Raw genomic sequence first — 230,686 nt, forward strand, 5'->3', positions numbered from 1 at the left:
TTTAAATTTTCAACGTCATTTAGTGCGTCAAAATTTCTAATAGTGGTGGTTCCATGTTTTTTGAAAAGTTTTGCGTGAAGGTCGATTAGCTCACGGCTGCCAGTATCAAGTGTGACGGTATTTACGCCCCTGCTTAGGGTTTGAAGATTTGCTTTTGGTCCTACGATACTTCTAAATTTATCCATCATCGCAAAAGCGTCTTCATTTAGGTAAAAATAAAGGCTTTGAAATCTCGCTCCGCCACCAAATTCAAAATGCTCTATGCCAGCCTCTTTGGCCGCTTCAAGCGCAGGCAAAAAGTCGTTCATAAGCACTCTGGCGCCATAAACTGACTGAAAGCCATCTCTAAAGGTCGTATCCATAACATCGATAAATTTCTTCGCCATCACCCACCTCATTAATTTTATAAATTTATTTAAAGAGTTCATAGAAAATGGCTAAATTGATTAGAAACTCAAATTAGCCATTTTGCTTGTTTTTTGGTATTTTACAACCAAAAACTTTTATATCATTTAAAAAGTGAGAGTAAGAAGTTTAATAATCCGCCGTGGCTCGCATCAAGCATTGGCTTTAATTCCATTAGAAAGACGCAGAAAAATACAAGTACAGCAAGCTGAATAAAAATATAAGGCACAACGCCTTTATAAATAGCAGTCGTTTTTATCTCAGCTGGTGCGACTGACCTTAGGAAAAATAAGCTAAAACCAAATGGTGGTGTTAGGAACGAAGTTTGCAAATTCATCGCAACTAAGATTGCTAGATAAATTGGATTTATACCAAGCTTTGCAGCTATTGGTACCAAAATAGGAAGCACAATATATGAAATTTCAACAAAGTCGATAAAAAAGCCAAGCACAAAGATGACAACCATGCTAAAAATGATAAAGCCCCACTTCTCGCCTGGTAAATTTGTCATAAATTTTTCAACAATCTCATCTCCACCAGTGTAACTAAATACCATAGAAAAAGCTGTCGCACCAACAAGTATGGCAAAGACAAGTGCTGTAGTTTTTACACTTTCTACCAATGCCTCTTTTATCATAGAAAATGAAAATGTCCTATAAAAAATAGCTAAAATAATGGCTCCAACGCAGCCAAAAGCTGAACTTTCAGTTGGTGTAGCGATACCTGCAAATATAGAGCCCAACACGCAAATAACCAGCAAAAGCGGCGGAAAGATAGCGATTAGTGCTCTCATGATCTGCTTAAATTTACTAACACCGCTCTCATCTTTTACTACCGGTGCAGTATCTGGTTTCAAATAAGCAACAATCAAAATATAAATGATATAAACTGCTACTAGCGTGAGTCCTGGGATGATGGCTTGATGAAAAAGCTCACCAACTGGCACTGAAAATATATCACCCAAAATAATCAGCACGATAGAAGGTGGAATAATCTGTCCAAGCGTACCAGCGGCACATATAGTACCACAACCTAGCGCTTGGTCGTATTTATACTTTAACATAACAGGTAAGCTTATAACGCCCATTGCAACGACACTTGCACCTACAACACCGGTTGAAGCTGCAAGAAGTGCTCCAACCAAGATAGTGCTAATAGCAATGCCTCCACGAATTTCTCCAAAAAGCATGCCCATGCTCTCAAGTAACCTCTCAGCTAGTTTTGACTTTTGAAGCACAACGCCCATAAAGACAAAAAGTGGAACTGCTATAAAAATTCTACTCTCCATTATAGAGAAAATTCTATAAGGCATGAAGTTAAACATATCTTTGAAAACTTCGATACTTCCAAGTAGTCCGTCTCCGTCTCCAATACTCTCAACAATACTACCAATCATGCCAAATATCATCGAAACCGCACCAAAGGTAAAGGCTACTGGAAAACCAATGCCTAGCATCAAAAGTGCGGCTATAAACATTATCAAACCAGCCATTATTCCCCCTTTTTAGCTTTTTTGTAAAGATTAAAATTTCTTATAAAAAAGCCGATCGCAAAAAATACAAGTAGATAAAAAGAAAAAGGAATAAGTGCTTTTATGATCCATCTGTGAGTAAGACCGCCTGGATCCGCACTAGCTTCAGCTGAAGTATAAGCATCACTCACAAATTCAAACGATAAATTTGAAACTAAAAGTGCAAATGGAATTACAAAAATAACAGTTCCTATCATATTTACAAGAGCTTTATTTTTTGGTGAAAATTTAGCATAAAAGATATCAACTCTAACATGTGCATCTTCTTTTAATGCATAGCTCATGCCAAGCAAAAATATTACAGCAAAAAAATGCCACTCAAGCTCCTGAAATGCAACGTTTCCATAAGAGAAAAAGTATCTTGCCACAACGTTAAAAAAGACGTCTATTATCATCAAAGCCATAATAAACATGCAAATATAGCCGACTATATCGCCGACCTTATCAAAAAATTTCTCAACTTTTTGCATAAACAACCCTTAAAAAAACAATTTATTTATCATGATGATAAAGACGCAAACTGGCGCCACATATCTTAATAAAAAATACCACGCACTAAATACAAAGTCGCTCATATATGGACTAAATAGCACATAAAGTGCTTCTCTTTTCATAAAATATCCAACAAATATCGCTCCACCTATACCACTAATTGGAAGCAGAACATTTGAAGCGGTAAAGTCAAGAAAATCAAAGAAATTTTTACCAAAGAGCATAAATTTGTCGCCAACATTTTCTATATTTGATAAAAGACATAAAAATCCTAAAACAAAAACACCGGCTCCAACTATGCTAAGAGCTTTTATCCTGCTAATGCCATACTCTCTGATCAAGAAAAATACAAACGGCTCTACGATAGAGATAGCTGAAGTAATGCCAGCAAAGATAAGTGCTGCAAAAAATGCCACAGCTAAAATTTGACCTATCACACCAAGCTTAGCAAAGAGCGTTGGAAGCGAGATAAAGACAAGTCCTGGTCCTTGAGACGGCTCGGCACCAAATTCAAATATAAATGTAAAGATAACAAGACCCATCATGATGGCTAAGACGATGTTTATAAAAACGATACTTAGCGTAGAAGTAGCTAAATTTGTATCATCACTTAAGCTAGCTGAATATGTAATGATCGCTGCCATACCAAGAGATAGTGTCCAAAAAGCAAGCCCAAGAGCAAGCAAGAGCGAGTTAAATGAAATTTTGCTAAAGTCAGGAACAAGTAAAAACTCAGCCGATTTTGTAAAGCCATTCATCGTCATAGAAAAAATAAGCATGATTAAAACCATGATAAATAGGCTTGGCATCATCCAAACATTTAGCTTTTCAATGCCACTTTTCACTCCTTTTGAAAGGATAAAAAAGCAAGCTACAAATGCTATAACAAAATAAAGTGTCTGCTCGCCAAGACCATGTGTAAGAAGCTCGTTAAATATTACTTTTGAACTTTCTATATCGTTTGGAAGACCGGTAAAAGATAGTGTGAAATACTTAAAGACCCAACCGATGATCACGATGTAGTAAGATGAGATTATAGCTGCGGTTACCATAGCTAAAATTCCAACCAGCTGCCATAAATTTTTATTTTTATTCGCCAACTTTCTAAAGGCATTTACACTATCGCTCTCACTAAGTTTGCCAATACTTAGCTCTGCCATAAAGATAGGTATGCCAACTAAAAACGTTATCAAAAGATATAAAATAACAAATGCTGATCCGCCATTTTCACCGACCATATATGGAAATTTCCATGCATTTCCAAGTCCAACAGCTGATCCTGCAACTGCTAAAACATAACCTATTTTAGAAAACTGTTCTTTTGCCATTATGCAATCTCCCTTACTAGCACCACAAAAACTAGAACTGGTGCTACAAACCTTATTAAAAAATACCAAATTTTAAAAACAACCTTACCCATATAAGGCAAGAATAGCTCTTTTAAAAGCTCAAATTTCATAAAGTACCCAACAAAAAGGGCAAATATAATGCCACCAAGTGGTAGCATAATGTTTGAGCTAATATAATCAAGCAAATCAAAAAAGCTCTTACCAAAAAATGTAAGTGCTTCTTTAAAATCGCCAATACCGCTTAACGCACATAAAATCCCTAAAACATAAACTACAGCACCGACAATAATAATTGATCTATTTCTACTAAATCCCAAACTTTTATTTAAGAAAAATATAAATGGCTCGACTAGCGAAATAACCGATGTTATACCAGCAAAAAATAAAGATGTAAAAAATGCAAAAGCCAAGAAATTTCCAAGCAAACCAAGTTTTGCAAAAAGCGTTGGAAGCGAGATAAATGCTAACCCTGCACCCTTTGATGGCTCTGAGCCAAATTCATAGGTGAATGTAAAAACTATAAGCCCTATAATTACGCTAATGATTATATTTGCAAAGACTACATAAAGTGATGAAGTGAATAAATTTGTATCATTGCCTAGGCTTGATGAGTAAGTTAAAATGCAACCAATACCAATACACATCGTAAAAAAAGCTAACCCAAGAGCATTTAAGATAGCGCCTTGATCTATCTTTGAAAAATCAGGCACAAGTAAAAATTTAGCCGCCTCATCAAATCCATTCATGCCAAAAGAGTAGCCAAGCATAAGCAAAAGTAAAATAAAAAGTGCTGGAATAAGAAATACATTTATACGCTCTATTCCACTTTTTATACCTTTTGTAAGTATAAAAAAGTAGGCAAAAAAAGCGATGCTAAAATATAAAATTTGCTCCTCTATGCCCTTTGAAGTAAAATTTACAAAAAGCGCTTCTGAGCTTGCCATATCTTTTGGAAGCTCACCAAGACTTAAGATAACGTATTTTAAAACCCAGCCGATAATGAGCGTATAAAAAGAGGCAATGAATAACCCTGTCACCATCACAATACCAGCAAATTTCCAAGAATTTGACCCTTTTGTAGCTAGGCTTTTAAACGCTCCAACCGTATCAAGGCGTGAAATTTTACCCATTGCCATCTCAGCAAAAAATATACTAAGTCCAACAACAAAAGCAAAAAATAGATATATAAGAATAAATGCTGAACCGCCGTTACTACCGACCATATATGGAAATTTCCATGCATTACCAAGGCCAATAGCCGCTCCAATGATAGAAAGAACAAAACCAACTTTACTAAATCTATCCATCATTTACCTGCTATTTGATAGATCATGATGGCACAAATTGCAACTGGAACGATGTATCTTAGAGTGAAGTACCAAATTTCAAAAAATGCTTTTCCCATAAATTCGCCAAAGAGTAGATATAAGCTCTCTTTTTTAAGTTTATAGCCAACAAAAAAACTAAAAATTATGGCACCTATTGGCATCATTATATTTGAAGTAAGAAAATCAAGTGCATCAAAGACTGGCTTGCCAAAAATACTAAAGATATTAGCCGTCTGCGCATAATATGAGAAAATACAAAAAAGGCCTAAAATATAGACAAAAATTCCAATATAAACAAGAGCCATTTTGCGTGAAATTTCAAATTTTCTAACCAAATAATAAGCAAATGGTTCTATCATCGAAACAGCACTTGTAACACCAGCAAATAAAAGCGAAACAAAAAATGCGATAGCCATGACATTGCCAACTATCCCAAGTTTTGCAAAGAGCGTAACAAGTGAGATAAAAATAAGCCCTGGACCACTTGCCGTGCTATCAGCTCCATAAGCAAATATAAATGTAAAGACCACAAGTCCCATCATAATGCCTATTAATATGTTTATAAAGATGATAGAAAGCGTTGATTTTATAAGATTTGTCTGCTCTGGTAAATTTGCAGCGTATGTCGGTATGACGCCAACACCCATAGATAGCGAGAAGAACGCGAGTCCAAGAGCTTGCAAAACAACATCTGGCGTGATCGCGCTAAAATTTGGTACAAATAAAAATTTAGCCGCCTTAACAAAGCCATCACCCATGCTAATTGCATAAAAAAGTATACAAACAAGCAGTATAAAAAGACTCGGCATCATCCAGATATTTAGCTTTTCAATGCCACTTTTCACACCTTTTGAAACAGCAAAAAATACCATTAAAAAAACCAAGCTAAAACAAACAATAGCACTACTTAAATCATTTGATAAAAGCGTATTAAACTGCGCTGCTGCTTCTTTAGTATCAGCCAAAAGTGGCGAAAAGCCAAGATAAATATACTTTAATATCCAGCCAATGACAACCATATAAAACGAAGCAATAAGTATCGCTCCTATCATAAAAAAGCCTGAAAGGGACCATATTTTTTTATGTTTTGGAGCAAGTTTATAAATGGAGCTTACAACGTCACTCTCACCAAGCTTACCAATGCTAAGCTCCGCTAAAAACGCTACAAAAGCGATAGCAAACGTGAGAAGCAAATATAAAACTATAAATGCTGAACCGCCATTGTTTCCCACCATTGTTGGAAATTTCCATGCATTACCAAGTCCAACAGCCGATCCTGCCATCGCAAGAACAAAGCCTATTTTTGAAAATTTTTCATTTATCATTGATTACCTGAGATTAAGAATAAATTAATTTTTTCAAAGATAACATAAAAAAACTTTTATTTTTCTAAGCTAAGAATTTTTTATGGGCAATTTAAATTTTTAGTGTTTTTATTTGAAACAAAGTTTTGTTTTTGTAATATTACGGCTCATAAAGTTTAAGTAGGGGACAGATCCGAAAGAGCTTTAAAATTTTAAAGGAGCAACGATGAAAAAGATCGTGTTTTTAATTCTTGGTCTTGCTGCATTCGCATTTGGCGCTGACGGCGAGATGATTAGATCATATTCAGTTATCGCTGGTGGTATTGGCCTTGGCCTTGCAGCCCTTGGTGGCGCTATTGGTATGGGCAATACAGCTGCTGCGACTATCAGTGGAACAGCTAGAAACCCAGGTGTTGGTAGCAAACTTATGACTACAATGTTTATCGCTCTTGCGATGATTGAAGCACAAGTTATCTACGCACTTGTTATTACACTTATCGTTCTTTACGCAAACCCAATGCTTGGCTAAGCGTAAAGCTTAAATTTAGCCCCTCTTTGGGGCTTTTACTCTTTTTGCGATCATGGTGGAATTGGTAGACACGCTATCTTGAGGGGGTAGTGCCGCTAGGTGTGCGAGTTCGAGTCTCGCTGATCGCACCATCTAATCTTACACTTCAAAATCCAAAATCTTACAAAATTTAAAAAGGGGAATTTATGCTAGATAAAAAACGTGCTTTAAAACAGCTACAAAATGAAGCAGATGATACCGCTATCTATACGTTACTTGAAGCTAGTGAAAAAAATGAAGAAAATAAAAAAATACTTCGTAAATTAATCACTGAAGAAAAACGACACTATGCTTTTTGCCAAAAGATAACAGGTGAGAGTAGAACTGCAAATTTATTCAAAGTTATCTTCTATACGATACTCGTTAAAATTTTTGGAACCTCTTTTACTTTAAAATTTATGGAGTCACGCGAAGAAGACGCAGAGCAATTTTATCTTGGTATCGTTGATGAGTATCCTGAGGCTAGAGATATTTATGACGAAGAAGTAAATCATGAAAACAATTTAATCTCTATGCTAAAAGATACAAAACTAGTCAATGCCGGTGGTATTGTTCTTGGTATGAATGACGCATTAGTTGAGCTAACTGGTACGCTAAGTGGCATCGCTCTAGCTTTTTCAAATACAAAATCAGTTGGTGCGACAGGTCTTATCATGGGCATTGCAGCTGCTCTTTCCATGGCTGGCTCAGCATATCTTGAGTCAAAAGAAAATCCAAGTGACGAGATCAAGCCGCTTACCTATTCGCTCTATACAGGCGGTTCGTACATCATAACAACGGCGTTTTTGATACTTCCATTTTTTATTTTTTCAAGCAGTCTTTACGCTGTTTTGTCGATGTTTTTCTTTGCGCTAGTTGCCATCATCACTTACAACTTTTACATAAGCGTGGCAAAAGAGCTTAAATTTTTGCCAAGAGTGGTTGAAATGTGTGTGATAACTTTTGGTGTTGCGATCATTTCATTTGGCATTGGCTTTTTAGTTAAGCACTATTTTGGTCTAGATATTTAATCCAAAATTTCATACCAAGTGTAGCTATCGTTTCCAAAATTCCCACTAAATAGTGGCTTTAAATTTAGATCAAGGCTCAAGCTTTTACCATCCTTAAAATTTGAGCTTTGATAGATAAGTAGCCATTTTACGTTTGATAGCTTGCCATCTTTTGCAAGTTTTAAAAACTCACCAGCACCTTCAAACATACTAAGTCCTTTTAAGCTAAGCTTTTTTTGAATACCAACTTTGCGCCCTGGCACGCTAAAAAGCGGTATCGTCTTATCAAATTTATCACTTCTTGAGTAGATTATGACATCTGGATTTTTGCCGCCGCTTACTAGCCTGCTATCAAGCCTTGGGCGATCAACTCGCACTGTATTGCCGCCGATTATTAGTGTATCTATGATGCTTCTTAGTTTATGGACGTGCGTGCGGCTAAGCTCATTTGTGATGATGCCACCACTTGCTACGCCATTTTTACTAATTGCGATTTTTAAAAAGCTAAAGCCACCATTTTGATATGCCAAAAATGGCTCAAGAAGCTTATCACAGCGCTCTTTTAAAATGCCAAATTTAACTTTCACACCAGCGATTTGAAGTAAATTTCCACCGCCACTTGCTATTTTATTTTCATCATGGCTGCCAATTATGACCTCACTAAAGCCAAGCTCTTTTAGTAAATTTGCACAAGGTGGCGTTTTGCCATGATGCGAGCAAGGCTCAAGAGTGACGTAAGCTTTTGCATTTTTTAGTAAATTTGAGTGATTTTTTAGTATAAATTCATAGGTAAATTTTGGCTCCAAAAGGTCGAATTCGCCCTCTTTTATATTAGAGCTAAATTTATCGTTATACGCTTTTATAAAATCATCTTTAAATTTTTCACTTTTTTTGCAAAGCGCAAAGAGTATCGCCGTTGGCTCAGCATGCAAATATCCAGCCTTTTCATGAGCCTTGCAAGATAAAATTTGACCATTTTTATCAAGAATAAGGCATCCAACAGCTGGATTTGGGTAGGTCAGGATCTGAAATTTCCAAGCCTCACTTAAAGCAAGATCCATGTAAAATTCTTCATTCATCCGAGCCTCTTAAACAAAAACACACTAGCAAGTGCCGGTGTGTTTTTTATAAATTTACGATAAGCCGTCGATCTTACCGTTGGCATCTATCCTCATATTTACTGCAGCTGGCACTTTTGGAAGTCCTGGCATCAGCATGATCTTACCGCAAACCGCGACGATAAAACCAGCCCCGGTTCTAATATCAAGGTCTTTTACGCTGAATGTAAAGCCCTTTGCTCTACCCAAAAGCTTCGCATCGTCGCTAAATGAATACTGAGTTTTTGCGATACAAACTGGCAAATGGCTCAAATTTAGCTCTTTTATCATCTCAATCTTTTTAAGAGCAGCTTCTTCAAAGACAACCTCACAAGCTCCATAAATTTCCTTAGCGACCTTTTCTATTTTAGTTTTCGTATCGTCACTCATCTCGTATGTAAAATTTATCTTGCTTGGCTTGTCGCACGCTTTTAAAACTAGCTCGGCAAGCTCAATCGCGCCTTTGCCACCTTTTAAGAAATTCTCACAAACTGCCACTTCTACGCCAAGCTCACGGCAGTACTCTTTTACGAAATTTATCTCTTCATCGGTGTCAAAGCCGAATTTATTAAGCGCCACAACTACGTTTTGTTCGAATTTACCTTTTAAATTTTCAATATGCCCGCCAAGGTTTTCGATACCTTTTTTAAGAGCGTTCATATCTGGTTTTGTAATCTCATCTTTATTTGCTTCGCCATTATATTTTAGCGATCTGATCGTACTTACAAGTACCACAGCGCTTGGCCTAATATCAGCAACCCTGCATTTTATATCTAAAAATTTCTCCGCACCAAGCTCAGAGCCAAAGCCAGCTTCAGTGATGACGTAGTCAGCTAAATTTAGAGCTGTTTTTGTTGCGATGACTGAGTTGCAGCCGTGCGCGATGTTTGCAAATGGACCACCATGCACGAGCGTAGGTGTGTGCTCAAGCGTTTGAAATAAATTTGGCTTGATCGCGTCTTTTAAAAGTATACAAACAGCGTCTTGACAGCCTAGATCACGCACGTAGATAGGCTTTTTATCGCTATCGTAGGCAACCATGATATTTGCCACGCGCTCTTTTAGATCTGATAAGCTCGTAGCTAAACAAAGTACAGCCATGATCTCGCTTGCTGCAGTGATGTTAAAGCCATCTTCTCTTGGCACGCCATCCGTTCTACCGCCCTGACCCACAGTGATAAATCTAAGCGCGCGGTCGTTCATATCCATACAGCGCTTCCATAAAGTTTTCTCTATTTTTAGTGGGTTTTCTTGATAGAGGCTATTGTCTATCATCGCCGAGATAAGGTTATTTGCTGATGTTATCGCGTGAAAATCTCCAGTGAAGTGTAAATTTAGATCCTCCATCGGTGCAAGCTGTGAGTAGCCGCCACCTGCTGCTCCACCCTTTATGCCAAAAACTGGCCCCAAAGATGGCTCACGAAGTGCTAGGCAAACCTTTTTATTAAGCGAATTTAGTGCGTCGGCTAGACCGATAGACATAGTCGTTTTGCCCTCACCGTATGGGGTTGGATTAGTCGCAGTAACCAAGATAAGCTTTGAGTTTGATGGCTCAAGCCTTGGAGAAATTTTAGCCTTATATTTGCCATAAAGTTCAAGCTCGTCTTCGCCTAAACCTAGTCTTGCGGCAACTTTACTAATGTGTTCTAGTTTTGTTTGATGAGTTATCTCGATGTCGCTTAGCATTTACCACTCCAAATATGTTTTTGCTTTTTTTATCTCACTGATGTTGATCTCAAAAATTCCCTCTTCGTTTTCTACTGCGATGCTCTCTTCGTCCGCTTTTACAAGCCTTCCAGCAAATTTTTCAGCCTCTGTTTGAACTTTTACAAGCTCGCCAACGCTCGCTTTAAAATGAGATGGCTTACTAAGCTTTCTCTCAAGGCCAGGTGAGCTAACTTCGAGGTTATAATCCCCGCTAACTGGCGGTGTCACGTCAAAAATAGGCGAGAGCAATCGACTCACTTTTTCACAGTCGTCAAGGCTCACTCCGCCATTTTTCGTGATATAAACTCTAAAAATAGCCTTACCATTTTCATTTGCGATCTCGCTGTCGTAAAGCTCTACACCGCATTCGCGTACTAGTTTGTCTAAATTATCCATTTTTGTTTAAATCCTTTGAAATTTTATCAAACAACTTATCCATATGGTTTTGATACTCTAATCTATCGTCAAATTTAAAGTGAAAATTTGGGCATCTATACCAGCCCTCAGCCGCCATGCAGTGGTTTTGCAAATGCCTACAAACTCGCTTTAAATGTCCCAAAATATACTCTTGTTCACGCTCATCAAAAGCCATCTTATCAAGATAAACAAAGGCGTCGTATCTGCCCTTTTTACACTCGACATCAGTGACACAAAGCCCCTTTAAAATACTATCTTCAAGAGTAGCTAAAGCCTCTGGGATGAGCTCTTTTAGCACACTCTCTGTTCTCATACGCTTTATCTCGTTAGCGTTCATAGAGTAGCTTTCTCCTTGACTTCTTTGAAGCTTTCGATATAGTCATTTTCTCTAATATCGTTGAAATTTTCGATACCAACGCCACATTCATAACCTTTAGCAACCTCTTTGACGTCATCTTTGAAGCGTTTTAATGAGCTTACTAAGCCCTCATAAACGACCACGCCTTCTCTAATAAGGCGAATTTTTGCTCCTCTGTTTATCGTTCCCTCAGTGACAATACATCCAGCGATAGCACCAACTTTTGGCACATGGATCACTTGGCGAACCTGAGCTTGACCAAGCTGCTCTTCTCTGATGATTGGTGACATTAGTCCACCTAAAATCGCCTTCACGTCGTCGATTAGATTATAAATAACGTTGTAAGTTTTAATCTCAACGCCGCTCTCTTTTGCCTTTTCTTTTATCTCGCCAGTTGGTCTTATGTTAAAACCAAGGATTATACAGTCTTCGCTCGCACTAGCAAGTGCCACGTCGCTTTGTGTGATGCCGCCAACACCAGAGTGGATGACATTTACTCTGATCTCATCATTTGCTAGTTTTTCTAGGCTTGCTTTTAGCGCTTCAAGTGAACCACCAACATCAGCTTTGATAATGACTGGAAGCGTCTTTAACTCACCCTCAGCGATCTTAGCACTAAGCTCGTCAATACTAACTTTCGTGCTCTTACTAAGCTCTTTTTGGCGGATATATTCAGCCTTTTTCTGCGCGTATTCACGAGCCTCTTTATCAGTTTTTACGCCTATTAGCGTCTCGCCTGCCTCTGCTATCTCGCTAAGACCTACTATCACACCGCATTCGCCTGGTTTTATATCTTGCAAAGGCTTACCTTGGTCATTAAGCAAGCTTCTTATCTTTCCATATGCAACACCAGCTACGACAGTATCTCCAACATGAAGCGTACCATTTTCAACGATGATAGTAGCTACTGGACCACGACCTTTTTGAAGTGAGCTCTCGATAACAGTTGCTTTTGCGTTTGCCTTTGGATTTGCTTTTAGTTCTAAAAGCTCAGCTTGTAAAAGCACGATCTCTAAAAGATCATCTATACCCATGCCTGTTTTTGCAGAGATTGGCACAAATTCATACTTTCCGCCCCACTCTGTTGGCATGATATCAAGCTCAGCAAGACCAGTCTTTACCAGGTCAGGATTTGCTGACTCTTTATCCATTTTGTTTATAGCGATGATTATCGGTACGCCTGCGGCTTTTGCGTGGCTGACCGCCTCTTTTGTTTGTGGTTTTACGCCATCATCTGCTGCAACTACGATGATAACTATGTCAGTCACGCCAGCGCCTCTTGCACGCATAGCAGTAAACGCTTCGTGACCTGGAGTGTCGATAAATGTGATATTTTTGCCGTTTTTATTTACCATATAAGCACCAACATGCTGAGTGATACCACCAGCCTCTCCTGCTGCTACACGTGATTTTCTTATGTAATCAAGCAATGAAGTTTTACCATGATCAACGTGGCCCATGATGGTTATGACTGGTGCTCTTGGCTGGAGATTTTCATCGTCTTTTATCTCTTCCTCATAGGCTGCTACGTAGTCAAATTCTTTTTGATCATCGATGATATTAACCTCTACATTAAACTCATCAGCTAAAATTTCTATTGCATCTTCATCCAAAAAGTCATTCTTTGTTGTCATCATACCAAGCATGAAAAGCTTACCAATAATCTCACTTGGCTGCTTATTTAGCTTTTCAGCAAATTCATAAACACGAATTTCTTTTGGAATATTTATAGATGTCACAGCTTCATTGTTTTGTTTATTTTCAGGCTTTTTGTGTTTTTTTCTAGCTCTTCTTTGAATGCCGCCTTCGCCAAATGAATTTATCGTATTGTTGACCGTAGTTCTCATAACATTTGGCTGTTTTGTCTTTTGAGCTGGTGCTGGTGTTGGGGTTTTAAAACTAAAATCAGGAAGAACAACTACATCTTCATCTTCTAACACGATATCACCAAAGTCACTTCCGCCAAGTAGGTCCATCTTCTGAGTACTATCTTTTTTACTTGCAACAACTACTTTTTTATCTTTTTTCTTTTTCTTAGCTAAATTTTCATCATTTGCTGAAAACATACTTTTAAAATCGCTTATATTAGCTATGCTTGGTTCAGGCTTTTTCTCTTCTTTTGTAGCAATTGGCGCTTCATAATCTTTTTTCTTTTTTACTATCACAAGGCCACGTCTTTTTTGAGTCACATCGGCCAAGCTCTCTTTTGGTCTTGGAGCTTCGACTTGTTTTTGCTCTACTTTGATTTCTTCTTTTTTAGGCTCAATTTTTTGTTTTTCTTCTAAAATTTGTGCCTCTTTCTTAGGCTCAGCTTTTACCGACTTTGACTCAGTTTTAGTAGTAGCTTTTTTAGGTTCACTCTTTTGCTTTTCTTCTTTTTTTACTGACTCTTTTTCTACTTCTTTTTTAGACTCTTTTTTTGGTTTAGGTTCACTCTTTTTCTTTTTAAATTTATCTGGTATCACGCCAGTTTGAACATATTCATATATAGCTTCGGCCTCTTCAAGGCTAACTGCATTTGAGTGAGTTTTGACTTTTAATCCTAACTCTTGAGCTTTTTCTACTATCTCTTTACTTGGATAGCCAAGCTCGTTTGCGATCTCTGAAATCCTAACATTGCTCATTTAAGAGTATCTCCTTTAACTTCGGTGCATCACAAATAAAAGCACCTTTAGTTTGTTTATCAATTATTTTTTTTAAAATTTTTATATCTTTTTGTATACATTTGTCGCACAGATAAAAGCTACGACCATTTCCTTTGCCATGCTCTAAATTTTTACCTACCAAGCGGTATCTTTTTAGCAAGTTCTGAGAAATTTTAATTTTACAAGCGACACATGTCCTTACAGGATTATTTTTGTTCATTATATCTTTTTAAACTTGTTTTTAGCTTTGCGTAATTTCGTATCCATCGTTATCAAATGAAAAAACCTCAACCCTAAAATCACTAAATTTACTCTTTAAAATATCTTGTAAATTTTTAGCATCATCTTTGTAAGCGATGTTTAAAAAGCTTGAGCCTGAGCCTGAAAGCGTGCTCATTAAAGCACCATTTTCATAAGCTACTTTTCTAACTTCAAAAAGCTCTTCTAAAGCGTGCATTCTACGCTCTTCATGCATCAAATCTTTGCTTGCTATTTTTAAAAGATCATACTTTTTTTCATAAAAACAAGATGTTAAAAAAGCAGCATGAGATAAGTTATTTACGCATTCTTTCATCGAATAGTTCTTTGGTAAAATTTGTCTTGACGAGGATGTACTCATTGGTTTATTTGGAATGACAACTACTGCTTTTATCTCATCGCTTAAACTTATTTTATTTGCGTAAACATTGCCATTTTTTACGATCGCGCTGATAAATCCACCGTGAACTGCTGGCGAGATATTATCAGGATGGGTTTCATAGATGATAGCTTTATTTAAAACTGTTTCTTTACTTGCCTTAAAGCCAGCCATTTCGTACGCTGAAGCAATGGCTCCAACGATAACAGCGGAGCTACTGCCAAGTCCCCTTGAAAATGGGATATTATTTTCAAAAACGACTCTAAAATTTTCATTTTTACCAGTTAGCTCAAAAAAAATTTCATTAAAAATGCTTAAGAATATATTATTTCTCTTTAAATTTATACTTCCACTGCCTTCGCCGTTTATCGATACTGAGCTAAATTTTGCTGGCTCGATTTTCACGCTATTAAAAAGCTTCAGACTAAGCCCCAAAGCATCGAAACCAGGACCCAAATTTGCACTTGTTGCAGGGACTAAGATATTCAAAATTTCTCCTAAACTGCTTGGATGATATAATCTGGTAGTGTATCTGAATTTAGTTTTAATTCATCTAAATTTAAAGGCAAACTAAATCCTACTGGCCCTACTTTTTCAAGTGAAATTTCGCCATCTTTTAAAACAAAGCTTAAATTTTTATTTGCTCTGATCGCTTGGCTGCCATTTAAGCTAAAGCCGCTAACCGCATAAAATTCGCAACCCTTTGCTAAAGAGAAAGTCTTTAAGATGACATAGGCCACCTTTAGCCCCATAAAGCTTCCTGGCGTATTTGCATAGATAATTTTTGTGATATTAAATTTAGAGGATAAATTTTCTAAGATTTTTATCAAAGCTTCACTGATATGTTCATCAGTCGTAATTTCATCAAATTTTACGCCATCTTTATATACTCCAACTAAAAGCGGAGTAGATAAAGAGACAACTAAAATTTCAATATTTTCTATGCAAATACCTTTTGATACTCTTTTAGAAGTTCACCATTTAGAGTTGCGATCTCGTAGTTTTTCTCATCGGACATCAAAGCAAGAGTTAATTTGTGATTTAGATCGTGGCTTCCAGCAAATGCTGTATAATCGCCCAACAAAGGTGCTCCAAGCAAGCTTAAATCGCCAATCGCATCTAAAATTTTATGCCTTACAAACTCATTTTCAAATCTCAAACCCTCTGGATTTAGGATATGCGTATCATCGATTGCCACGGCATTATCAAGCGATGCACCAAGGGCTAGATTTTGAGCTTGCAAACGTTGTAAATCTTTCAAAAATCCAAAAGTTCTAGCACGAGCTATATTTTTTATAAACGAGCTTTTACTAAAATCAAAAACATATCTTTGTTCACCAATAACTGGATGATCAAATTTTATCGTATAGTCAAATTTTGGACTTCTTGAAGGTGAAGTTCGTACAAATTTAGAACCCTCAATGACTTCAACTTCACGGCGGACAAGAATTACTTTTTTGCCAGCATCAAGATATCTTATGCCAGCCTCATCAAGTAGCATACAAAAGCTTATCGCACTGCCATCCATCACTGGAATTTCATTTGCATCAACAGAGATTCTAATATTATCAATACCATAACCATTTATGGCTGACATCAGGTGTTCGATCGTACTAATAAAGCCCTTTTCGTTACCAACAACGGTTGCCATCTGCGTATTTATAACATTTTTAGGTTCAGCTTTAAAACTAATACCAAGATCTTCGCGGTGCAAAATAATACCAGAATTTGCATCAAGAGGTTCTAGTATAAGTCTTATCGGCTCACCTTTATGAAGCCCTATACCAACGGTCTCAACGCGTCTTGCGATAGTAGTTTGTTTCAAGAATTTTCCTTATATTTTTAATCCGCTTATGATAGCACTAAAAAATCAATTTTGCAAATTTTTTAGTTCTTGTCTATCATCGCTTTTGCAGCATCTAAGACACTTGTGATATTGTCTTTTATCCACTTTTTATCCATCCATTGTTGAGGTCTTACCTCTTCGCCTTGGACTAAAATTCCAAAGTGAAGGTGATCACCAAGTGCAAGACCACTAGTTCCAGTAGTGCCTATCTGATCGCCAGCTGCCACCATATCGCCCTCTTTTACTCTAGTGCTTGAGCAGTGTCCATAAAGCGAATAAAGCCCAAATCCATGATCGATCACAATATTTAATCCATAAATTCCATTTTCAGATGCAAGTACGACACGGCCGGCATTACTAGCTATTATAGGAGCCGCTGCCACACTTGCAAAGTCTATTCCCATATGCCATGATTCGCTTACTTGCTCGTTATTATATGTATAGTATCGGTGATCGGCGAAGTCAGCCACTTTTTTACCATTTCTTAGTGGATAAAATGGTGTCACACTAAAGCCAGTTAACATCTCATCACCAGGATTTGTAGTAAGTGCTGTTATTTTTTCTTCGTTTGAATTTCTAAGCGTTTCATTGACAAATCTCATTTTCTCAAGCCTTGAAAGCGCGCTTGGATCTTTTGCATATTGATCAGTTAGATCGACTATTTTGCCATCTAAAAATCTATCGTTTAATGCAATAGTTGAAGTTTTATACTTTACATTTTCGTAAAAATATCTGACATGTGACTTGCTTTCATTGCCTGCAAAGTCTCTTGCAATGACCTCAGCACTAAAATTTTCAACCTGAACTGGCCAAGCAACGAGTGCTGCATAAAAGCCCTCTTTATAAAATGGCACTGCCTTAAATTTCTTACCAAAATTTGTCTGGACATAGACCTCTTTTAGCTGATTATCAGTTGCTCTAAAGACCACAACCGCGCTACCACCTTTTGAGATAGAATAAGACTGCGAAAGCACATAAAGATCAGGTTTTGAAGTATCAAGCACCACTTCAACCTTTTTGCTAGCTTTGTTGCCAGTAAAAAAGCTCCATTTGCTAGTATCTACAGCTTCGATATTCATCTCATAGGTATCTTTTTGAGCAAAAAAGCCAGTCTTTGGAAAGGTTAAATTTACATCAAGCTCGGTACTTGGATTTTGTATGATTTGATTTAATAAATTTAGATCATTTTTCCCATCATTCATACTAATTCGTACAAATTTTATACCGCTATCGTCTTTAAATTTGATATTCATTGGGGTTCTAAGATTCCAATAAACCTTATCAGCAACACCGATTATCGGTTCATTTCGCTCAAAATCTTTTGACATCAAAGCGTAGCCAAAACCACCGGCTAAAATTAAAATTAGCAAAAGCACAACAATACCAAATCCGCCAACTCCACGTCTATACATATATTTTTACCTTAAATTTAATTTGCAAAATTTTACACGTAAATCAATAAATTTTTAGTTAATTACAAAATTTCTCTTACGGCTCTAGCGTCGCTCATCCAAGCAAAAAGTTCATCCCAGCGTTCATCTTTTATGAGATCTTTACACAAATTTAGCTCTTTTTCAAACATATTTATGGCTTCAACAACATTATTTTTATTTTGCTTAAAAATATCACTCCACATAAAAGGCGAACTCTTTGCAACACGTATCATGCCCTTAAATGTAGGTCCACCAAGTGCTACGATGTGCCTTTTATCCTCTTCTTTTAAAATCCCACTAGCAAGCGAAAATGCAATCGCATGAGGTAAATGTGAAATAAGACCCACGTGATGATCATGCTCTTTCGCACTCATAAAAATGATCTTCATGCCAAGACAAGAAAATAACTCCACGCTTCTTTTTACGTGTTTTTCTGCGCTCTCAGCAAAGTCACAAACGATAACAGTTGCTCCTGTGTAAAGTGATTTAAAGGCAGCCTCTGGACCAGAATACTCGGTACCTGCCATTGGATGAGCTGGAATGAAATTTTTACGAATTTTTTCTGGCACAGCCTCGATGATCTTTTGTTTGGTTGAGCCAAAATCAACAATAGTTGTATCTTCGCTAATATCGGTTAAATTTTGCACAATGCTTACGATAGCTTCTACTGGCACAGCTAAAAAGATGATGTCACACTTCTTTTTCATCTCATCGATGCTTAGAATTTCATGCACCAAGCCAAGTTCGAGCGCTTTTTTGCTGTGATTTTCATCTTTATCATATCCGCTAACACAAGAGATTAATTTTTCATCTTTTAGTGCAAGACCAAGCGAGCCACCCATAAGACCAAGTCCGATGATACCTATTTTCATAAAAAACCTTCAAAATTATAAAATTTAAATTTATTAAAAATAAAATATGATATTATACGCACTTATACTAAAACTCTAGGTTAAATTTAATGAAAAAGAAATTATTTTTATTAGCATTAGCTTTCAGTGGCCTAAGCGCACAAACAATCCAGTCAATAAATTTTAAAGGCCTAATTCACCTTTCGCCTGAAGTGGCAAGCCAAATAATGGGCTTAAAAGTCGGTCAGGATTTGACTCCAAAGCTTAGCGATAAGGCGATCACAAATTTATACAAACAAAACTATTTCGACGATATCTATATAGAAGATACAGGCAATGGTAATCTTTTAGTAGCTGTAAAAGAGAAGCCAAGTGTTGCTAGGGTCGATCTAAAAGGCGTCGTAACAAATGACAAAACTGCCATAGAGTCACTAATCAACATCAAACCAGGCAATATGTACGATGAGCTTACAATAGAAAAAACTAAAGAGAGAATTCGTCAATATTATGAGTCGAAGGGATATTTTGATACCGTTGTAGACGTAGAAAAACAACCAGTTGCAGATAACGACAGCTCACTTTTTATAACACTCAATATAAACCGCGGCGAAAATATGATAATCAAAAATGTAAATTTAGTTGGTGCAAAAGAGTTTGATTATGACGACATTGAGCCAGTAGTTGCAAATAAAAGTAGAGAATTTATGGGCTGGCTTTGGGGCAGAAATGATGGTAAAGTTAAACTTTTCGAGCTTGAAAATGATCCAGCAAGAATACAAGACAAATATTTCCAAAAAGGCTATTTAGACGCGACTATTTCGTCACCTTATTTAAATTCATCGTTTGATAATTACACGGCTGATCTTACTTATTATGTTCATGAGGGTGAGCCTTATAAGGTTTCAAATGTAAGTATTACAGCACCTGAAGAGCTAGAGCTTGATACTAAAAAGATCATAGATGACTTTAGGCTTGAGGCTGGTGATACGATGAACTCAGCAAGACTTCGCCAAGATATGAAAAAGCTCGATGATATGGTTGCTGATAAAGGTTATGCGTTTGTAAAAGTCTATCCAAAGACTGATAAATTTGATGAAAATAAAACTGTCGATATTGATTATGAAGTAGATCCTGGTGAAAAAGTATATATAAGAAATGTTCAAATTTCAGGAAATGATAGAACTGTTGACCGCGTTGTAAGACGTGAACTTTATCTAACTGAAGGAAATTTATATAGTAGAACCGACCTTCAAGACTCAAAAGATGCACTAAAAAGAACAAGCTACTTTGATGACGTTGAGATAGAAGAAGATCCAGTTGATAAAAATACAGTTGATCTAAAAGTAAAAGTAAAAGAAGCCTCAACTGGCTCAATAAGCGGTGGTATCGGATACGGTAGCAGTGACGGACTACTACTAAACGCGGCACTTTCTGACACAAATATCTTTGGCTCTGGCCTTCAAGGACAAGTAAGTGTTGATAAAAGTGACAGAGAGCTTTCAGGTCAGATAAGTCTTACAAACCCAAGAATTTTTGACTCAGAGTATAGCCTTGGTGGAACACTTTACGCAAATGACTATGACTGGAGAACATATAAAGAGAGAAGTTATGGCTTTAGCACAACACTAGGTAGAAAACTAACTAGAAATTTAAGCGCATCGCTTACTTACAACATTGAGCAAAGCAAAATTACCTTAAAAGATGATGAACTAAGAGATATCAACACAAAAACAAAAAAAGAAATTTATAGAGAAGGTAAAGCTATAAAAAGCGCTATAACTCCGGCTTTAACATATAATAGCACCGACGATTATTACTTGCCAAGACGTGGCATTATAGCTAGCACATCATTTGAGATAGCTGGACTTGGTGGCGATATAGACTTTGTTAAAAACCGCACAAATTTTAACTACTATCTAGGCCTTAGAGAATACATCGACTACGATCTTATCTTAAGATATAAAGCAAGCTTTGGTAAAATTTGGGAAAGAGGTTATACTCCAATCAACGAAAGACTTTACCTTGGCGGCATAAGAAGCTTACGTGGTTACGAGAGCAGAACCGTATCTCCAAAGGTAAAATATAATGGCGATTACTACGAATACGGCGGCGAAACTTCATTTAATAACTCAGCTGAAATAAGCTTCCCTATAATAGATCGTGTCAAAATGCGTGGCGTTTTATTTTATGACTACGGCATGATCGGTGAGAATAGCCTAAATGAGATAAAAAGATCATCAGTTGGTACAGGTATAGAGTGGATAACACCTATCGGACCACTTCAACTAATCTTCGCAAAAGCTCTTAAACCTAAAGAGGGTGATGATACAAATACATTCGAATTTACTATCGGAAGACGCTTCTAATAAGATACTTTGAAGGGGCTAACTTACCCCTTCAAACCTCTACAAATAAACAAACTTTAAGTCATATAAGAAAAAGCAAGGCTAACATTAGATATAATCCCACAATTTTTAATATAAGTGGGTAAAAAGATGAATTTCTCAGACATTTTTTCAAAGATAAGAAAAGCTCAACCTCGTCCAGAAGAAGCACCTACGCACTGGGTAAAATGCGATAATTGTCACTCACTGATGTACTACAAAGAAGTTGAAGCTTGTTTTAATGTATGCCCAAAATGCGGCTATCATATGAGATTAAAAGCTACCGATCGTATAAATTTGATCTGTGACGAAGATAGCTTTGTAGAATTTGACGCGAATTTAAAACCAGTAGATCCATTAAATTTTGTTGATAAAAAATCATACAAAAAAAGAATCACAGAAAATAAAGAAAAAACAGGACGCACAAGCTCAGTGATATGTGGCGAAGGTAAATGCGACGGGCAAGAGATCCAGCTAGTTGTTTTTGACTTTGGCTTCATGGGTGGTTCGCTAGCTTCAGTTGAGGGTGAAAAGATCGTAAGAGCGATAAAACGAGCAATAGAAAAACGCCAAGCTTTAGTCATAGTGAGTGCTTCAGGTGGAGCTAGAATGCAAGAGAGTACATTCTCTTTGATGCAAATGTCAAAGACATCAGCCGCTTTAAAACTACTTGATGAAGCAAAGCTGCCTTATATCTCAATACTTACTGATCCGACAATGGGTGGCGTTAGTGCCTCTTTTGCTTGGCTTGGAGATCTAATAATCGCTGAACCTGGCGCATTAATAGGCTTTGCTGGCCAAAGGGTCATCAAACAAACCATAGGTGCTGATCTCCCAGAGGGCTTTCAAAGGGCTGAGTTTTTGTTAGAACATGGCTTAATCGATGCTATTGTGCCAAGAAGCGAACATAAAAAATATATAAGCGATATGGTTAAATTTCTCACAAATAACAAGACAATACATCAAAAAGATAAACAAGACGAGAGTGAAAACAACTTTGAACTAAAGCTAAAAACCAAAGGCTAAATTTGGAAATTTCAGTTTTTAGCATTCAAAAATCATCACGTGATAACTTTGAAAACGAGATACAAGAATATATAAAAATGAGTGCAAAATTTGCCAAGATAAACGATAAAGTCTTTTTCAATGAAAAAATAGCAAAAGCTCAAAGCACTGGAAAAAGCGAAGCATTAAGAGCCTATGATGAAATTTATGAGCCAAATTTAAAAGGCTTTTGCGTAATGCTTGATGAAAATGGCTTGCAACTTGATAGCCAAGAATTTGCACAAATTTTAAACTCAAATTCACAAATTAACTTTTTCATAGGTGGAGCTTATGGCCTTAGCCAAAATTTAAAGAATAAAGCGCAAAAAATCATAAGTTTGAGTAAGATGACGATGGCGCATAAGGTTGCCAAGCTTGTACTTTTTGAGCAAATTTTTAGAGCACTTTGCATAAATGCAAACCACCCATATCACAAATAAAGGAATATAAATGACACAAACTGAGCTAAATTTTTTTAAAAAATTACTTGAAGAAAGAAAATTACAGATCAAAAAAAATATCTATGATTCATCTGTTGAAGTAAATGGCTTAAGAGATAGTGGTGTAAGCGATGAGTTTGATATAGCTTCAGTTAATACAGACCAGCTAATAGAGCATTCCATCTCGACGCAACAAAGAGCGGAGCTATCAGAGATAGATGAAGCACTAGAGAAGATAGCAAATAAAACTTATGGAATTTGTGATATGTGTGAGGAGGAGATCAGCATACCGCGACTAAAGGTAAAACCACATGCAAAATACTGCATAACTTGCCGTGAAATAATCGAAAAAACAGCAAAAAACTAAGGAGAAAACATGAAAACCAGAAAATTTCTCGTCTATTGCATAATCTACATAGTAGTTGTTGCAGGGCTTACTTATTCTCTTAATAGTTCTGATTACACATTTGAGCTTTTAGGCCAAACTATAACTTTGCCAATTGCTATTTGGGTCGCTCTTCCAGTAGCTGTTTTAGCACTTCTTGCCCTACTTCATATCGCTTATCATGGATATGCTTTTTATAGATATAAAAAATGGATCAAAAAAGATAGCCAGCTTTATAAAGACTTAGCCAAAGAGACGCTTCTTGGCTTTGAGAGCAACAAAGACTTCAAAACCGACACTTACAAGATCGCCTCACAGCTTACTCGTTCTATCTCACCAGTAGGCGAGCTTAAAGATGTCGGTGTAGATGATGCCGAGATAAACAATATCTTACAAACTATAAAAAGTATAAAAAATAAAGAGATTGTCGATCTAAAGAAATTTAGACTAGCAAAAGATAGCAAGTTGAATATCCTAAATGAGCTAAATAAAATCGAGCAACTACCTACTTACTATCTTGACATACTTAAAAATCAAGATCAAAATGAGAGCCTTAAAAAAGCTGCATTTGATAAACTCATAAAAGTAGCTTCTTTTAGCGAGATCAAAAGATTAAATTTTGAACTAGCGAGTGAAGATACAATGCTTATTATTACCCGCTTTGTAAATGACGAGATCGATCTAAGCAGTGATGAAATTTTTGATCTTTTAAACAACGCAAAAGTGACAAAGGCACAATACGACAAAGCAGCCATAATGCTTAAAAATAAGCTAAAACCAGACGCATTTATCAGCATCTTTGAGAAGTTAAAAAGCATCCATGCTGATGCTGATGAGGCTTACGTATATGCGCTATTTGAGCTTCAGATGCTTGATAAAGTAAGAGAGGCTATCGAAGGTAGCGACCCAGATGAGTTTAAAGAGATAAAAGTCTTGCTGTTTTTACGAGATAACGGCAAAATGGTGCCTAGCTCGCTATTTTTTAAATGATAGACTTTAGCAAAAAGCCACTTTTCTTAGCACCTCTTGCTGGCTTTTCTGACTTGCCACTAAGAAGCGTAGTTAAGAAATTTGGCTGTGATGTCACTGTTAGCGAAATGATCAGCGCAAATGCTCTAGTATATGAGAGTAGTGATAAAACTCTTGAAATGATTAAAAAATCCCCAAACGAAGAGCCTTATGTCGTTCAAATAGCTGGCAATGACACAGAAAATATAAAAAAAGCTGTGCAAATTATCAATAAATTTGATGGGATTTATGGGCTGGATCTAAACTGCGGCTGCCCCGTACCAAAGGTCGTTAGACAAGGAGCGGGTTCTGCTTTACTAAACGATCTTAACAAACTTCAAAATATAATCTCAGCCATAAAAAGCGTCTCAAACAAAGAGAGCCTGAGTGTTAAATTTAGACTTGGCTTTAACGATAAAAATGAAGAAAAAATCGCGAAAGCTTGCGAAGAAGCCGGCGCAGACTACATCGCAGTACATGGACGCACAAGAGCTGGCGGATATAGTGCAAAGGTTGATTACGAAGCGATCGCTAGAGTAAAGGCGAGTGTAAAAATTCCAGTCGTTGCAAATGGCGATATAAATGCACAAAATGCAGATGAAATTTTAAACCTTACAAAGTGCGATGCCCTAATGATCGGCAGAGCAAGTATTGGTAATCCTTGGATATTTCACGAGATAAAGACCAAAACTAGCGTAGATAAGGCGCTAAAACAAAAGATAATCCTAGCTCACTTTGATGCGATGATCGAGCACTACGGAGAGTATGGACTTTGCATATTTAGAAAGCATTTGCATCAGTACAGCAAGGGCATCGACGGTGCAACAACCTTTAGAAACGATATAAATTTCATCAAAGACGCGACAGTGATGAGAGAGCGCATAAGGGAGTTTTTTGCCTAGATGCAAGGCTATATCCTGCGCGTGCAAAAGGTCAGAGACGAGGACCTTTTAGTCTTTGTGCTAACGCCAAATTTGCTCGTAAAGTCGTATAGATTTTTTGGCGCTCGCCACTCAAACATCATGACTGGCTACAAGATCGACTTTGAGCTAGAGCAAGAGGTAAAATTTCTACCAAAGCTTAGAAGCATACTTCATCTTGGCTTTAAATGGCTGCTAGAGCGCGATAAGCTCATCATTTGGCAGCAGTTTATGCGCCTACTTTATGATCATCTAAAAGAGGTCGAGCAGCTTGATGAAATTTACTTTAATGAGCTTGATCGCTGCGCCAAACAGATGCAGCTACAAAATCCAAAACGCCTTATCATCGAAAGCTACGTTAAAATTTTAGAGTATGAAGGTAGGCTTCACAGCGAGCTTGAGTGCTTCATCTGCGACGAGGAGATAGAGAGCGAGCTTTGCTTAACTCGTGGTTTTTTACCCTCTCACAAGCACTGCCTTGATAGGAGCGAATTTGACGCTAGCAAGATCAAAAATTTGTTTGATACAAAAAGTACGATCGAGCTAAATGACGATGAGATAAACCGCCTTTATAAAATTTTACTTGACGGGCTTTAAACTCTATTATGACTATTTTTTAAGCTTAAATTTTCTAAGTTATAAAATTCTAACCAGTAGTTTTTGTACTAAATGCATTTGTATTTATTGTATATTACACTTTTGATTTATGCACAAGTACAAAAATTTTATCAATTCATACATTTTTTATTTATTTTGATAAAAGCCAATTAAGATAGAAATATTTATAACTTGCTTCTTGGGATTAGTCCCAAGAAGCAAGTAAAATTTTACTCTTCACTACTACTATTGAGAGCAAAAAAAGTATCAGTATGGATATTTTCAAATGCTGCTTTTAGCGAAGTAAAAAGTTTTGGATTTTCTTTTTCTAAAGTTGCTAGAAGCTGTTTGGTTTCATATCTAGCATGCGGCATCTTTACGTCAAATCTCATTGCAGGACATGCTTCATCACCGATAACTCTTAATTCATTTTTGATAGCATTTTCGCGAAGCTGTCTCTCGCGAACGAAGATAAACGGTCTAATAACTGTGATGCCATTTTTTGCAGTATATTTTGGAGCAAGCGTCCTTAGTGCACCATTATAGGTAAAATTCATAAAAAAGCTCTCCGCTGCATCATCTAAATGATGAGCAATCGCGAGCTTATTAAAACCATGCTTTAAGGCGTAAGTATAAAGATAACCTCTTCTCATACGAGAAAAGAAACTACAAAAGCTAGAATTTTTACGGATTTTCTCTTTTGAAATTTCAAAGATTGAGCTATCTATCACCTCATGCTCTATTCCGTGCTCATTGCAATGCTTCGTAAGATAAGCGTAGTCCTCACCCATGCCATAACTTAGAGTTACTGCTTTAAACTCAAATTTCTCAGGTGTGACGTTTTGAATATGCTTTAGTACGTGAGCTAGTGCAAGGCTATCTTTACCGCCACTAAGGCCAAGCAATATCTTATCTCCGCCCTCTATCATCTTGTATCTGGCATTTGTCTGACCAACTTGCCTAAGAAGCCTTTTGCTAAGCTCTATCATAAATTTTCTACCATTTCAAGTATAAATTTTGCACTAACATTTGCTGAATCTTGCAAAAATTTATCAAAGTCAAACTCTGCTGCATCACCAGCCCCATCGCTGATAGCTCTTAGTATAAAAAATGGCACACCAAGTGTTTCGCAAACTAGTGCAACGCTAGCACCTTCCATCTCGGTAGCGCTCGCATTAAATATCTTTTTTATCCAATTTTTCTTTTCATTATCGCAGATAAACTGATCTCCGGTCGCAATAACACCAGCGCTTAAGCCCATATCTTTTTTATCAGCTATCTTTTTTGCCAGTTCATTTAGCCCTACATCACTTTTGACAAAGATACTTGTGCCTGGCACATAGCCATAAGGATGGCCAAAAGCCGTGATATCAAGATCATGTTGCACCAAGCTAGTAGCATAAAGCATATCACCTATTTTTAAACTCTCATCAAGTGAGCCAGCTACGCCAGTAAAGAGCAATTTTGAGGCCTTAAATTTTTCTACCATTAAAGTTGCCGTTATGGCTGCATTTACTTTACCTATCTTTGAATAGGCAATGACTAGCTCTTTTCCCTTATAGTTTGCTAAGTAAAATTTATTATTTGCATATTGAACAGTTTTATATTCACCAACCATTTCAAGGATCGGTGTTATCTCCTCTTGCATAGCTCCAAGTATCGCTATCATCTCTCCTCCAAAATTTTCACAACTTCTTCAAGACTTGCCATATCAGTAATACTATAAGTTGGCTTTTCAGTATTTTTTTTATTGATGCCCTTTAACGTCGCAGCACCAAGCTCGATAAAACAATCAACATTATTTTCATAGTTTTTAATGCTCTGTTTATAGCAAACTGGTTTTATTAGCTGCTCTTTTAGTAGGACTAGTGCTTCGCTTTTATCAGTATAAATTTTAGCATTTACATTTGAGACAACTGGAGAAAAATTGGTAGCCAAAGTACTCTCAAGCTCGCTTGCTAGTCTAACACTAGCTGGCTCAAGTATCGGACAATGGCTTGCTACTGACATATTTAAAAGCATTACTCTTTTTGCGCCAGCTTCTTTAAATTTTGCTTCATAGCTAGCAAGATCAGCTCTTACACCAGCGACAACGATTTGTCCATCGCAGTTGTAGTTTGCAGCATAAATTTGTAAACCTTCTTCTCTTGCTTTTTTACAAATTTCTTCAACCACTTCATCACTAAGTCCAAGAACTACCATCATACCAGCATCTTTACCAACACAAGCTTCTTGCATAAATTTACCACGTAAATTCACAAGCCTAATCGCATCAATAAAATTAAATGCTCCGCTAACTGCAAGAGCGGTAAATTCTCCAAGTGAGTGCCCGAGACTAAATTCTGGTTTTTCTTTAATAAAATTTGAAAAAGACAAATAAGTCATTAGCGAGTTTAAAACAATAGCTGGCTGAGTAAATTCTGTTTTATCTAACTTATCGTTTTGTGTAAATAAAAGCTCTTTGTAATCAATGCCAGTGTCATTACAAGCATCATTTAAAAGTAACTTAGAAGTAGAAAAATTTTCGTAAAAGTCTTTTCCCATACCAATACTTTGCGAGCCTTGGCCCGCAAAAACAAAAGCAAATTTTTTCATTTTAGCTTCTTAGTGATGGTGATGTCCGTGTCCACCGCAACCGCAACCACCATCCTCGTGTCCGTGTCCATGCCCGTGTCCATGACCACCGCAGCACTCATGTTCATGCTCATGATCGTGACCACCGCAACCGCAAGTATGAGCCCCAGCTACCATGCCTGTTGCTTTTTCATCTTCTGTCGCATCTCTAACTTCTAAAACTTCAACATTAAATAGCAAATCTTTACCAGCATATGGGTGATTAAAATCAACCGTTACTTCGTCATCTTTGATCTCTTTAACAATGACACGAACACTTGAGCCATCCTCATTTTGACCAAAAAGTTCCATTCCTTCATGTAAATCTATACCAGCAAACTGCTCTTTTGGTAACGACTGAATGGCTTCGTTATTATATTCACCACAACCCTCTGCTGCCTTTACGCTTATAGTTGCTCTTTCACCTGATTTTAGTTTACTTACTTCTTCTTCAAGCTTTTCTATAATATGGCCATGCCCTGTTATAAATGAAATTTGGCCACCTTCTTGCATGTTTGACTCTAGAATTTCACCAGTGTTAGCATCTTTTAGTTCGTAAAACATAGTTATAACTTGATCTTTACTCACAATAATCTCCTTAGATTTGGTTTCTTGATTAATGTGGGATTATATCTAAAAAAGATTAAAATTTAGTTTCTATTAGGAGAGGCTTTGGCTTCTTTACTATCTGGATAGCCGACTTTTAAAGCTTTATAAAATCTATTTGCGCTTTGCGTATCACCTATCTTATCAAAGCTTATAGCTGTGTGATATAGAAGTTTTGGTGTATAGTCAGCCTTATCTTCGTTCTGTATGCTTTTTTTGTAGTATTGTATAGCTGTACTGTATGATTTTTGACTGTAAGCAACTTCACCTAAATAATAATTTGTTGCACCAGTTTTATAGCCTTTTTTATTTAAATATTCAAAATATCCAGCTGCTTCTGTGCTATTACCAGAATTTAGAAGTTTAATGCCATCAGCCAAAATATCTTTATCGCTTTTTCCACTAAAATTTGAAGTTGGCTTACTTTGTTCTTTTGGATTTGCATTTTGCTTTGGTTGAGCAGCATTTTTATCCATTATTGCACCTAATTTATTTAAGGCAGCAGTGATATTCTTGTAGTTTTTGTCTTGTATATCTCTAGTTTCATCAACATAAGCCTTCAGTGATGTCAAACTTACACCAGAATCACTTATGCCACCATTTACCTTCGTCTCTATATCATTTATTCTTTGCTCAAGCTTATTCATTCTAGCACTCATGCTCTCAATCAAGCTTTGCAAACCTTGAAGTTGTTCTAAAACACTATTCATATTCTCTTCAATATTTTGAACACTTCGCTTATTATTTAGGGTAACTTTTTCATTGTCAGTTAGACCATATGGATTCGCACTATCCATATTGCCTGCATCAAAAGCTGAAATCTCTTGGCCGGAGGTAATAGAGATAGTGGCTCCAATCAGAGCCACTACAATTATTTTTTTATTCATTATTACCTATAAATTATGGAAGTACTTTGAAATCTGCACGTCTATTTTGAGCATCGCAAGCTTTTGTTTTGTCTGTACAAACTGGATTGCTTTCTCCAAAACTAACTACAGCGATTCTATCAGCACTAACGCCATTTCTTACAAGAGCATCTTTAGCACTTTTAGCACGTTTTAAACCAAGAGCATAGTTATACTCATCTGTACCCCACTCATCGCAGTTGCCTTCTACTTTTATAGAAAGAGCTTGAGCGTCAGCTTGATTGAATACTGATGCATTTGAGCTAACAACACCTTGTTGATCAGCTTTTATATTAAATTTATCAAAGTCAAAGTATACACTTTTAACTTGACTCTCGATGTTAGCAATAAGAGCTGCTAATCTATCAGCATCGCTCATGCTACCTGAATTGTCTGCAGATTGATTTGAATTTGAATTCATATCAACTTCAGGGTTTTTTGAGCTACAACCGCTCAACAATAAAGTTGCAACTGCAACACTTGCTAGAACTACTTTTTTCATTCCTTATCCTTTTTTAGAAATTTGGTCGAATTATATCACAAAAATCTTAAATTTTATCAGAATATTACCAATCTATAGATTGAATTTTTCCTACTTTTAAAGGAAACTGAAAACTTCTGTTTTCATTTAGCCTAACAACACCTAGTGAACTTTGACCGCCAAGCTCTTTTATAAAAACAACACTTTGCCCATCGCTTGAGAATCTTGGATAGTTATTTTTGCCATTTGCTGTAAGCTGTCGTATAAAATCCGTTTGAGTTGAAATTAGATATATATTAAAACTACCGCTTGCTTCCCTGCTTGAATAAACAACATAATTTTCAAATGTGCTTACAGAGTTATTATTCTTACCATGAAATACCATTTGTTCAACGCTTCCGCCAGAAATCGCAGGAGTTGCAAAAACATTAGGATAACCAAGCCTATCTGATACAAAAACTATCTTACTATCATTATCTACAAAATTTCCATTTACATCTATGCCTGGATAATTAGTAATCTGCGTCAAATTTTTGCTATTTGTATTATAGATAAATATATCTGGTTGATCTTTTGGTGCCATAGTTAATAAAATTTTACTTCCATCTTTACTAACATCTGAGGCTATAAGCATGCCAATGCTATCAATTATCTTTGTTTTTGTACCAGAATTTAGATCATACCTAAATAAAGTTGGCTTATTGTTTACATAAGATGTATAGTAAAATTTAATTTGATCAGCTCCAGCCCATTTTGGGAAAATGTTTAGACCGCCACTTACTATAGTCTTTTGATATGTAAGTGTATAATCTGCAACTATAATAGAGCTTTGGCGAGCTGAAGTATATTTTGAAAGAATAATAAATTTTTCCATCCAGCCAACTGGTGGTAAATTTAGTTCATTAGTAAGCTCAACTATACTTTTATGCGCTAAAAACGGATACTTTGCGCCGTCTGGCATAGTATAAACCTTCTCATATCTTGTAGTTGCTGTCTTAGCATTTATCAGTTTTACTCTTAAAGTAAGAGGTGAGCCCATAGAGCCTTCAAGAGCATATCTAAAGATAAGTTCGACGCCTTTATCACTCATTGTATTAGTAGTCGCATCCCCTTCATAGGTAGAAGGCACATGATCTTCGATTACTTCAAAATCGGAACTAACCTTTAGATCTCCTAGCATGATTTTAAAGAATTTATCTTTAAAACCCATATCACTAACAGCAGTTGTTGCATCTTGCAAAGCTATCTTTGGCAAGGCAATACCTTGATTTACAACAGATATGGTCGCATCAGCAGCATAAAGCCCTAGAGCAACACATAAAAAAAGAAAAATTTTCTTCATCTCTACTCCATAATTTTATAAATTTTAGTTTATTTTATCTTCTAAATTTAAATTAAAAGTAGTGCTTTTGTCTGGATTGAATGGAAATTTCTCCGTTGTAAGTTTTTCTAAGCACTCTCTTACTTTTGCGTTAAATTCTTCATTATATGATAGCTCTAAAATTTCATAGCTAAAATTTCCGCTCTGATCTATCATAACTTTAACTTTAGCCAAATTTGCAGAATCGGCCTTATAGCTTTGCCATCTTCTTTGAATTTGTTTTGTTATCGCACCCATTAGTGGATCGTAAGTACCGGTAGATTGTGATTTTGGAGCAGTTGGATTTTGATCTATCTTTAAACTCTTTATTATATCACTAGCTTCTTTTGCGGCTTTTGAACTAGAAGCTTCGCTTTTTTTACGGCTTTGAACTTTATTTTCGGTCTTTTTTATACCATCGTCTTTTTTAAGTTTCGTAGGATCTATATCACTAAAGAGATCTTTTATATTTGGCTCTTTTGGTTTTGGCTTTTCAACTGGCTTTGGTGCAGGCTTAGGCTCAGGTTTTGGCTCTGGCTTAATATCTTCTTTGGGTTCTTCACTTGGTTTTAAAATTTCTGGTTTTGGTTCTGGTTTTTTAGGTTCAGGTTTTGGTTCCTCTTTTGGAGGAGTTGGTAAGCTTGGAGTTGGCAATGGTTCATCTGGTACAACAGGCTTATTTGTAGTCTCTTGCTTATCTTCCTCTGACTCCTTTTTAGGTTCAGGCTTTGTCTCTTTAACTACTTCATCTGCTTGTTTTGGAGCTTTAATGGTTTGATCAATCTCCCTATCAACCATAACCACATCCATAATAGCATCTTTATCATCGGTATATTTCTTAGGAGGTTCTACAAAAAATGTAAGCTTTATAAATAAAATAAGTATAATTGTAACGTAAATACAAAACGCTACAAGAAACGAACTAAGCGTTGGAAATTTAACTTTATTTGACATCTTAGCCGTTTGTCTCTAAAGCCACTTTGTTAAAACCAGCACCTTTTAAAGTCTTTAATACAAACATAACATCATCGTATTTTAAATTTTTATCAGCTTTTATATAGATAGGCGAGGTTTTATCGTATTTTGTACTCATTAATGCGATATTATCAGGAAACTCAGCAAGGCTCATAGTACTCTGATCAACTCTAACTTGTCCTTGCGAATTTATAGATACTATAAGGTCTTTTTGCTTAGATGTTGAAGTTTTCGCCTTTGAACCATCCGGAAGAGTAATATCCTCTTGATATGTTATGGTTGGCATAGTAACCATTAAAATGGCTAGTAAAACAAGCATAATATCAACAAGAGGAGTTATATTTAGCTCTGGTGTCTCATCGGTAAATTTAACGGCCATTTATAGTATCTCATCATCTTTTTTAAGTGCTATCATTACATCAGCCTGACGCTCGATAACGCTCATTAATTCATAAGCTTTTCTTTTTATGAGTAAGTTAAATGTATATGCTGGGATGGCAACAAAAATTCCGCAACCAGTTGCAACAAGTGCCTCTGAAATAGCTGGAGCGATAATACCAAGTGATGAACCTCCACCATTTCCAAGCTGTGAAAATGTCTCTAAAATAGAAACAACGGTTCCAAAAAGACCAATAAAAGGCGAAGTAGATGCTATTACACTTAGCCACGTTAGCCCACTTGTAGCATTTTTCTCGGCTATACTTATACATACATTTAGTTTTTCTCTTGAAATTCTTCCATTTGCACATTTTCTCAAAGACGAATCATTTGGAATATTTTTAGCACCCATAAGCAATGCTTCAAGTGCATTTTGCTCACGTTTTTGCCAAGCTCCAATACCAGCCATTCTTGAAAAAAGAATTGTGAAACTAACTATAAAATATATTGACAGCCAAGTTAAAACAATAATTGTAATAAAACTACTTCTTTGAATGTAATTTAAAAATAAATCTATACCGCCCACTTATCTAGTTCTCACTACATTTTCCATTTTAGATATAGTTGCTGCGAAAGCATTTGTATCACTACTCATGCTCTCTATCAAATTTCTAGCAGCTTCCAATGAATTTGCAAGCTCGCTTTCACTATCACCAGAGACGTAAACCGCACCGTCAGCAAGTATTACTACCTTACCTTCGTCAATCTTTGCATAGCCCCAGTTAATCGCAACAACATCATGTTTTTTATTTTTATGTTCTATATCTATAATACCTGCTTTTAAAAGAGATATTAATGAGGCATGGTTTGGCAAAACACCAAACTCGCCCTCGCTACCTGGAAGCACTACACTACTCACGTCATCATTAAATATCTGACCTTGAGGAGTTACGATCTCTAAATGTAATTTATCCATTACGCTTCCTTTTTAAATTTAAGCCTTAAGTTTCTCAGCTTTAGCTAAAGCCTCATCCATATTTCCAACCATATAAAATGCTGCTTCTGGTAAATGATCATATTTACCCTCTAAAATTCCCTTAAAGCCAGCTATATTTTCGTCAAGACTTACATATTTACCAGGGCTACCTGTAAATACTTCAGCAACGAAGAACGGCTGAGATAAAAATCTCTCGATCTTTCTTGCTCTATCAACTGTTAGCTTATCTTCTTCACTAAGCTCGTCCATACCAAGGATAGCGATAATATCTTGAAGATCTTTATATTTTTGAAGCACAGCTTGAACGCCGCGAGCTACCTTATAGTGATCTGCTCCTAAAATTTGAGGATCGAGCATTCTTGAAGTAGAATCAAGCGGATCAACAGCCGGATAGATACCTTTTTCTGCAATCGATCTGTTAAGAACTGTCGTAGCATCAAGGTGAGCAAAAACAGTTGCAGGAGCTGGGTCTGTAAGGTCGTCAGCTGGAACGTAAACAGCCTGAACAGAGGTGATCGAACCTTTTTTAGTTGATGTGATTCTCTCTTGGAATTTACCCATCTCACTTGCAAGAGTTGGCTGGTAACCAACAGCTGACGGAATACGTCCAAGTAGAGCTGACATCTCTGCACCTGATTGAGAAAAACGGAAGATGTTATCAATAAACATCAAAACGTCAAGTCCCATCTCATCACGGAAGTACTCAGCCATTGTAAGACCAGTTAGCGCGATACGGTTTCTTGCTCCTGGTGGCTCGTTCATTTGGCCATAGCACAAGGCAACTTTATCCAAAACGTTACTTTCTTTCATTTCGTGATAAAGGTCGTTTCCTTCACGAGTTCTCTCACCAACACCTGCAAATACAGAATAGCCGCTATGTTTAAACGCAACATTGTGGATAAGCTCCATAATAATAACTGTTTTACCAACACCAGCACCACCAAATAGACCAACTTTACCACCCTTTGCATAAGGAGCTAGAAGATCAACTACCTTGATACCAGTTTCGAAAATTTCACTCTTTGTACTTTGCTCTTCAAATGGAGGAGGATCGCGGTGGATAGACCAATGCTTATCAAAATTTATACCCTCGCCCTCGTCGATCAAATCACCGACGACGTTAAAAATTCTTCCCAAAACTTTTTCGCCGACCGGGACGCTAATAGGTGCACCAAGCGCTTTAGCCTCTAAACCACGAGTCAGACCCTCACTCATATCCATAGCGATCGTTCTAACTCTATTATCACCTAGGTGAGCAGCAACTTCTAATATTAGTTTATGTTTCTTGCCCTCAACCTCAAAGAAAACTTCGATAGCTTCATTGATCTTCGGCAAGTAGTCATTAAAGTCAACATCGACCACAGGGCCCATAACTTGACTAATAACACCCTTCATTCATACTCCTTTTATTTCATTGATTCAACACCACTGATGATCTCGATAAGCTCAGTGGTAATAGACTCTTGTCTTGCTTTATTGTAAGCAAGATTTAACTGTTTAACGCGTTGTTTAGCATTGTTTGTTGCATTATCCATAGCTTGCATTCTAGCACTGTGCTCAGCCGCCAAAGAGTCAACTAAAGCATAATACATACTATACTCAAAATATTTATTAAGCAATTCATCCATGATCTTAGTATAATTGTCTTCTGGCTCAAATTCCATCAAAGAATTTGTCTCAACCGCAACTATCTTAGACGGCTCAATAGGCACAATATCATTTACTCTAATCTCTTGAGAAATCATATTTTTATAGCCATTGTGTATTAGTACGACCTTATCTGTTATGCTGTTTGTAAAGTCATCAATGGCGTCTTTTATGATCTTTTGAGCTTTTTCATATGTAGGAGAAGAGCTAGCTCCGACGTAAGTCTCAAGTAGTTCAACGCCTTGGAAATTGAAAAATTCTATACCTTTTTTACCAACAGCTCTTAGTCTAACTTTGATCTTTTTGGCTTTTAGCTCATCGATCATGCGCCTAACTGTCTTTATAGTCTGGACATTAAAGCCACCGCAAAGCCCTTTATCAGCGGTAACAAATATAATATCAACCTTTTCTACACTCTTTGTTGTATTAAAAAATTTACTCTCAGTCATAACTGAAGCATATTGATTGATCTTATAAGCTATCTCTGATAAAACCTCATTGATCTTAAGAGCGTAAACTCTAGAGTAGCGAGCAGCCTCTTCGGCTTTGCGAAGCTTCGCTGTTGAGACAAGCTTCATCGCACGCGTCGTCTTTTGAGTGTTCTGTACGCTCTTGATCTTTCGTTTTATATCTTTTAAATTTGACATATCTCAGCCCTAGTTAGCGGCAAAAGTCGCTTTAAAATCTTTCAACGCTTTATGTAAAATTTCTTCTACTTCTTTATCAAGAACCTTTTTAGTTCTGATTTGCTCAAAAATTTCAGGGTATTTTGCCTCAATATATGGATATAGCTCAGCCTCAAATTTTGTTACATTTGCAGTTGCAACATCATCTAAATAACCCTTAGCGCCAGCAAATATGATAACTACTTGATTCTCAACTGGAAGTGGAGAATATGGAGGTTGTTTTAGCACTTCAACCATCTTTTGACCACGCTCTAGTTGTTTTCTCGAACTCTCGTCAAGGTCGCTTGCAAATTGAGCAAACGCTTGTAGTTCGCGGTATTGAGCAAGGTCTAGTCTTAGTGTACCAGAAACTTGTTTGATAGCTTTGATCTGAGCCGCACCACCAACACGAGATACAGAAAGACCAACGTTGATCGCTGGACGGATACCTGAGTTAAATAGGTCACTCTCAAGGAAAATTTGACCATCTGTAATAGAAATAACGTTTGTTGGAATATAAGCTGAAACGTCTCCTGCTTGAGTCTCAATAATAGGTAGAGCTGTTAAAGATCCCGCACCTAGTGCGTCATTTAGCTTACTTGCTCTTTCTAGAAGTCTTGAGTGAAGATAGAAAACGTCGCCCGGATAAGCTTCACGGCCTGGTGGTCTTCTTAAGATCAAAGACATCTCACGGTAAGCAACCGCGTGTTTTGACAAGTCATCATAGATTATTAGCGCGTGGCGAGAGTTATCTCTAAAATATTCACCCATTGTTACACCAGCGTATGGGGCAAGGTATTGAAGTGCGGCTGCGTCACTAGCACCAGCATTTACAACTATTGTATAGTCCATAGCGCCATACTCTTCAAGTTTTTTAACGACTTGAGCAACGGTTGATTGTTTTTGACCGATAGCTACATAGATACAAATAACATCTTGACCTTTTTGGTTGATAATAGTATCGATAGCAACTGTTGTTTTTCCAGTTTGACGGTCGCCGATGATTAGTTCTCTTTGTCCTCTACCGATTGGCACAAGTGCGTCAATCGCTTTGATACCTGTTTGAAGTGGCTCATGAACGCTCTTTCTAGCCATAATACCTTTTGCTTTTTCTTCAACAAAGCGAGATTCGGTAGCTTCAATTGGGCCTTTTGCGTCGATTGGCTCACCTAGTGAATTTACAACACGGCCGATCAATACGTCGCCAACTGGCACACGTAGAAGTTTTTTTAGTCTTTTTACAGAGCTTCCTTCTGTGATACCGCTAGTTTTTCCAAGGATAACTATACCAACACTGCTCTCTTCAAGGTTAAGAGCCATACCCTTTTCGCCACTTTCAAACTCAACCATTTCGCCAGCCATAACGTTTTTCAAACCATAAACGTTAGCAACGCCATCAGCGACTGAGATGACTTTACCGGTCTCTTCTACATCAACACTTAAATCAAAATTTTCGATACGCTCTTTGATTATCGTGCTAATTTCGTCAGCTTTAATTTTTGCACTCACGCTTTCACTCCTTTTTAAATTGCTTTTAATATATATTCACTCATTTGACTTTTTAGTCTATCGATAGAGAAATTTACCTCGACACCTAAATCATCTAACTCAACTTTTACGCCGTTGTAATCGCTCTTTGAGCCATTAAGCTTGATCTTAGAGTTAAATTTCTTAGAGAAATTCTCTTCCAAAGCTTTCAGCTGCTCAGCGCTTAGATCAAAATTTCCAATAACCTCGCCACGATATGTATTTTCAAGCAAAGATTGCTCTATCTTCATCTCGTTTAAGATCGCTGGGATAAGTTCCAGTCTTTTATTTGCGCCAAGAAGCTTAATAAAATTTGCAAATTTAGCATCTTGATTTTTAACCAAAGATAGTACAAATTTAACCTTTTGTGAAGCCTTTAATGTCGGCAAACTTATAATGCTTTTAAATTTATCGCTAGCAAAAGCAGCAGCTAGCTCTGATAAATTTTCAACAAATGCATTAAGTTCATTGGACTTTACGTCGCTTAAGATCGCCTTTACGTATTTTTTAGCTACTACTTCATTCATTAGCTAACCTTTTTAAGTATGATATTTGCAAGCTCTTTTTGATCGACTTTTAGGCTATCACTCGAGAAAATGTCGCTCAAAATTTCATTTACAACGCCTTTTGTCATCTTGCGCTCTTCAAATTCTTTTTGCTCTTTGTAGCTCTTTTGAAGATTTGTTATATCATTTTGAGCATCACTTTTAACCTTAGCAGCTAAATTTAAAGCCTCTTTTTTAGCAGTTTCGATTAAAGAGTTTGCATTTTGCTTAGCCTCTTCTACACGTTTTAGAGCGTCATCTTTTTTAGCTTTTGACTCACGAAGCTTCTCTTGGATACTCTCAAGCTTATTTGCGATCCTATCGATCCTGCTTTGATAAAGAGCTTTTAGTGGCTTAGCAGCAAAATAGACCAAAATAGCAAAGAAAAGTAAGAAGTTTAGCGTTCTCTCGACTATGTCGTAGTTTGTTCCACCATGCTCGCTAGAGTATGCTAGAAATGGAAGTGCTAGAAAAAATAAAATTTTTATCTTCATAAAATTCCTTTAAATTTTAGAGAGCTTGGCATTTAAAGCCGCTCTAAGTTCAGGTAGTTTAGCTGATAGATCTGCCTTTAGGTTATCTTTTTGAGAGCTTAGAGCATTTAAAAATTCATTGTAATCAGCCTCTAAACTAGTTTTTACGGCATTTACTTCTTTTAAAGACTCTTCTTTTGCCAAATTTAAGGCTTCTTGCCTTATTTTATTGGCCTCAGTCCTTGCGTTTAATATAATCTCTTCAATCTCTTTTTCATGAACGCTTAGATCACTTGCATTTTTGCTAGTACTCTCTTCATCATTTTTTATAGAAGCATTTCTGTCATCTATAAATTTGAGCATTGGCTTATACAGCAAGGAATTCAAAATAGCGATCAATACCAAGAAAACGACAGCCGTTAAAAGCATCAATGGCACATCTATTTCTAACATCCACTCTCCTTATTTTATCATTAAGTTTTATTTAATATTCAAATTAAAGTCTGATTTTACAATAAATTACTAAAAATAAAAATAAATTTGTAATTCTATTTTAGCCTAGAAATAAATTCTTCCACCTGTGAAATATTATTAAATTCTAAAACTAGATTACCAGATTTTACTTTTGTCTTTATCTTTAAATTTTTAAAAATTTCTTGTAAATTTGATAATTTTTTGCTCATTTCCTCAGAAATTTTTGGCTTTTTGTCTTTTATCTCTTCCTTATTTTTTATCTTTTTTACTAAAATTTCTGTGTCTCTAACGCTTAGCTTTTGACCAATTATCGTATCAACAACCATCTTTTCTTCTTCAGTGCTAAGCCCAACTATAACTTTAGCATGGCCTTGTGTGAGCTTATCTTCTTGTAAAAGTTTTTGTGTATAGTCACTAAGAAGTAAAAGCCTCATCGTATTTGTTATCTGAGTTCTACTCTTATGGATGATGTTTGCTAGGCCATCTTGTGTGATCTTATACTCATTTATGAGCTCTTTATACGACTTTGCAAGTTCGATCGGATTTAAATTTTCACGTTGGATATTTTCGATAAGAGCAAGCTCTCTTAAATTTTGAGACTTAATGTCAGCGATGATCGCCTTTATCTTGCTTGCTCCAAGCAACTTTGTGGCGCGGTATCTGCGCTCACCAGCTATTAGCATGTAGCCATCATCTTTTTTGATGACGATTATTGGCTGTATTAGTCCATGCCTTTTGATGCTGGCACTTAGCTCTTTTAAAGCTTCCTCGTCAAAATGCGTTCTTGGCTGGTATGGGTTTGGTAAAATTTCATCTATATTTATCTCTTCGACTATCTCAGAGTCATTTAAATTTGCAATCTCTTTGCTGTAGGCCTGCTCTACATCTTCAAGTATCGCGCTAAGTCCTCGCCCTAATCCACCTTTTTTAGCCATTTTTTTCCTTAATTTTTAGTTTAAAATACAATATGCCAAATTTTGATACGCGATCGAGCCTGGTGATTTTATATCATAAAGTATCACTGGCTTGCCAAAACTTGGGCTTTCAGCAAGTTTTACATTTCTTGGAACGACCACAAATTCCTCTTTGCTGTCCTTACTCTTAAAGAGCTTATTTTCAAAATGCTGCTTTAAATTTGCAATGGTCTCTTTTGAGAGATTATTTTGCGAACTAAACATAGTCGGCAAAAAGCCCTTTATATTTAGCTTTGGATTTATTGTCTTCTTAATAATCTTAACCGTATTTAAAATTTGAGCCAAGCCTTCAAGTGCATAAAATTCACATTGAATCGGGATGATAACACTATCACTTGCACTAAGAGCATTTATCGTAATGCTACCAAGTGCTGGAGGACTATCAATTATAATAAAATCATAGTCGTTTACAACTTCTGAAATTTTATTTTTAAGGATCAGTTTATAGTCCTTATTTTGATCGTTAAATTCTTGTTCAATACCGACAAGTCCTATATTTGACGGAGCTAAAAAAAGTGTTGGGATCTCAGTTTTTAATACGATTTGCGAGAGCTTTTTTCTATCTGTTAAGACGTGATAGATGTTAAACTCATAGTCACTTCTGCTAAAACCAAGTCCGGTTGTCGCATTTGCCTGTGGATCGATGTCTATTAATAATACTTTTTTTTCAGCAACCGCCAGTGATGCGGCTAAATTTACGGCTGTTGTGGTCTTGCCAACGCCGCCTTTTTGATTAGCTATTGTTATTATCTCGCTCATCTTAAAGAATATACCTTTTCCCCATTTAGTAAGATCGCTCCATCATCGCAAATTTCAGCATCCTGAAGCGAAACAGCTCTATTTGCAATATGCGTAATAAAACCTTTTGACTTGCAAAAGTCTATCCTAAATTTGCTAAAAATTGGCTTCCATAAAATCTTTTTATCAAGCATGCTAATAAAGCCCCAAACTAGCTCATCTACGCTAGTTTTTATATCCAAAATGCCCGCATTTTCAGGCGCGCTAGCTAAATTTATCCCCATGCCACAAATGTAAATTTCATCTACTTTATTTGTTAAAGTGCCACCTATCTTGCGCTCGTCCACATAAAAGTCATTTGGCCATTTTAACCAGCACTTTGAGCCAAGTTCGCTCAAGACTTCACGCATCAGCATAGAAAAATATATCGAGATCGAGGGCGGAGGTATGTCGCTTGGTAGCTCATCTTCGCTTATACAAAATGACATAAACAAATTTCCGCCAAGCCCTTCCCAGCTGTTACCGCGACTGCCGACCCCTTTTGTTTGATTATACGCCACGACCATATACGGAGCTTTTATCTCGCCGTTTTTTAGGGCTTCTATCAAAAATTCCTGCGTCGAAGGCAGACTTTGAAAAAACTCTACTTTCAAATCACACCTTAAATTTATAGAAGTGATTTACCGGATTTTGTCCACCGCCGATGATGACCGCATTTTTGATAGCGTTAAAGATATAATCATGCGCATTTTTTACGCTCTCTTTTAGGCTTTGGCCATTTGCTAAATTTGAAGCTATAGCGCTTGATAGCGAGCAGCCTGAGCCGTGTGTCGCAGTCGTTTTTATACGCTCATCGCTAAAAATTTCATATTCACTGCCATCATAAAATATATCAAGCGACTTGCCTTCTATCTCGCCACATTTTAGATAGACGCTTTTTGTGCCAAATTTCAAAAGCTCCTTGCAAGCCTCTTTTAGCTCACTCTCGCTCTTTAGCTCATGCTTTAAAATTTCACGCGCTTCAAAGATATTTGGCGTGATCACGCTCGCAAGCGGAAAAAGCTCCTCCACAATCGCGTCTTTTGCAGCACCCTCTAGCCAGATGTCGCCATTTTTACAGCTCATTACAGGATCGAGCACGACTGGCGGTAAATTTTTGATCTCTCTTAGCGTTCTTGCGACGCTTTTAATGATCTCAACGCTTGGGACAACGCCTATTTTTATCACATCAACTCTTATATCATCAAATATCGCTCTTATCTGATCCTCGATGAGCTTTGGTTCAACTAGCTGCATGCCAAATATACCTTTTGTATTTTGAGCAGTGACCGCCGTGATCGCTCCCATCGCATATACACCGTGTGCTATAAAGACCTTTATATCAGCTAAAACTCCAGCTCCGCCGCTTGGATCAACACCTGCTATACTTAGCGCATTTTTCATATTTTCTCCTATTAAATTTGATTATTACTCTATCTTGTCGCCAACACTAAGACGCTTACCATTTATATATGCTTTTGCGTTTGTTGGCTTTTTACTTGGCTCTTGAAGCTCGTAAATTTTGACCGCCCCACCCTTGCAAGCAACCACAACGTGATCTTTTTCTACACTCAAAATTTCTCCGCTTTTGCCACTTTTTTTGCTTAGCTCAAGCGATAAAATTTTTAGTCCGCTAGCTAGATAAATCCCCGGCCAAGGTGTGAGCGCACGAAATTTATTATAAATTTGTCCCGCCTCTTCATCAAAGCTAAAAAGTCCGTCGCTCTTGCTTATCTTTTTGCAGTGCGAGGCCTGCGCATCGTCTTGCTTTTGTGGTTTTAAATTTTCAAAATTTTTAAGCACTTTTACGATTAGCTCGCCGCCTAGCTCGCCTAGCTCACTAAAAAGCTCACTTGACATCTTAGTCTCGCAAGGCGTGTAGATGAAGTCTAGCATATCGCCAGTATCAAGCCCAGCATCCATTAGCATAGCTGTGACGCCAGTTTGCTTCTCGCCTGCTAGGATCGCGCTTTGTATAGGGCTCGCACCTCTATATTTTGGCAAGATAGAAGCGTGCAAATTTATACAGGTGGCGACGTCTAGGACACTTTGAGGTAAAATTTTGCCATAAGCCGCTACTACAATAAATTTGGGCTTAAATGCCTTTAGTTCGTTAACTACCGCCTCATTTTTTAGCGTATTTGGTGTAAGGACTGGTACGCCTGCTAGCTCATTCTGTGCGTAAATTTTCACCTCGCTTGGGGTTAAAATTTGCTTTCTGCCAACTGGTTTATCAGGCTGAGTAAAGACCGCTTTTATATTAAAGCCGGCTTCTTTTAGGTGCCTAAGTATCCTAACCGCATAATCAGGCGTCCCCATAAAAACTACATTCATCACTTTCCTTTAAATTTCAACGACTTTTATTTTGATCTACGTTTTTACTGTTAGTCAGCCAAGAGGCGCATGGATCTTCTTGCCAGTCAATCTTTTGAAATATCAAACTTCCTAGCTCATTAATGCTAACTTTGCCACTACGATCAAGATCCAGCCTTTTAAATTCCTCACTAGTGCATAAATCTGGTGCTATTTTTAGTTCTGGTGGCACCTTGCAAGCCGTCCATTCACCTAAATTTAGCATGCCGTCACGATCTATGTCATTGTAATCCAAAAACATATATGCCGGATCCGCTGGATCACAGCTATATGCGCTAAAGTAAAATAGTATAATGCAAAAAATTTTCTTCATTTTATACTCTCAAATTTCTATGCTCAAAGCGCCAAAAAGTTACAACTCAAAGCTCATTTTTAAGTAGCTCAAGAAGTGCGAATTTAAGCTCGTCGATGTTTTCGTTTGTCGCTGATGAGATCGGCAAAATAAAATATGGTTTTAAATGATCAAAGCCGAGTAAATCTTGTTTGTAGATAAATTTACCGTTTTGCTCTGGCTTTAGCTTTAAAAATTTCATAAATTCTTTTATATTTTCATCTAAATTTTCCGCCGCATCGACTCTGGTGATAGCGATAGCATAGTCCCTGCTAGCAAGTACGCTTGAAAATTTAGCGACTTCTTCTTTTAGCACACTAAACTGCTCGCTCATGCTTCTGTAATTCGCACTATCTACCATGAAAAGCAAAATTTTATTTCTCTCGATGTGCTTTAAAAACTGCACGCCAAGGCCGCGTCCGTCGCTAGCTCCCTCAATAATACCAGGGATATCAGCCATAACAAAGCCGCTAAACTCATCAACCTCAACAAGTCCAAGCTTTGGCGTAAGCGTGGTAAATTCGTAGTTTGCGATCTGTGGTTTGGCGTTTGATACTGTTGAAATAAGCGTTGATTTACCAACATTTGGAAAGCCCACTAAACCAACATCAGCAATGAGCTTTAGCTCGAGCCTGACCTCTATGCTCTCTTCTGGCATACCTTTTTGTGCGTATTCTGGAGCTTGGTTGATAGAGCTTTTAAAGTGAAAATTTCCGAGTCCACCTTTACCGCCTTTTAAAAATAGTGTCTTTTGCCCCTCGCTAACTATGTCACAGAGTAGTTCATTTGTCTGTGCATCATAAACAGCTGTGCCAGGAGGGACTATTAGTTCTAAATTTTCGCCCTTTTTGCCAGTCATTCGCTTGCCCATGCCAGCTTCACCATTGCCAGCCTTCATGGCTCTTTTACCCTTATAGTTTGCTAAAGTATGGGTATTGTTGTCACAAACAAAATAAACATCTCCGCCATCTCCGCCATCTCCGCCATCAGGACCACCCAAAATGACATGTTTTTCGCGGCGAAAACTCACAGCTCCAGCTCCACCATGCCCCGAACTTAGAGTCAATCTTGCACTATCTATAAACATTTTTTACCTTAGTTTTTAAAGAGATTATATCTAAAATTACTAAAACTATACCAATGCTACGGCAAGATCACTTTTAAAATCGGATTTTATCTTAAAAATTTGAGCATTGCTTTCATAGAGATTTTTCCAAGACGTAAAACCATAGTCAGTTGGTTTTACCTTATTGCCTTTGTTTTGTAAAAAGTTCACTACTTTAGCATTGCAAACATAGCTGTTGCTACCGCTACTTTCCTTAACTGCTTGAACAATGTCGGAAAGATCGCAAATTTTATCTATTTGGCGGTGTAATAAAATAAAATTTGAATATGCATCCTTTGCCGATTGTTTGGTTTTTTGCTCCCCAAAACCCAAAACTATTTTCCCCAATTTTTTAAGCTTTATAGTAAGCGGCATAAAGTCGCAGTCGCTTGAAATGATACCTATGGCATCTATTTGGGTAGACACCATAATATCCTCGAGTGCATCTAAACAAAGTGATAAGTCGGCACAATTAGACTTGCAATTAAAAACATGAACAAATTCTATGTCGCTGGCCTGCAAAACCTCATCCCATCCACAATGTTTAGTAAAATCTTTATACGCTTTTTTTATAATGATCTCGTAGTGCTCGTTTTGACAATAACTTATTACATCACGCAAGAAAACGTGGCTTACATTTTGACAGTCAAAATATAAAGCTATTTTCATATTCACTCCTTAAGCTTGCTCCTCCCGAAGGAGGAGAACATCTATTTTTTAGGCGGATTGTTTCCGCGACCTTTACCACTTGGATTACCTGTAGTGCTCGGACCATTTGGCGGTCTTACTCCTGATTTTGCCATTGTTAACCCTTTTTTATTTAATTTAGCCGTTCAAAATCGGCTATAAAATTAGCAGACTGCATAAATATATTTTGCTAGCCGCAACCTACTTTTGCAAATACCAAAGCTACTCGTCGTCGGCATCATCACCCAAATAATCATGTTGTTTGGATTATGCGCATCCGCCCAGTCATCCATATTAGCGTCATTATTTGGATTGTTTATATCCGACCACAAATTAAGCTCTTCTTGACTCATACCTGACGTATCCATTCTTATCACCTCCTTTCTTGTGGTATAATTTTGGAATTTTACAAAAAGGCCGGGCGACATATGGCGACAAAAAATTATGAGCATGAATGCAAAGAACTTGTAGAAAATATACAAAACGGTGTAAGCCAAACAAGATGTACGCTGAGAGATTTTTTAAAATCTTTTGTAGATTTTGATGAAATTTTACACAGTGAAAAAGATGTGGAAAGAAGAGCAAAAAGATATGAAAAGCTCATGCAAAGAGTTAAAAACAAAAAGTCAAGCACTCAAGAAACGTTTGATAAGCTAAAAGTGATTTATAAATTTTTACTCGACAAAGACGAATACAAAAAGCTTAACGACTATAAGCCGCTCGCCGACGATAAATTTGAAAGAGAAATTTTAGGAGATGAAATTTACGAAAATATAGCGACGAATTCTGAAAAAAATTTTAGCAATATCAATAAAAATTACGACACCCAACCATGCGACTAAATGAGCGTCGGCAGTTGACTGCGAATTTTAGCGACCAAGCAACGAATAGGAGCATTCGCTAATTTTTTTATCATCTTTCAAGCACTCCTTTAGACGCTTAACGCAGTAATCTTTTTGATAATAACCGCCATACTCACCGACGCAAGAGGATATAAACGCATACTCCTGCTCTATCGTATAACGCTCCAAAAACATCTCGTACCCGCCGTAAGCTAATCCTCCAGCTATAATCATACCAAACCAAAATCCGCCATTAGATTTAGCGGGCGACTGATCTTTTTCTATGACTTTGTCGATTAAACTTTTAAATTTATCGCTACCCTGTATATATTTTACGACTTTTTCAGCATCACTAGAACTTATTTTATTGTCCATTATGTCAATTTTTAAAGATTTAATACTGTCGTCAATAAGAGTATTTATATCTGTTAGCAGATTTTTATCTACCATATTTTCTACAAGATATTTTAAAATTTCGCTTTTATCTATTTTCATCATAAAAGACTGCATTTAACTTACTAAAATATGATTATCAGTATAAATTATATCGAAATTTATAATCTTTGAAGTTATTTAATGAATATAAAAAAGAGGGGACGAGTGCCCCTGGTATTATGCAGCTGGATAAACAGATACTTTTTTTCTGTTTTTATCGAGTCTTTCAAATTTTACAAAGCCGTCGACTAATGCAAAAATTGTGTGGTCTTTGCCAAGACCTACGTTATTTCCAGCGTGAGTTGCTGTTCCTCTTTGGCGGATGATTATATTTCCAGCACGAACGAACTCACCACCAAATTTCTTAACACCTAATCGGCGTCCGATACTATCACGGTTATTTTGGGTTGAACCCTGACCTTTTTTGTGTGCCATATCTTATCTCCTTAAGCTGCGATACTTACGACTTTTACACGTGTAAATTGTCTTCTAAAGCCGCGTTTTAGTTTTGAGTCTTTACGTCTGCGTTTTTTGTAGATAACTACTTTTTTGTCTTTGCCTTCATTAACGACCTCAAGAACAACTTTTGCACCCTTAACAAATGGCGCACCTACCTTTACTTCGCCGTCATTTACAGCTAAAACTTCTGTAATCTCAACGGTTGATTTAGCTTCAGCACTAAAGTGATCTAGCTTAAGGTACTCACCCTCGCTGACGCGATACTGCTTGCCGCCGTGCTTAAATATAGCGTATTTTGACATACTCTACCTTTCTAAATTTGGTAAGACCAAAAAGCGCTTTTGGATTTCAAAAGACTTGGGGAGCTTTGTTGGTTGTAAGAAACGGATGATACCCAAAAATTTATAAATTTAAGTTGAATGGGGCGGAAATTTATCCGCCTTTTTGTTTAGCTTAGTAGTCAAGCTCCGGTTTTGGGGTCTTTTCGGTAGATGCAGGGAAGGACGGATATTCGACTTTAGGCATTTTGCCTGTTAGTGAATTTAAAAACGTCACGATATCGGCGGCTTCTTTGTCATTTATCTCGATACCTAGCTGTACGCTACCCATCATTTTGACGGCATCTTTTAGCGACCAAACTGCACCGTTGTGAAAATACGGAGCCGTTAGCTCGATGTTGCGTAACGTAGGAGCTTTTACTAGACCGTTTGCATCGCCTTTAAAGTCGCCCAAATTTGCAAATTCATATTTGCCCGCAACCTCAAACGGTTGTAAAGTACCGCCTAAATTTATGCCGTTATGGCATGTAGCGCAACCCTTGTCGATGAAGGTTTTTAGTCCTTTTTTCTCAGCGCCGTTTAGCGCAGTCTCGTCGCCTTCTAAAAATTTATCGAATCTAGACGGAGTTACGAGCGTTCTTTCAAAGATACCTATGGCCGTCGTTACCAGCTCAAAGCTCACGTCGCTATTAAACGCGGCCTTAAACTCGCTCACATACGCTGGGATCGATTTTAGCCTTTGCTCGACAAGCTCCGGAGTAGAAGCCATCTCCGGCATCGCAGTCATCGGGCCGGCAGCCTGAGCGGCTAGGTGAGCGGCGCGTCCATCCCAAAACTGCACCGAGTTAAATACGGAGTTGTAAACCGTCGGAGCATTTACGTGATGAGGGTTTGGGGTCCATTTGTGACCTGTAGATGCAGGTACGCCGTCCGCTCCGCCTAAGCCCAAGTTGTGACAGGTGTTGCAGCTGATAATGCCGGATTTTGATAATCTCGGATCAAAATAGAGCCTCTTACCAAGCTCGTAAGCAGCCATAGTGGTTGGATATTTCTCAGCATCCGGAGAAGCTTCGTTTATCGCTTTGGTTAGCGCCTTTAGATCGCTAGGGATAGCGACTAGACCCGCATCTAGCGCGTCTTGGATCAAATTTTGAGCGTTTAGCGCCGTCGCTAACGCAACCAAACCCAACAAAACTGACTTAATTTTCATTAAATGCTCCTTTAAAAATAGAATTAGATCATAATTATAATGTTTTATAGTTAAATATAAATAAATTTTATTATTTATTATAAATTATTTTTAAGTAGTTTTAGTTATTCAAGATAAGATATATCTTATTTATTTTTATTGAATAGTATTAATTATTAATCTACTTTGTATAAGATTTACTATAGCTTGACTACATAAGAAATACTTCAATTTAACCTCGCTTTAGATATAATCGCCAAAATTTAACCAAACTCAGGATAATAATGGCAGGCGAAGATCAGGAAAAAACCGAAGAAGCGACCCCCAAAAAGATAGAGGATGCCAAAAAGGATGGTAACGTCCCCAAAAGTCAGGATCTAGCCGGGTTCGTGACCCTTGTCATCGCTATTGGTGTACTGCTTGCGATGCTAAATTTTATGAAAGAACAGATCATCTCACTTTATATCTACTACTCAAAATTTATCGGTCAGCCACTTACCTTGCCAACTGTAAAAATGATCGTCGTAAATACCTTTGCAAGGTCGCTTCTTATGATACTTCCAGTTTGTATCTGTGTGGCGATCGCTGGTGTCATCGCAAATGTAATGCAGTTTGGATTTATCTTTACCACAAAGCCTATAATGCCAAACTTTGGCAAGATCAACCCACTAAAAGGGCTAAAAAATTTATTCTCGATGAAAAAAGTGATAGATAGCATTAAAATCGTGCTAAAAGTTAGCATCGTCTTTGGAGTTGGATTTTATTTTTTCTTGCAGTTTATAAAGGAGCTACCGCACACGCTCTTTTTTTCTATGTTTGATCAGCTTGCTTGGCTAAAAGAAAAGCTCATTATCCTAGTTAGCGTTATGCTTTTTATACTTTTTGTGATCGGCCTTATCGACCTTCTCATCGTGCGTTTTCAGTATTTTAAGGACCTTCGTATGAGCAAACAAGAGATAAAAGATGAATATAAACAAATGGAAGGAGATCCGCAGGTAAAAGGCAGAATTCGTCAAGCACAAATGCGTGCAGCCAAGCGTCGAATGATGCAAAATATCCCACAAGCTGACGTAGTCATCACAAACCCTACTCACTACGCCGTGGCGATAAGATATGATAAAAGTCGTGACGAAGCACCTATAATACTTGCAAAAGGTGTTGATTTTTTAGCACTGCAAATCAAAAAAATAGCCGTTGAAAATGGTGTGCAAATTTATGAAAATCCACCACTCGCAAGAGAGCTTTATAAAATTTGTGAAGTTGATGATACGATACCAGCACATCTTTTTAGGGCCGTGGCCGAAGTGCTAAGCTTCGTTTATATGAGCAATAAACAAAAATTTAAAGATAAACTTTGATAAATTCTACTCTTGCCACTAGAAATTACTAGCAGCAAGAGAATTTATATATTATAGATATCCAAAAGCAGTTGCAAAAATATAGCCAAATATACAAGAGGATATAACACCAATAAGACCCGGAATGATAAAGCTGTGATTGATAACAAATTTACCAATATGTGTCGTACCGCTTCTATCAAACTGGATAGCCGCAAGGTCGCTTGGATATGTTGGCAGGATATAGTATCCATAGCAAGCTGGTGCAAAGGCTAGAATGATAGCAGGATTAACATCGATATTTAATGCTAATGGCACAAATGCAACCAAGGCTGCAGCTTGAGAATTTACAAATTTTGAGATAATCAAGAGCATAACCGCATAAGTCCAAGGGTGCTCTTTTACGATGCTTCCTAGCGCCTCTTTCATCATCGGAGTGTGCACTGCAAACATAGTCTCAGCCATCCAAGAGATACCAAATACTGCAACAAGAGCAATCATACCTGATCTAAATATCTCGTTTTTACCGATCTTGCTAGCATCTGTTGGTGTAAAGATTAAGATGATAGCACCAGTTAAAAGCATGAAAATTTGGATGACATGAACCATACTTAGGCTCTTTGAAGATGCTTGTTTGTTGCTTATATTAATGTAAGCACCTTGGAATTCTTCTTTAGCACCTTTTTCATTTATGTATGTTACTGCACCATCAGCTGTGCGAGTAAGAGTTTGATTTGCGTCTTTACCGATGATTTTAACTGATTGGGCTTTTTGATTGGCATTTAGCTTATCGTTTGCTACTTTTAGCTCAGCCGCCTCTGTTTGGATGCTAGCATCTTTTATTTTTAAGGTTTTTAAGACTTTTTGCTCAGTTGGCAGATTGGCTATTACTTGAACGACTGTTGCGTCTTTGTAAGTAGTCCAGCTTGGACGAAGATCTTTAAAATATCCAAGAAGGGCGACTACAAGGATAGAGCCTAAAAATATCCACATCGCAGCCCATTGATAGCCAGGAAGCTTTTTGCCTAAAAGCGTCGCACTATCGCCATAAACATATTTTTTAAACTCAGGATCTTGAAGCTTTGCTTGAAATACTTCGTCTTTATCAAGATCTTTGCCTCTAAACCAGCTAAAAATTCCTACCGCCAAAACACCGCAAAATGTTGATGGAATCGTAATCTTTAAAAGATCCAAATATCCATCAAAGCCAGCTAAGTGAGTTTTAGCATTAATAAGAAAGCTTGTAAGAGTTACAACAGCAACTGAAACTGGGCTAGCTATGATGCCCATTTGTGAAGCTATTGAGCTTGCTGCCATTGGTCGCTCTGGGCGGATACCATTTTTGATAGCAATGTCATAAACGATAGGAAGCACAGTATAAACAACGTGTCCAGTACCGCATAAAATAGTAAGTGTACATGTTACAAAAGGAGCCAAGATACTTACATATTTTGGATTTTTTCTAAGTATGGTTTCTGCTATTTGAAGCATAACATCAAGGCCGCCACTAGCTTGAAGCGTAGCACTTGCCACAACTACAGCAAGGATAGTTAGCATAACATCAATAGCTGGCTTACCAGGCTCGATGTTAAATCCAAAAACAAGAACTATAAGACCGATACCGCCTAGCATACCAAGCGCGATACCGCCTTTTTTAGCTCCGTAGAACAAACAGATAAGGACGATGAGAAGCTGGATAACAAACTGCATGCCTTCACTTAAATTCATGAGAAAATCCATGAAACCTCCTAAGTTAATATAAATTTAATCAAGATTATATCTCTTATGGATTTAGATTAAACTTATATTTTAAGGATGATTTGATACAAATATAACATTTTGATTAATAAGGCTTATTTAGGATAAATTTTTACAAGATTGTCTTTTACAAAATTTTTATTTGATCTTGAAGATTTTATTTGTCTTAGAATATATAAAATGAAAATAGCATTGTTATATTTTAAATTTATTAATAATAAAAATTTATTTAAATTTTATAAATAACCTAGAAAAATAGTATAAAAGCCTTGTAAATACGAAATTTAATAGAACCAAGAGAAAAATGATTGATGTTTAAGGAAAGGTTAATGGTGGTTAGAGGCAGAATCGAACTGCCGACACGCAGATTTTCAGTCTGCTGCTCTACCGACTGAGCTATCCAACCACTCATTAAAGAAAGTCAGATTATACATGTTTAATATTTAAAACAAGTTTAAAATACACACTTTTTTAAATAAAATAAGTTATGTTTTTCTATTTTGACTTTAAATATAAAAGAAATTCTACAAAGTAGATAATAAATTACGAGCTTAAATAAGCTTGTAATTTATTTTAGTGTATATGAAATAGGAAATCGCAGATAACGATCTTGTTTAGGCTTTGGAAACTCAGAACTTGCTCTTTGAATATTTTCTAAAGCACCATTATCAAGCGACTCAAAACCAGAGCTTTTACTAACTTTAAGTTCATCTATACTGCCGTCTTGTTTAAGTAAAAACCTAACTTCTACAACACCTTGATGCTTCATGCGCCTTGCATTATTTGGGTAACTTTTATGCCTCTTAACTGCGATTATAACCTTCGTAAAATCTTCATCACCTTGCGAATTTGATAAATTTAGCTCAGGTGTTACATTTTGAACTGGAGCTGCAGCGATAGACTTGTTATTGGCTGGCAAATTTGTATTTACACTAGCTGGCGGTACAATAGGCTGCACTGGCTGAGCAATTACCGGTTCAGGCTTGGGCTCTATTTTTTTCTCTTTTTTAGGCTCTACCTTTTTTATTTCACGCTTTGGTTTCTCCACCTTTTTAGGTTCAGGTTTTGGTTCCGGCTTTGGCTCAGGTTTTGGTGGCTCTGGTGGTGGCGGTGGAGCTGGTGGAGTTGGCTCTGGTATAAGCATTTGCTCCGCTATTTGAGGTGCTGAGACTTGTGGCACTGGAGTAAATGAATTAAGAGCTATTTTTATCGGTTTTTGCTCACCTATTTTTATCTCATCAAAATTATGTGAAAGCAAAAAATATACTGCTGCTCCATGCACTACAAGCGAAACAGCTAAGCCGCTGTAATTTGAAATTTTATTCAGAGATTGTTTGGATTGCAAAATTTTCGTGGCCCTTCTCTTTTAATGTATCAATTACTTTGACAAAGCTATCAAATTTCGAATTTTTATCGCTTTTTAGTTCGATCAATGTCTTTATATCAACCGCATTTAGCTTATCTTTGAGTTCGTTCTCAGAAATTTCTACATCATCTATAAAAAATTTATTATCCTTATCAATTACTACGCTTACCTTTTTATCGTCTTCTTTACTTTGCTCGGCACTGTTTGCACTTGGAAGATCAATAGCTATCTTGCCTTGAGCAATAAAAGTCGAAATACTAAGCACGATGGCGAGTAAAACAAGCATAATATCAATAAATGGGACAATATTTAACCCATCTTTTTTATTTAGACGCATTTTCAGCCTTGTATCTATTTAGCATTACATCTACTTTTCTGACAAAACCATTGTAAATCATCAAAGTTGGTATCGCCACAAGTAGTCCAAAAGCAGTTGCCTTTAGCGCAAGAGAGAGTCCGACCATTATGCTTTTAGTATCGATTCCGCCTGCCATACCCATATCATAAAATGTGATCATAATTCCAGCAACTGTACCAAGAAGTCCTACATATGGTGCATTTGAGTAGATAATGTAAAGTGTGGTTAAATTTTTGGTTAGTGCTTCTTCAAGCGCTTCAATACTTTTATAGCCTTTTATATCAACGCGTGAATAAAAAATAATACGCTCAATCGTATACCAAAGTACAAAAAAACTCATAATGCCTAAAATCGCAATAATTACATGATCAATGTGATGTTTAATTAGCTCCATAATACCTTCTTAGCAAAAATTTTTGCGTGATTATAGCTATATTGATAACCAATGTCAAATGTTTAGTAAAAATGTAATCAAATAAAAACTAAAATTTTTAATTTTGTATGTATATATTTAATTATGTTTAGAATTTCAAAAATTTAATTTTTTTCTTAGTAGCTCTATTTCAGCAATAACTATTTTTGGCGTAAGCTCTTTCATACAGGCATGTGTTTTTATAGGACACACTCGCTTCATGCATGGCATACACTCTAAATTTAAATGCACTATCTTCGCACTTTCATCTTGCCATGGGCTAGTCTCTTTAAATTTAGTCGGTCCAAAAAGAGCCACAAGTGGCACTTTATAGGCAGCTGCGATATGCATAGGACCACTATCATTTGTCAAAAAGATGCCATTTTTTATAGAGCCTATAACCTCACAAAGCTCTTTTATGCTTGTTTTTCCAGCCAAATTTTCACATTTCATACCATTTTGTAAGAGCATTTGCTCGATTTCATTGCAGATCTCAAGCTCAGCTTTTGAGCCAGTGATCTTTACATCAAATTCATCTTTAAAATGCAGTGCAACCTCTGCAAAATAGTGCGGATACCACCTTTTAGCGCTTCCGTAGCTAGCACCTGGATTTAGCACGAGGAGCTTTTGTTCGCTTTTTTTAGCTTCATAATAAATTTTTAGTTCGTTTGAAATTTCTTTTAAATTTAGGCTTTGCTTTATGAAATTTAGATATTTTTGCACCTGATGCAAGCTCTCGCTACTCTTTTTAAAGCAAAATTTTTGCGTTGCTTTTAGAAAAAATAGCAAAAATTTACTAGCAAATGAGCTTCTAAAACTAATAGCGATATCAAATTTTCCAAGCTTTATAGCCGTTTTTATAAGGCTTAAATATCTTGAGTTTTGCTTTTTACTATCGTCAATGACTACTTTTTCGCACTTTGGATGTGATTTGTAAAGCTCACAGGCCACATAAGAGCCAAAAAATACAATATTTTTAGCATTTTTACTTAAATTTTCTATCGCCCCGCTCGCCATCACAGCATCTCCAAGCCAAGTTGGAAGCTCTATAAACACTCTCACTTTTACTCCAAATTTAGCACTTCGTTTATGATTTCAAGAGTTTTGCTTGCATTTTCTTCTATACTAAATTTTTGCGAAAGTAAAAATGACTTCTCTTGCAGCTCTCTCATCATGTCATTATCATTAAGCACCTGCTCCACTAGCTCCAGTATACTTTCATCATTTGGTTCACGCATGATAAAACGATTTTCTAAAATTTCAGCTGCCCCATTTTGAGCCGTTGTAAAGACAATATTTTTAAAGCTAAGTGCCTCTAAAACGACATTTGAAAATGGCTCATAGTGTGTTGGAAATATAAAAATATCACTTGCTTCATAAAATTTTGCAGTCATTTTTTGCTCACCTGTAAAAAATGCATTTATCTTTAGCTTTTTTGCTAGCTTCTTATATGAATTTAAATTTTTATCTTTGCCTACTATTAGCGCATTTACTGGCGTTTTTAGCTTTGAGACAAGAAGCAAAAAGTCCTTTACCCCTTTTCTTTTAAAGCCATTTCCGACAAAAAGCACAATTGGTAAATTGTAATCGAGTCCAAATTCTTCGCATACGCTAAGTTTTGCTTCACCTTTTTCTACTTTTTGTGGCAAATTTATACCGTTGTAAATGGTAACGATCTTTGACTCATCGACACCGTAAGCTGAGATGATTTGCTCTTTTATATAGTTTGAATTTGCGATTATCTTTTTAGAATTTTTAAAGCAACGTTTTTCTAAATATGGATAGACAAAATTTAGAGGATTAACCCACCAAAATGGCTTTGTAGCACGATAAATTTTATGTACACCGTCCCCTGCTCTATAAATATCTGTGCAGCTCACTCGCTCTAAGCTAAAATATACCTCATCGTTTTGTTTCTGGCGTTTTACCTGTGCGTTAAATTTCAAAGCCTTTTTCCATGACGAGATCCTAGCCTCCCCTAGATATGAGCGTATAGAAGTGTCCATACCTACGTCTTTTAGGGCTTTAGTAAGCCTTCTTAAATAGCGTTCGGCACCACCGACTGCGTTTGGATTGATACGTAAAAAAACTATTTTTTTCATGACCTCAAAGCTTTTTGTTTTGTGATTTTTTATTTGTAATGTCCGCCATAATATCAAAAATTTTTATAAATCAGCCTATTTTTTGCCTAAATTTCATAAAATTACACAAAGGATAAAAATGAAAACACTTACAATTATTGATACTTTTGGTTTCTTTTTTAGGCTCTACTACGCCATGAGCGGACTTAAAAACCGTGAGGGCAAGCCAAGCGGAATGATAAGTGGCTTTGCAAATTTTATAGCAAGCCTCAAAGATGAATACCAAAGCGACTATCTCATCTTCGCACTTGATAGTAAGGGCAAGACCTTACGTCACGAAATTTTAGGTGATTACAAAGCAAATAGGAGCGAGCCACCAGCTCAGCTAAAAGAACAACTTCCAGTTTGCATAGATATGATAGAAAAAATGGGGCTTTACAGCCTTAGCCGAGAGGGCTACGAGGCCGATGATATCATCGCAAGTGCGGTTAAATTTTGCAAAGATAAAGATATATTTGTGCGTATCGTTACGCATGATAAAGACCTTTACCAGCTCATAGAGGACGGCAAAGTGAGCATCTACAGCCCACAAAGCAAGATTGATCATGATAGTGCAAGCTGCTTTGAAAAGTATGGCGTCTATCCAGCTCAGGTGAGGGACTTTTTAGCCATCGCTGGAGACAGCTCAGACAACATCCCAGGCGTCAAAGGCATCGGCGCAGTGGGAGCTAAGAAGCTTTTGGCTGAGTATGGCAGCTTAGAGGGAATTTATGAAAATTTATCCCTTCTTAGAAACGAGCGCACTAAAAATATGCTTGCCGCCGCAAAAGACGAAGCATTTTTGAGCAAAAAGCTAGCCACTTTATTTGATGACGCAGTTAGTTCATTTGATCTTGAGCACTCTAAATTTCCAGAGCAAAATCCTTTGATAAATATCTCAGAAATTTTAAAAGAGTACGATCTAAATAGGCTTCTTAAGAGCTTGCAAAAAGAGGAAAATGCTGAATTTAAGCTTGGCTTTAGAGCAAATTTACTCCTTGATGAGGCTAGCGTAGAAAAGCTCTTATCAGACGTCACGCCAGAGACCATCGTCGCCTTTGACACCGAGACCACAGGCGTTGATAGCAGGAGCGCAAAGATCGTTGGTTTTAGCTTTTGCTTTAACGACGAGGACGCCTACTACGTGCCAGTGGCCCATAACTACCTAGGCGCGCCAAAGCAAATAGACCTAAAATTTGCCACTTGGGCGGTAGCGCAAATTTATAAAGGCTGCGTGATCGGACAAAATTTAAAATATGACTTTGAGATCGTGAAAAACAACCTTGGGCTCAACCCTCCAGCAAATTTCAAAGACACGATGATACTTGCTTGGCTTAGCGATCCAAACTCAAGTGTCGGCATGGACGCGCTGGCAAAGAGACTTTATGACTACGACACGATCAAATTTGAAGATGTGGTCAAAAAGGGACAAACTTTTGGCGATTTGCCCCTAGAAAATGCCGCTAAATACGCAAGTGAGGACGCTTGGATAACGCTTAAATTTTATAAAACTTTTCAAAACACGCTTGATAAAAATTTACTAGCCCTTGCCGATACGCACGAGTTTCCTTTTATCCTCACGCTCTTTGACATGGAGCAAAACGGTATCAAGATAAACGAAGCCAAAATGCAAAAGCTCATCCTTGAAAACGACACCAAACTAAAGGCGCTAACAAGTGAAATTTACGAGCTAAGCGGCGAAAATTTCAACATAAACTCCGTAAAACAGCTTGGCGTCATACTTTTTGAGCACCTAAAGCTCCCGACCAAAAAGAAGACAAAAACAGGATATAGCACCGATGAGAGCGTGCTAGCTGAGCTTACGGACGCTCATCCAGTGATAGAAAAAATTTTAGCTTACCGCGAGCTATATAAACTGCAAAGCACCTACTGCGAACCACTTTTAGCACTTGCGAAAAAGGATGAGGGCTCGCGAATTTACACAAGCTTTTTACAAACTGGCACGAGCACTGGCAGGCTTTCAAGTAAAAATCCAAATTTACAAAATATCCCAGCTCGTGGCAACCTCGCAAAGGATGTCAGAGAGTGCTTTGAGGCGCGCGAGGGATATAGCTTTGTAGGGCTTGACTACAGCCAGATCGAGCTTAGACTGCTAGCTCACTTTAGCCGTGATCCTGCACTTCTTGAGGCGTTTAAAAATGATGAGGATATCCACGCAAGGACGGCTATTAGCATATTTGGTAGCAGCGACGGACAAAATAGAGCCGTGGCAAAGAGTATAAATTTTGGCCTAATTTACGGCATGGGCTCAAGCAAACTAGCAAATCAAGTAAATATCACAAGAGCCGAGGCAAAAGAGTACATAGAGCGCTATTTTAAGGCGTTTGCGACGATCAAAGAATTTTTAGAGAGCATAAAAATTTCAGCCAAAAACGATGGCTTTGTGCAGACACTACTTGGCAGAAAGCGCTACTTTGACTTTAAAAGTGCCACACCTATGCAAATAGCGATGTTTGAACGCGAGGCGGTAAATACGGTCTTTCAAGGCTCAGCAGCAGATCTTGTCAAGATGGCGATGGTAAAAGTTAGAGCAAATTTAGATGAAAAAGCGAATATGTTGCTTCAGATCCACGACGAGCTGATCTTTGAAGTAAAAGACGAATTTGCGCAGGAATTTGGCAAGGCGACACAAAAGACGATGGAGGAAATTTACACGTTAAATGTGCCACTTAAAACATCGCTAAATATCGCCAAAAACTGGGGTGAGCTAAAATAACTCCATGCTTGGCTTACCCTTTTCTTTTTCTAAGAACTCAAGTAATAAAGTCATTTGTAGTTTTTGGCTTTCATTTCCATTTTTTGATATCTTATTAAACACCCCTAGGATTTTATTTTTAAGCTCATTGGCTTCCGGATGCCTATCAGGACGTAAAAATTTTACTGCACTATATACAAAATCTCTATTCGCATAGCAATATTTTTCTAAGTCTTCACTTTTTATTTTAGATGACAATACTTCTAGTATCGGGTTCTTACTCATGAAAATATTTTCTATTATATTTTCAGCAGAAGATATTTTAAATTTTTCTTTTTCATACATAAGCTCATTGTATAAATCTTTAATTTGGTCATCAAAACCATTCATTATATTGATAGTTTCTGTATCAAAATATTCATATTGTTTATTGTCAAATATAGATTTCAAATATTTTAACAATACTTCGATAGCAAATTTACGATATTTTTCTTTATGCTTTTCGTCAAATTCTTCCAACTTTTCTATATATAATAAAAAAGAATCAACCTCTACTATCTCTAATATTCTTTCCCTATTTTTTCTAAATAACCAAAAAGTTTATTTGTAAAGTCAGAATTTTTATATTGCAAATCATATATACCATTAAAATATTCATTTATAATGCTATTTTTTACTTCTTCAAATTGCTCCCTCTCTATTAGCCTCCCAACTATTTTCTTAAATTCATCAGCATCTATAATCGATCTTTTTACATAAGAAAATATATTTAAACTTAATTGATGATAGTCTACATCTTTAGAAAATATTAGTGCATCTACATTACTCAGATAACCTTTGTTTTTAAACAAGCCATATATGTCTTCCAATTCACCATAAAAATTTCTTATACCAAAGAATTGCTCAAGCTTACTTAGAGAATTCATAGAGTTTATAACAGATATTCCTAATATAAACATCAAAATACAATCCCTTGTTTTTTTATGATTTTCTTCTACATTCTCTAAATATTTATGATAATCATTTAAAGCATTTATAGCTCGTCTAATTACCCTAATATTACTTATCTCATGTTTTTTAAAATATTGTCGTGCCACTTCTTGATAATCTCCAACTAACTCACCTGAAATAATGCTAAAAGATTCCTGCGGAGTCGGATTATAATAAAATTCGTAGTCCATAATTTTATCTTTGTATTCCGATAAAATTTTTTCTGGTTCTGTTTTATCCTCTTTTATTTGGCTATCATTTTTAAGCTCTTTATCTTTTAAATTTTCCTCATCTTCTTTTTGTATTTCTTTAGCATAATCCGTCATCTTTGAGCGATTTAAAATCATAACTATATGACAATTTTGCTGCTCTTTATATTCGGAAATCAGCCCTAGAATATCTTTTAAATTTAATTTATCAGAGATTCTTTCAAAGTCATCAAAGCAGATTATTGCATCTTTGTACTTATCCGTATACAAGGAGTCCAGCATAATTAAACCAAATTCTGCAATTTTATTATCTGCGAATCTTTTTGTAAAGAAACTAAAAATACCTGTAGGAATAAATTTTTCTGATATCTTTGATACAACTTTATTCTTTCTATAAAATTTTAAACTTATCTCTTGCTTTATTTTTTGAATACTTTCCTTGCCAAACAAGGAGACATAAACAGATTTTTTATTAAATTTTGAATCAGAAAAATTTTTCCAAAAAGTTGTTTTCCCTACGCCCCATTCACCGTCTAAAACAATGCATGTGCCAACTTTACGTTTTAGTATTTCTTCTAGTCTTTTTTCAATATCTACTTTTGAGTTATTCATAGCAAACCTTTACAGATTTTATTTTTTAAAAATTCCAATAGAAATTTAACATAACCGGCTAAAAAGTCATCTTATAAAAAGATATGCATTTTTGTTTTGAAGTAGTGAAATTTGCGAATATTATTCTTTGAAATTTTCTATCAAATCTTTAAAAATTTCATAAAGTTTATTTACTTCGTGGGCGCTAACTCGCTCGTTTTTGGCGTGTATGCGGTCGTTTATGACGCCAAATTCTATCGCATCTAAGCCAAATTCAGCAAAGTGCCTTGCATCGCTCGTGCCGCCCTTTGTATTTAGAACTGGCATGACTCCGGTGATCTTTGTGACAGAAGCTATTAAATTTTTTACGATTTTGCTATCTTTGTTTGTTAAAAATCTCTTTGAGCTTTGCTTTATACTAAGCTCGTAATCAAGCCCTTTTAAAACCTCTCTAAGATAGCTCTCGACGTCATTTACGTCGGTTAAATTTGAGTTTCTCACATTAAACATTATGCTAAGCTCGCTTGGTGTGACGTTGCAAACTTGCATGCCACCTCTGATATCAGTTACCACGATCTTGCTTGGGCTAAAAAACTCGCTTCCGCCGTCCATATCATGATCAGCTATCTTACTTAAAAGTGGAGCTATCAAATTTACCGGATTTACACACTTTTCAGGATACGCCACGTGCCCTTGAATGCCCTTTATCACGATCTTGCCATTTATTGAGCCACGTCTGCCAACTTTTATGCTATCACCAAATTCTTTATCACAAGTTGGCTCAGCCACGACGCAAAATTTTGGCAAATCATTTATTTCGCGTAAATATTCAAGTGCTAAAGGCGTACCATATGTGCCATCGCCCTCTTCGTCGCTTGTTAATATGAGGCTTAGCTTCCCATCAAATTTCGCATCTTTAGCAGCACAAACAAAAGCAGCCACGCCACTTTTCATATCCTGTGCGCCTCTTGCGTAGATGTAGCCATCTTTTTCATATGGTGTAAATGGCTCACTATCCCAGCCCTCACCTGGAGGCACGACATCAACGTGTCCAGCAAAAGCTAGATGCTCGCCGTCTCCATAAATTTTAGAAAGTATGAGATTTTTGGTGCCATTTTTTTCTATAAATTTAGCCTCAAAATCAGGCAAAAATCTAGTGATAAATTCTAAGCTTCCAGCATCATTAGGTGTGATAGAACGAAAGCTTAAAAGCTCTTTTAAAAAGCTAACTACCACTAAGTGCCTTATGAGCCGGCACGCTCTGGTGCACCAAAATAAAAGCCCTGGAACTCATCTACACCGATCTCTTTACAGATTTCAAATATCTCTTTTGAATGCACATATTCAGCAATAGTTTTTATACCAAGGTCTTTTGCAAATGCTACGATCGCACTTGCGATAGAGTGTGAATCTTTATTTATGTCTATATCTTTTATAATAGAGCCATCGATCTTCACGTAGTCAGGCTTGATCTTTATGATGTAAGAAAAATTTGAATATCCTGAGCCAAAATCATCAATAGCGATCTTTGCACCCATGCTTTTTACACGCTCGATAAAATTTGAAACTCTCTCTAAATTTTTAAGCTCTTCATCTTCAACGATCTCAAATACTACTCTACCAGCAACATTGTGCTTATTTAATAAATTTAAAACAAGCGAGCTAACATCACCATCGATCATATCTCTACTACTTAAATTTATAGAAAGTACTAAATTCTTATCCTCTACAAGTTGTTTAAAACACTTTACAATGAGTTGTTTCTCAAGATCAGCATAACGCTTAATGCGCTTTGAGATATCTAAAAAGACATTTGGTGATATAACATCACCTCTATCCAAAAGCCTTATCAAACATTCATATTTTACAGGTACCTTTTGGTCATTAACTATCGGCTGAAAATAAGGAACAATATTGTTATTTATAGTAGCGTATTGTATCAGTTTAGAGCGTTCTATTTGAGTTGCGTATTCCTCTTTTTGATTTAGCCCTTTAAAATAGCAAACATAGTCTTTATCTTGCTCTTTTGCCGTTTTTAACGCTATTGTTGCTTTTCTTAGTGTTTGGTCACTATCAAGAGCAAAGCCTATTGTACTATGTATCTCGATACCTTCTATCTCCCTACCATCTTCATCGACTATACTTAGCATACGACCTTTAAAAATTTCTATCAAATCTTCAACCATATCTTCATATCTATCGATAAAGCTATCGCTATCTTCTACCAGAGCAAACCTGTCTGCTTCTATACAGTAAGCTTTCATATTCTCATCTTTAGCAAATTCACTGATCAAATCAGCCATCTTTACCAAAATCTGGTCACATGCAAATTTACCGTAAAAGTCATTCATCTTGCCAAAATCATCAATATCTATAAGCACTACTTTAGGATTTTCATAGCTATTAATATCACGTACCAATGCTGTTTTATTTAAAAGTCCAGTCATCGGATCGATATAAAGCTTTTCTCCAAGCTCTTCTATCTGCTTTTTAGTATCTGTTTTTAATGCGTTATAGTTATTTTTTTCTTTTATATACTTGACTGCGTACCATATACAAGTAGACAAAGCAACTATTGCACCAACGAAGCTTAAGATAAATGTTAAAGCCATATTATTTAAAAGCCACTCAAAAAAGTACTCATCATGCGTGCCAGTAATACGCTGATCGACCTTTCCTTTAAAGCCTAATATATATTCTCCTACCGGCACAAACATACAAACTTGAGCAGCATTTTCTGGCAAAATTTTTGCCCAAAAATAATCTTTTTGGAAATTATGAGCAAAGATGTTTCCACAGCTTTTGTCGTTAAATTCTTGATTTATTATTCTTTTATCTGAAGACGCTACGACCTTGTATCCATTTTTATTATCATCCTTTAATAAAAGGACATCACCCATAGCACTATCGTTAATGTAAGATTGGAAATTTGCGACATCATATTTGCTGACATTTTTGAAATAATCAACATATTGATATGTCAAATAATCAACTTTCTTTCGAAGATTAAAACCATTTTCAGCAGAAGCATTATTAAATTTAAAATAAAAAACTGCCAGGTTTTCGACTAAAAAAATACTTCCCAAAACAAACACTAAACCTATAATCGTTTTAGTGATGTTTAGATTTTTACCCGTTTGCTCGTCCTTGTTACTCAAAAGTTACTTCCCTTATTTTGTGTACTTGCCTTGATTATATCAACCTTAAAATAAATTTTAACTTTTAGGAAGAAGTTAAAGCCTGACTATTTTAGCTCCATATCCGCCTTGATTTGCCGGTGCGTCAAAAAATTCTTTCACACTTGGATGCTCTTTTAAGAAATTTTTAACTGCAAAGGCAAGCTTGCCAGTACCGATGCCGTGAAATACGCTAACCTCATCAAACCCCATAACAAGACTATCTGAGATAAATTTATCAAGCTTTGCTATCGCCTCGTCAGCTCTCATGCCGTGCAGATCAAGCGAGAGCGAAGCCGTTTTTGGCTTATCTACGCTTAAACTTACACCGCCTTTTTTAGGTAGCACCACTTCGTTGCCATTTTTTCTTAAAAGCTCTAGTGGCACGCGTAAATTTATACCATTTGACTCGATCATCGCATCGTTTTTAGAGATGCTTAAAACCGTGCCTTTGATATTTTCATACTTCACTCTATCGCCTACTTTTAGGCTCTCACGCTCAGTTTTTTTAGGCTTAACGATGGCGGCTTTTTTCTCATTTGCTACGTTTAGCGCCCTTTGCTTGTCTTTAATGTCCTTGAAATTTATAACAGCTTTTGCCGCATTTATCGCTTCATAATACTCTTTTTCAAGGCGCGAAATAGTCGCATTTAGCTTGATCTCATTTTTCTCTTTTAGCTCTTTTTGCTCCTCAAGCAAGCGCTCCAGCCGCTCCTCTTTTGCCGTGACCTCTTTTATACCCTCGTCAAGCTTAGTTTGTAAATTTAGCGTCTTTGTGATGATCTCGTTTAAATTCTCTTTATCTTCGCCGTAAATTTTCTTTGCCTGCGCCACTAAATTTTGAGATATACCATATCTTGCCGCTGTTTCAAAGGCGTAAGACTTGCCGATCGTGCCTTTTAGAAACTCAAATTTAGGCCTTTGAGCCGCCTCGTCGTAAAGTGCCGCCACTAGCTCAACCTCTGGGTTTTTAGCTAGCAACATCGCAAGGCGCTTGTGGTGGGTCGTGATGATCATTTTGATATCTTGCGTGATGAGGCGCTCTATCATGACGCCATATAAGCTCGCAGCCTCCTCAAAATCGGTGCCAAGCTCGATCTCGTCGATACCGATGATGATCGATCTTTTAGTAAAAAGCTTTGCAAAATGCACCATCCTGCCAGCAAAGGTCGAGATATCGTTTTTCACACTTTGCGGATCTTCTATGATCGCGTCAAATTCTTTAAAAGAGCCGATCGTTGAGCGGTTTGCATCGATACGCATAGGTAGTAAATATTTTGCAAGCAGTGTGGCTGATATGATTGATTTTAAAAGCATCGACTTACCGCCAGCATTTACGCCGGTTATTAAAAGCACCTTTTTGCTAAAATCCACACTCACACTCTTTGGGTTTTTAAGCGCTGGGTGGGTAAATTTCTCAAGTTTGATAATGTGTGAGCTATTTGGCAAAACAAACTCATAGTCACGTGATCTAGCCAAATTTACACGTGCCTGATACGCATCAAACTGATCAAATGCGTTATTTATAAATTTCAAAAAAAGCAGACTCTTGCTCATCTGCAGGCTAAATTTCTTGCAGTGCTCAAAAATGATCTCCTCTTTTCTATCAAGTAGCTCGCTTTGCTCCTTTTTTAGGCGCTCGGTGCTTGCAGGTGCGACGTAGAAGTAGCCGCCTGAGCTTCTAGCGATCACGGTGCCTTTTAGGGCGTGATTAAAGCCGCCACGCACTAAAAGTGCCTCTTGCGAGTTGATATAGTGTGTCTGAGTATCGACTAGATAGGGCGTGATATGCTTTGAGTAGATGAGCTTTTTAAGCTCAGCGTCGATCTGGCGTTTTTTCTCGCTAAATGCTTGCTTTATCGCCTGAAATCTCTCATCCACGCTGTCGCTAAACTCGCCGTTTTCATCAAAGCTGTTTGCCATCTGGCTCATCGCTTCAGGGATTTCAACTTTAGCGATCCACTCGCCAAGCCTGCCTTCAAATTTTTGCTTTTTTAGATATGAAAAATACTTAATGATCTTTGCAAACTCGTAAATTTCGCTGATATGAAGTACTGCTTGCTTGCTAAGTCTCATAAGCGCGTCATCAAGCTCTTTTATCTCATCAGGCGCCTTGAAATCATACTTTGAAAGCTCGCTAATGTTTTCAAAGTGGATTTTGCTGTCGCCTTGTAAAAATAGCGGTTTTTGCCTTGCCAAAAAGGAGTTAAATTTCTCTAAATACTCGCCCAAATCGAGCTTTAAAAATATCTCTTCAGTCATTGCTCGCAACTTTTTATAGGCACGATAACGCCTGAGAGCTCGCTAAATTCTCTTTTAGCTAAAAATGACGCCGTGCCAAATTCGTAGTTAAATTTCTCAGCGCTTACGTTGTACTCGCCACATTTTAGTGTTTTGCCCTGTTTAAAATCGCTAACTAGCTTTGAGATGACATCCTCGTTTTTTGATAAATTCTCTTCGTAAAAATAGACGCAAATAAGGATTGCTACAAGCACCGCGCTAACGAGCGCTTTTATGCCTTTGCTGATCTTTTCATCTTTTATCGCCCAGATCGCTCCAAAAAGTACGATCAAGCCAGCGATTAGGATCAAATTTCTTACCATTTTACGCCCTTATATTTTGCGATGAGCTCTTTGTAAAGCTCAGCATGAGGCTCGATCTTGTCTAAAATTTCTACCTTAACCTCGCTAATATCTTGCTTTTCAACTAGCAAGCAAACAGCCATATACGGGGCATTTGGTAGCATATCTTTTATCTGAGCGCTACTTAGCTTTTGCGACCTTGCAAGCGCAATCAAGATATCTTTTTTGCCTAAATTTATAAGGCTAGAAATTTCATCTTCGCTTAACTCTTTTTCATTTATCTCTTTTAAAATTTCATTTTCATCTTGAGGCTTGAAAGTGCTTAGATCCATTAATATCCACCCCTTAGCTGTACGCTGATATCGCCCGCTCCAAAGCCAACTACGATGCCGTCACTTAGGCGGTTTTTCACGCCAAATTCATCTGTAAATTCTATGCCCTCTTCAACCCTCTCGACCTTATCGGTAAAGATCGGGTTATATTCGCTAAATTCGCTCTTCATATCAACTTCGATCGGATTTTCTCCAGCTGCATAAACTGGCAAGATGACAAGCTCATCAACACCCTTAAAGCACTCTTTAAAGCCAGGTAAATTTGTGCTAAGTCTTGTGTAGCGGTGTGGCTGAAATATCGCTGTGACGCTGTTTATGCCTAAAATTTTGGCGTATTCAAAGACTGATTTTAGCGTCGCTTTTATCTCGGTTGGATGGTGCGCGTAGTCGTCGATTAGGACGAAATTTTTGTTTGCGCTAAGGATATCAAAACGCTTTTTGATGCCTTTAAAATTTAGTAAATTTTCTCTGATGTCTTTTAGCGGCGTCTCGTGCATCGCAGCAAGGATGGCTAAAGATGCGTCTATGGCGATGTGCTCGCCCATGCCAAAGGCTTCAAATTTGCCTAAATTTTTAAGATTAAAGCTGGTGTATGGCTGATAGTCTCTTACAACCATTGTAAGCTCCGTGATGTCGGTGCTTGGGTAAAGCCTGATCGCATCAAGCTTAAGCGTGCTTAAAAACTCATCCTCAGCATTTATCACCCTAACTTTCGCACGCTCCAAAAAACCCTTGTAGGCTGCGTAAAATTTAGCTAGATCGTAGTCATAGTGCTCCATATGTTCTGGTTCCGCGTTTGTGACGATAGCTAGATATGGGTTTGAGTTTAGAAAGCTAGAATCGCTCTCGTCCGCTTCAAATACGACGTTATCGCTTTTAGCGTAGCGCATATTTGAGCCAAACTGCTTTGAGATGGCGCCGATAATGACTGAACCCTCGATAAGGCTTGCTAGCATCGCTGAAGTCGTGCTTTTGCCGTGCGCGCCAGCAACTGCAAAAACGCACTTATCTTCAAGCACATAAGGCAAAATTTCTTTTCTTGAAAAGCACTTTATGCCCTTGTTTCTGGCCTCCACTAGCTCGATATTATCCTCTTTTATTGCAGCTGAATAGACCACAAAGTCTTGGTCTTTTATCGCCTCTTTGCAGTGTGGCGTGATGACTTCGATGCCTTCATTTTGAAGCTCTAGCGTCGTCTTGCTCTCCTTGATGTCACTACCGCTTATCTTGTGGCCTTTTTCGTGTAAAAATCTAGCGATGGCTGAGATACCGATGCCGCCGATGCCTATGAAATGGACTTTTTTGATCTCGTTGTTTAGCTCTTGCAAATTTTATCCTTAAGTTTTTCGTGATTTTAACAAAAACTACTAAATTTAAGACTGAAAATGGCTTTTATTTGCTTAAGCTAAAGCTTTCATCTATCAGATCAAAAACGGTTTTTCGTGAGATTTTGGAGTTTAAATTTACACTGATCCAGTGCTTTTTATTCATATGATATGCCTTAAAAATTTGCATCTCATCGACTAGCACCATCGCTAGATCTGGACTGCATTTTAGATTTAAAACTTCTATCATCTCATCACTTTCAAGCCCAAGTTTGCTAGCGCTTATCTCCATAAGTAGTGCAAACCACTTCTCATTTTTCTTGTGACGAAAGGCACTAAATTTTGGATATTTTGGGAAAATTTGCTCACCTAAAACGTCAAATTTCTCTTTTATATATCCCTCAACGTCACTTCGTTTCAAATTTCACTCCAAAATTCCTTTAAAGAGCGATCATTATCATAGTTGTGATGACACATTACTCAACTCACAATCGTGATAACTTTTGCTAAATTTGCTCTTTTCTACCTAGGCACAGCGTTTTATCTTTTAAATTTCGCCTCTATCTGCATAAAACCCCAAGTGCTTCTAGCCTCACTAAGCTCCTTTTTGCTAAGCTCATCTATCATCATCTCTTCATTTTTACCAAGCCTATTTTTGACTTCACCAAACGGATTAATAAGCATCGAATCGCCGTAAAAGCTCCACTGCGCATCGTCACTTTTATGGCTTCCTACGCGGTTTACGCGGAGAACGTAGACGTTGTTTGTAAAGGCCCTAACCTTTAAAAGCTCCTCCCAGCGCGCCTGAGAAAAAAATGTACAAGCCGTTGGCACGAGCACGATATCGACCTTTTTGGCGCTCATATAGGCCCAGCACACATCAAAGTGTGCCTCATAGCCAAACATGACGCCAACTTTAAATTTATCGTAGGTAAAAATAGGCAAATTTAGCTCATCGCTTGTGTTATTAAAGAATTTCGCCTCATTCCAGTGAGCGTAAGGCATGAGAATTTGCTGATCATATAGCTTTACTTGTGTTGGGGTAAATTTGGCTAGACTTTTAAAAATTTCCTTGCCTTTTAGATTTACAATGGGTGCAACGATATTTAGATCATACTTTTTTGCCATTGCAAAAAGAGCCTCTTTCTTGCGCTCGCTTTGCTCTTTTATAAGGCTTTTTGGCATGCTAATGAGCTCTTTAAAAAAGCTATTTAGCACGTATTCGCCAAGCACAACAAGCCTTGCATTTTCGTCCGCACAAATTTTTAGGTAATAATCAAGCCTTGCTTCACTTAAAGGCTGAGTTGGTAGCTGAAGAGCACAAATTCTACTCATCATCCACCTGCTTTATGCTAAGTTTTGCATTCTCTAAAATTTCTCTTGCCTCATTTAGTAGCTTTTTGCCCTGCTCGTGCAGCTTTATGCTATTTTCTAAGCTCACATCATCTTTGTTTAGATCGTTTAAAATTTTATCTGCTAGGGCTAATTTTTCTTCAAAGCTTTGCTCTTTTTGCTCCATTTTCTATCCTTTTAATATATTTTTTATATATCCATCAAATTTTTCTATCTCGACCAAAAATGCGTCATGGCCGTAGTTGCTATCTATCTCTACGAAATTTGTATTCTCCCCTCGCCCCATCTCGCAAAGTGCGTCATAAATTTCTCTCATACAGCTTGGAGGAAAGAGTAGATCGCCTTTGAAAGCAATTAGATGCAAATTTGCTTTGATCGGCGCAAGAGCGTCTTTTAAGTTATCATAGTGTCTTGTGCAGTCAAAGATGTTCATCATTTTTACGATATATAGGTAGCTTAGCGGGTCAAACCTCTTTGGGAAGTTGTAGCCGTTGTACTCCATGTAGCGATCCACCTGAAAGCGTCCAGAAAGCTCGTAAAGGCCGTCTGTCTCGACGTAGTTTCGTCCAAATTTCTCATCCATGCTATCAGGGCTTAAAAAGCTGATATGACCTGCCATCCTGCCAAAAGCCATACCCTTTAGCCCATTTTTTCTTATAAAATCCGCGTCGTATTCGCCGTTTTTGAAATTTTCATCGTTTAAAATGGCTTCGATGGCGATCTTGTTAAACGCTATCGCCCAAGGTTTAGTCTGATAGGTGCTTGCAAGCATTATGATATCTTGCGCAAATTCTGGAAACTCGATAGCGTAGCAAAGTGCCTGCATACCGCCAAGACTGCCGCCTATCACGGCTTTTGCCCTCGTGATACCAAGCTCGCTAAATAGCCTCATCTGCGCCTTTACCACGTCACTTATAGCAAGGACTGGGAAATTTAGCCTATACTCTTTGCCACTACTTCTATCCACACTTAGTGGCGAGGTCGAGCCAAAGCATGAACCTAGGATATTTACGCAGATAACGTAAAATTTATCGGTATCAACAGCCTTTTTACTGCCTATTAACCCGTCCCACCAGCCAGCTTTCTCATCGCCTGCGTATGTGCCAGCAGCGTGGTGTGAGCCAGTTAGGGCGTGGCAGATCACGATAACATTGCTTTTATCAGCATTTAGCGTGCCGTAAGTCTCGTAAATAAGCTTGAAATTTGATAGCATACGGCCACTCTCAAGGTAGAGTGGCTCGTTAAATTTAATAGTTCTAGTTTGCAGATCTAACACTAATTAACTTTGTAGTTTGGTGCCTCGTGAGTGATAACTACGTCGTGGACGTGGCTCTCTTTTAATCCAGCGCTTGTTATCTCGACAAATTCAGCTCTTTCTTGAAGAGTTGGGATATCTTTTGCGCCGACATAGCCCATAGCGCTTCTTAGACCGCCTATTAGCTGATGGATTACATCTTTTATGCTGCCAGCAAATGGCACGCGACCCTCGATGCCTTCAGGTACAAGCTTGTCTTGAGCAGTACCCTCTTGGAAGTAGCGGTCTGAGCTACCCTTTGTCATAGCGCCTATTGAGCCCATGCCGCGATAGACTTTATACTGGCGACCTTGGAATGTTATAAGCTCGCCTGGACTCTCTTCGCAACCTGCAAGTAAGCTACCAGCCATAACGCAAGCTGCTCCTGCTGCAAGGGCTTTTGCCACGTCGCCTGAGTATTTTAAGCCGCCGTCAGCAATAACTGGGATGCCATATTTCGCTGCTTCGCTTGCGCAGTCATCGATAGCTGAAATTTGAGGCACACCAACACCAGCAACGATCCTTGTAGTACAAATCGAACCTGGTCCGATGCCCACTTTTATGCCGTCCGCTCCTGCTTCTGCTAGGTCTTTTACGGCTGCTGGGTTTGCGATATTGCCAGCTACGACATCGACATTAAAATTTGCCTTTACCTCTTTTAAAGTATCAATAATACCCTTTGAGTGGCCATGAGCTGAGTCGATAACGATGACATCTACGCCAGCATCAACTAGTGCTTTAGCACGGTCAAGCTGACCAACACCGATAGCCGCAGCTACGCGAAGTCTGCCGTAGCTATCTTTATTTGCGTTTGGATACTCTTTGCGTTTTTTTAGATCTTTTATGGTGATAAGGCCGTCAAGCTTGCCGTCTTTATCGACGATAGGTAGCTTTTCAACTCTGTTTTGAGAGAAAATTTTCTCCGCATCATCAAGAGTGCAGCCCTTTGGTGCAGTAATTAGCGGTGCTTTTGTCATGCGGTCTTTTACCAAAGTGCTCATATTTGTCTCAAATCTCAAATCGCGGTTTGTTAAAATTCCTATTAGTTTGCGGTCTTTGTCGATGACTGGAACGCCTGAAATATGAAGATCTGACATAAGGCTTAGAGCTTCAGCCACGGTCGCTTCTGGATTTATAAAGATAGGATCAATGATGACACCGCTTTCGCTTTTTTTGACGCGTTTGACCTCTTTTGCTTGGCTTTCAATGTCCATGTTTTTGTGGATGACGCCGATACCGCCGAGCCTTGCCATCATGATAGCAGTTCTATGCTCAGTCACCGTATCCATCGCAGCAGAGACGATCGGGATATTTAGCGTGACATTTTTGCTGATCCTGGTTTTCACATCAACTTGCTTTGGCAAAATTTCAGAGTACTGCGGTACAAGAAGCACATCTTCAAACGTTAAAGCTCTCTTTACTATCTTCATATTTTTATCCTTTTATTAAATTTTCTAGGCTCTTAGCACCATTTATCAAGGTCTGTTCGTCCCACGCTTTTGCGATGAGCTGGGCGCTCACGTTTAAATTTTGATCATCTTTGCCAACTGGCACAGAGATAGCTGGTAGGCCTGCTAAATTTACGCTGATCGTGTAGATGTCGCTTAGATAGGCTTGAAGCGGATCGCTGTGTGCTCCAAATTTATAAGCTGTGCTTGGAGCAACTGGCATGAAGATGAGATCGTTTTCTTCTAAAATTTTCTCATACTGAGCTTTTATATGCGCTCTTGCTTTTTGCGCTTTGATATAGTAGGCATCGTAATATCCGCTACTTAGTACAAATGTACCAAGTAAAATTCTTCTTTTTACCTCTTCGCCAAAGCCTTCTGATCGTGAGTTTATATATAGCTCTTTTAAATTTCTAGCATCCGCGCGTCTGCCATATCTCACACCATCGTAGCGGCTTAAATTTGCGCTTGCCTCTGCGGTTGCTATGATGTAGTAGGCTGCGACGTCGTATTTTGAGTCTTCAAAATTTGTGTAAGTTACGCTGTGTCCATGTGATTTTAGTTTTTCTATGGCTAAATTTAAAGCAGCTTTTGTCTGCTCGCTTGCGTTTTCGACGTAGTTTTTGATGACACAAATTTTTAGCTTTTTATTGCCATCTATCTTGTCGCTAATGCTCACAAATGGCACATCTGCGCTCGTGCTATCTTTTGGATCATGCCCAGCGATCGCGTCATATAAAATGGCTACGTCTTCTACGTTTTGAGTGATCGGTCCTATCTGATCAAGACTGCTTGAGTAAGCACCAAGCCCATATCTGCTCACTCTACCGTAAGTTGGCTTAAGTCCCACGCATCCACAAAATGCCGCTGGTTGGCGGATCGAGCCACCAGTATCGCTACCAAGTGCAGCTACTGCAAGGCCTGCTGCGACTGCTGCTGCTGAGCCGCCACTACTGCCACCTGGGACGTGAGCGTGATTTAGTGGGTTTAGTGTTTTGCCGTAAAATGAGCTCTCAGTCGTGTTTCCCATCGCAAATTCGTCCATATTTGTGCGGCCAAATGGAGCTAAATTTTTACTAAGTAACTTCTCAATGACAGTTGCGTTATATGGCGCTACATAGCCTTGCAAAATTTTAGAAGCACACGTGATGTTCCAGCCTTTTACCTGGATGTTATCTTTTATAGCGATTGGTACGCCCTCGCCTAGTTTTGCGATCTCTAAATTTGCTAGTTGCTCAACATAAGCGCCAAGCTCTTTTTCTTTTATGATCTTTGCTTCAAGCTCAGCTCGTAAATTTTTTATCTCTTCAGCTGAAAATTTTAAAGCTTCTTTCAAAGTTACCACTATTTTTATCCTTTAAATTTATTAACCAAAAATATGCCAAACAAGCTAACAACGACCACCGCAGCGATCGTTGTGACTATGATAGTTATGCTTACTGGCTCACTTAGCACTTATGACCTCTTCACATCTTGGGCATAGCGCATCTTCTTTGCTAGCGTTAAATTTCCAGCATCTTGGGCATTTGTGAAGATTGCTTACCATGATCTTAAATTTATCACCCTCCAGCTCAAACTCGGCTAGTGGCTCGCTATCGTCGTAAGGTCTAACTGAGCTTACCATGTAAAGATCAGCCACTTCGCGCTCGTCGTAGCTTGTGATGTTGTGGCTTGTGGTCTCTAGGCTTAGCTCTAAGGTTGATTTTATCTTTTTCTCTTTTTTAAGAACGTCCACGATCTCGTTAAATTTTTCCCTGCTGGCAAAAAGCAGCTCATCTTCAAAGCTAAGATCAAATTTGATTGGCTCATAGACTAGATCAAATGCGTCTTTTGCCTCGCCCTTGATGATCTTTGGAGCATAATCCATCACCTCATCAACGGTGTAAGTAAGCGTTGGAGCGATGAGTGGCAAAAGTGCCTTTGTAATGATCGCCATCGCGCTTTGAGCTGATCTTCTTCTTGGTGCGTCTTTTGCGTCGCAGTAAAGTCTATCTTTACAAACGTCAAGATAGACGCCGCTAAGATCGGCTGATAGGAAATTTAAAAGGATGTTAAAGCCCTTTGAAAAGTCGTAATTTTTAAAGCAAGCACTCGCCTCATCAAAAACCTTTTTAGCGCGTGCTAAGATCCATTTATCAAGGATGTTAAACTCTGTATTTAAGCTCTCTAAGTCATTTACGTTTGCTAGTAAAAAGCGTATAGTGTTGCGGATTTTGCGGTATTGCTCGCTGATTTGTTTTAATATATCTTCGCTTATCTTTAGGTCGCTTGAATAATCACTCATGCCAACCCAAAGGCGCAAAATTTCTACACCATGAGTTTTCGCCACGTCTTGTGGAGCGATGACGTTGCCCTTGCTCTTGCTCATCTTCTCGCCCTTAGCATCGACAGTAAAGCCGTGAGTTAGGATGCTCTCATAAGGTGCGTGAGAATTTATAGCTGTGCTTACTAGAAGCGAGCTTTGAAACCAGCCACGGTGCTGATCTGAGCCCTCAAGATACATGCTTGCAGGGTATTTGCCAGCATCGTAGTTGTCGCTTTGCAAGACCGCATGCCATGTCGAGCCACTATCAAACCAAACGTCAAGGATGTCCATCACTTTTTCTAAATTTTCAGCCTTGTATTTTGAGCCCTTTGGTAAAAGCTCGTCTATACTTAGCGCCCACCACGCGTCAGCGCCTTTTTCTTTAAAGATAGCCACGATGTGGTCTAAAATTTCACTATCAAATATAACTTCTTTTGTCGCTTTATCTCTGAAAAACGCGATCGGCACGCCCCAGTCACGCTGGCGTGAGATGCACCAGTCTGGGCGATTTTCTATCATCGAGCCTATTCTTTTTATGCCTACGCTTGGGTAGAATTTAACCTTTTCAAGCTCCTCGCGCGCTGTTTGCCTAAGTGTTTTTCCACCTAGTTTAGCCTCGTCCATAGCTATAAACCACTGCTTTGTGGCTCTATAAATGACAGGCTTGTGCGTTCTCCAGCAAAATGGATAAGAGTGTCTAAATTTAGAGACGCTAAGCAAGCTTTTGCCAAGTAGCTCTAAAATTTTCTCGTTTGCTTTAAAGATGTGCATACCGACAAACTCATCTACCACATCGCTTCTAAATAGTCCGTGATGTTTTATGCTCTCATCGTAGCAGCCACCATCATCAACCGGCATCAAAATTTCACTAAAGCCATATTTCAAACAGACGTAGTAGTCATCCTCGCCGTGTCCTGGAGCTGTATGAACAAGTCCAGTACCCCCATCCATCATGACGTGATCACCTAGTAAAAATCGTGACTTTCTGCCGTTTAGTGGATTTATCGCGTGAGTATTTTCAAGCAGGCTTGATTTAAACTCTTTTTTGACCTCGCCCTTGCTTAGACCGCTTTCTACGATACTCTCAAGTAGTGGCTTTGCAAAGATCAAATTTTCAGCTGTTAGGACGTAAATTTCAACTGGATTTAGGCTTATAGCTTGATTTGCTGGAAGTGTCCAAGGCGTGGTCGTCCAGATGACAGCGCTTGCCTCTTTTACGCCAAGCTTTTCTAGCGCGTCGCTGTCAAGACCAAATACTACGTAAATAGAATAGTCCTCTTTCTCCTCGTACTCGACCTCAGCTTCAGCTAGCGCCGATCTAGCCGCCCAGCTCCAATAAACTGGCTTGCTTCTTTCGACCAAAAGGCCTTTTTTAGCGATCTCGCAAAGCGCTTTGTAGATGTCGGCCTCAAACTCAAATTTCATCGTCATGTATGGATTTTCAAAGTCGCCGATGATACCAAGGCTTTTAAATTCATTTCGCTGAATGTCTATAAATTCTCTCGCGTGCTGTCTGCAAAGCTCCCTGATCTCGACCTTGCTAAGCTCTTTTTTCTTATCGCCAAGCTTTACTTCGACTTGTTGCTCAATCGGCAAGCCGTGGCAGTCCCAACCTGGCACGTAGCGGACACTTTCGCCGTAAAAATAGTGCGTTTTTGTGATGATATCTTTTAAAATTTTATTTAACGCGTGGCCGATGTGAAGGTGGCCGTTTGCATACGGAGGGCCGTCGTGGATGTTGAAGTTTTTAACCGCGTTTTGGCGATTTTTCTTCATTTTTTTGTAAACCTTGCGGTCTTCGTACCATGATTTTAGTCTTTGCGGTTCATTTTGTGGGAGATTTCCGCGCATCGGGAAATTTGTCTCTGGGAGTAAAAGTGTCTCTTTGTAGTCCATTTTTTACCTTGATTTTAAAATTTGCTAATTTTACACCTGTGCTGGTTAAATCACACTGAAAAATAGTATAATGAGGCAAAAAAAAGGAGCTTAAAAATGAGACAAAGTATCTTAATAATAGGCGAAGATCTTGAGATAAATAGAGAATTTCTAAACTACATTTTTCAAAGTTACGAGGATCATTTTGGCGAGCTTGGAGTGGTCAGTTTTGCTCCAAAAAATAGTAAAGAGCTGCCTTTTATCATCGAAAATTTATCAAAAGATTACGACTTTGTAAGCATTTTTGGCTCGGATGAAAATTTTGCCATCGCTGCAAAGATAGTAGCGACGCTAACTGGGGGCTCGCTAGAGCTAAAAGATAGCACGACGCTCGCGCTTAAAGATAGCTTAGACTACTCTAAAAATAGCTTTTTAGCCAGCCTAAATAACGCTCAGATAAATCTCATAAAAGCTAATCCAAATGAAGAGCTGGGCGAGTTTTTAGTCGAATACGAGCCTGATTTTAGCTACTTTCATCTAATAGACATCGACGCTGATAGTGCGAGGATCCTTATGCTGCCACTTGCTAAAACTTACGAAGTCGATATCACTCTTGCGCAGATCCTGCCAAATTTGATACTTGTAAGGGCAAAAAGCAATAAATTTGGACAGATCGAGAGCTTTTTACAAGGTGTAAAAACGCTGTTTTCTCAAAAATTTATCCCACAAAAAGATGTGATCGCCTTTATAGCAAACAAGCTCATGCAAAAGGGGCTTAAAATTTCATTTGCCGAGTCTTGCACGGCTGGGCTGGCGGCAGCTAAATTTGCAAGATATGGTGGCATCTCAGCTAGCTTTGATGGCTCCTTGGTGACTTATGCAAATCACATAAAGCACGAGTGGCTGGGCGTCGAGGACGAGATTTTAGAAACTTACGGAGCCGTGAGCGAGCCTTGCGTAAAGGCGATGATAAAAGGTACGCTAAGTACGACAAATGCGGACTTTGCACTTGCTATTAGCGGTATCGCTGGGCCAGGTGGTGGCACAGCTAGCAAGCCAGTTGGCACGGTATATGTCGCAGCTGGCGATAGAGACGGTAACATCGAGGTTGAGAGGCTTCTTTTAAAAGGGGATCGCAACTACGTAAGAGGGCAAAGCGTGCTAAGTGCCTATCTATGCCTACTTCGTCTAAAAAGTGAGATATTTTTTGCTTAAAATTTGTCTTTAAAATCTTTCGTGAAAGTTAGCTTGCTAAAAATTTTTATATTAAAGGATCAAAAGTGCCAAATTTAGGAAGCTAAAAAATGCTTAAAAATTTTACTACTCATCATTACTGTGTTATTTGCATTTGCACCAAGATGTAGCCGAGAGAGATAAAAGCAAGTAACTCGCCTTTGGATACATTGGCGCAAAATTTTTATGGATATGCCGATAAAGAGAGTAAAGAAGTTGTCACAAAAAGATAGACAAGTGCTCATAAAATACGCGACTATGTCATCTATGTGGATGACCTCATAGACCTTAGCGAAGGCAAGATTCCTCAAAATGGCAATAGCTTGGGGCTAGATAAATTTATAAGCGAGATTAGTAGTGGTGAGTTTAGCTCTTATGCCAAATTTATGCGAGCTTACGGCGCCTCATGCCGTGCAAATTTAGTAAGCCATAAGTGTATTTTTGTAAGCGGAAAATAAAGCTTTCAAAAAGGGCAGCGTTTGCGAAAAGCTAAACAAATCGCTATTTAAGCTACCGTATAAATTTGATCTCATTTCAGCCTCAAACGTCCAAAACGAGGTAAATAAAATGCAGACATAGGCAAAACTAGCCGTTAATAAATTTTTTGCCAAAAACCATAAACTAGATAAGCTGCTTGGAGTCTAAAAATCAAACTAAATTTTTATATTTTTACAAGATAAAACGCTAGCACATAGCCCATATATCAGCACGCAAAGACTAACGCTTAATCCAAATACGCTAAGAGCAGCGGTCTGGCTAAAAGATAGCGTAAAAAACGAGATAAAACTCGTAATAAATGCGCAAAATATCCCATAAATTCGCTCTTTTTCGCTAAGGCTATCATTTAGCGCAAATATCATGTAATCAATCCCAACAGCGCTTGCAAGTATGAGTCCAAAGACACCAAAAATGCTTAAATTTATGCCAAAAATAGCAAAGATAAAGAGCGTAAGAAGCACGCCAAAGATGATGACGCCCATCACAAGTGCCGAGATAAGCGCACTAAAATAAAACCATAGCAGTAAAAACGCGACCACAAGTGCTGCTATTTTTAGCTTTAGAGCAAGCTCTTTTGCCTGAGTTAGGCTCTCATTTAGCGAGTCAGCAAAATTTAGGCTAAAAGCGTTGTGGCGCTCCAACACCTCATAACTTTGCGCCACTTTTACAAAGCCGCTCGCGTAAGCCACACTTGCATTTTCATCAAGCATAAATTTCTTAAAATCCCTCATCGATTTTAGAGCCAAAATTTCATTCGCGCTAAGCTCTTTTTGGTCCAAAACCTTTAAAATTTCACTTCGCACTTCATCTTTGCTAAAGCCAAATTTCTCATAAATCACATAAATTTGCTCATCATCAAGTACCTTTTTAAAGGCCTCTTTTAGCTCACCCTGCTCGCTTTTACTTAAAAACATATCACTTAGTGAGCTCTCATCTTTTATCAAATTTCTCTTTTTTAGCTCGGTTAAAAGGCTCTTTTCATCACCCAAAATGTCACCTCTTGATCTTGTCACGATCATAGTGTTTTGGTTATTGCCAGTTAGACTTAAGATATAAGAAGAGTCTGCTAGCAGGCTCTTTGGCATATTTGAGTAGTCTTTTACGTTTTCACTTTTTGATAAATTTTTAAGATCAAAGCCAAGAAAAATAGCTAACAAAATAAGCGAAAAAGCTAGAAATTTAACCCCCAAATGCCTAGCAACTAGGGCGGAAAGCTTGCAAAATTTAGTTAAAAACCTATCAAAGAGCTTTGATCTATAAAATTTCACCCCTTCAAAAACCAAAGGCATGAAAAAGTAGCTAGCCAAAAACGCAGCAACAAGCGCAAACGCCGAAAATAGCGCCACCTCTTTAAGCAACCTAAGATCAGAGAATGTAAAAGCAAGGTAGCCACTAAGCGTGATAAATAGGCCTAGTAAGAAAATTTTTAGCATATTTTTTATACTACTAGCCCTGATCACTTCGCCCTCGTTTTTGCTAAGCCAGTGCAAGACGTAGTCAAACATGAGTCCAATGAGGCTTGTGCTTATTAAAATAGTAAGGATATTTAGCTCACCAAGGCAGAGTAAAGTGCCTGCAAATGCCACAATAAAGCCAAATACAGCGATAAATATCACATAAAAAATTCGCAAATTTCTAAAGGCAAGCATCAAAAATATAGCGGTTAAACTAAGCGAGACCACACTCATATAAAGGCTCTCGCTCTCGTTTTTTTGCTTTGAAAATGCCTGATATATGGCACTTGAGTGCACAAAAAGCTCGTTTTGTCCAACTTTTAGCGCATTTAGCTCGTTATAAAAATTTATTAGCCCCTCGCTCGAAGCTCCCTTTTTCAGCTCGCCTTTTAGCAAGAAAAAGCTCTTCTCTCCGTCCTTTACCTCAAGCATGAGATCTGCTAAATTTAAGCTTACGTTGCCATTTTTTACGCTAAAGCCACTACTTAGCGAGAAAAAATCATCTTTTACATTTAAAAGTCTAAAACTAAAGCTACTAAAAATTTCCTCTGCGCGCTTTTTAAAAAAGGCGTTTTTATCGTTTTTTAGAAGCTCTAGATCAGCCCTACTTAAAAGCGCGATCTTTGAGCGGTTGATGTCACTTTTTATATCATTTAAATTTATCTCAATGTTCGCCTCAAAGCTCTTAAAAAGCGAGCTTTTAAGAGCTAAATTTTGGACGTTTTTAGCTAGCTCTTTGGAATTTACAAGTACTAAAAAATTTGACGCCATCTCATCTTGCACCTCTTTTAGCACCTTTGCCTCTTTGGCGTCTTTGAAATTTATCAGTGAAAAGATGTCAGTTTGTACGTTTTTTAGGCTCGCAAGCGAATATCCAAGCGAGGCTAAAAAAATAAAGATAAAAGCCAAGATCGTGGCTAGTTTTTTCATTTTAGACTAAACTCATTTATCGTTTTATCGCCGCTTACCTCGTCAAGCTCGATCTTTTTTACCGCCTCATCGCCACTTATCTTTATGGATTTAAAAATTTGTTTAAAGAGTAAATTTTTAGGGCTTAGCTCTATGCTCCACTCTTTTAGGCTGCCACTTGTTTTTATATCAAATTCTTTTCTAAGCTCGTTTTCATCGAGGCTGATAATGGCCAGAAAGAGCTTTTCGTCAAAATTTGCACTCGTCTTTTCAAGCTTGCCATTTTCGTTTTTAAAAATGCCATCTTTATTTATAAAAACCTTTGAGACGACTGGCTCTAGCGTGTCCCAGTAAAGACCACCCTTTTCAAGCCTAAACTCGCCTATGCTTTTTATGTTTTTATTAAAGCCAGCCAGGCTCTTTGTCTGCGTGAAATTTCCGGCTACGCCATCTGTTTTTACTATATTTTTAAGCTCACCCAGCTCATAGCCAAAGCAAGATATAAAAATGGCTAAAAAAAGAGCTATTTTTTTCATAAATTTTCCTTTTTCGTGTAAGCTTTAATCGCCTTTATTAGAGCCTCTGGCATCTCAAAGCAAGTTTGTAAGCTCTTCATATCGATGACAGCTTGCGCGGTATTTGCCTCGCTTAATTTTTCGCCCTTTTCATTTTCTATAAGATAGTGAAATTTCAAAAATGTTTCGCACTCGTTAAGCGTCGTCGTGACCTTGATAGTGTCGTTAAAAAAGGCTGGACGTACGTACTTTACGTCAAGCTTTACGATAGGAAAGGCGTAACCATCTTTTTTCATAGCGATGTAGTTGTATCCTAGCTTGTCAAGTAGCTCGCAGCGCGCCATTTCTAGGTACTTGACGTAGTTGCCATGCCACATCACCTCCATGCTATCAACATCAAAAAACGCCACTTTAAATGTGCTAACGTGTGAAATTTCCAAATTTATCTCCAAAAGTCAAAAAAGTTAAACCACTGCGATGGGTTCTTGCAAGCGTGATCCTCGAGCTGTTTTACATAGCTTTGCACGTATGGCATGACGCTTGCCTTGCGGTCGCGACCTAGTTTTATCTCATCTGCGATATCACTTAGCTCGATACTAAATTTATCGCCATTTTTCACGCACCAAAGCGTGCTCATTTTTACACCCAAAATGCCAGCTAATAAGTATGGGCCATAGTTAAATTTAGCCATCTTGCCAAGAAAGCTAACCTCAACAAATTTATCGCCATTTACCGGAGTTCTATCGCCCATTATGCCGATATTTACGCCGTTTTCCACCGCCTCTTTTAGCTCAAGCATAGCTGCTGCATCGAGGTTTTCTACGCTTATTAGCTTGATCTGCCCCTTACTTATCTGCTCTAAAATTTTATAAAAATTTTCATTTCCCTTGCTATAAACCAAGATGATCATACGAAAACTTGGCGATCTAAGCGAAAGTGTCTTGCAAATTTCTACATTCCCTAGATGGCTTGTTAGCAAAATTCTGCCACGCTTTGATGCCTCAAACTCTTCTTTTATCCACATAAGTTCGTCAATATCTAGCTCATTTTCGAGCACACCATTTTGCCAGATACGAAATTTATCGCAAATCGCAATACCAAATTCATAAAAATTTCTAAAAACACCAGTAGCTGGTTTTTTACCGCTAAATTTCTCTACATTTTGTAAAAATTCTCTTATATTTTTTCTCTCTATTTTTGAAAAAATATAATAAAAACAAACGACGATCATAACGATAGGTTTTATAAGAAAAATAGGCAAATTCTTGGTTAAAAATAAACTCACCCTTAAAAAAAATTCATTTGATCTTTCGCCTTTTTGCCACCATACGTATTTTTGTCCCCTAAAGGCTTTGCTCAGCAAAAATGGAACCAAACTAAAAAAATATTTAGCATGCATAAGGCTTATTAACACATTATCTTTTAGCATTTTAAAGTGAGAAATTCCACCTTTTTCATATCTTACTTTTAGCGGTATCCATCTTAGTCTGATATCTGCTCTTACGGCATTTACAAGGATTTCCATGTCAAATTCCATCCTATTTGACCTGCTTTGAGATATCGCCCACTCGAGCTCTTTTAGCGGATAAATTCTAAAGCCACACATTGCATCTTTTATGTCGGTGCTTAATGTATTTACCTTAACCCAAAAATTTGTGATCTTTCTACCATAAAATCTCGACTTTGGCGCATCCTTGCCATAGATAGGATCAGCCATTATCATATCGTGTGGATACTTTTTGCTAAGCTCCAAAAACTCAGCTACCTCGCTTATGTCGTGCTGAAAGTCGGCGTCGATCTGAAATGCATGTGTGTAGCCATTTTGTAAGGCATGTCTAAAGCCATCTTTTAGTGCAGCTCCCTTACCGCCGTTTTGGGCTCTTGTAAAAATTTCTACACCAAATTCGCTCAAATTTTGCAAAGCCTTTTTTGAAGCTTCGTTTGAGCCATCATCAACTATCAAAATGTGTAGATCATAGCTCGCAAGCGCCTCACAAAGAGCTTTGATCTTTTCTGGATGATTGTAAAATGGTATGAGAAAGAGCGTCTTCATAAGCCCAGCTTTATCCTACCAGCAGCACTTCTAGCGCCATTGCAAAATATCTCAAAATAAACTTTCTCATCTTTTTGCGAAATTTCTATACAAAGCTCGTCATTTGGCCTTACAAATTTTAAAAATTTCAGATTCTCCACCACGCACTGATCGCCTATTTCTGCGCCAAGCTCTCTTGCAAATTTAAATACAAAATCAAGCTGCACAAAGCCAGGCAATAGCGGTAAATTTGGAAAATGTTCAGTAAAAATGCCAAGTGCTGGGCTAAGCTTTGTCTTAAATTTATAAACGCCGTCCTCGCTACTTTTATCCCAGCTAGACTCCTCACTTTTTTCTAAAAGCTCTTTAAAATTTGCTTTTAGAAATTTCCCTTGCGCGTTTTTACAAAGTGAGCTAACGATTTTAAAATACCTAACACTATTTTTAAACTCAGGCCTTAAAAGCTCATTTAACCTTGCTACAATGCCCTTTTTACCGCTATTTCTAAAGAGCTTTACACCCTCTTCACTAAGCTCTAAAAGTACGGCCAGACGCTTAAATTTTGGATGCGTATCACAGTAGCAATCTTTTAAAAGACCACTTTCAAGCATCTTATTTTCGATGCTTATTAGATTGACCCTTTTGTCATTTAGCTTAACGATCCTATCGATCCTGCCTTTTAGCGTGAGTCTGTTGCCCTTTATTTCCGCCCAGTCGCTAGTTTGAAAAAACTCACACCATGGCGAACTCACGTTTAATGCCTCGTCCTCGCTAAGACCTGCCTTTACCTTGCTAAAAAACAAAAGCTCTTCGCCTAAATTTCTAGCCACTACACCAGTTTCGGTGCTACCATAGATGTCGATGATACGCGCACTGCTTAGTTTTGCTATGCTAGCTCTTAGCTCACTCTTTAGGGCTGAGCCGGCACAGATGATGTTTTTTAGCCCTGAAATTTCAGCTGCTCTTGGGCTAGAAATTAGCGTTTGAAGCAAAACTGGGCTTGTTATGAAACTTAAATTTTCAAGCTCTAGCTCAAAGATCGCCTCTGGGTAATTTAGCTCCTTGCTAACGGCCTTTGCACCAGAGATGATGGGTAAAAATACCTTAAAAGTAAGGCCAAACATATGCTGATGCGAAACGCTTGAAAAAAATGTATCACTTTCATTAAATCCAAGTTCTTCTTTCAAAAATAGCCCTTCTTCTATCATCGCACCAAGTCTTTTTGGTATATTTTTGCTCTTTCCAGTTGAGCCTGAAGTTTGAAGAAAAAAAGTAGAATTTAGATTAAATTTTGGCTCCATATTTCTGGCTGGAGCTAAAAAATTCTTGAAATTTTCATCATTGATATTAAATTTATCACTACTAAAAATGGGCTTTGCAAGCAAAATCGGCCTAATACCAACTGCAAGTGCTCCAAAAAAGGCGACACAAAAGTCAAAAGTTTCACTTAGATAGATCTCTATCTCACTCACGCCATACTCTTTTAAATTTGCCCCAAAAATACCAACTTGTGAGTATAAATTTTTATCAATATCAACAAATTTAAACTCTTTTAGATTATTTTCAAACTCCATTTTTCCTCTTTAAAATAAAAACTTTACGATATAAAATTTCTCCAAAAAATAAAAATCCCATCAAAATATAAGAGATAAAGGAGCAGTAAATGCTCCAATAAAATTTATTTTCAAAGCACGATAAAACAAATGCTAAAATCGCATTAAATACAAAAAATAAGCACCAAATTTTTGTTAGCCCTCTTGTGTAACTAACGACCTTTTCATCTATATTTTTCTCTTTTAATCTAGCGATTTTGGTTATAACAGCCTCGCCCTTTAAGCTGTAAAAAAATAGAGCCAAAAAGCCAAGGCTTACGATACTTGGATATAAAAGTGCTAGATTTACGCTTCTAAAAATAGCGCAAACAGCAAAAAACATCCCAGCCGCTAAGCAAACCTGTCTTTTCTTACCACTTTCAAAATAGGCTCTAAGCCCCCAAAGCACACATAAAATACCAAATATCAAAGTGGAATTTTCTTGCCAAAAAAATAGCACTAAAGGGTAAGCAATGCTTGCTAAAACTAGCGCTAGATTTACTATTTTATGCTTCAAATTTCTTTGCTACGGCTTTTACGATATCATCAAGCGTTTTTACGTTTTTAAAATCCTCTGGCATCAGCCTATGTCCGGTTTGACGTTTGATGTAATCAATCATATCAATAGCGTCGATGCTATCGATCTGCAAATCCTCATATATCCTAGTTTCTGGCTTTATCTTACTCTCATCTATCTCAAAAAGATCGATCAAGGCTTTCTTTAAAATTTCAAAAATTTCTTTTTCGCTCATCGTTATTTCCTATTTTCGTAAATGTATTTTGCAAGAGAAGACACACTAAAAAATATCTCTTTTAGATTTGCACTCTTTGAGTCAAGCACAAGGCCATATTTTTTCTGCACCGCAAGCCCAAGCTCTAAAGCATCGACGCTATCAAGCCCAAGTCCATCATTAAAAAGTGGCGCATTCTCATCAATATCACTTGGCTTCATATCCTCTAAATTTAAGCTTGTGATGATCAACTCTTTTATCTCATTAACTAGCTCTTTCACCAAATTCCTCCTTATAAATTTTACTTATCTCATCATGCATTGCCCTGGCCCTCACGGGGCTTGGCCTATCTTTTAAAAATATATCAACATCAAAATTTTTTATCTCTTTAAAATGATATTTTATCTTTTCATCTGGTATTTTGTACCATGGTTCATTTTTTCTAAGGCTTCTTGGATGCATATTAATACCGATACAAACAATATTTTTAGCGCCTTTTACGCCTATGTAAGCTGCTGCCTTATGAAAAATAATTTCATCTTTCGTACGTGTGCCTTCTGGGAAAATTAATAAATTTTCACTACTTTTTAAAACCTCTACGCTTTTTTGTAAAAATTCCTCGTTATTTGTGTTTGGTATATAGTTGCACGCCTTAATTGCAGCAAATAAAAATATATTTTTGCTAAGCTCGCCCTTTACGATGCAGTTTATCCTTTTAAATTTTGAAACCAAAAAGACCACATCAAGAAGCGAAGGGTGGTTTGCTATGACTAAATTTGATCCACCATTTAGCTCACTAAGCTCAAATTTATAGTCCAAACACCCACAAATTCTAGTAACTTTTATGAAAAATCCCCAAGAAATTCTAACTAGATCACGGCATAAATTTTGTATAAATTTAAATTTATTTAGCCCCAAAAGCACCACTGGCACAAGCAGCAGATCTCCGCTTATGCAAATGATCGCAAAAAAGAAAAAGAAAGATCCGGTTCTTAAAATTTTAAGGCTCATAGCTAAAATCCCAAGATGAAGAATAACTACAACTTTGCCAGCTTTTTGATATTTTTGGATCAAAATTTACAATAAAGCTTTTTAATAAATTCCCGCAAATTTCTTTTTCTTTTTTAGCTCTTTTTAGAGTTAAAACTCTCTCATTTTTTGCCTTTGAAACAACAAGAGCAAGCATAAATGACGGTTTTTTCTCATCAAAATAACTCTGCTTTATCGACTCATGATAGGCAAGTATTAGCACCTTTTCATATCCGTCATTTAGCCTTAAAAATGCTGCTTGCAAGGCATCTTCGACTGGGCTAAATGACGATATGGCAAGAATTTCATTGTGATTTTTAGCCTCTATACTAAGAAGTGACGAGATAGCATTATGCACAGAAAGTGAAAACGAAGTAGGCGAAACTGGCTCAGCTTTTGCCAGCGTAGTCTCTAGCTCAAAGCAGCGATTTATCTCTCCTTCATATGAGCTAAAAATAACTGGCATATCAAGCTTATCAAAGCCACTAAGTAGGCTAAAAGCGCACTTTGCAGCACTACTTAGCCTTCTTCTTTGAATTGGTGGAATTTTTGCTAGATCAAATTCTTTTTTGTATCTAGCCAGATCCTCGCCGACATCGCCATAAGCTATCGCATCAAAAAAATCAATTTGAAATTTCATTATTTCGCGATATCACCTTTTAGAGTAACGCCAGACATCAAAGCACCGCTTCCACACTGAAACTGAGTTTTTGAGTTAAATGGTTGTTTTTTGTAGTAGCCAGTTAAATTTACAACCTTAGTGCCACCTTCTTTTAATGCTCTTTCTTGGAAAGTCTTTAAGGCCGAAAGAAGTGCGATTTGGCATGCTTCTTCATCACTTTTATTAAAACCATTTGTCTTTTTATTTGATGTTAGATCTTTTACAATTACCTGTCCGCTATAGCCTGTGCCAAAGCTGATACTTACATTTGGAAGTAAGAAATTTTTAGCTTTTGGGCCATTTAGAAAATCAAGTGAGTGATATTTCACATCATCTCTTGCATTAAGACTTGTAGCAAATGCCAAAATGGCAACTAATGAAACTAATTTTTTCATATTTATCCTTTTTAAAAAATGTTTTTAACTCTTTTAAATATCAAAGATGTATTTACGCCGCCAAATGCAAAGTTATTGCTCATAATAAAGTCCGTTTTTATCGGGGTTGGCTCTTTTAAATAGTTTAGCTTTGCACACTCAGGATCGATCAAGTTTAAATTTATAGTTGGGAAAAATAGCTCTTCTCTCATCATCATGATAGAAGCGATAGCCTCCAATCCGCCACAAGCTCCGAGCGTATGACCAAGATAGCTTTTAAGTGAGCTAATGGCGATATCCTCTCCAAAAAGCTCGTTTGTAGCGATACTCTCGGCTATGTCGCCATGTTTTGTCGCAGTCGCATGAGCATTTACGTAGCCTATACTTTTTGGCTCTAAATTTGCATCCCTAAGCGCTAAGCTCATCGCCGCTTTCATCGTAGCGCTTTGTGGTCTTGTGATGTGTGTGCCGTCACACGTTGAGCCAAAGCCAACGACCTCAGCATAGATTTTAGCTCCTCTTTTTAATGCACTCTCTTCACTTTCAAGCACTAAAAATCCAGCTCCCTCGCCAAGCACCAAGCCATCCCTATCTTTTTCAAACGGCGTTGGGCTCAAATTTGGCGTGCTGTTTTTGACACTAGTTGCGTAAAGCTTGTCAAAAACGTACGCCTCGCTCACGCAAAGCTCCTCTGCTCCTCCAGCTAGCATCATATCTATGCTGCCATTTTTTATGCTCTCGTATGCGTAGCCAATGGCGTGCGAACCACTTGTGCATGCCGAAGATGTAGGGATGATGCGCCCTTTTAGCGAGTAAAATAGCGCGATATTTGCCGCTGTAGTGTGAGGCATCATTTTTATGTAGGTATTTGCGTTAAAGCCACTATCCATGTCCAAAACTAGCTTTGCCATGTCAAGGATAGAGTCCGTGCTACCAGTACTTGAGCCACTAGCTACGCCCATTCTGCCATCTTGTACACTTGGGTCTAAATTTGACTCATTTAACTCATCACCTTTTAATAATCCAGCATCTTTTAAAGCAAGTCCAGCCGCATGTACGCTATAACACGAGACCTTACCAAGGCTTCTTAGCTGTTTTCTATCCCACTCTTGCGGATATTTGTAGTCTATAATTGGTGCAGCTAGGCGAGTGTTTAGATCTTTGTGACTCTCCCACTCGCTCATATATCTCACGGCGTTTTTGCCTTCAAGAAATTTAGCCCTCATCTCCTCCCAGCTGTTGCCAAAAGCACTGACTGTGCCGATACCTGTGACAAATACACGCATTAGCAAAGTCCTCCATTTACACCGATAACCTGCCTTGTGATGTAGCCAGCCTCGTCGCTTAGTAAAAATTTAACCAGCCCTGCCACCTCATCTGCTTCTCCAGCTCTTTTTGCAGGTATGGCCTTTAGCACCTCATCTAAAAAGTCGCTATTTAAAATTTCCTCGCTCATATCTGTCTTTATAAGTCCGGGCGCTACGCAGTTTACTGTTATACCTCTACTTGCAAGCTCGACTGCAAGGGCTTTGCTGGCTCCTATGATGCCAGCTTTACTAGCTGAGTAGTTTACCTGACCTCTGTTGCCAATGACGCCTGAAACAGAGCTTAGTGTTACTATTCTAGCTGGCTTTCTAGCCCTTATCATGGGCATTAGCGCTGGTCTTAGAACATTGTAAAAGCCATTTAAATTTACATCTATCACATCAAACCACTCTTCGTCGCTTAGCCCCACAAAGGTGTTATCTCTTGTTATGCCAGCGTTTAAAATAACGCCGTAGTAGACGCCATTTGCCTCCATGTCAGCTTCTATCATCTCCTTAGCTGCAGCGGTGTCAGCCACGTCAAATGTCAAAAATTTAGCCCCAAGCTCACTAGCTATCTTTAAAAGATCATCGCTCTTACTTCTTGCGTGAAGCACCACTTCGTACTCGTTAGCAAGGCGCCTAGCGATGCTAGCTCCTATGCCTCTACTTGATCCAGTTATCAATACTCTCTTACTCACTAAGTGCCTTTTTTACAAATTCTTCATCAGGGCTCATCACATTTAAAACCGCTCTTGCACCAAGCTCTCCGTTTACAAAAAGCTCACTATCATAAACGCCAAATCCACTCTCATCTTGGATCGAGCACTTTGAGATAATCACTATCTCATCACCTACTTTAAAATGCGGCCTAAAAATTTCAAATTTTCTACTACCAAGCAAAAAGCCAAATATCGCCTTCTCGCCCCTTAGTTCACGCATCTTTGAGTCATAAATTCCAAGGCTTTGAGCCATCATCTCAATTGCCTTTTGTGTGTAAAATTTCCCATCTTCCAAAAATGGAGTTTGCTCATTTATCACGCTTCTTACTTTTATGCTCTCACAAGGCGTAAATTCTAAAATTTCATCGATCAGGGTTATGGCGCTACTGTGCGGCAAATAATCACTTATCATCATCTCACTCTTTTAAATATTATCGCGGCGTTATCTCCGCCAAATGCAAAAGATAGCGACATCGCTGTTTTTACGTCGAATTTCGTACCACTTTTTACTAAATTTATAGCTTCCAAACTCTCGTCATATACTCCGTCATAGACGTGTGGTGGCAAGGTGCTATTTTCCTCCATGCAAAGCATAACGCAAATGGTACTTTCTATTGCTCCAGCAGCCCCAAGCGTGTGTCCGATCTGCGGCTTTAACGAGCTAGCATATACGGAGCCAAGAGTTAAGTTTACAGCTTTTGCCTCCATTTTGTCATTTGCTTGCGTGCCGGTACCATGCAAATTTACATAGTCTACGCCTCTCATGCCAGCTTTTTTTAAAGCTTCTTCTATACAACAAATTGCCATTTTGGCATTAAAATCAGGCTGAGTCATATGAAAAGCGTCGCAGTTTGAAGCTGAGCCAGCTACAACGACGTTTGAAATTTCATCACGGCTTAGTAAAAACAGCCCAGCTCCCTCGCCGATATTTATCCCCTCTCTATTTTTAGAAAATGGTTCGCTTGGTTTTTGACTTAAAATGCTAAGTGAGTTAAAGCCATTTATGGTTAAGGTGTTTAAACTATCGACTCCGCCGCATATAACCGCATCGCAAATATCGATTTTTATTAGTCTTTGTGCCTCAATAATCGCCTTAACGCCAGAAGTACAGGCAGTTGAAACACAAAAACTCGGACCTTCTAATCCATAAAATTCGCTCACAAATTCAGTCACATTTGCAAGACAGTTTCTATCTATGCCAAACTTGCTTTTATCGAAAATTTCAGTTTTTATATACTCTTTAAAGGTCCAAAAATTTTCTTCAATTCCACTCGTTGTAGTGCCCAAAATAACACCTACACGGCTTTTGCCAAATTTTTTGATAGCCCTCTTGATCTCATCGTCAAGCTCAAGAAGCGTATTTAAAAGCAAAGCATTGGTTCTTGTTTTGAAGTGTTCTTTTGTATTCTTGGCAAACTCTGGCAGTGCCTTATCAAATTTCGCTACTAAAAATTTATTCTCAGGATGAAACTCACTGCTAAGGCTTAGAAATCTCTTTCCACTTAAAAGCGAGCTTAAATTCTCATTACTGCTGCTCCCTGCTGCACTAATAATGGCTGGTTTGCTAACGTAGATCAACACTTTCTACCTCATAATATTGATCATCTATCATAAATTTTTGCTCGTTTTTTTCATCTTTTATCATCTCTAGCACTTTTATAAAAAGTTCATTGTAGGCACTATTTGGCGGTAAAAAACCTAAATTTTTAAAGCTACCATCTTTTAAAACTCGCCTAGCTTCTGGCGCGCCAAGTGCGTTTACAAGGCTAAATTTATACTCATTCTTGCTATTTTGCACGTAAAGCAAAAGTACACCTTTTGATGAGCTTACCTTAAATGTTTTCAAGTCAAAATCTGCTATCTGCGGTGTATCAAATTTCTTTGCGCATCCAAGAGCAAAAAGCGAAATAGCAAGGATTATGACTATTTTTTTTATAAGCAATCTTTACCTTTTAATGTTAAAAATTACAAAAGTTTAATAATTATATCTTTGCATTGCTTAAATGCAAGGCAAATAATAAATGAATTATTAATAATTAAGTATTTTTTTGCCATTTCATCGTAGCTGGTAGTACCAAGATCGCTAAACGATAAATTTTTAAGCTTTAAAATTGCCTCTTTTGCAGTATAAATTTCATAAAATTTTTGCGTTTTATCTTTTGCATTTGTCAAATTTTTGCTCTCTTCTTTTGTAAAGCAAAAGCTAGCTACGGCGTCAAAATTTCTCTGCTTTAGCTCTTCGACATCGACTCCGATCTTTTCTTTTGAAATGGCTAGAACTGCGATATTTTCTTTATGTGAAAGACAGATTTTGCCTCGCATCTTTGCTTTAAATTTTAAGTAGCGAGATATTTTAAATGAGTTTTGTTTTATTAAATTTGGGTATTTTTTTACTCTTCTGCGATCTTTTTTATCTAGCATTTTTGGGCTAAATTTATCACCGCAAAAGCTGATAAAAAGACGAATTTCACCCCTTTTTATAGGCATTTAATCTCTTTTTATAATTTTCATCAAATTCTAAGGCTTTTTCAAACTCAGCAGTAAATGCTCTAAGACGATCATTTTTTTGCTGATTTTCATCGCTAAATGATCTAATACGTGACGTAAAAGCAATCTCATCTTTTCTAAAATTAGCCTCTTTTAGATCAAAGTTTAAATTGCTCATTTTGCTATTTAAGATATGCAAGGCACATTTTCTTGGCCCAAAGATAAAATTTTGCCCGCTTAAGGGCTTTAGGCTTCTTACTAAAACGCCACCATAAAGCGATAGATTGCTTTTAAAAGATATGTCAAAGCCAAAGTTGTGAAAGTAAATCTCTCCTACCTCACACTGCCTTTTGTAGGTATTTGCGTCAAAACAAGTATAAATTTCAAGCTCACTAAATTTATACTCTTTGCCAGAAACAATTAAAACTTTACTTTGCATAAGCTCGCATAAAAAACTCTGAAATTTATCGTCAAAAAACTCTTTAAAACCAGCAGTCCCAACTATCTCTTGCTTTATATTTTTATCTAAAATTTTAAAGTTATTTTGTTTAAGTAGGCCAAATTTTTCTTTATCAAAATGACTTTGCTCTAAAAATTTACTAAGCACTGCCACTAGATCAAATTTAGCAAAATGGCTTTTAAGCAGCTCACCAGCTAGCATCTTTGCTCCTAAATTTTTATATATTTTAAAGGGTTTGAGCTTTACAAGCTAATCTTTGATGAAATTTTACCAACTACCACTTGCTCCGCCTCCGCCAAAACCGCCTCCGCCGCCACTAAAGCCACCACCTCTTGAGCTACTTGAATGACCGCTACCACTGCTATTTGAGTCTGATCTATCACGCCTAAAACCACTATGTGCATTTTTGCTTTGAGTATTTTTTTTAAAGGCATTTTTTAAAATAATAAAAAATATTACAAACACGATGGCAAAGACAATGAAGTAATTTTGCACGCCAAAAAATTGCTCAAATACCGTAGATGTAAGCCCTGCAAAACACGCACTAAAGCCAATTCTCATAAAAAATTTACCTAAAAAGCCAGAGATAAAACACGAGATCATGCCAGCAAAAAAGGCAACTATTCCAAATGGTATCTCTTCATCTTCACTCACGCTTTCAAATTCTTCGCCACTAGCTACCTTTATGATGGCTCTTATGCCATCTATCACGCCACCACCCATATCTCCTTGCTTAAATTTAGGCACTATTACATCATTTATGATCTGGCTAGAAATAGCGTCAGTTAGTACGCCTTCAAGCCCATAACCAACTTCTATACGTACTTTTCTCTCGTTTGGAGCGATTATTAAAAGCACTCCATTACTGCTTTGTTTTTGTCCCAGCTTGTAGCCTCTAGCTATCTCAAGAGAGATCTCTTCTATGCTTTTATTTTCTAGTGATTTAAGCGTCACGATAGCAATTTGCGTCGTACTATTTTGCTCGTAATTTTGCACTAAGTTTAAAAGCTCAGCTTTCTCATTTTTAGAGAAAATTTGAGCCTCATCATTTATCTGCTCATTAAAATTTATGGCAAAACAAAAGCAAAATGTAAAAAATAAAAGAGCAAAAATTTTCTTCATCATTTCTCAAATGAAACTTTTGGATTTATCTTCTCTTCGTTGCTTATTTCAAGATTTTGTTTTGGCTTTAGCTCAGGATAAAAAGTACTTGCTATAAATTTATTTGGAAAGCTTCTAAGGGCTACGTTATACTCTTTTACAGCTTCGATATAATCATGCATTGCTACGCTTATGCGGTTTTGCGTACCTTCAAGCTGACTCTGAAGAGATAAGAAATTTTGATTTGCTTTTAGCTCTGGATAGTTCTCACTAACTGCCATAAGCCTGCCAAGTGCCAAGCCAAATGAGCTTTGTGCTGTCATAAATTCTTTCATCTTAGCTTCATCGCTAAGACCACTTGCATCAACGCTTACTTGCATGCTCTTGCTTCTAGCATTTGCCACATCTTCAAAAATTTTTTGTTCATGGGCTGCGTAGCCTTTTACAGTTTCAACCAAATTTGGCACAAGCTCAGCTCTTCTTTTATATTGATTTAACACCTGTGACCACTTTGCATTTACATTTTCATCAAGCGCAACAAATGAATTTATATACTTAAAAACACCAAAAGCAAGTGCAGCAATAACTATAATAACGGCTATTAAATTTTTCACATTTTCTCCTTTAAGGAGCAAATATTAGTAAAACAAGACTTAAAAAATAATGTGAGTTTGAGTTTAAAATGAGTGCGAATTTACGCACTCATTTTGGGGATTAAAGATCGGTGTGGATTTTGTCGTCTATTTGGATATGGATAGTCTTTCCATTTATTTGATCTATGCTTGAGTAGCCTTTAAAGCCACTAGCGTCGTAGTTAGAGTCACGATCCCATTTGTGATCTAGATCAACTTTTGTGATTTTATTGCCATTAGCATCAACATCACCACCTTTTATCTTAAGCACCGTATCAGGGTTATCAGTGATATCAAGGATATTTTGTACATTAAATTTGATCTCTGTCTTTCCTTTAAGCTCAAGATTTTCAAAGCTTTCCACTTTTGAATCAAGATTAGAAATATTGTTAAAGTTAACTTTGTCGCCATCAAAGACCAAAGTATCGTTGCCTTCGCCACCTTTCATGTCTTTACTTGCGTCAAATTTAACCGTATAGTTTTCAACGCCTATATGAAGTGGTTTATAAGGCTCGTAAGACTTGGACTCTAAGCCATCTGAAGTTTTAAGTGAGGCTTTAACATTTAGATCATAGGCTGATCTTGCATTGATATCAAGCTCTTGGTCAAATGTGCCTTTTGCTATATCTGCAGCTGATAGAGTATATGTTGCGGTCTTAGTTAATGCATGGTGGTTGTCTGGATCAGTGTATTTAAACTCTACCGTATCTCCATTTCTAGCATCTTCATTAAGATAAACTTTAACCGTAGTAGATCTTTCGCCATTTTCTGAGGTTTTTATATCCTTATTAAACATGATGCCTCTTATAGCATCGGTCTCAGCATGTGCTGTATCGCTTACTGTTTTGCTCTCGCCAAATGTGTCAGTTAGAGTAACTTCAGCTTTTGTTTCTTTATCAACTGCGATAGTAGCATCAAGATCAAGTGGAGTATCTCTGCCAAGCGTTTGTTGAGAATTATCATCTAAATTTTTAAGTGTAATTTTTCCATTTACATCTTTTCCCATAACTTCATAATGTTTAGTTAAGATAGATCCGTTAGGATTTGTTATCTTAACATCTATCTTATCGCCAGCTATAACACTTCCTGGGATAGAAACATGAACCTTTGAAATTTTACTACCTGACTCATCTCTTGAGATAATGCCATTGTCGTTTTTGTCAGCAACTATGCTTACACTTAATCCCGCTTCACTTAAAGGTGCAAGTTTAGCTTTTGCTTCGCTACTAGTTGTAGTCTCAGCACCATTTGTTATAGTAGCTACTGCACTAGTTTCGCGACCTGGAAGCATAGCAACGCCAGGAATTTTTATAGTATTGTTTGCTAACTGTGTAGTAACATGAGTAGTATCATCTGTAAGTGAAATTTTACCATTAGCAGTTTTTGAAACTGTGTAATTTATTGTCCTATCAGCCGTAGTACCATCGGCTTTAGGCTCTTTTATAGTTACTGCTATCTTATCACCATTTGTGACATTATGCGGCACCTGAACGCTTATAATTGTCTTTTTTATATCATTGTCCAAAATAGCTTCATCTCTGTCTATTACATTGTCTCTACTTGCATTATCTTCAACAAATTCAATCTTTAAATTTTTAGTATCTACTGACTCCAATGTAGCTTTAGCTGTCTTTGTTACTCCATTTATAGTAGCTTCAACCACTGCTGGATGATCTTTATCTATATGAACATTAGAAATTTTTAGTTTATTTCCTGGCTCAAGTGCGACAAGGCTGCCACCTGCATCTTTTATGGTAACGTTTGTACCATCATTTGAAGCAACGGTATAAGTTTTCTCTGCCCCACCATTTACCTTAACTTTTATAGTATCACCACTATTTACAGTGGTTGGGATTTGAAGTGTTGCCGAAGTGGTATTTAAATTTCCATCCTTCATAGCTTCATCTCTACTTAGAACTCCGTTTCTATCTTTATCCTCATCAATAAATAGCCTAAAGCCTGTTCCAGAACCGCTACCTTGAGCATCAAGCGTAATATCGCTATTTGTCTCAACCTTATCAGCACCAGTATTATCAGTAACCTTGGCATTAATGATAGTCTTATGATCTTCTGTTAAGCCAAGTGTATATTTGACTACCTTATTGCTATCAGCATCGTCGGTAATATCAAGCTCTTCACTACCATTTTTGGCTATTAATTTGCCGTTATTGTCTTTTACTATCTCATATGTCTTGGTCATTTTATTGTTTGGCGTGTCTTCGTTGTGTGACTCTACTATTAATTTATCACCTAAAACAAAATTTGAAGGAAGCTTGATAGTTGCTATAGTAGTCGCTCCAGTTGCCTCTGCACTACCCAAAATACCATCATTATTGGTATCTTTTTCAAAAGTTATCTCCATATCTTCATGAAGCTTTTCAAGAGTATTATGATTTTGAGCTTCGGCTTTCTTGCCGCCACTTGCATCGGTAGTCTCAGTAGTTACATTAATTGTCTTGCCAGCAATTATCTCTACGCCAGGAATTTCTATCTCATTTTTATCACTTGCAGTTATAGAAGTATGAGTAGAAGTATCTTCTAGTATGATTTTACCGCTTGGATCTCTACCTGTAACCTTATAAGTTTTAGGTGAAGTGCCATTATCTATTTTTACAGTTACCACATCACCAGCTATAACATTATTTGGCACTTTTACTACTACTGTAGTTTTATGTAGGTCGCCATCTGCGTCCTTGCTCTCTGCTCTTGTTAAGGATACGTTACGGTCAGCGTCCTCTTTGAAATATACCGCCATATCGTTTATATTTGAGATAGTAACCGTGCTTGTATCTTCTGCATGCTGAATACCATCTTTATCTTTTATCTCAGCTGTTACTTTAGTTTCTAGACCAGTCGCTGTTTTAATGCCAGAAATTTTAAAGCTTCTACCATCTGTTTCTGTATCTACTTTATTACCATCGCTATCTTTTACAAAGAACTTACCATTATTATCTTTTCCAATAGTATATTTTATTTCTCTAGCAGTAGCTTCATTTGGCTCTTTTATAGTTACAGTTAGTTTATCTCCACTTACTGCATTTTTAGGAAGCTTTATAGTGACTGTTGTGCTATTAAGATCATCTTTGCTGATAGCTTGCTCTCTAGTCATAGTTTTAGCTCCATCAGCTTCATCAAAGATAACTTCTGGTTTTTTTACATGCTCTAAACTAGCCGATACTTCTGGCTCATTTATATATGTATGTCTATCTGGATTTAAATTTGTAACTTTGGCCTTAATAGTCGTATCTTCTCCATGCTTTAGTTGGATACCAGAAACATTGATGATGTATTGATTATCACCTGCTTTTATAGGCGTTAAAACATTAGAAGTTCCATTTTCTGTTACACTAGTTACGACACCTTTACTATCCATATGTATAGTAAATTCTCTTGTATAAGTTTTAGAAGGATTATTTACAGGATCATCAGGATCAGGTCCAGTAATAGTTAGCGTAAGCTTATCGCCATTATCAATTTTATTTGGCAGAGTAATCCTTGCTGTGGTTTTATTTACTTCATTGTCATCAGTACTTTCTTGTCTTGAAATTTCATGAAGAGTCTTTTCTTCTGGTAATGTCATTTCTAAATTTCTGCCAATAGGCATTACACTATCTTGATCTGACTCTTCACTTTTTCGAACATTGTTTTTATCTACCACATGAACACTAGCTGATGTTCTTACATCTGGAAATATCGGAAGAGATGTATTTACTTTTTGATTATCAATCATCTCTTGTGTAAGAGAAATTTCTTTTGTTGTATCTTGCTTAGTTAGTGGATCGGTATAAGTTATAACGATCTTATCACCAACAACTACATCTTTTGGTAAAGTTATCTCTACTATCGTGCTTCTAAAGTTATTGTCTTGACTATTTTCTGGATCATATAAATAGCCATTGTTGTCTTGATCTTCTGTAAATGTTAAAGTAGGCTTTACGTCGGTAACAGTAGAGTCACTTGCAGTTGCACTTCTCATTGTGTTTGTGCTATCTGCTACGTAAGCTTCTACTTTTGAAGACTTGCCGTGTTCAACTGGCATATCGTCTATCTTATATCCATTCTTTATTATGTCTTCATTAATAGGTACATTTCTAGGCTCGATTGTGCCATCAGGTTTTGTCAAAGTTACATGAAGTATATCTCCAACAATCACATCCTTTACAGTTATAAGAACTGGAGTTTCATTTAGATTACCATCTTTATTATTTTCAGTATATGTTAATAGATTATTATCAGGACTGTTATCCTCTGTAAATTTAACCTCTGGAGCACTAAAGCCACTTGAAGTTACGCTATCTTCACTTCTGCCACTAACATTTCCTTGAAAATTTGTAATAGTTGCATCAACTTTTGAAATTTTGCCAGTCTGTATTGGTGCATCAAACTGATAACCATTACTTATAATAGTTGGAGTGATAGGAATTGTTTTATTTTCAGTATTACCATCTGGCTTAGTTATAGTGATATTTAGTATATCTCCGGCCCTTACTGTGCCATCATTTGGAATTGTAATAAGAACTTTTGACGTATTTAAATTTGTATCGCGTGCATGCTCAACCCTACTTAAAGTACCATCGTTATTAAGATCGCTTATAAAAGTTACAAGAGGATTGCTTGGGATTATAGTATCATCTCCACCATTGTATCCGCTTATTGGGCTATCGTATGATGCAAAAGCTCTGTTTGCATCACTTAAATTTCTATATGTTGCATTAATATTTGAATAGTGGCCACCCTCAGCAAATTTAGCATCACTTAGGCTAACACCATCTCCGCCACCAGCAGCAGCGTTTCCACCAGCAGCAGTCTCTTCAAGTTTTGTTAGATCTCCGCCATTTAAAATAGCATTTTGCAAATCACTAACATCTGCCAAGCCTTCTGCGCCTATAGTACTTTGATTTAAAGCAAGTGTATCATTGCCTACAATCGTAATCTCTTTTCCATTATTTGAAACGATTGTTATTTTATCAGCGGCATCACTTGTCTTGATGCTCTCTCCCATATAAAGGATGTCACCTACTTTTAGCTCTCTCTCTCATTTCCGTTTTGATCGATAGCAACTGCCTTGCCACTAATAAATTTTACTACTCCAGCTTCTTTAGCCAAGATTACTCCTTATTATTATTTTTGTATTATTTAAATTTTTACGTGATTATATACTATCTTTATAAGATATAACTTTATATGAGAAATTTTATCTTTTAAGAAAAAAATATATTAAATAAATATATAAATTCCAAATGTCAATAGTTTGTAAAAAGCGAATTATAAGCTTTTATCAAAAAATAGCTTTTTGATTATCAATATAATTAATTAAGCAAAATATAATACTTTTTATAATAAAAAATTAATTTAAGATATTTTTAATTAGTTTGAAACAACAATATAACCAAAAAAATCATAATTTTTCAAAAAATATGCGATCGCCACAAAATTTTACTTATAAATTTCAAATAAATCATCAGTCTAAAATCTACAAACTTATAGTTAAGTTTTACTAGCTAAGCAATTTTCTAACACGGAAAATTTTATATAAAGATATTTAAAAAATAATGTTAAACAATAATAAAAAATTTATGATTATCTATAAATAGTGGCGGACAGAGAGGGATTTGAACCCTCGAGCCCCGATTAAGAGCTGCACCCTTAGCAGGGGTGTGGTTTCAGCCACTCACCCATCTGTCCATAAAAAGAAATCGCATTATAATTGAAGGCCGCTGATATCTTGCTTAAATTTACATTTCACAATTGCAGACCTCAGATAGAAAATCTAAAAACAAAAATTTATAATTTTAGTCCTTTTAAGGCTACCATTTTAGCTTGGCTTTGTCTAGGTGCGGCGTATTGGCGTAGTAGCAAATCATACGATAAAACATATAAAAACGCCTATCGCTACCGCGACCAAACGCCTTTGTGCACTCGAACATCTTGCTATGATCCGCGCACCATTTAGTAAAGCGATATCCTTAACCAAGTGCTAGTAGATACGCTTTAGCCGCTCAGCCAACAAGAGGATTTTCTTAAAATCACTCAAATTTAGCTCCTCACTTCGCTTTGATATCATCTTCACGCAACATTTTGTAAAAAAGCTTAGTTAAAAACCACTTCACACAAGTTCAAATTTTAAATTTGCTCCAAAATTCTTTCGCAAATTTCTCTTGGATTTGCATTTTCATAAATCGGCCTGCCAACAACTATAAAGTCGCTATCTTCTTTCTTTGCACTCACTAAGTTTGCTACTCTTTTTTGATCTCCAGCGCTCTCTCCAAAAGGCCTAACGCCAGGGCAAAGAGTGATGAATTTTTCATTTGTTACATCTTTGATGAGCTTACTTTCAAAAACAGAACAGACCATTCCATCAAGCCCTGCTTCAAAACTCATCTGGCTAAATTTCCTAACAGCTCTTGCGATCGTATCGTTATAAACAGCGTCAAACTCGCTCTCACTAAAGCTAGTAAGTGCCGATACTGCGAGCACCAAAGGACGGCTTCCAAGACCAGCTAGTCTATCCATAACTGTCTTCATCGCGCGTTCACCAGCGCTAGCATGCACATTTATCATATCTACGCCGATTTTTGAGACGACTTCAGCCGCATCCGCCATCGTATTTGGGATATCATAGAGCTTTAGATCGAGGAAAATTTTAAAATTTCCAAGTCCTTTTAGCTCTTCTATAAATTTTGCCCCATCCCTAAGATAGCTTCTAAGTCCTACTTTTAGCCAAAGATCAAGCCCTTTTAGCTCACTAGCAAGGGCTAAGTTCTCTTCACAACTAGCCATATCAAGTGCGACGCAGAGCTTCACAGATCGCCCTTTAGCTTATCAAGTACGCCATTTATAAATTTTGGCGCCTGATCACTTCCAAGTTCTTTCGCAAGCTCGATCGCTTCGTTTATGATGACAGCCTTATCAGTTTGGCTAAATTTCATCTCATAAAGCCCAAGTCTAAGGATGGCAAGCTCAGTCGCACCAACCTTACTAAAATCGCCGTCTTTTAGATATGGCTTTAAAATTTCATCTAGTTTTTCTTTATTTGCGAGCACCTCTTTAAAAGTCTGCTGTGCCTCACTTTTTCGCTCGTTTCTTATCTTTTTCTCTTCTAGAAATTCCTCTTCAAATGCAGCAGTTACCGGATTTATCTCATTTGAGTAGAGCAGCGAAACGACGGCCTGCCTAACCTGATGACGAGTCGCCATTTTACGCCTCCAAATTTTTATATAAGCTTAGCATCTCGATCACGCCCGTCATCGCTTCAAAGCCCTTATTTCCGGCCTTTGAGCCAGCTCGCTCGATGGCTTGTTCGATGCTATCTACCGTTAGTACGCCAAATGTCACCGGTTTGCCGTATTTTAGCGTAACGTTTGCGATGCCCTTGGTGGTCTCGGCGCTAACGTAGTCAAAGTGAGGCGTAGAGCCGCGGATCACCGCTCCCACGCAGCAAACGGCGTCAAATTTACCGCTAGCTAGCGCCTTTTCAAGCGCCATCGGTATCTCAAATGCGCCCGGCACCAAAATGAGGCTCAAATTCGCCTCATCCCCGCCGTGACGTAAAAATGCATCCCTCGCGCCCTCGACCAGCCTATCGGTGATGATATGATTAAATCTAGCGCCCACTATGGCGACCTTCTCGCCGCCTTTTAGAGCCAAATTTCCTTCGATTATTTTCATTAATTTCTCCTTAGATTTTTGCCTAGTTTATCAAAATCTTATTTAAACTAAAGCTAATATCTAATCTCAAAAGAAACGCTAAAATTTCTACCAGGAGCAGTATACCGCTCAAGTCCGGTACCATCAAATTTAACATAGCTTTGGTTACCGTTATATCTAAGCTGTCTTAAATTTTCCCAAGTAGAATACTCTTTGTTAAAAATATTAAACACGCCTGCATTGATGCTGAAATTTTTACTGATCTTATAACCCATAGTTAAGTCAAAGACAAAATAGCTTTTACTTAGGAATTTATGTGCTTCTGGCTGAGTTGTACCAGTCACTTTGCCTGTATCTCTATCGACGATTATCTGAGAAAAATTTGGTGGTATTTTTGAAACCGCATCTTTTGCTTTTTTAGCTGCTACAAATTTGCTAGTTAATAAGAGATCAAATTTATTATCACTATACCCAAGTCCAGCCACTGCAGTAAACGGCTGAATAGCCATAAGTGAAGTCCCGTCATTTTTTTTGCCACGCGCATAAGTCGCCTTTAAGCTTGCATATAAATTTTCACTTAAATTTAGTGCATTCCCATTTACACGTGAATTTAGCTCCAAGCCTTTGACGGTGGCTCTACCAACATTTACGTGTTTAAAATCGAGACTTTTTTTGCTGTATTTTTTTACAAACTCCCATGTATCAAAATCAAGTTCTTCTATCTCGTCAATACCAACATCATAATCAGTATCAATAAAATCTCTATATTTAGAATAAAAAACACTAAGAGCAAGTGCATAACTCTGACCTGATGACAATAAACTTACCTCATGATTAAAGGCTTTTTCTGGTTTTAGTTCCAAATTTCTAACATATCTTGTACTATCCCTAGGTGTATCAAAATACATCTCCTCCACTCTTGGCGCACGAAAACCAGTACTAAACGCATAGTTAACACTCAAATTGTTATTTATATCATACTCGACTCCTGCATTGTAGGTAACGGCTTTAAATTTACTTTTTTGTAGCTCTGGTGTTGTGACCATTTTATATCCTGTACCAGAGGCAATATTTGCTTGCTCTGGTTTATATACATATCTATCAAGCCTAACTCCATAATTTAGACTTAAGGCCTCATTTAAGCTCATATCGTCACCTAGAAAAGCATATTCAAGAGTGCTTTTTACTGGCTGAGCAAATGTTACGTCCGTTGCTTTAACCGGCTTAAAAGGATTTGCTGGATCCACAATAAAACCACTACCGCTCCATTTTGTATTAAAACTTTGTCTAAGTTGTAAATTTTTATTTTTAAAGGTAGAGATATGCCTACCAAGACCAAAACTCAAGATGTGAGAAAATTTACCTGCATTAATGTCACCACTCATGCCACTTATATCGAACTGTTTTTTATCTTGAAAAAATTCATAGCTATCTTTTTGATCAAAACTTGAGTTGTATTGCATGTCGTTTGGATAGTTTGCATGATATCTTGTGAAATTTGACCTCTGCTGCACTCTTTGCTTATAAAAGCTTATCTTTAAATTACTTAGTAAAGCATCATGGTCTGGCACAAACTCATAGTAAATTCCATATCTTTTGTAAGGGATGCTATCTCTTGTTTGCTTTCTATTAAGTGTTGCGGTGCTATTACTCTTCTCTTCGGTAAAATAGTTTTGCCTAAAGTCTTCATAGGATGTATTTATAAAATGCGAGTCAACCCTATAGCCAAATTTCATCAAATTTGAGTGTGTGCGAAATCTCACGTCATCAGGCAAAATTCTACCAAAAGAGCAAAGTTCTGGGTATTTATCTGCCAAATACGAATCCTCTATACTAGTCCCCATTCCACAAAATGGCACATCATCCAACTTACCGCTGTAAAAATTTTTTGTCTGCTTGCCACGCTTGTACGTGTGCTGAAACAGTGTTTCGATCCCGCCTGCTTTTACGCCTGCACCTGCAACTTGTCTAAATTCACTATTTTTTGATGCATATGCGCTTTTGCTATAAAAACCAACATTTTGCCCATCCCTTACAAAGTCATCAACATTTTTTGTCTGCATACTAACGCTACCACCGATCGCACCGCTACCTTTGTTTAATGAATTTGCACCTTTTATAAATTCTACACTGCTTATGTTTTCAAGCTCGGTGCTGTTTCGGTTTCCATTTAAAATCCCTAAAATATTGTAAGAGCGGGGCATAAAACTCTCAACGGCTTCCATTCCGTCTATTTTTAAAGAAACCCTATCACTATCTACACCTCGTATAGCATATCCATTATTACCACTTCTACCACCTTCTGTAACAGTTACGCCAGTTTCGTTTCGCACAAGATCTCGCTCAGAGAAAATTTGACCCTTTTTTAACTCGCTTTTACTAAGCTCTGTTTTTTTCGATGATATACCAGCCGCACTTACAACAACACCTTCTAGTAGCAGATCTTGCGATGCAAAGACAAAGCTGGACGCCACACCAGAGATAAACAAAATTCTACAAATTTGCACAATGTCTCCTTAAATTTGAAAAATAACTTGAAAGTGTAGTGTTATTTATATAAATTTATTTTGAATTTAAAAATCAATATTTTGTAAAACAATATTTTAGTATGAAAACTTTTAAAATTGGTTTTGATATTATTTTTTAGAATGTATTAAGTAAATAAATTTTGAAGTTATATATTTTAAAAATCTGTTTTTATCTTGCTAGATTAACTTGATATTTATGCTTCTAAATTTAACACTTATACGATTTTTAACATCGCCGCGCTAATGATGATGAGCGATAAAAAGAGAGCTTTTTCTAAATTTACCTTTTCGTTGTTAAATACCATGCCAACCAGCACCGCTCCGACCGCTCCCATACCCGTCCAGATCGCGTACGCCACCGACATCGGCATAGCCTGCATCGCGTAGCTCAAAAGCCAGAGAGAAATGGCGAAATTTGCGACCAAGATCAAAAAATTAGCCGCCTTTTTCACGCCGAAGCTTTTTTGAAATTTGGTTAGGAAAAAAACGCCCGAGACCTCACAGAACCCGGCCGCCAAAAGAGCTAAAACATGCGTCAAGATTTTAGCCTTTTTAACCCCAGCACGCCAGCAATCAGCGTCGCTATGAAAAATAGCCGCAAGAGATCGGGCGTCTGGCCGCTTGCGCGAAATTCGCTCACGATCTCGGCGATCACGACGAAAAACGCCCCAAGCCCAACAAACACAGTGTATGTGATACTAATGGGCAAATATTTCATCGCCATGATAAAGGACGTGAAGCTAACACAAACGAGCATCGCAGTGAGCGCGATCTCCGGTGCGCTTGATGCGTGCTTTAGCCCATACGCCCAGCCGCACTCGGCGACTGCGCCGCCTAACACCCACAAAAAGCCCTTAGTTTGCATCGCCCAGGGCGTCTTTTATCTTAAAAATTTGAGCTATATTCGCGTCTAGTTCGTCTAAATTTAGCATATTTGGTCCGTCGCAAAGCGCCTCACAAGGATTAATATGCGTCTCGTAAAAAAATCCGTCCACGCCCGCAGCCGCCGCAGCTCGCGCTAGATACGGCACGAATCTCGCGTCGCCGCCACTTTTTTCGCCAAGAGCGCTTGGCATCTGCACGCTATGCGTCGCATCGAAAATCACGGGCGCAAACTCCCTCATCAGCACCAAATTTCGCATATCTACGACTAAATTTCCGTAGCCAAAGGTGCTGCCTCGCTCTGTTAGCCACACTCCGTTTTGTTTAGCAACCTCGTATCCGTCGCCCTTTACGCCGCGCGTTTCTAGCACTTTTTTGACCGAATGCTTCATCGCAGACGCCGCCAAAAACTGTCCTTTTTTGATATTTACGACCGCTTTTGTTTTAGCCGCAGCTACGAGCAGATCGGTCTGGCGGCACAAAAACGCCGGGATTTGCAGCACGTCGGCCACTTCGCCTACGGGCGCGGCCTGGTAGCTCTCGTGGATATCGGTTAAAATTTTAAAACCGAATTCCTTTTTGACCTTGGCTAAAATTTCGCAACCCTTCTCCAGCCCGGGTCCGCGAAATGAGCTTATGCTTGTGCGATTTGCCTTATCAAAGCTTGATTTGAAATAAAAATCTATCCGCTTATCTTCGTTAAATTTAACTAGCCTTTTTGCCACGTCAAAAACGAGCTGCTCGCTTTCTATGACGCAAGGCCCTGCTATTAGTATCATTTTTTCTCCTTTATTTTTCTTTCACAACTAAGATTCCGCTCACTATTACTAGCAAGATGCCTAAAAGTGCCGTTTGATTTGGCAATACATCGCCCATAAAATAGCCAATTATAAGCGTAAAAATGACGTCTGCGTAGCTAACCGCAGCGATCACTCCGGCCTTTTTACCAACCGCGAACGCCTTTGTCATGTACGACTGAAAAAAATATCCGCTAAGTCCCATTAGCAAGATAAAAACAACGTTATACCAGCTTGGCATGCTAAATTTTGAAAACAAAAAATCAAGTGGCTCGTAGGTGAAAAATTCTGCCAAACCCATGCAAATAAGTGGCAAAAACGAGCCCCAAAGCATGAAGCTTAGCACGATGACATTTGTGCCGTAGCTCTTGTTTAGCTCCTTTACACTTGTGTATGCGATCGCCGCACCAAGGCCGCTCCAAACGCCGATAATATCAGTCTTGCTTATGCCTAAATTTGGCTGGATAACAAGCAAAATTCCACCAAATCCCAAAAATACAGCAAACCAGCCAAGTGAGCTTAGACGCTCTTTAAAAATAAAGGCTGCAAGGATAGCTGTAAAGATTGGATTTGTCTTTTGAAATGTAAAAGCTGTGGCCAAATTTACGTGTGCGACGTTATAAAAAAATGCAAAAAGAGCCACCGTGCCCACAAAACCGCGAAACATCAGTAAAAAAAAGTGCCCGCCAGTTTGTTTAAATGGAAATTTATAGATGGCGTAGATGACGATGAAAAGTCCGATCAAATTTCTAAAAAAAACAACTTCGATAGAAGGCATATCTTTGCTCAGATACTTTGCAAATGCGCCAGTCACGGCAAACATAAAGCAAGCAAAGAGCATGTAAAAAATGCCAAGATGTGAAATATAAAACCTTTTTAACATCGCAAAACCTCTAAATTTAAAGCACTCATTTTAATAAAAAATGGCTTAAATTTTGGTTGATTTTTTCTTTTATTTCGGCGCTTTTAAGCGTAATTTTATACTTTATATAAGAGAAAAATTTGTATAATCAGCCATCATAAAAAGGACAAAATTTGCAAAAAGTAATATTAGTAGGCAAGCCAAATGTCGGCAAAAGCTCACTTTTTAACCGCTTAGCAAGAAGACGCATCGCCATAACAAGCGACGTTAGTGGCACTACAAGAGATACAAACAAAGCTAAGATCGAAGTTGAGGGCAAAGAGTGCATATTGATCGACAGCGGCGGGCTTGATGATAGCAGCGAGCTTTTTAAAAACGTAAAAGCAAAGACCTTGGCAGAGGCTAAAAACTCAGACGTTATCCTCTACATGGTCGATGGCAAAATGATGCCAGATGATGAGGATAGAGCCATTTTTTACGAGCTTAGTAAGCTAAATTTACCAATCGCTCTAGTCATCAATAAAATCGACAGCAAAAAAGACGAGCAAAGAGAGTGGGAATTTGTAAGTTTTGGCGCAAAAAACTCATTTGGCATTTCAGTAAGCCACAACACTGGCGTCGATGAGCTTAGCATCTGGCTAGCAAAACACTTAGAAGCGAAAGTGCAAATAAAGGCCGATACGAGCGAAGATTTTGATGATTTTTTAGAAAACTATAACGACGAGGGCGAGCTAAGCGACGAGATAGACTATGAGAGCAAAAACATCAGAGTTGGCATCATAGGCCGCGTAAATGTCGGCAAAAGCTCACTTCTAAATGCTCTTGTAAAAGAGAGTCGTGCCGTAGTTAGCGACGTGGCAGGCACTACGATCGACCCAGTCAATGAAATTTACGAGCACGATGGCAGAGTTTTTGAGTTTGTCGATACTGCTGGTATCAGAAAGCGTGGCAAGATCGAGGGCATCGAGAGATACGCACTAAATAGAACTGAGAAAATTTTAGAAGAGACGGACGTGGCGCTACTTGTACTTGATAGCTCTGAGCCACTAACCGAGCTTGATGAGCGTATCGCTGGCATCGCCTCAAAATTTGAGCTTGGCGTCATCATCGTGCTAAACAAATGGGACAAAAGCAGCGAAGAATTTGACGAGCTTTGCAAGGAGATAAAAGATAGGTTTAAATTTCTCTCATACGCGCCAATCATCAGTGTTTCGGCACTTGGCGGCAAAAGAGTGCATAAAATTTACCCGCTCATAGTTGAAATTTACAAAAACTACACCCAAAAAATCCAAACTTCAAAGCTAAATGAAGTGATCGGCGAAGCAACCAAAGCGCACCCACTGCCACGAGATAAAGGCAGGGTCGTAAAAATTTACTACGCAGTGCAGTTTAAAACAGCGCCTATCATGATAGCGCTCATAATGAACCGCCCAAAATGCCTGCACTTTAGCTACAAGCGCTACCTGACAAACAAGCTTAGAGAGAGCTTTAGTCTAGCTGGCGTGCCTATCGTGCTAATCCCTAAAAAACGTGGAGAGAGTGATGAAGACAAAGAACAATAATATCGTTTTGATAGGGTTTATGGGCGTTGGCAAGGGCACGACTGCAAGGGCGCTAAGCAAGGCGCTAAAGACGATGAACCTTGACTGCGACGACTTGCTAGAGAGCTCACAAAATATGAAGATAAAGGCTATCTTTGATGAATTTGGCGAAGAGCATTTTAGGCAGCTTGAAAAAGATCTAGCCAAATTTCTAGCCACAAATGTCAAAAATGCGATCATCTCGACAGGTGGAGGCTTTGCGAAAGTTAAAAATTTAAACAAAATAGGCACCGTGATCTATCTAAAAGCAAGCTTTGATGCGATCATGCAAAGGCTAAAAAATAGCAAAAATAGCGAGAAAAAACTCGCCAAACGCCCACTTTTAAGCGACCTGAAAAAGGCTGAAGCGCTGCATCTGGAGCGAGAAAAGCTCTATGAGAAAAAGGCTGATTATATCGTTGAAGTGGAGGGCAAAACTCCAAAGCAGATCGTAAAAGAGATAAGGATACTTTTAAAAGTTTAGTTGCAAAGTGGCGAGGGCTACTTGCAACGATAAATTTCAAGATCAGGCTGGATGGTTGTCTGGCGTGGTGTTAAAATTTGAAATGTTTGAAATAAATTTAACGTTTTGTACTTAGAAATTTTTGCAAAATGTTTGAGGAGAATTTAAATATTGTGCAGTCAAATTTTAATCAAAGCTAGGCATTTAGCCTGCTAAGCTAAATTTTAAGATTAGACTAGATAAAAATATCTATCCTGATGTTAAAATTTAAAAGCTTTTAGCAAAGATTTTTGTTTAGGCGAGGCAAAATTTTGTTTTTAAGCCAAGGCTAGACGCATAATCTGCTAGTTAAATTTTAATATTAGATTAGATACAAAAACTCTAATGTAACGTTAAAATTTAAAAAGTATTTTTAGCGAAGTATTTTGAGATGAATTTAAATGTTGTGCAGTCAAATTTTAATCAAGACTAGGCATTTAGCCTGTCGATGATTAAAATTTACAAACTCATTTAAAGGCGCTCAAAAAAAACGAAGCCAAAATTTGAAAGGATAAGATGAGAGTATTAACCGGCCTTCAACCCTCCGGCAAACTACACCTTGGCAACTATTTTGCCTCGATAAAGCAGATGGTTGATATGCAAGAGCAAAATGAGATGTTTATGTTTATAGCAAACTACCATGCGATGACGAGCCTTAGCGAGGCCAAAGCCCTAAAGCAAAACACTTTTGAGGCTGCGTGTGCGTTTTTGGCACTTGGGATCGATCCAAATAAAAGCATATTTTGGGTGCAAAGTGACGTTAAAGACGTGCTTGAGCTTTACTGGGTGCTAAGCCAGCATACGCCTATGGGGCTTCTTGAGCGCGCACATAGTTATAAAGACAAGGTCGCAAAAGGTCTTAGTTCGCACCACGGACTCTTTAGCTATCCAGTTTTGATGGCAGCTGACATTTTGCTTTATAATGCGCAGGTCGTACCCGTAGGCAAGGATCAGATCCAGCACGTAGAGATCGCACGTGATATTGCGATAAAATTTAACAACGAACATGGAGAAATTTTTACATTGCCTGAGGCGAAGATCGATGAAAATGTCGCCACCGTGCCTGGCACAAACGGCGAAAAGATGAGCAAAAGCTATGGCAATACAATCGACATCTTTGCCGATGCTAAAACGCTTAAAAAGCAAATTTCTAGCATCGTGACAGATGGCACGCCGCTTGAAGAGCCAAAGCAGTGGCAAAACTGCAACGTCTATAATATCGCCAAACTTTTCTTAGACGAGAGTGGGCAAAAAGAACTTCAAGCTAGATACGAGCGTGGTGGCGAGGGTCATGGGCACTTTAAAGCTTATCTAAATGAGCTTATTTGGGACTATTTTAAAGATGCGAGAGAGAAATTTGAGCATTATCAAAATAATCCTGACGAAGTGTCTGGAATTTTAGAAATAGGAGCCAAAAAGGCAAGTAATGTTGCTCAAACAACGATAAAAAAAGTTCGTGAAGTAGTCGGAATTTATTAATAAAGGAAAAATATGCAAAATTTATATCCATACGCACAGATAGTTCATCTTTTCTGTGCAATCATCTTTGTTGGTTACCTCTTTTTTGATGTAATCATTTTTAAGGCAGCTTGTAAAAAAATGCCACCTGAGCTTGCTCAAAAGGCAAAACAAGCTATCGGTTCAGTTGCTATTAAGATAATGCCACTTTGTATCTTGCTTTTGGTATTAACTGGAGGAATGATGATGAGTAACTGGGTCGGATCAAAGGCTGGAGGCTACTTTGAGACAAATTTACAAATCATTTTTATGATCAAATTTTTCTTAGCAATGCTAATCGTAGCTGCGGTTATAACAAATTTGAGCTGCAAATTTATATTTAAACGCCCTAGCCCACTTGGCAACATCCACCCATTTGCGCTAACAGCGGCAGTTTTTATCGTACTTTTTGCAAAAGTTATGTTTATGGTTTAAGGATATAGGATGATAAATTTAAAACTACTCGAGACAAATTACGATGAATTTGTAAAAAAACTTGAGGGAAAAAATGTAAAAGCTGGGCTACTTGACGAGCTTTTACAAACTTTTAACGAGCTAAAACAAAAACGTAAAGCACTTGAAAATTTCCAAGCGATCCAAAACGCAAAGAGCAAAGAGCTTGGCATAAAGGCAAGAGCTGGCGAAGATGTAAGCGAGCTTAAAAATGAGCTAAATTTAAATAAAGCTGCACTTGCTGATGCTGATGATATCGTTAAACAATATGAAGAAAAGCTTGAGCAAATTTCATTTAACGTGCCAAATATCACCGATGATGACGTACCATTTGGTAAGGACGAGGATGATAATGTCTGCATAAAAACGGTACTTGAGCCAACTAAATTTAGCTTTACGCCAAAAGAGCACTGGGAGCTAGGTGAGAGCCTTGGCTGGCTTGACTTTGAAAGGGGCGCAAGGCTCTCAGGATCTCGCTTTACCGTGCTTCGCGGCATGGGAGCAAGGCTAAGTAGAGCGCTTGTTAATTACATGATCGACTTTAACAGCGCGCGAGGCTTTGAGCTTGTAAATGTCCCTTATCTAGTAAGTTCAAACACACTTTTTGGTACTGGCCAGCTGCCTAAATTTGAAGAGGATCTTTACAAAGTACGCGACGAGGACCTTTATCTCATCCCAACTAGCGAAGTGCCTGTGACAAATTTATACAATGACACGATCATTGAAGCTGAGCAGTTACCTATAAAGATGACTTGCTACTCAGCATGCTTCCGCCAAGAGGCAGGCTCAGCAGGACGTGATACTAGAGGCATGATCCGTCAGCATCAGTTTGAAAAGGTCGAGCTAGTAAGTATCACAAGACCTGATCAAAGCGAAGACGTGCTAAATGAAATGGTAGCGTGCGCAAGCGATCTACTAACTAGCCTTGGACTTCCTCACCGCCATATGCTTCTTTGCAGTGGTGACCTAGGCTTTAGCGCGGCAAAGACGATAGATCTTGAGGTTTGGTTGCCTGGTCAAGGTAAATATAGAGAGATTAGCTCTATATCCAATACTCGTGATTTTCAAGCAAGGCGTGCAAAAATTCGCTTTAAAGATGGCAAGAAAAATATGCTTGTAAATACGCTAAATGGCTCAAGTCTAGCTGTGGGTAGGACGCTAATAGCAATAATGGAAAACTACCAAAAAGCAGATGGCACTATCGAAATTCCAGAAGTTCTTAAAAGGTATATGTAGTGGCTGAAGAAGAGGTTGTAGTTTTAAAACCACCTGGCGAGCAAGCAGAGCAAGCACCTGAAGAGGCAAAAGCTGAGACACCTGAAGAGATCGTCTCGCTTGAGAGTATCGCAAGTGAAGGTGTACTACAAGATGAGAGCATCCCAGAGCCAATCCCTGTAAAAAAGAGCAATAAAAAGCTCTTTATAGTAGCAGGTGTGGTCGCTCTAGTGCTTATTATCTTGATAGTGGTTTTGCTAGTTATCTTGCTAAAGAAAGACAAAAAAGAGAACATAGATACTGCAAGTATCGTAAAAAATATAGAAAACAACTACCAAACGCAAAATTTCGGCGCTTCAAAGATCGATGAAATGATAAATAAGGCCAATCAGCTCTACGAGCGTGGCAATAAATTTGAGGCTCTAAAAATTTATGAAAACATAGCTGTTTATAACCAGTCACTTTCAAACTACAACCTCGGCGTTTCGCAGATGAAACAAGAAAGATGTGATGAGGCGATCGTATCTTTTAACAAAGCTATAACCGATAGAGAAAACACGGCGGTTAGTGCGATAAACGCAGCCGTTTGCTCACTCGAGCTAAATAGCACCAAAAATTTTAACTACTATATAGGACTTGCTGATTCATTTTTGCAGTATGAGAACAACTCGCCACTTTATAGCTATTACTACGCACTTATAAACTATTATAAAGGCAACTATTACGAGGCGCTTCAAGCGCTTTCTCATCCAAATACTGCGGATTATAAAAATGAATATGCGTATTTAAGTGCAAAGATTTTATCACTTCTTGGAGATGATGAAAGAGCAATAGCCAAACTTGAGAGCCAAAAGGCATTTAAGGCCGACTTCACGCTAGCACAGCTCTATGCAAGACTTGGCAAATACGACAAGGCAAGGGATTATTTAACAAAAGCTTCTAAGAATACGCCAAATATCGATCTTATCAAGATGACTGAGGCGCTAATTGATCTAAAAACTTCTGACTATGGCGACGCGGCTGCATTTATCAAAGATGTTTACGACTACAATGCTTCTTTGCCAAGTAAAATTTACAAGATAAAAACGATACTAAAGCCTGATCTTTTTGATGTCAGCCTAGCTCAGGCACACTTTAGTGATGATATGTTTTTTGATAGAACAAGGCGCTATGAGACGCTTTTCTACTTCGCACCCTACAAGGTCTTTGACGCAAAACAGAGCATCGAGCAGATAAGAAAAGGCGGCGTTAGCGTCTTTTTAGACGATACATCAGCAGCAAACGACTATCTTAGCCAAAGTGCAGCTGCTTCAAAAGTAAATGCAAAACTTAGTGAAGCTATTGCAAAAGCACTAAGCTACCGCTTAAAAGAAGCAAATAAAGAGTTTGAAGAGCTAGCTAGCACTTATCCAAATCACTCTATCTTGCAATACAACCTCGCCCTAAGCTACGCTCAGCTTGGAAATTTTAGCCTTGCAGCAAAACACTTCATAGCAAGCTATCACCAGGATGTAAATAACCATCTTGCAGGTATTTTTGGGGCGATTTGTCTAGATATAAATAGAAATTTAAACCCAAAACTCATTGAGGAGATCGGCGAAAATTTAGAAAATGACAAGAGTTTAAAGCCTGTAAATTTATACGCCTCGCTTCTAAGCCTGGTTAACGGCAACCAAAGTGCGATGATAAGATGGCTTGAAGAGCCAAAAGAACAGACAATGCTAAATTTAGCCTTTGATATTATCATCGCAAAAGTAACAAACAATGACGAGCTAATGGCAAAGAAAGCTGATGAGCTACTAAAAATTTTACCAAATGATATTATTGCAAATATCTTAAATTTCATCTCGAAAAACAAAGAGCAAAATGTCAAAGAGTATGCAAAAGCGATTCAAATTCACTTTAATGGCAAGCAGCTTGATTCAAACGCTTTCTATCACGGCGCTGATATCATCAAAAAGCAATACATCAAGCTACTTCAAATTTCAGGCCTACTTACAAGAGAGCGTGATAAGTTAAGAGCCGAGCTAAAAAATGCTCCAAAGAATATAAATTTAATCCAAACTCTAGCCTACATCGATATCTTTACAAATGACTTTGAAGAAAGCTATAAACTTTATAATCAAGCAATCGATGAGTTTAAAGTAAATGACGCTAGCACATTGTTTTTAGCATCTGTGGCTGCAACAGGAGCTGGAAAAGTATCAAACGCGATCGCACTTTTAGAGCTAACAAAACTAAATGATGCTAGTGCTATCGAAAATAGAATAGCTCTTGGCCTAATGTATCAGCAGATAGACAATATAAAAGCAGCTCTTATACAATACAGCAAAATAGGAAATGTTGAGTATGAAAGCGAATTTTACGACTTTGAGATAGATAATGAGTGATAAAAACTAGGTCTTTATGCGCCTAGTTTTAACTATTTTAAATACTAAGCAATATCTAAAATTTCAAGATTTATTTGATCTAAGACTTCACTAAATTTATAGATCATATCACCACATTTATACTCAATACTCTTACCACTCTTTTTGTTTTTTTGAGATAAAATTTTCTCCATCATACTGGGAAGCTCTTTTTGTAAAAGTAGTTTATAAGACATCCCCATTCCATGCCCTAAAAACTTTATAAATTTGCCATCAACCTCACTCTCATCTTTTATCATATGTAGTGTTGCGTTAAATTTAAGTTTCTTAAGAGCCTCGTAAAGCTCGATTTTATCCTTTGCTGGAGCTATTTCTTTATCACAAATACAGTGATAGCTCACGTAAATTGGCTTTTTATAGCTACTCTGAACATTTAAATGATCTAAATTTAGGATGTTTCTTATCTCTTCTCTTGCGTCAATAAAATAGTATGGTGATTTTTCATTAAGCGTCCAGTAGGTCTTATCAAAAAAATAAAGATATAAATTTTGATACAAAATGCCAGTACCAAAACAAAAATAGTTAGTAAAATCTATCTCTTTACCAAAGCCAATAAGACGCCATAAAAAAATGGCATAAGAGCTATTATCTATCACGGCATCAACTAGCCATGGAGCGATCTTAGCACACATATGTGCCAGATATCCACCATGTGAGCTGCCTACTATTATCACTGGTAGATGCTCAAATTTGGCACTATTTATATATTTTTTTGTATAAAGCACGGCATTTAGCACATCTAATGCTTGCATAACACCAAAATTTTGATATTCATTTTTTGTCGGTACCATCGTAATGCTAGCATTTAGTCTAAAATCAGCCGGTAAAATACCTCTCTCTTTTCGAATAGTAATCTCTTTGCTAAGAAATTTAAGCAGCAAATCAACCTTCTCGTGGCAGTCGATACTTTTCAGATCAATTGGTAAATTTATACCTATACTTGATAGTTCTCTTGTTAAGATTTCGCGATCTATATCATCAAGTCCAAATTTCGCCCCAAGCTGTGGGCGGTTGCCTATACAGTGATAATCCACACTAATGCATGCAACATCATAAGTCTCTGCCATGGTTCGCATGAGATTAGCTCTATATCCAAGGTCAGAGTCTTCTCCAAGCCCAGGGATAATCACCAAAAGAGCTTTTGCATCCTTGGCATTGTCATAACAGGAATAAAAGGAGAGAGGAGAGCTTCTTTTTATACCAAGTTCAATATCATCACAAGATGAAATTTCATAGCCTCCATCAACTAGCATTTAAATCCTTTTAAATTTACTAATTTCTCCTATTTTTGCGAGACATTATAAAAAAAGCTAACGATCTGTTTTGCTAGACGTTCTTTAAAAAATGGCCAAATGTAGCTTGGCGAATAGACATTGCCAGCTTGCATAAGTGAGATATTTGTCGCCTTTTCGCCACCATTTTTTGGACGCACTAGCACGCTTACTTGCATGTGATAAGTATAGCTATTCGTGCTAAAGTCATCATCATCGTAATAGCCAAATGGGAAAAACATCGAGTAGCCAAAGCCAAAGCTTGGTCTACCAAAACCATATCCCATCCCCATTGAAAATCTAGGATCTCTTTTGATTATCCTAGAAAAGCTTTGCACATCGCCAAGGATGATGAAGTCAGCATTTTTGATATTTGGCTCGTTTCTAAAACCAGCCTTTGCAAACTCGCTTAAAATTTCAGCATTTACATCTTGCCCGGTCGCACTATTTTTAAAATTTACATAGACGCTTCTGTTTGCTTCATTAAGCGTAAAAAATATAGGCTCGCTCGTTTTGACCGAGATATTTGGAGTGCTGTTAGCACATCCAACAAAAAATACTGCTAAGACAAATAAAAAGAAATTTTTCATATTCACTCCTACAAGAGCGATCTTATAGCACTTTCAAGTACGCTTTTTGGTGTAAGACCGATAAATTTTGATCGCATCTTACCATCTTTATCAAAAAAATAGATAACTGGCACGCCCATGACGCCACCAACTGCCTTGCTAAAGTAATCAACTGAAACCTTATCGCTAGTAGTTTTAAAGGTGATGTTGTGCTCTTTTAAAAGCTCAATATCTTTATCAAAACCCTTACTAGGCCCTAAAACACCAATGAATTGAACCTCTTTACCATACTCTTTTTCAAGCGTATTTAGGTCAGGTATTGCGGCCTTGCACACTCCGCAGTCAGTGCCAAAGAAAAATAGCATATATGGCTTATCGCCTATCTTTAGCCTCTTTTCTGTTGGGAAAAACTGCGTATCAATGCCACTTGAGTCATTTAGCGTAATGTGATGCTTCTCATACTGCTTGACGCAGCCCATAACTAGGGCTGAGACTAGACATAAAAATAAAATTTTATATCTCATTTGGCACCTTTGGGTTTTCAATAGTGCGAATTTTCTCTAGCTTACCGTGTCTTAGATATACGATCTTATCACCATACTCGCCAAGATCAGGGTTGTGAGTTACTAGAAGTATCGTCTTGCCCTCTTTTCTTAGCTTGCAAAATAGATCAAGTATAACTCTTTCATTTGCTTCATCAAGGTTACCAGTTGGCTCATCTGCTATTAAAATTTCAGGATCGTTTATGAGTGAGCGTGCGATACAAAGGCGTTGTTGCTCACCACCACTTAGCTGACTTGGTCTGTGTGTTAGCCTGTGAGAAAGACCAACTGCCTCAAGTGCCTTTTTAGCGTCTTCTTCATCAACTGAGCTGTGATAGTACTGAGCGATCATCACATTTTCAAGTGCGCTAAGATATGGCACTAAGTGAAACTGCTGAAAAATAAGACCGATTTTCTCGCGTCTAAATTTAAGTGTATCGTCAGCATTTAGATTGCTCGCATCATCGCCACCAAGCATATAAGTGCCACTACTTGGAGTATCCATTAGTGAAAGGATATTTACAAGCGTACTCTTACCACTACCACTTGGCCCCATGACGCTGACCCACTCACCTTTTTTAACCTCAAAATTTATATCATCAAGTGCTTTAACATCGCCAAAAATTTTACAAATATTTTTTAATTCTAGTGCATTTTGCATATCATTCTCCTCTTAATGTATCTGCCATTTTATTATTAAGTGCCCGTTTGATCGGATAAAATGCTGCGATCGCTGCAAATAAAAGCGATATTATCACAGCTACTGGGATGCTTAAAATTCTAAAATCAATACTAGAATCAAATATCGCATAACCTAAAATTTGAGCTAGTAAATATCCTAAAAATGCACCAACTAATGCTGAGATGAGCGCTGTCACAAATGTCTCAAAGCCAAATAGCTTTAATACATCCTCTTTGCTTGCACCTATGGCTCTTAGAAGTGCGATCTCCTTTGAGCGAGAGAGCAAGATAGCACTAAGCGTTGTGTTTACGCACATTGAAGTAATGAGTAAAATAACAAGGCTAACAAGTGCCATTAATAGCTTTATTTTCTCTAAAATATAGCCCTCAGACTTTGAGACCTTTGCCACTGGTTTTGCAGCTATTTCATCATTACTAATAGTCTTTGCAAGTGATGTTATCTCATCAAAGTTACCAAGTACAACAGCTTCAGCATAGTTTATTTTGCCAGCTTTATTTGAAATTTTTTGAGCCAAAGATAGTGATGTGATCAAAAGCGCATCCTCTTTGTCGCCACTTGCGACTACGCCTTTTATCTTTACATTTATACTCTCATTTGAGCCAATGGCGCGAATTTCTATATCATCGCCTGCTTTAAAGCCAGCCTGACGAGCTAAATCGACGCCTATTAGCACGTTTTTATCGTCAAAATCGACATTTATCATCGTTCCATCTCTAACATCTAAAAATGGTTTAACTTTTTTTAGATTGCTAAATTTTGTTCCCATGACGATAGCATTTGTTGGACCGATATTTGCCTGAGCAAAGAGATAACCGCTCTCACCAAGAAGCTTATCTTTTGGTACTTTAGCTATCATTTCATTGTAAGTTTTTTCATTCATATCATCGCTTGTAGCCATATCTTTTGGAGCAAAGATCATATTTGCACCATAAGTTTTTAGCTCACGTGAGACCTTTGAGTCAATGTCAAGATAGACATTAACAAACGCAGCACACACGCATGCTCCAAGTAAGATAGAGATCACGATGACCATTACTCTTGATGAGCCATTTTTTAAACTTTTATAAATTGTATTGTAAAAGAATTTGCTATTTGCGGTCATATAGCACCTCCGCAGGTAGTAAATTTATGACGTTTCTCATTGGCATTAGCGAGCCAACGACTGAGATAAGCAGGGCAAATGCCACGCTTATTGGCAGCACTATCCATGCTATGCCTATGCCGTGAGAGAATATGATGTAAGACATCACGTAGCTTAGTGCGTATCCTAAAAATGCTCCCGTGATACCTGCAAAAAAGGCTACCACAAGGCTCTCGCTAGCAAAAAGGGCGTAAATTTCAAAGTTACTAGCACCTATAGCTTTTAAAAGACCGATCTCTTTCTTACGGCGGTAAATTTCACTTGTCATTAGCGACGTTATACCAATAGCTGAAACCACAAGAGCGATGATGCTAACGATACCCATTAGGCTTTGGATTTTCTTTACAATGTTACTCTCTGCATCGCTGACTTGAAGGCTCGCCTTTGCGCTAACGTTTGGTAAATTTTCTTCTATCTGAAATGCGATCGAGCCTGCATAAGCTGAGCAGTACCATTTGTCGTACTCTGCACTATCAAGGTTGTCTAAATTTCTTCTTGCTTTTAGCGATAGGTCATTTTCTGGGATCGTCATAGCTGAGACTTCAGCCTTTGTGTATGAGTTTGCATGTCCAGAGAGACCTCCAGCAAGCTTTAGCGATCCAACTAGCTTATGCGTCTCGTCACTAGCTCCTTTTAAAATTCCAACTATTTTAACCTCTCTTGTGCCGTTTTTACCAGTAAGGCTAAGCTTGTCGCCAACTTTTAAATTTTTAGCCTTAGAAAGTTCTTCGCCAACTAAAATTTCATCCATACTTTCATCTTTTGGCCAAGCGCCCTCAACGCCCCAAAATCCATACAAGCTCTTAACACCTGTGCTAAATTCTGGCTCATCTTTTAGTCCGATATTTTTATCAAAATATGTCCCCTCAAAGCTAAATTCATCGCCTTTAGCGTCTTTTACCTTTGTCTCTAAAAACGGCGCAAAAGCAACGATGTTATTTCGCCAAAAGATCTCTTTTATCTTGTAGATATCAGCTTCTGGGAGTAAATTTTGTGATTTTAGTGGAGTGAAATTTTTACCTTCGATCTCGATGCTTAGGCTCTCACCACGCGGTAAAACGACAATATTTGAGCCATATCCTCTAAGCTCACTTGCCACTTGATCACCGATTTTTAGCGTGATATTTAGCATGCAAGATATCAAAAGAGCAGCTAGCAAGATGGTGATAAACGCCATCGTCTTTTGCACCTTTGAGCCAGTGATCGAGCTTTTTATCATTCTTAGTTGCATATTTTTCATTTTAACGTTCCATTTGTTTCTACATATTTTTCTGGATTTGCTTCAAATTTCGCCTGAGTTTCGTTGCTCTCAAAGAAATATGTGCGTCCGTAGTATAAATATGATCTTGAATCAAGATTGCTCACCTTTTTGTGGCTCACAGGGTCAAGCACCATCTTCTCAACGACCTTGCTAAAGTAGTTTGCCCCTGCGACGATCGTTTTGTAATCAACTATGATATTTTTACCATCGAAGGTAAATGCCATAGGGATCGGGTTACAACCGCCCTCTTTGCCAACTGACGGCAAGAAAATTCTAACATTACAAGAGATACAAATAAGGTCATTGCCTCTTTTTATGTAGCCCATATCACCACATATCATGCACGAGTCAAAGACGATGACTGGAGATGGGCGGTCGCTAAAGCGGTTTAGCAAGAAAAATCTTATCTGTTTGCCCTCATCTGTGATGTAGGCAAATCTGTGAAGTTCATTATCTTTTAACATATCAACATCAAATATAAATTTATCTCCCACTGGCTCAACCAAGACTGGCTCTGAAATTTGAGGTGGGCGAGATGCGTAAAGATCAAAATAAAGTGAAAAGCCAAGCGCTATTAAAACGCTACAAAATGCAAATTTTGCATTGTCAAAGACATTTTCTCTAATGGCTTTTGTAAAGCGGTATTTGATAGAGCCAAATGCGTTTTTATCGATACTTTTTGGCATAAAGCAAAGCGCGATGATGCATAAAAGTAGGATCACAACTATATAAAAATAGGCACTAAATTCTGTGACGTAGATGCCTTTTGCACTGATAGATAAAATTTGAGAATTTAGCTCGCTACTTATCTTTAAAGCACCTGCACGTAAAAGCTCGAGTGCAGTTTGTGAGCTTCTATCAACTAGTAAAAAGAATAATGTGATAAGAGCTAAAATTTTAGCTACTGATGATGGGATGCTAGCTTTTAAATTTGAAATGAAGAAAAATAAAAATAGCATCAAGATCATCGCAAAGATCATCAAAAAGAAGCTAATGACTGAAAGCGTGTCAAGCAGCTCGCCGCCAAATAGCGGGAACAATGCGCTACTTGAGCTATAACCAAAGCCAAAGCCGATGCCTAAAATAAAAAATGTTACGATTTTTGCTATCTTAAGCTCGAAAAATATCCATAAAATGCTAATTAGTAGAAAAACCAGTGTCACAGAATCAATAAAAATTTTAAACTGGTCATCAACAAGCGCATGACGAGCAGCTTTAAAGATAAGCACACCAGCAACAACGCCAAGAAATGATGGTAAAAAGATCATTTTTAAACTTTTGCCATTGTTATTTAAGGCAGCAAAAAGCGTAAATCCAAGGAGGGCTAAAAAGACCTGATAGAAGTAAATTGACATAACTAAACCCTATGAGAATTTTTAAAAAGGGGCGAAAACGCCCCAAAGTGATTATTTAACAGGACCACCTGTCCATTGAAATTTATAAGTTGTTGTGAAAGGCTCAAACCATTTACCAACACCAGTCTCTTTGTCAGCGTGGCGACCAAAGCCTTGTTTCTCTGGATTGTCGATGTGGAATTTAAGCTCATAGTTACCAACACCTGTATCCATTTTTACGTTAGCACCGTAGTGTGGGCCATCGCTTGCAACCATAGGCATAAATGTACCTTTTTTAGTTTTACCATTATCAAGGTTTTTTAGCTCATAGTTGATCTTTAGATATGGGATCCACTCGCCTTCGCCAAAGCCGTTTTTGTTGCCTTTTACAGCGTGGATGTCAGCTTCTAGGTGAAGATCAGCTAAGCTTGGAGCTAGATCAACGCCTTTTGGCTCCATGTCGATTGGCTCAAGATAAACTGCAGCTATCTCCATGCCATTAGCCTCTACAGGCTCGCCGATTGGGTGCTCTCCAGCAAGTGCAAAACCAGCTGCTAAGCTTAATGCTAGAGCTGAACTAAGAATTTTATTCATATTCTCTCCTTTAAATAAAATTAATTTTTATTTTGTTTTGATTTCATGATAACGATGCCTATAATTAGGGCAAGCACCATAATGATTTGAGGTACTAAGCTCTCGTAATATGGCATAAGTCCTAGCCAGTCTCTCATCCAGTCAGGAAAGCTAAGTCCTTTTATGATAGTTGGGATGAAAATTTTGCCCTCAACTAGCTCGCCAACGCCCTTACCAACAAAGACGATCGACATATAAAAGATGATCGCTGATGTAAATATAAAAAATGGTTTAATAGGAATTTTAACAGCGAAAATTTTAAATAAGAAATAGACTATTAAAAGAACGATAAGGCCTACGACAAAGCCAGCTGCGATCATTGAGTAGCCAGCTGAGTCTTTTGCATCAAAGATAAGTGCTTGATAAAATAGCACTGTCTCAGCGCCCTCTCTAAATACCGCTAAAAATACAGTCCACCAAAGCGCTGTGCTTGAGCCACTTGAGATAGACTCAGATACGTGTGATTTGATGTAGTCGTTCCATTTTTTAGCGCCAGCATTTGAAAGAAGCCAGAAGCCAACGTAAAATAGAAGTCCCACTGCAACAAGCATCGTGATGCCTTCCATAAGCTCTCTTTTTTGACCTGCTGCCTCGCCAAAGATGATGTTCATTATCCAAGCCATAACAAAGCTTAAGATGACAGCCACGCCAACTGAGCTATATACGACCTTGCCCATAGCTTTTGCATTGCCAGTTTTTACAAGATATGCAACAACGGCTGCAACTATGATAAGAGCTTCAAAGCCCTCTCTTAAGATGATAGTTAGCGCCCAGATAAATAGCGTCCAAGGTGAGCTTGAACCGCTAGTTTTCTCAAGTGCGGCTGCTAGCTGAGATGACATCTTGCTTGCACTCTCTTCAAGTGTTTTTTCGTCTGCGCCTGATTTCATAAGGGCTACAAGGTTACCAAATGTAGCTTCGATAGCTGTTTTTAAATTTACATCTATCGCGCCTACTTTGTTCTCCATGCCGCTACCTTCAAACTCATCAAAATAGATATCTTGGATATCGCCCATAGCTTTAGCGCTATTGCCACCTTTGTAAAGCGCGATGGCTGCTTGAATTTTGTCATTTATGTTTTTAACAGTTTGAGTGTAGTCTGTGCCGCTATCTTCACTGCTATCGCTAGATGCTGCGCTACTCATATCAACTTTTGCTAGCTTTACTGTTTCAGCTGGAAGTTTAGCGATAGCGTCATACGCTAGCTTTTTGATCTCTTCTAGCTTTGTTTTAAAATCATCTTTTGTTATGCCATTTGCGATGCCGCTTATTGCTTCACCCATCTTTCTTTGGATGTCAGCATCTATGCTTTTGCCATTTTCTATATATTGGCGAACGGCGATTTCAAGTTGAGTGTTTCTATAATCATTAAATTTAGCATCTTGGATAGAATTTTTAGCATCATCTTGTTTGTCGCCCTCGTAGCTTGCTATAGCTTTATCAAGAGTTGCTGATAAATTTTCAAATGCCACCTTCCACTCAGGGATAAATTTAGAAGTGTCATAGCCACTTGCAGCAGCTTGTGCTGGAGTGTCTGAGTACTCACCAACAAGCTTATGTCCATTTAAAATAACTGGCAAAACTTCAGCGATTTCGCTATTTATCTGATCTATTCTTTTTTGCACATCATCTGGTGCTTCGCCAGCTTTTATCGCCTTTCTGATCTCGCCAAACTGCTTCTCCATAGAGTAAGCTTTTTTCTGACCTAAATTTATTCTGATGCCAGCTTCGACATCTTCAAACAGACCAAAATAAGCATTTTGAGTATCGCTAACTGCTTGCTCGACGTTGCCAGCTCTGTACTCTGTTATTACTTTTTGTAATGACTCTTTTATCTGAGCTGCGACTTGTGCGTAGTCGTCATTTTTTGCCACAAGCCAGATAGGCAGTAGCATGATAAGCATAAATTTAAAAAATTTATTCATTAATTAAACCACCTGTGAGATTATTTTAAAGCGAGATATTACCAAGACTTTACTTTGATTAAAATAAAAACGATTATCATAAAATAGAGCAAATTGAGATAATAAAGAGAAATTTGTCTTCAAATAGCCAATTTTAAATGGTTTTAGAAATTTCTAATGTAAATTTAAAAATTTATCTTTTGAATATAAAAATAGTAGTTTTATAAAATAATGAAAAGGTTTTAAGTTTAAAATTTAGAATTTAAAGGAGAGCAAATGCTCTCCTTCTTGTTAGGCATTTAGCCCAGTGTTTCTTAGCATAACGCGTTTGCGATATACGTTTGATACTTCAGCTGCATCTCCAACTAAAAGTGCATTTGTAGCACAAACAGCCGCACACATAGGCACTTTTCCTTCGGCCATTCTATTTTGACCGTAAAGCTCTCTCTCCTCGTGTGAGTTTGTTGGCTCTGGACCGCCTGCACACATTGTACATTTATCCATAACGCCCTTTACACCAAATGCTCCATCTTTAGGGAACTGTGGTGCACCAAACGGACAAGCATATAAGCAGTAACCACAGCCTATGCATATATTTTTATCATGAAGCACGATGCCATCAGCTCTAATGTAGAAACAATCGACCGGGCAAACTTGCTCACAAGGTGCATCAGTACAGTGTTGGCATGCAATAGTAGTTGAAACCTCTTTACCTTCAATGCCATCGTGAAGCGTAATGACCTTTCTTCTATAAATTCCTACTGGAAGTTCATGAGCAGAAGAGCAAGCAACTTGGCAACCATAACAACTAATACATCTATCAGTATCTACAAAAAATTTCATTCTTGCCATTTTATTCCTCCTTACTCTTTACCCATGGCGTCTCTCTCGCCATATTCATGGAAAAACGATGTTTTAAATGTATTTTCCTCAGCTTTTTCTATACGGCAAAGACCTGCGTTAAACTCTGAAATTTGAGTAACTGGGTCAAATCCGTAGTTAGTAACTGTGTTAAAGCTCTCACCGATAACATAAGGCTTAGTACCCTCTGGATAGCGAGCTGAAAGATCAACGCCTTGCATAATACCAGCGAAGTTGTATGGCATACAAATTCTATCTGGAGTTACCATCTGGCTGTGATAGCATCTTACTTTGATCTTTGTGCCTTGTGGACTATGGATCCACATCATATCGCGGTCTTTTATGCCGTATTTTAAAGCTAGCTCTGGATTAACATTAGCAAACATTTCTGGCGTAATAGCTGATAGATATTTACTAGTTCTTTCGATCATACCAGCACCACTTAGGTTTACGACGCGTTGCGTACTAAATACGATAGGGAATTCTTTCGACCAATCTTTTGCTTGTTGCTCTGACTTAAACTTAGTAGAAACACGGAAATTTCTAGCTTGATCATCAAATGTCGGATACTTTTGAACAAGATCCCAGCGTGGTGAGTGAACAGGCTCTCTATGTTTTGGAATAGGATCGAGGAATTCCCAAACGATAGCTCTTGCCCTTGCATTACCATAAGGAACAACACCTTTTTCGCGGCATTTTTCAAAGATAATACCACTATAATCCATGCTCCAGCTTGGTCCCATCTTAGCTTTCTCTTCTTCAGTTAGAGTTATACCTAAGACTTTTTCTATATTATCTTTTGTAATTTGCGGATAGCCACCTTTTATAGCTGAGCCAACAAGTGTTGTCTCTTCGCTAGCTAGCTGACTAACGCCATTATGCTCTAGACCAAAGCGATTTCTAAAGCCAGAGCCACCCTCTGCATAAGGTTTGCTCATATCATATAGTATTGGTGTTCCAGGGTGTTTTTCATCCCATGCTGGCCATGGTTTACCGTAATATTCGCCTTTGACTTCACCGCCAATACCTATTAGCGTATCTGGGTCAAATTTATCCCAGTTTGCTTGATGGCGTCTAAACATCTCGGCTGTTCTACCACCATAACCTATAGAATTTCCAACTCTTGCTATCTCATTTGTCGCATCATCAGGCCATACAAAGTCATCTTTTACTTGTTTTATTTCATGATCTACGATACCCATTTTCATGCCTCTTACGTATTCATCGTAAAAGCCAAATTTCTTAGCAAACAAGAACATTACTTCGTGATCACCCTTGCTCTCATAAAGTGGATCAACAACTTTTGTTCTCCATTGACCTGAGCGGTTTGTTGCACTTAAGTGACCTTCATTTTCAAATGCGGTTGCTACTGGTAAGATATAAACGCCATCTTTTCTGTCTGAAAGGATAGAAATTTCATTCACAAATGGCTCAGCTACAACGATCATATCCAGTTTTGAAGCTGCTTCTTGAATTTTAGCTAGGTGCGCCATAGACGTTAGACCAGTTCCTTGAACCCAAAGAACTCTTAATGCGCCACTACTAAATGTATTCTCCTCTTTCAAGACGCCTTGCCACCATTTTGAAAGTGACCAGCCTTTTTCGTTTCTCCAGTTTCTATCTTCTGGATGTTTAGGATCGTGGTAATAATACTCTTCAAAGACTGTGTTTTTAACAGGAGTACCGCCTTGCTTTGGCTCTTTTGTTGAGACTGCAAAGCGTTTAATAAATTCGTCATAATCAACGCCCCAGCCTTTGCAGTAATATTTCCATGCTGCATCAGTTAAGCCATAATACATTGGCAAGCTATCTGAAAGGTTACACATATCAGTTGAGCCTTGAACATTGTCGTGACCACGAATGATATTACAGCCACCACCTGCTTTACCCATATTTCCTAGAATTAGTTGAAGGATAGGTAAAATTCTTGTATTTGATGTACCAACTGAGTGTTGAGTGATGCCAAGTGCCCAAACAACAGTACCCGGTTTTGTATGAGCTAGGATATCTGCAGCTTTTAGTAGCTTATCAACTGGTACTCCAGTAACATCAGATGTAACCTCTGGTGTCCAGTGCTCAGCCTCTTTTCTTATCTCATCAATACCGTAAGTTCTATTTTCTATAAATTCTTTATCTTCCCAGCCATTTTTAAGAATGATATGAATAAGACCATAAACAAGTGCAATATCAGTTCCTGATCTTTGTCTCAAATAAAGATCAGCATGTGCGGCTGTCTTTGTAAAGTTTGGATCAGCTACAATTACTTTTGCATTGTTTCTATCTTTTGCTTGTAAAGTGTGCTTCATGCCACCAACTGGGTTTGCCACAGCTGGGTTTGCTCCAATGATAAATATACATTTTGAGTTTGCAGCCATATCTCCAAAGTGGTTTGTCATCGCGCCATAACCCCAAGTATTCGCCACACCGGCGACTGTTGCGCTATGTCAAATTCTTGCTACGTGATCGTTACTGTTTGTACCCCAAAATGCACAAAATTTTCTAAAGTAATATGCTTGCTCGTTGTTAAATTTCGCAGATCCTAAGAAAACAACGCTATCAGGACCATCTTCTTTGCGGATCTGAAGCATCTTATCGCCGATCTCATTTACAGCTTGATCCCATGAAATTCTTTGCCATTTACCATCAACTTTTTTCATAGGATATTTGATGCGTTGTTTACTGTGTGTAAGATCGATCTGATCGATACCTTTTGAGCAGTGTGAGCCTTGAGATATCGGATGATGCATCGCCATATCTTGACGAACCCAAACACCATCTTTTACCTCAGCCTCGATACCACAGCCTGCTGAGCAAATAGAACAAATCGTTCTAACCTTTTTTGAGCCAGGGAAAGGATTTTTTATCTCCTCATCACTTGCTTTTCTTATCGTTTCATTTTCTCCAAAAGCCATTGTGCTTCCAGCACCAAGTGCGGCTAGCTTTAAAAATGAACGTCTTCCTATACGTGCATCACTCATGGTTTTCTCCCTTAGTAAGCGATTTTATAGTAGGTTTCCCAGTTCTTGCTTTTTTTATAAAGCACCTCTTTTTTGTTTGACTTGCCAACGACGACACCATTGTCATCAGGAGCTAAGTCGTCACTAGTCACTTTTGCTACGGCTGAGACTGCGAGTACACCGCCGGCAGCACCGACTTTTAGAGATTTTTTTAGAAAATCTCTTCTTGATCCTTGCATTTTTTCTCCTTAGCTCTCAAACTTAAAAATTTGAGAATTTGGTTTGATTGGTCTTCACAATTTGCAACTTTAGAAATTCTAAAATATTGCAAGGCCTATTTCAGGGCTTTTTATAGCCTAGATTTAAACTCGGTAAATTTAGCATAATTGCAAGATAATCAAAGTAAATATAAAGCTTTAATTAAATATGTTAAGTTATTGTTAAAAATATAAGAAAATATATTTAATATTTTAACTTTTATGAATTTTGAGAAAAAGGCTAATTTAAAGTATAAATTCTAGGGAGAGCTCCCTAGAAAAGATTATTTTAGATCGCTTTTGTTTATGATAAATGGTACTGATCTAACGCCAGCTGAGAAATATTTTTTACGTAAAGTATCGATCTTGTCGCTCTCTTCTTTACTAACATTTTTTTCATCTACGTTATAATCTTCAGAAAAATACTTTCTTAAAATTTTAACCTTATCACTATCGCTTTTTGCATTTTTTATATCTTTATAGATCAAAGCACTTTTTTGCAAAGACGATAGTTCATGCACTGGAGTTAAGATGATTTCAACGTTATTGTCTTTTAATGTCGTTTCAATCTTTGCTAGCTCGGCTCTACAATATGGGCATTCAGGATCTGAAAACATGATAAGAGTTGGCTTTTTGCTATCATTGCCAAGAGTTACAACATTTGCCTTGTCTTCATTTTTATAAATTTTAGCTAGTGATTTTACTAAATCAAGTGCTGCTTTTTCTGCGATAACCTTTTTTTCTTCAGCTAAATAAGACTTCTGCTCCTTTAAATTTACAACATCAGGAAACATAAGATCGCCCTTAACAAAAGTCACATCTTCTTGAGACATATCACCTTTGCTAAATTTTAAGCTTACTTTTTCTATATCATCTAAAATTTTAGTGCGTTCTACGACTTTTACATTAACACCATCAATATTTTGATTTTTAAAAACTTCTGAGTAAAAATCTTCTATTTGCTTATCGCTTGCTGCCATTAGGCTAGTTGCCGCTAATATTGAGGCCAAAACCACTTTTTTCATTTTTTTCCTTTTTAAAAATTTGGCGGATTATATTTGCTTTTTGTAAATGAATACTAACCGCGAAAGACTCTATCATTTCCTTGCTTCATTATGTCACTCTCAAGATCAAGTTGCTCAAGATAAGCTATTACATATTTTCTGCTTAAATTTAGTGCATCCTTAGCATTTGTGACATTTACAAAGCCTTGATTTTTGATGATCTCTCTTAGCTTATCAAGTGCCATTTTTAGCGAATTTCTAGTGATAAAAAGATTATGCTCCAGCCTTACAACTCTGCCCATTGCAGTTAGTTTTTTAAGGGCATTATCGCCACTTAGTCTATCTATTTCCAGCTCATCATATATATTATAAGGTGCCGTTGGAGCTAGCTTTCCGCTTTCTAAAATTTCATAAATTTTCTCTTCAAGCCTTACTTTTAGTTTGCTTATATCAACGCCCTTTTTTGTATAGACGCCATCATTTTTAGAGATTAAGTTTATACTTTCAAGCTCATCAAGTGCTTTTTGAGCCAAATTTTGACTAGCCCAAGCAAGCTTTAAGCTTATACTTTGAGCTGAGAAAACGGCAAATTCATTTTTTTCTATCATAAATTTAACCACAGACTTTATCCGCTCAACCGCGCTTAGATCGTAGATATTTAAAGCCTTTTCATCAACAAAAACGTTTGAGACTTTTTTAGCCACATTTACTGCCTCTTCGTGACTTAGTCCAAACCTTTGATAAGAAGAGATAATGCCAAAGCCATTTTTGTGGGCTTCTTTAAGTATAGAAAATGCCCCAATGAAATCATGCTTTAAAAGTGCAGCCAAAAAGAGAATTTTGCCAGCTTTTTTTAGTGGCTCAAGCACAGGATTTAGCACTCTGCCACCTCCTATCACACGAGCGTCTGAGATAAGCACAAAGGCCTCATCAAATTTCAAAAACATATCGCTTTGAAATTTAAAGGTAACAAAGTAGCTATCATCTTTTTGGCTAAGGATTAGCACCTTTGCAGGGACGTTTTTAGCGCCCACGCAAAAGGTTACGCTTTGCGAGTGAATGAGATTTTTAGCAGTTACGACCGCGTCAACCTCTCTAAATCCCCTAAAATAGCCTTTTTTACTAAGTAACTGCCCTTTTTTTAACTCATTAAGCTCAATGCCAGTTAGATTAAGCGCCACGCGGCTGCTAACCCCTGCGCTATCAACGAATTTATCGTGGCTTTGCACGCTTCTTACTAGCACCTCTTTACCAGCGTCATAGTTAAAAAGTTTCTCATTTTTACTAACGCTTCCCTCTATAACGGTGCCAGTCACGACATTTCCGATACCTTTTAGGCTAAAGACCCTATCGATGTAGTATCTAAAAACGCCCTCCTCATCGCGCTTTTTAGCTCTTAGCGTAAAGAGGTAGTTTCTAAGCTCGTCGATACTTGCCTTATCCTTTATACTAACGGCAAAAATTTCTAAAATTTGCAGGTTTTTAAATTTAGAAATTTCATCTCTTATCTCTTTTTTTCTTAAATTTATAGTCGCTTCATCTACGAGGTCACACTTAGTAAGTGCCACGATCAAAGACTTCACACCAAGAAGATTTAAAATTTCAAGGTGCTCCAAGCTTTGAGGCATAAGGCCGTCATTTGCTGCCACTACAAATAAACACGCGTCAAAGCCATACGCGCCACTTATCATCGTTTTTATGAGATTTTCATGCCCAGGCACGTCGATAAACGCGATATTCTCATCATTTTTGCTTAAATTTGAAAAGCTTAGATCGATCGTTATGCCACGCTTTTTTTCCTCTTCAAGATTGTCCCCCTCAAAGCCGTTTAGCTCCTTTATAAGCGCGGTTTTTCCGTGGTCGATATGCCCTGCTGTTCCTATTATTAGACTCATTTTTCTTCCGTTTCATTTATTATTTTTATTAGTTCATTTACATCGTCATCTAAAAGTGTTCTTAAATCAAGTAAAAATTTATCATTTTCTATGCGGCCGATCACCTTTTTTTGCCTAAATTTCTGCTCATTTAAAACTGCATCTCCGCTAACTGCCAAAGCCACGCTTGGAATTTTTTTATTTGGCATCGCCCCACCTCCTACAAAGGTTTGTGTGCGAACTATCTCAAGCGGTGTTTTTAGATTTTTATTTATAAAATTTGCTAAGTTTTCAAGCTCTTTTACGCTTTTGTGAAGCAGTTTTTGCGTTGTGATTAGCTCGAATTCTTTATTTAAATAAGCTTTCATGCTCTCAGCCAAAAGCGAGATGATCACTTTATCTACGCGAAGCATCCTTAAAAGCTGGTTTTTCCTAAGCTTTGCGATGAGCTCTTTTTTGCCGACAATTATGCCACACTGCACCGCACCAAGCAGCTTATCGCCACTAAAACTAACTAGCGAAACATCTTTTAAATTTTTTAGATCTGGCTCGTTTTTGTCAAGATTAAACGGCAAATTTCCGTAAAAACCACTGCCAAGATCAAAATAATCTATCAAATTTTGCCTGCTTGCTAGCTCGCTTAGCTCATTTGCCGTGGTCTCTTCGCTAAAGCCAACGATGTCAAAATTTGATCTATGAACCTTTACAAGCATTGCCGTTTCGTCACTGATCGCCTCTTCGTAGTCTCTTAGCCTAGTTTTGTTCGTAGTGCCGACCTCTTTTAAGATACAACCTGCATTTGCCATCACCTCAGGTACTCTAAAACTACCGCCGATCTCGACTAGCTCGCCTCTGCTAACGACCACTTCCCTGCCCTTTGCAAAGGTGTTTAGCACCAAAAATACAACGCTTGCGTTGTTATTTACAACGATGGCGTCTTCAAAGCCAAAGGCCCTTGCTATTAGCGAGCCAACGTAGTCGTATCTGTTGCCACGGCTGCCTGTTTTTAGGTTGTATTCGAGATTTGAGTATCCTGTGATAACAGGCGTTGCTCGCTTTAAAATTTCTTTATCTATGACGCTTCTAGCGAGGTTTGTGTGAATGGTCACACCGGTTAAATTTAGCACTCTTTGAAGGCTTGATTCATTAAATTTATGATATTCGTTTAGGATTAAATCTATTATTTCTTGCAACGCAAAATTTGCATTTTCATTTAAAATTTTAGCTCTAACTTCATTTAAAATTTGCCTCGCAAGCAATGTGACTAAATTTATATCAAATCCTGAAAATGCTTCGTTTTTTATGATCTTATCAACTTGTGGGATATCTCTTAAATCGCTCAATTTGTGCTCCTAGTAAGTTAGTTTTACCAAGCCGTGATTTTAACATAAAAAATATTATAAATTAAACCTTAGAGCAAAAAGGAACATATAAAATTCAGAGTCTATTAATCCCATTAATATTAAAATAAGCCTGTTTTTGATAATAGGAGAAATTATGAAAGAATTTGGCTTTTATAACGATTTTGACGATACTTTAATGCTAAATGAACAGATAGAAATAAATAATGAAAAGGAAGAATATTTAGTTTCTAACTCGCCAAAGCTTAAAGCAAACATTATCGCACCTGAGATAAATTTTTATCTAAAAAATACAACCGCAAGCGTCTTAGAAAAAGCTAAAAATACACTTTTGCTTTATGAAGCAAGAGCAACTGCATTTGACATGGCAAAGGATGTTGATTACGAAAAAGAAGTCGGAAAAAACGTCGTAATAGTAAGCAACTCAGGCCGTGAGGAGCTAGCAAATTTATTAAAAGAAAATGGCTATAAAGTCATTGAATTAACGCATTTTGAAGTGAAATTTATTTATGGTGCAGCTGGCGAGCTTAGTGTTTTGATACTTAGAGCAAATGACGAATTTGAGGTCGATTGCGACTTTTTCTTGGTTGAAAATGCAAGGGATTATATGCTAAAGCAAAGCGGCTGTTATGAAATAGCTGGGCTAGAAGATGAAGCTGTGCTTAAAATGTTAAATGAAAAAACTCCAAAATTTAAGTACAAAAGCCTAACTCAATATGACTCTTCGATCTGTCAATATCACGAACGACGAAATGAAATTTGTGGACGCTGTGTCGATGTTTGTCCAACTGTGGCCATTTTAAAAGAAGATGAGACAAAGCATCTTGTTTTTTCACAAATCGATTGTGTAAATTGTGGCAACTGCATTAGCGTCTGCCCTAGCGGATCTCTTGACTCTACACTTATGCCACAAAACTCATTTGCTACTATTGCCAAACTTTACAAAGGTAAAATTCCACTAATAATCTCCAATGAAACAAATTTAGACGAGCTAAATATAAGCCTACCTGAAAATGTCCTACCTTTTTTCATATTAGCACCACATATGTTAAATCAAGCTCATCTTCTTACATTGCTTCAAGAAAGTGGTGCGAGTGTGATTTTATTTAGCAAAACTCTTGGCAAAGGCGAAAAAGACGCCATTAGCATCTTAAATCAAATTTATGAGCTTAAATTTAAAGAGACGGCGATCTATCACGCTAAAGATAAAAATGAGCTTGAAGATACACTCAAAAAGGCAAAATTTATAGCTGACTCACAACACACAATAAACGAATATGCCTTACCAAAAAGAGAAATTTTTGCAAAAAGGCTCGAGTTTTTAGTAGGTAGTGAAGATCTTGGCGTGGTAAAAAGCGGCGAGATGATAAGATACGGCGATGTCAAGATAAACACTGATAGCTGTACGCTTTGTCTAAGTTGCGTTGGCGCTTGTAACGTAAGTGCGCTAGTGGCTGATAAAAAGACAAATTCGATTTTATTTAATCCAAGCGTCTGTACAGCTTGCGGATACTGCGAACTAAGCTGTGCTGAAAAAGATACCATAAGCCTTGAGGTTGGAAAAATTTCTCTTAAGCCTGAGTTTTTTACATATAATGAGCTGGCACGAGATGAGCTTTTTGCCTGTGTTGAGTGCGGAAAAGAGTTTGCGACTAAAAAAGCGGTCGAAAAGATCGCAACTATAATGCAACCAAGATTTGGCAACGATAGGGTCAAGATAAAAGCGCTTTACTGCTGTGCTGACTGTAAGGCCAAACTAATGGTTCAAGCCCAAATAAACGCGATGAAAGAGGATTTATTAAATGGATAAAAACATTATAAAAGCAAGATCATATTTTTACGAATTTCTAGCATATCCTATGTTTTTTTACACAAATGATGAGAAATTTGCAAGGTGGAAAGAGCAGCTAAAATACTTAAGCGCAAATCCTTTAAGCGAGGATAGTGATATTGCGTTTAAAAATTTAGATAAATTTAGCTTTGAAGAATTTTCAAAAGAACAAAATGACGTTCTTTTTGGCTTTACAAATATCCCTTTAAGTGCCTCATTTTATGAAGAAGGCAGAGACAACGGAGCAGCTAGGCTTAGGGTTATTGAATGTTTAAAACTAAGCCCATATAGACGTGATAGCGAGCTTTGCAAAGACAGCGAGGACTACGTTGGATTTATATTTTTAGCGATGGCTACATTTTTAAAAGATGAGTTTAATGATGCAAAAAATATTAGCAATAAGCTATTTTCTGAGACCTTAAATTTATTTGTAGATGAGTTTGGCTCGCTACTTTTAGCTCACAAAGAGGCAAATTTCTTTAAATCATATACTATTATTTTAAAAGATTTCATCGATCTTGAACGCTCTATACTAAACGTAGAAGCACCGGCTAAGCCAAAAGGCGATAGTGTCGCCATGGCAGCACTTAAGAAAGAGCCATTTCAAAGCAAGATGCCAACATTTAAAACCAAGCTTCATTGGGAGGAATTTTCTCCAGTCATCTCACACGAGTTTAAAGACTAGCTTAAATTTACTATTAGCCCGGCTAGGAGTAAATTTATATCTCATCGGCGTCATCCCACTTCTTAGCATAGCCCTTTTTAGAGCTAAATTTGATCTATAAAAACGCTAGCGAAAGAGCAAAGTTAAAGCTTCACTTTTGCCTGCTCATCTTCTTTTTGACCGTCGGACACGTTGCGATGATATTTGGCATGGTTGATCCTACTATAACAGGCTACAAGGCTAATGATGGCGCGATGGATATGCATATGAATATGCAAATGAATATGCCAGCAGATATGTCGATGCATGATCACCACAAGATGATGATACAAAATATGAGCGATGACAACTCAACTAATATACATATGCACCACTAAATTTTATAGCTTCTTGGCAGCTGCCAAGAAGCTATAAAAATTTAATTCTTTTTTTCTGCTTTTAACAATCTATCTTCTTTAAAAAATTTTTGGAGTGATTTTTGCTCTTTTGGACCGATCTTGTAGCTTATAAATTTAAGATACCACTTTATATCTTGCTCGCTTATGCCGCGACTTTTAGCGTACTGGGCTAAAATATAGTTTGGGATCTTTATATTTTTTTGCAAAAATTTTGCGACCAGTCTTTTGTAAAACGAGCCATTTTTTACGTAAGAAAACCTACCAAAAACAAAGGGCAAATTTGTCTTTTCGTGCCAAATTTGACCAAGGTCATAAAAGTACTCTTTGCCCTCACTTAAGTATGCCTTTAGCGCCCTGTCACCTATGACCACCTCGCCATTTAGCTTAAGCACCTTGGCTAGGGCGTTTGAGCTAGCCGAGGCAGGATCTGGCTTTGGGGCTGAGTTTTTGCGCACAAGCACGCTTTTTACATCTTTTTTGGCGACTATTCCAAAATTTAGCTTCTTTAAATTTGCCTTTTTACTAGCTATGCTTGAGATCACCGCAGCGTCGATCTTTCTGGCATTTAGGGCTCTGTTTAGCTTGCTTGGCACGCCCTTTTTAAACTCGATAGCCTTTTTTATCTGAGAGCTTAGTGGGGCTGATTTTAAAAATACGTGAAATGGGAGTAAGTTTAGATAATCAATCTTTCCAAATATCATTTTTCATCTTTTACAAGCTCAAATTTAACCATCTCGTTTTCGTTGCAAACGTCGCGAAATAGCTGAGCTAGGCTCTCTTTTGTGGCACTATCCAAAGCATTTTCATTTTTTAGCTTTATAAGCGTTGGCTCATTTATCTCGCAAAGGCAGTCAAAGAGCGCGTCTAAATTTTTGCCGTAGTACTCTGGCAGGTCAAATTTCTTAGCAAAATACTCATGCATCTTCTCTTTTTCGACCATCTTTTTGGCATCTAATATCACGCTTTTCATTGCATCCTCTTCTCATAAAGCAGGTAAAAATGCTCGTAGTGATCAGGCGTGTAGTAGATAAGCCCGTCGTTTGAATATAAAATTCTCTCAGCGCCGCGCCTGCCACCATTGTAATTTACATCGCACTCAAACCACTTTCTACCATCAGCCTCAGGCAGCCTCTTTTCTCTGTTTGAAAATCTATCCCCGCCGATGCTTTTGCCGCCGCTTATCTGCCATAAATTTCCGCTTTTTGCGTCCCAGCCAAGAGCCATTGCCTCTTTTTTGGTTATGAAATTCTTTGGTAGCTTGTTAAATTTATAGATATAAAGTGCGACCTCATCTTTTGAGGTGTATGAGCCGTTTTCTGCGAGGCTCTGGCTCTTTTGCCCCTCTTTGTTTAGCTGCTCAAGTAAAATTTGAGCGTTTTTGTTTGCCTCTCCGCCCTCTTTTGAAAAAAAGAAAGTACCGATGATGATGGCAATGACAAAGGCGACTAGAGCCGGCAAAAGTCTTTTGTTCAAATTTAGCCCTTAAAGAGTGTTAAAAACTCTATCGCCAGCATCACCAAGACCTGGTACGATGTAGTTTTTCTCGTTTAGTTTCTCATCGATCGAAGCCGTATAGACCTCGACGTCTGGGTAAATTTCACTAAATCTCTTTAGCCCCTCAGGTGCGGCGATGATAGAGATAAATTTGATCTCTTTAACGCCCTTTTCACGCAAGAATTTAACCGCATCTATCGCCGTGCCGCCAGTCGCAAACATAGGATCGATGATGATAGCCATGCGCTCTTTTGCGTCTTTTGGAAGCTTTGCGTAGAAAAACTCAGCCTGCGCTGTCTCTTCGTTTCGCTGAAAGCCCAAAAAGCCAACGCTCGCATCTGGTATGATGGTAAAGACGCTATCAAGCATGCCAAGAGCAGCCCTTAAAATAGGGCATATCATCACCTTTGTAGTTAGCCTTTTTGCGTCTGCCACCGCAACTGGGGTTTGGACTTTGACATCTTTTACCTTTAAATTTCTAGTCGCCTCAAAGATCATAAGATAGCTGATCTCATCAACTAGCATGCGAAACTGAAAAGGTTGGGTATTTTTATCACGTAGAATGGTTAATTTATGCTCGATCAGTGGGTGTGAGATGAGCTTCACGTTTTGCATTTTTTATCCTTAAATTTACTGTTTTTAGAAGGTTTATCTTTACAAAATGCCAAAAGAGTTTAGCCCAAAAATTGGGCTAAAATTTAAAATCCTTTTGCAAGTTTGGCTTTATAAGCCTCAACATCAAAATCTTTTACTCTCGCTACGCCATCTTCAACTGCAGCTTTCGCAACTGCTGGAGCAACCGCTGTTAGCACACGTTTATCAAATGGTTTTGGGATGATGTACTCTTTGCCAAATTTTAGCTCGCTAACACCACTTGCTTTTAAAACTTCAGCTGGTACTGGCTCTTTTGCAAGCTGTGCAAGCGCTCTAGCTGCAGCCATTTTCATATTTTCAGTGATTTTTTTAGCTCTAACGTCAAGCGCACCTCTAAAGATGAATGGAAAGCCTAAAACGTTATTTACTTGGTTAGGATAGTCGCTTCTGCCTGTGCCCATCATAACGTCACTTCTTACAGCCTCAACGTCCTCTGGATAAATTTCAGGCACTGGGTTTGCCAAAGCAAAGATGATAGGCTCTTTATTCATTGACGCAACCATCTCTTTTGTAAGCACACCAGGCTTAGAAAGACCTAAAAACATGTCAGCGCCATTCATCGCATCAGCCAAAGTTCTATCCTCAGTTTCAAGCGCAAACTCTACCTTTTCAGGCGTTAGGTCTGTTCTTTTTGAGTGAATGACGCCTTTACTATCTATCATCACGATGTGTTTTGCACCAAGTGCTTTATACATCTTCGCGCACGCTATGCCAGCTGCACCTGCGCCGCTAACTACGATTTTTATCTTTGAGATATCTTTGCCAGAAATTTCCATCGCATTTATCATGCCAGCACTTGTTATCATCGCTGTGCCGTGCTGATCGTCATGCATGACTGGGATATCAACTGCTTCTTGAAGCTTTCTCTCGATCTCAAAGCACTTTGGAGCACGGATATCTTCTAAATTTATACCGCCAAATGTCGGAGCAAGAGCCTTGCAAATCTCAACGATCTTATCTGGATCATGCTCGTCTAGCTCGATATCAAAGGCATCAACATTTGCAAATTTTTTAAATAAGACTGACTTACCCTCCATAACTGGCTTACCAGCGATGGCGCCGATGTCGCCAAGCCCAAGGACAGCCGTGCCGTCGGTGATAACGGCTACCAGATTTGCTTTATTTGTATATTTATAAGCTAGCTCATTGTCGGCTTCTATCTCTTTGCAAGGCTCTGCAACGCCAGGCGTATAGGCCATTGAAAGGTCTCTTGATGTTTCGCAAGGCGTCTTTACCTTTATCTCGATCTTACCGCCTATATGGTAGTTTAATGCTTCTTCTTTAGTTACATGTGTCATTTTTCTTCCTTTAATAAATTTTGTATTCTATTTTTCGTCTCGCTACTGCCCACTACTTCAAGCACTTCAAAGATGCTTGGGCTCACGCTTGAGCCAGTTAGCGCTATTCTTAGAGCCTGAGCTAGGTCTTTTAGCTTTAAGCCATTTTGCTCTAAAAATTTATTAGTTAGCTCCTCGTAGCCCTTTGCGTCAAGGTCGCGGTCTAAAATTTGAGCAAATTTAGCCAAAATTTCTTTGCTATTTTCATTTATAAATTTAGCCCAAGCTTTCTCATCGTAGCTTTTTGGAGCGTTAATTATCGCGTTTGCGCTATTTGCCATTTCGATTAGTGTCTTTGATCTCTCACGGAGCGAATTTAGCAGTAGCTCGCCCTTTACCAAAGCCTTAAAATCTACGCCAAACTCAAGCATATCGTGCGCTAGCCTCTCGTAAGGTAAAGTCTTAATGTAGTGAGAATTTAGCCAGTCAAGCTTTTGAGCGTTGTAAGTGCTTGAGCTTTTGTTGATATCGTTTGGATTGAAGTATTTAAGCATATCCTCAATAGTAAAAATCTCATCATCGCCGTGGCTCCAGCCAAGACGAACGAGAAAATTTAAGAGCGCTTCAGGCAGGTAGCCCATCTTTTTATACTCCATAACGTCAGTTGCGCCGTGTCTTTTGCTAAGCTTTTTACCATCCTCTCCGTTTATCATAGCGACGTGATAAAATTTTGGTACCTTAAAGCCAAGTGCCTCGTAAAGAACGATCTGTTTTGGAGTATTTGAGAGGTGATCGTCACCACGGATGACGTCTGTTACGCCCATTAGTGCGTCATCTATTACGACCGTGAAGTTATAAGTTGGTGTACCGTCGCTTCTTGCGATGATAAAGTCGTCCAATATGTCTTCAACTTTAAATTTAACCTCACCTTTTATGCCATCATGTATGACGATTTCGCCACTTAATGGAGCTTTTATACGGATGACTGGCTCGATACCAGCTGGAGGAGTGCCAGTAAAATCTCTATATCTATTATCATATTTTGGACGCTCTTTTCTTGCCTCCTGGCTAGCTCTAAGCTCTTCAAGCTCGTCCTTGCTCATATAGCATTTATATGCTTTGCCTTCTTCAAGTAGTTTTTTAACATACTCTTTGTAAAGATCAAATCTTTTTGATTGATATGTCACTTCGCCGTCGTGATCTAGCTTGCACCAAGCAAACGCTTCTTTTATGGCTTGCGTGGCCTCTTCTGAGTTTCGTTTTAAATCAGTATCTTCGATGCGAAGTAAAAATTTTCCATTATTAGCTCTTGCGTATAAATAATTATAAAGGGCTGTCCTAAGTCCGCCTATATGTAGATATCCAGTAGGCGACGGAGCAAATCTAGTAACTATCATTTTGTGCCTTATTTTTATGTTATAATTGCCCAAAATTATATTTACTAAATACTTAAATAAAGGTTTTATTATGAAAAAATTGCTCTTTTTGGCTGCTGGCATGCTAAGTGCTTTAAATTTATATTCGGCTCAGATGATAAACGGTATCGCAGCTATTGTAGAGAACGAACCAATCACGCTTTATGAAGTTTATAGCTTGAAAGAACAGCTAAGAGCTAGCGAACAAGATGCTTTAAATTTGCTCATAAGAGATAGACTCGAAGATGCTCAGATAAAAAATTTAAACATTAGCGTAACGCCATTTGAACTAAACGACAGGATCGAATCGATCGCAAAGCAAAATGGTATGACAAATTCGCAGTTTAGAAGCTCTATCCAAGCTCAAGGCATGGACTTTTTGGAGTTTAAAAACAACATAGAAAAAAAGATGCTTCAAGAAAAGCTTTATAAAAGCATTTTGGCTGAAGCTGGCAAAAATGTAAATGAGCAAAAAGCAAAGATGTATTTTGACGCTAATCCTGATAAATTTAAGGTCTTTAGCACCGCTAGAGTCGTAGTTTATAGAGCAAAAGATCCTGAGCTACTTGAGGCTCAAAAGACAAGTCCGAAGCTACTAGACGGCGTGCAAACACAAGAGGTTAGTTTGGACTATCAAAGCATAGATCCAAGGCTTGCTGCGATCATCTCAAGCACAAATAACGGTGACTACACACAGCCTTTGCAAGGGCCTGACAGCTTTGATATGTTTTTAGTAAAAGAGAAGATCGGCTCATACACACCAAGCTTTGCAGATGTTAAGGATAATGTTATAAACGAGCTTTATCAAGGTGAGCAAGAAAAACTTATGGCTGATTATTTTGATAAACTCCGCGCAAAAGCAAAGATTCAAATTTTAAGATAACTTCTCTTAGCTCTTAGCCGTCATTTGGCGGCTAAAATACACTAACTTACGAAATTTAATTTTTAAAATTATTATTTAAATCTCTTCAAAATTTATAAAGAAATTGTAAATTATAAGCAAAAATTTTATCATTTCTTAATCTCTGATTTATATAATTCCAAAACAATAATGATTATTAAAATAGGAGTATATTATGAGATACAAGTTATCCATTGCACTTGCAGTAGCTCTTAGTGTAAATACACTGTGTGCAGCAAATAGCACCGATCTAAACAAGACAAACGATGCAGCCACTACCCAAAATAGCACTAGTCCAAACGACCAAACCTTCGCAAGCGATGCTAATCTTGCAGAAGTGCAAGTGGTGAGCGATCTTTCAAAGACTGAAGGTACTGGCTCATATACAGCCGACAGGATGAATACTGCAACTGGGCTAGGTTTAAGCATAAAAGAGACACCACAATCAGTTTCTGTCCTTTCAAATCAACTTATAAAAGATCTAAATTTAAAAGATGTAAATTCAGCCTTACAATATGCTCCTGGTATCGCCGTTAGAAACGACAGTGGGCGCCTTAGGATAAATTCGCGTGGCTTTGATGTAGATAACATCCAAGAAGATGGTATCGCCTCGTCTGTATCCTCATCAGTCCAAGGACCACTTGGCTATTCTAAAGAATTTACAGATCTTGAGTTTTACGATAGAGTTGAGGTTTTAAGAGGCGCAGCAGGACTTACACAAAGTAATGGTGAGCCAGGCGGTACTGTAAATTTAGTCCGCAAACGTCCAACAAGCGAATTTGCCTTTAACACAAGCCTAAATTTAGGTAGCTGGGATAATTACCGAGGCACATTTGATATTAGCAACTCATTAAATGAATCTGGTTCAGTACGTGGAAGACTCATTGGTGTTTTAAGCAAAAATGGCACATACAAGCACTACCGCAACGGCTGGCGTGGAGCGCTGGGCGGGATATTTGAGTTTGATTTAACTGATAAAACACTGCTTACTGCTGGGCTTATATGGCAAAAGACAAGCGAAGTTTATGACATATACGGCGTACCAGCGCTTGATAAAGATGGCAATAATTTAAATTTAGATAGAAAGAGTTACTTTGGGGCAAATTGGAACAATAGCATCTATGAAAAGTATAATGCTTTTACAGAAATTTCTCATCAGTTTAATGATGACTACAAAGCCTATGCAAAGCTAAACTATACAAAAAGCGATGGCATAATAAAATTTGGCTCAATGGGTGGAACGAATCCATATGATCCAGCAGCACCTTCTCATGATATACGCTTACAAAAATACGACAATGGCTCAAAAGAGGTCAATCTAAAGCTTGGAGTAGATGGAAAGTACGAACTATTTGGACAAAAACATGATATCTTCGTAAATGGCTCACTTAGTAAGGAGAAATTTGTAGAGCATGATATCAGAATGCCAAGTATATCCTTAGCATCACTTGGACTTGGCATATATAACTGGAGCTCTTCAGCCATAGCCGAACCAAACTGGGGTGGAACAAATGCAACTTTAAATAAAACTTTTACAAAAACAATTTACCAGCAAGCTCTAACAGCTGGCACTAGATATAACTTTAGCGATGAGTGGCATATGATACTTGGTGGAAGATTTGCTAGGGTAAAATATGACAGTTTTAATGAAAATCATAAAACTGGTGCAAGATCTGCTAACACCTATATCACAAAGTCAAAATTTTCACCTTATGCAGGCCTAACATGGGACTTTTCAAAAGATCATAGCTGGTACGTAAGCTATGCTGAAATTTTTAAGCCTCAAAGCGCAACTGATGCAAATAAAAATGTCCTTGAGCCAGTCGTAGGATATAACATTGAGACAGGTGTGAAGTCTGAGTTTTTAGGTGGTGCGTTAAATACGGCTGTGGCGCTCTTTCAAATAATCCAAGAAAATAGAGCCATAACAGATCCAAACAACTCAAACTACTCTATCGCTGAGGGAAAAGTGAGAAGTAGAGGTATAGACGCTGAAATTTCAGGCTCAATAACTGAGAGATGGAGCGTGATGGCTGGGTATACTTTTAACAAAAGCATCTATCTAAAAAGTGAAAGAAAAACATCATCAAATGTTGATTACAACAAAGGGGCTGACGCTAAAAAATATATCCCAAGACATATGTTTAAGCTCTATACAAGCTATGAAATACCACTTGTTGGCACTCAAAAACTAAGCATTGGCACAGGTGTTAGATACCAAAGTAAAACAAGTGGTATCTATATGAAAGACAATATGAGCTCAGGCTCAGCTATAAAATACTACGTGCCAGAACAAAAAGGCTATGCACTTTGGGATGCAAATATCAACTATTTAATAAATGACAACTTCAGCGTGGGTTTAATCGTTAAAAACATAACCGATAAAAAGTATTTTTACAATACACACAATAGAACCGCTGGCATGAACAACTTCTACGGCGACCCAAGAAGCTTTACATTAAGCTTTAACTACAAATACTAAATTTAATCCCAAGGCCTTTTTTGGCTCTTGGGCCTTTAAATTTAAAGGAAAAATTTGAGAATTTTAAGGCAATTTTTTGAAATTTCATCTTGGTTTTGGCTAAATAAAAAGGCTTTTAAAGCATGGGTGGTTCTAGCTTTAATGATATTTGCAAGTCTTGGTGTGACAAAAATAGCAGTTTTGATGAATGAGTGGGAGAAGCGTTTTTACGACGCACTAAGCACATTTAGCAAGGATGTGATCTTACATCTTGTGGGAGAATTTTTACTATACACGTTATTTATTGTTATTTTCATAGTTTGTGGCAGTTATTTAAAGAAATTTCTCATCATTTCCTGGCGAGAGAGTCTAAGCTCAAAACTAGAAGATCTGTGGCTCGAAAACTCTAGCTTTTATAAAGTAAGCCTTACAAATGCAAATTTTGATAACCCAGATCAAAGGATAGCCGAAGATAGCTTTTTATTTGTCGAGCGAAGTGTAAATTTAGTAAAGTCCTTTGTTTATAATGTCGCAAATTTAATAGCATTCGTCTTTATTCTTTGGCAAGCTTCTAAAATTTTAAAGATTGAACTTGCTGGAATAAATTTAGAGATAAGTGGCTTTTTGGTCTACATAGCTATCATCTATACACTCATTTGTTCACTCATCACTCACCTTATTGGCAAAAAGCTAAAACCACTAAATTTTGAAAAACAACATCTTGAAGCTAACTATAGAGCAGACTTACTAATCCTTAGAGAAAATGCAGAAGCGGCCGCATTCTTAAACGGAGAAAAGAGAGAAAAAACGAGATTTAGAGATGATTTCTTAAAAATAATCAAAAACTATAAGCATATTATTAATACCGAATTTAGACTTGAGTGCTTTAGCGCAAGCTACCTAAAAATAACAAACCTCATCCCAATCTTTGCCTCGTTGCCACTTTATCTAGCTGGCACTATGAGCTTTGGTGATATGATGCAGGCAAGAACAGCATTTTATAAAGTTCAAGATGGTCTTGCGTGGTTTATGGACTATTACAAGCAGATAATGGAATTTGCTGCTAGCGTAGAGCGTATATATACCTTTGTGAGTATACTCAGTGAAATAAAAAAGGCTCACGAATTTAGTCAAAATGATGAAGCTGTGATTTGTAAAAATTTAACACTAAAGACGCCAAACGATGAAATTTTATTTAAGGACTTGAGCTTTAGTTTAACACCAAAAAAATGGTTGGTATTAAATGCAAAGAGTGGAGCTGGTAAAAGTACGGCTTTTAGATACCTAGCAAATCTCTGGCAGCATGGCAAAGCAGAAGTATTGATGCCAAAAAATGGAGTGATGTTTATACCCCAAAAGCCATATTTGGTTAGATCTAGCCTAAGAGAACTCATCTCCTATCCGAACAAAAATGAACAAAATGATAGTGAAATTTATAAAATTTTAGCCAGAGTTGGCCTTAGCAAATTTAAAAATTTAGATGAAATTTTAGACTATCCTAAGATTATGAGTGGAGGCGAGGCTCAGAGGCTAAATTTTGCCAGAGTCTATCTTGCAAAGCCTAAATTTTTATTCTTAGACGAGGCAACCTCAGCACTTGATAATACTTCAGCGGCTGAAATTTTGAAAAATTTAAAGAGTGATTTTAGAGAACTTGGCGTGATGATGATCACACATCAACGTGAGCTTTTTGAACTTTTTGATGAGGTGGTAGATATAAAAAGTGAGTAAATTTGACTGCAAAAGCAGCCAAATTTATATTATGCTTTTTTAGTAAAAACTCCAACATAAATAGCATAGATAAAGCCGATCGCTACGGTATATGGAGCATAAGGAGTGATGCCAGCTCCAGAGCTTGCAAGTATGAAGTTGTGGCTTATCGCAGCACCTGCTCCCATGCCTAAGACAAATACAGCTGAGCTTAAATTTCCAGCTCCCATTTGCACTAAATGTTTGCCTGGGCAGCCATAACTTAGGCTAAAGCAAAGACCAGCCAAGCTCATGCCAAGGAAATTCCAAAGGACGTCATTATGAGCGATAGGTTGAGCTTCAAAGCCAAATTTATATTGTCCAAGAGCTAAATTTGTGATACTTGCAAAAACGATGATAGATACAATGCCATAAAACATTGAAAGATCACGCTCAAAAACTTTACTAATCGCACCAACTGAGCAAAATTTGCTTCTTTGCATAAAAATGCCAATAACAATGGCGCAAACAAGCGAGATAAAGATATTTGCATGCATTGAGCCTGGACCTTTTTCTGAGCTAAATAATGCACCATTATCGCCAAGTTTTAAACCAAAGACAAGGGCTATTAAAAGCAAAATAGCAATGATTAATGGCAAAAACGCAACTGGCTTTGTCGTGGCATCATTTTCAGGTATGACGTAACCATTTTTTTTGAAAAATCGTCCAACAAAAACGCCAGCAAATAGACCGACAAGACCAGCAATAGCAGTCATATCTCCGCCGCCAAGGCGCAAAAACGCTCTCCATGGACAACCCAAAAAGATAAGACAACCAATCATAGCAAACACACCTAGGAAAAACCTAGAAAATGCCGCACTGCCTGATACTGGAGTGAAATTTCTACTCCAAAGCATACTTGCTAGAAAGCCTCCGATGATAAGACCTAAAATTTCAGGCCTTAGATACTGCACGACCTTGGCTTGGTGAAAGCCAAGAGCACCTACGCTATCCCTTAAAAAGCAAGCCGCACAAACGCCCATGTTTGCTGGGTTGCCAAAATAAACAAGCACTGGGCCAAGAATGCCAAGGCTTGCACCTGCGATGATGTAAAGCAATGTTTTATTCATGAATATTCCTGTGTATAGGGTAAAATCAAACTGATTTCTTAAATAGCATTTTAATAGAGCATAAATAAAGAAAGTATAAAATTTAAGAGCCAAATAGCTAAAATAATAAAATTTTACGAAAAAAGGACACAAAGTGCGAGATATCATGAGTTATGAGGATAGTTTAAAGATTTTAAAAGACACAGTTGAAATTTGGGATAAAGTAGAAAAGATCGCTATCACAGACGCCCTTGATAGAAATATCGCACACGATGTGATAGCGGACAGAAACTATCCAGCAAAGCCAGTTTCAGCAATGGATGGCTACGCATTTGCATACGATGATAGCTTAAGCGAGCTTGAGCTCATTACCGATCTTCCCGCGGGAAGCGACAAGGAGATAAAAATAAGCGGGAACAAATGCGTTAAAACATTTACTGGATCGCTCATGAGTGAGGGCTCAGATACGCTTGTGCCAGTTGAAAATGTCGAAGTTAATGGCTCAAAGATCACTATCAAAAAAGGTGTATCAAAGGGCTTTGCTGTGCGTGCGGTGGGTGAGAGCTACAAAAAGGGAGAAATTTTAATAAAAAAAGGCACCAAGCTTAGTTACGCAGAAATCGCACTTCTTGCTGAGCTTGGCATCTTTCACGTAAGCGTTTTCATCCGTCCTAGAGTAGCAATAATTGCAACTGGTAGCGAGATCAAAGATCTTGGCGAGCCACTAGAAAATGCTGCACAAATTCATAGCTCAAATCACATAGGTATAGCGATGCAAATACGTAAAATGGGAGCTGAGCCAATCCTTTGCGAGATCGTAAAAGATGAGGCTACGCTTGTTAAAAAAGCTATCATAAATGCACTAAAATCAGCTGATATCTTAATAACAACTGGTGGCGTTAGCATGGGAGATTATGACTTTGTAAAAGATACTTTAAAAGAAAATTTTAGCGTCATCATAGATAAAGCTGCCATTAAGCCAGGCCGCCATATCAAGATAGCAAAATCAGGCGAAAAATATATATTTGCACTGCCTGGTTTTCCGTATTCAGCGATGGTTATGTGCGTGCTTTATGTTAGAGTTTTGATAAATTTATGGCTAGGCAATGATGAGCCAAAGATCACGGCGATAATAGACGAAGACTATAAAAAGCGTTCGCCATTTTTAGAATTTACGGCTGTAAATTTAGAAAATCGTGAAGGAAAAAATTTTGTAAATCTAAATGGCAAAAAGCTTGGCAGTTCAGCGATCGTAAATAATTTAACAAACAAGGCTGCACTTTTAATGATCCCAATGGATAAAGAAATTCTTAAAAAAGGTGAGATAGTAGAAGTCTTGATGATGCCTTGCTAAAATTTTAAGGATAAAAGTTGAACACGTCAGAAATTCAAACAATTATAGTTTTTCTGTTAATGGCATCACTCGCCTTTGGAATAGATCTTTTTGCTCATAAACATGATGAGAAAATTTCACTAAAACAAGCCGGTATTTGGTCTATCTTTTGGATAGGAGTTTCGGTACTTTTTGGCATATATCTATATTTTGAGCGAGGCAGCGAAATAGCAAGTCTTTATTTTGCAGGATATGCGCTAGAAAAGTCGCTCTCGGTAGATAATCTTTTTGTGATGATGGCGATTTTTTCATGGTTTAATATACCTGAAATTTATCGCCACAGAGTGCTTTATTTTGGCGTTATAGGAGCTATGATATTTAGGCTCATCTTTGTAGCCGTAGGTACAATGCTTTTTGCCATCTCTCCTTGGATGGAGCTAATATTTGCAGCAATAGTCGCATATAGTGCCGTAATGATGATAAAAAAAGATAAGTGCGATGAGGATATAAAAGATTATTCAAACCACATAGCTTATAGGGCAGTTTATCGCTTCTTTCCGGTTTTACCACAGCTTTTTGGACATAGTTTTTTTGTTAAATTTAGCGAAATTTCTAAACAAATTTCAGATAGTCAAAAAACTACTCTTAACGATCAAATTTTAAGACTAAAAGCCACTTGGATAGTAACACCGTTATTCTTGTGCCTTTGCGTGATTGAGCTAAGCGATGTGATATTTGCTTTTGATAGCGTTCCAGCTGTCATTGCTGTGAGCAAAGATCCTGTGATTGTTTATTCAGCGATGATATTTGCGATACTTGGTCTAAGAACACTTTATTTTGTGCTTGAAGTACTCAAAAATTTTTTAAAATATCTAGAAATTTCTGTGATCGTGCTTTTATTTTTTATCGCAGCAAAGCTAGCTGTAAATGCGACTGCTCATATCTTTCATATCGGTTTTGAAATTTCTGCACAAATTAGCCTTTTTATCATTCTAGCCATCCTTGGAGTTGGGGTCATAGCAAGTTTGGTTAAAAAATAGCTACCACAAAAGTATACAAGCTAAAGGTAGATGAGCTTAAAATTAAAAATTTATAAGCATAGAGCTTTATATTTTGGTGTCTAAATTTTTTAAAATTTTGCTTGCTTGTGCAAAAATTTATTACTGAATATTTATGCTACCAGCTGGGGTTGGCATATCGCCTTTTTCATCAGCAAATGGTGGCCCTTTTTGAAGCAAAGTGGTGATCTCGGATGCTACTTTTGGATCCATTTTTGCCATGATAGTAGATATCTTTTTGGCATCAAGAGCATAAAGTATGGTGGCCGCGTTTGATCTAGGCATTTTAGAGAGCACTTCAGCTGCTGCGCCATCTTTCATCTTAGAATACGACTCATTGACTTTATCACTAGTCATTGTGCGAAGTTCTTTTAAAATTTTCTCATTTTTGGCGACCACTTCATCGATCTCTTTGCGTTTTTGCTCGATCACTTTCATTGTCGCATTTAGATCAGCTTCTTTTTTGGCAAGCTTTTTATTATTTTCTTCATAGGCTGCTGCCGAGCTTGCGCGAAATACTTCTAAAGCTTGGCGCTGTTCATCTATGATCTCAAGTTCCTTTGAAATTTCTTCTTTTCTAGCTTCAAAAATTTGCGTACAGTCAACTGGTACTTCAAAACAAAATGCAAAATTTAAAACAATGAAAAATAATAAAACCGCTCTCATTACAACTCGCTCTTAGTTGTAAATTTCATCACTGCAAACTCATCAAGCGCAAGTGCTTCGGCCTTTTGTATGCGTTTTATCTCTTTTTTAAACTCTTCTTTTTCTAGATATTTCATCTTTTCGTACTCTAAATTTGCATTTTTATATTTATGTTCGTAATGCGAAACCTCTTTTTTAGCTATCTCAAGACTCTCTTTGCAGGCATTTAACTCTTGCCTTGCTATCTTTATAAACTCTAAATTTTCCTTTAGTTCGCCTATATTGCCACTTTTTGGCAAGCAAAACTCCTCAAGCCTTGCTCTTAAATGCACTAAATTTTCTTCAAAATTTCTTACATTAAGCCTGGCGACGGCGAGCTTTGCCTCTACCTTATCCATCTCTTGTTTTTTTACGCGGACGATAGAGGTAAATTTGCTTTTCATCTAATGATCGTATCGCTTCTTTCAGGGCTTGTTGAGATGTAGCCGATCTTTACGCCAGTTAGCTCTTCTATTCTCTCGATATAAGCTCTTGCATTTGCTGGCAGATCTTCATATTTGCTTATACCTTTTACACTATCCCAGCCTGCAAGTTCCTCGTAAATAGGAGTTGCATTTTCAAGATCTGTCGGCATATAATCGATAGTTTCACCATTATATTGATAAGCTTTGCAAATTTTTACCACCTCAAATCCATCAAGTACATCAAGCTTCATGAGCGCATAAGTATCGACACCATCGAGTCTTGAAGCATATTTTACACTCACAGCATCAAACCAGCCACAACGTCTGCGGCGGCCTGTTGTTGTGCCAAATTCCTTACCGATATCACACATCTTATCGCCACTCGTACCTTTATCTTCTGTTGGGAAAGGACCAAAGCCAACACGAGTCGTATAGGCCTTTATGACGCCTATTACTTCACCTATTTCTTTTGGATTTAGTCCAAGACCTGTGCAAGCACCTGCACTTATGGTATTTGAGCTAGTTACGTATGGATATGTGCCATGGTCGATATCTAAAAGCGTGCCCTGAGCACCTTCAAGTAGGACTTTTTTATCTTCATCTAGCGCTTTCCAAACTAAATTTGTAGTGTTTGCGATAAATGGAGCCAAAACCTCTTTATATCTTTTTAGCTCTTCAAGCAATTCGCTCTCATTAGGAATTTTTACACCAAGTGCGTCAAATACGCATTTATTTGTCTCAAAATCATGCATCAAAGCATCACACAAACGCTCTGGTTCAAGTAATTCGCCTACTCTGTGACCACTTCTACTTATTTTATCAGCATAAGTTGGTCCGATACCTTTTCCAGTCGTACCGATTGCTTTTTCACCTTTGAGTTTCTCTTTTGCTTGATCGATTTGACTATGGTAGCTTAGATTTAAATGTGCTTTATCGCTAATATAAAGCCTTCCCTCTAAATTTTCAAACTGTGCCATTTCAGTGATTAATACTTCTGGGCAAACAACAACACCATTGCCAATGATATTTATGATATTTTTATGCAAAATTCCACTTGGAACAAGGTGAAGCGCGTATCTAACGCCATCAACCCAGATCGTATGGCCGGCATTGTGGCCGCCTTGTGAGCGACAGATCATGTCATAGTTTAGTCCTAGCATATCAACTATCTTACCTTTACCCTCATCACCCCATTGAACTCCAACTACTAAATCAGCCTTTCTCATTCTTACTTCCTTAAATTAATTTTTTCTTCTATCAATGCATCTGTATAAACAGCAAAACCACTATTTATTTTTCCGTCTATTTCGTAGCTGCCACCACTTGCTATTATGCTGTTATTTCTTAAAAATCTAAAAAATAAACTATCGTAATATCTCATTTTCGAGTAATATAGCGGAACTATTCTTAAATTTTTATATTCTAAAGCACTGGCTAAATTCCTCAAATTTTCAAGCGGTTCTTTTAGTTTGCTTGGAGAAATTTTAATCACTTCATCCAATTCATCAACTGACTTTAGAAGAGCAAGAGCGCTTAGCCATGGAACATTTTGAGATAAAATTTTCTCCATTTGCCCATTTTCAAAAATTTCAATAGGCACACTCAAAATTTCACAAATTACCCTTGGAATTTGTATATTGCTCACTTGCAAAAATGTATCCATTTTTAGCTCATTAAGAAGCTTTGCTACGATATTTATGCTTTTTAAAACATCATTTTCACCGATTAGCTCGGCTCCGATTTGATAAATTTCTTGGCTTGGATAGCGAAAGACTGGCTGGATATAAAACCATCTTTTTGATTCGTTTGCTTTTAGCCTTCTAAGCACGATCCTTACAGTATCTACCGTGCTATCAGCTCTTAGGCTTATTTCGTGATTTAGACTATCGCTAAAACGCAAAAGATTTGTAGCATCTACACTTAAATGCTGGTGATATGAGAAAAATGGCGTTACGATCTCGCTAAAGCCTTCATTTTCTAAAATTTCACTAGCTTTTTGCTCGATCTGCCTCTTTAGCTTTGCACTACTGGCAAAGTATAGCTTGCTTCCATTTGGGATTTCGTGCTCATAAACATTTAAAGCATTTTCATTCATTATTTATTCGCTCCACTCAAATTTAGATCATTATCGCATAATAAAATTGCCTCATTAGCTAAATTTATTACGTTCTCTTTGTCTATTTTTACAAGGATCGTATCTAAAATTTCAGCTAATTTTTCATCTATTGTTCTGATATCATCTACTTGATTTGCTATTTCGATTTTTAATTTTTCGCTTACTTTTTCATCGCATTTAAGCAAATTTATCAAACGAATCATAAGCTCTTTTACACCTACTATTTTGCAAAGCATATTGTAGTTCTCATCATCTTGAAAATTTCTTACATTTAGCGGAGATGATAGAGTGAATTTAAATTTGAGCACATCATCCAGGCTAAGCTCTGGCGCAAAAAGCCGCCCTTGAAATCTACTAAAGCCAAATCCAACAAAAATTTCAAGCATGCTTTTATCTTCTAAATTTTTTATCATGACATCAAAATTAAATGTATCTGATACATACTTTATCATGCGTATGGTTTTTAGCGCTTCTACTGAATCAAAAATTTGTTTGCAAAATCTTTTATCTATATTAAATCTATTTGTTTTTAACATGCCTAAAGCTTCTACCGAGCCTGAATAAGATGCAAAATCATCAAGTGAAAAGCTAACGCCTAGTTCCTTATAAGCATCGATATATCTAACAACATCATCTAAATTTACGCCACTTGCGGAGTCAACGATGTCTATGATTAGTCCATTAGCGTCTAGTTGCTCATCTTTTAAAAGCTTTTTAAATTTCTCAAAAAACTCAGAAGTCATTAGCTTTTTAATGCATAAATTTACTCTAACTTTTGCATTTATTCCCTCTTTTAGCCATACAGCCCTAGCTTTTAAAGCATCTTTTAGTGTAAATAATGCGATAGCAACAACTGCTTTTGAGCCTTTTGCAAGTGGCAAGAAGTCTGATGGCCTTAATATCTTATCGCCATTTTTCCATCTAATAAATGCCTCAAAGCTGCTAACTTCCCCGCTTTTTATATCAATCTCAGGCTGATAAAGCAAGAACATCTCGCCAGCATCGATAGCTTCAATGATCTTTGAGTCATCTCTATATTCATTTTTAAAGTATGTATCTTTTTTCGAATTAAATACATAATATTTATTTTTTCCATTAAGCTTTGCTTGATACATAGCCCAATCGGCTCTTTCAATTAGATCATCAACACTAAGTGCATCGCCACTTAAGCTAATACCAATACTTACGCTAAGTTTTTTCTCATCATCATCAATAGAAATTTTACTCTGGCCCACTCTTAAGATATTTTCAGCAGTTTCGTAAATTTCTCCCAAATTTTCATAAGGCATAGCGCCTATAAACTCGTCTCCGCCTATTCTTGCAAATATTCCTTGTTTTGGGAAAATTTCATCTATTTTTTTTGAAATTTCTATTAGGATTTTATCGCCTACTTGATGTCCGTATCCGTCATTTATCGATTTAAAGTTATCAAAATCAACATAAAAGGCTGCTACTTTTAAGCTTTTTTTCGCTTGTTTTAGCAGATTTTCTAGCTTATTAAAAAGTAAAAATCTATTTGGTAGTCCAGTCAGCGTATCGTGATACGCGATAAATTCGAGATACTCTTTATTGTAGCAATCATCATTTGCGCTTGAAGCTAACAATATATATCCCTCTTGATCGCCAAACGCGTTTAAAAGCTTACTTATACTTATAACTTCGAGTCTATTTTTGCTTCGAACATCATGAATAAGACCTTGCCAAAAGCCAGTTATTTTAAGTGAATTTAAAATTTCATCTTTAATATCTTTTAGTCCGTTTTTAAAATTAATTATATCTTTTGAGTAAATTTTCTCTATAAAATTTTTATCTCTAGAAATATCAAGTGTATCGAAAAAAGCGTCATTAGCATCTATGATCCTAAACTCATCATCAAGCATAATAATTTGCTCTTTTGCGTATGAGAAAATTTTTGCTAAAAGGTCTTGATAAGAAAAAAAGCTATTTTGCACACTAAGATCTTGCATTGTGCCCTTTATAACGCTTACTTCACCATCATAAAAAGCTACTGCTTTTGCTCTAATTCTTACATAAATAATCTCTTTATCAGCCCTATAAAAACGCACTTCGCCATCATATACTTCACCTTTTTTTATAAGGTCAAAAAAGTCCTTAAAGCTTACAAATTCATCTACAAATATAGTTTTTGCACGTTCAAAATTTATACTCATATCTCCATTTAATGCATATCCGAGCGACTTGGCGATAGCATTTGGGATATAAAGGGTGTCGCTTTTTTTATCCCATGAAAAGACAAGCGCTTGACTTGCCCAAAGTATGCTTTGAAAATATTTTAATTCAGCATCATATTTTTCTTGCAACTTTGCTATATCGCTTAGGTCATTAAAAAAGTAGATGATTTTTTGCTCTTTGTCAGCACCATTATCTATAAATTTTACTTTTATCTTAAATGGCGTTTTGTTGTTTTCATTTGTTTGCATATTGGCTACGAGATTTATCTCGCTATTTTTGCTACCTTTTTCAAAGAATTTTTTAGATTCATTAGAAATATTTACAGCAAACTCATCTAAACTTTCAGGGCTTATTAGATCTTTTAAATTTATAAGCTTCTTATCTTGCGGGACTTTAAAGACACTATCGATATTTTGCGTACTTCTTACGATAGAAAATGGATCGCTATTTAATGCTTCTGCTATTACATTTGGCGATAAAAACGAATAATCATTTATTGCTTCATTATCCTTTTTCGTAAATTTTCCATCATCAAGCTCATGTATAAGCATAAAATTTAGCCTAGAATCTCTTAGCTCAATCTGTGACTCTTGTAAAAATCCCTCTTTAGTGCCGCCATCTTTTGTTTTTAGCTCGATTTTAAAACTCATATCGCTATTTTGAGTGTCTTGTTTCATTTGCATAAACAATGCAAAATCGCCATCTATTAAATCATTTAAATTTAGCTCTATAATCTCATCTTTTGTGTAGCCAACAGAAGATAAAAATGCATTACTAGCATCAATAATATCGCCGCTATAAGCATCATAAACTACTATTTTCAAAAAGCTTTGTTCAAAAATATAGCCAAATCTACTTTTGTATTCTTCTAGCCCATCAGTTGCTTTTTTGGCTTCTATCTTTAGCTTGTTTATTCCATTTTTTATATCTTCAAATTCTGTTACATTAAGGCTTCGTTTTATCTCGTATTCATCGCCATCTAAAGTATCTCTTACCTCTTTTAAAGCTGGCATTATTCTATTTTTTACAAATTTTACATCTCTAACCCATAAAATTAAAGAAGATATAAAACAAAAGATCGATAGCCAAAATAACACAAACTGCATAAAGATATGAAAATGCTTCGTTGAAGCGGTAATAACAAAAATTTTATACTCTGGCATATAGCTTATAAGATAAAAGCCCATATGGCTTAAAGAAAATATTATTTTATCCTCTTTAAACTCGTCGCCAAGACTCACATAAGGCAAAAACATCGATTCATCAAATTTTTTATAAAACTCATCTCTTGATAAATTTCCATATTTATCCACCAAATAAGCATAAGTTTTGGTTTTCTCATCGTAATCTACATTAGTGTAGTTTTGTAAAAATTTTATATCAATTTGAACTAAAATGCTGCCTCCATTTTTTAGTCCATAAGATGCATAAATGTCTCTAAAACGATTATTTCTGTAGACACGATCCGATACTGTAAATTTTCCAGCATCTGTCTCGTTTAAACTAAGCTGAGATAGATTCTTTTCAGCTATGTCATCAGCACCTAAAAATCTCTTTGAATAGAGTAAATTTCTATTTTTATCAAAAACATAAAAAGCTATATAAAGATCGTTTTTTGTTGAATTTTTATCAAATAGCATATCGCTAAGACCTGCTTCAACCATTTTTGACTTTAAAAATAGATCGTTTTTTATTATAAAAAAGCTATTTGAGATTGATGATTTTATATTCGAATTAGTTGAGCTAAGATCATGCTTTATATCGTTCGTACCGGCACAAACTACAAATAATGCTAAAAATATAAATGAGAGTAGAAGTAAAATAGCCTTTGTATAAAACATTTTTACTATTTGAAGGCTGGTTTTTTGTTTCTCAAGCACGATAGACACCTCGTTAGTTTAGGTTTTGGCTTTGATTTTATCCCATTTTTACTTGATTTGGGTTTATAAAGGTAAGTATTTATTTAGAATTTATTGATTTATTTAAAATTGAGCCAAAAATTTATTTAAAATTTGGCTCAAATATCTTAATAGATCCAAGTAACGATATCAGAAATTTCTCTGCAAAGTTTTTTTGGTTGTGGATTTAGGCGGTAGCCAAATGGCACCATGATGGCCAATCTTTGAAAGCTCTCATCAAGCCCCAAAAGTTCATTTAAAGCGTGTCTGTCAAAGCCTTCTATCGGGCAACTATCAATGCCCAAACTCGCAGCTGCATTCATCATATTTGTGGCGATTATCATGCATTGTTCATGTGACCACTGAAATGTTAGCTCATCATCGTTTTTAAAATTTGCTAGCAAAAAGTCATGGTAAAATTTTTGCCTTGCAGCAATGGCTTCAGGATCTTTATTGGTATTTCTAGCGATCATTTTATTAACGTATGCGCTTCCAAATTTTACCTCTTTGATCTTAGCTAAAACGACAACTAAATGCGAGCAAGATGTGATTTGTGCTTGATTCCATGAAAGAGCTTTTATTTTTTCTCTAAGCTCTTTATTTTGAACGACTAAGATATCCCACTGCTCAAGGCCAGTTGAGCTAGGGCTTAATCTACCAGCTTCTAGTATAAAATCAAACTCTCCAGCACTGATTTTTTTGCTTTCGTCAAAAACCTTGCAAGCATGACGAAATTTTAAAATTTCAAGATAATTCATCATCTCTCCTTTGTAGTTTTTGAAATTATAGAATGGTTAAGTAAATTAAAAGATTTCACTAACACAATGAGATAGCATGCTATTTTTAAAAATTTATCTTAAAAATATACCAAACTCGCTCTTTGACACCGCGGAGCCAACAATAGCTGAACTTTCATAGCCTACTTCTTTTAAGCGTTTTACTGCAAGCATCGCGTCCTTTTCACCAACTGCGAGCAAAAGCCCACCTGAAGTTTGTGCGTCAAATAGCAAAATATCAGCTTCTTTGTCTATAAAATGCTTTGCAAATTCGCGGTTTTTATAGCTTCCCTCTGGAATTATGCCCATATCTGCAAATTCCTTTGCACTTGCAATGATTGGCACGTTTTTTTCATAAATTTCAAAACTGATCTTTTCATTTAGCATTTCGCTTAAATGCCCCAAAAAGCCAAATCCAGTCACATCAGTAGCACCGTAAACTTTGATGCCATCAAGTGCCTTTAATGCATAAAAATTTAGCTGTGCCATGATAGTTGCAGCCTCTTTTATCTGCTCCATGCTTAATAAATCAGCCTTTATTGCTGTGCTTAAAATGCCGCTTCCAAGGGGCTTTGTAAGTATTAAAACATTGCCTTTTATGGCTGTATTATTTGCCCAAAATTTATTAGGATGTACTCTTCCAGTGACGCTAAGTCCATAATACATCTGCTGTGTCTCGATCGTATGCCCGCCAACTATAATGCCACCACACTCTTTTACTTTATCGGCTCCACCTCGTAAAATTTCGCCTAAAATTTCAGGTGCCAAGTTGCAGCTATCAAAGCCCACGATATTTAGGGCATTTATCACCTCGCCACCCATTGCAAAGACATCACTTAGGCTATTTGCAGCAGCGATTTGACCGTAAATAAATGGATCATTTACTACAGGCGTTATAAAATCAAGCGTTTGAACAAGTGCAAGATCACTTGAAATTTTAAAGACACTCGCGTCTTCGTTAGAATTTGTGCTTGAGAGCAGATTTGGATGAGATAAATTTAAACTACTAATCGTTTTGTTTAGACCCGACGGGTCAAGCTTAGCAGCTCAACCAGCGGCTCTAACGAACTGCGTAAGCTTTTTGTCGTGATAGATCATAATTTTATTTGCTCGTGAGTTGAGAGTATGTCGATGATCTCATAAGCATTTGAAATTTCGCCAATCGCAAGATCACTTACTAGCTTATAAGCCTCCAAGCAGCTTCCACAGCTTAAAATTTTAACACCAGCAGCTTCAAGATCTTTAAGCGGCTTAAAGCTTGGATGTGAGCGGTTTGTAGTCATCTTTACAGCGTTATTTACGCAGATTATTATCTTTGGTTTTTTCTCAACTTGAAGAAAAGCTCCCAGGAATTTTGATAGTAAATTTATTCCTACTTCGCCACTTCCCGCGCGCTCTTCATTTAGATAGAGTACTTTATTATTTTTTGGTGTTATGTCGCAGACAAACTCATCAAAATTTGTAAGCTCAAGCGCATTTTTACCTTTTGTAGCTAAAATTTTAGTCTCGTTGCCATTGCTTTCTAGGCTAAATTCTATATTTTGATTTTTTAAAAATCTTGAAATATTTTCTTTTGGGGCTAGTGCATTTACTAAAATTTCTAAGCTTTCACCTTCACTTAAGCCATCAAGTGCATTTTTTGTCATTATGACTGGTTTTGGACACTCTAAATTTCTACAATCAATTGTTGTCATGATTTTTCCTTTTGCAATTAGTATTTCAAACCTTGAAACTAGTTTGGATTATAGCCAAAAAAATATTAATTATTTTAAAAATTTTAATGTATAAATTTGAGATAAAAGAGAGCTTTGACCTCGCTACTAGCAAGGTCAAAGTGAAATTAATTATTTTAAATTTGTATAAGACTTTTCATAATCAGATACTGGAATTTTATTCTCTCTAACGAGCTCTTGGTACCAGTAGTGATGAAGAACATAAACTTCTTCTTCCTCTTTATATCCAGTAATCATCGACCAAATAGCACCATGAATAGCAATAGCTGCCATATAAATATGAACTAAGAAAAACACTGCACATGCGATGCCAAGACAGTTATGGATAATTACGCTGTATCTTAGAAGATCAATTTGTGTAAGACCAAACCAAGAAGCAACCGCTGGCTCTTTGAAGTCCGTAAAATACATAATCGCGCCGGTAATTATCATAACGATACCACCAGGGATAGCGATCCAGTACCATGCTTTTTGACCAGCATTAAATTTACCAGCTGGAACAGGTCTCTTTTTCTTTGATAAATAGCCACCAACTATCATCATCCATCTGATATCATAAATTGCTGGAAGCATTCTCTTTGTCCAGGTAAATAACATAGGAAGCACAGAAACAGCAAAGATCACAGTTGCCGTATCGTGCAAGTATCTACAGAAACGCACAAATGTTCCACCACCAAGCTCTGCACCCCACATAATGATGATACCAGTTGGCACTAAAATGATCCATGAGATCGCTGCCAAACCATGAGCTATACGTATGATCAATGAAAAAGCAAACACCTTTTTACCATCATGACTAAAATGTTTTGGTCCAATGATTAAAAAGTGTAATGCAAATGCTCCAATAACAGCCAAAATGATAGAAAGTGCTGCTATTGCAAAGTAGTCATTACCTTGGATAAAAGTAAATATCGGCCCCAAACCTTGTTCGTATGGCTTGATATTTTCTATCCTTTCAGCCGCCCAAATGGCACTATTATATTGATTGACGCCAGTTGGTCCTTGAGTTGCCATTGCTGTTACAAATAATGTAAAAAGCAGAGTAAGAATTCTCGTCATTGTAGTCCTTTATGAGTTTGAGCTTAAACAATTTAAGTATTGGTTAAATACGTTAAATCGCATAGCTACGCTATTTTGGTCGCTATTATATCAGAGCTAATCACAAGCAAACCTTAGCAAAAAAGATTACTAAAAATTTTATAAAAAACATTTAAGTTTTGTTAATTTTTAGAGTTTTTTGATCTGAAAATTTAGCTAAAATAAATCCAAATTTTAGTTAAAAAGGATCGCACTATGCATCTTTTTTGCCTTATATTTGATGAGTACGAGACGCTTGATCTCATGGGGCCAGTGGAGTTTTTAGCAAGGGTGCCTGAAATGAAGATAAACTACGTCTCGTTTGATGGCGGGATGAAAAGAAGCAAGCAAGGCTTTTTTATAAAGACCAAAAAGCTTAGTAAGATACCAAAAAAGAGCGTTTTGCTACTCCCTGGAGGTCAGGGCACGAGGGCACTTGTAGATGATAGTGAGTTTATCTCAAGACTTAAAGAGTGCGTTTTGGCATCTCAAATTTGCCTAAGCGTATGCACGGGTTCTGCTCTCATCGCTCGCACTGGAGAGCTTGACGGACTAAAGGCTACCTCAAATAAAAGATCGCTTGAGTGGGTAAAAAGTTGCGGCGAAGCTGTAAAGTGGCAAGAGCGCGCTAGGTGGGTGAAGGCAGGTAAATTTTACACAGCCTCAGGCGTGGCTGCTGGCATGGATATGGCGCTTGGCTTTATTAGTGATCATTTTGGCAAGGAGCTAGCCCAAAAGATCGCAAACGAGACCGAATACAACTGGCAAAAAAACTCAAAGATAGATAAATTTGCCAAATTTTATGGATACTGATTCTGTAAAAATTTTATAGACATAAATACAAGTAAGCTTTAGCATTTAGCAGTCAGAAACTAGCCACAAGACCAACTATTAGTTTCTACGCCTATACTCTTCATAGTCTAGCTCGCGGATCATTTTAACCTCGCCATTTTCTTTTAAAAGCAGTAGATCAGGCAGTTTTATGCCGTTAAATGTCGTGTTTTTCACGATCGTATAATGGATTTGATCTTCAAAAATGACTTGATCGCCGATTTGTAGCTCGCTATCAAATTTATACTCCGCATCGCCCGCTTCAAGCCCTACTATATCACCTGCTAAGCAGGTATTACCGCCAAATCTATAAGCAAATTTGCCATTTTCACTCTCGCCTCTAACGGCTGGACGATACGGCATCAGCACGGTATCTGGCATGTGAGCCTCGGCCGAGGTGTCAAGGATGGCTATGTTTTTTTCGTTATGCACGATGTCAAGCACGCTACTTATCAAAAAGCCAGTCTGCCAGCCCACAGCCTCACCAGGCTCCAGATAGACTTCTACGCCATATTTCTCGCGGAAGCGTTTGATGATATTTATAAGTAGCTCTACGTCATAATCAGCCCTCGTGATGTGGTGGCCGCCGCCCATATTTATCCACTTCATCTTTGGGATAAACTCGCCAAATTTCTCTTCAAATGCCTCCAGTACAATCTGCAAGCTGCTTGCACTCTCCTCGCAAAGTGCGTGAAAATGAAGCCCACTAATGCCATTAAGAAGCTCGGGCTTAAAATTTGCCCTTGTGATGCCAAGCCTGCTAAATTTACCGCATGGGTTGTAGCTATCAGTTGGCGCTAGTGAGACCTCTGGATTAACCCGCAGGCCACAGATGATGCCGTTTTTCAGGGCAATACTCTTGAATTTTTGCCACTGAGCAAAAGAGTTAAACGTGATGTGCTTTGAAATTTTTAAAATTTCATCAAAGTCCTCATCTTTAAAGGCTGGGCTATACGTGTGGATCTCGCCTTTTACGTATTCACTTGCAAATTTTGCCTCGTGAAGTCCGCTACAAGTCGCACCGTCAAGATAAGAGCCAACCATGTCCATCACTCCGCTAAATGCAAAGCCCTTAAGTGCTACTAAAATTTTAGCTCCGCTTTGCTCTTTGACATATTTTAAAAGCTCTAAATTTTTACGTACTTTTGCCTCTTCGCAGACGTAGGCTGGGGTTTTTATACTCTTTAAAATTTCATTCATTTTTGCTCGCTTTTTAAATTTTTAAATAAGTATATCTAAATTTATTTTTAAGTAAAATCAGCAAAAATTTCAAAGGATAAAATGTGGTAGAGATCGAATTTCTTGGGCCTATCGGGCTTGAAAATATAAAAGTAGAAGCAAAAAATTTAGGTGAAGTAAAAGCAGCTTTAAGCGAGAAAGAAGAGCTTAAAAAATGGCTAAATATCTGTGCTGTGGCTGTAAATGATGAGATCGTAAGCGATATAAATTTTGCTCTTAAATCAGGCGATAAAATTTCTATATTACCGCCAGTTTGTGGGGGCTAAGATGCAAATTTATAATGGAAGCTTGGATGTTCAAAGCATCACAAACGAGTGGTATGAACGCTTTAAAGATAAAAACTGCGGTGCGCTCATCACTTTTGTTGGAATCGTAAGAGAAGAAGGTGGTATTTCGGCGCTTAGCTTTGATATCTATGAGCCGATCCTTAAAAAATGGCTTGACGCTTGGGAGGAGCGAGCCAAAAAAGAAAATGCCTACGTACTCTTTGCTCACTCAAAAGGCGACGTGGCGGTGCATACGAGCTCATATGTTGCAGGCGTTGTAAGCCCTCAAAGAAAGGTCGCACTAAGGCTTATAAACGAGTTTGTCGAGGACTTTAAGGCAAATGCGCCGATCTGGAAATATGACGTGATAAATGGCGAGAGAATTTATGCAAAAGAGCGCAGCCAAGCGATAAATGGTGCTGGGATTTTAGCTTAAAAGGAAAAATGATGATAACAAAAGAGAGTAAAAAAGATGTTTTTTGGGCGCTTGCGTTTGGGCTTGGACTTTTTATATTTAGCATCGTTGGCTACTTTTATATAGCTCTTGGCGCAGCGTCTCTCTTTGGCATCATCATTGGCGCTCTCTCAGCGTTCTTTTGTGTTAGAAAAATTTTTCAAAACAACTTTTTACGTATTGAAGATGATGGATTTATCATTACAAAAGGCTCAAAAAGCATAAAATTTTACTTTAAGGATATCGACGAAATCGCCATTAAAAGCTTTGGCGATAAGAAAAAAGTTGAAACATTAAGCGTAAAATTTAAGAAAAACCGTCTTGATAGAGATGCTTGCTTTGGGTTAGTGCAACCACTAGGTGATGATTTGGTCATCATTTTTGATAAATATGAACTCTCAAAATTTACCATTTCAAAAGAGCTAAGAGATAGGCTTAATAATTTTAGAGCCTAATTAAATCAACCTATGATTTAAAATTTTATATAACAATTATCAAAATTTTATACATTTTTCACATTAAATTTACTCCGTTTAGCTACTCTTACAAAAATAAAATTAAGCATTTTATCTACACTAAGTTCGTAAATATGGATTAAAAATTTAAAGGATGACTTACATCAACTTTTATAAAGGGTTTTGCTACTACAATTCTGATAAAAGAAATCATAATTATATCTTTAAAAGGAGTTTACATGAGGCCCATTTTAAGCCTAGCAGTTCTTTCATCACTGCTTCTAGCAAATGAAGCAAATTTAGACATTATAAAGCCTATTAGAGAATTTGCTCCGCCGCCAGTCATCACGCCAAACGTTGCACAAAGCGCCTTTGTGGAAAATCAATTTGACCGCACTCAAAGAAGCGAATATCCATTTGTTACAAATTTGCTTGATAACTCAGCTGATATGTTTCATATTTCGGCTGGAATGTATGGCAAAAGCTTTTACAATTCATCGCTTTTTAAATATCGTGGCGCAAATTTTTATACCATTTTAAACGCAAATTTCACCAAAGCAAATAATTATAAAGATGGAAGTGGCAAAAGATGGGACTATGGCTACAATAGGCAAGGCCAAAGCGCTATCTTAGGCTTTGTGCCAAATGATCTTAGCGAGCTTAGGCTTACGTTTTTAAGGGATAATATCGATAAAGACAAGCAGCCAGAGCACGTGATGGATGCCTTTAAAACGACAAGAAAAGTCGGCAAGCTAAATATAAGATTAGGCGAAGAAGATCTTTCAAATACGCTAAATTTTGAATTTGTCCTAAAAAAAGTTGAGCGAAAAGCTGATAATTTTCATCTAAGAGATGCCACTCCAAATGTAAAAGTGGATTTAAAGAGAAATATATTTGAGGCAAATTTAAAGTATGACGCTGACTTTGCAAGCTTTCACAATCAAATAGGCGCGGGCTTTGAAAAAGATAAACATGACGGCAAAAGATACATGAAGCAAGGCAACAACTGGGTCTTTAATGGATATAGATTTGCCGATGTTAGAAATGATAAATTTATGCTCTTTGACACACTTGCTTATAAATTTAATGAAGCAAATGAAGCCTCGCTTGCCTTAAAATATGAAGAGCAAAGAAGTAAATTAAATGGCATCGACACTAAATTTTTCGTGCCAAATCCGATCGCACCTAATACTACTCGCAAATTAGTTCGTCAAATTTACGGCGAGGATGTAAGTGACAAGATCAAAAAAGACGCTTTTAGTGCAAGCTTAAAATATAAATTTACACCAAATGACAAGGATAGCTACTTTGCAAAACTTGAGAGCTTATCTCGCTTGCCAAGCAATATGGAGCGTTTCAATGCACTTTATGGCGAAGGCGATAAAGGCTGGATAGCAAATCCAAATTTAGAGCCAGAAAGACACAACAGAGCGGTTCTTGGCTTTAAATTTGGCAGCGAGTTTTACAAAGAATACCTAAACTCGCTTCAAAACAAAGATGCATTTAGCTTTGGAGGACATTTCATCGCTGATAGTGTTAAAAATTTGATCATTTTTGATAGACGCCACTCAAAGGCTGCGATGCCACTAATAAATAAAAATGCCGTCATCTCAAGAAACGTTGATGCAACGCTTTATAGTGTAAATTTCAATACAGAATATAGCTTTGCAAGGCACTTTGGCTTAAAAAGCTCGTTTTATTATAACTACGGACAAAACAAAACCGATGGCAGACCGCTTTATCAAATAAGGCCTTTTGAAGCAAATTTTGCATTTGACTACAAAAACTATGCAAGTTTTGGCAGCTATAATCTTGGCACTGCGCTAAGGCTAGTTTCAAAGCAAACTAGAGGCGATTTTAGCAAGCAAAATGGTCTAGGTATTGACAAAAAAGAGGCCGCAAAAGGATTTGGTTTGCTTGATCTTTATGGTGGCATAGAGTTTAAAAATAAAGTTGGCATAAGATTTGGCGTAGCAAATTTATTTGATAAAGATTATGCAGAATTTATCAGCGGTGATCACGTGGCAGCACTTGATCCAGTAGTCGTTCATGCCCCTGGTAGGACATTTTTCATTAGTTTCCACAGCAGTTTTTAAAGGAGAAAAAGATGTTAAATAGAAGAAAATTTTTAGGACTTAGCACAGCTTTAGGCGTTAGCGCATTTGCACCAAATTTATTTGCAAAAGAGAGCTTTACTATGTGGGGTGCACCAGCGATCCCAAGCGTTATCATGGCGGTTGCTGCGCTGCAAGGCGAGTTAAACAAAACTTATGATGTAAGTCTAAATATATGGAAAACACCAGATCAGCTGCGTGCAGGCGTAGCTAGCGGGGATATCAAAGTCACGATGTCACCATCAAATGTCGCTGCAAATTTAAGAAACCAAGGGCTTGATTTTGCGATGTTAAATTTGCTGACTCTTGGCGTTATGAACGCTATGGTTAAGGATGAAAAGATCAAAAATTTAGAAGATTTTGTAGGCAAAAAGCTTATCATGCCATTTAGAGGCGACATGCCTGATCTTGTCCTAAGAGCACTTTGCAAGAAGCGAGGCATAGACGTTAGCAAAATAGACATCACCTATACAGCAACACCTCCTGAGGCTCTACTTTTATTTTTACAAAAAGATTTTGACATTTTAATAGTTCCACAACCTCTTGGCGAAGCGACTATTTTGCGCGGTAAAAAAGCAGGCGTTAGCGTGCATTACTCAGTTGATTTTCCAAAAATTTGGGGCGAGAGCTTTGGTACAAAACCGATAATCCCAATGGCTGGCATTATCGTAGAAAGAGGCTTTTACGAGAAAAACTTAAGTCTATTTGATACGCTTCATAATGACCTTAAAAATGCACTTTCATGGATACTTGAGAACAAACAAAGCGCAGCAAAGATTGGCTCGAGCTACTTGCCAGCTCCAGAAGTAGCGCTTGCAAATGCTTTTGATAAGGCAAATTTAACAGTAACAAAAGCAAATGAACTACAAAATGAGATCATGGCGTTTTTTGAAGAAATTTATCAGTTTAATCCAAAATTTCTAGGCGGTAAGATGCCAGATAAAGGTCTATTTTTATGATACTAATTGATGGCATCAAAAAAGATCGCTCAAGCTTTTTAAAAATAATTGACTATTTTTGGGGCGGATTTAGCGGATTTGCCGTAGTTTTTTTGATCTTAGCCATTTGGCAAGTGGGAAGCGAGTTTAGCTCCCCACTCTTGCTTCCACCACCAAAAGATGTATTTTTAAAAGCCTGTGAAATTTTAAAAGATTATAAAAACAGCGAGATAAACATAACGCTTTGCAGATCACTGATCGGAGTTTGCTCGGCAACATTTTTTGGTATATTTCTAGGGCTAGTAGCAGGTAGTTTTAAAAGTTTTGCGGCCTTTTTAAAGCCTGTTATCACCTTGCTTTTGTCAATGCCGCCGATTATTTGGATAGTACTTGCTATTTTTTGGTTTGGATTTGGAAATTTTAGCACCGTTTTTACTATCTTTATAACCGTTTTACCGCTTACTTTTGCAAGCTCGGCAGTTGCTATGAGTAGCGTAGATGAGGAGCTAAAAGAGATGTTTGACGCTTATAATCTAGGAATTTTAAAAAAGATAAGACACCTTTACATCCCGCATCTTACGAGCTACATAATAAGCTCTATTAGCGTAGCTGTCGCAATGGGCGTAAAGATAGTCATAATGGCTGAGCTACTAGGTGCAAATAACGGCATGGGAGCAAAGATAGCAAATGCAAGGGCAATGCTTGAAACAACCGAGGTAATGGCATATGTTCTTTTAAGCATCACTCTTATCATGCTTTTTGAATACCTCATCATCGAGCCATTAAAAATAGCTTTGATGCCTTGGAGAAGATGATGCTTGAGCTTAAAAATGTAGAGTATGAAATTTTAAGAGATAAGGTCGTAAGGAATTTTAGTCTAAATGTAAAAGGTGGCGAGGTAGTGACGCTTTTTGGGCCATCAGGATGTGGTAAGACGACGATACTTCGGCTTATTAGCGGACTAAATGAGCCTAGAAAAGGAAAAATTTTTAATAACTTTAAAAAGACTACATATTTTTTTCAAGAAAATCGTCTGCTAACATGGAAAAATGCTCTTGAAAATGTGCTTTTGGTTATGGATAAACCAGATGTTAACGCCGTTTTAGAGCTTTTTAAAAAGGTTGGATTAAGCCAAAAGGACATTTTAAAATACCCAAGCGAGCTAAGTGGCGGCATGAGACAAAGGGTAGCTTTCGTAAGAGCGGTCGTAACAAAGCCTGATCTACTTTTAATGGATGAGCCTTTTTCTGGGCTTGATTATGATATGAAAGAAATTTTGATTGAGATTATTGGCCAAAGAGTAAGCGAAGGTATGAGCGTAGTTCTCGTCACGCACGATAGAATGGAGGCTGTGAAGATGTCAAATAGAATTTATTTCCTATCAAGTAAAGGTGCAGTTATACAAAGAGAACTTGAAATAGACAAAGATTTCAAAGAGCGCGATTTTACGTTTATTAGCAAGATGATAGATGAAAATTTCAAAGGGCAAATTTATTATGATTAATAACTTTTTTACTCATCCTATGAGGATATTTTTCTTAATGAGTGCCGCCTGTGCGGTGCTTGGTGCTAGTGTGTTTTTTACTCCAACTGATTTTGTGAGTTTGCATAAATTTATATTTTTGCAACTTTTTTTAGCCCTTGCTTATGCTGGATTTTTGCTAACTGGACTAACTGATTGGACAAATTTTCAAGCATCTCTAAAAATACATGCTTATATATTATTTTCACTCTTTTTTATAAGCTTTATATTGGCATTTTTTAGCCTATTTTTAGCACACTGCTTTATCGCTCTTTTTTGGCTTTACTTGGTTTTGCTTTGTGTTTATATGATCTGGCAGGATAAAAACGATGATCAATTTGGCGTGCTTGGCTTTTTGTTTGGCATTTTAGGCTTTGAAATTTATTATCTAATAAGTGGCAATGAAAAATTTCTAAATTTACAAGTTTTTATCCACGTAATCGCTATCTTACTAATCTCTTACCGCGTTAGTGTCGTACTTGGGAAAGAAGCGCTAAAAAGAGAAAAAGGCATGGATGAAGCTGTTTTTGTGCCAAATTTTATCTATAAAAATATCGCTATCTGCTGCGTTTGTGCTTTTTTGCTTTTAAATATATTTTTTGAGGAAAGCATGGGTGTCTATTATGCCGCGATAGCTTGCGGAAGTGCGGTACTTGCAAAGCTTAAAGAGTGGCACTATAAAGAGCTTTTTAGACATAGTTTTGTGCTTTTATACTATTTTATGCAGCTATTTTTAGCGGTTGGATTTTTAGGGATCGGCTTTAGCGGCATTTTTGAACTCCATCTTGAAACAAATTTTATGCATCTAATAGCGATAAATGCAGTAGTTTTTAGCGTGATGCTTATATTTAATGTCGCTGGACTTCGTCACAGCGGGCAAGAGCTTGAGTTTTTACGCCTTAGCAAAATTGCATTTATTTTAGTTCTTTTAGCTGGTGTTAGCAGAGGAATTTTGGCTTATTTTTGGAGTGGCTTTTACATTCATTTGCCCGCAATGCTAATAGCAATCGCTTTTGTTTTTTGGCTCATAAATTTTTATGTGATCTTTAGGGATAACGATTTTAGCGATGATCCAGAGTAAAAAGATATTAAAAATTTATTCATTAATTAAAAAGAGTTTTTAAGTCTTTTTTGAAGTAAGTGGGTATATAATTTGCGATATTTATTATCAATATTATAAAAAGGATTCTTTATGAACAAACTTACTTCTGTTGCTTTAGCAGCTTCATTTTTTGCAGTTTCAGCTCTTGCATTTAGCGTAGAAGGTGAACCAAAGGTAACATTTACTGGTTACAAGCTAGCAAATAAAACAGCCGTACCAGGTACTTTTAAAACGATAAATTTTAAAAGTCAAGAAAATGCAAATTTTGCTGATTTTTTAAAGAGTTTTGAATTTAAGCTTGAGCCAAAAGATATCGACACAAAGCTGCCTGACCGCGATAAAAGGATTGGCATTATTTTCGATGGTAAGGCAGTAGATGGCAAGATCGTAGCAGTGAATGGCGATGATAAAGCCGGAGAAATGGATGTTGAGCTTAGCATAAATGGCAATTCAAAAATTTTTAAAACAAAATATGAAGTGCAAAATGGCAAGCTAGTAGCAAAATTTTCAGTGGATCTTGTAAATGATTTGAAGCTAAATGAGAGCTTTGATAAATTTGCCGCTGCCGCTAAACCATTTCACGGTGGAAAGAGCTATCCAGATGTAGATGTTGGCTTTGAAGCAGTGATAAAATAACTTTCAATTTCGGCGCCAGTAAGTTAGCTTGTGCCGAAATTATTTCTTTATCCTAGTTTCTTATTCTGTGATACCGAAAAATCGAAGATGACGGATTTTTCGCGGCAAGAATGCGAAATTTTATTTTAAAGATATCGACGAAATCGGTATCCCCGAGATAGACGCCAAGCGCAAAATTAGTGTTTCAAATATAAAATTTAAAAAAAGGCGGGCTAGCATATGGCCTCATGCAGCCTAGCGGCGATGATAACGCCGTGATATACGACAAATACGAGCTCTCAAAGCACGAGGTTTTTAAAATTTTAAAGCAGAAATTTGAGGCGCTAAACGCGCAAAAAAGCGAAAATAAGAAAAAGTAAAATTTGGCTCGGCCGCCGGCATCAAATTTGATTTTTAGCTTTAGTGACCCAAATTTGCGAATTTGATCAAAATTTGAGCCAAACCCGCAAGGCTAAATTTATTTGTTAAAATACGCTGCGAGCGCGCTTAGCCAAACAAACAGAGCTATTATCCAAGACATTGTCCACGGCGTACCCGCAGAAAACGCCGCAAGCATCGCCGAGGAGAGGATGCCGCTGCCGTATTGCAGCGAGCCGATGAGCGCAGCGGCAGAACCCTTCATCTCCTGCGGCACGCTATCAAGAGCGACGGCATTGGAGCAAGAAGCGATGATGCCGTTCATGCTAAAAACGAAAAACATCGGGATTACCACGCCAAGAACGCCGCCCGTTTTGAAAAACGCAAACGCAAACAGCACGCTGGCAGCAAGCGCGGCAACGAGCGTGGAGACTATGAGCAGGCGGTTTAGCGCATAGCGCTTTACCAGCTTTTTGTTTACGAAACTTAGCGCCATGACGCCCACGATGTTTATGCCGAATAAAAATCCGTAGTATTTGCTAGGAATACCGAAATAATCGATATATACAAACGATGAGCCCGTGATAAAGGCATAGGCGGCTACGTAGAAAAACGTCACGCTAAGAGTGTAGCGCATAAATTTGGCGTCTTGTAATAATCTTAGATAGTTTCTAAAAGACGATACGATGGGCTTTGTGGAGCGCTTTTGCGGCGGCAAGGTCTCCGGTAGAGAAAAAATCATCGCAAACATAACCGCGCTAGCTAGCGCCATCAGCCAAAATATCCCGTGCCAAGAGCCAAACTCCAATATCGCGCCGCCCAATAACGGACCTACTATCGGCGCTATCGCCATGATGATAACTAGCGTAGAGAGCATCTGTGCGGCCTGCGAGCTACCGAAAAGATCGCTCCGCATTTTATGGCTTTGGCCCTGCTTAGCATCGGTCCTACGCATGCGCCCACGGCCTGAAACACGCGCCAGAAAAGGGCGCAGCATAGTGTCCGACATCGCACATCCTACCGATCCGATCGCAAAGAGCGCCATACCGATGAAAAGTGGAATTTTACGCTAGGTTCTATCGCTGATAGGCCCCCAGACGAGCTGCATGGTAGCAAAGCCGATCAAAAAGCCCGTTATCGTGAGCTCCGAGTCTCCGTGCAGCTGTCGCTCCATCGTAGGCATAGCAGGCAGATATACATCCGTAGATAGCGATGTACACGCCATAAGCGCACTTAGGACGACTAAAAAAGATAGTGAAGTTTTTGAAGAGTTCAAATTTTTCCTTTTGTTGTTATTTGAGTGGGCGCAGGGTTTGCGCGACTGGAGATTGAGAGCTTTAAATTTACTCAAATTTGTTTTGATAAAATTTGAGCGATTATAGCTAAATTTAAACGCCTTTCGGTGCGGAAGCTTAAACTAAATTTGATGTAAAATTTGAATGCTAACGGTGCAAAATTTAAACTAGAAATTTAAATACGGTAGAGCAAGGCGCGGTATTTTTGCCTTAATCAAGACGGATTTAAATTTTACGACGGAAGCTTATATGAAATACGTGACCGAGTAAAATTTAAATGCAAGATTATAAGGCAAAGTATCGCGAGATGATTTTAAATGTTTTGAAGTAAATTTCGTCCCGAGATTAAATTTAATAAAAATCAGGCGCAGTATTTTTCGCTTAGACGAGGCGGTTTTAAATTTTGTGACGGGAGTTACCGAGTGGGTAATGACCGAGCAAAATTTAAAACCAACGAAGTATAAGTAGAAAAAGACAAGCCTAAATTTAGACTTCGTATCTTTCTCCTGGCTTCATTTCGATTATCTCCCACGGCAAGCCCTGCTTATTTAGCTCGTCCATGAAAGGCTTGGCGTCGAAATTTTCCATGTTAAAGACGCCTTTCCCGCTCCAGATACCCTTTGCGACCATCATCGAGCCGATCATCGCAGGCACGCCCGTCGTGTAGCTTACGGCCTGCGCGCCCGTCTCGGCGTAGCAAGCCTCGTGGTCGCAGACGTTATAGATATAGACTTGACGCTCTTTGCCGTCTTTTAGGCCGCGTATTACGCAGCCGATGTTGGTTTTGCCCTTCGTGCGAGGACCGAGGCTTGCAGGATCAGGTAGCAAGGTTTTTAGAAACTGTATCGGCACGATTTTTACGCCGTTGTGCTCGACCTCGTCAATGCGCAGCATGCCGACGTTTTCTAGGCATTTCATGTGAGTTAGGTAGCTCTGCCCGAACGTCATAAAAAAGCGGATTCGCTTTAGCCCTTTGATGTTTTTTACTAAGCTTTCAAGCTCCTCGTGATAGAGCAGGTAGCTATCTTTGACGCCGACTTTCGGGTAGTCCCATTTGAACATTATTTCCATCGGCCCCGTTTCTTTCCACTCGCCGCGCTCCCAGTAGCGGCCCTTTGCGCTCACTTCGCGCAGGTTGATTTCGGGGTTAAAATTCGTCGCGAACGGATATCCGTGATCGCCTGCGTTGCAGTCTAGGATGTCGATCTCGTGGATCTCGTCAAAGAGATTTTGCTGTGCGTAGGCGCAAAATACGTTCGTCACTCCCGGATCAAAGCCGCTTCCCAGTAGCGCCATCGTGTTTGCGGCTTTAAACTCGCCGTCCTTTGCCCACTGTAGCTTGTATTCAAATTTGGCGGTGTCGGGGTGCTCGTAGTTTGCGGTGTCGATGTATGGGATGCCGGCGCGAGAGCACGCGTCCATGAGGGTTAGGTCCTGATACGGCAGCGCGACGTTTAAAAGCAAATCGGCGCCCGTTTTTTTGATGAGCGCGACCACGGCATCGGTATCGTCCGCGTCGATCTGGGCGGTGTCAATTTGCACGCCTAGGCGGTCTTTGATAAATTTAGCGATCGCGTCGCACTTGCTTTTGGTGCGGCTTGCAAGGGTGATCTTGCTAAAAACGTCCGAGTTCATTGCACATTTTACGGTCGCGACTTGGCTCACGCCGCCCGCGCCTATGATTAAGATATTTGACATTTGGGCTCCTTAAATTTTCCTTCGATTTTATCTTTTTTTAGATACAATCCCGTTTAAATAATTATAAATTTAAAAATTTCAAAGGATTATTGATGAAAGTAAGCCTGAAAAATGTTGGAATGCTTGATGAGGCAAATTTTGAGGTAGGCAATCTAACTATTATATGTGGTGAAAATAATACAGGCAAAACTTACGCTACTTACAGTTTGTATGGCTATTTAGACTATATGCGCAATATACGAGAGGTACCTTATTATAGAGCTAGAGGGGATATTTCTGATAATGTAGAACATGATGATATACAAGAAATAAAACTTACATATAATAAAATCAAAGAACGATTACAAAAACACATGTTAAACAAGTCAAAAATGTACGAAGAATATTTTTTAATTGGAGTTATGGCTGGAAAAGAAGATGACTTTGCAAATTTAGAATTTAATGTTGAAATCTCAATTTCAATGGATGAAATAAAAGACGCCATTAATGTATTTTTAATATCAGATAATTTATTGGTAAGGGCAAAAAGAAGGTTTGAACATATTCTATATGATGATGGACTTATAATAAAACCCATAAATGGTATTATTGGTAAAAGATATATTGCTGACTACATGAATCTTTTATCTGACGCTTTACTACATATAATTTTAAGAAATAATTTTATTTTGAGCGTTGAAAGGACTGGTGCATCAATTTTTCAAGAAGAACTCGACTTTACAAAAATAGCAAAATTGGAAACTTTAAAAAGAATGGCAAGAGATGAAGATGTTGATGTATTTGAAATATTAGATGAAAAAAAACAACTATACCCAAAGCCGGTTAGAGACAATATTAATTTTATAAGAAGCTTAAAACAACTATCTAAAAAAGATAGTTGTTTTAAAGAGGACAATAGCAAGAATCAAGAAATCCTGAAGGTGTTAAGCAATTTAGTTGGAGGTAAATATAAGGTTACAGATATAGGAATTTTATTTCAACCTAAAAAATCAAGAAAAGGTTACAATATAGAGATAGCTTCTAGCTCAGTTAGATCTCTTTTGATGTTAAATTTCTATATTCTTAATACGGCCAGCAAGAAAGACATCCTTATGATCGATGAGCCTGAATTAAATCTACATCCGAATAATCAAATTTTAGTCGCTAGGCTTTTGGTATTACTTGCAAATGCGGGCATAAAAGTGTTTATCACAACTCATAGTGATTATATTGTTCGTGAAATAAGTAATTGTGTAATGCTTGGAAGTTTAACTGACGACCAGATAGATAAGTTTAAAAATAAAGGTTATACAAAAGAGTACAAAATTAACCATCAAAAAGTAAAAGCATATTTGGCAGAGAATAAAAAAGGTAAAAACATTTTGAGTAGTGTTGATATCAATGAACGCGGAATTTTTATGAATACTTTTGATTCTCCAATAGATACACAAAATGAAAATCAAAGCTTAATTTTTGCTGCACTTTTAGAGAGTAACAAAAATGACAAATAAAAATTTAAAAGATTTTTGGGAAGCTATTTGTGATGATTTAAAAATTAAACCTCACGGGAATTTATTTAAAATAACAGAGGAAAAAAAAGAAAGTCCCATTAAAGAAATAAATTTCACATTTAAAAATAAAGACGATGTTTTAATACTGCGACAAAAAGAGAAAACTCATACTATTAAGTTTTTTAAAGGAAATAGTGTTTCAACCGATTCGCATTGTGATTTTATAGTATTTTTAAAAATAAACGATGGTTTAAGAATATGTTTTTGTGAAATTAAACCAAGTGTTGAATACATAGATAAAGCCGTTTTACAGTTAAAGTCTTCAAAGCTTTTCTTAGAGTATTTACTAAAATGCTATAGAGACTACTTCAATATTGACTGTTTTACTAAATTCAATTTAGATGATATCTCTAAAAAATATTATATTTATCCCAAGATTAATATATCCAGTAAAAAACCGGTTTGCTATTGTTCTGATATATTAATGGAAGCAGTTAGTGCTGATAAAGATGGAATAGTTGATATTCCTAATGGCTATTCGTTTTTTAAATAGTTAAAGTTGGTATTACAGTCAATATTGTTGTCCAAATTTACTGCTAAATGTTAAGATTAAATGTAAAAAGATGAAGAAAATTTTTCTATTTTTAGCGCCTATTTGCCTCTTTGCAAGTAGCTGTGACGAGCTAATACAAGAGAGTGTGAGGGAGTTTTATAAAAGCGATAGAAATTTGGAGAGAGCCATAAATTTAGCCGAGCAAGCGACTGATGTCTGCTTAAAAGAGGGCAACACCGAGCAGGCGATCACTTCGCTCATAAATAGCACTAGCATTTGCATGGTAAATAAAGAGCCACAAAAGGCGTTAGAGCTCTCACAAAGAGCCCTAGAGCTTGCGGCAAACGTTAGAGACAAGCTGCTACTAGCTCGCTCTTATCATAGCCTAGGTGCGGCACAAAAGGCGCTAGGCAGATACGACGAAGCACTTGCTAATTTTCAAGAAGCTCTAAAAATTTATGACAACGCGCCAAATGCCCCAATGAACGACGAACTCATCTGTATAAAAGGCATCGCTAGCGCCTACTACCTAAAAAACGACTTTGACAAAGCCCACGAAAACCACCTTTTAGCGCTAAATTTACTTGATATCACGCCGGAGTTAAGCGGCAACGAGCTTGTGCGATCAGAGCTTTTAGTAGAGCTTGCTAACGACCTAGCAAAGCTTAATCAAAAGGACGAAGCTACCCAAAACTACAAAAAAGTGCTTGAAATTTTAAATGGAAAAGAGCAAAATCCTCGCGCACGGGATCTTTTAGAGAGAGCTAACAAAGGGCTAAATGGGCTTAACTAAAGTTTTTCTTTAGACTTTTTAGCACGAAATTTGCAAGCTCAAGTCCCTTTGAGCGGTGAGAAATTTCAAGCTTTGTCTCATTATCTAGCTCGCCAAGTGTCTTGTTAAAGCCATTTGGGATAAAAAGTGCGTCGTAACCAAAGCCATTTGTACCCCTCTCCTCGTTTATCGCTTCGCCGTACATGAAGCCGTGCGTCGTGTAGTCGCCAAATTTTGAGCTAATAGCGATACAGGCGGTGTAGTGAGCTGGTGAGCTCTCTAAATTTAGCGCCTTTAGCTTGCTAATTAACTTTGCTCTGTTGTTTGCGTCATCTGCGTTCTTGCCGCATACCTTGCCATTTTCATCAAGGTCAAAATAGCGCGCAGAGTAGATCCCGGGCTCGCCACCAAGTGCATCCACACTAATGCCACTATCATCGCTAAGTGCAATAAATTCGCCCTCAAGCCCCTGCCCTTTAAGCTTTGCAAAGACGGCTCTTGACTTTATGAGTGCATTTTGCTGAAAAGTGCTGCCATCTTCAACGATCTCAAATGGCTTTACAACCTCGCTTAAGGCGTAAATTTCATAGCCTTTTAAATACTCTTTTATCTCTTTTACTTTGTCTAAATTTGACGTCGCAAGCACGATCTTCATTGCAAGAGCTCCTTGATTTTTGGGCGTATTTTACAAAAAAGTAGATTAAATTTTTAAATTTAAATTAGCGTTAAAATGATAAACTTAGTCCTTTTAAAAATAAGGAAAATTTTATGTTAAAAAGCGTTTTACCACTATCTTTTATCATAGCAAGCAGATTTTTAGGTCTTTTTATAGTTTTGCCAGTGCTTAGCCTTTATGCCTTAAATTTACGCGGAGCAAACGAGTTTTTAGTAGGGCTAATAGTAGGCGTCTATGCGATCTCACAGATGATATTTCAAGTACCTTTTGGAGCACTCTCTGATAGGATAGGACGCAAAAAAACATTAACGATCGGACTTTTGGTTTTTATCATCGGCTCAATAATTTGTGCACATACAAGCGATATTTTTACCATGCTATTTGGTAGATTTTTACAAGGCGTAGGTGCTATCGGAGCAGTTGCAACTGCGATGATAAGTGACTATATAACAGAAGAAAAACGCTCAAAAGCTATGGCGATAATGGGCGCTTTTATAGGACTTAGTTTCACACTTTCTATGGTGCTTGGGCCACTTCTTGCCAAAGACTACGGACTTTCAAGTCTCTTTTATCTAAGCGCCGCTCTTAGCCTACTTTGCATTGTACTTCTTTATACAGTTGTGCCAAAAGAGATAAAAGTGAGTGCCAAAAGTGAAAAAGTGCCATTTGGTAAGCTGTTTTTACAAAAAGACTACATGATCATAAATTTCACCTCTTTTATGCAAAAGATGCTAGCAAGTATCGCATTTTTGGTGATCCCTATCGTTTTGGTAAAAGAGTATGGTTACGAAAGTAGCGAGCTTTACAAGGTCTATACACTTGGCGCCGTGCTTGGCTTTTTGGCTATGGGGCTAGCTGGCGCCCTTGGCGATGGCAAGGGACTTAGCAAGGTCATCTTGATAGCTGGTACGCTGCTTTTTGCTCTAACCTACACCATTTTTGCCATTAGTTTTACACTTTTTATCTTCGTTTTGGGAGTTGCTATATTTTTTATAGGATTTAACCTTCACGAGCCCATTATGCAATCAACTGCAACAAAATTTGTAAAATCCTCACAAAAAGGCTCAGCCCTTGGTGTATTTAATTCATTTGGCTATCTAGGAAGCTTTGTTGGAGGTGCATTTGGTGGGTATATCTTGCACGCCTTTGGCTTTAAAGTACTCGCCATTATCTGCGTGGTGCTTTGCGTGATCTGGCTTGTTTTACTCTTTAGCCTAAGCGATCCAAGAATTTTTAAAAACATCTATCTAAGCCCTGAAGTAAGCTTAAATTTAGAGTTGCTAAATAGACAAAAAGGCGTGGTGGATTATTACAAAAACGAGAAAAATCAAGTGATAAAATTTGACTCTCGCCTAATAAGCGAGGCGGCTTTAAAAGAGAGTTTGAAGTTTTGATCTACGACGTCATCATCATTGGCGCCGGTGCTAGTGGACTATTTTTAGGAGCAAATTTAAATGGTAAAAAGGTTGCCATCTTAGAAAAAAATAGTAGTGCTGGCAAAAAGATCCTAGCAAGCGGTGGAGGCAGATGCAACATCACAAACCGCTTTGTAAGCGCTAAAAACTATATTGGAGAGCAAAAATTTATAGAGCAAATTTTAAAAGTACTGACTCCAAATCAAGTTTTAAAATTTTTTAGCGAGCTTAAATTTAGTGAGCAAAAGCAAAATCAATTTTTCTGCGATAGTGGTGCAAAGAGCGTCTTGAGCGTACTTTTAAAAAGGCAAAATGTAGATATTTTTTACAACAAAGAGGTTCTTGGCGCTAAAAAAGTAGATGAAATTTTTGAAATTTTGACAAAAGATGAAAAATTTAGAGCTAGAAATTTAGTCATCGCAAGTGGAGGATTAAGCTACAAAGCCCTTGGCGCAAGTGACATTGGTTATAAAATAGCAAATGATTTTGGCATTGAAACATCAACTCTTGCGCCTGCACTTGTTGGATTTAGCGTACAAAAAGATGAGTTTTGGCTTAAAGAACTTAGTGGCGTCAGCCTAAACGCAGACGTAAAGATAAATAGCAAAAACGAGAGCCATAAATTTAGTGGTAATCTGCTTTTTACACATAGGGGCATAAGCGGACCAGCAATACTAAACGCCTCGCTATTTTGGCAAAATGGGCGAATTTGCATAAATTTTTTGCCCAAATTTAGTGAGAAAAATTTAATAAATGGTAAAAAGCAACTTAGTTCGGTTTTGCCCTTACCAAAGAGATTTGTGCTAGAATTTTTAAGAAATTTTGGCTTAAAAGATAGAGCTTTTTATGAATTTAGCGATGAAGAGAGACAAATCATAAAAAGGCTTTTTGCTTATGAATTTGCCCCAGCTGGGACATTTGGCTTTGAAAGAGCGGAAGTTACAAAAGGTGGCGTAAAGAGTGAATTTTTAGATGAAAATTTACAAGCTTATAACGTTAAGGGACTTTATTTTGTTGGCGAAGTCTTGGACATCACTGGCATGCTTGGCGGATATAACTTACATTTTGCATTTGCAAGTGCTCTAAAGGTGGCTAGGGTCTTAAATCTATGATCTCCTAGAAGTTAGCTAATTTTTAGACAAATTTTCATATTTTAAATAAGATAAATTTACTATGAAAGCAAGTTTTTAAGCAATTTATTTAGAGTAATTTAGATGTTTAAAATTCATAATAAATACTTTAAAAAGATTTTATACCAAACAAAAGCAACGAATTTTGGAATAAATTTTATAGCCAAGCAAGCTAAACGTTAGGTTAAATTTACTTTAAAGGATAAGCAGTTTGGGGATATTAAATTATCAAACCTCTTTTATAAAGCTAACAGCTTCAAATGGGTTTGAGAAAATATGTTTACTAAATTTCTCCAAATCACTCTTTTGACCATATCCACAAGTTAGACCTACGCCTGTAATAAAAGCAGCTTGTGCAGCCATTAGATCCATAATGGTGTCACCTAGCATAAATGCATTATTTTTATCTTTATTAAGTCTATATAAAGCCAAATTTATAGGCTCTGGATTTGGTTTTGGATTAGTAACATCATCTCTTCCAATAACAGTTTTTATATATTTTATAACCCCTAAATGCTCAAGCAAGATAATAGAAAATTTTGAAGTTTTCGTAGTAACTATACCCACATCAGCAAAGCTACTTGCCTCCTTCAATGCTTCATTTGCATAATCTAAAAGTACCGTCTCATCAAGATAAATTTTTTCGTAGCAAGCTTTATACTCTTTTATATAGCTATCAATTAAATTTTTGCTTGCACCAAGTCTTTCAAACATTATTTCAAGCGGATGACCAACCAAAGACTTTAATGCATTATGGTCTGGCTCTTTTTTACCATGAGACAAGAAAGCTCTATCAAATCCTTTTAAAATAGCAGAAGTTGAGTCAATAAGTGTACCGTCTAAATCAAAAAGTATGGTTTTGTTCATCATTTTCTCCGTAGAAATAAAAAAGGGCCTAGCCGAAGCTAAGCCCCTAAAAGAAGTAACTTTGAATAATAAGATTATTTATTGAAAGTAGCTTCAACGCGTCTATTTTGAGCGCGACCTTCTTTAGTTTTATTTGTAGCAATTGGTTTAAGCTCACCGTAGCCAACTGTTGAAATTTTATCCTCGCTTACACCATAGCCAGCAAGAACATCAGCTACTGCTTTTGCTCTTTTTTCAGATAGTTTTTGGTTATAAGCTTCTGCACCTACGCTATCAGTGTGACCAGCAAGTACAACTTTATAATCTGGGTGTTCGCCCATGAAGTCAGCTACTTTTTTGATCTCAGCTGCATATTTTGGTCCAACTTTATAGCTATCAAATGCAAAATTAACATCTAAATCTCTAAGAACGATAACTTTTTCGCATCCTCTTTCATCAACAACCACGCCAGCTGGAGTGTTAGGGCATTGATCTATATCGTTTGGCACGCCATCATTATCATCATCAAGAACTGGAGTTGCTGCTGGAGTTGCTGCTGCAACTGGAGCTGCCGCCACAACTGGAGCTGCTTTTGAGTCAAGACCGATACCAAAGCCTAGTGAATAGAATAGGTTATGATCAGCATGTTCAAATTTGATAGCGTCTCTTGCTTCTGCTTTAAGAGCAAATCTATCAGTTACTTGATATCTTAAGCCAAAACCATATTGGCCAAAACCGCCATCTTCATTTTTAACAAAAATAGCTGGAACATCTTCATAACCAGCACCAACTAAACCATATAGACTAACTGGTCCAAAATCAACTATATCTTTTACAAGATTTGCATGATATCTAAGAACTCTTCCTTCTCTTGTTAAGCTACCTGTTTTTTCTTTTGCTTTTTGAGTGTAATCAACACCAAGCTCTACTTGGTCAAAGAAAAAATCTTCAAGATTTCTAGCAACTCTAACACCAACGAAGTTGTGGTCTTTTACACGTAAATTTCCCTCTGGGTGAACGCCACCAATAGTTGGAGTAACTTCATAATTATATGCTGCGTTAGACGCAAAAACCGCTGTTGCGGCAACCATAGCTAAAGCAATCTTTTTCATATTTAGAATTCCTTTCTTAGGATTTATTTTAAAGTGGTTACATTTTAACTGAATAAAATTTAACCGACTCTAAATCATAATTTAATTAACAATGTAAATTTGAAATTTACACAACTTAAATTTTGCAAATGCAAAAGCACTTGCAAAAACTCATTAACGTTTAGAGAATTGTGGGCTTCTTCTTGCCTTTCTTCTACCAAATTTCTTACGTTCAACAACACGAGAATCTCTAGTTAATAAGCCTTTTGGTTTAAGTGCTGCTCTAAAATCAGCATCCATATCAGCTAAAGCACGTGAAATACCGTGTCTTAAAGCCTCTGCTTGTGCTGAATAACCACCACCTAAAGTTGTAGCTACTACATCTATTAAACTCTCTTGTTTAGTAACTAGAAGTGGCTGAATTACTTTAAGCTTTATAGCTTCATGTCCACCAAGCCAAGTATTAAGATCCATACCATTTACTACGATTTTACCGCTTCCAGCTTTTATCCAAACCTTTGCTACGGCAGTTTTTCTTTTACCAGTTGCATAAACTTTTGCCATAATTATTTTCCTTCTTTTTTAGCTATTTGTGCCGTATGAGGATGCTCACTGCCAGCATAAACTTTTAGTTTTTTTATCATCTCTCTTCCAAGTTTAGTTTTTGGAAGCATTCCACGAACAGCTAATTTAAATAGTTTTTCTGGCTTATTTGCTATCAAATCGCCAAATTTTTCACTCTTTACGCTACCAAAGTATCCTGAGTGTCTGTGATAAAGTTTATCTTCAGCTTTGTTATTACCAGTAAATTCTACTTTTGAAGCATTTATGATGATAACATAGTCGCCACAATCTACGTTTGGCGTGAAGCATGGTTTGTTTTTGCCACGAAGTATAGTTGCTACCTCAGTTAGCAATCTACCAAAACGTTTACCAGCTGCATCAACAACGATCCAGTCTCGCTTAACTTCGTTTGGCTTTGTTATTTTTGTCATTTTCTTACCTTTGCCAAGTTAATTTTTGAGTTGTGATTGTATTTAAACAATGCTTTTATAAAGCTTAAATTAAGTAGTATTTAAACTTCAAGATATGAAATTTTTCCATCAAGAGCGTAGAAGATGACGGCGATTATACTATGCTTTGGATAAAATTTACTTAATGCCTCTTTGTATTCTCCAACTTGTTTTTTATTTTCCTCGATATTTTTATCGGTCGTTTTATAGTCAATCACACAAATTTCGCTCTCTCCAATACAAAATAAGTCCGTCTGTTTTAGTTCGTTTTTTACTTTAAATGGCTGCTCTTTGTAAATTTCTTTATCCTTTATGCACTCTAGAAATTTTGGCTCATTTATTAGCGTTTTTGCTCGTTTAAAGGTATCTTCAAGCCTACCAAGTGAGAGAAATTTATAAAATTTATTTAGCATTAAACTCTTGGCTTTTAAAAGCGAATTTTCATCAAATTTTTCACTCATCTCAAGCAAATAGTGAAACGCTAAACCAAAATAGATTGCCTCTAAATTTTTACCGCTCGTTTTTTGCTCTCTTGCCTCTACCTCTTGCCTTTCTATCTTTAAAATTTCAGGCATTTTTTCATCTTTTTTTAGCTCTTTTTGCTCAGTTTTACTAGGCAAAATTTTGCCAAAGCTAAACTCTTTTAGATCAAGATAGTCGTTTACTTCGCTTTTATCGCTTCTAGTATAAAAAGAAAAAAAGCTAGGACTATTTCCACTTGGAGCAGCTTGTTTAATAATGATAAGCGACTTTGTGGCTCTTGTAAAGGCGACGTAAATTTTATTGATATTTTCTTGCTTCTCAAGCTCTCTCATTTGCTCTAACACACCAGCATACTCAGGGTCAAAATTTTCTCTACCAGAAATTCTACTTTTTACTATCCACTCGCCTTTTTCGCTATATTCTGTTATAAAGTTTGAGTCATCGCCTCTGCCCTTACTCATCATATCGCAAACTATCACGTGAGAAAACTCGAGCCCTTTTGACTTATGAACAGTCATTATCTTTACGCCGTCAGCATTTTTAGGACTGATTTTAGAGCTGAAATTTTCAAGATTAAAGATAAAATCGCTTAAATTTTTGTAGCCACTACTTAGCTCAAAAAGCCTTAAAATATCAACATCGGCCATATTTATGTATAAATTTTTAGCTAGATAAAATAGGCTTTTTGTCGCACTATCTTCAGCTTTTATTTTTAGCCTTTTAGGATTTGTATTTACAAGTGCTTTTACATTTTTTTCATAAATTTCTTCACCAAAAATACAAAATTTCGCATACTCGATGATCGCTGCAACAAACGGCGTTCGCTTTAGCTCCAAAGTGCCTTCATTTACGCTTTTTATCCCCTCACTGCTAAGCACCTCTGAGATGAGGCTGATGTCGCTATTTTTCCAGCAAAGCACAGTTATCTCACTTGCATTTACGCCAGCTGCAAGTAGCTCTTTTACTTGTGAAACTGATGCACCCGCGATATCCTCGTCACTTAGCACACACAAGTAGCCATAGTCATCTTCCTCGGCTTTAAAATAAGGACACTCGCCACTTACTTTGTAGCTTAGTTCCTTATCTTTTTTAGCTGGCTCTTGTGGCTCAAAACTAAGCCCATATCTATGATAAATTTCTTCAAAAACAGCGTTATTAAATTTCACTAAAGCCTTTAAACTGCGATAGTTACTTGGTAAATTTTCTATATCTATCTGACTAAAATCATCTCCAAGCTTATCAAAAAGCTCTTTTTTACCGCCTCTAAATTTATAAATGCTCTGCTTCGTATCTCCAACATAAAAAAAGCTTCCAAGCCCGTTTTGTCCGTATCCTGAAACGATTTCATTGATAATTGGCAAGATGATCTCATATTGGATCACATTTGTATCTTGAAACTCATCTATCAAAAGGTGATTTATGCGGCCATCAAGCCTAAAATAAAGCACATCTTTATCAAAATTTTCAACCAAAAGCTTAAAGACCAGCTTATTTATATCAGCAAAACTTAAAGCATTTATCTCTTTATTTAGCTCTAAATTTGAGTATTTATAAACGTTTAAGAGCTTGCTAAAGCCGCTAAGTCTGTATCTTTCGACCTCCAAAATATACTCTTTTGCCACCTCTTTTAGCTTTACAAAAAGCTCGTCAAGCTCACTTGTATAAATTTTGCTAAAAGTGCGGTAATTTAGGCTCTCTCTTTCAAAGACCTTATTTTTAAAAAGCTCAAATAAATTTTGCTCACTAAATGTCTTTTTGGCCGTATCGCTAGCACCATTTTGCAAGGCTATATGCTCATTTATCTCCTTTTGCGCTGCTCTTACCTTGCTATCGTCTGGATAGCTTGCGCCGCTATCTTTTAGCTCGCCGCCAAAACTCTCATAAAATTTAGCCAAAGTCTGTGAAAAGCTCGCCTCTTTTTGGCTTGAGATTATCATCATGAGTGCAAGCTCACTAAGAAGCTTTTGATCCTTGCTTGCCTCTTTTACAAATTTTTTCCACGCTAGATCTTGCAGACTATCTTGCACACTGTAATCAGGACTGAGTCCTAAATTTTGGCTAAATTTTTTTAGGATTCCAGAGAAAAATGCATCAAATGTATAAATTTTTAGCTCACTTTGCAAAAATCTATCAAGCTTCTCATCGCGTCTTTTTATGACCTCGTCTTGGTTCAAACTAAGCTCTTTGCAAAGCTTATCAAGCTCATCTTTTTTGTTTTGTAAGTCCAAAAAAGTTGCGATTATGCGCTCTTTCATCTCATTGGCCGCTTTTTTGGTAAAGGTTAGAGCGATGATCTCGTTTATATTTTCGCCTCGAAGCACCAAAGCGATATAACGAACGCTTAAAGCGAATGTTTTCCCGCTTCCAGCACTTGCTTTTAGGGCTAAAAAATCTTTCATAACTCTCTCCTACAAAGTATTGCATACTCGCAAAATTTACAAGCTCCGCTCTTTCTTTCAAAATTTATCTTAGTGTTATTTATACTCTTTAGATTTTCTATCTCAGCCTTTAGATCATCCACGCTTTTTTTAGAGTTAATAAGTACTGGTTCATTCTTTAGAGCAAAATAAGCACTTTTTACCTCGCTACCATAAAGTGCTTCATAAAATGCAAGCTGAAGCGAGTTCGCATTTGCCTCACCAGTTTTATAATCAAGTATAAAAGGCTCGCCATCAGGGCTAGCATCGATCCTATCGATAATGCCTTTTATCTTTACATCACAAAAATCACCCTCTATATCTTTTTCACACTCAAGCACTCTAAAGCCATCACTTAAACGTTCATTTTCAAACTCTGCGTATTCTTTAAATTTCTGCGACCAAATCTCAAGCTCAAGCGAAGAAAAATCTTGCTTTGCGAGTATTTCTTTAAAAATAGCCAAATCAAATATATTTTTTTGTCTATAAAAATCACTTGTGTAGTATTCATAAAGCGCCTTGTGCACACTATTTCCTTGCTTAGATCCTGGCCCAGTTGCTATTGCTTTTGCTCCTTTTATACCAGCTATCTTTGCGTAATAATACTTTCTTGGGCAAGTTAGAAATAAATTTAGTGTCGAAAATGATAGCGGTTTAGTAAAAAAATCATGCTCCAAAATGATCTCATCATCACTTAAATTTAGGCTTGTACTTCCTTTTAAAAATAATTTTAAATACGCCTCGTCACTAAATTTCTCGTCTTTTATTGTTTTGAAATTTTTTAAAAATCTTGAAGGTATGCTCTCTTCATTTAAAACACAGCTTATGGCGACCTTTTTGGCATTGTTTATAAGACTTTCATAGTAAAATCTCTGCAAATTTTCACGCTCAAGGTAGCTTATAAGTCCTGCTTTTTGCCTCACTTTCGAGTTTAAAAACATCTCATTTGTGCTTCTTGCTGGGATGAAGTTATCATTAAAATCAACTATGATCACGCCATCAAATTTCATTCCACGACTCTCAAGCATGCCCATGACACTGATCTTTCCACCGCCCACATCATCGATGCTAAGGCGCGAGATATTTAGCAAGAAAATTTCACTTAACTGCTTTAAGCTAAAGTCAAAATACCTGCATAAATTTTCAATCCTAAAAAGCTCAAGCGCGAGCTTTTCTTCACATCTTGGCTCATTTTCAAGCGTTAAAAGCTCATCTATTAGCCCTTTAAATTTAGCAAAGTCGCAAAGATCAAAGTAGCTTGATTTAAATTTATTAAAAAGCTCTTCGCTTATGCCAAGCGTGCTCAAGATAAAGCCAAGCTCCTCGTAGCTCTCACACTTGCTTTGATCAAAAACCGGCCTTGCCTCTTCATTGATCGCTCTTGCAATGTAAAAAAGCGTCTCATAAAATTTTATATTTTTAAAGCTCTCGCCCATAGCGTAGTTAAAAATTTTATTGCTATCATGTAGCCTTAAAATTTCACTAAAACTCTCATCTGGTAATATGACAGCGATGTTTTCAGGCTTTATGCCCTCACGCACAAACTCGCTCGCCTTTGCCATAGCGTAGGCACATTGCAGGCTTCTAGTGGCAAATCGCTTTTCTAAGACTGGCTCAAATTTTTTGATATTTTCTAAGCAAATTAGCTCATTTGTCTTTAAATTTAGCTCATATTTTTTGTAATTTTCAATATCGCTAATAGCTGAAATTTGCTTTATTTTATTGATTAGCTTTGTGTTGAAAACACTGGTTTGAAAGATAATTTTTAGCGTAGTTAGCTTTGAGATTTTCTCTAAAATTTCCCACTCAAATTCACTTAAAATTCCATCTATATGCAGTGAAATTTCACTAAAACTTCTTATGTAAGCTTCATTTATGTTATAAATTTTTGGCAAGGTTATATCATCGTAGAGATTTTCTTGACCAAGCAAGCTCTCATACTCTTTTAAAACCGCTTCAAGTATGTTTAAATGCTCCTCAAAATTAGCGTAAATATCGTTAAATTTGATCTCAGCAATACTCTTTTTACTAATAGCTAGCTCTTTAAAAAATGAAAAAAGATAGTCATTATTTTTCAAAAATTCAAAAAACTCAGTTGGAATTTTAAGAACAGAGTTTGCCTTTTTGACGCTAGCACAGGCTCTATTCATAAGCACTAAAGCATAGGTGCTATCAATCTCAAACCTACCATCTACATAAACTACCTTTTTATAAAACTCGGCAATACTTAGGCTTTTTGGGATTAGCTCATCATTAAAACTTGCATTAAATTCACGAATCTTACGCGAGTTCGTAAATACAAAAAGTTGGTTTAGGTTATGCATTTTTCTCTCTTAAATTTTTAAGCAATGATAGCTAATTGCTGATAAAAGAGCGCTTTTTACGCTTAGGTAAAGCTTTAAATTTTTATCTAAATACATTAAAATTTTAAGCCTTAAAGAGCCAAAAGCTACAATCACAAAAAAAGGAGCAAAAATGCATAAAGAGTTAAACAGACAAGGTTTTTACTACGGCTTTCCGGTTTTGCTAGCCACCACAAAAGATAAAAATGCAAACGACGATATCACAGTGCTTTCATCTTCTTGGACATTAGGAAATACAGTGGTGCTTGGCATAGGCATTGAAAATCAAGGCTTTAAAAATATCAAAAACGGTTCAGATATCACGCTAAATTTATGTGATGAAAGCCTGCTAGAAGCTGTGCAAAAAATGGAAAAACTAACTGGTGATAGTGAAGTACCAGAAGAAAAAAAGAATCTTGGCTACATCTACGAGCACGACAAATTTAAGGTGGCAAATCTCAGCAAAGAGCCTGGCATAAATGCAAAAACCGTCAGGATAAAAGAGTGCAAGATACAGATAGAAACGGTTGTAGAAAAGATAGAGTTAAAAGAGTGGTTTAGTATCGTTACTTGCAAGATTACAGGCATTTTTGTAGATGAAAATTTACTAAAAGATGACAAGATAGATACGCAAAAATGGCATCCATTAATCTACAAATTTAAAGAATATGTCGGCACTTGCGAGCGTTTGGGATTAAATTTTGGATTTAAAGAGATTTGATTTATAGCTTTATTTGATACAAACTTAGCAACTTGGTTTTAGATTTAGCCAAAAAGATTAGTTTGTTAAAATTTAAACTCGGCTTTGAGATCTTTCTTAGATACCAAAGCTGCGATTTTAAGATCATTTTGTGACATTAAGGTCAAATTTATAATACCTTGTATCATTAGTGTCACTTAGCCTTAAAAGTAGCTGCCACCTGCCTTCTTGTAGACTTGTTCCTTCGCTTACTAGATCATTTTCTTGCCATGAAGCTCTTAAAATTTTATTTTCTTTATTTGTCTGTGGGCGAGTGAGTAAAATTTCATATTTTAAAGCTGAAATTTCTCCTTTTTTTGGAGTTAGATGAAATTTAAACTTACCATTTAGAGCATTAAAATTTGGCTCAAATTTTAGATCAAATTTCTCATCAAAGCGTTTTTCACTCTCTTTGATAAAGGTTATGTTTTCATCGACATTTTGGTAGCTTTGCATATAAGAGCTATCCATTTCGACTGGATGTTTTAGCGCTATGATGATCGTTACTGCGCAAGCGATAATGATAGCAATGAAGCTAAGCACAATAGCATAAGGCCAAAAGGTTTTTTTATCCATTTTTTACCTTTTTATAAAAGACAACAATTATAAAAAATGCAACCAAACCATAGATGAAAAATCTTAAAAAATTTAATGTAGTTTTGTTTGAATTTCCAACACTACTTTCAAGCTGTAAATTTAAGCTAGATGCGATTTGTTCGGCAATATCAGCGTAGCCATTTAATATAGCAGCATTATAGACATCTTTGCCATTTTTAGAAACTAAAATAGGAATTATCGTCCCTGACTCTGGATTTACACTTAAAATTTGTTCTTTATTAAAAAGCTTTGAAGTATTAGAATCAGCAAAAATTTCTACTTTCTTTTTATCCTTTATAAGCAGTAAAAAAGCATAAGGCAAGCTAAGGTTTTGCTCTTTAAAAAGAGTTTCTAGCTCACCATCTTTATATACACCAACTACTAAATTTATACCGCTTTTTGTGTAAAGCTCGCTACCGATCTCATTTAGCTTTAAACTTACTTTTTGGCTTAAAATTTCATCATTATTTATCACAAAATTTGCTCCCAAAGCCAAACTTTGTGAGAGCAAAAATATAAAAATGAGTATAAATTTTCTCACACCTAGCCTACAAAAAGGTGGTTTGATGTAAGCACTGACCACGCACAAATAGCTCCTGCAACAACTATCAGCAAGATTATGGCTTTTTCTATTATGCCTAGCATCGCTACTCCTTTATAATGACGTGTTTAGCGTTATCAACGCTCTTCATCTCAATGCTACTTGCATCTTTTAATGAGTAAGGCTTAGTTGCTACATCTTTTTGCAAGCCAATACCAATATAAGTAAGTACGCCAAGGATAGATAGCAAAAGCAAAACCGCCACCAAATAACCGCTAATGCCATTTAAAGCAAAGATGTTTCTATTTTTATTTTCCATTATTCGCCCTTTGATAGCGATATGACATATTCGCCAACTGCTTTTTGTTGTATCTCGTTTAATCTGCCATCATTAAATTTAGGCATAACACCGATGTTGCCGTTTTTACCACGATTTAGTACATCCACTATGAACTCACTTGAACCATATTTACTAAGATCAGCCGACATGCCATCCATGCCTTTGCCATCATCTCCGTGACAAGCTGCACAAGCTGCGTAAAGCTCTTTTCCCATAGCTACTAAATTTTCATTTTTTGTACTTTTTATAGCACTTATCTCTTTTGCAACATAAGCTGCGATAGCCTTTGCTCCATCAGCATCAGCTAACCCAGCTGGCATCTCACCCATAGGATAATCAAGCCCCTTTGAGCCATTTAGTATCGTATCAACTATTCCTTGTTCACTACCCCAAATTTGTAAATTTGCAGCTTTGCCACCAATGCCATCGCCTGTGATACCATGACATGCTGAGCATTGCACCAAAAATACGCTCTCTCCCATAGCATGAAGTGTTTCTTTGCTTGGGTTTGCATACTCTTTTTCAAATTTAGCGTTTGCCTCTTTTACTTCTTTATTATATTCACCGATTTGTGAGTAAGAATTTAGTGGATAACCAAGTAAATAATACCAAATCGCCCAAACAAGTGTTAATAAAAAAACTACCGCCCAACCAAATGGAACTGGATTTTTATACTCGCCTATCCCATCCCAGTTGTGCTCGCTAAGCTCTACGCTTTCATCCTTTTTAACTTTCATTTGACCAACATACTTGCCAGCTACAACGACAGTTAGTACGATAATTAAGATGGCACCTATTAACGCAAGTAGATTTATATTATCTTCTAAATTTAGCCATTGCATACGCTCTCCTTTGTAGCCTTTTGCTCTAAAATTTTACTTCCGATCTCATCATCTAGGGCTAATCTTGAATACTTCTCATAATTTCTTCTACCTTGCTTTTCACTTTTATAAAGATGAAAAAAATAAGCGTACAAAGTGATAGCTAAGAATGCTGTCAAAATAAAATAGCCATAAGCTTGAAGTTCTCTAATATCCATTATTAACTCCTATTTTAGGCTATTTAGATAGGCGATAAGTGCCACGATCTGGCGAATTTCACCCTTTGCAAAAGCACTTTTTACTTGCTCATCTTTCATATTTTCAACGATACTTGCAGCCTGCTCTTTCACGTTAGTATTTGCTTGCTCAAAAGTACCAAGAGCTGGCATATCTTTCTCATCATAAGGTGTGTTAAAAACCTTTTTAACAGTTAGCGCTTCAGCGTAAGCAGTCTCTATATCAGCATTTTTTTTAAATAAAAATGGATATGCTGGCATGATCGAGCCTGGCACAACAGAGGCTGGGTTTAACATATGATTTTCATGCCAATCTGTCGTTCTATAATTACCCACACGCATAAGATCTGGGCCAGTTCTTTTTGAGCCCCAAAGATGCGGACGATCATAAGCAAATTCGCCGCTTAGTGAGTACATACCGTATCTATCAGTCTCTGCTTTAAACGGACGTATCATCTGTGAGTGGCAAGTGTTGCAACCATTTTGTATATATATATTTTTTCCAGCAAGCTCTAAAACTGTATAAGGCTTTGTACCCTCAAGTGGTCTAGCTCTATTTGCAAAGTCAGGTAAAATTTCTACCACGCCAGCATAAGCTATGACGATAAAGACGCAAACTGCAAAAAAGAATGGATTTTTTTCTAACCAAGCAAACATCACATCACCTCCGCATTGGCTTTAGCACCGCCCATAGGCGTTGCACTTTTTGGCTCTGCCAAAATAGCTTTAGCAGAAGTTGATTTGTAGATATTATAAGCAAACATCAAAAAGCCAATCAAATACAAAAGTCCACCAATAGCTCTAATGTAATAATAAGGTATAAGCACTACAACAGTATCAATAAATGAGTATAGTAAATTTCCATAGCTATCAGTTGCTCTCCACATCATACCTTGCGTAATACCAGCAATCCACATCGAAGCAAAGTATAAAACGATACCTGTTGTTTGTATCCAAAATTGAGCTTCCATTAAGGATTTTGAATAAATTTCGCGCTTAAAGACACGTGGCGTCATATGATAAAGTGCTGCCATAGTCATAAAACCAACCCAGCCAAGTGCGCCATCATGTACGTGTCCTGGCACCCAGTCAGTATAGTGAGCCAGTGCATTTACAGATTTGATGGCTAAGATAGGGCCTTCAAGAGTTGAAAACATATAAAAAGTTGAAGCTAGAATCATAAATTTAATAAGCGGGCTCTCGCGAAGTTGTGTCCATTCGCCTTTCATTGTAAGAAGCATATTAATAGCTGAACCCCAAGAAGGTAAAATCAAAACAATAGAAAAAACCGAACCCATAGTCTGCATCCAATCAGGCACAGCAGTATATATTAGGTGGTGACCGCCAGCCCAAAGATAGATAAACATAAGGCCCCAGAATGAAAATAACGAAAGCTTATAAGAAAATATTGGCTGTCCGCTCTCTTTTGGTAAGAAATAATAAATTTGGGCGATGATCGCTACTGTAAACACAAACGCAACTGCGTTGTGACCGTACCACCACTGAACCAAAGCATCATTTGAGCCAGCATACATCGAAACTGAGTGTAGCCATGAGCCATATCCACTAACTAGTCTTGTTGGAATTTCCATATTATTAAATAGATAAAGCATAGCAACGCCAAGAAACGTAGCAATGTAATACCAAACCGAGATATAAAGTGTTTTCTCGCGGCGTATACCAATAAGTCCAAATATACTAACGCCCCAAAGTACCCAGACTACTACTACAGCAATATCTAGTGGCCACTCAAGCTCGGCATACTCTTTAGATGTACTCTCGCCCATAAAAAGTGTCACGACAGCTAGAATCATAACAAGTATATAAAGCCAAAAATGAAGCTTACCAATGAACATCAAAAACGGAGATTCACTCATTGATACTTTTAGGACACGCTGTCCTATGTAATACCAAGTGGCAAATATACCAGAGAGCATAAAACCAAAAATGATACCGTTAGTATGAAGAGGACGCAATCTACCAAATGCCGAATACTCACCAGCTATATAGTTTAGATCAGGACAGGCAAGCTGAAAAGCTACCAAAACACCAATAGCCATGCCAACAATACCAAAAAATATCGTGGAGAACATAAAGAGTTTTGCCACACTATAATCATAATGTAGCAACTGGGATGGTCGCATAAATTTTCCTCCTAGTTAAATTTATATTAATTTTCGGTTATTTTAGAGTAGAAAAACTATAAAAAGACTTAATTAATATAAATTATCTTTTACTAAGAGAGTCTTCTATCTATTTTGTAACCAAGCCCAGGAACATTTTTTATAAAATTACTGCCAACTTTATCTCTAACACGTTTAACAAAGGTCCTAATAGCAGCTTCTGTTACGCTCTCGCCAACCCAAACAACATTTTTTATTTCATCGTGAAGTACAAGCGTACCAAGTCTTTTTATGAGTAAGGATATAAAAGCAAGTTCTTTTTTTGTAAGAGAAATTTCAACACCATCTCTGATAAGCACACGTTTTATTTTATTAAAACTATATCCATTTGTAACCTGAATAATATTTGCTGTTTCTATCTTATTTTTAGCAACATTTTCTAAAGTAACCAAAAAATCATCAAGATCAATCGGCTTTAAAACGTATTTATCAATACCAACATCTATTGCTTTTAGAAGTGTTTCTTTTTCACTATTTGTGCTAAAAACTATAATAGGTGTATCTTTTGAAATTTCTTTAATGCTTTTAGCCATATCAAGGCCATTCATTATAGGCATAAAAACGTCTGTTATAACCATATTTGGATTATATTTTTTAAATTTTTTAAGTCCTTCATCGCCATTTTGAGCAGTGATAACTTTTTCGAATTTATCTCGCATAACTTCTTGTACTATTTTTTTACCATCTCCCTCATTTTCAACGATAAGAACAGTTAGATTATTAAGAATCTTGCTCATTTATTCTTCCTTTTTGGTTATATTTATCAAACATCATAAATTTTGACGCAATTAACAATTATCTCTCTTACTTTAACTATCTTAGGCATTTGCTCTATATCCTAAAAATGATAGATAAATTCCATTTATTATCATTATGCTAGCCGAAATCTTAAACATTATGTCTTTAAATTTTTCATTTAAAATCCCAAATACAAAGCTAGCTAAAAGCATGGCTGGCAATGTACAAAGACCAAATACAAGCATTATAAAAGCCGAATAAATAAAATTTGCACTTAAAATCCCAAGTGCCAAAAAATAATAAACCACACCACAAGGCAAAAAGCCATTTAAAAAACCAAGTAATAAAAAATTTGCTAAATTTTTCTTTTGAATCCTTGTTTTTGCAATTCTTACTACAAAATTAAGTGCCTTTTGATTCTCCACAAATTTTAAAAGCTCGCCCCTAAAAAGCAAGGCAATGCCGATAAACGCGATCACTAAGCCAACTATAAAAAATATAAGACCTCTTGCTTGCAAGCCAAAGCTAATGGCCGCTCCAAAGGCACCAAACAAAGCTCCTAAAACCACATAAGCAAAGATTCTAGCTAGACTATAAAGCGTACTTAGCATTAGAATTTCTCTCTTGCTTTTGCCTTTAAAAAATAGAGTCTGTAGGCTCAAAAATCCACTACACATACCTACACAATGACTAAAGCTACTTAAAAATGCAACTGAGATAATCATGTAAAGGTTTATATTTTGCATCTTATAAAATTTCTAAAAACTGCTTAAATATATATTTGCTCTCACTTGGGCCACCACTTGCTTCTGGATGGTGCTGAACTGAAAAGATCGGATAGTCTTTGTATCTCACGCCTTCGATTGTGTTGTCAAATAAATTTCTATGAGTCACAACTGCTACTTCTGCGATACTCTCAGGTACGTTGTAGTTGTGATTTTGTGTTGTTATCTCGATCGCTTTTGTCTCTAAATTTAGCACTGGGTGATTTGCTCCGTGTTGACCAAATTTAAGCTTATATGTCTCATATCCAAAGGCATTTGATAGTAGCTGATGTCCAAGGCAAATGCCAAATATAGGTATCCTAGCCTCAATCATCTTTTTAATCTCGCCTATTTCGGCCTTTAAATTTTTTGGCTCACCAGGACCATTTGATAAGAATACCCCATTTATCTCACCATTTTTAAATTTTTCTATTAAAATTTCAGCCTTAGTATCGTGTGGTACAACGATGACTTCAAGACCAGTTTCACATAGCTCGTTTAAGATATTTCTCTTTACACCAAAGTCAAAAACAGCTATTTTTTTGCCAATACTTTTTAACGGCTTATATGACTTTAAATTTCTATCCCAAGCTCCTTTTTTGTGCTCATATTCATCCATCGCACTAACTGTTTTTACGTAGTTTATATTTTCGATACGGCCGCTACTTTCAAGCCTGCGTTTTAGCTCATCTTTGTCGCTTATTTGCGTTGAGATATAAGCCATCAAGGCACCTTCATCGCGTAACATCTTTGTGAGGTATCTAGTATCAACGTCATAAACGCCAAATTTACCTTGCTCTTCGAAAAATTTTCCCAAAGATTTTTGCGAGCGGTAGTTTGATGGAATTTCATTGTAGCTTCTCATTATAACGCCACTTGCATGAATTCTAAGACTCTCCATATCGTCTTCGTTTATACCTACTATGCCTATTTCTGGCATAGTAAAGACGATAAACTGACCAGCATAGCTTGGATCGCTCATGATCTCTTCATAGCCAGTCATCGAGGTATTAAAAACGAGCTCACCTGCACACTCACCATGAGCACCAAAAGCTTTTGCTTCTAAAAAAACACCATTTTCAATATAAATGTAAGCTTTCATTAAAGCATGCCTCTTTTTTTAAGCTCATCTTGATACAAACGCTCAAAGACAAGATCATATTCATCAGTTCCTGGGATTAGCTTATGTTTATAATTTTGTATCATTTCATAAACATCATCTTCTATCTTCTCATAGCTTTTTAAGTACTCGTCTATTGAGTTATAAATCACATTTTTTACGCGATTTTCAGATACATTATAGTCAACAAGACCGCTCTTCCAAATAGTTTCAAGCACTTTGTGAGCGATATTGCTAAATCTATCTTCGTGGGTTAAGATTACATCAAATTCACCTGCGAGCTTCTTTTTAACGAGCCAAAACATATTTTTGCGGTCAATTTGCATAGTTTGCATCTCGTCTTCATTTTTCTCCAAAAGCTCATTTACTCGCTCATCTAAAGCTCTTTCTTTTTGAATATCGACTGTTAAAATTTCGCTTGTTTTTGATACGATTGGCTCAATGCCTTTATTTAATCTTACGAAACCACAATTTAGAAGATCTATTGCTATTTTATGTGAAATATACGGAACGTGTGGGAGTTTTAAACGCATTTTAAACCTTTAAATTTTTATGCCATTTTAACTAAATAAAGGTAAAACTTTACTTTGAAATTTTAACGACTTTATTATTATCGCTTCTTAAAAAATAAATTTCTCTTCGTCCTTCATAAAGTATCTTTCCATCAGTCTTTTGCTCATTTTCTAAATTTGATGAGATATCTAAAGATAGCGATTTGCTCATAAAATAATTCTCTCCTAAAGTGCGCCCAAAGTCAGGATACCAACTAAAAGCACAAACTATCAGCAAAACTAAATAAAAAGCTCTAAAAATTTTTCTAAAAGGCGCGTAAAAAAAACAATACCCAAATATAAAAAATACGGGCAAAAGCCATAAGAAAGGCACGTTATCAACAAAAATAACATTAAAATACTCGCTTATGCCATAGTAAGAAAAGTAGTTGTTGTAAATTCCAACAAATAGCGTAAAAATAGGAGCAAGGACAAATATAATACCCGTAAAAAAAGCATTTAAAATTTTCATAATCTCTCCTTTTGAGTGAGATTATATTAAACATAAGCTTTAATATTACTAGATTGATGAAAGCTAAACTAAAATTAAAAGCAAAATACCATATATGGACATCTATTGCTTCTAACAATACTTTAAAAAACAGTTTAGCTATAAGCTAAACTGCCTTAAATTTATTACTTTTTAGATAAATACTCTTGCAAGCTTTTTACTTCAAGTGCTTTACCAGTTTGAACTGCACTTAGCGACTTAGCAGCTGCTAGTGCTGCACGGATCGTTGTAAAATATGGAATTTTAAATCTCAGCACATTTTGGCGGATCTTTTTGCCATCATCCACGCTTGATTTTGTATCGCTTGTGTTAATAACAAGTGCGATATCGCCGTTTTTAAGTCTATCTTCGACATTTGGCCTACCCTCGCTTATCTTATAGACAAACTCGGCCTCCACACCAGCCTCGCTTAAAATTTTATGCGTACCACCAGTTGCGATGATGCTAAAGCCAAGCGCTATTAGCTCTTTTGCAAGATTAGGTGCGTAAGATTTATCAGCGTCAGCTAACGTTAAAAATACCCTGCCTTTGCTTGGCAAAGTGTTGCTAGCAGCGATCTGACTCTTTGCAAATGAGCTTGCAAAGTCGTGGCTGATACCCATGACCTCGCCAGTACTTTTCATCTCAGGGCCAAGGATGAGATCGGCGCCACTTAGCTTGTTAAATGGCAATACACACTCTTTTACACAAATATGCGAGCTAACGCGTGGTTTTAGGATGTCGCCATCTTCATAAACAACCTTGTAATCATCATAAAATTTAAGTGCCTCACGTAAATTTCCCTGCCACATAACTCTTGTCGCCACCTTTGCCATAGGCACGCCAGTAGCCTTACTCACAAACGGCACGGTCCTGCTCGCGCGAGGATTCACCTCGATCATATAAAGCTCGTTTTCATAGATGGCAAACTGGATATTCATAAGGCCAACGACGCCTAAATTTAGCGCGATATCTCTTGTTTGCTTCTCCACTTTTTTTATCATTTCATCACTTAAGCTCATCGGTGGCAATATGCAAGCTGAGTCGCCAGAGTGAATTCCAGCCTCCTCGATGTGCTCCATTATTGCGCCGATATAGACCTCTTTGCCGTCACATATCGCATCTACATCAAGCTCTTTTGCATCTTGTAAAAATTTATCAAGTAGCACTGGTGAGTGGTTGCTAACCTTTACCGCCTCATTCATATACTCTTTTAGTTCGCTCTCGTTGTGTACCCTTCTCATCGCCCTGCCGCCAAGGACGTAGCTTGGACGAACCAGCACTGGATAGCCGATATTTGCGGCCTTTTGTAAGGCTTCCTCTAAGCTAGTGGCGGTGTCATTTTTAGGTTGAAGGACGCCTATTTTATTTATAAATTCGCTAAATTTCTTTCTATCCTCTGCCACATCGATCACTCTTGCGGTTGTGCCGATGATCTTAGCGCCGATCACGCTTAGGCGTTTTGCAAATTTAAGTGGAGTTTGACCACCAAAATGCACGATCACGCCATCTGGCTTTTCGCGCTCGATAACTGATCTAACATGCTCAAAATCAATCGGCTCAAAATACAAAATATCGCTCGTGTCGTAGTCGGTTGAGACGGTTTCTGGGTTGCAGTTATACATTATCGTTTTTATGCCAAGGTCTCTTAGGGCGTAGCTTGCGTGCACGCAGCAGTAGTCAAACTCTATACCCTGACCGATCCTGTTTGGACCGCCACCTATTATCATCACCTTTTTAGCGTCTTTTGCTAGCTCTTTTTTAGGAAATTTAGTGATATTTGTGGTTGAGTAAAGATACGGCGTTAGTGCCTTAAACTCGCCCGCACAAGTATCGACCTCGTTGTATTCAAGCTCGATGCCAAGCTTTTGCCTAGCAAAATAGATATCATTTTGGCTAAGCTCAAGATCGTCTTTTTCATTTATAATCACAGCTATCATCTTGTCTGAAAAGCCCATGCTTTTTGCCTCTCGAAGTAGCTCTTCATTATTTAAGATATCCATGTCGATCTTATCTTCAAATTTAACTATCTCATAAATTTGCTCCAAAAACCAAGGGTCGATCTTGCTAAACTCATGTACCTCAGCCACGCTAAAGCCATCTCTAAAGGCTTGTGCTAGATATAAAATTCTCCTCTCATTTGCATTTCTGATGCCATAAATCAAAGCGTTTTTCTCTAGGCTAAGGCTATTGAATCCGCAAAGGTCGCGCTCTAGGCTGCAAAGCGCCTTTTGGATACTCTCTTTAAATGTCCTACCTATCGCCATCACCTCGCCAACTGACTTCATCGCAGTGCCTAAATATGGGTTTGATCCTGGGAATTTCTCAAATGTAAAACGCGGGATCTTTGTCACGATGTAGTCGATCACCGGCTCAAAGCTAGCAGGCGTGCCAGTGATGTCATTTTTGATCTCATCTAGGCTAAAACCAACTGCAAGCAGTGTCGCAACCTTTGCGATCGGGTAGCCAGTAGCTTTACTGGCAAGCGCCGAGCTTCGGCTAACGCGTGGGTTCATCTCGATAACGATCATGCGGCCACTTTTTGGGTCTATGGCAAACTGCACGTTGCTGCCACCAGTATCAACGCCGATCTCGCGAAGTATGGCAAAGCTAGCGTCACGCATAGCTTGATACTCCTTATCTGTGAGCGTTAAGGCCGGTGCGACCGTGATGCTATCGCCTGTATGCACGCCCATTGGGTCAAAATTCTCGATCGAGCAGACGATGATGCAGTTGTCATTTCTATCTCTAATGACTTCCATCTCGTACTCTTTCCAGCCAAGTAAGCTCTCTTCTATCAAAATTTCATGTATCGGGCTTGCGTCAAGGCCGGTGTTGGCTAACTCTTTAAACTCATCCATATTATAAGCCACGCCACTTCCTGCGCCACCAAGCGTGTAGCTAGCTCTTATGATGAGCGGAAAGCCTATCTCATTTGCCGCATTTAGCGCGTCGTCCATATTATAAGCATATCTACTCTCAGGCAAGTCCATGCCGATCTTTTGCATGGTCGCTTTAAAAATTTGTCTATCTTCGCCCTTTTTTATCGCTTCTGGGTTTGCACCAAGAAATTTCACATCCTTTAAAAGACCACTCTCAAAGACCTCCATAGCAGCATTTAGCGCTACTTGTCCGCCCATCGTTGGCAAAATCGCGTCAATATTTTCTTTTTCGATGATCTTTAAAATGCTATCTTTTGTGATAGGCTCAATATACGTTGCATCGGCAAAATTTGGGTCAGTCATGATGGTGGCTGGGTTTGAGTTGATAAGCACTACGCGGTATCCAAGCTCTTTTAGTGTCTTGGCTGCTTGCGTGCCTGAGTAGTCAAATTCGCAGGCTTGACCGATGACGATAGGGCCTGAGCCGATTAGCAAAATAGTATTTATATCTGTTCTTTTTGGCATTATTTTTCCTTTGTTACAACGTATAGGTAGTTTGGTATGTTTAGCTTTGCATAGGGCTCAACTATCACGCTTTGATAGGAGCTCTCTTTTAAAATTTTACTCACGCGCCCTACTGGCACCCCACTAAAAAATATCCCATCAAGCCCGCTCGTAAAGACCTCGTCGCCCTCTTTTGGGCTGAGCCATTGTGGGATAAATTTCACCATTATTTGGCCTTGATTTCCATGCGCGACGCCTGGAATTTTGTCATTTCCTATATAAACTGCAAATATACTTTTTGGGTCATTTTGCAAGTAAGCTAGTGGCTTGCCATCTTTTGCGATGACGATACCAGCACTATTTCCTTGATAGATGAGTCCATAAATTTTATTTGGGTCGTATCCTTCAAACTCGCTTATCCAAATTTTATTATAATCCCCGATATGCACGTAGCTAAGCCCTTTTACTAGCTTTACAGCTGGGGCGTAGACAGTTGAGTTTTTATCTTTTAAAATTTGATTTAGCTCATTTGCAAAAGTAGAAAGAAGCGTAGCTGAGCGCTCTAGCTCTTCATTTTGCGCTCTTAGTTTTTCTATCTCGCTAGCCTGCCTAAAATATTCGTTTATATAGTCTTTCACACTTTTAGCAAAATTGTCGTATGAATTTGTAGCATAGTTACTAAACCCGATAGAAAGATTACTTAAAATTTCTCCCTTGAAAACTGAGGCCGTAGCAAGCAATGCTATAAAAACAAAAAGAACAATCTTACTCTTCATTTGTCAGCTGTTGTAAAAGCCCAATCTCTTCAAGTGCCTTGCCCGTCCCTCTAGCAACCGCAAGGAGTGGCTCGTCAGCTACAAAAACTGGAAGTTTAACGATATCAGATAAAAATTTATCAAGTCCTCTAATAAGCGCTCCACCGCCAGTTAGTACGATACCAGTCTCCACGATATCGCCCGCAAGATCAGGTGGCATCATCTCAAGCACGGTTTTAAGCGCATCTGCGATCTCTTTTAGTGGCTCTCTCATCGCCTCTCTTACATCTTCGCTTGTTAGCTCGACTCTACTTAAAAGACCACTTACTTGGTCGCGTCCTTTTACCACTACGCTTAGCTCTTTTTCAAGCTGCACAGCAGAACCTACAGCAATCTTTATCTCCTCGCCAGTTCGCTCACCTATTAGTAGGTTATATTTCTCTTTTATGTAATTAACAATACTAATATCAATCTTATCTCCAGCTGTGCGGATTGATTTTGAAATAACTAGACCACCAAGTGAGACGACACCAATCTCAGTCGTACCACCACCGATATCAACTACCAGGTTACCTTGTGGCTCACGAACTGGTAAATTTGCGCCAATCGCTGCTGCCATAGGCTCTTCGATCAAAAATACCTCTCTTGCTCCAGCGCTTAAGGCGCTTTCTCTAACAGCCTTTCTTTCGACCTGAGTAAGTCCATAAGGGACTGAGATGATGATCCTTGGGCGTAAAAAGCTTTTTCTTTTATGAGTCTTTTCTATAAAATAGCGTATCATACGCTCAGTCATATCAAAATCCGCAATAACGCCATCTCTCATCGGTCTTATCGCCTCAATATCGCCTGGAGTTTTTCCTACCATCTCTTTTGCAGCATGTCCGACCGCTAAAATTTTTTGTTTGCCATATTTCTCACGCCTTACTGCAACAACAGAAGGCTCGTTTATTATTATGCCTTTATCCTTTACCAAAACAAGTGTATTTGCCGTACCGAGATCTATGCCCATATCACTTGAGAAAAAACCTATAACCTGATCTAAAAACATCTATTTCCTTTACGCTATTTTCTTATCGTGCTTTATTAAAATTGGCTTTGCCTTATCTTTTACAGTCTCTTTTGAGATAACAATATCATACTCTTTTAACTCTGGTAGCTCATACATTATGTCTGTCATAAGCTCTTCCATTATACTTCTAAGCCCCCTGGCTCCAGTCTTTCGCTCAATAGCTAGACTTGCTATCTCTTCAAGTGCCTCATCATCAAATTTAAGCGTAGCACCGTCAATCGCACAAAGCTTTTGGTATTGTTTTAATATCGCATTTTTTGGCTCAGTTAAAATTTTCACCATATCTTCTTTTGTTATCTCGTTTAAAGTAGCTACTACGTGAAGTCTGCCAATAAGCTCTGGGATGAGGCCATATCTTACAAGATCGTCTGGCTCAAGTAGGCTTAGTAAATTTTCTTTTTCGTTTTTGCCACGTTTTTCTTGATTAAATCCAAGTACGTTTTTACCAACTCTTCTCTCGATGATATCAAGAAGTCCGTCAAATGCACCACCGCAAACGAATAAGATATTTGTCGTATCTATCTGGATGAAGTCTTGGTTTGGATGCTTTCTGCCACCTTTTGGTGGGATGTTCACGACGCTTCCTTCGATGATCTTTAAAAGCGCTTGCTGTACGCCTTCGCCTGAAACGTCTCTTGTGATGCTTCTATTTTCACTCATTCTAGCGATCTTATCGATCTCATCTACAAAGACAATGCCCTGCTCCGCCTTTTTAACATCGCCATTTGCAGCTTGTAAAAGCCTTGTTAGGATATTTTCAACGTCCTCACCGACATATCCAGCCTCAGTTAGGCTTGTTGCGTCGCAAATCGCGATAGGCACATCAAGAAATCTCGCCAAAGTCTGAGCCATCAACGTCTTGCCGCTTCCAGTTGGGCCAACAAGTAAGATGTTTGATTTTGAAATTTCAGTATCGTCTTTGATGTCGCTTTGTTTAAAAATTCTCTTATAGTGGTTATATACGCCGACACTAAAGACCTTTTTAGCCCTGTCTTGACCGATCACATAGTTATCAAGTACCGCTTTTAGCTCCTTTGGTGTGAGCTTTTGATACTCTATCGTTTCGTCATTTTTACTCTCTTCTACGCTAGTATCTCCATGTATCATATCGTATGCGGCTGCTATGCAGTACTCGCATATATAGGCATTTCCTTCGATATCAGCGAGTAATCTTCTCTCGGCAGACTCTGCCTCTCCACAAAAATTACACTTTCTAGCCATTAATCTCTTCCTTTTGCAAGCGGAATTCCTCTTGTCGTTTCTAATATAAATTTACACATTTTTTTAACATTTTCATCGCTGGTTTTTGCGATCAGCTCATTTGCCTGATCTTTTAGGCTGATGCCTTGATTAAACAAAAATTTATAAGCGCGAACAAGCTCTTCAACCTGCTCTTTGTCAAACCTGCGTCTAATGCCAACCAAATTTAAGCTTCTTATATATGCTCTGTTGCCCTCAGCTAGGCAAAATGGCACTACATCTTGGCTAAGCGCGCTTGCACCTGCTATCATGCAGCTTTCCCCAACTCTAACAAACTGATGAATAGGCGTAAGACCGCCCACAACAGCGTAATCGCCAAGCTCGACATGGCCTGCTAGAGTTGCGTTATTTGCCAAAATGACGTTGCTGCCTATTATGCAGTCGTGTGCAATGTGAGAATATGCCATTATAAAAGCATTATCACCGATCCTTGTTATACCATCGCCTTTGTGCGTACCAGAATTTATCGTACAAAACTCACGTATAGTTGCGTGCTCGCCGATAATGACGCCGGTATCAATCTCATCTTTATAGCTGATATCTTGCGGGATATCGCCCACGATCGCGTAGCTAAATACACGAGAGTTATCGCCGATCCTCGTCTTGCCAAGCACCCTTGCGCCTTGCTTTATCGTGACGTTGTTGCCAAGGACCGCATCTTTACTTACAAACGCATAAGCCTCGATATTTGCGTCATCTCCAATGATCGCTCCATCTTCTATAACGGCTGTTTGGTGGATATTTTTCATTGTCTCTCTTTTTCTTAAAGCCTATTTATCGACTATCATCGCTTTTAGTTCAGCCTCAGCGCAAAGTGCGTCATCTACGTATGCCTTTCCTTCAAGCACCCAGATATTTCCCTTATGCTTTAGCACGTTTAGTCTATACTCTAGCCTATCTCCAGGGCGGACTGGATGGCGAAATTTCGCTCCGTCTATGCTCATAAAATAGACCACTTTATTCTCGATACCAGCTTGATGCTCATCACTCATGCTTTTAAAAGCTAGCACGCCGCCAGCTTGCGCCATACCTTCGATTATCATTACGCCAGGATATATCGGATGACCTGGGAAATGCCCCTGAAATATCGGCTCACCAATGGTTACATTTTTGTAAGCCACGATATTCTTAGCTGGCTCTAGCTCGACAACTCTATCTATAAGTAAAAATGGAAATCTATGTGGGAGAATTTTTTGAATTTCTACGACGTCTATCACGTTTTAGCCTTAGTAATGTAAATTTGTGGCGATTGTAACAAATTTATACTAAGAAAAAAATTATTAGCCTCTTTTAAAAATCTCTAAATTTCGCCTTATGTGGCAAAAATTTAATTCACTGCTTTAAGATAAATTTTATAAACTCACCTTTTAGTCTAAAACCAAAATTTCTTCGCTGTCGTTGTAAAAAACAGCCTTTGCGTAAATTTCGTAGCTGCCCTTTTTGACCTCGTCTAAGATGATGATAGGATTTTGCGAAAACTCCCCGCTTATATCACGGCGAAATTTCATCTCAGCGTCAAGCTCAAGCGGCCTTTTACAAAGCTCATCAACGCTTTTAAATTTGCTATTTGTAAATTTATTAAAGCGCTCTATACTCATAAAGATTGCGCCCTCTTTTAGTTCATCGTCCATCTCGCAGTCACGTTCTACGTTAAGCTTTAAATTTTCTCTTTTAAAACCAGAGTAAAGCACAAAGTAGCTCGGTGTCACATGACCTTCAAATTTTACATAAGCACGCAAAAGTCTGTAGTTTAAAAATCGCCTTCTAAAAAGGTGAAATTCCTCGCCTCTCGCCTCGCACTCGCGCACCTTTTTGTAAAGCTCAAGTCTAGCCTCAATGCTGCCATAAAGCGCCCTTGCGTGTAGCTCGCTCATTAGCTCACTTTGGGGTAAATTTTGCGAGTCACGTTGTTTTTTTAGCGCAAAGACGCAGCCGCAGTAATTTTGATGATAGAGCTTGTCTTTTTTAGCGAGGATAAACTGCTCACTTGTGCCGCCATTTTTTCTATAATCAACCGCAACGGCTTCTAAATTTGAGTCGGCCACCGCCTCATCAAGCGCCTTTTTAAGCTGAGAAAAGTCCTTTTTTGGGCTCATCAAAAGCGTCGTCGTGATCTTACCTAGACCTAGTTCAAGTGCCTTTTTAGCGGAGTCTTTCATACGAAAATCAAAGCAGTATTCGCATCTTTTGCCCTTTTCTGGCTCGTCTTCAAGCCCCTTTGTGCCACCAAGCCACGCCTCATAGTCGTATTCGCCGCATATTAGCTCGATGCCTAGCTTCTCGCAGCTTCGCTTCACGTCCTCAAAACGCAGTAAAAATTCGCTATATGGATGTATGTTTGGATCATAAAAATAGCCGACTATTCGTTCATTTGGGAAGTCTTTTCGTAAGCGCTGTAAAAAGTAGTGGCTATCGACCGAGCAGCAGATGTGAACTAGCAAAATTTAACCTTTTTTGCTCGCATTATATCAAAGATTATTTTTATAAATTTTTGCAGCATCGAGGTATTTTTTAAGCACATTTTGGCTTGCAAGAGCATCAAATTTACCCCACGCCACCTGCTTGCCAGCCTCGATTATTAGCACTTTTTGTGCTATCTTCATCGCACTTAAAATATCATGTGTGATAAAGATAATGCTGATCTTTTCATCTAAGCTTAAAAGCAAATTTATGATCTTTTGCTTTGTCTCATTGTCAAGTCCGCTTGTTATCTCGTCGCAGATTAGGATTTTTGGCTTTGAAAGAAGCGCTAGCAGTATCCCAACCCTTGTCGCCTCACCGCCACTTAGCTGAGATGGGAATTTTTCTAAAATTTCATCTTTTAAATTTAAATTAGCTAAAAGCCCTTTGAGCTCATTTTGGCCAAATCTAAGCTTAAGATATGACCTCACGTGAGCGATCGTGGTTTTTACTTTTAGAGCTGGATTTAGGGCTTGCTTTTGGTTTTGCAAGATATATCTGATATCTTTTTTGAGCTCATTTTTATCCGTGATCTTCTCATCGTTTATGTAAATTTTGCCCCCACTTTTTGGCTCACTAAATGATATAAGCTTTGCAAGTGTGCTTTTGCCACTGCCGCTTTGACCCAAAATGGCTAAATTTTCGCCATCATCAAGCTCGTAATTTATCCCTTCTAAAAGGTGCAGTACTTCAGCCCTAGCATTAAAATGCTCCTTAAAACTTAAACTTTTTGAGACGTTTTCAAGCCTGATTTTCACGCATTTTCCTTTAAATTTAGTCGCCCATCTCTCATCTGCCAAATTTCATCACTAAGATAGTTCGTTAGCGCCTCATCATGCGAGATAAAGATGACGCTCATCTTGCCTTTTAGGCTCTCTAAGATGCCCGCCACGTGGCTAGCGCTAATGCTATCAAGCCCGCTTGTTATCTCGTCGCAGACTAAAATTTTTGGCTTCAGGCAAAGTGCAAGAGCGATCTGCACACGGCTAGCCTCACCGCCACTTAGCTCGTATGAGTATTTGTGCCAGATGAGATTAGCATTACCTAGCCCAAACTCCCTAAAATAAGCAAATGCGAGCTCTTTATTTGATTTATTATCGCCGCCAAGATAGGCATTAAAGTGATCGCCCACATTTAAGAGCGGATGAAGGCTGGCAACAGAGTTTTGAAAAACGAGCGCAGCGACCTTTCTGCGGTACTCTTTTAGCTCATTCTGGCTAAGTTTTAAGATATCTTTTTTATAAATGCTAAATTTATCCGCCCTCACTCTAAAATCATCATCAAAAAGCCTTATTAGGCTCTTTGCAAAGAGCGATTTGCCACTGCCACTAGCGCCTGTGATGCCTATAAATTTACCCTCGCTCATAGTAAAATCAAGCTCACGCAAAAGCTTCTTATCCTTATAAAAAATATTTAAATTTTTAATCTCTATCATATTTTTATATTGCCATTTTTTGAATTTGACGTGATGATCGAGGTTGCAAGGATGAGCAAAAAGAGCGTCACGCCAGGGAAAAGCACCATCCACCAAGAGCCAAGAAAAAGTGCCTCTTTACTCTCATTTAGCATAATGCCAAGGCTTATTTTATTTGCGTCACTACCCACGCCAAAAAAGCCAAGCGTAGCCTCCATGACGACCGCGTTTATCGCGTTTATGCCAAAGATGCTAACTATTAGATGCTTTAAATTTGGCAAAATTTCAAAGCAAATCAGGCTAAATTTACCAGCGCCATTTATCACAGCCTGCTCGGCGTAGTCGCATTTTCTACTAAGTCTTAAATTTTGCATAAAAACTTTTGCGCCCTGCATAAACGAGCAAATAGCGATGATAAAAGAGGTTATAAGCAGATCTCCGCTACTAAATGAGCTAAAAAGCATGATAAAAACGATGTTTGGGATACTTAAAAAGGCATCAAGCCCCTTATCAAAAAGGCTCTCGTAAATTTTGCTCTTGCTCGTGCCAAAATATGCGTAGATGAGCGAAAAAAGTGTCGTTAAAAAGCCAGCTAGCAGCAAGATAAGAAGCGAGTTTTTAAGCGCATAGGACACTCTTATGAGATTGTCCCTGCCTAGGATGTCAGTGCCAAAGATGTGCTCGCTACTTGGGGCTAAATTTACCGCCATAAAGTCAGTGAAATTTGGCTCAAATTTAGAGAAAAACGACGTCACAAAGGCAAATATGACAAGAGCTAAAAAGACAAAACAGGCTAGGAAAAATATGACTTTTCTCATAAATTTCTCTTATCTGCCAAGATAGCGAAAATTTTTGCTAGTAAATTTGCAAAAACGACAAAAACAGCCGTTAGCAAAATGGTCGCAAGTGCGACTGGATAGTCTTTGGCGATGACTGCATCAAGGCTAAGCTTACCTATGCCCGGAAATGAAAAAATGCTCTCAATGACATATGAGCCAGCAAAAACGCCAGCCACAAGGGTTGCAAAATAATAGACTATATCGGTGCTTGCATGCTTTATCGCAAAGAGATAAATTTTGCCGCGCCCCAAGCCTCTAGCGTGAGCTGTTTGGATAAAATCAGCATTTAGGCTCTGATTTAGCCTGTCACGCACAAATTTCACGTTTGCGCCAAGGTGTGGCAAGATGATGGCAAGCGTTGGCAAGATGATAAATTTTGTTCCTACTCCGCTAGATCCTAGCTCGTTTGCGCCTAAACTTGGCAGAACATTTAGATAGACGCTAAAGATAGCTATTAGCACGAGTGCTACGTAAAAATGCGGCAATGAAGCCAGTAAAAACGAGCTAAAGTTTATAAAGATATCGGCAAATTTATTCTTATAAATGGCGCTTAAAAGCCCCAAGAAAAATGACAAAAAAACTATCAGAAAAAATGAGGCAAAAAACAAAATAAGCGAGTTTAAGAGCCTCTCTTTAATGAGCAAAGATACGCTTGCTCCGCTTACAAAGCTGGTACCAAAGTCCCCAGTGACAAAGTGAGCTAGCCATCTAAAATACTGCACGAAAAAGCCATCTTTTAGCCCCAAATTTTCTAAAATTTGCTCTTTTATAGCCACGCTTAGCGCTTCACTTCGCAAAAACATCGCGTCAGTGACGTTTCCTGGCAAAAAATATATGAGCAAAAATAGAAAAAATGAGATGAAAAACAGCAATCCAAGGCTTGAGATCGCTGTTTTTAAAATGGCTCTAAACAAAGTTTTTATCCACTATTTTACTTGCCACTCTCTTATATTCCATAAAAATCCAGCCCCATGGTGACCTAAAATTTGCGTCTTTATGCCTGAAATTTTATTGTTAAAAACGAGCGGATAGTCAAGATAGGCTATAAAAATGTAAGGTGGATTTTCAAAAAGCGCTTTTAGAAATTCTTTGTAGTATTTTTTCCTAAGCTCCACGTCCTTTGTATATCTTGCGTTTTTTAGGGCAAGATCGACGTTTGCATCCTTGTAGTGGCTAAAATTCCAGCCATTTTCATTGACACCGATGTCGGCAAATCCGCCAAAAATTCTATATGTGTGAAAGTCTGGATCAAATGGACTTCCCCAGCCGATGATAAAGCTATCAACCTCGCTTATACTAAAGGCTGTTCTTGGCTTTGCGTAGGCTTTGGCTCTCACGCCAAATTTATTTAGCTCACTGCTTAAAATTTTGGCTAGATTGACCCTTAAGATGTCGTTATTAAAGGCATAGATATCAAAGCCAAGCTCCTTGCCGTCCTTTTCAAAAAAGCCAGCCTTATTTTTCTTAAAGCCGCTCTTTTCAAGCAGCTCCCTAGCCTTTTGCGGATCGTAGCTAAATTTAAACTCACCGTCATTTGCAAAGCTTTTTTCTATCGGATTATTCGCTACGCTCGCATATCCGTGAAATAAATTTTTAACTATCTCATCTTTATTTACCGCGTAGTTTAGGGCGATTCTTACATTTTTATCTTGAAAAAGAGGATCATTAAAGTTAAACATCAAAGCTCTATAGTCCGCACTTTTAAACTTAAGTAGGCTAAGCTTTTTATCATCTTTTATGAAATTTACACCAGTTGGAGAGATGAGTGCGACGTCGATCTCACCACTTTTAAGCCCAACGAGCCTTAAATTTTCATCACCAACAATTTTAAAAAATACCCTTTTTATCTTTGGCTCACCCTTGTAAAATTTCTCATTTGCCACAAATTCCAGGCTCTCATCTTTTTTCCATTTTACTAGCTTGTATGCGCCAGTTCCTACTGGAGCCTCGTTAAATTTATCGGTTGAGATATCTTTGCCTTTTAAAATGTGCTCAGGCAAAACGCCAAAGCTAAGCGCGTCAAGAAATGGCGGAAACGGCTCATTAAGCGTAATCTTTACTTTATAATCCCCTAAAATTTCAACGCTTTTTACGACTTCATAATTTGAGATAGCAGGCGCGTTTAGCTTCTTATCTTGAGCCGCTTCGATGGTAAATTTAACATCTTTTGCGCTAAATTTTACCCCATCATGCCAAAAGGCATCATCTCTTAGCTCAAAAACATACTCCAGCCCGTCATCGCTCACCTGCCAAGACTTCGCAAGCTCTGGCACGACGTTGCTATTTTCATCGTGGCTAGTAAGGCCTGAAAAAACAAGTGAAAGAGTAGGATCGTGATCCTCGTCATAAAGTGGATTTATACGAGGTGTTTGCTCCTCGATAGCGACTACAACAGCATTTTCTTTTGCATAAGAAAGAGTGCCAAACAACAAAAAAAAGACAAGCAAAATTTTCTTCATCACAATCCCCTTTGTTTAAAAATATTTCTGCATAGTAATACGAATCGTATAAAAGTGTTATTAAGCTAAATGTAAATTTATAGTATAGAAGTTTTAAATTTCTAACTATCTTTTAACCTTTTTTGAAGTAAAATCTCTCCCTATTTTAGATAACAACAAGGCAAATTTTATAATGAATAAAAATAAAAAAACAGCACTTATTTCAGCCATCTGCGTAGTTTCACTTTTGCTTATTTACACGCTTCTTGGATTTTTTGGAGTACCTTATGGTATTAAAAATATCGCTCCAAAATATCTAAAAGACTACAATGCAACACTTTTTGTGGCAGACGCTAAATTTAATCCTTTTACCTTCGAGCTAAATGCGACAAATGCTGAGCTAAACACTACTTCGCCACTTTTTAGCACAAAGCAAATCGACATCAAGCTAAAGCCATTTTCTATCTTTAAAAAATTAGTTGAAGTTGATATTTTTAGGCTTCAAGAGCCAAATGTCAAAATTTTACGAGATAAAAATTCAAAATTTAACTTTAGCAATTTTGTAAGAGATGATAACGCAACTACCGAAGATAACAGCACTAGCTCTATAAATTTTGCCCTAAATAACGCAAAAATAATCAAAGGCTCATTTTCATATAGCGATCAAAATCTCACAAATCCATTTAACGTAAATTTTGACGATATAAACTACGAGCTAAGCTCGCTAAATACGAAGAAAAATAGTGCAGGCAGCCATATCTTTGACTCAAATTCGACTCTAGCTCACAAGATCGATCTAAATGGCGATATCAAGCTAAATCCCCTAAAAATCGAGGGCAATATCAGCATAAAGGATTTTAGTATCGATCCAGTCGCGATTAGCTTTATCGATAAAGACACACTAAATCTTAAAAATGCGGTCATAAATTTAGGAATAAATTACGCTTTAATTGCCGACGAGAACGCTACAAATATAAATTTAAAAGACAGCTTTTTAAATGTAAAATCGCTAAGCATAGATGAGGGCAAAAACGAACTAAGCCTTGGTGAGCTAGAGCTTCCAAAATTTGATCTATTGAGTAAAATAGCAGACAAGATAGATGCTAAATTAGAGCTAAATGCCATAAATTTAAGCGATGTGTCATTTAAAAATGCAATAACAGCAAGCTTAAAATCACTAAATTTAAACGATATTTTGCTTTTAGCAAATTTAAATGAAAAAGGTGAGCTAAATGCGACAGCTACGCTAAATAGCATAAATGCAAATACCCTAAAAATAGATGAAACCAGTAAAAATTTAGTAAATCTAAAAGATATAAATGCCTCAAATTTAAATGCAAATTTAGCAAATAACAAAACAGCTCTAACGCTTGAAAAAATAGCGTTTGAAGGTATCAATGCCCCGCTTAGTAAAAATGCGAATGCAAATGTGGCAGGGACTAAAATCTCAAACATTAGCTTCACTCAAGATACCAATAAAAGCCTTGCAACTCTTGATGAGCTTAGTATAAATGGCATAAATTTAAAGGCAAAAAATAAAGAAATTTTAGATATCGCTGATGTGCTGACAAAAACGATCAAATTTGATATTTTAAATATGGCTTTGAATGCCGAGAATATCGATATAAATAGACCAAAATTTAACTCGGAGTTAAATGACGGTGGCTTAAGTGCGATAAACCAGCTTGGACTTGGTGAGCATGGGCCAGTAAAAACAGCCAATCATCGCACTAAAACCAAAAAGGAGAATACATCAGCTTCAAAAAGCAAAGAGAGTGAGTTTAAATTTGATATAAAAAATATCAATGTAAATAACGCCAATATCGCTTTGACACACCTTTTTGAGAGCGAGAAGATCACTCATAAATTTGATAATTTATTTGTAAAAATAGCAAATTTAAGTAGCAATTTTAGTAAACCATTTGACGCAAAAGTGGATATGAAAAGCTCGCAAAAGCTAAATTTAGATCTAACCTCAAAGATCAAACTTGAACCAATTAATATAACTGCTAAAATCAAACTTGAAGATAAAAATTTGCCAAAATATTTTGCCTACGCAAAGCCATTTTTAGAGGCAGATCTTTCAAGTGGAGAGATGAGCGCAAACGCCGAACTTCACTATGCAAAAGATATAAAAGCAGATGCAAAGCTTAGCGTAAAAGATATTAGATTAGATGATAAAAATAAAGAAAAGCTAATCGCGTTTAAAAGTTTAGATGTAGATAAAATTTCACTTTTTAAAAATAATCTTGAAATTACTGGAGTTGCTTTAAATTCGCCATTTATCAAGGCTCATCTAAGTAAAGAGCGCGAATTTAATCTAAGCAAAATTGTAAAAGAAGATAAAAATAAAGTCCAAAATGAGCAAAAAACTGAGAGCAAAAAGGCAGCTAGTAAAAAAGATGACGAGCTAAATTTTAGTATTAAAAATTTCTCACTTAACAACGGCGAGGTTGATTTTTCAGATGCGTCACTATTTATGCCATTTGCTACAAAAATTTCAAATCTAAATGGCAAGCTAACTGACATCGATAAAAAACGTCCAAGTTCTGGCGAGTTTAAAGGCACAGTTGGTAAAAACGGTTTTTCTCAGATTACAGCAAAATTATTTCCTTTTGAGTTAAAGCAAAATACCGACATTAAGCTTGATTTTAAAGACATCGATCTAATCGATATAACACCATATAGCGGGCAATTTTTGGGTTATAAAATAAAAAAAGGTAAGTTAAATTTAAATCTAAATTATAGTGTTGTTGATTCAAAACTAAATGGTTCAAATCTTATAAATTTTGACACACTCACACTTGGAGAAAAGGTTGATTCAAAAGATGCTGTAAATTTACCACTTTCGCTTGCTATATCGATATTAAGTGATCAAAATAATCAAATAAATATCGACCTTCCAGTTGAAGGAAATTTAGACGATCCTGACTTTAAATATGGCGGTGTCATTTGGGCTGCTGTTAAAAAACTCTTTGCAGACATTACATTAGCTCCGTTTAGATTTTTAGGTAATGCTCTAGGGCTTGGCAGCAAGGATCTAAGCTCTATTGATTTTCTTGCTGGAAGTAGCGAGCTAATAAGCTCAGAAGCACCAAAAATAGCTGATTTTATAAAATTAACCAGTGCAAAGCCTATGATGAAACTTAGCATCACGCCTACTTACTCTGAAATAGATGTGCTCTACTTTAAAGAAAAAAAGCTTGATCAAAAGATAAATCAAATAATCGCCTCAAGCGGCAAAGATTATATTACCGTGCTAAATTCTCTCGTTCCAAACACTAAAGATAAAAGCGATAAAGCCTTAAGAGAAGAGGCAATAAAAGCTATCGAAGTGGATAAGGAAAAGCTAGTTGAGCTAGCAAATGAGCGTGCAAATGCAGTAAAAGAAGCACTCATAAAGGCTGGGCTTGAGACTGGTCGCATAAATGTAAATGATGCAACAAGCTCAGAGCCTAAGCAAAACACCTACACAAGCGTGATTATGGGAGTGGCGAACTAAATTTCATTTATCTCGCTGCTTCTTGCGTTGTAAACAAACCAGCTAAGAAGCATGAGCATCATAAATGCACCAAAGACTAGGCTTGCGTAAAAATATAAGCTAAAGCCTTCGCCTAGTAAATTTGCATTGTGAAGAGCGATCATAACGCCAGCAAGTGAAATTAAATAGCCAATTAGCTTAATGATAAAAATTTTTGGATTTACAAGGATGAGTAAAAGCCCGCAAAGCATGACACCAAGGGCTATTTGTAAATTTAAAATATCAGCTTGAGCACTTGAGCCAAATGTCAAAAAACCAAGCAAAAATATGACTAAAAACATCAAAACAGCATAAACTGCCCTGCTTCGTCCAAAGCTATACATAAAGCAAACAAAGCCTTTGTTATGTTTGTTGTAGTCCATTTTTCGCTCCTATGTAACAAGTTTTTGTATTTTAATGCCAAATTCTTAAATAAAGGCTTTAATCTGAAATTTCACTCATTTTGGCTAATATTTTATATCTTAAAAAAGGAGTAAAAATGCCTTATGTTAATATCAAAATAGCAGGCCCAGAGCCGACAAAAGAGCAAAAAGATCAAGTTTTTAAAGAGGTGACTGAGACGCTTGTAAGAGTACTTGGCAAGAAAAAAGAGGCGGTGATGATTTTCATAGAAACTCACGATGCTAGCAACATCGGCGTAGGCGGCGAGAGCGTAGAAGATAAGAGAAAGGGGATAAAATGAGTGAATTTAGCAAAGCAGATATTGAACGAAAAATAACGCTTGAAGTTGGTGATAAAGCACCAGAGTTTGAAGCGCTAAATCAAGACGGCGTAAAGGTCGCACTAAAGGACTTTGTGGGTAAAAATGTGGTGCTTTACTTCTATCCAAAAGATAACACTCCAGGCTGCACAACTGAGGCTTGCGAATTTAGCGCAAACTACAATCAGTTTATCAAAAATGACACAGTTATAATCGGCGTTAGCCCAGATAGTGTGAAGTCTCATGTTGGCTTTATCGCAAAGCAAAATTTAAAGCACATTCTATTAAGTGATGAGGATAAAGAAATTTCAAAGCTTTATGGCGTTTGGCAAGTCAAGAAAAACTATGGCAAAGAGTATCTTGGCATCGTTAGAAGCACCTTTGTGATCGGCAAAGACGGCAAGATAGTTAAAATTTATAAAAGCGTAAAAGCCAAAGATCACGCCGCAAAAGTACTAGCTGATCTAGCAAAATAAGGAGCAAAGATGAAGCTTATAAAAATGCTAATTTTAAGTACGTTTTTTGCGCTAAATTTATCAGCACTGACTGAAGGCGTGGAGTATCAAACTTTAGCAAAGCCGCTTAATGTGCCTAAAAACTCGGTCGTTAAGGTCTTTAGCTATGACTGCCCGCACTGCTATAAATTTGACCGGACTATTACAAAAAAGCTGATGTCAAAGCTTGAAGATGTGAAATTTATCCCATATCATCTAAGCACAAAAGGCAAACTTGGCGAGACCGCGAGTAAAATTTTTGCCGCTCTTATATCGATAGATGAGGCAAATGGCACTGATCTACTAAGCGATGAGTCAAAATTTAAGCAAGCAAAATTTGCGATCTATAAAGCAAGACATGATGAAAAAGATGATTTTAGTGATGGTAAAGACAAAGAGAAATTTATAAATTTAGCCCTTAAAGCAGCTCACGTGAGCAAGGACGACTACGAAAAAGCACTAAATAGCGAAAGAGCAAAAGAGCTTTTAGACGCATGGTTCGCCTCTTATGATGTGGCAAGTATCAGCGGTGTGCCAGCTTTTGTAGTAAGCGGCAAATACTTAATAAACTTAAGCGCAGCTTCATCAATCGATGAGATGGCAAAGATCATACAAGAGCTTTTAGATAAGTAGTTTTGGCGGGTAATATCTGCAAATTTTGGTCTTAGAAATGTAAATTTAAAGCAATTTTAGATAAACTCAGACCAAAATTTCTAAGAAAAAAGAAAGGTTTAACAATGAATGCTTCAGAATTTATCTGGATGGATGGAAAATTAGTTAAATGGGACGATGCAAAAGTACACGTTCTAACTCACTCTTTGCACTACGCTAATGCCGTATTTGAGGGCACAAGAGCTTATAAAACAAAAAAAGGTCTAGCTATTTTTAGACTCCAAGATCACACAAAAAGGCTTTTAAGATCAGCAAAAATGACCGTTTTAAATGTACCTTACACTGAGGAAGAGCTTGAAAAAGCGCAAATAGAGCTTCTTCGCGCAAACAAATATGACGGCAATGTTTATATCCGCCCACTTATATTTTTAGGATACGGCGTAATGGGCGTAGCTCACACAAAAGCACCAGTGCAAACCGCTATCGCCTCATGGGAATGGGGTGCTTATCTTGGCGATGAAGGCCTAGAAAAAGGTATCAGAGTTAAAATTTCAAGCTTTGCCAAACTTGCACCTGCTGCCCAAATGAATAGAGCAAAAGCTAGCTCAAACTACCTAAGCTCACAAATGGCAAACTACGAGGCAAAAGAGGCTGGATACGACGAGGCGCTACTTCTTGATAGCGAAGGCTTTGTGGCTGAGGGTCCAGGCGAGTGCTTCTTTATCGTTGAAAATGGCGTTTTAATCACTCCGCCAAACGACAACAGCCTACTTAGTATCACTCAAGATACAGTCATAAGACTTGCTCACGATCTTGACATCGAAGTAAGAAGAGAGCGCATCACAAGAGATCAGGCTTACACAGCTGACGAGGCATTTTTCACAGGAACAGCAGCTGAAGTAACACCGATAAATAGCATAGATAACCGCATTATCGGCAATGGAGCCAGAGGAGAAGTGACAAAGAGACTACAAAAAGCTTATTTTGACGTAGTTTATGGACTAAATAAAAAATATGAATCATTTTTAACATATATTTAAAAATTTAAAGGAACGAAATGCCCGCTGATTTAAACGATTATTTCAATAAAAAAAAGCCAGGTAATGACAACAGAGGCTCTAGTCAAAATAGCGACAAAGAGCCGCCTTTCAAAAAGGACTTTAAAATGCCAAATCTACCAAGTGGTTTTGGTAAATTTGGAGCACTTGCCTACATTGTAATTGCAATTATTGCTATTTTTGCTATTACTCAGCCATTTAAAGTGATTCACTCAGGCGAAGTTGGCATAAAGTCTACAGCAGGTAAATACGAGCCAAATCCTTTGCAACCAGGCTTTCACTTCTTTTTACCTTTTATCCAAGATATCATCATCGTGGACACCAGAGTTAGGATCATAAACTATACTTCTGGCGAGGATATGGGCGAATCAATGCAAAAATCATATCAAGGCGTTGGCGCTGGAATTTTACGTAAAAATTCTATTTCAGTGCTTGATGCTAGAAATTTGCCAGTTAGCATTGATATTACTGTGCAATACCGTTTAAATCCAGAAAATGCCCCTCAAACTATTGCCTCTTGGGGTCTTAGCTGGGAGAGCAAGATAGTTGATCCTGTCGTTCGTGACGTAGTTCGCAGTATCGCTGGTAAATATACAGCAGAGGAGCTTCCAACAAAGAGAAACGATCTAGCAAGACAAATCGATGATGGCATAAGAAAAGACATCGACTCTCAGCCAAATAAGCCAGTTGAGCTTTTAACAGTGCAACTTCGTGAGATCATCTTGCCTTCAAAGGTAAAAGAGCAGATCGAGCGCGTCCAAATCGCTAAACAAGAGGCTGAGAGAACAAAATACGAAGTAGAAAGAGCAAATCAAGAAGCCTTAAAGCAAGCCGCACTTGCTGAAGGTACCGCTAAAGCTGCAATCATTGAAGCAAAAGGTAAGGCTGATGCCATTAAAATCGAGGCTGACGCAACTGCGTATGCAAATAAAGAGGTTGCAAAAAGTGTCGATCAAAATTTACTAAATTTAAAGCAGATCGAGACGCAAAACAAATTTAACGAGGCTCTAAAAGAAAACAAAGATGCTAAAATTTTCTTAACACCTGGTGGGGCTGTGCCAAATATCTGGCTAGATGCAAAAGATAAAGCAAGAGCTAGCTCAGTAAGCGAGAGATAAAAATGAATAGCGTAACAAAAAGTATAGACTGGCAAAAGGTTGGTGGATTGCTTCCAGTAGTGGTTTGCGACCATGCCACAAATGAAGTTTTAATGCTTGCTTACATGAACGAAGAAGCATTAAATTTAAGTCTATCTAGCCGTTACGCTCACTACTTTTCACGCACCAAAAATAGAATTTGGAAAAAAGGTGAAGAAAGTGGCAACACTCAGGAGATAAAGGCTGCTTTTTTAGACTGCGATAACGATACTTTGCTTTTAAAAGTGATTCAAAACGGAGGCGCTGCTTGTCACACTGGAGCAAGGTCATGCTTTTTTAATGAAATAAATTTGCATGATGGCAAAATTTTAGATACAAAAACTGAAGTCAAAAAAATAAATTATGGTGTGCTTGATGAGCTTTACCATGTGATAGAAGATAGGAAGCTAAATGCTAACCCTGAGACTTCTTATGTGGCAAGTCTTTTTAAAAAAGGCGAAAATCAAATTTTAAAGAAAGTTGGCGAAGAGGCTGGCGAATTTATAATGGCTGCAAAGGATCTTAGTTTCGCAGAAAACTCAAAGCAAAATGAGCAAAAAGCAAAAAATGATCTGATCTACGAAGCAGCCGATCTTTGCTTTCATGCACTTGTAGCACTTTCGGCCCATAATATCCATCCAGATGCTGTAAAAAACGAACTTGCAAGGCGTTTTGGCATAAGCGGCATTGAAGAGAAAAGATCGCGAGATGTTAAATAGCATTAAGCACAACTTGCTTTTTGTATTGCAAAATGCAAAGCTCATTGATTTTTTAACCTATGGCTGGATATTTTTAGCATTTATACTAATTGTACTTTTAGGAATTTTTATCGCGATAAAGTCGTGGTGGCAGATAGGATTTTTATTTATTCTAGCTGCTTTTTGCGGACTTTTTGTAGGTAATTACTACGCGAACAAATATATAAATGAAAATTTAAGGCCAGTTAGCATAAGTAAAATAACCACCAAGCAGCTTCAATATGTCGATGCGTTAATGGTTGATTTTAATATTACAAATAATTCAAATAATGCACTTAGTATCTGTAAAATCGAGCTTGACTTCTATCTAAGCTCGAGACAAAATACGAAAGATTTTTTTAACTCGCTTAATCCATTTGCTAGAAAAAGAATCATCTTAAACGAGGAATTTTTGCCAAAACAAAGCATTGAAGTTAAAGAATTTGTCAATGATTTCGCATTTATAGACTACAATATCTCTAAAAAAGTGGAGTGTTTTTGATGAGCTCAGCATATTTTACGATCGTTCATATTATCGTTCTTTTTGCGATTGCTCTACTTTCTATTTTGTTTCTTGTTCTTTCACTTAGAGCTGAGCGAAAGTTATTTTTATCACTATTTTTTACAAACATTTTGGTCTCAACTACACTTGCTGTTTTTTTGATGCTGGTACTTGATAAATATACAAAAAAAGGCATGCTCGAAAATGTAAAAAGTGAGCGAATTTTGCGAAACGAGAGTATCGTTTTTAAGGGGCAAGTGAGAAACATCGGTAAATTTACAATTAGCAACTGCACGCTTACAGTCAAACTAATCAACCAACCGCTAAATAAAAATGACCTTGGTGGTGAAGCATTTTTTAAGCCAAGTGGGCTTTCATTTTTCTCATGGGTTCTTGGCACAGATAAGGACGAGAGGCCAAATACAGTTGAATATAAATTTGATGTAGCCAAAAATTTACCAAAGCAAAAAAGCACACCATTTACCGTATATATGCCATATCCGCCTTACTTTAAAAACGGCATGAATATCACAAAACTAAATTGCTACTAAGTCAAATTTAAAGCAAATTTTTACAAATTTCATAGGATAAAGCGCTAAGTCTTAGTTTGATTTTAGGGTAAATTTTATCTTTTTAGCATCTGCAATAAACACGAATTTTTAAATTAAAGATTTAAAAAGTACAAAGTATGTCAAGTAGCCTGCCCAATTTTTGTAGGTCATTTAAGAAAAGTTGCTTTGTTTTTCGTGTAAATTCTTTTGCTTCCTCTAGGATTTTAGTCTCGGCTATATTGTAAGCAAACTCCTTTTTTAGGATCTTTGCACCTTTTTTATAAAAGAAATTTGCTTCTATAATGCTTGCAAAAAAACTATCATCTCTTAAATAGTAGTTTGTTGCTACATTTACATGCACTGGCTTTTGTAACAAAAAATCACCGCAAACACTATTTTTTGAGCTAAATTTAACACTCTCAAGCACATCAGGCCTTATCTCATAAAATTTTATCTCATTAGCTTTTTTTAAAGCCAGAATATCACTTGATTTATTTAAATTTATAGAGCTATTATTTACCTCAAGTACGTTTATGGTGCCCTTTGCAAGCGAATAAGCATTTAAAATTTTATCTTCTGCTAAAAAATTTACTACACCAAAAAATGGCACACTAGCATTTTGTTCTACAAAATTTTGAACAGTTTTTATTTGTAGCTGCTGTTTTGTGCCATTTATCTCATAATAGCTTACGTAAATAGAAATTTCATCTTTTTTGCTTGGATTCTTTTGTGAACAACCGCTAAAAAATAGCGCAACAAGCAAAAAAATGGCTAAATTTTTCACTTTATGAAATAGTCACCATCAAAGCTCACAAGCGAATATTTTCGCTCATTGCCGATACTTTCTTTAAGTTCGTCTATGCTTAAAAATTCTAAGCTATCTGCACCGATATATTCTCTTACTTCTTCTGCACTTTTTTTAGAGCTTATTAACTCTTCAAAACTTGGTGTATCAATACCATATCGCTCAGGGTATTTAAGCTCAGGACAAGCGACTCTAAAATGAATCTCTTTAGCACCCGCATGTCTTAAAAGATCAACCACCTTTTTTGAAGTAGTACCGCGAACGATACTATCGTCGATAACAACGATACTTTTACCTTTTAGAACCGATGACATCGGGTTAAGTTTTAGCTTGACTTTTAAATTTCTCATCTCTTGGCTTGGCTCGATGAAGGTTCTACCCACATAGTGGTTTCTGGTGATAGCTAGCTCAAAAGGGATCTTGCTCTCGTTTGCATATCCGAGCGCTGCTGGTACTCCGCTATCTGGTACAGGTACGACAAAATCAGCTTTAATTTTGCTCTTCTTAGCTAGTACTTCACCCATTTTTTTTCTAACTTCATAGACACTTTTACCTTCTATCACGCTATCTGGGCGAGCAAAATAGATATATTCAAATGCACATATTCTAGGATCTGGCTCATAAATTTGAATGCTTTGAAACTCACTTTTTCCATGTTCAAAAACTATCATCTCACCAGGCCTAATATCTCTTATAAAGCTAGCCCCCACAAGATCAAAAGCGCAAGTCTCGCTAGCTACGATATATCCACCATCTTTTAGCTTGCCAAGGCTTAGTGGCCTAACGCCCCAGCGATCCCTAATAGCAAAGGTTTTATGACGTGACTGGATAAGCAGACAATAAGCACCTTTTATCTTATCAAGTGCTGCAACAATACGGTCCTGCAAGTGTTCGCTATGGTTTCTTGCGATTAGATGGATGATATTTTCAGTATCCATATTTGTCTGAAATATCGCACCATCCTTAATAAGCTCATCTCTAACCTCATCTTTATTTACCAAATTTCCATTATGGACTATCGAAATCTGCCCCAAAGAGTAGTTAGCGGCTATTGGCTGGGCATCACGACCGGAGTTTCTACCAGCCGTTGCATAGCGGTTGTGACCGATCGCCATATCACCTTTTAGTGATCTTAAAATTTCTTCATTAAAGACCTCTGTAACTAGGCCATTACCCTTGTGAGTAGAAATTTCTCCGTCATCACAAACGCTAATACCACTTGCCTCTTGGCCGCGATGCTGCATAGAAAATAACGCATAATAGGCAGTCTTTGCTGCATCTTTAGAATTTATAATACCAACTATTGCACACATTTTTTTCCTTTAGTTTTCATCATCTTTGTAAATTTCAAGAACATTTTTGTAGTTAAACTTGATCTCATCGCCAGCATTTAAACAGCCTTTTGTAAATGGTTCATTGTCTAAAATGCCGGTAAATTCGCCGTTATTTGTCTCGCTAACAACCACCCACATGCGCTCAACCTGAGCAAACTCATCATCTTCAAATCTAAATATAAGCTTTACTATATCGCCAGCTCTTAAATTTTGACGATTTTCGCACTCTGACAGGTAGAATTTATCGCCAAATTCTAGCTTGTAGTTTTCTACATCATCAAGACTAAATTTAATCATCAAGCCCCAAACTATCATCTACCGAGTATAGTCCACTATTTTGATCTTTTAGCCAGATAGCAGCTTTAATGGCACCCTTTGAAAAGGTCGCTCTACTAGTTGCCGTGTGATTTAGCTCGATAAACTCGCCGTCATTGTAAAAGCCAACCGTGTGACGACCGACCACGTCGCCGCCACGAAGTGCCATAACCGCGATATCGTCTTTACTTCTTGCGCCCACCATGCCAGCTCTGCCAGTTACTAAAACATCTTTTAAATTTAGATCCCTTGCCTCCGCCACACAGCCAGCTAAAGTCATCGCTGTGCCGCTTGGAGCGTCCTTTTTGTGCCTATGGTGTTGCTCTACTATCTCTATGTCAAATTCTCTTAATGTTTTTGAAGCAATCCTTGCAAGGCGGTTTAGTACAGCTACGCCTAAACTCATATTTGTTGCGTAAAGAATAGGCATAGTTCCAGATGCTAGGTGAAGTAAGTTTTTATCTTCGTTATCTAGGCCAGTTGTACCGATAACTAGTGGTTTTGGATTAGTTCTAGCATAGTTCAGCAGTGCCATGGTCGCCTCTTTTTGACTAAAGTCGATTATTACATCGCATGCTTCAAAAAATTTAGCAAAGTCATTTGTCAAAAGTTCGCTATTTAAATTTTCAACCTGATTTTTTTGGCTAAAAGCGATGCTTAAAGTGGCATCTTTTTCATCTTTTAAACAAGAAATGATACTTTGAGCCATCTTTCCACTAGCACCATAAAGGCCTATTTTTACCAAAATTTATCCTTTGATTTTTGGTTGAAATTTAACATAAAATTTATTATAGATAGATTACAAATAGGCTTTGAAAATGTATATAAAATCAAAATTTTAATAGAAAAAAGAAGAGAAATTTAGCCAAAAAATTTGGCTAAATTTTAGTATTAATGCAAGCTTTCTATGTAGCTCATAGCGCTAAGTGCAGCCACTGCGCCATCACCTGCAGCTACGATGACTTGCTTTGGAGCGTCCTCTCTTATGTCGCCCGCTACAAAGAGCCCTTTTAGGCTAGTTTGCATCTTAAGGTTTGTCTTAACCTGTCCACCATCAACCATCTCGCAGATAAATTTGCCATTTTCATCTTTTAAAATTTCGTTATTTACATTTAGTCCGACAAAGGTAAAAATTCCTGGCACATCAAGCACACGCTCACCATTTTTAGTATCAAGCACGATCTTTGTTAGACCCATCTTATCGCCAAGCGCCTCTTTTATCGTTGCGCTTGTTATAAACTCGATCTTTTCATTTTTTCTAGCTTTTTCAACGGTTGTTGGCGCCGCTCTAAACTCGTCACGCCTATGGATTAGATAGACTTTTGAGCAGATATTCGCTAGGTAAAGTGCCTCTTCAACAGCTGTATCACCACCACCAAGAACAGCCACTTCTTTGTTTTTATAAAAGAAGCCATCGCATGTTGCGCATGTGCTAACGCCTTTGCCAAAGAACTCGTCCTCACCTTTAAAGCCAGCGCGTCTTGGGGTTGAGCCAGTCGCTACGATGACAGCCTTTGCCTGCTCGCTTTTGCCACCTTCAAGTAAAATTTCAAAGATGCCGTCGCTGTTTTTTCTAACGCCAATGACATTTGCCCACTTGTGAACTAGTCCAAATGCGCTGCACTGCTTCCACCAAGTACTCATAAAGTCAAACCCACTCTCGCCAGGTGCTTTTTGGCCTGGGTAGTTTTCTATCTCTGAGCTAGAGGTGATCTGACCGCCAGGCTCGCCTTTTTCAAACATTACAACATTTTTTAATCCGCCTCTAGTGGCGTAAAGTCCGGCGCTTAGTCCTGCTGGACCGCCTCCGATGATCGCTAAATCAAGCATAAATTTCCTTTATTCTAAAACATTTATGGGTGAATTTTGTTTATAAATTTCGCCCCTTTGATGAACTATCTCAACACTACTTGGAAGCTTTGTAATGCTTAAATTTCGCATTAGCTCCAAGACAGTATTAATATCTGAGCTTATATATTTTAGTGTTGAGTTTGACTCATATCTTTTTTGAAAGATATCAATTGCCACAACTGTTTCGTTTTTGATTGGTAAAATTTCGTCTAATTTTGATTGATTTGAGCTAAAGATTAAAAGCGTGTATTTTGGCTCTTTTGGAGTAAAAATTTCGCTTTTTTCGTAGAAAACTAGCTTCGAAAAATCAACAAATTTATATTGTGAAAAACGATAGTTACTATACGCAAATGCAGTTGCTATCATAGCTGCACCAAAAAATGAACCAAATATATATGTAAGAGGAAGCAGACTTCCTCTTCTTTTTTCGCTCATTAAAGAAGCGAATTTAGTTTGTCAGTTAAGGCTTGTTTTGACTGTGCACCGACCATTTGTTCAACTAGCTCGCCATTTTTGAAAAATAGCAATGTTGGGATCGATCTGATGCCAAACTCAACTGCAAGATCTTGCACTTCATCAGTGTTTACCTTGCAAATTTTTGCTTTGCCGTCAAAGTCTTCAGCAAGCTCTTCAATCACTGGAGCTAGCATACGGCAAGGTCCGCACCATGGAGCCCAAAAGTCTACTAAAGCAACGCCTTCTTTTGTAACATCAAAATTTTCTTTTGTAAGTTCGATGTATTTTCCCATTTTTTCTCCTTATTTTTAAAATGTGGCAATTATACAAATTAAATTTAAATTTTATCTAAATAATAAATTTTATTATAAACTAATATTTTCTATCAGTTCTAAATTTTCATTTTTTATAACGAGTAAATCGACTTGGAAATCTCTATTTGGCTCATTTTTCATCATATAAAAATTTATAGTTTTTAAAATTTTTATATATTTTGTCTTATTTAATCGGTATTCTACTTCATATTCTCCGCTAGTTGCTTTTACCTCTATAAAGTGTAAAATTTTATCACTACTTAGTGCAATGATGTCGATCTCGCCAAATTTAGAGTGAAAATTTCTCTCTAAAATGACAAAACCAAGCTTTTGTAAAAAATCACACGCCCTATCTTCTGAGATTTTGCCAAAGAGATACTCTTTTAGTCCCAAGCTACTCCTCGATCCTCATCATAAATGGCTCTTCTTTTATATACTCTTGCTCTTTTAAAATTTCAATTGTCCTTCTTACATCAGCCTCAAGACTCGTATGTGTCGTAAAGAACAATACCGCAAATTCGCTCTCATCTTTTGGTTTTTGAAGTATGCTATCGATCGATAAGTTATTTTCGCTCATCAAATTTGTAATCTTTGCTAGCACACCCATTTTATCTTCGACTTTTAGCCTAAAGTAGTACTTCGTCTTTATCCTGTCGCTGTCAAGTAGCTCAAGCGTATTTAATTCAAAAGGTGCTTTATATCCAAGCATTGGTGACTTACTATCTCTTGCAATGTCGATAAGATCGCTGATCACCGCGCTTGCCGTTGCGTCGCCACCAGCTCCAGGACCATAGTACATCGTTTCGCCAACGACCTCGCCAACGACACTGATCGCATTTGTCACACCACTTGCCTTTGCTATCATTTTATTTTGTGGTACAAGCGCTGGATGTACGCGTAGCTCGATTTTACCCTCACTTTTTTTGGCAATTGCTAGAAGTTTTATTGAGTATTCGAAATCTTTTGCGAAAAATATATCTTCAGGTGTGATACCTTGTATTCCTTCGATCAAAATATCCTCTGGATCGCCGTGTACACCGTATGCGATGCTTGCCAGTATAAGAAGCTTATGAGCCGTATCAAAGCCACCCACATCAAAAGTAGGATCAGCCTCAGCGTATCCGAGCTCTTGCGCCTTTTTAAGTGCGTCTTTAAAATTTGAGCCCTCGTCCATCATCGAGGTTAGGATAAAGTTACTAGTTCCGTTTAGTATGCCATTTATACTAACGATGTGGTTTGCGCTTAAGCCTTCTCTTAAGGCTCTAATGATCGGTACGCCACCAGCCACGCTTGCTTCAAAGCCAAATGGCGTGTTTTTGGCTAAATTTTGCAAAGCATATCTGTGATAGGCCAGAAGTGCTTTGTTTGCGGTCACGACTGCTTTTTTTCGCTTTAAAATTTCACTCACAACCCTAAAAGGCTCTTCCACACCACCCATAAGCTCAACAAAAACATCGATATCATCGCGGTTTATAACGCTATTTATATCGTCAGTCAAAGGGATACCAGCATCTCTTTTTTTATTTAAATTTCTGACCACTCCAACGACTGGTACGATCTCCTCGCCACTTCTTGCTGCGATTAGCTTTTTATTTTTTAGTAAAATTTTAGCAACTGACTCGCCAACGGTTCCAACGCCCAATATCGCTACATTCATTCAAATTCTTTAAAATATTTTTTTATATTTCTTGCTGCTTGTCTTATTCTATTTTCATTTTCGATAAGAGCTAGACGCACATAGTCGTTTCCGCCCTCGCCAAAACCAATACCAGGACTAACTGCGACTGACGCCTTTGTAAGAAGCTGTTTTGAAAACTCAAGGCTGCCCAGATGGCTAACTTTTGGTGGAAGTTTCGCCCAGATAAACATACTAGAGCTTGGCTTTTTAAGCTCCCAACCAGCCTGAGCAAAGGCCTCTATCATCACATCTCTTCTTTTTTCATAAATTTGGCGTATCTCTTCAACGCAGCTTTGATCGCCATCAAGTGCAACGGTAGCAGCCACCTGTATCGGCGTAAACATGCCATAATCAACCCATGATTTTATCTTTTTAAGTGCTGCACAAAGTCTTTTATTTCCGCACATAAAGCCAACTCTCCAGCCAGCCATATTGTAGCTTTTTGAAAGTGTATAGCACTCGACTGCAACGTCTTTTGCACCATCGACCTCAAAGATACTTGGCGTTTTGTAGCCATCAAATGTAAGATCAGCGTAGGCGATGTCAGATATGACGTAAAATCTCTCTTGTTTTGCGATGCTTACAAGGCGCTCGTAAAAGCTCTTTTGCACAGTCACAGTCGTTGGATTGTGCGGGAAATTTACGACTACGTATTTTGGCTTTGGCGAGCTTGCATGTATCGTCTGGATTAAATTTTCAAAAAATTTATTCTCATCTAACTCAAATTTATCATTATAGTGAAGTGGCATCTTTGCGACACTTCCTCCAGCAAATAAAAACGCTTGTGTGTGTATCGGATAAGCAGGATCAGGCACGATAGCCACATCGCCTGGGTTTATCACGGCTTGAGCTAGGTGAACAAAGCCCTCTTTGCTACCCATCGTAGCGACTGCTTCGGTATCTGGGTCTAAATTTACGCCGTATTTTCTTTTGTACCAGTTGCAAATGGCAAGGCGGAGCTTGTAAATTCCAGCACTGGCTGAGTAGCCGTGAGTCTTGTCCTTTTGCGCGCTTTCGCATAGTTTATCGACGATGTGCTGTGGTGTTCTGCCCTCAGGATTACCCATAGAAAAGTCGATGATGTCCTCGCCAGCTCTTCGTGCAGCCATTTTTATTGCATTTACTTCGGCAAAAACGTAGTTTGGCAAACGCTCAATCGTATTAAATCTTATCTCATCAAACACTGCTTACTCCTATTTTATAAGCTTGATAATTATCTCATTTTTTATATTATTTATATCAACATTGTCTCTAATTAATGCGTATTTTGCACCTATTACTAAATTTATAGAAACGGTAGTTTTTGTTTGCTCCTCTTTTATAGAGTCAATCTGATTTAAATTTTTATCATAAATCCTAACAAGTGGCATCCATCTATTTGACTCTTTTGACGCGATATCCAGACTACTTGCACCCTCAACATCAACAAAATAAGTACCACCGCTTTTTAAAAGTGGTGTCTCTTCGTCAAAATTTACCTTTGCAGCCTTAAGAATCATATTCTGAGCATCTAAAAATATTTCTAAATTCCCATCAACTCTATCAAATCCTAAAATTTTAAAACCGCTTTGACTAAGTGCTAAGCTTAATAAACTTGGATCTATTCCACCATTTTTTATGGCCGAAATTCCATAAGAAATTTGATCTCCATTTTTTAAGGAATTTATCCTTGAGATACTTATGTTGGCATCATCCAGAGTTGAATTTATTGATTTTACAAATAATGCAGAAGGAACCTTTTGCTCGCTTATAAATTTTAAATTCAAACTATTTGAACCAAATGAAATGCTATCGTAACTTGAGCTTTGTTTTAATCTTAATACTAGCTCATTGACATTGAGTGAGCCATTTTGGTCTAAATTTTCTAAAGAAATTTGCACATTTTCAACATTGCTTAAAGCACTTGCACTAGTTTGTAAGCTAAAAGCATAGGCAAATACACTAAAAGCGGTGAAAATCGCTATTTTTCTTACCAAGATTTGCCCTTGTTAAGTTCTACAAACTCATCATAGCTCACAAATTTCATCTCTCCATTTTCTACTAAAAATCTAGCTGGACGGCTTGGATTATATTTTGTCACCTTATCGCCGATCTTTAGCTCAATGTTGCCATTTCCACAAACTACGAGCTGTCTTTGGTCTAAATTTATATTTATGCTTTTACTTGTGTCGTTTGATACTTTTTGACCATTTTCAAGATTAATTATCCCTATCCAAACACGTTGTTTTGGTGTAATGACCGCCTCATTTAGTGGCTTTGTAATGTTTTGCTCTATCTTAGGAGCTGGCTGAGCTGCCATGCTTGGCTTTACAGCGTTTTGTTCCATGTTCGCAGGGCTTGTTGTCACATTTTGCTCAACTGGAGCTGAAATTTTTACGCTTGATATGTTTGCTTCTATTTTAGGGCTATTTTGAGAGATGGTGATATTTGTATCGATGATATTTTTCTTCACCTCATTTACTATGCTTGACTGCGAATAGCTCACGCTTTTATTCTCGTCATTTAAAAACGATAAAAAATTCTCGATATATTTGTAAGCATCAAAATGATATGCCCCACCAGCGATAATAGCTAAAATGATGAGCCAAAATAAAAATCCAACGCCGCCACTACCGCTTTGTCTTTGTATGGTAATATCTTTTGGAGTGTAAGAAGAAATTTTTGGAGTAACTTTAGTTTTGTGGCTCTCATCAGGAGTGTTTTCTTGCATAAAGACATCATATTCAGCTAGTAACTCGCTCAAATCAACATTATATTCACGTTGTAAAATTTTGGCATAACCTCTAATGTTTAAACGTGATAATTTTTCAAAATTTTTATCAAAAATATATTGTAAAAATGTAGGCTCAATATGCGTTTTACGTGAAATTTCCTTTATACCTATCTCTTTTAAATTCTCTAATTCATTCATCTATCATCCTGTCACAAATTATTGCAAAAGCTGCACTTACATTTAAGGAGTCCCAGCCCTCTTTTAACTTTATACCAATACACTCATCACACTTTACTAGAGCCTTTTGCGGTATGCCTTCGCCCTCTGAGCCCATCACCAAAGCTCTTTTACCGGCAAACTTCATCTCTTTTACGTTTTTTCCATTACTTGCTGTTGCATAAATTTTAAAACCAAATTGCTTTAGTTCATTTAGCAAACTAAGCCCGTCTTCAAAAATCGCTATTGGTATCTCATAAGCAGCACCACTACTTGATCTTAAAACACCTTGCATATTTATACTTTTTGCCACTATCACAAGACCCTCGCAGCCTAGAGCATAGGCACTTCTAGCGATAGCACCAATATTGCCAACATCGCTTATACCATAAAGAATAGCGATAAAATTTAGCTTTTTAAGCTCAGTAATGTCTGAAAATTCAAATTCACTAACATTCGCTAAAAAACCTTGATGGTTTCCACCACGAGCTAAAGACTGTGCTTTTTGATTATCCACACGAATAATTTTTTTGCCTGTGCCACAAATTTTAGAGAAAAGTTTTTTGTCACACTCTTTTGAGAGATATATCTCTTCTAATATCTGTGGTCGCTTGTTCAAAATATGTAAAAATAGTTGTTTTCCGTATATTATCATGGTAACTTATGGTAGCTAAAGTCAATTAAAATTTAACTTATTTTTGTATGTAACTAGAGTAAATTTTACACTTTCGTTTCAATGTCGCTTAGTAGTTTTATAGCCTATATTTTAAGCTTTCGTAAGCTCATCATATATCTTTTTTACATCTTCTCCAGTTATTTTGTTAAGCAATTTTGCTTTTACTTTTGGAGCAAGATCAAGCGAAAGTATCTCATCTTTTGTGATATTTTGAGTGGATGTTTTATCACTTTTTGAGATGACAACCGCCCATTCGCCGTTTAAATTTGCTTTTTCTAAAATTTGGACTAAATTTTTAGCACTATCTTTAAACTTACTCTCAAATTTTTTAGTGGCCTCTTTTATGGCAAAAATTTCTCTCTCAGGTTCTAGATTTGCGATGCTTTGTGCTAAGCCTAGTATGCGTTTTGGGCTTTCGTAAATAACGGCTGGATAGGCTAAATTTAGAGCATTTTGGATAGCCAAAGACCTATCTCTGCCAGTATTCGGCAAAAATCCTAAAAAGACAAATTCCTTATCACAAAGTCCACTTGCGACCACACTTAAAAGTACAGCATTTGCTCCGCTTAAAATTTCATATTCAATGTTATTTTTTTGAGCATATCTTACTAGGCTAACACCTGGATCGCTGATACCTGGCATACCAGCATCGCTCATGTAGGCTACATTTCTGCTAAAAAAATTATCACTTAAATTTGTGAAAAAGTCATCTTCGTTATGAGTATGAAGCGGGATAAAATTTGAGATATTTATATTTGCGTCAAAGCGTTCGTTTAGCAGATTTACAAGACTTTTGCAAACTCTTGTATCTTCGCAGATAGCTATCTCGCATTCACGCAAAATTTTGATCGCACGAAGCGAGATATCTTCTAAATTTCCTATTGGAGTAGGAACAAAGTAGAGCAAGGCTTATTTTTGAGCGTATTTTTTCTTAAATTTCTCAACACGGCCGGCACTGTCAACTATCTTTTCGCTGCCTGTAAAAAATGGGTGGCACTTGTCGCAAATGTCAATTCTGATCTCGCTTTTGTTTGACTTTGTTTTAAAAGTGTTTCCGCAAGCACAAGTTACAGTGCAATCTACGTATTCTGGATGGATATCTTTTTTCATCATTTTTTCCTTTATTATTTTTGGGCTAATTATCTACATTAAAAGTTGCTGATTATATAAAAAGAAATCTAAAAATCAAATAAATTAAGCTAGGAATTTTGCCGCTACTGAGATAACCGCAGTCTGTGATTTTAAAATATTTTTAGTATTTAGGCAGTAGCTATTTTTAAATTTAGCCGTCTCATCCTCGCTAAATCCACCCTCTGGACCGATTATTAAAAGCTCATCATCTTTTTTTTCATTTAAGCTTTTACCACCAAAATTTATAGCTGAGACATTTTTATAAACGCTCATTAGCTCGTCCAAATTTTTATAAATTTCAAACTCCATTAGCGATGTTCGTCCGCACTGCTCGCAAGATAGTGCATTTATATAGTTTAGCCTCTCGATATCTATCTTAAAATTTGCCTGAGAAAATTTAGTATAGACAAAAGCTATTTTACCAACCCCAAGTTCGTTTAAAAATGGTAATGTCTTTTCTATCGTCTTTGGATCGACGATAGCCCAAGCGATCGTAAAGTCGAATTTTTGCTCTCCATTTGAGCTAGCAAAGACAAGACTTAAGCTCGCACTTCGCCTATCAATCTCATCAATTTCATAAATATACTCTTTAAAGTCTCGTAAATTTCTAACACTTATTCGCTCACCA

Annotated in this window: 234 protein-coding genes, 3 tRNA genes and 1 pseudogene (2 of these 238 cut by a window edge); 55 read left to right on the forward strand and 183 right to left on the reverse strand. The window is 37.5% G+C overall.

Features of this window, described 5'->3' with window-relative positions:
• The 6 genes from ATCC51562_RS03380 to ATCC51562_RS03405 all read right to left on the reverse strand — a co-directional run.
• Nucleotides 1-386: the 5' end (the start) of a biotin/lipoyl-containing protein gene (locus ATCC51562_RS03380; protein WP_021091058.1), read on the reverse strand. 1,417 nt of this gene lie to the left of the window's left edge; 386 of the gene's 1,803 nt are visible here — the first part of the coding sequence; the start codon lies at nucleotides 384-386; its stop codon lies beyond the left edge, outside the window.
• A 122-nt stretch (nucleotides 387-508) separates the two neighbouring features.
• Nucleotides 509-1,897, reverse strand: coding sequence for a TRAP transporter large permease (locus ATCC51562_RS03385; protein ID WP_035167245.1), 1,389 nt, complete (start codon nucleotides 1,895-1,897; stop codon nucleotides 509-511).
• Nucleotides 1,897-2,406, reverse strand: coding sequence for a TRAP transporter small permease subunit (locus tag ATCC51562_RS03390; protein ID WP_021090735.1), 510 nt, complete (start codon nucleotides 2,404-2,406; stop codon nucleotides 1,897-1,899). The genes ATCC51562_RS03385 and ATCC51562_RS03390 overlap by 1 nt, the downstream gene beginning before the upstream one ends.
• 9 nt (nucleotides 2,407-2,415) lie before the next feature.
• Nucleotides 2,416-3,756: a sodium-dependent transporter gene (locus ATCC51562_RS03395; RefSeq protein WP_021090462.1), complete on the reverse strand. Its 1,341-nt coding sequence runs from the start codon at nucleotides 3,754-3,756 to the stop codon at nucleotides 2,416-2,418.
• Nucleotides 3,756-5,087, reverse strand: a complete 1,332-nt coding sequence (locus ATCC51562_RS03400) for a sodium-dependent transporter (RefSeq protein ID WP_021090944.1) — start codon at nucleotides 5,085-5,087, stop codon at nucleotides 3,756-3,758. Before ATCC51562_RS03400 ends, ATCC51562_RS03395 begins: the two co-directional genes overlap by 1 nt.
• The gene (locus ATCC51562_RS03405; protein ID WP_021090714.1) at nucleotides 5,084-6,430 is read right to left on the reverse strand and encodes a sodium-dependent transporter; all 1,347 of its coding nucleotides are present in this window, start codon (nucleotides 6,428-6,430) and stop codon (nucleotides 5,084-5,086) included. Before ATCC51562_RS03405 ends, ATCC51562_RS03400 begins: the two co-directional genes overlap by 4 nt.
• A gap of 205 nt (nucleotides 6,431-6,635) precedes the next feature.
• On the opposite strand from ATCC51562_RS03405, the gene ATCC51562_RS03410 reads away from it, so the two are divergent.
• The 3 genes from ATCC51562_RS03410 (at nucleotide 6,636) to ATCC51562_RS03420 (ending at nucleotide 7,987) form a co-directional block, all read left to right on the forward strand.
• On the forward strand, nucleotides 6,636-6,938 hold the full coding sequence (locus ATCC51562_RS03410) for a F0F1 ATP synthase subunit C (protein WP_004317263.1): 303 nt from the start codon (nucleotides 6,636-6,638) through the stop codon (nucleotides 6,936-6,938).
• 46 nt (nucleotides 6,939-6,984) lie between these two features.
• A tRNA-Leu gene (locus ATCC51562_RS03415) sits at nucleotides 6,985-7,069 on the forward strand.
• A 54-nt stretch (nucleotides 7,070-7,123) separates the two neighbouring features.
• Nucleotides 7,124-7,987 carry a VIT1/CCC1 transporter family protein gene (locus ATCC51562_RS03420; protein ID WP_021090591.1) on the forward strand — a complete coding sequence of 288 codons (864 nt, stop codon included), beginning with the start codon at nucleotides 7,124-7,126 and terminating at the stop codon, nucleotides 7,985-7,987.
• On the opposite strand, the gene ribD is transcribed toward ATCC51562_RS03420, so the two are convergent.
• From ribD to ATCC51562_RS03475, 11 genes are all read right to left on the reverse strand, one after another.
• The gene (ribD, locus tag ATCC51562_RS03425) at nucleotides 7,984-9,045 is read right to left on the reverse strand and encodes a bifunctional diaminohydroxyphosphoribosylaminopyrimidine deaminase/5-amino-6-(5-phosphoribosylamino)uracil reductase RibD (RefSeq protein ID WP_021091029.1); all 1,062 of its coding nucleotides are present in this window, start codon (nucleotides 9,043-9,045) and stop codon (nucleotides 7,984-7,986) included. The two genes, ATCC51562_RS03420 and ribD, sit on opposite strands and share 4 nt — an antisense overlap.
• Nucleotides 9,046-9,099: 54 nt before the next feature.
• Entirely contained in the window at nucleotides 9,100-10,749 is a 1,650-nt protein-coding gene (locus tag ATCC51562_RS03430) for a formate--tetrahydrofolate ligase (RefSeq protein ID WP_021090946.1), read from the reverse strand.
• On the reverse strand, nucleotides 10,750-11,166 hold the full coding sequence (gene rimP, locus ATCC51562_RS03435) for a ribosome maturation factor RimP (RefSeq protein WP_021090744.1): 417 nt from the start codon (nucleotides 11,164-11,166) through the stop codon (nucleotides 10,750-10,752).
• Nucleotides 11,159-11,524 (reverse strand): 30S ribosome-binding factor RbfA, encoded by a 366-nt coding sequence (rbfA, locus tag ATCC51562_RS03440; RefSeq protein WP_021090755.1) that lies wholly within the window; start codon nucleotides 11,522-11,524, stop codon nucleotides 11,159-11,161. The genes rimP and rbfA overlap by 8 nt, the downstream gene beginning before the upstream one ends.
• The gene (gene infB / locus ATCC51562_RS03445; protein ID WP_021090601.1) at nucleotides 11,521-14,169 is read right to left on the reverse strand and encodes a translation initiation factor IF-2; all 2,649 of its coding nucleotides are present in this window, start codon (nucleotides 14,167-14,169) and stop codon (nucleotides 11,521-11,523) included. Before infB ends, rbfA begins: the two co-directional genes overlap by 4 nt.
• On the reverse strand, nucleotides 14,156-14,410 hold the full coding sequence (locus ATCC51562_RS03450) for a hypothetical protein (RefSeq protein ID WP_035167247.1): 255 nt from the start codon (nucleotides 14,408-14,410) through the stop codon (nucleotides 14,156-14,158). Before ATCC51562_RS03450 ends, infB begins: the two co-directional genes overlap by 14 nt.
• 21 nt (nucleotides 14,411-14,431) lie before the next feature.
• Nucleotides 14,432-15,316 (reverse strand): homoserine kinase, encoded by an 885-nt coding sequence (gene thrB / locus ATCC51562_RS03455; RefSeq protein WP_021090627.1) that lies wholly within the window; start codon nucleotides 15,314-15,316, stop codon nucleotides 14,432-14,434.
• A gap of 8 nt (nucleotides 15,317-15,324) precedes the next feature.
• Entirely contained in the window at nucleotides 15,325-15,687 is a 363-nt protein-coding gene (locus tag ATCC51562_RS03460) for a glycoprotease (RefSeq protein WP_035167249.1), read from the reverse strand.
• A gap of 80 nt (nucleotides 15,688-15,767) precedes the next feature.
• Nucleotides 15,768-16,652, reverse strand: a complete 885-nt coding sequence (lpxC, locus tag ATCC51562_RS03465) for a UDP-3-O-acyl-N-acetylglucosamine deacetylase (RefSeq protein WP_021090613.1) — start codon at nucleotides 16,650-16,652, stop codon at nucleotides 15,768-15,770.
• A 62-nt stretch (nucleotides 16,653-16,714) separates the two neighbouring features.
• Nucleotides 16,715-18,085, reverse strand: coding sequence for a M23 family metallopeptidase (locus ATCC51562_RS03470; RefSeq protein ID WP_021090607.1), 1,371 nt, complete (start codon nucleotides 18,083-18,085; stop codon nucleotides 16,715-16,717).
• Nucleotides 18,086-18,147: 62 nt separating this feature from the next.
• Nucleotides 18,148-18,978 carry a prephenate dehydrogenase gene (locus tag ATCC51562_RS03475; protein WP_021090622.1) on the reverse strand — a complete coding sequence of 277 codons (831 nt, stop codon included), beginning with the start codon at nucleotides 18,976-18,978 and terminating at the stop codon, nucleotides 18,148-18,150.
• Between the two features lie 89 nt (nucleotides 18,979-19,067).
• Here ATCC51562_RS03475 and bamA point away from each other — a divergent pair, with 89 nt between their 5' ends.
• The 7 genes from bamA to recO all read left to right on the forward strand — a co-directional run bounded on the left by bamA (nucleotide 19,068) and on the right by recO (nucleotide 25,735).
• Nucleotides 19,068-21,323, forward strand: coding sequence for an outer membrane protein assembly factor BamA (gene bamA / locus ATCC51562_RS03480; RefSeq protein WP_021090988.1), 2,256 nt, complete (start codon nucleotides 19,068-19,070; stop codon nucleotides 21,321-21,323).
• A 129-nt stretch (nucleotides 21,324-21,452) separates the two neighbouring features.
• The gene (accD, locus tag ATCC51562_RS03485; RefSeq protein ID WP_021090990.1) at nucleotides 21,453-22,367 is read left to right on the forward strand and encodes an acetyl-CoA carboxylase, carboxyltransferase subunit beta; all 915 of its coding nucleotides are present in this window, start codon (nucleotides 21,453-21,455) and stop codon (nucleotides 22,365-22,367) included.
• A gap of 2 nt (nucleotides 22,368-22,369) precedes the next feature.
• On the forward strand, nucleotides 22,370-22,825 hold the full coding sequence (locus tag ATCC51562_RS03490) for a 23S rRNA (pseudouridine(1915)-N(3))-methyltransferase RlmH (RefSeq protein WP_021090906.1): 456 nt from the start codon (nucleotides 22,370-22,372) through the stop codon (nucleotides 22,823-22,825).
• A gap of 10 nt (nucleotides 22,826-22,835) precedes the next feature.
• Nucleotides 22,836-23,192 (forward strand): RNA polymerase-binding protein DksA, encoded by a 357-nt coding sequence (gene dksA, locus ATCC51562_RS03495; protein WP_035167251.1) that lies wholly within the window; start codon nucleotides 22,836-22,838, stop codon nucleotides 23,190-23,192.
• Between the two features lie 9 nt (nucleotides 23,193-23,201).
• The gene (locus ATCC51562_RS03500) at nucleotides 23,202-24,200 is read left to right on the forward strand and encodes a hypothetical protein (RefSeq protein WP_021090678.1); all 999 of its coding nucleotides are present in this window, start codon (nucleotides 23,202-23,204) and stop codon (nucleotides 24,198-24,200) included.
• Nucleotides 24,197-25,120 (forward strand): tRNA dihydrouridine synthase, encoded by a 924-nt coding sequence (locus ATCC51562_RS03505; protein ID WP_021090730.1) that lies wholly within the window; start codon nucleotides 24,197-24,199, stop codon nucleotides 25,118-25,120. Before ATCC51562_RS03500 ends, ATCC51562_RS03505 begins: the two co-directional genes overlap by 4 nt.
• The gene (recO, locus tag ATCC51562_RS03510; protein ID WP_021091035.1) at nucleotides 25,121-25,735 is read left to right on the forward strand and encodes a recombination protein RecO; all 615 of its coding nucleotides are present in this window, start codon (nucleotides 25,121-25,123) and stop codon (nucleotides 25,733-25,735) included. It begins immediately after the preceding gene.
• A 230-nt stretch (nucleotides 25,736-25,965) separates the two neighbouring features.
• On the opposite strand, the gene ATCC51562_RS03515 is transcribed toward recO, so the two are convergent.
• The 26 genes from ATCC51562_RS03515 to ATCC51562_RS09655 form a co-directional block, all read right to left on the reverse strand.
• Nucleotides 25,966-26,724, reverse strand: a complete 759-nt coding sequence (locus ATCC51562_RS03515) for a tRNA 2-thiocytidine biosynthesis TtcA family protein (protein ID WP_021090654.1) — start codon at nucleotides 26,722-26,724, stop codon at nucleotides 25,966-25,968.
• Nucleotides 26,721-27,404, reverse strand: a complete 684-nt coding sequence (locus tag ATCC51562_RS03520) for a 5'-methylthioadenosine/adenosylhomocysteine nucleosidase (protein ID WP_021090771.1) — start codon at nucleotides 27,402-27,404, stop codon at nucleotides 26,721-26,723. The genes ATCC51562_RS03515 and ATCC51562_RS03520 overlap by 4 nt, the downstream gene beginning before the upstream one ends.
• Nucleotides 27,401-28,330, reverse strand: a complete 930-nt coding sequence (gene fabD, locus ATCC51562_RS03525) for an ACP S-malonyltransferase (protein ID WP_021090563.1) — start codon at nucleotides 28,328-28,330, stop codon at nucleotides 27,401-27,403. The genes ATCC51562_RS03520 and fabD overlap by 4 nt, the downstream gene beginning before the upstream one ends.
• 9 nt (nucleotides 28,331-28,339) lie before the next feature.
• Nucleotides 28,340-28,942, reverse strand: coding sequence for an FKBP-type peptidyl-prolyl cis-trans isomerase (locus tag ATCC51562_RS03530; RefSeq protein ID WP_223154487.1), 603 nt, complete (start codon nucleotides 28,940-28,942; stop codon nucleotides 28,340-28,342).
• Nucleotides 28,943-28,998: 56 nt separating this feature from the next.
• Entirely contained in the window at nucleotides 28,999-29,841 is an 843-nt protein-coding gene (locus ATCC51562_RS03535) for a tetratricopeptide repeat protein (RefSeq protein WP_021090609.1), read from the reverse strand.
• Between the two features lie 13 nt (nucleotides 29,842-29,854).
• On the reverse strand, nucleotides 29,855-30,361 hold the full coding sequence (locus ATCC51562_RS03540; RefSeq protein WP_021090913.1) for an OmpA family protein: 507 nt from the start codon (nucleotides 30,359-30,361) through the stop codon (nucleotides 29,855-29,857).
• A 64-nt stretch (nucleotides 30,362-30,425) separates the two neighbouring features.
• On the reverse strand, nucleotides 30,426-31,682 hold the full coding sequence (tolB, locus tag ATCC51562_RS03545; RefSeq protein ID WP_021090985.1) for a Tol-Pal system protein TolB: 1,257 nt from the start codon (nucleotides 31,680-31,682) through the stop codon (nucleotides 30,426-30,428).
• Nucleotides 31,683-31,706: 24 nt separating this feature from the next.
• Nucleotides 31,707-32,654 carry a TonB C-terminal domain-containing protein gene (locus tag ATCC51562_RS03550; protein WP_021090975.1) on the reverse strand — a complete coding sequence of 316 codons (948 nt, stop codon included), beginning with the start codon at nucleotides 32,652-32,654 and terminating at the stop codon, nucleotides 31,707-31,709.
• A 1-nt stretch (nucleotide 32,655) separates the two neighbouring features.
• Complete coding sequence (locus tag ATCC51562_RS03555; RefSeq protein WP_021090535.1) at nucleotides 32,656-33,054, reverse strand: biopolymer transporter ExbD; 399 nt, start codon at nucleotides 33,052-33,054, stop codon at nucleotides 32,656-32,658.
• Nucleotides 33,055-33,639, reverse strand: coding sequence for a MotA/TolQ/ExbB proton channel family protein (locus ATCC51562_RS03560; protein WP_051288435.1), 585 nt, complete (start codon nucleotides 33,637-33,639; stop codon nucleotides 33,055-33,057).
• The gene (atpC, locus tag ATCC51562_RS03565) at nucleotides 33,640-34,029 is read right to left on the reverse strand and encodes an ATP synthase F1 subunit epsilon (protein ID WP_021090667.1); all 390 of its coding nucleotides are present in this window, start codon (nucleotides 34,027-34,029) and stop codon (nucleotides 33,640-33,642) included.
• 18 nt (nucleotides 34,030-34,047) lie between these two features.
• Nucleotides 34,048-35,445 carry a F0F1 ATP synthase subunit beta gene (gene atpD / locus ATCC51562_RS03570; protein ID WP_021091052.1) on the reverse strand — a complete coding sequence of 466 codons (1,398 nt, stop codon included), beginning with the start codon at nucleotides 35,443-35,445 and terminating at the stop codon, nucleotides 34,048-34,050.
• A gap of 11 nt (nucleotides 35,446-35,456) precedes the next feature.
• On the reverse strand, nucleotides 35,457-36,344 hold the full coding sequence (gene atpG / locus ATCC51562_RS03575) for an ATP synthase F1 subunit gamma (protein ID WP_021090772.1): 888 nt from the start codon (nucleotides 36,342-36,344) through the stop codon (nucleotides 35,457-35,459).
• A gap of 9 nt (nucleotides 36,345-36,353) precedes the next feature.
• The gene (atpA, locus tag ATCC51562_RS03580) at nucleotides 36,354-37,871 is read right to left on the reverse strand and encodes a F0F1 ATP synthase subunit alpha (RefSeq protein ID WP_021090910.1); all 1,518 of its coding nucleotides are present in this window, start codon (nucleotides 37,869-37,871) and stop codon (nucleotides 36,354-36,356) included.
• A 14-nt stretch (nucleotides 37,872-37,885) separates the two neighbouring features.
• The gene (locus ATCC51562_RS03585; RefSeq protein ID WP_021090519.1) at nucleotides 37,886-38,416 is read right to left on the reverse strand and encodes a F0F1 ATP synthase subunit delta; all 531 of its coding nucleotides are present in this window, start codon (nucleotides 38,414-38,416) and stop codon (nucleotides 37,886-37,888) included.
• Entirely contained in the window at nucleotides 38,416-38,928 is a 513-nt protein-coding gene (locus ATCC51562_RS03590; RefSeq protein WP_021090842.1) for a F0F1 ATP synthase subunit B, read from the reverse strand. The genes ATCC51562_RS03585 and ATCC51562_RS03590 overlap by 1 nt, the downstream gene beginning before the upstream one ends.
• 9 nt (nucleotides 38,929-38,937) lie before the next feature.
• Entirely contained in the window at nucleotides 38,938-39,360 is a 423-nt protein-coding gene (locus ATCC51562_RS03595) for a FoF1 ATP synthase subunit B' (RefSeq protein WP_021091014.1), read from the reverse strand.
• Nucleotides 39,361-39,455: 95 nt separating this feature from the next.
• Nucleotides 39,456-40,316, reverse strand: coding sequence for a ParB/RepB/Spo0J family partition protein (locus ATCC51562_RS03600; RefSeq protein WP_021090740.1), 861 nt, complete (start codon nucleotides 40,314-40,316; stop codon nucleotides 39,456-39,458).
• A 15-nt stretch (nucleotides 40,317-40,331) separates the two neighbouring features.
• Complete coding sequence (locus ATCC51562_RS03605) at nucleotides 40,332-41,114, reverse strand: ParA family protein (protein WP_021090449.1); 783 nt, start codon at nucleotides 41,112-41,114, stop codon at nucleotides 40,332-40,334.
• Nucleotides 41,111-41,746 (reverse strand): biotin--[acetyl-CoA-carboxylase] ligase, encoded by a 636-nt coding sequence (locus ATCC51562_RS03610; protein ID WP_021090928.1) that lies wholly within the window; start codon nucleotides 41,744-41,746, stop codon nucleotides 41,111-41,113. The genes ATCC51562_RS03605 and ATCC51562_RS03610 overlap by 4 nt, the downstream gene beginning before the upstream one ends.
• Before the next feature lies 1 nt (nucleotide 41,747).
• On the reverse strand, nucleotides 41,748-42,536 hold the full coding sequence (gene thiD / locus ATCC51562_RS03615) for a bifunctional hydroxymethylpyrimidine kinase/phosphomethylpyrimidine kinase (protein ID WP_021090908.1): 789 nt from the start codon (nucleotides 42,534-42,536) through the stop codon (nucleotides 41,748-41,750).
• A gap of 24 nt (nucleotides 42,537-42,560) precedes the next feature.
• Nucleotides 42,561-43,466, reverse strand: coding sequence for a methionyl-tRNA formyltransferase (gene fmt / locus ATCC51562_RS03620; protein ID WP_021090956.1), 906 nt, complete (start codon nucleotides 43,464-43,466; stop codon nucleotides 42,561-42,563).
• 16 nt (nucleotides 43,467-43,482) lie between these two features.
• On the reverse strand, nucleotides 43,483-43,818 hold the full coding sequence (locus ATCC51562_RS03625) for a GDP-mannose dehydrogenase (RefSeq protein WP_035167254.1): 336 nt from the start codon (nucleotides 43,816-43,818) through the stop codon (nucleotides 43,483-43,485).
• A gap of 46 nt (nucleotides 43,819-43,864) precedes the next feature.
• Entirely contained in the window at nucleotides 43,865-44,923 is a 1,059-nt protein-coding gene (obgE, locus tag ATCC51562_RS03630) for a GTPase ObgE (protein WP_021090983.1), read from the reverse strand.
• 45 nt (nucleotides 44,924-44,968) lie between these two features.
• Nucleotides 44,969-45,610 (reverse strand): NYN domain-containing protein, encoded by a 642-nt coding sequence (locus ATCC51562_RS09410; protein WP_021090569.1) that lies wholly within the window; start codon nucleotides 45,608-45,610, stop codon nucleotides 44,969-44,971.
• A 182-nt stretch (nucleotides 45,611-45,792) separates the two neighbouring features.
• On the reverse strand, nucleotides 45,793-45,996 hold the full coding sequence (locus ATCC51562_RS09655) for a hypothetical protein (RefSeq protein WP_162141880.1): 204 nt from the start codon (nucleotides 45,994-45,996) through the stop codon (nucleotides 45,793-45,795).
• Between the two features lie 60 nt (nucleotides 45,997-46,056).
• Here ATCC51562_RS09655 and ATCC51562_RS03640 point away from each other — a divergent pair, with 60 nt between their 5' ends.
• Nucleotides 46,057-46,470, forward strand: coding sequence for a hypothetical protein (locus tag ATCC51562_RS03640; protein WP_021090621.1), 414 nt, complete (start codon nucleotides 46,057-46,059; stop codon nucleotides 46,468-46,470).
• A 27-nt stretch (nucleotides 46,471-46,497) separates the two neighbouring features.
• On the opposite strand, the gene ATCC51562_RS03645 is transcribed toward ATCC51562_RS03640, so the two are convergent.
• The 4 genes from ATCC51562_RS03645 to ATCC51562_RS03660 all read right to left on the reverse strand — a co-directional run bounded on the left by ATCC51562_RS03645 (nucleotide 46,498) and on the right by ATCC51562_RS03660 (nucleotide 48,852).
• Nucleotides 46,498-46,968 (reverse strand): hypothetical protein, encoded by a 471-nt coding sequence (locus ATCC51562_RS03645; RefSeq protein ID WP_021090926.1) that lies wholly within the window; start codon nucleotides 46,966-46,968, stop codon nucleotides 46,498-46,500.
• Between the two features lie 114 nt (nucleotides 46,969-47,082).
• Nucleotides 47,083-47,340, reverse strand: coding sequence for a 50S ribosomal protein L27 (rpmA, locus tag ATCC51562_RS03650; RefSeq protein WP_002942569.1), 258 nt, complete (start codon nucleotides 47,338-47,340; stop codon nucleotides 47,083-47,085).
• Nucleotides 47,341-47,351: 11 nt separating this feature from the next.
• Nucleotides 47,352-47,666: a 50S ribosomal protein L21 gene (rplU, locus tag ATCC51562_RS03655; RefSeq protein ID WP_021090648.1), complete on the reverse strand. Its 315-nt coding sequence runs from the start codon at nucleotides 47,664-47,666 to the stop codon at nucleotides 47,352-47,354.
• 151 nt (nucleotides 47,667-47,817) lie between these two features.
• Nucleotides 47,818-48,852, reverse strand: a complete 1,035-nt coding sequence (locus ATCC51562_RS03660) for a cytochrome-c peroxidase (RefSeq protein ID WP_021090973.1) — start codon at nucleotides 48,850-48,852, stop codon at nucleotides 47,818-47,820.
• A gap of 263 nt (nucleotides 48,853-49,115) precedes the next feature.
• Between ATCC51562_RS03660 and flhB the strand changes: the two genes are divergently transcribed.
• Nucleotides 49,116-50,189, forward strand: a complete 1,074-nt coding sequence (gene flhB / locus ATCC51562_RS03665; RefSeq protein WP_035167257.1) for a flagellar biosynthesis protein FlhB — start codon at nucleotides 49,116-49,118, stop codon at nucleotides 50,187-50,189.
• A 51-nt stretch (nucleotides 50,190-50,240) separates the two neighbouring features.
• Here flhB and ATCC51562_RS03670 read toward each other — a convergent pair whose 3' ends face one another.
• The 7 genes from ATCC51562_RS03670 to ATCC51562_RS03700 all read right to left on the reverse strand — a co-directional run bounded on the left by ATCC51562_RS03670 (nucleotide 50,241) and on the right by ATCC51562_RS03700 (nucleotide 56,164).
• The gene (locus ATCC51562_RS03670; RefSeq protein ID WP_021090856.1) at nucleotides 50,241-51,908 is read right to left on the reverse strand and encodes an anaerobic C4-dicarboxylate transporter; all 1,668 of its coding nucleotides are present in this window, start codon (nucleotides 51,906-51,908) and stop codon (nucleotides 50,241-50,243) included.
• A 348-nt stretch (nucleotides 51,909-52,256) separates the two neighbouring features.
• Nucleotides 52,257-52,332 (reverse strand) — tRNA-Phe (locus tag ATCC51562_RS03675).
• A gap of 162 nt (nucleotides 52,333-52,494) precedes the next feature.
• Nucleotides 52,495-53,271 carry an energy transducer TonB gene (locus ATCC51562_RS03680; RefSeq protein ID WP_035167259.1) on the reverse strand — a complete coding sequence of 259 codons (777 nt, stop codon included), beginning with the start codon at nucleotides 53,269-53,271 and terminating at the stop codon, nucleotides 52,495-52,497.
• Nucleotides 53,246-53,629, reverse strand: a complete 384-nt coding sequence (gene exbD / locus ATCC51562_RS03685) for a TonB system transport protein ExbD (RefSeq protein ID WP_021090503.1) — start codon at nucleotides 53,627-53,629, stop codon at nucleotides 53,246-53,248. Before exbD ends, ATCC51562_RS03680 begins: the two co-directional genes overlap by 26 nt.
• The gene (exbB, locus tag ATCC51562_RS03690) at nucleotides 53,616-54,044 is read right to left on the reverse strand and encodes a TonB-system energizer ExbB (protein ID WP_021090579.1); all 429 of its coding nucleotides are present in this window, start codon (nucleotides 54,042-54,044) and stop codon (nucleotides 53,616-53,618) included. Before exbB ends, exbD begins: the two co-directional genes overlap by 14 nt.
• A gap of 135 nt (nucleotides 54,045-54,179) precedes the next feature.
• A complete protein-coding gene (waaF, locus tag ATCC51562_RS03695) occupies nucleotides 54,180-55,124 on the reverse strand; it encodes a lipopolysaccharide heptosyltransferase II (protein ID WP_035167261.1) in 945 nt (314 codons plus the stop codon).
• A gap of 2 nt (nucleotides 55,125-55,126) precedes the next feature.
• On the reverse strand, nucleotides 55,127-56,164 hold the full coding sequence (locus ATCC51562_RS03700; RefSeq protein WP_021090795.1) for a glycosyltransferase family 4 protein: 1,038 nt from the start codon (nucleotides 56,162-56,164) through the stop codon (nucleotides 55,127-55,129).
• Nucleotides 56,165-56,282: 118 nt separating this feature from the next.
• Between ATCC51562_RS03700 and polA the strand changes: the two genes are divergently transcribed.
• Entirely contained in the window at nucleotides 56,283-58,919 is a 2,637-nt protein-coding gene (gene polA, locus ATCC51562_RS03705) for a DNA polymerase I (RefSeq protein ID WP_021090698.1), read from the forward strand.
• On the opposite strand, the gene ATCC51562_RS03710 is transcribed toward polA, so the two are convergent.
• The 15 genes from ATCC51562_RS03710 to ileS form a co-directional block, all read right to left on the reverse strand.
• Entirely contained in the window at nucleotides 58,911-59,417 is a 507-nt protein-coding gene (locus ATCC51562_RS03710; protein ID WP_021090962.1) for a hypothetical protein, read from the reverse strand. The two genes, polA and ATCC51562_RS03710, sit on opposite strands and share 9 nt — an antisense overlap.
• Before the next feature lie 41 nt (nucleotides 59,418-59,458).
• A complete protein-coding gene (locus tag ATCC51562_RS03715) occupies nucleotides 59,459-60,709 on the reverse strand; it encodes a P-loop NTPase fold protein (RefSeq protein ID WP_021090686.1) in 1,251 nt (416 codons plus the stop codon).
• 120 nt (nucleotides 60,710-60,829) lie between these two features.
• A complete protein-coding gene (gene dapE / locus ATCC51562_RS03720; protein WP_021090889.1) occupies nucleotides 60,830-61,924 on the reverse strand; it encodes a succinyl-diaminopimelate desuccinylase in 1,095 nt (364 codons plus the stop codon).
• Nucleotides 61,925-61,932: 8 nt separating this feature from the next.
• Nucleotides 61,933-63,846 carry an EAL domain-containing protein gene (locus ATCC51562_RS03725; protein WP_021090518.1) on the reverse strand — a complete coding sequence of 638 codons (1,914 nt, stop codon included), beginning with the start codon at nucleotides 63,844-63,846 and terminating at the stop codon, nucleotides 61,933-61,935.
• Nucleotides 63,847-63,921: 75 nt separating this feature from the next.
• Nucleotides 63,922-66,126, reverse strand: a complete 2,205-nt coding sequence (locus ATCC51562_RS03730) for an endonuclease MutS2 (protein WP_021090877.1) — start codon at nucleotides 66,124-66,126, stop codon at nucleotides 63,922-63,924.
• Nucleotides 66,123-66,467, reverse strand: a complete 345-nt coding sequence (locus ATCC51562_RS03735; protein WP_021090512.1) for a hypothetical protein — start codon at nucleotides 66,465-66,467, stop codon at nucleotides 66,123-66,125. The genes ATCC51562_RS03730 and ATCC51562_RS03735 overlap by 4 nt, the downstream gene beginning before the upstream one ends.
• Complete coding sequence (locus ATCC51562_RS03740; RefSeq protein WP_021090874.1) at nucleotides 66,461-66,778, reverse strand: hypothetical protein; 318 nt, start codon at nucleotides 66,776-66,778, stop codon at nucleotides 66,461-66,463. Before ATCC51562_RS03740 ends, ATCC51562_RS03735 begins: the two co-directional genes overlap by 7 nt.
• Nucleotides 66,778-68,085, reverse strand: a complete 1,308-nt coding sequence (gene murC / locus ATCC51562_RS03745) for a UDP-N-acetylmuramate--L-alanine ligase (RefSeq protein WP_035167335.1) — start codon at nucleotides 68,083-68,085, stop codon at nucleotides 66,778-66,780. The genes ATCC51562_RS03740 and murC overlap by 1 nt, the downstream gene beginning before the upstream one ends.
• An 85-nt stretch (nucleotides 68,086-68,170) precedes the next feature.
• Nucleotides 68,171-68,524, reverse strand: a complete 354-nt coding sequence (locus ATCC51562_RS03750) for an MmcQ/YjbR family DNA-binding protein (protein WP_021091037.1) — start codon at nucleotides 68,522-68,524, stop codon at nucleotides 68,171-68,173.
• Between the two features lie 119 nt (nucleotides 68,525-68,643).
• Nucleotides 68,644-69,438: a carbon-nitrogen hydrolase family protein gene (locus tag ATCC51562_RS03755; protein WP_021091034.1), complete on the reverse strand. Its 795-nt coding sequence runs from the start codon at nucleotides 69,436-69,438 to the stop codon at nucleotides 68,644-68,646.
• Complete coding sequence (gene xseB, locus ATCC51562_RS03760; RefSeq protein WP_004317712.1) at nucleotides 69,431-69,622, reverse strand: exodeoxyribonuclease VII small subunit; 192 nt, start codon at nucleotides 69,620-69,622, stop codon at nucleotides 69,431-69,433. The genes ATCC51562_RS03755 and xseB overlap by 8 nt, the downstream gene beginning before the upstream one ends.
• Before the next feature lie 3 nt (nucleotides 69,623-69,625).
• Nucleotides 69,626-70,732 (reverse strand): homoserine O-acetyltransferase MetX, encoded by a 1,107-nt coding sequence (gene metX, locus ATCC51562_RS03765; protein WP_021090808.1) that lies wholly within the window; start codon nucleotides 70,730-70,732, stop codon nucleotides 69,626-69,628.
• Nucleotides 70,732-72,180, reverse strand: a complete 1,449-nt coding sequence (gene guaB, locus ATCC51562_RS03770) for an IMP dehydrogenase (protein ID WP_021091009.1) — start codon at nucleotides 72,178-72,180, stop codon at nucleotides 70,732-70,734. The genes metX and guaB overlap by 1 nt, the downstream gene beginning before the upstream one ends.
• A gap of 4 nt (nucleotides 72,181-72,184) precedes the next feature.
• Nucleotides 72,185-73,543, reverse strand: a complete 1,359-nt coding sequence (gene gatA / locus ATCC51562_RS03775) for an Asp-tRNA(Asn)/Glu-tRNA(Gln) amidotransferase subunit GatA (RefSeq protein ID WP_021090982.1) — start codon at nucleotides 73,541-73,543, stop codon at nucleotides 72,185-72,187.
• A 99-nt stretch (nucleotides 73,544-73,642) separates the two neighbouring features.
• Nucleotides 73,643-76,399: an isoleucine--tRNA ligase gene (gene ileS / locus ATCC51562_RS03780; protein ID WP_021090738.1), complete on the reverse strand. Its 2,757-nt coding sequence runs from the start codon at nucleotides 76,397-76,399 to the stop codon at nucleotides 73,643-73,645.
• A 96-nt stretch (nucleotides 76,400-76,495) separates the two neighbouring features.
• Between ileS and ATCC51562_RS03785 the strand changes: the two genes are divergently transcribed.
• A complete protein-coding gene (locus ATCC51562_RS03785) occupies nucleotides 76,496-77,593 on the forward strand; it encodes a CinA family protein (RefSeq protein WP_021090787.1) in 1,098 nt (365 codons plus the stop codon).
• 287 nt (nucleotides 77,594-77,880) lie between these two features.
• On the forward strand, nucleotides 77,881-78,069 hold the full coding sequence (locus ATCC51562_RS03790) for a hypothetical protein (protein ID WP_021090920.1): 189 nt from the start codon (nucleotides 77,881-77,883) through the stop codon (nucleotides 78,067-78,069).
• A gap of 195 nt (nucleotides 78,070-78,264) precedes the next feature.
• Here ATCC51562_RS03790 and ATCC51562_RS03795 read toward each other — a convergent pair whose 3' ends face one another.
• The 30 genes from ATCC51562_RS03795 to ATCC51562_RS03940 form a co-directional block, all read right to left on the reverse strand.
• Entirely contained in the window at nucleotides 78,265-80,493 is a 2,229-nt protein-coding gene (locus tag ATCC51562_RS03795; RefSeq protein WP_021090559.1) for a transporter, read from the reverse strand.
• On the reverse strand, nucleotides 80,490-81,008 hold the full coding sequence (locus tag ATCC51562_RS03800; protein ID WP_021090875.1) for a LolA family protein: 519 nt from the start codon (nucleotides 81,006-81,008) through the stop codon (nucleotides 80,490-80,492). Before ATCC51562_RS03800 ends, ATCC51562_RS03795 begins: the two co-directional genes overlap by 4 nt.
• Entirely contained in the window at nucleotides 81,005-81,427 is a 423-nt protein-coding gene (locus ATCC51562_RS03805; RefSeq protein WP_021091021.1) for an acyl-CoA thioesterase, read from the reverse strand. The genes ATCC51562_RS03800 and ATCC51562_RS03805 overlap by 4 nt, the downstream gene beginning before the upstream one ends.
• Before the next feature lie 2 nt (nucleotides 81,428-81,429).
• Nucleotides 81,430-83,040 carry a glycosyltransferase family 2 protein gene (locus ATCC51562_RS03810; RefSeq protein WP_021091045.1) on the reverse strand — a complete coding sequence of 537 codons (1,611 nt, stop codon included), beginning with the start codon at nucleotides 83,038-83,040 and terminating at the stop codon, nucleotides 81,430-81,432.
• Nucleotides 83,037-84,593, reverse strand: a complete 1,557-nt coding sequence (locus ATCC51562_RS03815) for an AMP-binding protein (RefSeq protein WP_021090661.1) — start codon at nucleotides 84,591-84,593, stop codon at nucleotides 83,037-83,039. The genes ATCC51562_RS03810 and ATCC51562_RS03815 overlap by 4 nt, the downstream gene beginning before the upstream one ends.
• Entirely contained in the window at nucleotides 84,583-85,128 is a 546-nt protein-coding gene (locus tag ATCC51562_RS03820) for a hypothetical protein (protein WP_021090814.1), read from the reverse strand. The genes ATCC51562_RS03815 and ATCC51562_RS03820 overlap by 11 nt, the downstream gene beginning before the upstream one ends.
• Nucleotides 85,118-85,363 (reverse strand): acyl carrier protein, encoded by a 246-nt coding sequence (locus ATCC51562_RS03825; protein WP_021090641.1) that lies wholly within the window; start codon nucleotides 85,361-85,363, stop codon nucleotides 85,118-85,120. The genes ATCC51562_RS03820 and ATCC51562_RS03825 overlap by 11 nt, the downstream gene beginning before the upstream one ends.
• Nucleotides 85,364-85,365: 2 nt before the next feature.
• Nucleotides 85,366-85,623, reverse strand: a complete 258-nt coding sequence (locus ATCC51562_RS03830; RefSeq protein ID WP_021090881.1) for a phosphopantetheine-binding protein — start codon at nucleotides 85,621-85,623, stop codon at nucleotides 85,366-85,368.
• The gene (locus ATCC51562_RS03835) at nucleotides 85,607-86,353 is read right to left on the reverse strand and encodes a lysophospholipid acyltransferase family protein (RefSeq protein WP_021090825.1); all 747 of its coding nucleotides are present in this window, start codon (nucleotides 86,351-86,353) and stop codon (nucleotides 85,607-85,609) included. Before ATCC51562_RS03835 ends, ATCC51562_RS03830 begins: the two co-directional genes overlap by 17 nt.
• Complete coding sequence (locus tag ATCC51562_RS03840; RefSeq protein WP_021091055.1) at nucleotides 86,343-87,011, reverse strand: beta-ketoacyl synthase chain length factor; 669 nt, start codon at nucleotides 87,009-87,011, stop codon at nucleotides 86,343-86,345. The genes ATCC51562_RS03835 and ATCC51562_RS03840 overlap by 11 nt, the downstream gene beginning before the upstream one ends.
• Entirely contained in the window at nucleotides 87,011-87,427 is a 417-nt protein-coding gene (locus tag ATCC51562_RS03845; protein WP_021090821.1) for a hypothetical protein, read from the reverse strand. Before ATCC51562_RS03845 ends, ATCC51562_RS03840 begins: the two co-directional genes overlap by 1 nt.
• 11 nt (nucleotides 87,428-87,438) lie before the next feature.
• Nucleotides 87,439-88,692, reverse strand: coding sequence for a beta-ketoacyl-ACP synthase (locus ATCC51562_RS03850; RefSeq protein WP_021090697.1), 1,254 nt, complete (start codon nucleotides 88,690-88,692; stop codon nucleotides 87,439-87,441).
• Nucleotides 88,692-89,411: a 3-oxoacyl-ACP reductase FabG gene (gene fabG, locus ATCC51562_RS03855; protein ID WP_021090736.1), complete on the reverse strand. Its 720-nt coding sequence runs from the start codon at nucleotides 89,409-89,411 to the stop codon at nucleotides 88,692-88,694. Before fabG ends, ATCC51562_RS03850 begins: the two co-directional genes overlap by 1 nt.
• Nucleotides 89,404-89,847: a 3-hydroxydecanoyl-ACP dehydratase gene (locus tag ATCC51562_RS03860; protein ID WP_021090691.1), complete on the reverse strand. Its 444-nt coding sequence runs from the start codon at nucleotides 89,845-89,847 to the stop codon at nucleotides 89,404-89,406. Before ATCC51562_RS03860 ends, fabG begins: the two co-directional genes overlap by 8 nt.
• Nucleotides 89,844-91,013, reverse strand: a complete 1,170-nt coding sequence (locus ATCC51562_RS03865; RefSeq protein ID WP_235044179.1) for a beta-ketoacyl synthase N-terminal-like domain-containing protein — start codon at nucleotides 91,011-91,013, stop codon at nucleotides 89,844-89,846. Before ATCC51562_RS03865 ends, ATCC51562_RS03860 begins: the two co-directional genes overlap by 4 nt.
• The gene (locus ATCC51562_RS03870) at nucleotides 90,997-91,374 is read right to left on the reverse strand and encodes a hypothetical protein (protein ID WP_021090447.1); all 378 of its coding nucleotides are present in this window, start codon (nucleotides 91,372-91,374) and stop codon (nucleotides 90,997-90,999) included. Before ATCC51562_RS03870 ends, ATCC51562_RS03865 begins: the two co-directional genes overlap by 17 nt.
• Nucleotides 91,375-91,397: 23 nt before the next feature.
• Complete coding sequence (locus tag ATCC51562_RS03875) at nucleotides 91,398-91,919, reverse strand: 4'-phosphopantetheinyl transferase family protein (RefSeq protein WP_021090599.1); 522 nt, start codon at nucleotides 91,917-91,919, stop codon at nucleotides 91,398-91,400.
• Nucleotides 91,900-92,580, reverse strand: coding sequence for a hypothetical protein (locus ATCC51562_RS03880; RefSeq protein ID WP_021090857.1), 681 nt, complete (start codon nucleotides 92,578-92,580; stop codon nucleotides 91,900-91,902). The genes ATCC51562_RS03875 and ATCC51562_RS03880 overlap by 20 nt, the downstream gene beginning before the upstream one ends.
• 66 nt (nucleotides 92,581-92,646) lie before the next feature.
• Nucleotides 92,647-93,501 (reverse strand): TPM domain-containing protein, encoded by an 855-nt coding sequence (locus ATCC51562_RS03885; protein WP_051288437.1) that lies wholly within the window; start codon nucleotides 93,499-93,501, stop codon nucleotides 92,647-92,649.
• Nucleotides 93,501-94,094: a LemA family protein gene (locus tag ATCC51562_RS03890; protein ID WP_021090548.1), complete on the reverse strand. Its 594-nt coding sequence runs from the start codon at nucleotides 94,092-94,094 to the stop codon at nucleotides 93,501-93,503. Before ATCC51562_RS03890 ends, ATCC51562_RS03885 begins: the two co-directional genes overlap by 1 nt.
• A gap of 100 nt (nucleotides 94,095-94,194) precedes the next feature.
• A complete protein-coding gene (locus ATCC51562_RS03895) occupies nucleotides 94,195-99,114 on the reverse strand; it encodes a hypothetical protein (protein WP_021091040.1) in 4,920 nt (1,639 codons plus the stop codon).
• A 592-nt stretch (nucleotides 99,115-99,706) separates the two neighbouring features.
• Nucleotides 99,707-99,797: transfer RNA gene (locus tag ATCC51562_RS03900), tRNA-Ser, on the reverse strand.
• 438 nt (nucleotides 99,798-100,235) lie between these two features.
• On the reverse strand, nucleotides 100,236-100,916 hold the full coding sequence (gene pyrF / locus ATCC51562_RS03905) for an orotidine-5'-phosphate decarboxylase (protein WP_021090861.1): 681 nt from the start codon (nucleotides 100,914-100,916) through the stop codon (nucleotides 100,236-100,238).
• On the reverse strand, nucleotides 100,913-101,308 hold the full coding sequence (gene nusB, locus ATCC51562_RS03910; protein ID WP_021090843.1) for a transcription antitermination factor NusB: 396 nt from the start codon (nucleotides 101,306-101,308) through the stop codon (nucleotides 100,913-100,915). Before nusB ends, pyrF begins: the two co-directional genes overlap by 4 nt.
• 1 nt (nucleotide 101,309) lies before the next feature.
• A complete protein-coding gene (ribH, locus tag ATCC51562_RS03915; RefSeq protein WP_021090940.1) occupies nucleotides 101,310-101,780 on the reverse strand; it encodes a 6,7-dimethyl-8-ribityllumazine synthase in 471 nt (156 codons plus the stop codon).
• Between the two features lie 53 nt (nucleotides 101,781-101,833).
• Nucleotides 101,834-104,266 carry a TonB-dependent hemoglobin/transferrin/lactoferrin family receptor gene (locus tag ATCC51562_RS03920; protein WP_021090765.1) on the reverse strand — a complete coding sequence of 811 codons (2,433 nt, stop codon included), beginning with the start codon at nucleotides 104,264-104,266 and terminating at the stop codon, nucleotides 101,834-101,836.
• 236 nt (nucleotides 104,267-104,502) lie between these two features.
• Nucleotides 104,503-104,826, reverse strand: coding sequence for a DMT family transporter (locus tag ATCC51562_RS03925; RefSeq protein WP_021090631.1), 324 nt, complete (start codon nucleotides 104,824-104,826; stop codon nucleotides 104,503-104,505).
• The gene (locus tag ATCC51562_RS03930) at nucleotides 104,823-105,152 is read right to left on the reverse strand and encodes a DMT family transporter (RefSeq protein ID WP_002952856.1); all 330 of its coding nucleotides are present in this window, start codon (nucleotides 105,150-105,152) and stop codon (nucleotides 104,823-104,825) included. Before ATCC51562_RS03930 ends, ATCC51562_RS03925 begins: the two co-directional genes overlap by 4 nt.
• A complete protein-coding gene (kdsA, locus tag ATCC51562_RS03935) occupies nucleotides 105,142-105,948 on the reverse strand; it encodes a 3-deoxy-8-phosphooctulonate synthase (protein ID WP_021090486.1) in 807 nt (268 codons plus the stop codon). The genes ATCC51562_RS03930 and kdsA overlap by 11 nt, the downstream gene beginning before the upstream one ends.
• A 10-nt stretch (nucleotides 105,949-105,958) precedes the next feature.
• Complete coding sequence (locus ATCC51562_RS03940) at nucleotides 105,959-106,849, reverse strand: DMT family transporter (RefSeq protein WP_021090585.1); 891 nt, start codon at nucleotides 106,847-106,849, stop codon at nucleotides 105,959-105,961.
• Nucleotides 106,850-107,001: 152 nt separating this feature from the next.
• On the opposite strand from ATCC51562_RS03940, the gene der reads away from it, so the two are divergent.
• The 6 genes from der to ATCC51562_RS03970 all read left to right on the forward strand — a co-directional run bounded on the left by der (nucleotide 107,002) and on the right by ATCC51562_RS03970 (nucleotide 114,465).
• Nucleotides 107,002-108,390: a ribosome biogenesis GTPase Der gene (gene der, locus ATCC51562_RS03945; RefSeq protein ID WP_021090549.1), complete on the forward strand. Its 1,389-nt coding sequence runs from the start codon at nucleotides 107,002-107,004 to the stop codon at nucleotides 108,388-108,390.
• A complete protein-coding gene (locus ATCC51562_RS03950; protein WP_021090653.1) occupies nucleotides 108,371-108,892 on the forward strand; it encodes a shikimate kinase in 522 nt (173 codons plus the stop codon). The genes der and ATCC51562_RS03950 overlap by 20 nt, the downstream gene beginning before the upstream one ends.
• Nucleotides 108,893-109,426: 534 nt before the next feature.
• Complete coding sequence (gene trpS / locus ATCC51562_RS03955; protein WP_021090733.1) at nucleotides 109,427-110,389, forward strand: tryptophan--tRNA ligase; 963 nt, start codon at nucleotides 109,427-109,429, stop codon at nucleotides 110,387-110,389.
• Nucleotides 110,390-110,401: 12 nt separating this feature from the next.
• Nucleotides 110,402-110,842 (forward strand): hypothetical protein, encoded by a 441-nt coding sequence (locus ATCC51562_RS03960; RefSeq protein WP_021090475.1) that lies wholly within the window; start codon nucleotides 110,402-110,404, stop codon nucleotides 110,840-110,842.
• A 9-nt stretch (nucleotides 110,843-110,851) separates the two neighbouring features.
• Nucleotides 110,852-112,096 (forward strand): serine--tRNA ligase, encoded by a 1,245-nt coding sequence (gene serS / locus ATCC51562_RS03965; RefSeq protein WP_021090798.1) that lies wholly within the window; start codon nucleotides 110,852-110,854, stop codon nucleotides 112,094-112,096.
• A complete protein-coding gene (locus ATCC51562_RS03970; RefSeq protein ID WP_021091041.1) occupies nucleotides 112,096-114,465 on the forward strand; it encodes a tetratricopeptide repeat protein in 2,370 nt (789 codons plus the stop codon). Before serS ends, ATCC51562_RS03970 begins: the two co-directional genes overlap by 1 nt.
• A 44-nt stretch (nucleotides 114,466-114,509) precedes the next feature.
• On the opposite strand, the gene ATCC51562_RS03975 is transcribed toward ATCC51562_RS03970, so the two are convergent.
• The 16 genes and pseudogenes from ATCC51562_RS03975 to selA all read right to left on the reverse strand — a co-directional run bounded on the left by ATCC51562_RS03975 (nucleotide 114,510) and on the right by selA (nucleotide 132,158).
• Nucleotides 114,510-115,757 (reverse strand): DUF2920 family protein, encoded by a 1,248-nt coding sequence (locus ATCC51562_RS03975; protein WP_021090711.1) that lies wholly within the window; start codon nucleotides 115,755-115,757, stop codon nucleotides 114,510-114,512.
• 29 nt (nucleotides 115,758-115,786) lie between these two features.
• A complete protein-coding gene (locus ATCC51562_RS03980; RefSeq protein ID WP_021090568.1) occupies nucleotides 115,787-116,365 on the reverse strand; it encodes a hypothetical protein in 579 nt (192 codons plus the stop codon).
• An 8-nt stretch (nucleotides 116,366-116,373) separates the two neighbouring features.
• Nucleotides 116,374-116,868: a TlpA family protein disulfide reductase gene (locus ATCC51562_RS03985; protein ID WP_021090806.1), complete on the reverse strand. Its 495-nt coding sequence runs from the start codon at nucleotides 116,866-116,868 to the stop codon at nucleotides 116,374-116,376.
• The gene (locus ATCC51562_RS03990; protein ID WP_021090626.1) at nucleotides 116,858-117,547 is read right to left on the reverse strand and encodes an ABC transporter ATP-binding protein; all 690 of its coding nucleotides are present in this window, start codon (nucleotides 117,545-117,547) and stop codon (nucleotides 116,858-116,860) included. Before ATCC51562_RS03990 ends, ATCC51562_RS03985 begins: the two co-directional genes overlap by 11 nt.
• A 1-nt stretch (nucleotide 117,548) precedes the next feature.
• A complete protein-coding gene (locus tag ATCC51562_RS03995; RefSeq protein WP_021090642.1) occupies nucleotides 117,549-118,691 on the reverse strand; it encodes an ABC transporter permease in 1,143 nt (380 codons plus the stop codon).
• Nucleotides 118,678-119,970: an ABC transporter permease gene (locus tag ATCC51562_RS04000; protein WP_021090858.1), complete on the reverse strand. Its 1,293-nt coding sequence runs from the start codon at nucleotides 119,968-119,970 to the stop codon at nucleotides 118,678-118,680. Before ATCC51562_RS04000 ends, ATCC51562_RS03995 begins: the two co-directional genes overlap by 14 nt.
• Complete coding sequence (locus ATCC51562_RS04005; protein WP_021090650.1) at nucleotides 119,967-121,346, reverse strand: Fe-S-containing protein; 1,380 nt, start codon at nucleotides 121,344-121,346, stop codon at nucleotides 119,967-119,969. Before ATCC51562_RS04005 ends, ATCC51562_RS04000 begins: the two co-directional genes overlap by 4 nt.
• A gap of 51 nt (nucleotides 121,347-121,397) precedes the next feature.
• Nucleotides 121,398-121,919, reverse strand: coding sequence for an iron transporter (locus tag ATCC51562_RS04010; protein ID WP_009294901.1), 522 nt, complete (start codon nucleotides 121,917-121,919; stop codon nucleotides 121,398-121,400).
• 20 nt (nucleotides 121,920-121,939) lie between these two features.
• Complete coding sequence (locus ATCC51562_RS04015; protein ID WP_021090572.1) at nucleotides 121,940-123,883, reverse strand: FTR1 family protein; 1,944 nt, start codon at nucleotides 123,881-123,883, stop codon at nucleotides 121,940-121,942.
• 270 nt (nucleotides 123,884-124,153) lie between these two features.
• Complete coding sequence (fdh3B, locus tag ATCC51562_RS04020) at nucleotides 124,154-124,714, reverse strand: formate dehydrogenase FDH3 subunit beta (RefSeq protein ID WP_021090689.1); 561 nt, start codon at nucleotides 124,712-124,714, stop codon at nucleotides 124,154-124,156.
• An 11-nt stretch (nucleotides 124,715-124,725) separates the two neighbouring features.
• Nucleotides 124,726-127,380 carry a formate dehydrogenase subunit alpha gene (locus ATCC51562_RS04025; RefSeq protein ID WP_235044183.1) on the reverse strand — a complete coding sequence of 885 codons (2,655 nt, stop codon included), beginning with the start codon at nucleotides 127,378-127,380 and terminating at the stop codon, nucleotides 124,726-124,728.
• Between the two features lie 60 nt (nucleotides 127,381-127,440).
• Nucleotides 127,441-127,701, reverse strand: a pseudogene (locus tag ATCC51562_RS09985) (hypothetical protein); the annotation flags it as partial.
• Nucleotides 127,702-127,712: 11 nt separating this feature from the next.
• On the reverse strand, nucleotides 127,713-127,919 hold the full coding sequence (locus ATCC51562_RS04035; protein ID WP_009294906.1) for a twin-arginine translocation signal domain-containing protein: 207 nt from the start codon (nucleotides 127,917-127,919) through the stop codon (nucleotides 127,713-127,715).
• A gap of 302 nt (nucleotides 127,920-128,221) precedes the next feature.
• Nucleotides 128,222-128,962: a thioredoxin domain-containing protein gene (locus tag ATCC51562_RS04040; RefSeq protein WP_021090833.1), complete on the reverse strand. Its 741-nt coding sequence runs from the start codon at nucleotides 128,960-128,962 to the stop codon at nucleotides 128,222-128,224.
• Nucleotides 128,963-129,015: 53 nt separating this feature from the next.
• On the reverse strand, nucleotides 129,016-130,836 hold the full coding sequence (gene selB / locus ATCC51562_RS04045; RefSeq protein ID WP_021090999.1) for a selenocysteine-specific translation elongation factor: 1,821 nt from the start codon (nucleotides 130,834-130,836) through the stop codon (nucleotides 129,016-129,018).
• Entirely contained in the window at nucleotides 130,833-132,158 is a 1,326-nt protein-coding gene (gene selA / locus ATCC51562_RS04050; protein ID WP_021090533.1) for an L-seryl-tRNA(Sec) selenium transferase, read from the reverse strand. The genes selB and selA overlap by 4 nt, the downstream gene beginning before the upstream one ends.
• Before the next feature lie 154 nt (nucleotides 132,159-132,312).
• Here selA and ATCC51562_RS04055 point away from each other — a divergent pair, with 154 nt between their 5' ends.
• The 3 genes from ATCC51562_RS04055 to ATCC51562_RS09415 all read left to right on the forward strand — a co-directional run bounded on the left by ATCC51562_RS04055 (nucleotide 132,313) and on the right by ATCC51562_RS09415 (nucleotide 135,048).
• A complete protein-coding gene (locus ATCC51562_RS04055) occupies nucleotides 132,313-133,986 on the forward strand; it encodes a 4Fe-4S binding protein (protein ID WP_021091026.1) in 1,674 nt (557 codons plus the stop codon).
• Nucleotides 133,979-134,692: a hypothetical protein gene (locus tag ATCC51562_RS04060; protein WP_021090953.1), complete on the forward strand. Its 714-nt coding sequence runs from the start codon at nucleotides 133,979-133,981 to the stop codon at nucleotides 134,690-134,692. The genes ATCC51562_RS04055 and ATCC51562_RS04060 overlap by 8 nt, the downstream gene beginning before the upstream one ends.
• 89 nt (nucleotides 134,693-134,781) lie before the next feature.
• Nucleotides 134,782-135,048 (forward strand): DUF6803 family protein, encoded by a 267-nt coding sequence (locus ATCC51562_RS09415; protein WP_021090610.1) that lies wholly within the window; start codon nucleotides 134,782-134,784, stop codon nucleotides 135,046-135,048.
• 41 nt (nucleotides 135,049-135,089) lie between these two features.
• Here ATCC51562_RS09415 and ATCC51562_RS04070 read toward each other — a convergent pair whose 3' ends face one another.
• The 6 genes from ATCC51562_RS04070 to gltX form a co-directional block, all read right to left on the reverse strand.
• A complete protein-coding gene (locus ATCC51562_RS04070; RefSeq protein ID WP_021090752.1) occupies nucleotides 135,090-135,770 on the reverse strand; it encodes an MqnA/MqnD/SBP family protein in 681 nt (226 codons plus the stop codon).
• The gene (locus ATCC51562_RS04075) at nucleotides 135,767-136,039 is read right to left on the reverse strand and encodes a barstar family protein (protein ID WP_021090716.1); all 273 of its coding nucleotides are present in this window, start codon (nucleotides 136,037-136,039) and stop codon (nucleotides 135,767-135,769) included. The genes ATCC51562_RS04070 and ATCC51562_RS04075 overlap by 4 nt, the downstream gene beginning before the upstream one ends.
• The gene (locus ATCC51562_RS04080; RefSeq protein WP_021084510.1) at nucleotides 136,036-136,542 is read right to left on the reverse strand and encodes a ribonuclease domain-containing protein; all 507 of its coding nucleotides are present in this window, start codon (nucleotides 136,540-136,542) and stop codon (nucleotides 136,036-136,038) included. The genes ATCC51562_RS04075 and ATCC51562_RS04080 overlap by 4 nt, the downstream gene beginning before the upstream one ends.
• A gap of 9 nt (nucleotides 136,543-136,551) precedes the next feature.
• Nucleotides 136,552-137,178, reverse strand: coding sequence for a uracil phosphoribosyltransferase (upp, locus tag ATCC51562_RS04085; protein ID WP_004317747.1), 627 nt, complete (start codon nucleotides 137,176-137,178; stop codon nucleotides 136,552-136,554).
• Between the two features lie 83 nt (nucleotides 137,179-137,261).
• A complete protein-coding gene (locus ATCC51562_RS04090) occupies nucleotides 137,262-138,515 on the reverse strand; it encodes a malic enzyme-like NAD(P)-binding protein (protein WP_021090804.1) in 1,254 nt (417 codons plus the stop codon).
• Nucleotides 138,512-139,891: a glutamate--tRNA ligase gene (gene gltX, locus ATCC51562_RS04095; RefSeq protein ID WP_021090970.1), complete on the reverse strand. Its 1,380-nt coding sequence runs from the start codon at nucleotides 139,889-139,891 to the stop codon at nucleotides 138,512-138,514. The genes ATCC51562_RS04090 and gltX overlap by 4 nt, the downstream gene beginning before the upstream one ends.
• A 70-nt stretch (nucleotides 139,892-139,961) precedes the next feature.
• Between gltX and ATCC51562_RS04100 the strand changes: the two genes are divergently transcribed.
• The 3 genes from ATCC51562_RS04100 (at nucleotide 139,962) to ATCC51562_RS04110 (ending at nucleotide 145,002) form a co-directional block, all read left to right on the forward strand.
• Complete coding sequence (locus ATCC51562_RS04100) at nucleotides 139,962-140,792, forward strand: peptidylprolyl isomerase (RefSeq protein WP_021091056.1); 831 nt, start codon at nucleotides 139,962-139,964, stop codon at nucleotides 140,790-140,792.
• A gap of 193 nt (nucleotides 140,793-140,985) precedes the next feature.
• Nucleotides 140,986-143,292, forward strand: a complete 2,307-nt coding sequence (locus ATCC51562_RS04105) for a TonB-dependent siderophore receptor (protein ID WP_021090727.1) — start codon at nucleotides 140,986-140,988, stop codon at nucleotides 143,290-143,292.
• Nucleotides 143,293-143,346: 54 nt separating this feature from the next.
• Complete coding sequence (locus ATCC51562_RS04110; protein WP_021090809.1) at nucleotides 143,347-145,002, forward strand: ABC transporter ATP-binding protein/permease; 1,656 nt, start codon at nucleotides 143,347-143,349, stop codon at nucleotides 145,000-145,002.
• A 29-nt stretch (nucleotides 145,003-145,031) separates the two neighbouring features.
• On the opposite strand, the gene yedE is transcribed toward ATCC51562_RS04110, so the two are convergent.
• Nucleotides 145,032-146,090, reverse strand: coding sequence for a YedE family putative selenium transporter (gene yedE, locus ATCC51562_RS04115; RefSeq protein ID WP_021090597.1), 1,059 nt, complete (start codon nucleotides 146,088-146,090; stop codon nucleotides 145,032-145,034).
• A gap of 145 nt (nucleotides 146,091-146,235) precedes the next feature.
• Here yedE and ATCC51562_RS04120 point away from each other — a divergent pair, with 145 nt between their 5' ends.
• Both ATCC51562_RS04120 and ATCC51562_RS04125 read left to right on the forward strand, forming a co-directional pair.
• Nucleotides 146,236-147,423 (forward strand): molybdopterin molybdotransferase MoeA, encoded by a 1,188-nt coding sequence (locus ATCC51562_RS04120; protein ID WP_021090496.1) that lies wholly within the window; start codon nucleotides 146,236-146,238, stop codon nucleotides 147,421-147,423.
• A 17-nt stretch (nucleotides 147,424-147,440) separates the two neighbouring features.
• Nucleotides 147,441-148,442 carry a TerC/Alx family metal homeostasis membrane protein gene (locus ATCC51562_RS04125; protein WP_035167273.1) on the forward strand — a complete coding sequence of 334 codons (1,002 nt, stop codon included), beginning with the start codon at nucleotides 147,441-147,443 and terminating at the stop codon, nucleotides 148,440-148,442.
• Nucleotides 148,443-148,562: 120 nt separating this feature from the next.
• Here the strand turns inward: ATCC51562_RS04125 and ATCC51562_RS04130 are convergent, their stop codons facing one another.
• The 9 genes from ATCC51562_RS04130 to ATCC51562_RS04170 form a co-directional block, all read right to left on the reverse strand.
• Nucleotides 148,563-149,126, reverse strand: coding sequence for a MotE family protein (locus ATCC51562_RS04130; protein ID WP_021090673.1), 564 nt, complete (start codon nucleotides 149,124-149,126; stop codon nucleotides 148,563-148,565).
• Entirely contained in the window at nucleotides 149,126-149,548 is a 423-nt protein-coding gene (locus tag ATCC51562_RS04135; protein ID WP_021090542.1) for a flagellar export protein FliJ, read from the reverse strand. The genes ATCC51562_RS04130 and ATCC51562_RS04135 overlap by 1 nt, the downstream gene beginning before the upstream one ends.
• Nucleotides 149,545-150,795 carry an adenylosuccinate synthase gene (locus ATCC51562_RS04140; RefSeq protein WP_021091062.1) on the reverse strand — a complete coding sequence of 417 codons (1,251 nt, stop codon included), beginning with the start codon at nucleotides 150,793-150,795 and terminating at the stop codon, nucleotides 149,545-149,547. The genes ATCC51562_RS04135 and ATCC51562_RS04140 overlap by 4 nt, the downstream gene beginning before the upstream one ends.
• A 2-nt stretch (nucleotides 150,796-150,797) precedes the next feature.
• Entirely contained in the window at nucleotides 150,798-151,664 is an 867-nt protein-coding gene (locus ATCC51562_RS04145; RefSeq protein WP_021090725.1) for an ATP phosphoribosyltransferase regulatory subunit, read from the reverse strand.
• A complete protein-coding gene (locus ATCC51562_RS04150) occupies nucleotides 151,664-155,758 on the reverse strand; it encodes a diguanylate cyclase domain-containing protein (protein WP_021090616.1) in 4,095 nt (1,364 codons plus the stop codon). Before ATCC51562_RS04150 ends, ATCC51562_RS04145 begins: the two co-directional genes overlap by 1 nt.
• Before the next feature lie 146 nt (nucleotides 155,759-155,904).
• Nucleotides 155,905-156,534 (reverse strand): NAD(P)H-dependent oxidoreductase, encoded by a 630-nt coding sequence (locus tag ATCC51562_RS04155; RefSeq protein WP_021091048.1) that lies wholly within the window; start codon nucleotides 156,532-156,534, stop codon nucleotides 155,905-155,907.
• A 93-nt stretch (nucleotides 156,535-156,627) separates the two neighbouring features.
• The gene (selD, locus tag ATCC51562_RS04160; RefSeq protein ID WP_414531035.1) at nucleotides 156,628-157,650 is read right to left on the reverse strand and encodes a selenide, water dikinase SelD; all 1,023 of its coding nucleotides are present in this window, start codon (nucleotides 157,648-157,650) and stop codon (nucleotides 156,628-156,630) included.
• Nucleotides 157,647-158,246, reverse strand: a complete 600-nt coding sequence (yedF, locus tag ATCC51562_RS04165) for a sulfurtransferase-like selenium metabolism protein YedF (protein ID WP_021090823.1) — start codon at nucleotides 158,244-158,246, stop codon at nucleotides 157,647-157,649. Before yedF ends, selD begins: the two co-directional genes overlap by 4 nt.
• Nucleotides 158,247-158,396: 150 nt before the next feature.
• The gene (locus ATCC51562_RS04170) at nucleotides 158,397-159,344 is read right to left on the reverse strand and encodes a formate dehydrogenase subunit gamma (protein WP_021090567.1); all 948 of its coding nucleotides are present in this window, start codon (nucleotides 159,342-159,344) and stop codon (nucleotides 158,397-158,399) included.
• A gap of 234 nt (nucleotides 159,345-159,578) precedes the next feature.
• On the opposite strand from ATCC51562_RS04170, the gene ATCC51562_RS04175 reads away from it, so the two are divergent.
• Complete coding sequence (locus ATCC51562_RS04175; protein WP_021090866.1) at nucleotides 159,579-160,175, forward strand: DJ-1/PfpI family protein; 597 nt, start codon at nucleotides 159,579-159,581, stop codon at nucleotides 160,173-160,175.
• A gap of 78 nt (nucleotides 160,176-160,253) precedes the next feature.
• On the opposite strand, the gene nspC is transcribed toward ATCC51562_RS04175, so the two are convergent.
• Entirely contained in the window at nucleotides 160,254-161,393 is a 1,140-nt protein-coding gene (nspC, locus tag ATCC51562_RS04180; RefSeq protein ID WP_021090863.1) for a carboxynorspermidine decarboxylase, read from the reverse strand.
• 83 nt (nucleotides 161,394-161,476) lie between these two features.
• On the opposite strand from nspC, the gene ATCC51562_RS04185 reads away from it, so the two are divergent.
• From ATCC51562_RS04185 to ATCC51562_RS09900, 10 genes are all read left to right on the forward strand, one after another.
• Nucleotides 161,477-161,698, forward strand: coding sequence for a MoaD/ThiS family protein (locus ATCC51562_RS04185; RefSeq protein WP_021091001.1), 222 nt, complete (start codon nucleotides 161,477-161,479; stop codon nucleotides 161,696-161,698).
• A gap of 1 nt (nucleotide 161,699) precedes the next feature.
• Complete coding sequence (locus ATCC51562_RS04190) at nucleotides 161,700-162,134, forward strand: molybdopterin synthase catalytic subunit (RefSeq protein ID WP_021090672.1); 435 nt, start codon at nucleotides 161,700-161,702, stop codon at nucleotides 162,132-162,134.
• Nucleotides 162,135-162,145: 11 nt separating this feature from the next.
• Complete coding sequence (locus ATCC51562_RS04195; protein ID WP_021090493.1) at nucleotides 162,146-162,607, forward strand: hypothetical protein; 462 nt, start codon at nucleotides 162,146-162,148, stop codon at nucleotides 162,605-162,607.
• A gap of 239 nt (nucleotides 162,608-162,846) precedes the next feature.
• The gene (locus ATCC51562_RS04200) at nucleotides 162,847-164,703 is read left to right on the forward strand and encodes a TonB-dependent receptor domain-containing protein (protein WP_021090590.1); all 1,857 of its coding nucleotides are present in this window, start codon (nucleotides 162,847-162,849) and stop codon (nucleotides 164,701-164,703) included.
• 11 nt (nucleotides 164,704-164,714) lie between these two features.
• Complete coding sequence (locus ATCC51562_RS04205; protein WP_021090551.1) at nucleotides 164,715-165,680, forward strand: ABC transporter substrate-binding protein; 966 nt, start codon at nucleotides 164,715-164,717, stop codon at nucleotides 165,678-165,680.
• Nucleotides 165,677-166,474, forward strand: coding sequence for an ABC transporter permease (locus tag ATCC51562_RS04210; RefSeq protein WP_021090628.1), 798 nt, complete (start codon nucleotides 165,677-165,679; stop codon nucleotides 166,472-166,474). The genes ATCC51562_RS04205 and ATCC51562_RS04210 overlap by 4 nt, the downstream gene beginning before the upstream one ends.
• Nucleotides 166,474-167,163 (forward strand): ABC transporter ATP-binding protein, encoded by a 690-nt coding sequence (locus ATCC51562_RS04215; protein WP_021090724.1) that lies wholly within the window; start codon nucleotides 166,474-166,476, stop codon nucleotides 167,161-167,163. Before ATCC51562_RS04210 ends, ATCC51562_RS04215 begins: the two co-directional genes overlap by 1 nt.
• A complete protein-coding gene (locus ATCC51562_RS04220; protein ID WP_035167349.1) occupies nucleotides 167,156-168,262 on the forward strand; it encodes an NnrS family protein in 1,107 nt (368 codons plus the stop codon). Before ATCC51562_RS04215 ends, ATCC51562_RS04220 begins: the two co-directional genes overlap by 8 nt.
• A gap of 111 nt (nucleotides 168,263-168,373) precedes the next feature.
• Nucleotides 168,374-168,919, forward strand: a complete 546-nt coding sequence (locus ATCC51562_RS04225) for a hypothetical protein (RefSeq protein ID WP_021090726.1) — start codon at nucleotides 168,374-168,376, stop codon at nucleotides 168,917-168,919.
• 227 nt (nucleotides 168,920-169,146) lie between these two features.
• Complete coding sequence (locus ATCC51562_RS09900; protein WP_021090941.1) at nucleotides 169,147-169,278, forward strand: hypothetical protein; 132 nt, start codon at nucleotides 169,147-169,149, stop codon at nucleotides 169,276-169,278.
• Nucleotides 169,279-169,376: 98 nt separating this feature from the next.
• Here ATCC51562_RS09900 and ATCC51562_RS04235 read toward each other — a convergent pair whose 3' ends face one another.
• The 3 genes from ATCC51562_RS04235 to ATCC51562_RS04240 form a co-directional block, all read right to left on the reverse strand.
• A complete protein-coding gene (locus ATCC51562_RS04235; RefSeq protein WP_200862423.1) occupies nucleotides 169,377-170,285 on the reverse strand; it encodes an MFS transporter in 909 nt (302 codons plus the stop codon).
• 60 nt (nucleotides 170,286-170,345) lie between these two features.
• Nucleotides 170,346-170,552 carry a hypothetical protein gene (locus tag ATCC51562_RS09690; protein WP_200862424.1) on the reverse strand — a complete coding sequence of 69 codons (207 nt, stop codon included), beginning with the start codon at nucleotides 170,550-170,552 and terminating at the stop codon, nucleotides 170,346-170,348.
• A gap of 505 nt (nucleotides 170,553-171,057) precedes the next feature.
• Nucleotides 171,058-172,269, reverse strand: coding sequence for a saccharopine dehydrogenase family protein (locus tag ATCC51562_RS04240; RefSeq protein ID WP_021090993.1), 1,212 nt, complete (start codon nucleotides 172,267-172,269; stop codon nucleotides 171,058-171,060).
• Nucleotides 172,270-172,361: 92 nt separating this feature from the next.
• Between ATCC51562_RS04240 and ATCC51562_RS04245 the strand changes: the two genes are divergently transcribed.
• The 3 genes from ATCC51562_RS04245 to ATCC51562_RS04255 all read left to right on the forward strand — a co-directional run bounded on the left by ATCC51562_RS04245 (nucleotide 172,362) and on the right by ATCC51562_RS04255 (nucleotide 175,105).
• Nucleotides 172,362-173,759: an AAA family ATPase gene (locus tag ATCC51562_RS04245; RefSeq protein ID WP_021090605.1), complete on the forward strand. Its 1,398-nt coding sequence runs from the start codon at nucleotides 172,362-172,364 to the stop codon at nucleotides 173,757-173,759.
• Nucleotides 173,749-174,312, forward strand: coding sequence for a hypothetical protein (locus tag ATCC51562_RS04250; RefSeq protein WP_021091028.1), 564 nt, complete (start codon nucleotides 173,749-173,751; stop codon nucleotides 174,310-174,312). Before ATCC51562_RS04245 ends, ATCC51562_RS04250 begins: the two co-directional genes overlap by 11 nt.
• Before the next feature lie 70 nt (nucleotides 174,313-174,382).
• Nucleotides 174,383-175,105, forward strand: a complete 723-nt coding sequence (locus ATCC51562_RS04255; RefSeq protein WP_021090620.1) for a tetratricopeptide repeat protein — start codon at nucleotides 174,383-174,385, stop codon at nucleotides 175,103-175,105.
• Here ATCC51562_RS04255 and ATCC51562_RS04260 read toward each other — a convergent pair.
• Nucleotides 175,098-175,739, reverse strand: coding sequence for a non-canonical purine NTP pyrophosphatase (locus ATCC51562_RS04260; protein ID WP_035167278.1), 642 nt, complete (start codon nucleotides 175,737-175,739; stop codon nucleotides 175,098-175,100). The two genes, ATCC51562_RS04255 and ATCC51562_RS04260, sit on opposite strands and share 8 nt — an antisense overlap.
• A gap of 113 nt (nucleotides 175,740-175,852) precedes the next feature.
• Here ATCC51562_RS04260 and ATCC51562_RS04265 point away from each other — a divergent pair, with 113 nt between their 5' ends.
• Both ATCC51562_RS04265 and ATCC51562_RS04270 read left to right on the forward strand, forming a co-directional pair.
• Nucleotides 175,853-177,154, forward strand: a complete 1,302-nt coding sequence (locus ATCC51562_RS04265; RefSeq protein WP_021090555.1) for an MFS transporter — start codon at nucleotides 175,853-175,855, stop codon at nucleotides 177,152-177,154.
• Nucleotides 177,151-178,287, forward strand: coding sequence for an NAD(P)/FAD-dependent oxidoreductase (locus ATCC51562_RS04270; RefSeq protein WP_021090955.1), 1,137 nt, complete (start codon nucleotides 177,151-177,153; stop codon nucleotides 178,285-178,287). The genes ATCC51562_RS04265 and ATCC51562_RS04270 overlap by 4 nt, the downstream gene beginning before the upstream one ends.
• Nucleotides 178,288-178,533: 246 nt before the next feature.
• Here ATCC51562_RS04270 and ATCC51562_RS04275 read toward each other — a convergent pair whose 3' ends face one another.
• The 6 genes from ATCC51562_RS04275 to ATCC51562_RS04300 all read right to left on the reverse strand — a co-directional run bounded on the left by ATCC51562_RS04275 (nucleotide 178,534) and on the right by ATCC51562_RS04300 (nucleotide 186,479).
• The gene (locus tag ATCC51562_RS04275; RefSeq protein WP_021090703.1) at nucleotides 178,534-179,172 is read right to left on the reverse strand and encodes an HAD family hydrolase; all 639 of its coding nucleotides are present in this window, start codon (nucleotides 179,170-179,172) and stop codon (nucleotides 178,534-178,536) included.
• 74 nt (nucleotides 179,173-179,246) lie between these two features.
• Nucleotides 179,247-180,263, reverse strand: a complete 1,017-nt coding sequence (locus ATCC51562_RS04280; RefSeq protein WP_021090741.1) for an OmpA family protein — start codon at nucleotides 180,261-180,263, stop codon at nucleotides 179,247-179,249.
• 153 nt (nucleotides 180,264-180,416) lie between these two features.
• Complete coding sequence (rpsI, locus tag ATCC51562_RS04285; protein WP_021084780.1) at nucleotides 180,417-180,806, reverse strand: 30S ribosomal protein S9; 390 nt, start codon at nucleotides 180,804-180,806, stop codon at nucleotides 180,417-180,419.
• 2 nt (nucleotides 180,807-180,808) lie between these two features.
• Nucleotides 180,809-181,237: a 50S ribosomal protein L13 gene (rplM, locus tag ATCC51562_RS04290; protein ID WP_002939292.1), complete on the reverse strand. Its 429-nt coding sequence runs from the start codon at nucleotides 181,235-181,237 to the stop codon at nucleotides 180,809-180,811.
• An 80-nt stretch (nucleotides 181,238-181,317) separates the two neighbouring features.
• Nucleotides 181,318-184,137 carry a RecB-like helicase gene (locus ATCC51562_RS04295; RefSeq protein ID WP_021090552.1) on the reverse strand — a complete coding sequence of 940 codons (2,820 nt, stop codon included), beginning with the start codon at nucleotides 184,135-184,137 and terminating at the stop codon, nucleotides 181,318-181,320.
• On the reverse strand, nucleotides 184,134-186,479 hold the full coding sequence (locus ATCC51562_RS04300) for a PD-(D/E)XK nuclease family protein (RefSeq protein WP_021090561.1): 2,346 nt from the start codon (nucleotides 186,477-186,479) through the stop codon (nucleotides 184,134-184,136). Before ATCC51562_RS04300 ends, ATCC51562_RS04295 begins: the two co-directional genes overlap by 4 nt.
• A gap of 151 nt (nucleotides 186,480-186,630) precedes the next feature.
• Between ATCC51562_RS04300 and ATCC51562_RS04305 the strand changes: the two genes are divergently transcribed.
• Nucleotides 186,631-187,218, forward strand: coding sequence for a flavin reductase (locus ATCC51562_RS04305; RefSeq protein ID WP_021090871.1), 588 nt, complete (start codon nucleotides 186,631-186,633; stop codon nucleotides 187,216-187,218).
• Nucleotides 187,219-187,341: 123 nt separating this feature from the next.
• On the opposite strand, the gene ATCC51562_RS04310 is transcribed toward ATCC51562_RS04305, so the two are convergent.
• From ATCC51562_RS04310 to ATCC51562_RS04425, 24 genes are all read right to left on the reverse strand, one after another.
• Entirely contained in the window at nucleotides 187,342-187,812 is a 471-nt protein-coding gene (locus tag ATCC51562_RS04310; protein WP_021090770.1) for a FixH family protein, read from the reverse strand.
• Nucleotides 187,805-188,374 (reverse strand): hypothetical protein, encoded by a 570-nt coding sequence (locus ATCC51562_RS04315; RefSeq protein ID WP_021090461.1) that lies wholly within the window; start codon nucleotides 188,372-188,374, stop codon nucleotides 187,805-187,807. Before ATCC51562_RS04315 ends, ATCC51562_RS04310 begins: the two co-directional genes overlap by 8 nt.
• Before the next feature lie 106 nt (nucleotides 188,375-188,480).
• Nucleotides 188,481-188,693, reverse strand: a complete 213-nt coding sequence (locus ATCC51562_RS04320; protein ID WP_021090794.1) for a DUF4006 family protein — start codon at nucleotides 188,691-188,693, stop codon at nucleotides 188,481-188,483.
• Nucleotides 188,693-189,556 (reverse strand): cbb3-type cytochrome c oxidase N-terminal domain-containing protein, encoded by an 864-nt coding sequence (locus ATCC51562_RS04325; RefSeq protein WP_021091000.1) that lies wholly within the window; start codon nucleotides 189,554-189,556, stop codon nucleotides 188,693-188,695. Before ATCC51562_RS04325 ends, ATCC51562_RS04320 begins: the two co-directional genes overlap by 1 nt.
• Complete coding sequence (locus ATCC51562_RS04330; protein WP_021090915.1) at nucleotides 189,544-189,753, reverse strand: cytochrome c oxidase, cbb3-type, CcoQ subunit; 210 nt, start codon at nucleotides 189,751-189,753, stop codon at nucleotides 189,544-189,546. Before ATCC51562_RS04330 ends, ATCC51562_RS04325 begins: the two co-directional genes overlap by 13 nt.
• A gap of 9 nt (nucleotides 189,754-189,762) precedes the next feature.
• Nucleotides 189,763-190,428 (reverse strand): cytochrome-c oxidase, cbb3-type subunit II, encoded by a 666-nt coding sequence (gene ccoO, locus ATCC51562_RS04335; protein ID WP_021090509.1) that lies wholly within the window; start codon nucleotides 190,426-190,428, stop codon nucleotides 189,763-189,765.
• Complete coding sequence (gene ccoN, locus ATCC51562_RS04340; protein ID WP_035167282.1) at nucleotides 190,428-191,915, reverse strand: cytochrome-c oxidase, cbb3-type subunit I; 1,488 nt, start codon at nucleotides 191,913-191,915, stop codon at nucleotides 190,428-190,430. Before ccoN ends, ccoO begins: the two co-directional genes overlap by 1 nt.
• Nucleotides 191,916-192,007: 92 nt before the next feature.
• Nucleotides 192,008-192,691: a response regulator transcription factor gene (locus ATCC51562_RS04345; RefSeq protein ID WP_021090989.1), complete on the reverse strand. Its 684-nt coding sequence runs from the start codon at nucleotides 192,689-192,691 to the stop codon at nucleotides 192,008-192,010.
• A gap of 81 nt (nucleotides 192,692-192,772) precedes the next feature.
• Nucleotides 192,773-193,438, reverse strand: a complete 666-nt coding sequence (locus ATCC51562_RS04350) for a sulfite exporter TauE/SafE family protein (RefSeq protein WP_235044181.1) — start codon at nucleotides 193,436-193,438, stop codon at nucleotides 192,773-192,775.
• Between the two features lies 1 nt (nucleotide 193,439).
• The gene (gene carA / locus ATCC51562_RS04355) at nucleotides 193,440-194,558 is read right to left on the reverse strand and encodes a glutamine-hydrolyzing carbamoyl-phosphate synthase small subunit (protein WP_021090763.1); all 1,119 of its coding nucleotides are present in this window, start codon (nucleotides 194,556-194,558) and stop codon (nucleotides 193,440-193,442) included.
• The gene (locus tag ATCC51562_RS04360) at nucleotides 194,558-195,109 is read right to left on the reverse strand and encodes a DUF507 family protein (RefSeq protein WP_021091020.1); all 552 of its coding nucleotides are present in this window, start codon (nucleotides 195,107-195,109) and stop codon (nucleotides 194,558-194,560) included. The genes carA and ATCC51562_RS04360 overlap by 1 nt, the downstream gene beginning before the upstream one ends.
• A gap of 49 nt (nucleotides 195,110-195,158) precedes the next feature.
• On the reverse strand, nucleotides 195,159-195,599 hold the full coding sequence (locus ATCC51562_RS04365) for a hypothetical protein (protein ID WP_021090558.1): 441 nt from the start codon (nucleotides 195,597-195,599) through the stop codon (nucleotides 195,159-195,161).
• A 164-nt stretch (nucleotides 195,600-195,763) separates the two neighbouring features.
• Nucleotides 195,764-199,024: a carbamoyl-phosphate synthase large subunit gene (gene carB / locus ATCC51562_RS04370; protein WP_021090469.1), complete on the reverse strand. Its 3,261-nt coding sequence runs from the start codon at nucleotides 199,022-199,024 to the stop codon at nucleotides 195,764-195,766.
• Complete coding sequence (mreC, locus tag ATCC51562_RS04375) at nucleotides 199,024-199,779, reverse strand: rod shape-determining protein MreC (protein ID WP_021090867.1); 756 nt, start codon at nucleotides 199,777-199,779, stop codon at nucleotides 199,024-199,026. The genes carB and mreC overlap by 1 nt, the downstream gene beginning before the upstream one ends.
• Nucleotides 199,769-200,806, reverse strand: a complete 1,038-nt coding sequence (locus ATCC51562_RS04380; RefSeq protein WP_021090637.1) for a rod shape-determining protein — start codon at nucleotides 200,804-200,806, stop codon at nucleotides 199,769-199,771. Before ATCC51562_RS04380 ends, mreC begins: the two co-directional genes overlap by 11 nt.
• Before the next feature lie 9 nt (nucleotides 200,807-200,815).
• Complete coding sequence (clpX, locus tag ATCC51562_RS04385; protein ID WP_021090629.1) at nucleotides 200,816-202,048, reverse strand: ATP-dependent Clp protease ATP-binding subunit ClpX; 1,233 nt, start codon at nucleotides 202,046-202,048, stop codon at nucleotides 200,816-200,818.
• A complete protein-coding gene (lpxA, locus tag ATCC51562_RS04390) occupies nucleotides 202,048-202,836 on the reverse strand; it encodes an acyl-ACP--UDP-N-acetylglucosamine O-acyltransferase (protein WP_021091018.1) in 789 nt (262 codons plus the stop codon). Before lpxA ends, clpX begins: the two co-directional genes overlap by 1 nt.
• Nucleotides 202,837-202,857: 21 nt before the next feature.
• On the reverse strand, nucleotides 202,858-203,304 hold the full coding sequence (fabZ, locus tag ATCC51562_RS04395; RefSeq protein ID WP_021091063.1) for a 3-hydroxyacyl-ACP dehydratase FabZ: 447 nt from the start codon (nucleotides 203,302-203,304) through the stop codon (nucleotides 202,858-202,860).
• Nucleotides 203,305-203,454: 150 nt separating this feature from the next.
• Nucleotides 203,455-204,528, reverse strand: coding sequence for an epoxyqueuosine reductase QueH (locus ATCC51562_RS04400; RefSeq protein ID WP_021090957.1), 1,074 nt, complete (start codon nucleotides 204,526-204,528; stop codon nucleotides 203,455-203,457).
• A gap of 27 nt (nucleotides 204,529-204,555) precedes the next feature.
• Complete coding sequence (locus ATCC51562_RS04405) at nucleotides 204,556-205,305, reverse strand: ATP-binding cassette domain-containing protein (protein ID WP_021091046.1); 750 nt, start codon at nucleotides 205,303-205,305, stop codon at nucleotides 204,556-204,558.
• A complete protein-coding gene (locus ATCC51562_RS04410; protein WP_021090445.1) occupies nucleotides 205,302-205,982 on the reverse strand; it encodes an ATP-binding cassette domain-containing protein in 681 nt (226 codons plus the stop codon). The genes ATCC51562_RS04405 and ATCC51562_RS04410 overlap by 4 nt, the downstream gene beginning before the upstream one ends.
• On the reverse strand, nucleotides 205,979-206,779 hold the full coding sequence (locus ATCC51562_RS04415; RefSeq protein ID WP_035167285.1) for an ABC transporter permease: 801 nt from the start codon (nucleotides 206,777-206,779) through the stop codon (nucleotides 205,979-205,981). The genes ATCC51562_RS04410 and ATCC51562_RS04415 overlap by 4 nt, the downstream gene beginning before the upstream one ends.
• Nucleotides 206,776-207,714, reverse strand: coding sequence for an ABC transporter permease (locus ATCC51562_RS04420; RefSeq protein WP_021090758.1), 939 nt, complete (start codon nucleotides 207,712-207,714; stop codon nucleotides 206,776-206,778). Before ATCC51562_RS04420 ends, ATCC51562_RS04415 begins: the two co-directional genes overlap by 4 nt.
• A 12-nt stretch (nucleotides 207,715-207,726) precedes the next feature.
• Entirely contained in the window at nucleotides 207,727-209,259 is a 1,533-nt protein-coding gene (locus ATCC51562_RS04425) for an ABC transporter substrate-binding protein (protein WP_021090959.1), read from the reverse strand.
• A 172-nt stretch (nucleotides 209,260-209,431) separates the two neighbouring features.
• Between ATCC51562_RS04425 and ATCC51562_RS04430 the strand changes: the two genes are divergently transcribed.
• A complete protein-coding gene (locus ATCC51562_RS04430; RefSeq protein WP_021090994.1) occupies nucleotides 209,432-212,740 on the forward strand; it encodes a DUF748 domain-containing protein in 3,309 nt (1,102 codons plus the stop codon).
• On the opposite strand, the gene ATCC51562_RS04435 is transcribed toward ATCC51562_RS04430, so the two are convergent.
• Nucleotides 212,737-213,141, reverse strand: coding sequence for a hypothetical protein (locus ATCC51562_RS04435; RefSeq protein WP_021090899.1), 405 nt, complete (start codon nucleotides 213,139-213,141; stop codon nucleotides 212,737-212,739). The two genes, ATCC51562_RS04430 and ATCC51562_RS04435, sit on opposite strands and share 4 nt — an antisense overlap.
• 116 nt (nucleotides 213,142-213,257) lie before the next feature.
• Between ATCC51562_RS04435 and ATCC51562_RS04440 the strand changes: the two genes are divergently transcribed.
• The 8 genes from ATCC51562_RS04440 to ATCC51562_RS04475 all read left to right on the forward strand — a co-directional run bounded on the left by ATCC51562_RS04440 (nucleotide 213,258) and on the right by ATCC51562_RS04475 (nucleotide 218,569).
• Nucleotides 213,258-213,461, forward strand: coding sequence for a tautomerase family protein (locus ATCC51562_RS04440; RefSeq protein ID WP_021090801.1), 204 nt, complete (start codon nucleotides 213,258-213,260; stop codon nucleotides 213,459-213,461).
• Entirely contained in the window at nucleotides 213,458-213,955 is a 498-nt protein-coding gene (gene bcp / locus ATCC51562_RS04445; RefSeq protein ID WP_021090487.1) for a thioredoxin-dependent thiol peroxidase, read from the forward strand. Before ATCC51562_RS04440 ends, bcp begins: the two co-directional genes overlap by 4 nt.
• Before the next feature lie 9 nt (nucleotides 213,956-213,964).
• Nucleotides 213,965-214,606: a thiol:disulfide interchange protein DsbA/DsbL gene (locus ATCC51562_RS04450; protein WP_021090528.1), complete on the forward strand. Its 642-nt coding sequence runs from the start codon at nucleotides 213,965-213,967 to the stop codon at nucleotides 214,604-214,606.
• A gap of 104 nt (nucleotides 214,607-214,710) precedes the next feature.
• Nucleotides 214,711-215,625, forward strand: coding sequence for a branched-chain amino acid transaminase (locus tag ATCC51562_RS04455; RefSeq protein WP_021090882.1), 915 nt, complete (start codon nucleotides 214,711-214,713; stop codon nucleotides 215,623-215,625).
• Between the two features lie 17 nt (nucleotides 215,626-215,642).
• A complete protein-coding gene (locus ATCC51562_RS04460; protein ID WP_021090685.1) occupies nucleotides 215,643-216,761 on the forward strand; it encodes a prohibitin family protein in 1,119 nt (372 codons plus the stop codon).
• A gap of 2 nt (nucleotides 216,762-216,763) precedes the next feature.
• The gene (gene hisIE, locus ATCC51562_RS04465) at nucleotides 216,764-217,498 is read left to right on the forward strand and encodes a bifunctional phosphoribosyl-AMP cyclohydrolase/phosphoribosyl-ATP diphosphatase HisIE (RefSeq protein ID WP_021091053.1); all 735 of its coding nucleotides are present in this window, start codon (nucleotides 216,764-216,766) and stop codon (nucleotides 217,496-217,498) included.
• Nucleotides 217,488-218,018, forward strand: a complete 531-nt coding sequence (locus ATCC51562_RS04470; protein WP_021090573.1) for a DUF2393 family protein — start codon at nucleotides 217,488-217,490, stop codon at nucleotides 218,016-218,018. The genes hisIE and ATCC51562_RS04470 overlap by 11 nt, the downstream gene beginning before the upstream one ends.
• A complete protein-coding gene (locus tag ATCC51562_RS04475) occupies nucleotides 218,018-218,569 on the forward strand; it encodes a DUF2393 family protein (protein ID WP_021090969.1) in 552 nt (183 codons plus the stop codon). Before ATCC51562_RS04470 ends, ATCC51562_RS04475 begins: the two co-directional genes overlap by 1 nt.
• A 121-nt stretch (nucleotides 218,570-218,690) precedes the next feature.
• Here the strand turns inward: ATCC51562_RS04475 and ATCC51562_RS04480 are convergent, their stop codons facing one another.
• From ATCC51562_RS04480 to ATCC51562_RS04555, 16 genes are all read right to left on the reverse strand, one after another.
• Nucleotides 218,691-219,353: a hypothetical protein gene (locus ATCC51562_RS04480; RefSeq protein WP_021090688.1), complete on the reverse strand. Its 663-nt coding sequence runs from the start codon at nucleotides 219,351-219,353 to the stop codon at nucleotides 218,691-218,693.
• Nucleotides 219,350-220,687 (reverse strand): amidophosphoribosyltransferase, encoded by a 1,338-nt coding sequence (gene purF / locus ATCC51562_RS04485; RefSeq protein ID WP_021090921.1) that lies wholly within the window; start codon nucleotides 220,685-220,687, stop codon nucleotides 219,350-219,352. The genes ATCC51562_RS04480 and purF overlap by 4 nt, the downstream gene beginning before the upstream one ends.
• A 9-nt stretch (nucleotides 220,688-220,696) precedes the next feature.
• On the reverse strand, nucleotides 220,697-221,005 hold the full coding sequence (locus ATCC51562_RS04490; protein ID WP_021090536.1) for a DUF2314 domain-containing protein: 309 nt from the start codon (nucleotides 221,003-221,005) through the stop codon (nucleotides 220,697-220,699).
• Nucleotides 220,998-221,768, reverse strand: coding sequence for a 4-hydroxy-tetrahydrodipicolinate reductase (dapB, locus tag ATCC51562_RS04495; RefSeq protein ID WP_021090754.1), 771 nt, complete (start codon nucleotides 221,766-221,768; stop codon nucleotides 220,998-221,000). The genes ATCC51562_RS04490 and dapB overlap by 8 nt, the downstream gene beginning before the upstream one ends.
• 146 nt (nucleotides 221,769-221,914) lie before the next feature.
• Entirely contained in the window at nucleotides 221,915-222,853 is a 939-nt protein-coding gene (locus ATCC51562_RS04500) for an NAD(P)/FAD-dependent oxidoreductase (protein ID WP_021090494.1), read from the reverse strand.
• Nucleotides 222,854-222,862: 9 nt separating this feature from the next.
• A complete protein-coding gene (locus ATCC51562_RS04505) occupies nucleotides 222,863-223,309 on the reverse strand; it encodes a hypothetical protein (RefSeq protein ID WP_021090824.1) in 447 nt (148 codons plus the stop codon).
• Nucleotides 223,309-223,623 (reverse strand): thioredoxin, encoded by a 315-nt coding sequence (gene trxA / locus ATCC51562_RS04510; RefSeq protein ID WP_012001054.1) that lies wholly within the window; start codon nucleotides 223,621-223,623, stop codon nucleotides 223,309-223,311. The genes ATCC51562_RS04505 and trxA overlap by 1 nt, the downstream gene beginning before the upstream one ends.
• Nucleotides 223,624-223,695: 72 nt before the next feature.
• Nucleotides 223,696-224,037, reverse strand: a complete 342-nt coding sequence (locus ATCC51562_RS04515; protein WP_021090666.1) for a YraN family protein — start codon at nucleotides 224,035-224,037, stop codon at nucleotides 223,696-223,698.
• A 1-nt stretch (nucleotide 224,038) separates the two neighbouring features.
• Nucleotides 224,039-225,301, reverse strand: coding sequence for a homoserine dehydrogenase (locus ATCC51562_RS04520; protein ID WP_021091022.1), 1,263 nt, complete (start codon nucleotides 225,299-225,301; stop codon nucleotides 224,039-224,041).
• Complete coding sequence (locus tag ATCC51562_RS04525) at nucleotides 225,298-226,506, reverse strand: LL-diaminopimelate aminotransferase (RefSeq protein WP_021090531.1); 1,209 nt, start codon at nucleotides 226,504-226,506, stop codon at nucleotides 225,298-225,300. The genes ATCC51562_RS04520 and ATCC51562_RS04525 overlap by 4 nt, the downstream gene beginning before the upstream one ends.
• Nucleotides 226,507-226,515: 9 nt before the next feature.
• Nucleotides 226,516-227,298 (reverse strand): hypothetical protein, encoded by a 783-nt coding sequence (locus ATCC51562_RS04530; RefSeq protein WP_021090718.1) that lies wholly within the window; start codon nucleotides 227,296-227,298, stop codon nucleotides 226,516-226,518.
• A complete protein-coding gene (locus ATCC51562_RS04535; RefSeq protein WP_021090762.1) occupies nucleotides 227,292-228,233 on the reverse strand; it encodes a membrane protein in 942 nt (313 codons plus the stop codon). Before ATCC51562_RS04535 ends, ATCC51562_RS04530 begins: the two co-directional genes overlap by 7 nt.
• A complete protein-coding gene (gene rlmB, locus ATCC51562_RS04540; protein ID WP_035167290.1) occupies nucleotides 228,226-228,906 on the reverse strand; it encodes a 23S rRNA (guanosine(2251)-2'-O)-methyltransferase RlmB in 681 nt (226 codons plus the stop codon). The genes ATCC51562_RS04535 and rlmB overlap by 8 nt, the downstream gene beginning before the upstream one ends.
• A gap of 111 nt (nucleotides 228,907-229,017) precedes the next feature.
• Nucleotides 229,018-229,833, reverse strand: coding sequence for a 16S rRNA (cytidine(1402)-2'-O)-methyltransferase (gene rsmI, locus ATCC51562_RS04545; protein ID WP_021090935.1), 816 nt, complete (start codon nucleotides 229,831-229,833; stop codon nucleotides 229,018-229,020).
• Between the two features lie 3 nt (nucleotides 229,834-229,836).
• A complete protein-coding gene (gene rpmE / locus ATCC51562_RS04550) occupies nucleotides 229,837-230,037 on the reverse strand; it encodes a 50S ribosomal protein L31 (RefSeq protein WP_002942443.1) in 201 nt (66 codons plus the stop codon).
• Nucleotides 230,038-230,121: 84 nt separating this feature from the next.
• Nucleotides 230,122-230,686: the 3' portion of a 16S rRNA (uracil(1498)-N(3))-methyltransferase gene (locus tag ATCC51562_RS04555; protein ID WP_021090952.1), read on the reverse strand. Its footprint extends 92 nt past the window's final position; the window shows 565 of its 657 coding nt (coding positions 93-657); its start codon lies beyond the right edge, outside the window; the stop codon is at nucleotides 230,122-230,124.

The sequence above is a fragment of the Campylobacter concisus ATCC 51562 genome (assembly GCF_000466745.1).
Classification (GTDB): domain Bacteria; phylum Campylobacterota; class Campylobacteria; order Campylobacterales; family Campylobacteraceae; genus Campylobacter_A; species Campylobacter_A concisus_B.

Excerpts from the sequence above, each read along its gene's own strand:
- ATCC51562_RS03385 (WP_035167245.1), bottom strand. The coding sequence starts at position 1,897 with ATGGCTGGTTTGATAATGTTTATAGCCGCACTTTTGATGCTAGGCATT.
- ATCC51562_RS03390 (WP_021090735.1), bottom strand. The coding sequence starts at position 2,406 with ATGCAAAAAGTTGAGAAATTTTTTGATAAGGTCGGCGATATAGTCGGC.
- ATCC51562_RS03395 (WP_021090462.1), bottom strand. The coding sequence starts at position 3,756 with ATGGCAAAAGAACAGTTTTCTAAAATAGGTTATGTTTTAGCAGTTGCA.
- ATCC51562_RS03400 (WP_021090944.1), bottom strand. The coding sequence starts at position 5,087 with ATGATGGATAGATTTAGTAAAGTTGGTTTTGTTCTTTCTATCATTGGA.
- ATCC51562_RS03405 (WP_021090714.1), bottom strand. The coding sequence starts at position 6,430 with ATGATAAATGAAAAATTTTCAAAAATAGGCTTTGTTCTTGCGATGGCA.
- ATCC51562_RS03410 (WP_004317263.1), top strand. The coding sequence starts at position 6,636 with ATGAAAAAGATCGTGTTTTTAATTCTTGGTCTTGCTGCATTCGCATTT.
- ATCC51562_RS03420 (WP_021090591.1), top strand. The coding sequence starts at position 7,124 with ATGCTAGATAAAAAACGTGCTTTAAAACAGCTACAAAATGAAGCAGAT.
- ribD (WP_021091029.1), bottom strand. The coding sequence starts at position 9,045 with ATGAATGAAGAATTTTACATGGATCTTGCTTTAAGTGAGGCTTGGAAA.
- ATCC51562_RS03430 (WP_021090946.1), bottom strand. The coding sequence starts at position 10,749 with ATGCTAAGCGACATCGAGATAACTCATCAAACAAAACTAGAACACATT.
- rimP (WP_021090744.1), bottom strand. The coding sequence starts at position 11,166 with ATGGATAATTTAGACAAACTAGTACGCGAATGCGGTGTAGAGCTTTAC.
- rbfA (WP_021090755.1), bottom strand. The coding sequence starts at position 11,524 with ATGAACGCTAACGAGATAAAGCGTATGAGAACAGAGAGTGTGCTAAAA.
- infB (WP_021090601.1), bottom strand. The coding sequence starts at position 14,169 with ATGAGCAATGTTAGGATTTCAGAGATCGCAAACGAGCTTGGCTATCCA.
- ATCC51562_RS03450 (WP_035167247.1), bottom strand. The coding sequence starts at position 14,410 with ATGAACAAAAATAATCCTGTAAGGACATGTGTCGCTTGTAAAATTAAA.
- ATCC51562_RS03470 (WP_021090607.1), bottom strand. The coding sequence starts at position 18,085 with ATGTATAGACGTGGAGTTGGCGGATTTGGTATTGTTGTGCTTTTGCTA.
- ATCC51562_RS03475 (WP_021090622.1), bottom strand. The coding sequence starts at position 18,978 with ATGAAAATAGGTATCATCGGACTTGGTCTTATGGGTGGCTCGCTTGGT.
- bamA (WP_021090988.1), top strand. The coding sequence starts at position 19,068 with ATGAAAAAGAAATTATTTTTATTAGCATTAGCTTTCAGTGGCCTAAGC.
- accD (WP_021090990.1), top strand. The coding sequence starts at position 21,453 with ATGAATTTCTCAGACATTTTTTCAAAGATAAGAAAAGCTCAACCTCGT.
- dksA (WP_035167251.1), top strand. The coding sequence starts at position 22,836 with ATGACACAAACTGAGCTAAATTTTTTTAAAAAATTACTTGAAGAAAGA.
- ATCC51562_RS03500 (WP_021090678.1), top strand. The coding sequence starts at position 23,202 with ATGAAAACCAGAAAATTTCTCGTCTATTGCATAATCTACATAGTAGTT.
- ATCC51562_RS03505 (WP_021090730.1), top strand. The coding sequence starts at position 24,197 with ATGATAGACTTTAGCAAAAAGCCACTTTTCTTAGCACCTCTTGCTGGC.
- recO (WP_021091035.1), top strand. The coding sequence starts at position 25,121 with ATGCAAGGCTATATCCTGCGCGTGCAAAAGGTCAGAGACGAGGACCTT.
- ATCC51562_RS03515 (WP_021090654.1), bottom strand. The coding sequence starts at position 26,724 with ATGATAGAGCTTAGCAAAAGGCTTCTTAGGCAAGTTGGTCAGACAAAT.
- ATCC51562_RS03520 (WP_021090771.1), bottom strand. The coding sequence starts at position 27,404 with ATGATAGCGATACTTGGAGCTATGCAAGAGGAGATAACACCGATCCTT.
- fabD (WP_021090563.1), bottom strand. The coding sequence starts at position 28,330 with ATGAAAAAATTTGCTTTTGTTTTTGCGGGCCAAGGCTCGCAAAGTATT.
- ATCC51562_RS03535 (WP_021090609.1), bottom strand. The coding sequence starts at position 29,841 with ATGAATAAAAAAATAATTGTAGTGGCTCTGATTGGAGCCACTATCTCT.
- ATCC51562_RS03540 (WP_021090913.1), bottom strand. The coding sequence starts at position 30,361 with ATGAAAAAAGTAGTTCTAGCAAGTGTTGCAGTTGCAACTTTATTGTTG.
- tolB (WP_021090985.1), bottom strand. The coding sequence starts at position 31,682 with ATGAAGAAAATTTTTCTTTTTTTATGTGTTGCTCTAGGGCTTTATGCT.
- ATCC51562_RS03550 (WP_021090975.1), bottom strand. The coding sequence starts at position 32,654 with ATGTCAAATAAAGTTAAATTTCCAACGCTTAGTTCGTTTCTTGTAGCG.
- ATCC51562_RS03555 (WP_021090535.1), bottom strand. The coding sequence starts at position 33,054 with ATGGCCGTTAAATTTACCGATGAGACACCAGAGCTAAATATAACTCCT.
- atpC (WP_021090667.1), bottom strand. The coding sequence starts at position 34,029 with ATGGATAAATTACATTTAGAGATCGTAACTCCTCAAGGTCAGATATTT.
- atpD (WP_021091052.1), bottom strand. The coding sequence starts at position 35,445 with ATGAAGGGTGTTATTAGTCAAGTTATGGGCCCTGTGGTCGATGTTGAC.
- atpG (WP_021090772.1), bottom strand. The coding sequence starts at position 36,344 with ATGTCAAATTTAAAAGATATAAAACGAAAGATCAAGAGCGTACAGAAC.
- ATCC51562_RS03585 (WP_021090519.1), bottom strand. The coding sequence starts at position 38,416 with ATGAATGAAGTAGTAGCTAAAAAATACGTAAAGGCGATCTTAAGCGAC.
- ATCC51562_RS03590 (WP_021090842.1), bottom strand. The coding sequence starts at position 38,928 with ATGAAGATAAAAATTTTATTTTTTCTAGCACTTCCATTTCTAGCATAC.
- ATCC51562_RS03595 (WP_021091014.1), bottom strand. The coding sequence starts at position 39,360 with ATGTTAGAAATAGATGTGCCATTGATGCTTTTAACGGCTGTCGTTTTC.
- ATCC51562_RS03600 (WP_021090740.1), bottom strand. The coding sequence starts at position 40,316 with ATGGCTAAAAAAGGTGGATTAGGGCGAGGACTTAGCGCGATACTTGAA.
- ATCC51562_RS03605 (WP_021090449.1), bottom strand. The coding sequence starts at position 41,114 with ATGAGCGAGATAATAACAATAGCTAATCAAAAAGGCGGCGTTGGCAAG.
- thiD (WP_021090908.1), bottom strand. The coding sequence starts at position 42,536 with ATGAAAAATGCGCTAAGTATAGCAGGTGTTGATCCAAGCGGCGGAGCT.
- fmt (WP_021090956.1), bottom strand. The coding sequence starts at position 43,466 with ATGAATGTAGTTTTTATGGGGACGCCTGATTATGCGGTTAGGATACTT.
- ATCC51562_RS03625 (WP_035167254.1), bottom strand. The coding sequence starts at position 43,818 with ATGAAGAAAATTTTTTGCATTATACTATTTTACTTTAGCGCATATAGC.
- obgE (WP_021090983.1), bottom strand. The coding sequence starts at position 44,923 with ATGTTTATAGATAGTGCAAGATTGACTCTAAGTTCGGGGCATGGTGGA.
- ATCC51562_RS09410 (WP_021090569.1), bottom strand. The coding sequence starts at position 45,610 with ATGAAAATAGCTTTATATTTTGACTGTCAAAATGTAAGCCACGTTTTC.
- ATCC51562_RS09655 (WP_162141880.1), bottom strand. The coding sequence starts at position 45,996 with ATGGATACGTCAGGTATGAGTCAAGAAGAGCTTAATTTGTGGTCGGAT.
- ATCC51562_RS03640 (WP_021090621.1), top strand. The coding sequence starts at position 46,057 with ATGGCGACAAAAAATTATGAGCATGAATGCAAAGAACTTGTAGAAAAT.
- ATCC51562_RS03645 (WP_021090926.1), bottom strand. The coding sequence starts at position 46,968 with ATGATGAAAATAGATAAAAGCGAAATTTTAAAATATCTTGTAGAAAAT.
- rpmA (WP_002942569.1), bottom strand. The coding sequence starts at position 47,340 with ATGGCACACAAAAAAGGTCAGGGTTCAACCCAAAATAACCGTGATAGT.
- rplU (WP_021090648.1), bottom strand. The coding sequence starts at position 47,666 with ATGTCAAAATACGCTATATTTAAGCACGGCGGCAAGCAGTATCGCGTC.
- ATCC51562_RS03660 (WP_021090973.1), bottom strand. The coding sequence starts at position 48,852 with ATGAAAATTAAGTCAGTTTTGTTGGGTTTGGTTGCGTTAGCGACGGCG.
- flhB (WP_035167257.1), top strand. The coding sequence starts at position 49,116 with ATGGCAGGCGAAGATCAGGAAAAAACCGAAGAAGCGACCCCCAAAAAG.
- ATCC51562_RS03670 (WP_021090856.1), bottom strand. The coding sequence starts at position 51,908 with ATGGATTTTCTCATGAATTTAAGTGAAGGCATGCAGTTTGTTATCCAG.
- exbD (WP_021090503.1), bottom strand. The coding sequence starts at position 53,629 with ATGCGTCTAAATAAAAAAGATGGGTTAAATATTGTCCCATTTATTGAT.
- exbB (WP_021090579.1), bottom strand. The coding sequence starts at position 54,044 with ATGGAGCTAATTAAACATCACATTGATCATGTAATTATTGCGATTTTA.
- ATCC51562_RS03700 (WP_021090795.1), bottom strand. The coding sequence starts at position 56,164 with ATGAAAAAAATAGTTTTTTTACGTATCAATCCAAACGCAGTCGGTGGT.
- polA (WP_021090698.1), top strand. The coding sequence starts at position 56,283 with ATGAAAACACTTACAATTATTGATACTTTTGGTTTCTTTTTTAGGCTC.
- ATCC51562_RS03715 (WP_021090686.1), bottom strand. The coding sequence starts at position 60,709 with ATGAATAACTCAAAAGTAGATATTGAAAAAAGACTAGAAGAAATACTA.
- ATCC51562_RS03730 (WP_021090877.1), bottom strand. The coding sequence starts at position 66,126 with ATGACTGAAGAGATATTTTTAAAGCTCGATTTGGGCGAGTATTTAGAG.
- ATCC51562_RS03735 (WP_021090512.1), bottom strand. The coding sequence starts at position 66,467 with ATGGTAAGAAATTTGATCCTAATCGCTGGCTTGATCGTACTTTTTGGA.
- ATCC51562_RS03740 (WP_021090874.1), bottom strand. The coding sequence starts at position 66,778 with ATGGATCTAAGCACTTTCAAGCCTCAAGATGAAAATGAAATTTTAAAA.
- ATCC51562_RS03755 (WP_021091034.1), bottom strand. The coding sequence starts at position 69,438 with ATGAGTAGAATTTGTGCTCTTCAGCTACCAACTCAGCCTTTAAGTGAA.
- xseB (WP_004317712.1), bottom strand. The coding sequence starts at position 69,622 with ATGGAGCAAAAAGAGCAAAGCTTTGAAGAAAAATTAGCCCTAGCAGAT.
- guaB (WP_021091009.1), bottom strand. The coding sequence starts at position 72,180 with ATGAAGATAGTAAAGAGAGCTTTAACGTTTGAAGATGTGCTTCTTGTA.
- ileS (WP_021090738.1), bottom strand. The coding sequence starts at position 76,399 with ATGGACTACAAAGAGACACTTTTACTCCCAGAGACAAATTTCCCGATG.
- ATCC51562_RS03785 (WP_021090787.1), top strand. The coding sequence starts at position 76,496 with ATGAGACAAAGTATCTTAATAATAGGCGAAGATCTTGAGATAAATAGA.
- ATCC51562_RS03795 (WP_021090559.1), bottom strand. The coding sequence starts at position 80,493 with ATGAAAAAACTAGCCACGATCTTGGCTTTTATCTTTATTTTTTTAGCC.
- ATCC51562_RS03800 (WP_021090875.1), bottom strand. The coding sequence starts at position 81,008 with ATGAAAAAAATAGCTCTTTTTTTAGCCATTTTTATATCTTGCTTTGGC.
- ATCC51562_RS03810 (WP_021091045.1), bottom strand. The coding sequence starts at position 83,040 with ATGAAGACGCTCTTTCTCATACCATTTTACAATCATCCAGAAAAGATC.
- ATCC51562_RS03815 (WP_021090661.1), bottom strand. The coding sequence starts at position 84,593 with ATGGAGTTTGAAAATAATCTAAAAGAGTTTAAATTTGTTGATATTGAT.
- ATCC51562_RS03825 (WP_021090641.1), bottom strand. The coding sequence starts at position 85,363 with ATGAGCGAAAAAGAAATTTTTGAAATTTTAAAGAAAGCCTTGATCGAT.
- ATCC51562_RS03835 (WP_021090825.1), bottom strand. The coding sequence starts at position 86,353 with ATGAGCCTTAAAATTTTAAGAACCGGATCTTTCTTTTTCTTTTTTGCG.
- ATCC51562_RS03840 (WP_021091055.1), bottom strand. The coding sequence starts at position 87,011 with ATGAAATTTCAAATTGATTTTTTTGATGCGATAGCTTATGGCGATGTC.
- ATCC51562_RS03845 (WP_021090821.1), bottom strand. The coding sequence starts at position 87,427 with ATGAAAAAATTAGTTTCATTAGTTGCCATTTTGGCATTTGCTACAAGT.
- ATCC51562_RS03850 (WP_021090697.1), bottom strand. The coding sequence starts at position 88,692 with ATGCGTGTATTTGTCACAGGTATCGGCACAGTCAGTGCTTTTGGCAAC.
- ATCC51562_RS03860 (WP_021090691.1), bottom strand. The coding sequence starts at position 89,847 with ATGATGATAAGTGATTATTTGCCGCACAGTAGCGCCATAACCCTGATC.
- ATCC51562_RS03875 (WP_021090599.1), bottom strand. The coding sequence starts at position 91,919 with ATGCCTATAAAAAGGGGTGAAATTCGTCTTTTTATCAGCTTTTGCGGT.
- ATCC51562_RS03880 (WP_021090857.1), bottom strand. The coding sequence starts at position 92,580 with ATGCTAGCTGGTGAGCTGCTTAAAAGCCATTTTGCTAAATTTGATCTA.
- ATCC51562_RS03885 (WP_051288437.1), bottom strand. The coding sequence starts at position 93,501 with ATGAAGAAAATTTTTGCTCTTTTATTTTTTACATTTTGCTTTTGTTTT.
- ATCC51562_RS03895 (WP_021091040.1), bottom strand. The coding sequence starts at position 99,114 with ATGGGAGAGAGCATCAAGACAAGTGATGCCGCTGATAAAATAACAATC.
- nusB (WP_021090843.1), bottom strand. The coding sequence starts at position 101,308 with ATGGCGACTCGTCATCAGGTTAGGCAGGCCGTCGTTTCGCTGCTCTAC.
- ribH (WP_021090940.1), bottom strand. The coding sequence starts at position 101,780 with ATGAAAATAATCGAAGGAAATTTGGCTCTAAAAGGCGGCGAGAAGGTC.
- ATCC51562_RS03930 (WP_002952856.1), bottom strand. The coding sequence starts at position 105,152 with ATGCAAACTAAGGGCTTTTTGTGGGTGTTAGGCGGCGCAGTCGCCGAG.
- kdsA (WP_021090486.1), bottom strand. The coding sequence starts at position 105,948 with ATGATACTAATAGCAGGGCCTTGCGTCATAGAAAGCGAGCAGCTCGTT.
- ATCC51562_RS03940 (WP_021090585.1), bottom strand. The coding sequence starts at position 106,849 with ATGTTAAAAAGGTTTTATATTTCACATCTTGGCATTTTTTACATGCTC.
- ATCC51562_RS03950 (WP_021090653.1), top strand. The coding sequence starts at position 108,371 with ATGAAGACAAAGAACAATAATATCGTTTTGATAGGGTTTATGGGCGTT.
- trpS (WP_021090733.1), top strand. The coding sequence starts at position 109,427 with ATGAGAGTATTAACCGGCCTTCAACCCTCCGGCAAACTACACCTTGGC.
- ATCC51562_RS03960 (WP_021090475.1), top strand. The coding sequence starts at position 110,402 with ATGCAAAATTTATATCCATACGCACAGATAGTTCATCTTTTCTGTGCA.
- serS (WP_021090798.1), top strand. The coding sequence starts at position 110,852 with ATGATAAATTTAAAACTACTCGAGACAAATTACGATGAATTTGTAAAA.
- ATCC51562_RS03975 (WP_021090711.1), bottom strand. The coding sequence starts at position 115,757 with ATGCTAGTTGATGGAGGCTATGAAATTTCATCTTGTGATGATATTGAA.
- ATCC51562_RS03980 (WP_021090568.1), bottom strand. The coding sequence starts at position 116,365 with ATGAAAAATTTCTTTTTATTTGTCTTAGCAGTATTTTTTGTTGGATGT.
- ATCC51562_RS03985 (WP_021090806.1), bottom strand. The coding sequence starts at position 116,868 with ATGAGATATAAAATTTTATTTTTATGTCTAGTCTCAGCCCTAGTTATG.
- ATCC51562_RS03990 (WP_021090626.1), bottom strand. The coding sequence starts at position 117,547 with ATGCAAAATGCACTAGAATTAAAAAATATTTGTAAAATTTTTGGCGAT.
- ATCC51562_RS03995 (WP_021090642.1), bottom strand. The coding sequence starts at position 118,691 with ATGACCGCAAATAGCAAATTCTTTTACAATACAATTTATAAAAGTTTA.
- ATCC51562_RS04000 (WP_021090858.1), bottom strand. The coding sequence starts at position 119,970 with ATGAAAAATATGCAACTAAGAATGATAAAAAGCTCGATCACTGGCTCA.
- ATCC51562_RS04005 (WP_021090650.1), bottom strand. The coding sequence starts at position 121,346 with ATGTCAATTTACTTCTATCAGGTCTTTTTAGCCCTCCTTGGATTTACG.
- ATCC51562_RS04010 (WP_009294901.1), bottom strand. The coding sequence starts at position 121,919 with ATGAATAAAATTCTTAGTTCAGCTCTAGCATTAAGCTTAGCAGCTGGT.
- ATCC51562_RS04015 (WP_021090572.1), bottom strand. The coding sequence starts at position 123,883 with ATGAATAAATTTTTTAAATTTATGCTTATCATGCTACTGCCTATCTGG.
- fdh3B (WP_021090689.1), bottom strand. The coding sequence starts at position 124,714 with ATGGCAAGAATGAAATTTTTTGTAGATACTGATAGATGTATTAGTTGT.
- ATCC51562_RS04035 (WP_009294906.1), bottom strand. The coding sequence starts at position 127,919 with ATGCAAGGATCAAGAAGAGATTTTCTAAAAAAATCTCTAAAAGTCGGT.
- ATCC51562_RS04040 (WP_021090833.1), bottom strand. The coding sequence starts at position 128,962 with ATGAAAAAAGTGGTTTTGGCCTCAATATTAGCGGCAACTAGCCTAATG.
- selB (WP_021090999.1), bottom strand. The coding sequence starts at position 130,836 with ATGAGTCTAATAATAGGAACAGCAGGGCATATCGACCACGGAAAAACC.
- ATCC51562_RS04055 (WP_021091026.1), top strand. The coding sequence starts at position 132,313 with ATGAAAGAATTTGGCTTTTATAACGATTTTGACGATACTTTAATGCTA.
- ATCC51562_RS04060 (WP_021090953.1), top strand. The coding sequence starts at position 133,979 with ATGGATAAAAACATTATAAAAGCAAGATCATATTTTTACGAATTTCTA.
- ATCC51562_RS04070 (WP_021090752.1), bottom strand. The coding sequence starts at position 135,770 with ATGATATTTGGAAAGATTGATTATCTAAACTTACTCCCATTTCACGTA.
- ATCC51562_RS04075 (WP_021090716.1), bottom strand. The coding sequence starts at position 136,039 with ATGAAAAGCGTGATATTAGATGCCAAAAAGATGGTCGAAAAAGAGAAG.
- upp (WP_004317747.1), bottom strand. The coding sequence starts at position 137,178 with ATGCAAAACGTGAAGCTCATCTCACACCCACTGATCGAGCATAAATTA.
- ATCC51562_RS04090 (WP_021090804.1), bottom strand. The coding sequence starts at position 138,515 with ATGACACATGTAACTAAAGAAGAAGCATTAAACTACCATATAGGCGGT.
- gltX (WP_021090970.1), bottom strand. The coding sequence starts at position 139,891 with ATGATAGTTACTAGATTTGCTCCGTCGCCTACTGGATATCTACATATA.
- ATCC51562_RS04100 (WP_021091056.1), top strand. The coding sequence starts at position 139,962 with ATGAAAAAATTGCTCTTTTTGGCTGCTGGCATGCTAAGTGCTTTAAAT.
- ATCC51562_RS04105 (WP_021090727.1), top strand. The coding sequence starts at position 140,986 with ATGAGATACAAGTTATCCATTGCACTTGCAGTAGCTCTTAGTGTAAAT.
- yedE (WP_021090597.1), bottom strand. The coding sequence starts at position 146,090 with ATGAATAAAACATTGCTTTACATCATCGCAGGTGCAAGCCTTGGCATT.
- ATCC51562_RS04120 (WP_021090496.1), top strand. The coding sequence starts at position 146,236 with ATGAGTTATGAGGATAGTTTAAAGATTTTAAAAGACACAGTTGAAATT.
- ATCC51562_RS04130 (WP_021090673.1), bottom strand. The coding sequence starts at position 149,126 with ATGAGAGCGGTTTTATTATTTTTCATTGTTTTAAATTTTGCATTTTGT.
- ATCC51562_RS04135 (WP_021090542.1), bottom strand. The coding sequence starts at position 149,548 with ATGAAAAGCAAATTTACCTCTATCGTCCGCGTAAAAAAACAAGAGATG.
- ATCC51562_RS04140 (WP_021091062.1), bottom strand. The coding sequence starts at position 150,795 with ATGAGAAAGGCTGATTTAGTAGTTGGAGTTCAATGGGGTGATGAGGGT.
- ATCC51562_RS04145 (WP_021090725.1), bottom strand. The coding sequence starts at position 151,664 with ATGAATGAAAATGCTTTAAATGTTTATGAGCACGAAATCCCAAATGGA.
- ATCC51562_RS04155 (WP_021091048.1), bottom strand. The coding sequence starts at position 156,534 with ATGAATTATCTTGAAATTTTAAAATTTCGTCATGCTTGCAAGGTTTTT.
- yedF (WP_021090823.1), bottom strand. The coding sequence starts at position 158,246 with ATGACAACAATTGATTGTAGAAATTTAGAGTGTCCAAAACCAGTCATA.
- ATCC51562_RS04170 (WP_021090567.1), bottom strand. The coding sequence starts at position 159,344 with ATGACGAGAATTCTTACTCTGCTTTTTACATTATTTGTAACAGCAATG.
- ATCC51562_RS04175 (WP_021090866.1), top strand. The coding sequence starts at position 159,579 with ATGCATCTTTTTTGCCTTATATTTGATGAGTACGAGACGCTTGATCTC.
- nspC (WP_021090863.1), bottom strand. The coding sequence starts at position 161,393 with ATGAATGAAATTTTAAAGAGTATAAAAACCCCAGCCTACGTCTGCGAA.
- ATCC51562_RS04190 (WP_021090672.1), top strand. The coding sequence starts at position 161,700 with ATGCAAATTTATAATGGAAGCTTGGATGTTCAAAGCATCACAAACGAG.
- ATCC51562_RS04195 (WP_021090493.1), top strand. The coding sequence starts at position 162,146 with ATGATAACAAAAGAGAGTAAAAAAGATGTTTTTTGGGCGCTTGCGTTT.
- ATCC51562_RS04200 (WP_021090590.1), top strand. The coding sequence starts at position 162,847 with ATGAGGCCCATTTTAAGCCTAGCAGTTCTTTCATCACTGCTTCTAGCA.
- ATCC51562_RS04205 (WP_021090551.1), top strand. The coding sequence starts at position 164,715 with ATGTTAAATAGAAGAAAATTTTTAGGACTTAGCACAGCTTTAGGCGTT.
- ATCC51562_RS04210 (WP_021090628.1), top strand. The coding sequence starts at position 165,677 with ATGATACTAATTGATGGCATCAAAAAAGATCGCTCAAGCTTTTTAAAA.
- ATCC51562_RS04215 (WP_021090724.1), top strand. The coding sequence starts at position 166,474 with ATGCTTGAGCTTAAAAATGTAGAGTATGAAATTTTAAGAGATAAGGTC.
- ATCC51562_RS04220 (WP_035167349.1), top strand. The coding sequence starts at position 167,156 with ATGATTAATAACTTTTTTACTCATCCTATGAGGATATTTTTCTTAATG.
- ATCC51562_RS04225 (WP_021090726.1), top strand. The coding sequence starts at position 168,374 with ATGAACAAACTTACTTCTGTTGCTTTAGCAGCTTCATTTTTTGCAGTT.
- ATCC51562_RS09900 (WP_021090941.1), top strand. The coding sequence starts at position 169,147 with ATGCAGCCTAGCGGCGATGATAACGCCGTGATATACGACAAATACGAG.
- ATCC51562_RS04235 (WP_200862423.1), bottom strand. The coding sequence starts at position 170,285 with ATGTCGGACACTATGCTGCGCCCTTTTCTGGCGCGTGTTTCAGGCCGT.
- ATCC51562_RS04240 (WP_021090993.1), bottom strand. The coding sequence starts at position 172,269 with ATGTCAAATATCTTAATCATAGGCGCGGGCGGCGTGAGCCAAGTCGCG.
- ATCC51562_RS04245 (WP_021090605.1), top strand. The coding sequence starts at position 172,362 with ATGAAAGTAAGCCTGAAAAATGTTGGAATGCTTGATGAGGCAAATTTT.
- ATCC51562_RS04250 (WP_021091028.1), top strand. The coding sequence starts at position 173,749 with ATGACAAATAAAAATTTAAAAGATTTTTGGGAAGCTATTTGTGATGAT.
- ATCC51562_RS04255 (WP_021090620.1), top strand. The coding sequence starts at position 174,383 with ATGAAGAAAATTTTTCTATTTTTAGCGCCTATTTGCCTCTTTGCAAGT.
- ATCC51562_RS04260 (WP_035167278.1), bottom strand. The coding sequence starts at position 175,739 with ATGAAGATCGTGCTTGCGACGTCAAATTTAGACAAAGTAAAAGAGATA.
- ATCC51562_RS04265 (WP_021090555.1), top strand. The coding sequence starts at position 175,853 with ATGTTAAAAAGCGTTTTACCACTATCTTTTATCATAGCAAGCAGATTT.
- ATCC51562_RS04275 (WP_021090703.1), bottom strand. The coding sequence starts at position 179,172 with ATGAACAAAACCATACTTTTTGATTTAGACGGTACACTTATTGACTCA.
- ATCC51562_RS04280 (WP_021090741.1), bottom strand. The coding sequence starts at position 180,263 with ATGAAAAAGATTGCTTTAGCTATGGTTGCCGCAACAGCGGTTTTTGCG.
- rpsI (WP_021084780.1), bottom strand. The coding sequence starts at position 180,806 with ATGGCAAAAGTTTATGCAACTGGTAAAAGAAAAACTGCCGTAGCAAAG.
- rplM (WP_002939292.1), bottom strand. The coding sequence starts at position 181,237 with ATGACAAAAATAACAAAGCCAAACGAAGTTAAGCGAGACTGGATCGTT.
- ATCC51562_RS04295 (WP_021090552.1), bottom strand. The coding sequence starts at position 184,137 with ATGAAAGATTTTTTAGCCCTAAAAGCAAGTGCTGGAAGCGGGAAAACA.
- ATCC51562_RS04300 (WP_021090561.1), bottom strand. The coding sequence starts at position 186,479 with ATGCATAACCTAAACCAACTTTTTGTATTTACGAACTCGCGTAAGATT.
- ATCC51562_RS04305 (WP_021090871.1), top strand. The coding sequence starts at position 186,631 with ATGCATAAAGAGTTAAACAGACAAGGTTTTTACTACGGCTTTCCGGTT.
- ATCC51562_RS04310 (WP_021090770.1), bottom strand. The coding sequence starts at position 187,812 with ATGGATAAAAAAACCTTTTGGCCTTATGCTATTGTGCTTAGCTTCATT.
- ATCC51562_RS04320 (WP_021090794.1), bottom strand. The coding sequence starts at position 188,693 with ATGGAAAATAAAAATAGAAACATCTTTGCTTTAAATGGCATTAGCGGT.
- ATCC51562_RS04325 (WP_021091000.1), bottom strand. The coding sequence starts at position 189,556 with ATGCAATGGCTAAATTTAGAAGATAATATAAATCTACTTGCGTTAATA.
- ATCC51562_RS04330 (WP_021090915.1), bottom strand. The coding sequence starts at position 189,753 with ATGGATATTAGAGAACTTCAAGCTTATGGCTATTTTATTTTGACAGCA.
- ccoO (WP_021090509.1), bottom strand. The coding sequence starts at position 190,428 with ATGTTTGCTTGGTTAGAAAAAAATCCATTCTTTTTTGCAGTTTGCGTC.
- ccoN (WP_035167282.1), bottom strand. The coding sequence starts at position 191,915 with ATGCGACCATCCCAGTTGCTACATTATGATTATAGTGTGGCAAAACTC.
- ATCC51562_RS04345 (WP_021090989.1), bottom strand. The coding sequence starts at position 192,691 with ATGAGCAAGATTCTTAATAATCTAACTGTTCTTATCGTTGAAAATGAG.
- ATCC51562_RS04350 (WP_235044181.1), bottom strand. The coding sequence starts at position 193,438 with ATGCAAAATATAAACCTTTACATGATTATCTCAGTTGCATTTTTAAGT.
- carA (WP_021090763.1), bottom strand. The coding sequence starts at position 194,558 with ATGAAAGCTTACATTTATATTGAAAATGGTGTTTTTTTAGAAGCAAAA.
- ATCC51562_RS04360 (WP_021091020.1), bottom strand. The coding sequence starts at position 195,109 with ATGCGTTTAAAACTCCCACACGTTCCGTATATTTCACATAAAATAGCA.
- ATCC51562_RS04365 (WP_021090558.1), bottom strand. The coding sequence starts at position 195,599 with ATGAAAATTTTAAATGCTTTTTTTACGGGTATTATATTTGTCCTTGCT.
- carB (WP_021090469.1), bottom strand. The coding sequence starts at position 199,024 with ATGCCAAAAAGAACAGATATAAATACTATTTTGCTAATCGGCTCAGGC.
- mreC (WP_021090867.1), bottom strand. The coding sequence starts at position 199,779 with ATGAAGAGTAAGATTGTTCTTTTTGTTTTTATAGCATTGCTTGCTACG.
- ATCC51562_RS04380 (WP_021090637.1), bottom strand. The coding sequence starts at position 200,806 with ATGTTTTTAGATCAGGTTATAGGTTTTTTCTCAAGTGATATGGGCATA.
- clpX (WP_021090629.1), bottom strand. The coding sequence starts at position 202,048 with ATGGCTAGAAAGTGTAATTTTTGTGGAGAGGCAGAGTCTGCCGAGAGA.
- lpxA (WP_021091018.1), bottom strand. The coding sequence starts at position 202,836 with ATGAAAAATATCCACCAAACAGCCGTTATAGAAGATGGAGCGATCATT.
- ATCC51562_RS04410 (WP_021090445.1), bottom strand. The coding sequence starts at position 205,982 with ATGATAGAGATTAAAAATTTAAATATTTTTTATAAGGATAAGAAGCTT.
- ATCC51562_RS04415 (WP_035167285.1), bottom strand. The coding sequence starts at position 206,779 with ATGAGAAAAGTCATATTTTTCCTAGCCTGTTTTGTCTTTTTAGCTCTT.
- ATCC51562_RS04425 (WP_021090959.1), bottom strand. The coding sequence starts at position 209,259 with ATGAAGAAAATTTTGCTTGTCTTTTTTTTGTTGTTTGGCACTCTTTCT.
- ATCC51562_RS04430 (WP_021090994.1), top strand. The coding sequence starts at position 209,432 with ATGAATAAAAATAAAAAAACAGCACTTATTTCAGCCATCTGCGTAGTT.
- ATCC51562_RS04435 (WP_021090899.1), bottom strand. The coding sequence starts at position 213,141 with ATGGACTACAACAAACATAACAAAGGCTTTGTTTGCTTTATGTATAGC.
- ATCC51562_RS04440 (WP_021090801.1), top strand. The coding sequence starts at position 213,258 with ATGCCTTATGTTAATATCAAAATAGCAGGCCCAGAGCCGACAAAAGAG.
- bcp (WP_021090487.1), top strand. The coding sequence starts at position 213,458 with ATGAGTGAATTTAGCAAAGCAGATATTGAACGAAAAATAACGCTTGAA.
- ATCC51562_RS04450 (WP_021090528.1), top strand. The coding sequence starts at position 213,965 with ATGAAGCTTATAAAAATGCTAATTTTAAGTACGTTTTTTGCGCTAAAT.
- ATCC51562_RS04455 (WP_021090882.1), top strand. The coding sequence starts at position 214,711 with ATGAATGCTTCAGAATTTATCTGGATGGATGGAAAATTAGTTAAATGG.
- ATCC51562_RS04460 (WP_021090685.1), top strand. The coding sequence starts at position 215,643 with ATGCCCGCTGATTTAAACGATTATTTCAATAAAAAAAAGCCAGGTAAT.
- hisIE (WP_021091053.1), top strand. The coding sequence starts at position 216,764 with ATGAATAGCGTAACAAAAAGTATAGACTGGCAAAAGGTTGGTGGATTG.
- ATCC51562_RS04470 (WP_021090573.1), top strand. The coding sequence starts at position 217,488 with ATGTTAAATAGCATTAAGCACAACTTGCTTTTTGTATTGCAAAATGCA.
- ATCC51562_RS04475 (WP_021090969.1), top strand. The coding sequence starts at position 218,018 with ATGAGCTCAGCATATTTTACGATCGTTCATATTATCGTTCTTTTTGCG.
- purF (WP_021090921.1), bottom strand. The coding sequence starts at position 220,687 with ATGTGTGCAATAGTTGGTATTATAAATTCTAAAGATGCAGCAAAGACT.
- ATCC51562_RS04490 (WP_021090536.1), bottom strand. The coding sequence starts at position 221,005 with ATGATTAAATTTAGTCTTGATGATGTAGAAAACTACAAGCTAGAATTT.
- ATCC51562_RS04500 (WP_021090494.1), bottom strand. The coding sequence starts at position 222,853 with ATGCTTGATTTAGCGATCATCGGAGGCGGTCCAGCAGGACTAAGCGCC.
- ATCC51562_RS04505 (WP_021090824.1), bottom strand. The coding sequence starts at position 223,309 with ATGAGCGAAAAAAGAAGAGGAAGTCTGCTTCCTCTTACATATATATTT.
- trxA (WP_012001054.1), bottom strand. The coding sequence starts at position 223,623 with ATGGGAAAATACATCGAACTTACAAAAGAAAATTTTGATGTTACAAAA.
- ATCC51562_RS04520 (WP_021091022.1), bottom strand. The coding sequence starts at position 225,301 with ATGAATGTAGCGATATTGGGCGTTGGAACCGTTGGCGAGTCAGTTGCT.
- ATCC51562_RS04535 (WP_021090762.1), bottom strand. The coding sequence starts at position 228,233 with ATGAATGAATTAGAGAATTTAAAAGAGATAGGTATAAAGGAAATTTCA.
- rlmB (WP_035167290.1), bottom strand. The coding sequence starts at position 228,906 with ATGATAATATACGGAAAACAACTATTTTTACATATTTTGAACAAGCGA.
- rpmE (WP_002942443.1), bottom strand. The coding sequence starts at position 230,037 with ATGAAAAAAGATATCCATCCAGAATACGTAGATTGCACTGTAACTTGT.